This window comes from Aureimonas jatrophae, from assembly GCF_900104035.1.
Classification (GTDB): Bacteria; Pseudomonadota; Alphaproteobacteria; order Rhizobiales; family Rhizobiaceae; genus Aureimonas; species Aureimonas jatrophae.
Map to the genome: position 1 here is coordinate 224940 of NZ_FNIT01000004.1, position 172905 is coordinate 397844.

Genomic DNA, 172905 nt, shown 5'->3' on the forward strand with positions numbered 1-172905 from the left:
GCGATGCGCTTCGCGTTTCGCGACCGCAACCAGGAGCTCGGCGATCCCGCCTTCGTCCAGAACCCGGTCGAGCGCCTGACCTCGGACGCTTATGCCGGCGCGATCCGCGCGCGCATCGACGATGCGCGCGCGGGCGTCTCGGAGGGGCTGGCGCCGGTGTCCGGCGAGAAGCCCGAGACGACGCACTATTCGATCGTGGACGCGGCCGGCAACGCGGTGGCGGTGACCACAACGCTGAACGGCTCGTTCGGGGCGCGGGTCGTGGCGCCCGGCACCGGCATCCTTCTCAACAACGAGATGGACGACTTCACCATGAAGCCGGGCGTGCCGAACCTCTACGGCCTCGTGCAGGGCGAGGCCAACGCGGTGGCGCCCGGCAAGACGCCGCTTTCCTCGATGAGCCCGACGATTGTCCTGCGGGACGGCCACCCCCTCCTGGTGCTCGGAACGCCCGGCGGCTCGCGCATCATCACCGCGGTGGTGGAGGCGTTTCTCAACGTCGTGGAATACGGCATGGACATCCAGGAGGCCGTGGACGCGCCGCCCTTCCACCACCAGTGGCTGCCCGATCGCATCGCGCTGGAGCCCCGAGCGCTCTCGCCCGACACGCAGCGCATGTTGCGCGAGATGGGCCATCGCGTGGAGGAGGATGCCGATTGGCCGGTCTGGGGCGAGGCGGCCGCGATCCTCGTGGGCGCACCACGACTGGACGAAAGCCAGGCTGGCCCGTCCGACCGGCCTTTGTTCGGCGCGATTGATTCGCGCGCCCGCGCAGGCGCGGCGATCGGCTACTGACGCGGGCCACCTCAAGGTATCGTCCCGCGTTGCAGCGACACGATGCTAGATACGGTCTTCTGATCGTGGAAGACGAAGTTTTTTCCGGTTCCATTCAGATAAGCGTTGCTGTTTGGCTGAAAACACTTAAGTCGGAACTGATCAACCGGACGAAAAGAACAAATGGAAGCTTCTCCGATGGACGCCCCGCAGGATGACGTTGCCACCCGCCGCCAGCATACGGCGGAGATCGTTGCTGCCTATGTCAGCAACAATCACGTGCCGCGCGATGAACTGGCGTCGCTGATCGGCAGTGTCTTCGAGGCTTTGAACTTCCAGGCTGCATCGCAGCCCGCCGCTGCGGAAGCACCGGCTCTTGTTCCCGCGGTTCCGATCAAGAAGTCGGCGACGCCCGACTATCTGATCTGCCTGGAGGACGGAAAGAAGTTCAAGTCGCTCAAGCGTCACTTGATGACCGACTTCGGCCTGACGCCGGAAGCCTACCGCCAGAAGTGGGGCCTGCCGGCCGACTACCCGATGGTGGCGACGGCCTATGCCGCCAAGCGCTCGGAACTGGCACGCAAGATGGGTCTCGGACGCAAGCCTGCCGCCGCGGCAGAGATGGTCGAGGCGGCTGACGCGGACGAGCCGGAAGTGGCGGAGGCCGCGCCGGCAAGCCAGGAAAAGGCGGCACCCAAGCGTCGCAGCAGCCGGAAGGCCAAGGCCGAGGCGGCCTGATCCCGTCTCGCGCGGCTTGGCCGGCGGACCAGCAGGGCAAACAGAAACGGCGGCCTCGGGCCGCCGTTTCTGTTCGAGGTTCCCGATCGCGGCGGAGCGATGCGACCGTCTCCGTTCGCCGAACCGGCCGTTCGCCCATCCCCGCCGCGTCGACGCGGCGTCCGACAACCCGACCTAGTCGTTCGATGACTCGCCCTTGCCGGCCTCGGCCGCTCCATCCACGGCCGAGCGCTCGTGGCCGCCCTGCGCGACGCGGGCCTTGGCCTCCTCCGTGGGAATATCGTGCTTGGCGGCCACCTCCTCGGCCTCGAGGTCGGGTGGCGTGCGATCCGGCGTGACGGGAATGTTGGACATGGGCGTGCCTTCCATCGGCTCGTGTTCGACAGGAAGGGCAACGCATCGCGATCCGATTGGTGCCTAGCACGCCAAGACGTGATCGCGGCCGGCTCACCGGGCCGGATCGCGGCGAGGCGCAGGGACGGGGCCCGTCAGCCCTTGCCGCGCTGGGCGAGAAGGTCGCGGATCTCGATGCCGATCGGGGGAAGCGCGCGGGGCTTGCGGTCCTGCAACAGGAGAAAGCCGAAGGGCGCTTCCTTGTCCTCGCCCCGCGGCGACGTCGAAGAATGGGTGTCGAGCGATGTCATCACGGGTCCTCCCGACCTTTTCATCGCATGAACGGCTTTCGCCGGACTGGGGGCAGGCGGCGACGCGTCCGCACGTGGCCGCCGGGCCGGATGATCAGACCCGCACACGCCAGGTCAGGCTGCGGCTTTCGCCGGGCGCCAGATGCAGAAGGCCGGGTTTTTGGATGAACTCGCTGTCCCAGCCCACGGGACTGGCCATGGAATACCAGGGCTCGATGCACAGGAACGGGGCGCCGTCCGGCTTCGACCAAAGGCCGAGGTCCCGGTAGCCGTCCCAGGAAAACGCAAGCTCGCGCACCGGCGCGCCATCCGCACCGCGCGCGACGAAGCGTAGCGAGCGGCTCGCCACCTCCGGCATGACCAGGGCATCCGCGGCAAACAGCGCCTCCGACAGCGCCAGCACGCGCCCCGCTTCCAGCGGCAACGGCCTGGCCGGTCCCAGAAGACCGCCCTGGACGCTGAGGACCTCGCCCGCCTCTTCGGCGTCGAACACGATCGCGTGGTCCTCCTTGGCAATGCCGTCCACAAGCGGCCAGCGGAAGCCCGGGTGGGCGCCGACGCCGCATGGCAGGACGTCCGGCCCCGGGTTCTCGACCCGCGTGGTCACGGCCAGGGTCGACCCGTCGACCTCGTAGCTTTGTTCCAGCACGAAGGCGAAAGGGTATAGAGCCCGGGTTTCGGGATCGTCGTCGAGACGCAGCGTCACGCGCGTCGCTGTTTCCTCCACGCATCGAAAGACGCGGTCGCGCGCAAAGCCGTGCTGCGTCAGCCGGAAGCTCTGGTTCTCGTGGCGAAGCCGGTCGCCGGCGAGCCGTCCGACGATCGGAAACAGCACCGGCGCGTGACGCGGCCACGCCGCGCCCGCCTGCCAGAGCAGTTCCGCGCCCCCGGCGTCGCGCAGGCTGACGAGTTCCGCGCCCGCCGGGGCGATCTGCGCGGTGACCGCCGTTGTTCCGATCATGAACCGTTCGCTCATCAAGGCCGCCTCTTCTTGGGTGCCGCGGCTTCTACGACAGATCGCGGCCACGCGACACCGCGCACCCGTTCGACGCGTCGGGAGGGTTCGTCGGGAACACGCAGGTCCCCGTTGCCATTCCTGCCCGGATGTCCGAGCCGAACGGCCGGGCGCTTCATGACCGTAAGGGCCCCTCGATGAGTATCTTCACCAAGATCCGCGACGCGATCTTCCACCGTGCCGAGGCCGCGGCCCCGCAACAGGCTCCTGCGTCGGGCGCGGCCACCCCGTCGGCACCGCCCGTTTCGCCCGCGCCCGCCACGCCGCCGGCTGGCGCCCCGGCGCCAACCTCTGCGTCGCCGGCGCCCGCAAGCCCGGCACCCTCGCAGCCCTCGTCCGGCGGCGCGCCGGCGCCGTCGTCCGCCGCACCGTCTCCTGCCGCCCCCGCCTCGCCTTCGACCGGCGCCTCCTCGTCGTCATCGCATGTCGACGTGGCCGCGATCATGGACAAGGCGGTCCGCGACAGCGGCCAGCGCCTCGACTGGCGCCACTCGATCGTCGACACGATGAAGGCCCTCGGTCTCGACAGCAGCCTGGGCGAGCGCAAGGAACTGGCCGAGGAACTCGGCTATACCGGCGACACAGCCGACAGCGCCGCGATGAACGTCTGGCTGCAGAAGGCGCTCATGCGCAAGCTCGCCGAGAACGGCGGACAGGTGCCGGCCGAGTTGCGCGACTGAGGCGAGCTTCGCCGTCGGGGAGGTCGCCCGGTGACCCATGCGCAGCGGGAGCCATTCCCGCGACGCCGGTGCCGGGCCGCCGCCACCTCAGCCGCCGAGGGCTGCGAAGGCCTCGCGCAGGTCGGCGCCCGACGTGCCGAGCACGACTGCGGCGAGAATTCGTGCCTTGGCGCCGGTGAGGTCCCCGGCAAAGATCGCACCGGCCCGCTCCAGATCCTTGCCGCCCCCGTTCCCGTAGACCGGTTTCACCCGTCCCTCCGGGCAGCGCGAGCAGACAATCACCGGTGTTCCCGCCGCAACGATCTCGCTCACCGCCGCGCTGACGGCGGGCGGAGCATTGCCTCGTCCGAACGCTTCCAGCACGATCGCCCGGGCATAGGTCGCGGCGTGGCGAAAGAGCCGGTCGGACGCCCCCATGGCCAGCCGCACGATCTCGACCTCGGCCTCGATGCGCTCGGGCCGGTAGGTTCGCCGCAGAAGCGGTCGTCGGTGAATGCGCACGACGTGGCCATCCACCTCGCCCAGCTTGCCGTGTTCGCCCGAGCGGAACGTGTCGGTGCGCGCGGTATGGGTCTTGGTCACGTCGCGCGCCGCGTGGACGTCGTTCTCGAACAGGATCACCGAGCCCAGACCGGCCGCGTCCCCGCTGGCCGCCAGGCGCACCGCTTCGGCGATGTTGCGTGGCCCATCGGTGTCGGGTGCGTCGGCGCTGCGCTGGGCGCCTGTGAACACGACGGGCTTCGATCCCGGAACCAGGAGGTCGGCCAGAAAGGCGCTTTCCTCCATCGTATCGGTGCCATGCGTGACGACGATGCCGTCGCAGGTGGGATCGTCGGCATGTTCGGCGATGCGCCGCGCCAGGGCGAAGGCCAGGGGCAGGTCGATCGCAAAGGAGCCGACGCGGCAGAAATCGTCGACCGCCAGCTCGATGCCGTCGAGCGGATCGTGCAGTGCGGCCCGCAGGGCCTCGCCCGACACGCTGGCCACGACGTCGGCACCGGCTCGTCCGCTGCTGGCGCGCGAGGCGATCGTGCCGCCGGTCGTCACAAGATGGATGCGGGGCATGGCGGGGTCCTCGTGTCGGGTCGCCTCCGCCGACGCATCGGCGAAGCGCGGGTCGGCAAAGCTGCCGGCACCCCCCATGCGACACGAGAACGGTGCGAAGGTTACGCCCCCTTAGAGAGCCGGCGCCGGGCTCAGCCGGCGCCGGGGCGGCGCAGCGCCGGGTCGAGGATCCATTCGGCGCTGTCGTTCCAGACGTCCATCTTGACGATCCGGCCGTCCACCACCTCGAAACGGTCGACATAGCGGTTGTCGTCGAAGGGCGTGCCGTCCGGCCACTCGCCGTAGAGCTTGCCGATCGAGTAGACGACGGTGCGGTCCGCGGCGGGCGCCACGTCGAAGCGCTCCATGCGCTTCTTCACCCACTTGTAGCGGGCGGCATTCACCGCGGTCGGGCCGCTCGGATGGTCGAAGACGCGCCCGCCGGTGAAGGTGATCGTGCAGCCCGGCGCCATATAGGTCGCGGCGCGCTCGGGGTCGGGCACCATCGAGGCTTCCAGGTAGTCGCGCACGATCTCGGCGTCGCTCGCAGGCGTCATCGACGTTTCTCCTCTTCCGATGGCCTCGATCTCCTGCACCGCCGCGACCACCCCGTCCACCACCGGCAGCGCGAAGCGCGCCGTGAAGCGCGCCGCCAGGTCCGCCATGCCGGCGCAGCCGAGCACGATCGCCCCCGGCCGGTCCTCGCGCAGCGCCCGATGGATCTCGGCGGCCACGCGCTCCTCGGCGTCCGAGCCCTCGCGCTCCAGGTCGAGCACCGGCACCTCGGACGCCCGCACCCGCGCGCAGGCACCGGCAAAGCCGCCGTCCCGCACGTTCGCCTCGATCACCGGCACGGAAACCGAAAGCGTGGTGACGACCGAGAAGCGCCCGTGGCGCGCGGCCGCGCGAAAGGCGGCTTCGCCGATGCCAAGCACGGGTTTCTCCGTCAGCCGGCGCGCCGCCGCCAGTCCCGTATCGTCGAAGCAGGCGATCACAAAGGCGTCGGCCTCGCCTTCCCGTTCCCCGATCACCTGCAGGAGCCCGGGCTCGGCCGCCTCGCCGTCGGCGGCCCCCTGTATGGAGGGCGGTCCCGAAGGGTTGGTCGCTGTCAGGATCACGGTTTCGGGGCTCGCCGCGGCCCGGGCGGCCTCGCCGATCTTGCGGGTCATCGATCTGGTGGAGTTCGGGTTGACGAAGAGGATGCGCAAGGGGGCGCTCACAGCGTCCCCTTGCCGGCGTCCGAGGCGCCGCGCATGCGCCGCGCGCGCAAGGTGAGGCCCGTGCCGAGCGTCAGCGCGATGACCAGGAAGGAGACGGCGGTGGTGAGCGTGCCGAGCGCATAGATCGCCGGCGTCGTGACCGTGGTGGTGAGGCCCTGCAGCTCCAGCGGCAGCGTGTTGGGGCCGCCGATCGCCTGGGACGTGCGCGCGATCTCGTCCCAGGACAGCGTGAAGCCGAAGAGCGCGACGCCCACGAGATAGGGCGCGATGATCGGCAGCACGACATGCCGGAAGGTCTGCCAAGGGGTAGCGCCGAGGTCGCGCGCGGCCTCCTCGTAGGCCGGGTCGAAGCGGTTGAAGACCGCGAACATCACGAGCATGCCGAAGGGCAGCGTCCAGGTGAGGTGCGCGCCGAGCGCCGAGGTGAAAAGGCCCATCGCCGACTGGAAGCTTGTCCCCCCGAGGCCGTAGGCTTTGACGAAATCGTCGAAGATGCGGAACTGGAGCGCGATGCCGAGCGAGACGGCGATGGAGGGCAGGATGAGGCTTGCGATCGCGGTGTAGAAAAGAAGCGTCGCGCCGCGAAAGCGCCGGCGGAAGGCGAGGCCTGCCAGGACCGAGATCACCACCGTCAGCACCGTCACCACGAGGCCGAGCCGGAGCGAACGGCCGAACGCCGCCCAAACGTCGACGACGCCGAGGCCCTGCCACAGGACGCCGAACCAGTGCGTCGACACCCCGTTCATCGGAAAGGTCAGCCCACCGTCTGGTCCCTGGAAGGACAGGATCAGGACCGTCAGCGTCGGCCCGTAGAGAAACAGGACGAAGGCCGAGAACAGGATGGCCAGCGGCCAGAAGGCGCGGGAGCGTCGCTCGTCCATATCAAAGCTCCTTGCGGATATCGACGACGCGCAGGAGCGCGAAGACGATCAGGAGGACGGTGCCGAGCAGCACCACCGCGTTGGCCGCGGCGATCGGGAACTGGAGGTAGCTGATCTCGGTCTGGATGGTCTTGCCGACCGACGCGATCTGCTGTCCGCCCATCAGGCCCACCGTGATGAAGTCGCCCATGACGATGGTGAGGACGAAGATCGAGCCGATCGCGATGCCGGTCTTCGACAGCGGCACGACGACGTTCCAGAGGATCTGCCAGCCGCCCGCCCCGGCATCGCGCGCGGCCTCGATCAGCCGGCGGTCGATGCGCAGCATCGAGTTGTAGATCGGCACAACCATGAAGAACGTGAAGAGGTGCACGAAGGTCAGCGTCACGGAGAAGCTGGAATACAGCAGCCAGTCCAGCGGCCGGTCGATCACGCCGATCCCGAGAAGCGTCCGGTTCACCAGCCCCTCGCGCCCGAGAAGCGGGATCCACGAGATCATGCGGATGACGTTCGAGGTCCAGAACGGAATGGTGCACACGAGGAACAGGACCGACTGCACCGTCTTGGAGCGCACCTCGAAGGCCAGGAAATAGGCGATCGCAAAGCCCAGGCCGAGCGTGATCGCCCAGACCGTGGCGGCGAAGGACAGCGTCGAGACATAGGTGCGGAACGTCGTGCACAGCGTCGGCAGGCGCGCGATGCAGCGGTCGAACACGTCGAGATAGTTCTGCGCCGTGAAGTCCGGCTGGATCTGGTAGTTGTCGTAGGTCCAGAAGCTCACCATCACGATGAAGACGAGCGGCACCACAAGAAATACCAGGAACACCAGCGCCAGCGGCGCGGCCTGCAGGTAGGGCGCGAGCCCCGTGCGGTTCGATGCGGTCATGGCGCTCCGTGGCGGGCACGCGACGGTGGCGGGGCTGCCGCCCCGGTCCCCGCCCGGGAAGGACGTCCCGGACCCTTCTTTTTGTTTGGAGATCTTTCCCATGACCGGGAGGGGCCAGCGGTCCCTCCCGGTCATGGACACGCTTCAAATGAGGAGGGTCCAGGGACATCATGTCCCTGGCAGGGGTGCAGGGGACGGCGTCCCCTGCCTGCGAGCCTTACGCTGCGACGAACTCGTTCCACTTGCGGATCATGTAGCTGTCCTCGTCCATGACGGCGTTCCAGCAGGCGACCGATCCCATGCGCTGGTCGAAGGAGCCGCCGTCGCGCACCGCGCCCTTGAGGGCGATGGTCTGGCCCTGCGGGGACTTGATGTCCTCCTCAGCCGGCTTGCCCTCCATCCAGTAGGCCCACTCGTAGGGCGCCATGGCGGTCTTGGCGGTGGTGAGGACGCCGGAATAGTAGCCCTGGCGGTTGAGGAAGGCGCCGGCCCAGCCCGACAGGAACCAGTTCACGAACTCGTAGGCGGCGTCGAGCTTGGGTCCGTCGAGGGTGGCCGGCAGCGCGAAGCCGGAGGCCCAGGCGCGGTAGCCTTCCTTCAGGGGCTGGAACACGCAGTCGATGCCCTTGCCGCGCACGGCCGTGACGGCGGGCGACCACATGGACTGGATCACCGTCTCGCCCGACGACATCAGGTTGACGCTCTCGTTGAAGTCCGACCACAGCGCCCGGAACTGTCCGGCCTGCTTGGCCTCGATCAGCGTCTCGATCGTCATGTCGATCTCGTCGCGGGTCATGTTGCCCTTGTCGGGATATTTGTACTTGCCCGACGCCTCGATCACCATGGCGGCGTCCATGATGCCGATCGAGGGGATGTTGAGGATCGAGGCGCGGCCCTTGAACTCGGGGTTGAGCAGCTCCGCCCAGCTCTCGATGGGGCGCTTGATGAGGTCGGGGCGGATGCCGAGCGTGTCGGCGTTGTAGGTGGTGGGGATCAGCGAGATCCACTCGGTCGGCGAGGACGCGAACGTCTTGGACTTGTTGCCTTCGAGGTAGAGGACCTTCCAAGGCGCGGTGCCCTGGTCGCCGATCTTCCGGCCGTCGATCTCGCCCTTGGTGAAAACGGTCGTGATGTTGTCGAATTCCTTGATGCGCTTGGCGTCCATGCCCATCAGGTTGCCGGTCGGTACGAACTTCTTGAGCGCGAAGTATTCGGTGTCGACGATGTCGAAGGAGTTCGGCTGGGTGATGATGCGCTTGGTCACTTCGTCGGTGGTGACGGGCACGTACTCGATCGTGATGCCGAGATCCTCCTTCACCTTGGCAGCGATCTCGGTGCTCTGGTTCACGGCGGTGCCGAGATAGCGCAGGGTCTTGGCCTCCTGCGCGCGCGCCGACGAGACGTAGGGAAATCCGGTGACGCCGGCGCCGCCCACGAAGGCGAAGCCGGCGGCCGCGGCCGAGCCGCTCTTCAGGAAGCTGCGCCGGGACAGGCCGGGGGTCTTGGTGTCGCTCATGCGGGTCTCTCCTTGTGGAAGGCTGGCGGGATGACAGGCGGTCAGGCGGCCGAGAGGGCGAACTCGTCGCCCCTCGACCAGTGGATGTCGCGGCTCTCGCCCAGATGCGCCGGGCTCTGGAAGAACTGCTCCTCGGGGATCACGGCGGTGATCTCGCCGCCCTCCCCGGCCGCCACGACGACGGTCACGGTGGCGCCGCCGTACTCGACGCCGCGCACCTCGCCGCTCAGCGTGCGCGCGGCCTCGGTGCCCGCGCCCAGCCGCACGCGGTCGGCGCGCACGCTGACGGGCCGCCCCTCGAGGGTGAGGACGTTGTGGCCGCCCATGAAACGGGCGACGAAGCCGGTGGCGGGGCGGTGGAAGACGTCTTGGGGGCTGCCGGCCTGCTCGATCCGCCCGTCGCGCATGATCACCACGAGGTCGGCCAGCGCCATGGCCTCGTCCTGCCCGTGCGTGACGTGAAGGAACGAGATGCCGAGCTCGCGCTGGAGGCGCTTGAGCTCGGTGCGCACACGCAGCCGAAGGAACGGGTCGAGCGCCGAGAGCGGCTCGTCGAGAAGAAGGATGCCGGGGTCGGTGACGAGGGCGCGGGCGAGCGCCACGCGCTGCTGCTGGCCGCCCGACAGCTGGGCGGGCATGCGCGTCTCGAAGCGCTGAAGGTCGACGAGCTCCATGACGGCGCGCGCCTTGGCGTAACGCTCGGTCTTGGAGGCGCCCTTCATCTTCAGGGAGAAGGCGACGTTGTCGAGAACCGTGAGATGGGGAAACAGGGCGTAGCTCTGGAACATCATCGCCGTGCCGCGCCGGGCGGGCGCGAAGTCGGTCACGTTCTGCGCGCCGAGAATGATGTCGCCTTCCGTCACGCTCTCGTGGCCGGCGATCATGCGCATGGTGGTCGACTTGCCGCAGCCCGACGGACCCAGGAAGCAGCAGTAGGTCCCGGCGGGAACGCGCAGGTCGATCGCCTCCACCGCCACGGTCGATCCGTAGCGCTTGGTCAGCTTCACCAGTTCGAGGTCGCCCTTGGCCATGCTCGTCCCGCATCCCCCAGTCGTCGCCCCTCCCCTTGCAGGACGCGTGCCACTTGAATGGAGGTGGCGGAAACCCGTGCGTTGAAAGCGGGCACCGGCGGCATATCGCCCTCGGATGCGCCCATGCTGACGCAAAGATGATCAGCGCCCTGCCTAGATCGTATACAATTTCTGTACGGGATGATGGTTGGCGCGGTGCGTCGGTCCCGGCATGATGCGGACACGAGGCGCACGAGGCGACGACGCGATGCAGGGTCTGGCCGAAACAAGACGCGCACGAGCGCCGGAGCGGGAGGGCGACGCCTTGTGGCAGCCGATCTTTCACGGGATCCTGGACGCGATCATGCGTCATCGCCTCGCCCCCGGTGCGAGGCTCGCCGAAGAGGAACTGGCCCAGATCTACGGTGTCAGCCGGACCGTGGTGCGGGCGGCCCTTCAGGCGCTCGCACGCGATGGTGTCGTCGTTACGGAGCGCAACAAGGGCGCGCGCGTCGCCCGCCCGACCCCGGTCGAGGCCCGCGAGATCTTCGAAGCGCGAGCGGTGATCGAGCCCGAGATCGCGCGGCTTGCGGCCAGCCACATGACCCCGGACGCGGCGTCACGGCTTCGGGCCGCGATCGCAGCCGAGCATGACGCGCTGCAGGGCGACCGATTGACGGACGCGGTGTTCCACTCCGCCGAATTCCACCGGATCATCGCCAGCTTGTCCGGTCACCGGATCCTCCGAGAGATGCTCGGCGAGCTCCTGTCGCGGTCCTCGCTCGTGGTTGCGCTCTACTGGCGGGCGACCGACGCTCCTTGCGACAACCACGACCACCTCGCGCTCGTATCCGCCCTGGAGCGGGGCGACGGCGAGCGCGCCGCGATCCTGATGCGCGACCACGTCGCCACGCTGCGGGAAACGCTCGACCTGTCGCGCGCCGCGCCGGACGGCACGAGCCTGGCCGCCGCCCTCCGTCCGCGATGAGGCGCCTGCGGGATCCGGATCGACCGGCGTCCGGTCCGACTGTCCTGGACGGCCGACGCATCGGGCGAAGGGCTCGCCCTGCCGGCTCCTCGTCCCGTTGACCGGGCAAGCCGCGGTGCGCGGCCGGCGAGCCGATCGCGGCCCCGTCAACAAGCCATGCGTCGGCGACGACGATACTTGGTTGACCTCCCGCGGATCGCATGGCTTGTCATCGATGACGACAGGCGGCGCGAGACCGCCGGCACGACAGATCGGCGATCGATGGCGGCGGGCCCGGACGGGTCTTCGGCTTTGCGACGCCTGGGGAGGAAAACGATGACCGTACGCTCACTCGCGCTGGCCCTGACCATGGGCGCCGCCTTTGCAACCTCGGCCGAGGCCGCCACCGAGCTTCAATGGTGGCATGCCATGAACGGCGCCAACAACGAGGTGGTCGAGGAACTTGCCAAGGAGTTCAACGCGAGCCAGGGCGACTACGTCATCAAGCCCGTGTTCAAGGGCACCTATCCCGAGACGCTGAACGCCGGCATCGCCGCCTTCCGCGCCAAGCAGACCCCGGCCATCATCCAGGTCTTCGACGTCGGCACCGGCGTGATGATGGGCGCCGGCGGCGCGATCAAGCCGGTGGCCGAGGTTCTGGAGCAGGGCGGTTACACGTTCGACAAGTCGCAGTACCTGCCGGGCATCGTGAACTACTACTCGAAGCCCGACGGCACGATGCTGAGCTTCCCCTACAACTCCTCCTCGCCGATCCTCTACTACAACAAGGACACGTTCCAGAAGGCGGGCCTCGACGCCGAGAACCCGCCCAAGACCTGGGACGAGGTCTTCGCGGCCGCCCGCAAGATCAAGGAAAGCGGAGCCGCGCCCTGCGGCTACACCTCGACCTGGCTGACCTGGATCCACCTCGAGAACTTCGCGGCCTGGAACAACGTCTCCTATGCCAGCGGCGAGAACGGCCTGGCCGGGGGCAAGGTGGAGCTCGCGATCGACGCGCCGATCTATGCGGATCACTTCCAGGCGATCGCCGACCTCGCGAAGGAGGGCGTCTTCCGCTACGGCGGCCGGACGTCGGAGGCCAAGCAGCTCTTCCTGTCGGGCGAGTGCGGGATCCTGACCGAATCGTCGGGCGGCCTCGGCGACGTCGTGAAATCGGGCATGAACTACGGCATCGGCCAGCTGCCCTACGACACCAAGGGCAACAACGCGCCTCAGAACACGACGCCCGGCGGCGCGAGCCTCTGGGTCTTCGCCGGCAAGAGCGACGACGAGTACAAGGGCATCGCCCAGTTCTTCCACTTCCTGTCGCAGACCGACATCCAGTCGCGCCTTCACCAGAAGTCGGGCTACCTGCCGGTGACGCTCGAGGCCTACGAGGCCACGAAGAAGAGCGGCTTCTACGAGAAGAACCCGGGCCGCGAGACGCCGATCACCCAGATGATGGGCAAGCCGCCGACCGAGAACTCCAAGGGCGTTCGCCTCGTGAACCTGCCGCAGGTGCGCGACATCGAGAACGAGGAGTTCGAGGCGATGCTGAACGGCAGCCAGGACGCCAAGACGGCGCTGGCCAAGGCCAAGCAGCGCGGCGACGCCGCGATCGCGGCAGCCACGCGCTGAGCCTCGGCCGAGCCCGATGGCTTCTCCTCGCGTCGTCTTTCCCAACAAGGCCCTGCCGTATCTGCTGCTGGCGCCGCAGATCGCGCTGACGCTCGTGTTCTTCTACTGGCCGAGCGCGCAGGCCCTTTATCAGTCGACGTTGCGCGAGGACGCCTTCGGGCTCGCCACCGAGTTCGTCGGGCTTGCCAACTTCCAGGCCGTTCTGGCCGACCCGAACTATCTCCACTCGCTCCGGGTAACGGCGGTGTTCAGCCTGGCCACCGCCGCGCTCGCCATGGGCCTGTCGCTCTTTCTCGCCTCGGCGGCCGAGACGGTGGTGCGCGGCAAGGGGATCTACCGCACGCTCCTGATCTGGCCCTACGCGGTGGCCCCGGCGGTGGCGGGTCTCCTGTGGCTCTTCATGTTCAGCCCGACCATGGGGACGTTCGCCTACATGCTGCGGGCGACCGGCTACAACTGGGACCCGCTTCTCAACGGCGACCAGGCCATGGTGATGGTGGTGGTGGCCGCGGCCTGGAAGCAGATCAGCTACAACTTCCTGTTCTTCGTGGCCGCCCTCCAGTCGGTCCCGCGCTCGCTGATCGAGGCCGCCGCGATCGACGGCGCGCGCGGTCCCAAGCGCTTCTGGACGATCGTCTTCCCTCTGATCGCGCCGACCAGCTTCTTCCTGCTCGTGGTGAACTGCGTCTACGCCTTCTTCGACACGTTCGGCATCATCCACGCCGTGACGGGCGGCGGGCCGGCCAAGGCGACCGAGACCCTCGTCTACAAGGTCTACAACGACGGCTTCGTGAACCTCGACCTTGGCTCCTCGGCCGCCCAGTCCGTGATCCTGATGGCGATCGTGATCGCGCTGACCGCCGTCCAGTTCCGCTTCGTCGAGCGCAAGGTCCACTACAGCTGATGGTCGAGCAGCGTCCCCTCGCCCGGGCCTTCGCCCATCTCGTGCTCGCCCTTGGCGTCCTGATCGTCGCCTTTCCGATCTACTACACGTTCATCGCCTCGACGCAGACGATCCAGACCATTCTCTCGCCGCCCCTGCCGCTGACGCCGGGCGGGCAGTTCTCGGAGAACTACGGCGCGGCGCTCTTCTCGGGCGTCGGTCAGATCGGCGGCGTCAGCATTGCACGGCTCCTGTGGAACACGGCGGTGGTCGCGACCGCGATCGCGGTCGGCAAGATCGTGATCTCGATCCTGTCGGCCTTTGCGATCGTCTACTTCCGCTTTCCCGGCCGGATGGTCGCCTTCTGGCTGATCTTCATCACCCTGATGCTGCCAGTTGAGGTGCGCATCCTGCCGACCTACAAGGTGATCGTCGACCTCGGGCTGATCGACACCTATACGGGCCTGACCCTGCCACTGATGGCTTCGGCGACGGCGACCTTTCTGTTCCGCCAGTTCTTCATGACGATTCCGGCGGAGCTGGTGGAGGCGGCCCGGATCGACAACGCGGGGCCGATGCGCTTCCTGCGCGACATCCTGATCCCTTTGTCCAAGACCAACATCGCGGCGCTGTTCGTAATCCTCTTCATCTACGGCTGGACGCAGTATCTCTGGCCGCTGCTGATCACCAACGACAGCTCGATGAACACGATCGTCATCGCCCTGAAGAAGATGGTCTCCTTCACCGACGCCGAGACCCCGTGGAACCTCGTCATGGTGACCGCGATCTTCGCCATCCTTCCCCCGGTCCTCGTCGTGGTGCTGATGCAGCGCTGGTTCGTCAAGGGACTGGTCGAGTCCGAGAAGTAGACCTCATGGCCTCCATCACCCTGGAAGACGTCCGCAAGCGCTACGGCGAGACGGATGCCGTGCGCGGCGTGTCGCTCGACATTTGCGACGGGGAACTGCTCGTGCTGGTGGGGCCAAGTGGCTGCGGCAAGTCCACGCTCCTGCGCATGATCGCCGGGCTCGAGACCATCACGTCGGGCACGATCCGGATCGGCGATCGTGTGGTCAACGACGTCGAGCCCGCCGACCGGAACATCGCCATGGTGTTCCAGAACTACGCGCTCTATCCACACATGACGGTGCGCCAGAACCTGTCCTACGGTCTCAAGAACCGCGGCATGAAGGCGGCCGAGATCGAGCGGCGCGTGGGGCAAGCCGCCGCCTCGCTGGAGATCGCGGCCTTTCTAGACCGCAAGCCGGGACAACTCTCGGGCGGCCAGCGCCAGCGCGTCGCCATGGGCCGCGCCATCGTGCGCGAGCCCGCCGCCTTCCTGTTCGACGAGCCGCTGTCCAACCTCGACGCCAAGCTGCGCGTCCAGATGCGCGTCGAGATCCGCCGCCTCCAGCGCGCGCTCGGCACCACCAGCGTCTACGTCACGCACGACCAGATGGAGGCGATGACGCTGGCCGACCGGCTGGTCGTCCTCAACGGCGGCCTCGTCGAGCAGGTGGGCGCGCCGATCGAGCTCTACGAGCGCCCCGCCAGCCTGTTCGTGGCCGGCTTCGTCGGTTCGCCCGGCATGAACCTCTTGCCCGCAGGCGCACAGGGCGCGAACGCGATCCACGCCCCGCGCTTCTCGCCGGCCGGCGACGGCCCGTTTACGCTCGGCATCCGCCCGGAGGACTTCGCTCTCGGCGAGGAGACGGACGGATTTGCGGCAAGGGTGCGGATCACCGCCGTCGAGCTGGTGGGCGCGGAGAGCTACGTCCACGGCACGATCGAGGGCGGCACGACGCCCCTGACGTTCCGCGTTCCCGGCCGCACGCGACTGGACATCGGCGAAAGCGTCCCGGTCTTCGCCCCCCTTCCGGCGCTTCACGCCTTCGGGCCGGACGGCAAGCGCCTGGGGGCCTGACAAGAAGGGTATCGTCCGGGCCGGCCGACGTTGACCGGCATCGCCGGGTCTAGAATCGAGCCAGCGCGATGGTGCCCGCCGGGACTGGGTATCGAAGACACGCATTTCGGCACCGCGGCGCCGGCAATCGATGCTATGTTGCGGTGTCTCGTTCAGTGGTGCCGACGTCCCGCTCGATCGGGACGAGTCGCGGCAGCAGGAACCGAGCGACCCGATGCGTGCTCCAGAGCGACCCCGTTTGGCCGTGACGCGCGACGCGCGCGCGGCGCAACCCGAGTTCACGACGCGATCCGTCCGCCGCATGCACGGCTCGATCGCCGACTGGCTCGGACGGCGGATCGTATCGGGTGAGCTCGATGTCGGCGACACGGTCCCCAAGGAGCTGGAGTTCTGCGCCGAGGCAGGCGTGTCGCGCAGCACCTACCGCGAGGCTCTGCGACAGGTCGCGGCCAAGGGCCTGATCGTCAGCCGGACCAAGACCGGCACGCGCGTCGCCTCGCGCGAGACCTGGTCGTTGCTCGACCCCGACGTGCTTCGCTGGTTCTTTGATACGGGGACGCCGCCCGACTGGTTCATCCGCTCGCTCTACGAGCTGCGCACGATGATCGAGCCGCGCTCCGCGGCTCTCGCGGCCGAGCGCCGGACCGACGAGGACCTTCTCGCCTTCGAGACGGCGCTCAAGGCGATGCGCGAATGCGACGTCACGCAGGGAAGCTGGCACGAGGCCGATGCCGGCTTCCACCGCGCGATCCTGCGCGCGTCGCACAATCCCGTGCTCGTCACCTTCGAGGCCGGCATCTTCGCGGCGGTCGCCCAGACCACGGCGTTCCGCTACCGCGACATGCCCCAGCCCCACACGCGCAACCCGATCGACGAGCACGCGGCCGTCTTCGAGTGCATTCGGGCGCACGATGCGGCGGGCGCCTTTCGCCTGATGAGCGAACTCGTCGATACGGCGCTCCTCGATGCCGCCGGCACCACGATGGCGGACCTCAAGGGGACGGCCTTCGCGGCCGAGCCCTGACCCTTCAGCCCTTCACGCCGGCCGAGATCATCACCGCCTCGGTGACGCGGCGCTGGAACACGAGATAGGCGAGCGCGACCGGCGCCGCCGCGAGCAGCGCCACGGCCATGAGCCGCGCATAGGCGACGCCGAAGGAGTCGTTGACCTGCGTGATGCCGACGGGAATCGTCATCACGTTCTCGCTCGTGGTGACGAGGAAGGGCCAGAAGAAGGCGTTCCAGGCGGTGATGAAGGTGATGATCGCGAGCGCCGTCGTGATCCCCCAGTTGAGCGGGATGTAGACGCGCACCAGCAGCGTAATGTCGCCGCCTCCGTCCAGCACCACCGCCTCGCGCATCTCCTTGGGAACGGCGTCGAAGAACTGCTTGTAGACGATGATGACGATCGGAACGATCAGCTGGGGCAGGATGATGCCGGCCCAGGTGTTGATGAAGCCGAGGCGGTTCATCAGGATGAACTGCGACACCACCAGCGCCTGCGCCGGCACCATGAAGCTGGCGAGCACGATGGCGTAGACGAGGCGCCGGCCGGGAAAGCGCATCTGCGAGAGGGCGTAGGCGCACATGGCGCCGGTCACCAGAACCACGAGCGTGATGATCAGCGCGGTGCCGACCGAGTTCACGTACCAGGTCATCAGGCGCGTGTTGAACAGGGCATTGGCAAAGGCCGAAAGGTTGAACTCGTCGGGGATCACGCCGCCCGCCGCGCTGACCACGCGGTCCTCCGAGCGGAACGCCGTCACGAAGGCCCAGTAGATCGGGAAGAACCAGATCGCGGCCGCGATCAGCGCGAGCGCGGTCAGGGCCGCGTTGGCGAGCGTGCGGGCCCTCACGAGCGCCCCCGGATGCGCAGAAGCTGGTATTGCAGGACGGAGAGGATCACGATCACCATGAAGAGAAGGAGCGCCACCGCCGAGGCGTAGCCGCCGTGGTTGAGCTGGAAGGCCTCGCGGTAGACCATCATCAGGAGGACGTAGGAGGAGTTGAACGGGCCGCCCTCCGACAGGAGGTAGACCTGGTCGAAGAGCTTGAGCTGCAGGATCAGCTGCAGCGTCAGCACCAGGGCGGTGACCGGCCACAGGAGCGGCCAGGTCACGCGGCGGAACTGCTGGACACGCGTCGCGCCGTCGAGCGCGGAAGCCTCGTAGAGCTCGCGCGGGATGTTGCGCAGGCCCGCCAGGAAGAGCAGCACGTTGAAGCCGTTGGTCCACCAGATCGTGACCACCGCGATGCCCGGCATGACCCAGTTCGGGTTGCGGAACACCGGGACGGGCCGCCCGTTCACGGTCGCGATCAGCGGCTGGAGGATGCCGAACTGGAAGTCGAGCATCCAGGCCCAGATCTCGGTGACCACCGAGACCGGCAGCACGTAGGGCAGGAAGAACAGCATCAGGACCAGCGCCTGCAGCCGCCCGCGCAACCGGTTCACCATCAGCGCGATGGCGAGCGCGATAGCGGTGGTCGGCACCACGGTCAGAAGAAGGAAGTAGCCGTTGTTCTTGAGCGAGGTCCAGAACAGGCGGTCGCCGAGGAGCCGGCGGTAGTTGTCGAGGCCGACGAAGTTGCCGTCGCCGATCAGGGAGGCGTCGGTGAGGCTGAGCTGGGCGATGCGCAGCGCCGGATACAGGAAGATCAGCGAGAAGATCAGAAGAAACGGAAGCAGCAGCGCGAAGGCGGTGAGGACATGCCGTCGCCGGTTCTGGATGATCGCCATGGCGGGGGTCCCTCGCGGCCGAAGATGGAAGGTCCCGGACGGCGCACGGCCGTCCGGGACCTTGCGGTGATCAGTTCAAGAGACCCTGGAGGTCCGACTTCATCTGCGCGACCGCCTCGGCGGCCGGCATGTAGCCGTGGATCGCGGGCGAGATGATGTTGATCGCCGCGTCGTAGACGGGCGAGGCGACGCCCGCGATGCGCGAGTTGGGATCGAAGACCGCCGTCTCGGCCAGCGATGCGTAGGTCGCATTCGGCTGCATCTGCTTGAACTCGACGCTTTCGGCCACCGGCTTGTAGGCCGGGATATGGCCCGCCTCCGCCCAGCGGACGCTGTTCTTCTCCATCCAGCCGATCACGGTCATCACGGCCTTTCGCTTCTCGGGCGTCATGGTCCGATCGCCCTGGACGGGGAGCGCGAAGGCGTGGCTGTCGGCCCAGGTCGCCTTCTGTCCCATGAGGGCGGGCACCTGCACGGCGCCCCATTCGAAGCCGAGCTTGCCGCTGGCGGCGAGGTCCTTCATGGTCGGCACCTCCCAGACACCGTTCAGGCTGAAGGCGGACTGGCCCGAGGTGAAGAGCGCGACGGAAGCGGGATACAGCGCCTGCTCGGGCTGCCAGCCGTTCTCGTGCCACTTCGTCATGATCTCCACGGCCTTGACGGCCTTGGCCTCGCTGTCGCCGGGTAGGACCTCGTTGCTGTCGGAGATGAGCTGGCCGCCCTGCTGGGCGAGGAGCGTGTAAAAGACGCGATAGACGCCGCCGTCGTCGCCCGTGGCGTAGGTGACCGGCGCCGCCGAGCCCTTGTCCTTGGCGGCCTGCAGCGCCCGCTCGAAGCTGGCGAGATCGGTGATGCCGGTGAGGTTGCCCTGCGCGTCGAGGAACTCGGTCCCCTGCAGGTAGCTCTTGTTGTAGTAGAGGACGAGCGAGTGGATGTCGAAGGGGACGGCGTAGAGCTTGTTGTCCTGCGTGGCGGCCTTCAGCACGGTATCGAAGAAGTCGCCGCTGGCCAGGCCCGCGGCCTCCATGTCGGCCGGCGTCACCTCGGTCAGCACCTTCTCGTTCATCGCGAGCGGCAGGCGCGAGAGATGGTAGCTCATCATGTCCGGTCCCTCGCCCACGGCGGCGGCGGTGCGGACCTTGGTGTAGAAGGGCACGCCCCATTCCAGCGAGGTCGCCTGGATCTGGATGTCGGGATGCTCCTTGTTGAAGTCGTTGATCAGCGCCTTCATGCGCACGCCGTCGCCGCCGGTGAAGAAGTCCCACCATGTGATGGTTTCGGCGGCCTGGGCGGGCAGGACGGCCATCGCCGTCATGGAGGCGAGAAGCAGGGCTTTGAGCTTGGTCATGCGGTTTGTTCCTCCCTTGGAAACGGTGGTGACAGCCCCGCCCTCGTGCTCTTGGGCGGCCGGTGCGGGGCGGGTTCGATATGCGTCAGCGCAGGCGCTCGCCCTCCGGCGTGAACACCAGGATGTCACCGGGATCGGCGGCGAGCCGGACCGTCGTTCCCTCGAGCCCCTCGCGCCGCCCCCGGCGCTCGACCACGAGGTCGCGACCCGTCGACGTGCGCGCATGGAGGTAGGAGACGCCGCCGAGCTCCTCGATCATCTCGACGGTGGCGGGCAGGCCGGCCTCGGCCAGGCGCATCTTCTCGGGGCGAAGGCCGAGGACGACGCGGTCGCCGACGGCGGGTCCCGCGGTGCCGGGCACGATCGACACGGGGTGGTCGAGCCCCTCCAGGCGGACCTCGAGTCCGCCCGCCCCGCTCGCCACGGTCCCTTCCAGGAAGTTCATGGCGGGCGAGCCGATGAAGCCTCCGACGAAGCGGTTGGCGGGGTCGTCGTAGAGGTGGAGCGGGCGACCGGCCTGCTGCAGGAGCCCGCCGCGCAGCACGAAGATCTGGTCGGCCAGCGTCATGGCCTCGACCTGGTCGTGGGTGACGTAGATCATGGTCGCGCCGATCTGGCGATGCAGGCGCGTCAGCTCGAGGCGCATCTGGACGCGCAGCTCGGCATCGAGGTTGGACAGCGGTTCGTCGAACAGGAAGACCTCGGGCTCGCGCACGATGGCCCGTCCGATCGCGACGCGCTGGCGCTGCCCGCCCGAGAGCTCGGACGGCTTCTTCTTGAGGTGGTCGCCGAGCCGCAGGATTTCGGCGGTCTCGCCCACCTTGCGCTGCACCTCGGCGGATTTCGCCCGCGCCAGCCGCAGGGAGAAGGCCATGTTCTCGAACACGCTGAGGTGTGGGTAGAGCGCGTAGCTCTGGAACACCATGGCCACGCCCCGCTTGGCGGGTTCGACGTTCGTGACGTCGCGCCCGCCGATCTCGATCGTGCCCCCGGTCGTGTCCTCCAGCCCCGCGATCATGCGCAGGAGCGTCGACTTCCCGCAGCCCGACGGTCCGACGAAGACGCCGAACGAGCCCTTCGGCACGTCCAGCGAGACGCCCCGGATCACCTCCGCCGAGCCGAAGCTCTTGCGGACCTCGCGCAAGCGCACGCCCGTCATCGCGTCAGACCGCGAGCTTGATCATGCTGTAGGACAGGGCCGGCAGGCGCCCGCGCAGGCGCGAGCCGTCGAGACCCAGTCCCGAGCCGGCGACGGGCCGGATCGCGTCGGGCCGATCGGGCCCGTTGGTCGCGCGAAGGTCGTGCCCCGCCATGACCTGGTGCTCGACCACGCGCGCCTCGCCGTCGAAGCCGCCGAGGGCGAGGTCGAGCTCGGCGTCCTCGGTCAGGTGCCGGTTCACCGCGAACACCGTCACGGTGCCGGCCTGCCGGTCGTGCACGGCGGAGACGTCGAGATAGCTGACGTCGTCGGCGACCTCGCAGTCGTAGGTCGGCGCGTCCAGGGCGACCCGCAGCGCCCGGCCCCGGCCGTGCAGCGAGGCGAGCTGGTAGGGCCAGTAGATCGTCTGGCGCCAGGCCGGGCCGCCGCGCTCGGCGCGGATCGGGGCGATGACGTTCACGAGCTGTGCGATGCAGGCGATGCGAACGCGATCGGACCGTCGAATGAATTCGTTCAACAAACAGGCGACGAACAGCGCGTCCTCGAAGTTGTAGTCCTCTTCGAGCAGCGCGGGCGCCTCCGGCCAGTCCCAGGTCCGCCAGTTGCGCGAATCCTCCTCGCGCCGATGGTACCAGACGTTCCACTCGTCGAAGCAGATGAAGACGTCGTGCTTGGAGCGGCGCTTGGCCTTCACGTAGTCGATCACGCCGGCGATCGCCCCGATGTAGCGGCCGGTCTCCTCGACCTTGCCGAAGAAGTTCAGCGTGTCGCGGCTCGAGTTGCCGAAATACTTGTGCAGCGAGATGTAGTGGACGTTGTCGTAGCACTCCTCCAGGACGACCCGCTCCCATTCGGGATAGGTCGGCATCTGGTCGTTGGAGGAACCGCAGACGATGAGCTCGGCGCCCGGCGTCAGTCCCTTCAGCGCCTTGGCGGTCTCGTCGGCGAGCCGCCCGTACTCCTTGGCCTCCTTGTGGCCGATCTGCCAGGGACCGTCCATCTCGTTGCCGAGGCACCACATGGAAACGTCGTAGGGCTTCTCGACGCCGTGCGAGCGGCGCAGGTCCGACCAGTGCGTGCCGGACGGGTGGTTGACGTATTCCATGAAGTTGCGCGCTTCCTCGAGCCCGCGCGAGCCCAGATTCACCGCCAGCATCATGTCGATGCCCGCGTCCTTGGCCCAGCCCGCGAACTCGTTGATGCCGACCTGGTTGGTCTCCTTGGAGCGCCAGGCGAGGTCGAGGCGCACGGGGCGCTGGTCCTTCGGGCCGATGCCGTCCTCCCAGCGATAGGCCGAGACGAAGTTGCCGCCGGGATAGCGGATCGCGGGAATGTGGAGCTCGCGCACGAAGCGCATGACGTCCTGCCGGAAGCCGTTGGCGTCCGCCTCCGGGTGGCCCGGCTCGTAGATGCCGGAATAGATCGCCCGGCCCATGTGCTCGATAAAGGCCGAGTACAAACGATCGTCGATATCGGCGATCGCGAAATCCCGCTGAATGGCACCCGTAACGCGCATGCTGCCTCCCTATTTGTCCGACAAAAGAGCCTATGTTCGGGGGAGTGTCAACGAGGATAGACGCGGTTCCGGCGGGTGTGATCGGGTGCGTCCCGCGCCGGTCGCGCCCCCTTTTTCCGCCGGTGTCCGGTTGGCCGGGTGGGCGAGCGACCATACAAACCCATCGCCGACCTCGGGTCGCATCCGGGAATCGTCCGCCCATGTCGAAAACCAGCCGCATCTTCGAGCTTCTGACGGTCCTGCGCGCCCGGCGGATGCCGGTCTCCGCCGCCGAGCTGGCGCGGGAGCTGGAGGTCTCGCCGCGCAGCGTCTACCGGGACATCGAGACGCTGCGCGCGATCGGTGCCCCGATCGACGGACAGGCCGGGATGGGCTTCGTCCTGCGGCCGGGGTTCTTTCTTCCGGAGTTCGCCTTCTCGGCCGACGAGCTTGATGCCCTGGTTCTGGGCCTGGGATGGGTGCAGCAGCGCGCCGACCCGGCGCTTGCGCGATGCAGCGAGAGCGCGCTGGCGAAGATCCTCGCCACGCGAGGCGACGGGGCGGCGCCGAGCGGCGCTCTGCCCGTGGTCGTCACGGCGGCCTCGGTTTCCGAGCGCCTGGACCCTCCGCAGGCCGCGCTGTTGCGCGAGGCGATCCGTCGGCAACGCAAGGTGGCGATTCGTTACGAGGACGCCTCGGGCGTGGCGTCGGAGCGTGTCGTATGGCCGATCGTCATCGTCTACTTCGACGACGTCCGCGTCCTCGCCGCCTGGTGCGAGCGACGATCGGCCTTCCGTCACTTCCGCATCGACCGGCTGCAGGTGCACCAAACTCTGGAGGACCGTTATCCCGGACGCCGTCAATCGATCATGCGGCGCTGGCAGGAGCAGGATCGCGACTGGCGTTCGATCCTGACAGTTTCTGACGCGCCGGCCCCCTATCGCCCGGCCGGCCCGCCCCCTTGAGGGGTCATGTCGGAGGAACAACAGATGGTCGCATTCTCGCCCGCCGCGTTCGACGCCTTTCTGCTGAACACGGACGATGCCCCGATCGTGATGCTGAACCTCATCCGGTTCCAGCCCGACGGCGGCCGAGAACGGTATCGGGAGTATCTTCGGATGGCGACGCCGATCCTGGCGAGGTTCGGCGCGCGGATCCTGTTCGGCGGCGATGGGCTACCGACCCTGACGCTCGGGTCCGGCAAGGACTGGGACGCCGTCGTTCTGGTGCGGTATCCTGATCGATCCGCGTTCGGCCGCATGGTCGCCGACCCGGACTACCAGGTCGCGTTCCAGGTCGGCGCATCGGCGATCGCCGACATCCATCTGCAACCGTTGCACGAGAACGACGCGGGCCGTTGACGAACTGGCCTTGGCTGTCCGGCTGGCTTCGCGGCGCAGGACGCCTGCATCAGGCGGACGAGCCGCCGAATTCGCCCGCCAACGCCGCGATGATCGAGCGAAGCCAGCGGTGGGCGGGGTCGTTACGATAGCGCACATGCCAACCGAGCTCGACCGGGAACGTGCCGAGGTCGACCGGGGCGGGCAGCACCCGCAGTCGCGGGTCGGCCAGGAGCCGACGGCACACGAGAAGCGGCAGCGTCGCGCAGTGGTCGGTTACCGCGACGATCTCCGGAACGGCCAGGAAGTGCGTGACCGAGACCGCGACCTCGCGCTTGAGGCCCCGCCGCTCCAGCGCCTGGAACAGGCCTGCCCGCATCCGGCCGGGCGGCAGGACGTTGACGTGCTGGAGGCTCTCGTAGAGGTCCGGCGTGAGCGCGTCGCCGATGCGCGGATGGTCGGCCCGCACGACGCAGGCCAGTCCGTCGTCCATCAGGTGCTGGACCACAAGATTGTCGGGCGGCTCGACGATCCGTCCCAGCACCATCGCCGTGTTTCCCGACACGGCGCCGGTCTCGCCGAGGTCGTTGCCAAACGGCACGAGGCGCAGCCGGAGGCCCGGCGCCACCGTGCCCAGCCTTTCCACGAGCTTCGGCATCAGCACGAACTCGACATAGCTGTTCGGTGCGATGGTCACGACCTGATCCGCGGTCGCGGGATCGAAGGCCTGCTGGCTGCGCACGGCGTCGTCGATCGCCGAGAGCGCGGAGGCGACCACCGGCAGGAGGTCCAGCGCCGCGGGCGTCGGGCGCATGCCGTAGCGCTCGCGAACGAACAAGGGGTCGCCGATCACGCCGCGCAGGCGGTTCAGCGCGTTCGAGAGCGCGGGCTGCGTCATGCCCAGACGCGTGGCCGCGCGGGTGACGTTGCGCTCCTCCATGAGGACCACGAAGACCGGGAAGAGGTTGAGGTCGTAGCGCATGGAGTCATGCTGTTAAACGAATATCTGGCATTGCAAAGATAAATTGGCCCAATGAGAGGCCAAGCGCAATGTTGGGACATCGGCGGCGCAGACGGACCGCCAAGTCACGGAGAACCGACATGAAGATCCTGATGGTCCTCACCTCGCACGACCGGTTGGGCGACACCGGCCGCAAGACCGGGTTCTGGCTCGAGGAGCTCGCGGCGCCCTACTACCGCTTCAAGGACGCGGGCGCTTCCATCACGCTGGCCTCGCCGGCCGGCGGCCAGCCGCCGCTCGACCCCAAGAGCAACGAGCCCGCCAACCAGACCGACGCCACGCGGCGCTTCGAGGCGGACCGGGACGCGAGCGCCCAGCTCGCCGCGACGCTCGCGCTTTCGACGGTGCGCCAGGCGGACTTCGACGCCGTGTTCTATCCCGGCGGTCATGGCCCGCTCTGGGACCTTGCGGAGGACCGGCACTCGATCAGCCTGATCGAGGCCTTCGTCGGCGCGGGCAAGCCGGTCGCCCTGGTCTGCCATGCGCCGGGCGTCCTGCGCCATGTCCGCACGCCAGCCGGACGCCCGCTCGTCGAGGGCCGCCGGGTGACGGGCTTTGCCAACAGCGAGGAGGAGGCGGTCGGGCTCACCGCGATCGTCCCGTTCCTGGTCGAGGACGAACTGATCGCCAAGGGCGGACGCTACGAGAAGGGACCGGACTGGGGCGAGTTCGTTCTCGCCGACGGCCTTCTGATCACCGGCCAGAATCCCGGCTCGTCATCGAAGGCCGCTCGGGACCTTCTGGATCAGCTGTTGGCCCGCACCGACCGCCCCGCCACGGCGGCTTGACGACCCGGACCCGCCTGGAACCGATTGCCCGGCCATGGAGGCCGGGCGGTCGGTCGCACTCTGCGCCCGGCGACCGCGTGCCACCCCGGCAACCGTTGTCGGCTCCCCATCCGGAGGCTCTCAGCGGCGGACCACCCCGTTTGTTTCGGCGACGATGTCCGCCAGCATGGGCACGAAGCTGTCCCCTCGCCCCAACCCTTCCGCCAGGGCGTAGCTGTTCTTGACCGCGCTGGAGACATGGGTCGCGATGCCGTACGCGTTGGCCAGGTCCACGAGGTAGCGCGTGTCCTTGTGCGCGTTGCGCAGCGTGAACAGGTGCGCGTTCGCGTCCCCGCCCACGACGTACTGCATGAAGGTCTGGTAGAAGGGGCAGTCCATGCGACCGCCGCCGATCACCTCGTGAAAGGTCTCGGCCGACACGCCGCTTTTCGCGCCGATCGCCAGCGCCTCGGCATAAAGGGCGCCGTATCCGAGCGACAGGAAGTTGTTCAGGAGCTTCATCGTGTGGCCGGAACCCGTCGGTCCGGTATGGAGGATGCGGCCGGCGAAGGTCTCGATCAGCGGGCGCAGCGTCTCGAGATCGGCCGGCTCGGCTCCCACCATGCAGTCCACCGTGCCGGCCCAGGCTTCCTTGGGCGTGCGGCTGAGGGGAGCGTCGATGAACGTCGCGCCCCGCGCCTTGGCCAGCTCCGCCAGACGGCGTGTCGAGACCGGCTGGCTGGTGGAGCTGTCCAGGATGACCAGGCCCGGCCGGGCATGGGCGAGGAGCCCATTCTCGCCGGCGACGACCTCCTCGACCTGCGGCGAGCCCGGCAGGCACAGGCAGACGACGTCGCAGCTCTCCGACAGCTCCAGCGGCGATCCCACCTCCACCGCACCGCGCCGGACCATGTCCTCGGCCGCCTCGCGCCGCCGGTTGGCGAGAAAGCGCAAGGGGTAGCCCGCCTCGCGGATGTTCTTGGCCAGCCCGTGGCCCATGTAGCCCAGACCGATGAAGCCGATCGTCTGGTCTCGCTCGCGCGGCTCGGTTGCCATGGTGTTCTTTCCTGCGATTGGGCCGGTTCGACCGGCCTATTCCTTCACCGCGCCGGTCATCGACGAGACGTAGTAGTCCACGAAGAACGAGTAGAGGATCACCACCGGCAGAGAGCCGAGCAGCGCGCCCGCCATGAGCGATCCCCACTCGTAGACGTCGCCGCGCACGAGTTCGGTGAGCACACCGACCGGCAGGGTCTTGTTCTCGGAGCTCTGGATGAAGGTCAGCGCGTAGATGAACTCGTTCCAGGCCAGCGTGAAGGCGAAGATTCCGGCCGAGATCAGCCCCGGCACGGCAAGCGGCAGGATCACGCGCGTCAGGATCTGCCAGCGCGAGGCGCCGTCCACGAGCGCCGACTCCTCCAGCTCGAACGGGATCGAGCGGAAGTAGCCCATGAGAAGCCAGGTGCAGAACGGGATCAGGAAGGTCGGATAGGTCAGGATCAGCGCCAGGCGCGAGTCGAAGATGCCGACCTGGAACACGATGAAGGCGAGCGGGATGAAGAGGATCGAGGGCGGGATCAGGTAGGCCAGAAACACCAGGAGCCCGGTCACCCGCGCGCCCGTGAAGCGCACGCGCTCGATCGCATAGGCGGCGAACACCGAGGCGGCGAGCGCGATCACGGTCGAGCAGACCGATACGATCACCGTGTTCCAGAGCCAGTTCGGGTAGCTCGTCTCGAACAGGAGATAGCGGATGTGGTCCAGCGTCGGCCCGACCACCCAGAAGGGCGAGTGCGCGGCGTAGTTGGTGAGCTGGTCGTTCGGCTTCACCGCCGTGATCGCCATCCAGTAGAACGGGAACAGCAGCACGAAGACGAAGCAGGCGAGCGGCAGGTAGATCACAAGGATCCGCCGGGCGGTGGTGTCGTGGTGGCTCATGCCCACCACGTCGTCGGTGAGCTGGCCGCCGGTGGGCTCGGTCGCTTGAACGGTCATCGGGTCTCTCCTCAGTCGCCGCCGCCCTGCTGCCATTTGCGGCGCTGCAGACCGAAGAACGAGAACAGGATGGCGGCGAGCAGGAAGGGCACCATGGCGACGGCGATCGCCGCGCCCTCGCCGAGCGCGCCGCCCGGAATGCCGCGCTGGAACGACAGCGTCGCCATGAGATGCGTGGCGTTCACCGGCCCGCCCTTGGTCAGCACGTAGATCAGCTGGAAGTCGGTGAAGGTGAAGAGAACCGAGAAGGTCATCACCACGGCGATGATGGGGGTCAGGAGCGGCAGCGTGATGCGGCGGAAGCGCTGCCAAGAGGTCGCCCCGTCGAGAGCGGCGGCCTCGTGCAGCGAGGCGGGGATCGTCTGGAGGCCGGCCAGAAGCGAGATCGCCACGAAGGGAATGCCGCGCCACACGTTGGCGGCCATCACCGACAGGCGCGCGTTCCAGGGATCGCCGAGGAAGTTGATCGGCGCCGAGATGAGACCCGCCTGCATCAGGACCCACGAGATGATCGAGAACTGCGAGTCGTAGATCCACCAGAAGGCGAGCGCCGACAGGACGGTCGGCACCACCCAGGGCAGAAGGATGACCGCCCGGAAGAAGGTCTTGAAGGGCAGATGCTCGTTCAGGATGATCGCGAGCCAGAGGCCGAGCGCGAACTTCAGGACCGAGGCGAGCGCCGTGTAGAGAACGGTGTTGAAGACCGACAGCCAGAACACGCGGTCGTGCCAGAGATACTCGTAGTTCTCCAGCCCGATGAAGCGCCCGGCGCGTCCGATCGAGGCGTCCGTGAAGCCGAGCCACACGCCCAGTCCCAATGGATAGGTGAGGAACAGGAGCAGGAACAGCGCGGCCGGCGCCATGAACAGGAGCCCGAGCCCGTTGCGGCTCTGGCCGAGCCGCTCGAAGAAGCCGACCGAGCGCCGGCCGGGCGGGGATGCGGTGGAAACGGACATGAGCTCGCCCTTCGGCCGCTGGAAGCGTGTGCTGGAAGGCATGCCCGCCGCGATCCGATCGCGGCGGGCACGGACGGCGTCAGACGCGATAGTAGCGGTTGGCGCGGCGCTCGGCGTTGCGGATCGCGTCCTCGGGCGAGGACTGCCCGGTGACCGCCTCGGCGAACATGTCGACGAGGACGTAGTCCGCCATGGTGCCGGCGCTGGCCGCACCCAGCGGGCCGGCATAACCGTTCGGGCGAAGGCTCGCCGAGGCCTTGGCATAGGCCGCGTGGATCGGCTTCGATGTCCAGACCGGGTTGTTCTCGAAGGCGCGCAGCGGCTGGCAGCAATAGGCGCTGGCCCCTTGGATCCACGCGTTCATGTTTTCGGGGCGATACATGAACTCCAGATAGGCCTTGGCCGCTTCCGGATAGCGCGTGTGGCGGAAGATCGAGATCGTGGAGGTCTGGTGCAGCTCGACACTCTCGCCGACCGGGCCGATCGGCAGGTTGGTGGAGCGCATGTCGGCGGCCATCTCGGCCAGCGCCGGGTCCTTCAGGGCGGCGTAGTAGGCCGACACGCCGTTCGCCGTCAGCGAGACCTGCCCCGCCAGGAAGGCGCGGTTGTTGTTGACGTCCTGCCAGCTCTCGGTGCCCGGGATGAAGGTCTTGTAGAGCTCCATCGCGTAGTTGACGGCGGCCAGGGTCTCCGGGCTGTTGATCGTGACCGTGCCGTTCTCGTCCACCATCTTGCCGCCGTGGCTCCACAGCAGCCAGTGGGCGTAGTTGTTGCCGTCGCCCACCGCCTTGCCGTGCGGGAAGCCGGCCGGCGTGCCCTTGGCCTGCATGGCCTTGCACAGCTCCAGGAAACCGGCGGTGTCTTTGGGAAACTCGCTGAAGCCGGCGGCCTTCATGTGGCTGTCGCGATAGATCACCGCGTTGCCGATGGCGCAGATCGGCAGGGCGATGAAGCTGTCGCCGCGACGGGCATAGGATTCGAGACCCGGATACCAGCCGCCGTTCGCCTGCCCGATCGCGGTGCCGAGATCGGTCACGTCCACGAGCTTGTCGGGATACTGCTGGGGGTCGTCGAACCAGCTCATCACCATGTCCGGTCCCGAGCCGACATTGGCGGCGACCGCCGCCTTGGGGCGCACGTCCTCCCAGCTCTCCTTGTCGATGCGCACAGCCACGCCTGTCGCGTCCGTGAACTTCTTGGTGTTGGCGAGCCAGGCCTCTTCTTCCGCCGGCACGAAGGGCACCCAGCGCAGGAGGCGCAAGCTGGCCCCCTCTTCGGGCTTGTAGCTCGGCATGGCCGCGGCCGCCCCTTGCGCGAAGGCGCGACCGAAGCGTCCGGCGATCGCGGAAGCCGCAAGAAGACCGGCGGAGCCGGCGAGAAAGTCTCTGCGCTTGATCAAGGTGGTGTCCTCCCGAGACAGGTTGCGAGGCTTGGATCGTGATCGCGACGACCGCCTCGCCAGGCCGCCGCGTTGGCTGTCACGACGCGGTCAGAGACGCTGCCCCGAGGCGGCGTCGAAAAGATGCAGCGCGCGCGGGTTCACCGAGACGGCGATGCGCTCGCCGGGCCGCGAGGTGAGGCGTTCGCGAAACACGCAGGTGACCTCGGTCCGTCCCAGGCGTCCCAGCACCTGGCTTTCGAAGCCGGTCGGTTCGATCACCACGACCTCGATCTCGATCGGGCCGCCAAGCGTGATCGCCTCCGGACGGATGCCGCAGACGAGCTCGCGCCCCGCTTCGCCGCGATGCTCGGCACCCAGCGGAATGCGCGTGCCGTCATGGGCGACGAACGTCGTGCGGTCGGCCGGATCGAGTCGGCCGGGAATCATGCTCATGGCGGGCGAGCCGATGAAGCCGGCGACGAACAGGTTGGCCGGGCGGTCGTAGAGGTCGAGCGGCGCGCCGACCTGCTCGATCCGTCCGTCCTGCATCACCACGATCTTGTCGGCCATCGTCATCGCCTCGATCTGGTCGTGGGTGACGTAGACCGTGGTGGTGGTCAGGCGCTGGTGGAGATTCTTGATCTCCGTGCGCATCGACACGCGGAGTTTCGCATCGAGGTTCGACAGCGGCTCGTCGAACAGAAAGACCTGCGGATCGCGCACGATGGCCCGGCCCATGGCGACGCGCTGGCGCTGGCCGCCCGAGAGCTGGCGCGGAAAGCGGTCGAGAAGATGGGACAGGCCGAGGATCTCGGCGGCCGGCTTCACCTTCGCCTCGATCTCGGCCTTGCCGGCGTTCTTGAGGGTCAGCGAGAAGGCCATGTTGTCGGCCACGCTCATGTGCGGATAGAGCGCGTAGTTCTGGAACACCATGGCGATGTCCCGGTCTTTGGGCGGCAGGTCGTTGACGACCCGCTCGCCGATGCGGATCTCGCCGCCCGAGATATGCTCCAGCCCGGCCAGCATGCGCAGCAGCGTTGACTTCCCGCAGCCCGAGGGCCCGACCAGGATCACGAACTCGCCGTCACGGATATCGACGTTCACGCCCTTGATCACGGCATGCGAGCCGAAGCTCTTGCGCACGTCGATGAAATCCACCGAGGCCATGCGGCATCTCCTCCCAGTCTGTCATACGGACCGGCGGGCCTTCGCCTCGTCTCGGTCCCGGTCCGTTCGCGTCCGGCCTTATCCTCGGCCGACGAAGGGCATCTTGGTCGCCATCACCGTCATCGACAGCACGTTGGCCTCCAGCGGCAGCGAGGCCATGTGCACCACCGCCGCCCCGACATGGGCGGGGTCCATGACGGGCTCGGGCGCCGTGGTTCCGTCCGCCTGGAGCACGCCCTTCGACATGCTCGCGGTCATGTCGCTCGCCGCGTTGCCGATGTCGATCTGGCCGCAGGCGATGTCGAAGGCGCGACCGTCGAGCGCCGTGGACTTGGTGAGCCCGAGGATCGCGTGCTTGGTGGCGGTGTAGGGCGCCGAGTTCGGGCGGGGGGTCGTCGCCGAGATCGAGCCGTTGTTGATGATGCGCCCGCCCTGAGGGCGCTGACGCTTCATCAGGCGGAAGGCGCCCTGCGTGCACAGGAACGCGCCGGTGAGGTTGCTGGCGAGAACCTGCTGCCACTGCGCGAAGGTCAGGTCCTCGATCGGCACCGGGGGCGCGCCGGCCCCCGCGTTGTTCACGAGAAGATCGAGCCGGCCGTGGCGGCTCTCGATCGCGGCGAACAACGCCTCCACCGAGGCGGGATCGCCGACATCGGCGGTCATGCCTTCTGCCGATCCGCCGTTTGCGCGGATCGCCTCGGCGGCCTCCCGGAGGACGGCCTCGCGTCGACCGCAGATCACGACATGCCATCCGGCGCGGGCCAGGCCCTCGGCCATGGCCTTGCCGAGACCGGCACCGCCACCGGTCACGAGCGCGATGCGGGATTGGTTCCCGTCTCCCATCCGTTCTCCCCCACGGATCGCGGTGCCCCCTGCACCGGCGAAGCGAGCCGCTTCGTGCGGCCTTCACGTTCTTGTTGGGCGCTGGCGCGAAACCGGCCCGATACAAATTGGTAGTTGTATCAGACCAGTTCGTTTCCTCGCTGTCCAGCGTGCGCCGTCAACCCGATGCATCGCTCCCCATGGAACCGGTCTCGGCCAGATGGGCGCGGATGATGTCGTCGAAGCTGGCATCGGCTCGAAACCCGAGCGCGCGGGCGCGGGACGCTTCGACATCCGGCGCCCAGCCCGCGACGATGCCGCGAATCGTTTCGTCGGGCTCGCGCCGAATCAGCGCGCTCGCCTCGGGTCCGGCCACGCGCTCAAGCGCGGCGATCTCGTCGCCGACCGTCGCAGACAGACCGGGCAGGCTGATGTTGCGGCGCGGGCCCACGCTCGCGCCGTCGATCGCCGCGGCATGCAAGAAGAACTCCACCGCGGCCGAAGGACTGGCGAAGAAGTGACGAACGTCCTCGGAAACCGGCAGGACGGCCGGCTCGCCGCGCAGCGGCTCGCGCAGGATGTTGGAGAAGAAGCCCGACGCCGCCTTGTTGGGCCGGCCCGGCCGGATGCAGATCGTGGGCAGCCGCAGGCCGATGCCGTCCATGAAGCCGCGCCGCGTGTAGTCCGCCAGCAGGAGCTCGCCGATCGCCTTCTGCGTGCCGTAGCTCGTCAAGGGCGTCAGCGCGAAGTCGTCCGGAATGCTGGCGGGAAAGGGCGCGCCGAACACCGCGATCGACGAGGCGAAGACAACGCGCGGGACGTGGCCGGAGCGCGCGTTCTCCTCGCGGATCGCGTCGAACAGGGCGCGCGTGCCGTCGAGGTTGACGCGGTAGCCCTTGGCGAAGTCCGCTTCCGCCTCGCCCGACACGATCGCGGCTAGGTGAAACACGACGTCGGGCCGCCCCTTCGCGAAGGGCTCGGCCGCGCCCGGCTCGCCGATGTCGAGGACATGGGTCTCGCAGCGGTCATCCCAGCCGTCCGGAACGCTCGGCGGCACCGCGTCGGCGAGGATCAGGCGCTCCACGTCGCGCCCGTTCAGGCGGCCGTCCGCCGCGATGCGGCGCGCCAGGCGCGCGCCGATCATGCCGGCGGCTCCGATGATCACGATCTTCATGACTTCCCTCCTCCCATGCGCCTTTGGCGCTTATCGATCTGATGCGCCGGTCGCTTGCGCCGACTGGACGATGGCCTGGCGCGTGGTGCGATAGATGCGCTCCAGATGCGCATCCATGGCCTCGACCGCCCGGTCGCGGTCACGCCCCTCCAGCGCGGCGACGATACGCTCGTGATCGGCGATGCTGCGCTCGATCGCGCCGGGCTCGGCGACCGCCCGGCGGCGAAACTCCACCATGGTGCCGAACAGGTCGATCACGAAGTCGGCGAGCACGGCGTTGCCGCAGGCGCGGTAGATCGCGGTGTGGAACTCGCGGTCCGAGATCAGGAAGCGCACGGGATCGCCGATCGCGGCGCGCTGGGCCCGCACCGCCTCGCGCAGGAACAGAAGCGTCTCGTCCGTGATGCGCTCGGCGGCGTCGCCCACCACCGGGCGCTCCACCAGAAGCCGCGCCGCATGGACGTCGTCCAGGCCGTAGGGATCGCTGCCGCCGGCCTCGCGCGGCAGGCGGAACGGCGTTTGAAGCGCGTCCGACACGACGCGCGTGCGCGCGCCGTGCGCGATCCGCAGGAGGCCCTGCGCGCCCAGGATCGCGATGCCGGCACGCACCGACTCGCGGCTGACCTGCAGCGCGGCCGCCAGATGCCGCTCACTCGGCAGGTCGTCGCCCACCTTGAGGGTGCCGGAGGCGATCAGGAGCGCGATCTTGTCGGCCACCCCGTCGCGCACGTTGCGCCGCACCACCGCCTCGCGCAGCTCGGGCGCGTTCTCGAGGACGAACCGGGGCAGGGGATTGACCATAGGAGAACAACTGGTCCGATAACCGAACCAGCGGACCGTAGCGCCCGCGCTCCCGGCCGGTCAAGCGGATCCGCCGGTCGACCGGCCAACGGCCCGGTCTTGTTTGCCGGCGGGAAGCAGCCGACAGTCGCGGCCGCATCCAGCGGCGGGCGATCCGTCGCGAACGCTTGGAGAATGCCTTGAACACGATCGTCATCGCAGCCGACCGCTTGCGCCAGGGCCTGGAGGAGGCGCTCGGGCGCACCGGCGCCTCTGCGGAGTCGGTGGCAGCCGCCCGACGCGCGATGATGCATGCCTCGCTTCTGGGCGTCGACAGTCACGGGGCGCGGCTCGTCGCCCATTACTGCCAGGTGCTCGCCTCCGGTCGGGTCAACCCGACGCCGACGCTGTCGGTCCGACGGACCGGACCCTCCACGGCGATGGTGGACGGCGACAACGGGCTGGGACACCTCGTGGCCTATCGCGCCGTGGAGGTCGCGGTCGACCTCGCGCGGGAAAGCGGGATCGGCGCGGTCGGCGCCACGCGATCCTCGCACTTCGGGGCGGCCGGCGCCTACGCACGCGTGATCGCCGAAGCCGGTCTGGTCGGCTTCGCCACCACCAACTCGGACTCGGTGGTCGCCCTGTTCGGCGGCGCCACCCCGTTTCACGGAACCAACCCGCTCGCCTTCGCGGCCCCGGTCGGGGCGGGGCGCCCATGGCTCCTCGACATGGCGACGTCGTCGATCCCGCTGAACCGCGTCCTTCTGTATCGATCGCTCGGTTCCGACCTGCCGGAGGGCGTCGCGGCGGATGCGGCCGGCCAACCGACGCGCGAGGCCGAGGCGGCGACGATGCTGCTGCCGCTCGGCGGGCCCGGCTTCGGCTTCAAGGGCGCGGCGCTGGCGGGCGTCGCCACGCTCTTCGCGGCGCTCCTGACCGGCTCGACGCTGGACCCGGACTTCATTCCCATGGTGGGCACGGCGGACATGTCCACCCCGCGCGGCATGGGGCACTTCGTTCTGGCGCTGGATCCGGACCGCTTCGGTGGCCGGGACGCGTTCGCGGCCGGCATCGGCGCCTATCTCGCGATGCTGCGGGCCAGTCCCGCCGCCGACGGGTCCGCGCCGGTGCTGGCGCCGGGCGACCGGGAATGGGCGGTGGAAGCGGAGCGCTTGGCGAACGGCATCCCCCTGGACCCGGACACGGCGGCCTTTCTGGGCTTCGGCTGAGCGCCCCATAGCCGGCAAAGACGGACGCGGGGCGGCGATGCCCGGCCGGACAAGGCCGGTGCCCCACGATGCCCCATGCGTCGAGAACCGGATGCTCTTCAGATAGCGGCAACGCAGACCCGCACGGGATCATGGCGGGTCCGCGGTTTCGGTGGGCGTCTCCCGATCCTCGACGCGCTTGAACGGATTTCGGCGCTAGATGACGGCGCGCCGAACAACGGCTTTGCGATGGATGGGAAGGCGTTCGGATGGATCTGGGTGAAGCGGCGGCGCTGGCGGAACATCCCTCGATCGTGGTCGTGGGAGATCTCGTGGAGGGCTGGCCGCCGCACGGCTTCGACGACCGGACCCTGGCCGAGCGCGCAAACCAATGGCCGGAGCGGCTGTCGCGCGAGCCGTTCCGGCCCGACGACAGCGGCGAGGGAACGGGCGAACCGGTCCGCGTCGTGGGCGGCTATCTCGAGCGGTTGCCGCTCGCCTGCATCGCGGCCGGCCTCGTGCGGCACGGGGAGGTCTGGCACCACAGCCGCGCCGCCGACGCGCCGCCGCTGCGACGCGACGGTTCGGGTCTCGGACGCCGCGTGTTCCGGGTCGACGCGGAGGCGGCTCCCTTCGCCTCGCAGGACATGCTGCGCTTCATTCAGGCCGCGGGCGCACCGCACATTCTCGTGGTTCTGGGGCTGGGGGTCGACGAGCGGATCCTCGCCGCCTGCCGGAACAGCTTCAAGGTCTACAACTCGATCGACGCGCCGGCGCTGCGCGTCCCGCCCGAGGTCAGCCGCCACTTCGATCTCGTGCTCACCGGCGCGCCGTGGCAGTCCGACGAGGTCGAGCGGCGTCATCCGGGCCTGCGGACCGCGGTCATGCCGATCGGGCCGGAGTTCGCCGACGATGCGACCTTTCGTCCGTTGGGCGGCGAGAAGCCCTACGACGTCGTCTATGTCGCAGCCGCGCAACCCTACAAGCGCCACGACATCCTGTTCGACGCGCTCGCCAGCGCGCCGCGCCCTTTGAGAGCCTTATGCGTCATCGGCTACGGCGAGATGGGCGAGGACCTGCGCCGGCAGGCCGCCGAGCGCGAGCTGCACGTCGACTTCGTGGGGCCGCCGGGCGTCCCGTTCGCCGAGGTCAACCGGCTGATGAACCTGGCGAAAATCGGCGTCGTCTGCGGCGTGGACGACGGCGCGCCGGCGATCCTCACCGAGTACATGCTCGCCGGCCTGCCGGTTCTGGCCAACGAGCGGCTTGCCTGCGGCCTTCAGTTCATCACCGCGGAGACCGGCCGGACCGCTTCCGCCGAGCGCTTCGGATCCGCGATCATCGAGATGCTGGACGCGCTCCCCCGGTTTCGGCCCCGGGATGTCGCCATGGCGCACTGGACCTGGCCTCATACGGTTCGCCATTTTCAGTCGCTGCTACGGGAATTCAACGGCGACCGTCATCGCATCGCGCCGCGACATGTGCTCGGCTAGTCGGGTTGCGATGGTGTAAAGGGACGGGCATGACGCTGGAGTTTCCTGGAGCTGCCGGCGCCCCGGCGGCAAGGTTCGGCGATGCCCTGAAGGCGCCTCACGACGAGGCGCCGATCATCTGCTTCTCGCACCTGCGCTGGGATTTCGTGACCCAGCGGCCACAGCATCTGATGCGGCGCTTCGCGCGCGACCGGAAGGTGTTCTTCTTCGAGGAGTTCATCCCCTGCGATCACCCGCTGCCGTTTCTGGAGTTCCACCCCTTCGCGCAGGACGGCGTCATCGCCCTGCGGCCGCGCCTGCCGCACTGGTGGAGCGTCGAGGAGCGCGAGGCGGGACTGGCGCAGCTTCTGGCCATGCTCGTCGAGACCGCCACCACGGCGGCGCCGGTTCTGTGGTTCTACACGCCGATGATGTTCGCCTTTGCGGGCGAGGTGGACGCGGCGGCTGTGGTCTACGACTGCATGGACGAGCTCACCGGCTTCCGCTTTGCCGACCCGCGCCTCGTCGAGCTTGAAACCCGGCTGATCGCCCGGGCCGACGCGGTGTTCACCGGCGGGTGGAGCCTGTTCGAGGCCAAGCGCCACCGCCATGGCAACATCCACCCCTTCCCGTCCGCCGTGGACGGCGCTCATTTCGGCGCGGCCCGCGAGCCGGGGCTCGCCGTGCCCGCCGACCAGGCGGGCCTGCCGGGGCCGGTGCTCGGCTTCTACGGGGTGATCGACGAGCGCCTCGATCTCGATCTCCTGCGCGACGCCGCAGCGCTGCGGCCCGGCTGGAGCTTCGTCCTGCTCGGGCCGGTCGCCAAGATCGACCCGGCCGAGCTGCCGCGCGCCGCCAACATCCACTGGCTGGGCGCCAAGGGCTACGGCGAGCTTCCCGCCTATCTCGCGGGCTGGGACGTGGCGCTGATGCCCTTCGCGCTGAACGAGGCGACGCGTTTCATCAGCCCCACCAAGACCCCGGAATACCTCGCCGGCGGGCGACCGGTCGTGTCCACCGCGATCACCGACGTGGTGCGCCACTACGGCGCGCTGGACGGCGTGCGGATCGCGCGCGATGCGGCGGGCTTCGTGGAGGCCTGCGAGGCGGCGCTCGCGCTCGGGCGCACCGGCGCCTGGCTGCAACAGGCCGACGCCCTTCTCGCCGACATCTCCTGGGACACCACCCAGCACCGCATGGCCGCGATCCTCGGCGAGGCGGTGCTGGCGGCGCGCCTTGCGGCGACGCGGGCGGCCAACGACGAGGCCCCTTCGATGCCCGCGGTCGGCGGCGCGGCGCGGCGCGAGCGCTTCGATGCGCTCGTCGTGGGCGCGGGCTTCGCCGGTGCGGTTCTGGCCGAGCGGCTCGCGGCGGAGGCGGGGCAGCGCGTCCTCGTGATCGACCGCCGCGACCACGTCGCCGGCAACGCCTTCGACCACCACGACGCGGCGGGCGTCCTGGTTCACCGCTACGGCCCGCACATCTTCCACACCAACAGCCAGCGCGTCGTCGACTACCTCTCGCGCTTCACCGAATGGCGCCCCTACGAGCACCGCGTCGTGGCGAGCGTCGGCGCGCAGCTCCTGCCGATCCCGATCAACCGCACGACGCTGAACACCCTCTACGGCCTCGACCTCGCCAGCGACGCCGAGGCCGAGCGCTTCCTTGCGCAGCGCGCGGAGCCGGTGGCCGAGATCCGCACGGCGGAGGACGTCGTGGTTTCGGCGGTCGGGCGCGAACTCTACGAGACCTTCTTTCGCGGCTACACGCGCAAGCAGTGGGGCCTCGATCCCTCGCAGCTCGACCCGTCCGTCACGGCGCGCGTGCCCACGCGTACCAACACCGACGACCGCTATTTCCTGGACCGCTTCCAGGCCATGCCCGCGCAGGGCTACACCGCCCTGTTCGAGCGGATGCTGGCCCATCCGAACATCACCGTGCGGACCGGCATGGACTATCGCGCCGTCCGCGATCGGGTCGAGGTGCGCCACACCGTCTTCACCGGGCCGGTGGACGAGTTCTTCGACCACCGCTTCGGCCGGCTTCCCTATCGCAGCCTCGCCTTCCGGCACGAGACGCACGAGCGCTCCCAGTTCCAGCCCGTCGCGGTGGTGAACTATCCCGACGGCGCGGTGCCCCATACCCGGATCACCGAGTACAAGCACCTGACCGGGCAGCGGCACCCGAAGACCAGCATCTCCTACGAGATCCCGTCCGACGAGGGCGAGCCCTACTATCCGGTGCCGCGCGAGGAGAGCCGCGCGCTCTACCGGCGCTACGAGGCGCTGGCCAACGCGACGCCGGACGTCAGCTTCGTCGGTCGTCTGGCGACCTATCGCTACTACAACATGGACCAGGTGGTGGCCCAGGCGCTGACGACGTTCGACCGCATGGGACGTCGCCCGGCCCGGAGCGGCATCGCCACGTCCGGCGCGGCGGCCGGACCCGCGATTTGAGCCGCGCCGGCCGGACCCGACCCCGCCCTCGCCTGCTTCTTGCCACCGACAGCCTCGTGCCCTCGGGCGTGGGCGCGCACATGCTGACGCTGGCGCGGGCGCTCGCCGTGGACTGGGACGTGGCGATCGCCGCGGACCCGCGCGGTGGATTGGGGCGGCGCGCGCTGCGCGAGAACCTCGCCGCGATCGACATCGACGCCGACGACCCTTCCTCGATCGAGGCGGCGCTGCGTCGCTGGCGCCCCGACATCCTCCACGTCCATGCCGGCATCGGCTGGGAGGGGCACGAACTCGCCGCGACCGGCCGGGCGGCCGGCGTCGCCACGGTCCTGCGCACCGAGCATCTGCCCTTCGTTCTGACCGACCCTGCCCAGATCGCCGCCCATCGCCAGGCCGTGCGCGACCTCGACGCGCTGGTCTGCGTGTCGCGCACCGCCGCCGACAGCTTCGTTGCGGCAGGCATCGATCCGGCCCGGATCCACGCGATCGCGAACGGCGTCGATCCGAGCCCGCCGCTCCGCGAGCGCGCCGCCGTCCGGCACGACCTCGGCCTCCCATCGGACGCGACGGCGCTTCTCGTGGTCGCGCGGATGACCGAGCAGAAGGGTCACGGCGTTCTTCTGGATGCGCTGGCCGGCCTGCGCGAGCGGCATCCGGACCTCGTCTGCCTGCTGGCGGGCGACGGCCCTCTGCGCGCCACGCTCCAGGATCGGGCAGGCGCGATCGGCCTCGGCCGAACGGTGCGCTTCCTGGGCGAGCGCGACGACGTCGCGGACCTCATGGCGGCCGCCGACTGCCTGGTCCTGCCCTCGCTCTTCGAGGGGTTGCCGCTCGTGGTGCTGGAGGCGATGGCCGCCGGACTGCCGGTGGTCGCGACCCGCATCGGCGGCACGAGCGAGGCGGTCGAGGACAACGGCACCGGCTGGCTGGCGGAACCGGGCGATGCCGCCTCGCTGCGCGAGACGCTGGCCCTCGCCCTGGCGGACCGCGCGGAACTGGCTCGCGCCGGCCAGGCAGGACGGATCCGCTTCGAGACGACGTTTCGGGCAGCCGACATGGCGGCGGCGACCGCCGCGCTCTACGGCCGGCTCGCCCCCTTCCCCCAACGCGAAACACGGAACAGCAGCATGAAGACCATCCGGATCGGCTTTGTCGGCGCCGGCGGCATCGCCCACCGCCACCTCGGCATCTTGGAGGGTTTCGAGGACGTCGCGATCGTCGGCTTCGCGGATCCGGACCGGGGGCGCGCCGAGGACGCCGCGGCGCGCTTCGGCGCCCGAGCCTTCGACAGCGCCGCCGCCCTGATGGACAGCTGCGAGCTCGATGCCGTCTATATCTGCGTGCCGCCCTTCGCCCATGGCGGGCCCGAGCGCGAGGCGATCGCGCGGGGGCTGCCCTTCTTCGTGGAGAAGCCGGTCTCGCTCGACATCGCGACCGCCGAAGCGATCGCCGCCGAGGTGGCGCGCAAGAACCTCGTCACCGCCGTCGGCTACCATTGGCGCTATCTCGACACGGTGGACGAGGCGCGCGCGCTGCTCGCCGACAATCCGCCGCAGCTCCTGTCGGGCTACTGGCTGGACTCGACGCCGCCGCCGCAATGGTGGTGGCGCGAGGACCAGTCGGGCGGCCAGATGGTGGAGCAGGCGACGCATCTTCTCGACCTCGCCCGCTTTCTGGTGGGCGAGGTGAGCGAGGTCTACGGCCGCGCGGCGCACCGCGATCGCGAGGCCTTTCCCGGTCTCGACGTTCCGACCACCTCGACCGCCAGCCTGACGTTTGCGAACGGCGTCGTCGCCAACATCGCCTCGACCTGCCTTCTCGGCTGGAACCACCGCGTCGGCCTTCACATCTTCGCCGACCGGCTGGCGATCGAGCTGACGGACCGCGACATCATGGTGGACGTCGGACGCGGGCGGCCGATGCGCGGCGCCGACGGCGATCCGGTCTGGCGCGAGGATCGCGACTTCATCGACGCGGTCGCGGGCGGCGAGAACCGCATCCGCTGCCCCTACGCCGACGCGCTCGCGACGCACCGCCTCGCGCTGGCCGTGGTGCAGTCGGCGCGCACCGGCGAGGTCGTGCATCTCCAGCCCGACACCGCTCCGCGCGCGGCGCCCGCGCCGCTTCGCTTCCCGCCACGGCCGGAGCCGGGGCAGCTGCCGCCCGGCCATCGGCACGTGCGATCGCTCGGCATCGAGCGGCCGGGCGAGGCCTACCACTTCCAGTACGAGGAGGGACCTCCGGGCGAGGGACAGGTGCGCCTCGACACGCTGTATTCCGGCTTCTCGGCCGGCACCGAGCTGACCTTCTTCAAGAACACCAACCCTTATCTCCATTCGCGCTGGGACGGCGGGCGGGGCGTCTTCGTTCCGGGCGAGGCCGGGCAGCACTTTCCGGTGCCGTTCCTTGGATACATGGAGGTGGCGCGCGTCACGGAATCCCGCGCCCCCGGGTACAAGGCCGGCGAGATCGTCGCCTCGACCTATGCCCACAAGAGCGGCCACACGGCCGACCCGTTCCACGATCTTCTGGTGAAGCTGCCGGAGGGCGTCGATCCGATGCTCGGTATCTACGTCGCGCAGATGGGTCCGATCGCCGCCAACGGCATCCTCCATGCCGACGCGGAACTGGCGGGCGGCCATGTCGAACGGCTGGGGCAGGGGGTCGCCGGGCGTCCGGTGCTAGTCATCGGCGGCGGCGTGGTGGGTCTTCTGACGGCGCTGTTCGCCGCCCGGGCGGGGGCCGGCGAGGTGGTCGTCGCCGATCCCTCGCCCTTCCGGCGCGCGCGCATCGAGGCGCTCGGTTTTACGGCGATGGGCGAGGACCAGGCCTGGAACCACGCCAAGGCGAACTGGCACCACGGGGGCGGCGATCGGGGCGCGGACTTCGTGTTCCAGACGCGCGCGGACGCGCGCAGCCTCCACGCCGCGCTTCGCGCGCTTCGCCCGCAGGGCACCGTCATTGATCTCGCCTTCTACCAGGGCGGGGCGGAGCCGCTGCGCCTGGGCGAGGAGTTCCATCACAACGGACTGGCGATCCGCTGCGCGCAGATCAACCGGGTGCCGCGAGGTCTCGGCTTCGAATGGAACCGCCGGCGGCTTGCGGCCGAGACGATCGGGCTTCTCCAGGCACGCGGGCGCGACATCGCCGAGCACATGATCACCCACGTCGTGGACTTCGAGGACGCGCCGCGCTTCCTGCGTCATCTCGTGGACGAGCGGCCGGACTTCCTGCAGGTCGTGTTCAAGGTCCGCGACTGATGGCGAGCGAGGCCGGCCCGGAGCCCGTCCGCATCCTGTTCGTCTTCGCCTGGCTGGTGGTGGGCGGCGAGGAGACCGAGGTGCGCCATCTGGCGCACCATCTCGATCCCCGGCGCTATCGCATCGACGTCGTCGCGTGCTTTCGCAAGGAAGGCATGCCCGAGCAGACCCACCAGCAGCTGGAAGCCTTGGGCGTATCGGTCGACCGCACGCCCTACACGCTCTCCTTCGAGGACACGATTAGCTATCTCGCGGGCAAGCTCGCGGGCTACGACCTCGTGGTCTCCTGCCAGAACGTCGCCGACATCTACCCCGCGCTGGAGCGGCTGCACCTGCGCCCGCCCCTGATCGAGCACGGCGGGCTCGTGTCCGAAGCGCTCGGCGGCCCCAAGCACTTCACCAGCCGCTATGTCGGCGTCTGCCGCTCGATCCGGGATGCCGCCGCCTCGCGCATGCCGGGCCGCGAGACCTGCGCGCTGGAGATCCCGTCGACGGTCGACCTCGCGCCCTTCGATCCGGCCGCGCGCGAGCCCACGCGCCGGGCGCTGGGCCTCTCGCCCGAGACGCCGGTGATCGGCTGGCTCGGCCGGCTCGACCCCAAGAAGCGCGTCGAGGACTTCCTGGAGGCCGCCGCCCTCGTCCGACGCACGCGCCCCGACGCGCGCTTCCTGGTGATCGGCGGTCCCGACGCCTTTCTGCCCGATTACGCGCAGGCGCTCTACGAGCGCGCCCGCGCGCTCGGGCTCGGTGACGCCGTGCGCTTCCTCGGCGACCGGGCCGACGTGCCCGAGCTTTTGGCCGCGCTCGACGTCTTCGTCTGGCTGTCGCGCGGCGAGGGGATGCCGCATGTGATCGCGGAAGCGGGCGCGGCGCGCCTGGCCGTGATCGCCACCGCCGACAACGGTACGACCGAGCAGATCCAGGACGGCGTCAGCGGCGTCTTCGTGCCGCACGAGGACCCGCCCGCCGTCGCCCGGGCGATGCTGGCTCTGATCGACGACCCCGCACGCCGAAGGAACCTCGGTGCCGCGCTCCGGGCCAAGGTCGAGCGCGACTACGCCGTGCCGGTCGTGGTGGCGCAGTGGGAAGCGCTGATCGAGGAGGTTCTGCGCGAGACCCGGCCCGCGCCGCACCGGCCGCAGCTCTTCCGCTCGTTCCACCAGGGGGGCTTCGAATCCTCCTCGCACCGCCGCGTGCACGACCGGCGCCGCGTCGACATGATCGCGGCGAGCTACCACGACCGCTTCGCGCGCGAGGACTACGCCGCGCTCCAAGGCCACGGTATCCGCACCGTGCGCGACGGCCTGCGCTGGCACCTCATCGAGCCCGAGCCCGGCCGCTCTGATTGGAGCAGCCTCCAGGCGCAGCTCCGGGCGGCGAAGGAAACCGGCACGCAGGTCGTCTGGGACATCCTTCACTACGGCTGGCCGGACGATATCGACATCTGGCGCCCCGAATTCGTGGAGCGCTTCACGCGCTTTGCCGCGCAAGCCGCGCGCGTGATCGGGGCCGAGACCGAGGGCGTGCCCTTCTACGCCCCGGTCAACGAGATTTCCTTCTTTGCCTGGGGCGGGGGCGACGCCGGCTACCTCAACCCCTTCGCGCACGGACGCGCGCACGAGCTCAAGGTGCAGCTCTCGCGCGCCGCGATTTCAGCGATGGAGGCGATCTGGCGCATCGATCCGCGCGCGCGCTTCGTGCATGCCGATCCCGTCATCAACGTCATCACCGATCCCTCGCGCCCGCACGAGGCGGCCCATGCCGAGGGGCACCGGCAGGCGCAGTTCCAGGCCTGGGACATGCTGGCGGGCCGCGCTTGGCCGCAGATCGGCGGGCACGAGGCGCTGCTCGATATCGTCGGGGTCAACTACTACTTCAACAACCAGTGGATCCACGGCGGCCCGCCGATCGACATCGGCCATCCCCTCTACAAGCCGTTCCGCGACCTCCTGACGGAAACCTTCGCCCGCTACGGCCGTCCGATCTTCGTCGCCGAAACGGGCATCGAGGGCGACCGGCGCGCGGAGTGGCTCGCCTATGTCGAGGGCGAGGTGCGCGCCGCCATGCGCCGGGGCGTGCCGGTCGAGGGCCTGTGCCTCTACCCCGTTCTCGACCATCCCGGCTGGGACGACGAGCGCTATTGTCCGAACGGGCTGCTGCGCTTCTCGGCCGATGCTCGCGAACGGATCGCCGATCCCGCGCTCGCCGCCGAGCTGAAGCGTCAGCGCGCGATGGAGTTCGGGGCCTGACGGGCGCTGCCTCGCCGGTGTTTCGATCCTTTCTCCAGGCGGGTTTCGAGTGCGGCCGCCTGGAATGGCAGGGAAACTTCTGCCTTCTCACCGGTACGCACCACCTGCCCGAAGCGCGCATGGCGGCGCATTACGCCATCCTCCGGGCGCACGGAATCCGCACCGCGCGCGACGGCCTGCCGCCCTGGCTGCCGATCGAGCCGCGCCTCCGGGTCGCGCGCGAGGCGGACATGGAGGTGATCTGGGACCTCAACCACTACTGGCGCCATGCCGACCCCGAGGGTTACGCGCGGCGGGTGGCCGAGGCGGTTCTCGCGGTCGCGCCGGCCGAGACCTTCTGGTGCTGCTTCAACGAGACGAGCTTCCATCCGCGCATGGTGCCCGGCGAAAGCACCGCCTTCGTGGTCGAGCAGGCGCGCCGTATCCTCGCGATCCTTCGCGAGCGGCTGCCCCGCCTGCGTCTCGTCACCTCCGAGCCCGCGCACCGGCCGCACGAGATCGGCGCCCATGCCTTGGCCGACACGGCCGACGTCGTCGGCATCAACGTCTACCCGCACGACCTGCGGCGCAGCATCGCCCGCTCGCTGCGCGACGTTGCCGCGCGCTACGGCAAGCCGGTGATGATCGCCGAGACCGGCCTCCACAAGGGCCACCCCCGCCGCTGGCGCGGGATCGACGACAAGGGCGACTGGCTGCGCCACGTCCTCGCCGAGGTGGAGCGCTCGCGCGCGCCCGTCGCAGGCGTCTGCCTCTACCCGATCGTCGACTCGCCGGCCTGGAACGCGCCGCACCGGCACCGCTGGGACCACGGGCTCATCCACGCGGACCTGACGCTCGACCCGAGCCTGTCGGCCGCCCTTCTGGAGCGCCGGGCGGCGCCGTGACCGGGCGCGGGCGCCCATCCGCCCTGTTGCGGCGCCGCCGGGCTCGTCGGCGCCCGTTCGTCAATCGATCACGACGACCTCGTGGTCGCGCACCGCCGGCACCTCGAAGGTCAGCTGGTCGCCGGAGCGCTCGACCTCGACCCGTGCCCCAGCGACGCGCAGGTCGGCCGGGCCGGATGCGCCGGCCGGAAGCCCGCGCAGCGCGACGCGGATCGGGCCGATCGCGACGAGCTCGCTCTGACGTCCCGGCACCCTGGCGGTGACGAGCCGGTTGTTGAGATGCAGGATCCAGCGCTCGCCCTGCCGGAAGAGCGAGGGGGTGACGAAGCCCTGCGCGCCCGCAAGTTCCACGCTCGCGCGGCCGTCCAGGCACCAGCGCACCGCGTTGGCGAGCAGTCGGGCGTGGTCGGGCGCGCCGTCGCGGGCCAGGCACCGGTCGAGATCGGCGGCGAACCAGACCAGACGGGCCGCCCCGGCCTCGCGCGCGGTGATCGCCGGAAGCTCGGTGCGCGGCCGGCGCATCCACGACGTTTCCGGCGGAAAGATCGGGAAGTCCGGTACGAAGGTCGCCAGCACCTGCGTCCCCTCGCCCGCCTCGATCTCGGGCAGGACGCCGCCGAAGGGAAGCGTATCGGCCGCCTCGAACCCGTCGAGGACCGGATGGCGGGTGCCGTCCGGTGCGGGCGCGGTCGCATCGCGCGGGCCATCAACGCCGGCGCGCAGTTCGGGCGCAAGCCGCAGGTAGGTGTGCCGCTCGCTGTCCTCGATGCTCTCGCTGATGGGTCCCGTTCCGCCGTGGCTCGCTGTTCCTCGCCGGCGGATGCCGAACAAGGCGCCGAGCGCGAAGTCGGCGCGCGCATCCCCCTCGGCCGTGAGCCCGCTCGTCTCGCCGGTCGCGATCACCGATCCGCCGTCGGCTGCGAAGCGTTCGACCGCCGCCACCTGCCGGTCCGACAGGACGCCGAGATTGGGCAGGAGAAGCACGCGGAACCGCCCCGCCGCCGCCTCGACGTCCTCGGCATGGACGGGCAGCCAGGCGAGCCCGGCCCGATGGAGCGCCTCCGCCGCGCCGCGATAGGGATCGAGCGTCCGCTCCTCGGCCTCGGCTCCCCCGTGGAGATCGTGGTTCTCCTGCGACCAGACCACGCCGACATCGGCGACCGGCTGCCGGTCGACCAGATAGCGTTCGTTCTCGGCATGCCAGCGGAAGATCGGCGCGGCGGTTTGGTACTGACGACGGTCCTCGTGCAGCGCGCCGATGTGGTGCCACCAGGGCTGGATGCCGCCGGCGAACCCGGCCGACGACCAAAGGCGCACCTCGGCCTCCGGCATCGAGGACAGGCGGAAGGCCGGCTGGCCGAGCTGGTATTGCGGCGTCGACTCGGGGATCAGGACGTCCCAGCCCGCGAGCTCGTGGAGGCGCCGTCCCGCCTCGGTATTCTGCTCGAAACCGTCAACGGCGCTGCGTCGCTGGTGGTCGAGCATCACGATGCGCGAGCGCTGGAGAATGGCGCGCAGATCGATGAAGCGGGCGCCATTGTTGAGGACGTCGCCGCTGATCATGCCGTTCCAAAGACAGTGCTCGCCGCCGGCCTCGGTGGTGACCCGGTTGTTGTGCTCCCAGAGGCGCGTGCGGCAGCGGTAGTTCCACCTGATCCAGGCGCGATAGGTCTCGCTCGCCGGATCGTGCCGCTCGGGCAGCGCGTGGCCGGTCTCGGCGTCGAAGCCGTCGCGGCAGTTTTGGCAGTGGCAGATGTGCCGGCGCGGGAGGCCGGCCCAGCTGTTGTCGGCAAAGCCGTCGGGCGACGAGCGCTCGACGATCTCGCGCATCACGGCCGGCAGGTGGTCGCGGTAGTAGCCCGAGTTGATGCAGGTGACGTACTTGTCACCCTGCCGGTAGGGCTCGCTCGCCGCATCGCGGCAGATCCAGTCGGGATGGGCCTCGAAGAGGTCGGCCGCCACGCGGTTGGAGTCCATGCGCGCGACCACGGCGAGACCCTCCTCGCGGGCGGCCCGCACGATCTCGCCGTAGAGGTCGCGGGCACCCAGGCGCTCGGCGCGGTGATGGTGGGGAACGGCGGACGGGTAGTAGGCGACGATCCCGCCCGCGTTCACGATCGCGCCCTGGACACGCGTCCGGCGCCAGTGATTCCTCCACCACTCGGCGTCGTAGCGCTCCGGGTCGATCTCCACGAGGTTGGTCTGACCCCAGCGCAGGGTCCGTCGGTACCAGGGTCGGTTGTCCATGGGTGGGGTGTCCTTCCTCGCTGCGGCGATCGCAGGCCGCCCCGTCTAGGCGTGCCTCGTTGTTCGCGGCCCGCATCCGGTCCGCGGCATGGGTCGGTTCGGAGCGCCGACGGGCCGGCGCTGGGGTGTCAGGGTATCCAGTCCCCGTCCCACTCCTGGACGAGGTGGTTCTCGCCGACCTGCCGGTAGCGTCGCGCGGGCGGCTCGTAGTCGGCGGGCCGGATCGGGCTCTTGATCTCGTCGTTGCTCACCGGCCGCACCTCGCGGCGGCGGGCCGGATCGGGCACGGGAACGGCCGAGATGAGGCGGCGGGTGTAGGGGTGCTGCGGGCTGGAGAAGACGGATCCGGCCGGCCCGATCTCCACGATCTCGCCGAGATACATGACGGCGATCTGATGGCTGATGCGCTCCACCACCGCCATGTCGTGGCTGATGAAGAGGTAGCTGATGCCCAGGCTCGCCTGCAGCTCCATGAGAAGGTTGATCACCTGCGCCTTGATCGAGACGTCGAGGCCCGACACGCTTTCGTCGGCGACGATGACCTTCGGGTCGAGCGCGAGGGCGCGCGCGATGCAGATGCGCTGGCGCTGCCCGCCCGAGAACTGCTGGGGAAAGCGCGAGGCCGCCGAAGGGTCGAGCCCGACGCGGCCGAGAAGGTCGGCGACCTTGGCGCGCGCCTCGGCCCTCGTGCCCATCCGGTGGGTCAGGAACGGCTCGGCGACCGCCGCGCCCACGGGGATGCGTGGGTTGAGCGAGGCGAAGGGATCCTGGAAGATCATCTGGATGTGGCGGCGCACGTCGCGCAGCCGGCGCGCTTCCAGCCCGACGAGGTCCGCGCCCGCCACCCGGACCGTGCCGCTGTTGGGCTCCACGAGGCGCATGACGGCGCGGCCCGTTGTGGACTTGCCGCAGCCCGACTCGCCGACCAGCGACAGCGTCTCGCCGGCCCTGAGATCGAACGAAACGTTCTCCACCGCATGGACGCGACCCGTCACCTTGGCGAAGAAGCCCGAGCGCAGGTCGAAACGCTTGACGAGGTTGCGGACCTGCAGGACGGGCTCGGCCTGCCGGTCCACCGTATCGGGCTGCGGCCGGGCGGGACGGAGTTCCCCGCTCGCCCGGTCCACCAGCGGGAAGTGCTCGGGTCCGCTTCCGACGCCGCGCGAGCCGAGGCGTGGCACGGCTGCTAGGAGCGCGCGAGTGTAGGGGTGCCGGGCGCCGGCGAAGATCGCGTCGGTCTCGTCGCTTTCCACCACCTCGCCGCCCAGCATCACCACCGTGCGGTCGGCGATCTCGGCGACGACGCCCATGTCGTGGGTGATGAAGAGGACGCCCATCCCCTCCTCGCGCTGCAGCTCCTTGATCAGCTGGAGGATCTGCGACTGGATCGTGACGTCGAGCGCGGTGGTGGGCTCGTCGGCGATCAGGAGGCGGGGCCGGCAGGCGAGCGCGAGCGCGATCATGACGCGCTGGCGCATGCCGCCCGAAAGGGCGTGCGGGTGGTCCATGGCGCGGGCGCGGGCGCCGGGAATGCGCACCCGCTCGAGCAGCCGCACGGCCTCCTCGCGCGCCGCCGCGCCTTCCTGGAGGCGGTGGATCTCCAGGACCTCGGCGATCTGGTCGCCGACGGTCAGGAGCGGGTTGAGGCTCGTCATCGCCTCCTGGAACACCATGCCCATGGCACGCCCGCGCATCTCGCGCATCTCGGCCTCGGGCAGGCCGACCAGCTCGCGCCCGTCGATCCGAACCGATCCCTCGATGCGGCTCGACGCGCGGTCGAGAAGGCGCATGATCGACAGCGCCGTGACGCTCTTGCCCGAGCCCGACTCGCCCACCACCGCCAGCGTTTCGCGCTCCGCGATGTCGAACGACACGCCCCGCACGATGGGCAGCCAGCCCGAGCGCGTGCGGAACGCGGTGCGCAGGTCCCGCACCGAGAGAACCGGCCCGGTGGCGGGTTCCGCGTTTCGGGCGGCGTCGCGGCGTTCGAAGGTCATGAGCATGGCTCCCGCCCCTATCGTCCGGTGGAGGGGTCGAGCACGTCGCGCACCGCGTCCCCCAGGAGGTTGAAGGCGAGCACGACGCCGGTGATGGCGAGACCCGCGCCGACGATCGGCCAGGGCGAGCCGAACAGGTTGTTCAGCCCGTCGCGGATGATGTTGCCCCAGCTGGGGTTGGGCGGCTGCGTGCCGATGCCGAGGAAGCTGAGCGCCGCCTCGAGCCGGATCGCCGAGGCGACCCAGAGCGTCATCAGGGCGATGATCGGCGCGGTGATGTTGGGCAGGACGTGGCGCACGAGGATGACCGGCGTCGAGACGCCCATGGAGATCGCGGCCTCGACATACGGCTCCTGGCGCACGGCGAGCGTCTGGGCCCGTGCGACACGCGCAAAGCCGGGAATGAAGGCCACGGTGATCACGGCGATGATGTTCCAGAAGCCGCCGCCTAGCACCGCCGCGATCAGGATCGCGAGCAGAAGCTCGGGAAAGGCGAGCAGGAGATCGACGACGCGCGAGATCAGGCGATCGGCGAGCCCGCCGAAATAGCCCGCCGTGATGCCCAGCAGCGTTCCGAAGATCGCCGCAAGGAGCGGCGACAGGAGGCCGAAGATCAGCGAGTTGCGCGCGCCGTAGATCAAGCGGCTGAAGACGTCGCGGCCGAACTGGTCGGTGCCGAGCCAGTTGGCCGCGCTCGGCAGGCGGTTGATCTGGATGATGCTCTGGCGCAGCGGATCGTAGGGCGCGATCAGCGGCGCGAAGGCGGCCACCAGCACGAAGAGGACGACGAGCGCGAAGGCGAGCGTCGTCGACACGCGCCCGAAGAGGATGCGGCGCAGGACGCCGAGCAGTCCCGCCTGCGGGTCGGAAGGGATCAGGACGGGATGGTGATGATCGGTCGCAAGGGTCATGTCAGCTCACCCGGACGCGTGGATCGATGAAGACGTAGACGAGGTCCATCAGGAGGTTGATCAGCACCACGAACAGCGCGAAGACCACGACCCCGCCCTGGATCACGGCGTAGTCGCGCTCCGCGATCGCGCTGATCAGCAGCTTGCCGATGCCGGGCCGGTTGAACACGAGTTCGATCGCGACCGAGCCCGAGAGGGTGGCAAGCGTCGACAGACCGAGGCCGGTCGCGATCGGCAGCAGCGCGTTGCGCAGGCCATGGCGGTAGATCACGCGGTTCTCGCGCGCGCCCTTGGCCCGCGCGGTGCGCACGTAGTCCCGCGACAGGACTTCGAGCAGCGAGCCGCGCGTCAGGCGGCCGATAAAGGCGGCCTTCACCATGGCGAGCGTGACCGCGGGCAGGACGAGGTGATGCAGGCGGTCGAGGAACCCCTCGCCGCCGCCGTTGATCGGGAACCAGCCGAGGTTCAGCGAGAAGGCGATCAGGAGCAGCGCGCCGAGATAGAAGTCGGGCACGGCGTAGCCGATCAGCGAGAAGCCGCGCACGCCGCTATCGGGCCAGCGGTCGCGATGGGTGGCGGCAAGGACCCCGAGCGGGATGCCGACCACCGTCCCGAGCAGCATCGCCGCGACCGTCAGCTCGATCGTGTAGGGCAGGTTGTAGAGGATGAGGTCGAGAACCGGCCGGTTGTTCAGGAGCGAGGAGCCGAAGTCGAGGGTGAGGACGCCCCACACGAAGGTGATGAACTGCATCCACAGCGGCTCGTTCAGGCCCATGCGCTCGCGGAAGCTGGCGAGCTGTTCGGGGGTGGCCAGTTCGCCGAGCGCGGCGATCGCCGGATCGCCCGGCAGGATGCGCATGGCGAGGAAGACCAGCGCCAGGACGAGAAGAACCGTCGGAATCGCGTCGAGCAGTCGCGTCAGGATGTATCGCGTCATGGGTCGGGCGCCTCCCCGCGCCGTGCCGTGGTTCAGCGTTGCAGGGCCGTCCGGTAGGGTTCGTTGCTGAGGTCCGCCGCCAGGCCAGGACCGAGCACCGCGACGCCGCCCTGCGAGAGGCTGACGAAGTACTGGAGGTGGAAGGGCGAGCGCGTGTAGTCCCGCGGGATCTCGCCATGCCAGGCGCCGTTCTCCCGGCGCATGAGCTGGGACTGCCAGCGCTCGGCCTGGTTGACGTGCCGATAGTACAGGACCGGCGGCGCGTCGGCCTCGGCCTGAAGCGAGACGGCGAAGGGCTCGCCACTCCGAAAATCCGCCTCGCCCGCCGGTCCGTCGAGAAGCGCGCGCGCCGGCTGCCAGGCGTCCAGCGCCGCAAGGGCCCGTTCGGTCTCCGCCGTCGGCCGGCGCGTTTCGGTGAGCCCGCCGCCGCGCAGCGCTTCGAGGTCCAGAAGCTCGGCCCGGATCTCGGGCAGGCGCGTGTGCCAGGAGCCGCGCAGCCAGGATTGGGGACCGAAGGTCAGGTCGTCGGCATAGGTTTCACGCGAAACCGCCGCGATCCCCTCCCAGGCCGCGACGGCCCGGCGCATGTGAAGGATCGCCGGCTCCAGCAGCGTGGTGACGCGGGTCGCCACGAAGAGCTCGGCATGGACGGCGGCGCGGTGCTTCTCGGCGAAGTAGCGCGCGATGCCGGCGAGGATCGCGCTGTCGTGCCGGATGCGAAGAGCCGGCGCGCGCGTGCCGTCGCGGCTGGCGTCGATCGCCCGCACGGCGCCCTCCGCGGTATCGGCCAGCGCGTCCAGCCAAAGCGCGACGTCGAACGGCGTGTAGCGGTGTTCCGCTTCGCCTGCGAGCAGGCGCTCGGCCCATTCGCGGGCGGTGGCGAAGAGCTCGGAATCGAAGGTCGGCGCGTTTCCGAACCGCATCGGCCCGGTCATGTCGAAGCGGTAGGCGAGCGCGCCCGCGCTCTCGATCAGGGAGAGGTTCGTGTAGATCTCGGGCCAGTAGTAGTTGTTGGAGGCCGAGGGGCCGTGCGTGAGCGTCACGAGCGGCAGGACGCGGCTCGCCGCCGCGAGCGCCGTCTCGCAGGCGTCGGCCGCCTCGCCGCACTCGTGGCGCAGCTCGCGCATCCACGTCTCGCGCGGGGCCTCGGGATCGAACAGGAGCCGGCCCCAGACGCGATACTGGTAGCGGTACTTCTCCCAGTCGCGGCGCGTCGCCAGCCCCTGGCGCCGGTAGCCGAATCGCCCGCCCGGCATGCCGGTGCCCATGCGCCCCTTGAACGAGAGCGGCTCGCACCATTCCACTCCGTCGGAGCCCGCGAACATGGAGGAGCGCCCGTAGCCGCCCGCCAGCTTCGGGTCGCCCCAGAGCAGCAGGCGCTGCGTGCCCGGCCAGATCCGGTAGAGGACCTTGTAGTCCTTGTCCTTGCGCAGAAGGTCGCCGTAGCTGTAGCGCAGGAACTTGCGCGAGCCCTCGCTGAGCTGTTCGCGCGCCGAGCGCGGCTGTTCGGGCGGGTATTCCTTCTCGCGGATCGCCGACTGGTGGTAGGGCAGGCCCATGTGCTCGGCGAGATACTTGGGCGAGGCGGCGAAGGGCATGCCGCTCTGCCGGGCGAGGTCGAGAACCGTTTCGTCGAGACCCTTGCCGTGAAGGTCGATCTCGACCGGCCGGCCGGCCGCCGCGACGCCCGCGAAGGCCTCGCGCCAGAAGCCGTAGTCCCCTTCCGCGATGCCCCCTTCCACGTGGACCCGGAAGGTCAGGCCCGTGATCTCGGGAACGGCCCGCAGGAGCTGCGTGATCGCATCGCGGCAGTAGCCGGCATGGTTCTCGCGCGTGATGCCGCGCACCGTGTAGTTGGCGCGCGGAACGTCCGAGAAATCGTAGCTCTGCGTCCAGAGCGCGAGCTGGAAGTCGAGGCCGCGCCGCGCCGCCTCGCGCCCGATGAAGCGCAGCGCCTCGAGATTCTCCTCGCGCTCCTCGGTGCGCAGCTCCGCGACGTCCACTCCGTAGCCCGGCACGTCCAGCAGGAACGGATAGGGGAAGTAAAAACTGACGTCCGTGATCCACGGATTATGGTAGGGATAGTTGTATCCCATGCCGAGCGTCAGCGAGAACCGGTTGAAACGGTGCGTCGCGAGCATGGTGAGGTAGTCGCGCCAGCCCTGACGATCGTGGAACCACGCATGGTCCTCCTCGGGCGAGCAGTAGAGACGCGCCATGGAGCGGACGCGGGCCGTCGGCGTTTCCTGCCGCGGAAAAGGCCCGTCGAAGAGATCCTCGCCGGGCGCCATGCGCACGCGATCGGCCAGTTCCGTCAGGGCATAGACAAGCCCGCGCGTTCCGGCCGCCTCGACCGTGACCGTGCCGCCCTCACGGCGCAGCGCGAAGCCCTCGCCCGCCTCGCCGGTCTCGCTCGCGGGCTCGATCCGCAGCGTTTCCCCGCCGCCGCGAGACGCGCCGCCAAGCTCTGCGCCACCAAGCTCCGCGCCGCGCTCGCCCAGCGCGCGCGCCAGCTCCTCCAGCGCCCAGCGGGCGGGCGCGTTCGGCGGGAGATCGCGCAGGGCGGGTGCGTCGAGGGCGATCCGGCGGGACGTGTCGAGAAGAGCGCTCATCTAGGCGACGATCCTCGCCTTGGTGAGCGGCCAGTTCACGTAGCCGGACTCGACCTTGTATCCGAGGTCGACGGCGGGCGAGCGCACGATCATGAAGCCGTTGGTGGAGACCGGCAGGATCACCGCATCGCCCAGCGCCTTCGCCTCGATCCGGCGCACGAGGTCGAGGCGCTTTGCGAGATCGGGCTCGGCGAGAGCGGCCTCCAGCATGTCGTCGATGCCGGGGATCGCGGTGCCGTAGCGGCTGAAGTTCGATCCGCCCTTCCCGTCGCTCTTCACGGTGGCCGCCGTGGACAGGTAGTTGACGATGGGCTGGGTCGGCACGGGCGGCAGCGCGGCGGAGTGCTGCGAGAGCGTGTTGGTGCCGGTGTTCTGGTCGGCGTGGAAGGCCGTATGGTCCTTGATGTTCAGCTGCATGTCGATGCCGACGCGCTTCAGCTGGTCCTGGATCATCAGCATGATCGCCGAGTAGTCCTCGCGCTGCGAGGTGTCGGCGCGAAACGCGAAGCCGTTCGGCACGCCGGCCTCGGCCATGAGCTGGCGGGCGCGGTCGGGATCGTAGCGGTAGGCCACCTCGGCGGGGATCGTCTCCGCCGTGAAGCCGCCGGGAAAGCTCGGCGGGTTCAGCCCATAGGTGCGCTGGCTGATCGGCGCGATCGCGGTCGCGATCTCGTCGCGGTCGATGGCATGAAACAGCGCCTGGCGGAGCCTTGGATCGTCGAAGGGCTTCACGGTCAGGTTGGGGTGGATCGTGAAGAAGCTGCCGGGGCTCACCACGTCGAAGACGAGGTCGGGCTTCTGCGCCCGGATCGAGTCCGCCCAGCCGGGCGAGCGCACGCCCTCCATCATGTGGACGTCGCCCGACAGGAGGGCGAGCGTGCGCGCCGTGGTGTCGGCGATATAGAGGCACTGGAGGCGCTCGGTCGCCGGCGGTCCATCGAAATGGTCGGGATTGGCCAGAAGCGTCACGCCCTGTCCCGGATCCTGGTGGACGGTCTCGAGGCTGTAGGGGCCCGTGCCGATCGGGTCCGTAGCGATGCCCTTCTCGCCCTTCTCCTCCAGCGCGCGACGCGACATGACGGAGGCGTCGTAGTCGCTGAGGACGCCGAGCAGGAAGAGCGGGTCGGGCTGCTTCAGCCGGAACACGACCGCGGCCGGACCGTCCACCGAGACGTCCTCGATGTTCTGGAACTTCGGCCGCACGCCGCCCGAGCGCACGGGATCGCGCAGCCGGTCGAAGGTGAACTTGACGTCGTCCGACGTCATGATCCCGTAGCCCTTGTGGAAGGGCACGCCCTCGCGCAGGCGGATGGTCCAGGTGCGGGCGTCGGCGGAGCGCTCCCAGGAGGTCGCCAGGCGCGGCACCGGGTCGGAGCCCTCGGGCGGAAAGCGCCAGGGCGAAAGGTCCACGAGCTTGTCGTGGACGTGGATGATCGCCCAGTTGTCGACGCCCTGGATCGAGGTCTGCGGGTCCATGGTGCGAAGGCCGCGCGCGGCGAACGCGATGCGCAGCGTTCCCCCCGCCCCTTGAGCCCGCGCCGGGGCGGGTGCGAGTGCCAGACCTGCCAGGGCGGCGGTGCCGCCGACGAACGTGCGCCGGTTCATGACCATGGGCTGTTCCTCCTCGTCGTCCGGCCGCCCGTGCGGCCCGTTGGTTCTGGCGGGCGTTCGCGCGCCCGGTCGGTCTCAGGCGCCGGCGAAGCCGTGCCGGTGCAGGATCTGCTGCGCCACGGCGAGGACGTCCGACGGCAGACTCCGCCCGCCGTGAAGGCGCGCCGCCCCCCGCTCCCCGAACCGCGCGTGGAGAAGCGCCTTGTTGGCATTCGTGAAGGGGTTGCCGAACGGGAGCATGGCGACGAGCGCGAAGGCGTCGCCGACCGCGGCGGCGACCCGTCCGGACAGCGCCGTGGCCTCCTCCAGGCGGCCCGCCTCGAGGTCGGCGAGAACGGCGTGCAGCTCGGCCGGGAAGACGTTGGCGCTCGACAGAAGGAAGCCGCGGTAAGGACCACCGCCCTCCAAGCTCCACGGCACGACGTCGCCCTCCGCGCCGCGCAGAAGCACCAGACGCTCCGGCGCGCCGCCGAGCGCCAGCGCGTCCTCGCCGCTGCTGTCCTTGAGGCCCGCCACGTTGGGAAAGCGCTCGCTGAGACGCTCGAGGAGCGAGGCCGGGATGGTGCTGCCGGTGACCTGGGGCAGCTGGTAGAGAAACACCGATCGGCCGGTCTCGAGCACCGGCCGGAAGGCCGCCTCCAGCGCCGCCTCGTCCATCGGCTCGGCGGCGAGCGGCGCGGCGAGCGTGAAGCCGAGAATGTCGCTCCCCGCGCCCGCGAGATCGGCGGCGGCCCGGGCCAACGACGCGATCTCGCCCGCGCTCGGCCGCAGGAGCCCGACGAGAACGCGGATGCCGCGCGCCGGCGCCGCCTGCAGCGCGAGGCGCAGGACGTCGAGCGACTCCCGCTCGCTCATCTGCCAGCCCTCGCCCGTCGATCCGGGCACGAGGATGCCGCCGACATGGGGTGCGAGCCGATCGAGGTGGCGCGCAAAGGCTTCCTCGTCGAGCGAGCCGTCCTCGGTGTAGAAGGTCAGCGCCGGGCACCACAGACGATGGCGCCCGCCGGCGGCGAAGAAGTCGGCGACCGCGTCGCCGGTCACGGATCCGGGCGCGTTCACGGGCGCACCAGAACACGGCCGCGCGTTTCGCCGCGCAGGATGCGAGCCGCCGCCTCCGGGACCGCATCGAGGCCGATCTCGCTGACCAGGGGTTCGAGGCGCCCGGCATCGAAGGCGCTGGCGATGCGCTGCCAGGAGGCGACGCGTCGCTCGTAAGGGTGCGTCACGCTGTCGATGCCCGCGAGCGTGACGCCGCGCAGGAGAAAGGGCAGGACGCTTCCCTCAAAACCGATGCCCGACGCGTTGCCGACCGCCGCCACCGCGCCGCCGGGGCTGAGCTGGCGCAGGAGGCGGCCCAGCGTTTCACCGCCGACATTATCGATGGCGCCCGCCCAGCGGGCCGCTTCCAGGGGCTTGGGCGGCTCGCCGGTGATCTCGTCGCGTCCGGCGACGCGCGATGCGCCGAGGCGCAGAAGGTCGTCCGCGCCGTCGGTCCGCCCGGTCACCGCGACCGCCCGGAAGCCGGCCGCGGCGAGAAGCAGAAGCGCGAGCGAGCCGACGCCGCCCGAGGCGCCGGTCACCGCGATCTCGCCGCTGCCGGGCTGGACGCCCAGCGCTTCCAGCCGCTCCACCGCCATCGCCGCGGCGAGCCCGGCCGTGCCGAAGATCATGGCCTGACGGGTCGAGAGGCCCTCGGGCAGCGGCACGAGCCAGTCGGCCCGCACCCGTGCCCGCTCCGCAAAGCCGCCCCAATGCGTTTCGCCGACGCGCCATCCCGTCAGGACGACGCGGTCGCCCACGTGGTAGCGCGGGTCGGCGCTGTCCGTGACGATGCCGGCAAAATCGATGCCGCCGACATGCGGGAAGGCGCGCACCAGCCGGCCCTTGTCCAGGACGCAGAGCCCGTCCTTGTAGTTGAGGCCGGACCATTCCACGGCGACCGTGACGTCGCCGGGGGGCAGCCGGTCCTCGTCGAGCGTCTGGACCGAGGACCGGACGGCGCCGTCGGCCGGCTTCTCGGTGAGGAGCGCGCGAAACGCCATCAGGCCGACTTCGTGGCGCGGTGGAAGCGCCAGCGGGCATAGCCGCTCTTCACGGGGTAGCCGAGATCGACGCGACCGGAACGGGCCGTGGTGAAGGACAGGGTCGACAGGCCGATCAGCGGCAGGTCGCGCAGAACCTGCAGTTCGATCTGCGAGCAGGCCTTCACGTAGTCGTCGTAGGTCGTGCTGTTGAGCGCCTGCTCCAGGAGGCCGTCGATGCCGGGCATGGCGGTGCCGTAGTGGCTGTAGTTGCCCCCGCCCGAGCCGTCGCCCTTGACCTCGGACTGCGAGGACAGCTGCTGGAAGTAGATCTGCGTCGGGATCGGCGGGTAGCTGGAGGAGTGCATCGCCAGCGTGTTTTTGTCGGACCGGTTGTCGGCATGATAGGCCGTGTGGTCCATCATCCGGAGGTCCATGTTGAAGCCGGCGAGGCGCAGCTGCTCCTGCACGATCAGCATGGTGGACGCGTAGTCCTCGCGCTGGCTGCACAGCGAGGAGAAGCTGATGCCGTCGGGAAAGCCGGCTTCGGCTAGCAGCGCGCGGGCTCGCTCGGGATCGTAGGGGTAGCGCAGCTCCTCGGGCAGCTGATCCGTGGAGAAGCCGGCCGGGAAGTTCGCGGGCTGCAGGCCGGCGAGGACGCCGCCCATGGGCGCCAGCGCCTGCGAGACCGCCTCGCGGTCGATCGCGTGCATCAGGGCCTGGCGCACCTTGAGCTGGTCGAAGGGGGGACGCGTCAGGTTGACGTGGAGCGTGTTGAACGAGCCCGGCACCGTCATGTCGAAGACGAGCGTCGGGTCGCGCCCCTTCATGGAATCGACCCAGCCCGGCGCGCGAACGGCCTCCATGATGTCGATATTGCCGGCGAGCAGCGCCAGCGTGCGCGCGGTCGTGTCGGCGATGTAGACGTTCTCGATGTTGCCGATCTTGGCCTTCTCGCCCCAGTAGCCCTCATGGCGCTTCAGCTTCGTGCCGCTCTCGCTGGCGAAGCTGACGAGCTCGTAGGGTCCCGTCCCCACGGCGTCGGTCGCGAAGCGCTCGCCCATCTCCTCGGCGGCCTTCTTCGAGACGATCGAGGTGTTGTTGTTGAAGGCGCTGGTGCCCAGGAACAGGGGGTCGGGCTTGCGGAGCGTCATCGTGACCTCGAGCGGTCCGTTCGCCACGACGTCCTCGATGTTGGACAGGATCGTCCGGTTGGTGCCCTCGTTCATCGCGCGCTTGAAGGAGTAGACGACGTCGTCCGACGTCATCTCGCCGTAGCCCTTGTGGAACTGGACGCCCGGACGCAGCTGGAAGGTCCAGCCGCGCGCATCGGGCGTCGAGGTCCAGGACGTCGCGAGCGTCGGCTTGTACTGGTCCGGCGTCACGGCGAAGTCGCCGTCCTCGGGCCGCACGAGCTGCTCGTACATCTGCTCGGTGGCCCAGTTGTCGGACCCTTGCGTGGTGAGGTTCGGATCGCTGTGGCGGGGACCGCGCGCCGCGATGCCCATGCGCAGCGTGTCGGTGTCGGCCTGAGCGCGGGCGGGAAGGCCCATCGCGGCCAGGGCGCCGGCCGCGCCGGCGAGTTGAAGGGCCTGCCTGCGTGTGATCGTCATCGTGGCCACCTTCTGCGAGGTTTCGGTTGGAGGGGTCTTCAGCGGTGCGCGCGCAACACGGACTCGTCGACCGCAAGGCCGAGCCCCGGTCCGTCGGGCACCCGGAAGCGCCCGTTCTCAGGCTTGGGCAGGTCGGGAAAGGCCGCGTCCATGCGTCCCGAGGGATCGGCGTACTCGGCCGGCTTCGTCAGGTGCATGAGGGTCGCCAGAACGTGGAGGTTGGCGACGTGGGCGATGGTCGGCTGGGTCTGGTGCGGCACGAGCTCAACGCCGTGCGCGTGGCAGATCGCGGCGCAGCGCATGAGGCCGGTGATGCCGCCCATCTTCACGATGTCGGGCTGCACCATGCGCACGCCGGCCCGGATGATGTCGACGAGCGCCTGCGTCGTATAGGTCTGCTCGGCGGCCGAGACCGTGATGTCGAGCCGCTGCGCGACCTCGCCCATGCCCCGCACGTCGTAGTGCTGGACCGGCTCCTCGAACCAGACGTAGCCGAGCTCCTCGAGAGCGCGGCCGACGCGGATCGCGCCGCCCACCGAGTAGCCGTTGTTGGCGTCGAAGGCGAGCGGATAGCCCTCGCCCACGAGTTGTCGCACGGCGCGCGCCTTGGCGATGTCGCCGGGGATGTCGGCGTCCTGCCGCGTTCGGTCGCCGTCCCAGCGGATCTTGATGGCGGCCGGCGTTTCCTGGCGCCAGCGCGCCTCCACGACACGCACCGTCTCATCGAGCGTGCGCGCCGCATGGCCGCCGATCGAGGCGTAGAACGGCAGCTCCGTGCGCCACGCGCCGCCCAGCAGGCGGTGCACCGGCAGGCCGAGGGCCTTGCCCTTGATGTCCCAGAGCGCGATGTCGACCGCCGCCAGCGCCCCGGTGAGCGCGCCCTCGGGACCGAGCTTGATGTTGCGGTGAAGAAGCTCGTCGTGGAGCACCGCCTCCTCGAAGGCATCGCGCCCGACAAGGGCGGGTGCGAGATCCCGCTCCACGATGCCGAGCGAATGAAGACCACCCTGCATCGGCGAGGCCTCGCCCCAGCCGACGATCCCGTCCTCGGTCTCGATCCGCACGAAGGCGCTTCGGCGGCCCGGCGCGTCGCCGGGCGCCCAGGCGACCTGCATTGCCTCGACGGACCGGATGCGCGCGCTCAACGCCGGTCTCCGGCGAGGGATCGTGCCGATAGGACGGAGCGGTCGCGGCGGCGCCAGAACGGTCGCCGAACCGCGCTCGAGAATCTGCTCAAGGCGAAAACTCCCAGATCGCGTCGCGTGGCGGTCTTGCGTGACCGGCTTCTGCGCGACTGACAAACAACAGCTTAGATGATTTGCATCCGCATGCAACCGGCATTCACCGCGCCGGGAATTTTACCCGGCGACGGCCAACGGTCAGCCGCCGGCGGAGGCGTAGATCTGCACCCGGCGGTAGCGCGCCGCCGGTACGCCGTCGGCCAGCAGCGTCTCATCGGTCTCGATGTAGTGCCGACCGCGCCGCTCGAAGTCGGCGCTGATGCGCCCCGCGGTCGCGATGCGGGCGCCCGGACGTACGGCGGCAAAGTGTCGGGCCTCGACCTCCACCAGGACGGCCGGGGCGGGAAAGCGGAAGGACTCGTTCGCATCGAACATGGCGAGCCGCATCAGGCAGCCGGGGTGGACGAAGCCCTCGCGCCGGAACAGGGGATGGTGCTCGTCGAAGACCGCGAGCGATTCCAGGACGTCGTCCCCGGTCAGCACCGCGTCGCGCGAGCCGATCGGGGCACCGATCGGCAGCTGGCCGGCCCCGACGGACGGGCGGGGCTCGGGCAAGGGCCGCACCGCGAGACGGTCCGCCGGGGCCTCGCCCTCCTCCGGCGGTCCGACCCAGCCCGCGGCGACCTCCTCGCCCGCCGCGTCGCGCAGCGAGATCGTCGCCCGCACGCCGTCCGCCCCCCGCTCGAGCGGCCCGGCCGCAAGGTCCAGGACGTCGTCCTTGTAGACGGGTCGGCGAAAGCGAGCGCCCATGCGCCCCGCGCGCAGCCAGGGCTCGCCCCAGGCCTCCACGGCGATGCGCGCCATGTGGCCGTAGATGAAGGCGCCGGGCACCAGCGCGGCGCGAAAGCCCATGCGCCGCGCGACCTCGTCGTCGTGGACCGAGCCGCGATAGCGCGGCCGGTCGTCGAGACGGATCGGCAGTCGGCGGTGCGAGGGAAAGAGCGCGCCGGCCGGCGGCGATGGTGTCGCGTGCATAGCCTCAGGCTCCCGGCAGCGGCGCGTCGGCCATGGCGGGGCTGCGGCGCAGCGCCTCGACCTCCGCGCCGCTCAGCTGCAGGATCGCTTCCAGGACATGGCGGTTGTGGGCGCCGAAGGCCGGCGCCGCGCGGCGATGCGCGCCGGGCGTGCGGCTGAGCCGGATCGGCAGGCCGGGATGGGCGTGCGCCCCGGCGTCGGGATGCTCCAGCCGCGTGAAGAAGCCGCGATGGGCGAGATAGGCGCTTTCCGACAGGTCGCGCGGCGTCTGGACGGGCGCGGCCGGAACGCCGGCCGCCTGAAGCGCTTCCGCGATCGCGTGCTTGTCGCGCGTCTGCGTCCAGCGGCGCAGGATGGCGTCGATCTCGTCGCGGCGCTCCAGACGGTCGGGCAGGGTCGCAAAGCGCGGGTCGGCCGCGAGCGCCGGGCCGCCGACGACGCGGGCGAGCGCCTGCCATTCCCGGTCGTCGCGGGCGGCCATCACCACCCACTGGTCCTCGCCGGCCGCCGGATAGGCCTCGTGCGGAACGGCCGTGGGCACGCGGTTGCCGTCCGGCACGGGGTCCGTGCCGTTCTCGATCGCGGCCAGGATCTGGGGTCCGACGACCTGCATGGCCGCCTCGACCTGCGGCACCTCGACATGCTGCCCCTCCCCCGTGCGCGCCCGGTGGTTGAGCGCGACGAGAATGGCGACCGCCGCGTTGAAGCCGCCGATCGGGTCGAGATAGGAAGGCCCCGTGGTCTCGGGCTGCCCGTCGCGATAGCCGATCATGCCCGACATGCCGGCCGCCATCTCCATCGTGGGCCCGAGCGCGGCGTAGCGCGACATCGGTCCCTCCAACCCGTAGGCGGGAAGCTCGGCGACGATGATGTCGGGCTTGATCGCGCGCAACGCCTCGTAGCCGAGGCCGAGACGGTCCAGCGTGCCAGGCCGGAAGTTGCAGATCAGCACATCCGCCTTTTCCACGAGGCGGCGCAGCGTTGCGCGACCACCCTCGTCCTTGAGGTTCAGGATGCAGGACAGCTTGTCGACGTTCTGCGAGTTGAACAGGAAGGCACGGTCGAAGGGGCGCTCGCCCGGCTCTCCGCCGGGAAAGTTCACGGGGTTGGGCACCTCCTTGTTGAGGCGCCACGAGTTCACCCGGTTGGGCGACTCGATATGGATGCTTTCCGCCCCCAGGAAGCCGAGCACGCGTCCTGCCATCGGCCCGGCCCAGGCGGTCGTGATCTCCAGAACCCGCAAGCCGGCCAGCGGACGGGACGCGGCGAGCCCCGAGGCGGTCTCCGGCGCCGTCACGAACCGGGACGCGGGCAGCGCGTCGGCGTCGTTCGCGCCCGGCGCCGGCTCGGGGGCGACCGGACCGCGCGGGGTGCGCGACAAGCGGAAGGGTGCACCGAGGGCGATCCCGTTCCCGGTGCGCTCCCAGTAGCCGCGCGCGGCCAGGTGGCCGCTTTGCGCCAGCTCGCTCGGGCGATAGGCCTTGGCGGCGATCACCTCCTCGCGCTGCAGCGCCGCGACCACGGCCTCGGCCTCACGGTCGGCCACGGTGTCCTGGATCAAGGCGAAGAGTTCGGCCCAGTGGCGCCGGCGCTCGAGCGGCTCGCTGAAGCGCGGATCGGTCTCCAGCGCCCCGAGGCCGAGCGCGCGGCAGACGGCCGCCCAGCGATGGTTGTAGATCCAGATGCAGACCCAGCCGTCGCGGCACAGGACCTGACCGGCGGGAATGTTGGGATCGAGGCGGCTCTTGACCGTGCCGTTGTAGTTGTACTGAAGCACGTAGGGAAAGCACATCGCGGCGGCCGTTTCGGCCTCGTCGACGCGCACGCCCTGCCCGAGCCCCGTCGCCCCCCGCGCCAGAAGCGCCGCCAGGACCCCGGCCGCGCCCGCAAGGCCCGCCGCAAAGGACGCGCGGTTGCCGCAGCCGTAGAGCGGCTCGCGGCCGAAGGCGCCGTTGTTGTGCATCATGCCCGACAGCGCCTGGAGCACGATCTCGGGCCCTTTCCAGTCCCGCAGCGGACCGTCGGAGCCGAACGGGCTGAGGCGCAGCGCCACGGCCTGCGGGTTGCAGCGCTCCACCTCGTCCTCGCGACCGTCGGCAGGCAGAACCACGACGTCGGCGCGGCGATACCAGTCCCGCAGCATCGCCTGCCGCGCGTCCGGGTCGGCCGGCAGCCGGCGCGACCGCTTGCCGGTGTTGAGGTGGCGAAACACCAGCGAAACGCCGTCGCGCGTGCGAAACGGCGCCAGGCGCCGCGTCGCCGAACCGTCCGCCGGCTCCAGAAGCGTCACGTCGGCGCCGAAGTCGCCCAGAAGGCGGGCGCAGTACTGGCCGGCGATCGCCTCCGACAGGTCGGCGACGACGAGGCCTTGCAAAGCCGATCTCAACTGCTCCTCCCGGGTCGTGTCTTGGGGAACGGTCCGCGCAGGCCGGGCCAAGCCGCAAGCCGCCGAACGCCGTCGCGCTGGATCGCTCCCTCGATCAGGCTATGCAGGTTTGCATCCGGATGCAAGAAGCGGCATCCGGGATTGGCATGCGGGTCATGAAACGTGTAGCGTCCCGCGCGAAACGATCGAGCGAGATGGAACGGCGATGTCGGTGCGACGGGGCGAGGCGATGACCGCGCGGGAGTTGGCGCGCGTCCTGGGCGTCAGCCAGTCCGCCGTGTCGCGCGCCTTCACGCCGGGCGCCTCGATCTCGCCCGACATGCGCGAGCGCATCCTCGCGGCGGCCGACAAGCACGGCTACCGGCCGAACGTGATCGCCAGCATCCTGTCGACCCGGCGCAGCAACATCGTCGCCATCCTGATCTCGGATCTGCAGAACCCGTTCTACTTCGGGCTGATCGAGAAGCTGACACGCGCCCTGCAGGCGGTCGGCCAGCAGAGTCTCCTGTTCAACGTCACGCCCGGCAGCGACGTCGGGCGCCAGCTCGTGGCGCTGCGGCAGTACCATGTGGACGCCATCATCGTGGTGTCCGCGACGGTCCTGTCGGGCGCGACGCTCGCCAGGGCCACCGAAGGCCGCCGGGCCGTCCTGGTGAACCGGCTCGACGACGGCGCGGGCCTGACCAGCGTCTGCTGCGACAACGTCGCGGGGGCGCGCGCCATCGCGGACCATTTCTACGCGCTCGGTCGCCGCCGCGCCGCCTATGTCGCGGGCCTGCCCAACACCAGCACCAACCTCGAGCGCCGCCACAGCTTCGTCGGGCGACTGGCCGAACTCGGCATGGTGCTGACGCGGGTCGTGGACGGCGGCGCCTACACCTATGACGCGGGACGGCGGGCCGCGCTCGAGATCGCTCGCGAGACGCAAACCGACGCGATCTTCTTCGCCAACGACATCCTGGCGGCCGGAGGGCTCGATGCGCTGCGCGACGAGGCCGGCCTGTCGGTTCCCGGCGAGATCGCGGTGGCGGGTTTCGACGACATCGCCATGGCGGACTGGTCGCACTACTCGTTGACCACCTATCGCCAGCCGATCGACGAGATGGTGGCGATCGCGATCCGGGAGGTCATGGCGCCGGCGGCGGAGCGCGCGACGGTCGCGACCCATCGCCTCGCGGGCGAGCTCGTCGTCCGCCGATCGGCCCGGTGAGTTCCACGGCCGGACCATCGGTTGCGGATCGGGGTAGCGCGATCCCTTCGTCACCCTTATCAATGCCGGATGACACGATCTTCGATCCCAGCCACCCGGGCGTCCCGGTCGATCGCGGCCGCGATCGGTCTCGCGGCCCCGCTCCTCGGCACCCCCGCCCTTGCGCTGTCGGCGCGCGAAACGGCGGAGATGCGGCAGCTCGCGCCGGTCGACCGCATGATCCAGGTCTGCTTTCTCGGGCTGGAAGACCGCATCGCCAAGGAGACCCGCTACAACCGGGTCGACCGCGTCGTGATGGATGCCTTCTCGCGCGGGCGGATCGCGGAGCGCACGGTCCGGGCCGGCGGCGCCGCGTTTCGCAACAAGGGCGACTGGTTCCGGCTGCGCTTCCGGTGTTCGGTGACCCCGGACCGTCTCCACGTCGAAACGCTGCGCTACGAGATCGTCTCGCAGACGCCTGTGGCCCGCACGGAATGGGACGCGCACCGGCTCTTCCCGTGAGGCCCTCCGCCGCTCATCCGAACCGACGCCAGTCGCCGTGCCCCTTGGCACTGGCGACCGCCCAGTGCCAAGGGGCACCCTTTGCCTCGGATACCGGAGACAACGCGATGAAGCCCGTTCCGAGCGACGCGACCGCCTCCGCTCCCGCCGTCCGGCGCCGCGACCCGCAGATGCCGCCGCGCGGAGCCCCCTTGGAGGCCGTCCGGCCTGGCCGCCCGGCACGGAGCCGCGCCGCATGAAGGTCGACGTCGTCGTCCTGGGGGCTGGGATCGTCGGCGTCTGCGCAGCGCTGCATCTCCAGATGCGCGGCCGCAGCGTCGCGCTCGTGGATCGAGCCGAGCCGGGCGAGGGAACGAGCTACGGCAATGCAGGCCTGATCGAGCGGTCAAGCGTCGTGCCCTATGCATTCCCGCGCAGCGTCCCGACGCTCCTGCGCTATGCGCTCAACCGCTCCTCGGACGTGCGCTACGATCCGCGCGACATCCTGGGCACCATCCCGTTCCTGTTCCGGTATTGGCGCCAGTCCTCGTCGCGGAACCTGGCCATCGCGGCCCGCGCCATGCTGCCGCTGATCGAGGCGAGCGTCGCCGAGCACGACCGGCTGATCGAGGCGTCGGCCGCCGGCGATCTGGTCCGTGCGGAGGGCTGGATCGCGGCCTTTCGCAGTCCGCGCCGGTTCGAGGTCGCCTGCGCCAAGGCCGCCGCGCTCGCCTCGCACGGACTGCGCCTGTCGACGCTGGAGGGTTCGGCCCTCGCTGCGGTCGAGCCCTCGATCCGTACCGGCGACGGCGGCATCTGCGGCGCGCTGCACTGGCTCGATCCCAAGACCGTCCGCGATCCCGGCGAGTTGACGAAGCGCTATGCGCGCCTCTTCCAAGGGCGTGGAGGCGCGGTTCTGGTCGGCGACGCCGGCAGCCTCGAGCCCTCGGGTCGCGGTTGGGCCGTTCGCACGGCGGCGGACGAGGTCGACGCAGCCGAGGCGGTGGTGGCCCTCGGCCCGCAGTCCGACACCATCCTGCGCCGGCTCGGCTATGCGATCCCGCTTGGCATCAAGCGCGGCTACCACCGGCATTTCACGCTGCGCGAGGGTACGGCGCTGCATCACGCGGTGGTGGACGAGGAAGCCGGCTACGTGCTGGCGCCGATGCGCCAGGGCGTCCGGTTGACGACCGGCGTGGAATTCGCCCGGAGCGACCGTCCGGTTGATGCGCGGCAGATCGCGCTGGCCGAGCGCCGGGCCCGCGAGATCATCGATCTCGGCACGCCGGTCGAGGCCGCGCCCTGGCTCGGACGACGCCCGTGCCTTCCGGACATGCGTCCGGTGATCGGTCCGGCCCCCCGCCATCGGGGATTGTGGTTCAGTTTCGGCCATGCCCACCACGGGCTGACGGTCGGCCCCGCGAGCGGCCGGCTCCTGGCCGAGCTGATGACCGGCGCCGAGCCCTTCGCGGACCCCGCCCCCTATCGCGCCGACCGCTTCGGTTCGCGTTGAGCCGGCGGGGCCGGACGAACCCGTTGGCGCGTCAGGTCGCCGGGGGCGCGCCGGCCGCCGCCAGCAGCGCCGCGATGCGCCGGGCCGTCTCGGGCGAGGCGGGGTTGTAGACGATCAACCCGAGGTCCGGTCGGCCCTCCACCGAGAAGGCGGAGAACTCCAGCTCGAGCAGCCCGTGCTCGGGATGGCGCAGGCGCTTCACCCCGTCCGCATGCCCGGACACGTCGTTGTCGCGCCAGAGCGAGGCGAACTCGGGGCTGAGAAGCGACAACTCCTCCACCAGCCGTTCGATCTCGGCCCTCGCGCCCGCGCGCGCCGCCTCGGCCCGGAAGGCCCCCACCACGTAGCGTGCGACGGCGAGCCAGTCGGCCTGCGCCGCCTTGACGCGCGAGTTGGTGAACACGAGGCGGAGGATGTTGCGCTGGTCGCGCGGCAGCTGGCTGTAGTCGGTGAGAAGCGTGGCGGCCGCACGGTTCCAGGCCACCACGTCCCAGGTCGCGGTCTTGATGATGGCGGGGCTCGCCGGAAAGGCGTCGAGGACCCGCTGAAGCCGGGGCGTGACGGCATCGCACGCGCTGTAGGACGCCGCCGCGGGCGGGCGCCCGAGCCCGAGCACGAAGAGATGCTCGCGTTCGGGCTCCGTCAGCATCAGGCCCTTGGCGATCCGCTCGAGGACGTCCGCCGAGGGCGCGCCGCCCCGTCCCTGTTCGAGCCAGGTATACCAGGTCGGCGAGATGTTGGCCCGCAGGGCCACCTCCTCGCGGCGCAGCCCCTGCGTGCGACGCCGGCCGCCGAAGCCGAACGAGGCGGGGTCCATGCGCGTGCGCCGGTTCTTCAAAAACGTGCCGAGCGCGTTGTCGGATGTCTTGGACATGGTGAACCTGTTGGTTCTTATACCAGGATACGGTCACTACTTTAACAGGATCACGGACGGGAGGACAACGCGCCTCGAACCCATTTCGGAGGCATTCATGCGTATCTTCCTGACAGGCGCGACCGGCTTCATCGGCTCGCGCGTCGCTCCCGAGCTTCTGGCGGCGGGCCACGAGGTTCTGGGACTGACCCGGTCCGAGGCCGGCGCGCGGGCGCTGGCCGCGGCGGGCGTCGAGCCCTACCGCGGCACGCTCGAGGATCCCGACGGCCTGCGCGCGGGCGCCGAAAAGGCCGACGCCGTGATTCATACGGCGTTCGACCACGAGTTCAGCCACTTCGTCGCCAACTGCGAGAAGGACCGTCGCGTCGTCACGGCGATCGGCTCGGCGCTGAAGGGATCCGGCCGCCCGTTCCTGGTCACCTCGGGCGTCAACATCGGCAGCGCGGGTCCCGGCCAGCCGGCGCTGGAAAGCGTCTTCAGCACGACCCATCCGATTCCCCGGATCGCGACCGAGGAGGCCGCCAACTCGCTGCTCGAAGCCGGCGTCGACGTGCGCATCGTGCGTCTTCCCCAGGTGCACGACCCGGTGAAGCAGGGCCTCATCACGCCGTTCATCGACACGGCCCGCGAGAAGGGGTTCGTCGCCCATATCGGCGAGGGCCGAAACCGCTGGGCGGCCGCGCCCGTCGGCGACGTCGCCCGGCTCTACGCACTGGCGCTGGAGCGCGGCCGCAAGGGTGCGCGCTATCATGCGGTCGCCGAGGAGGGCGTGGCGATGCGCGAGATCGCCGAGACTGTCGGCGCCGGCCTGGGCTTGCCGGTGCGCTCGCTCACGAGGGAGGAAGCACCGGCCTATTTCGGCTGGATGACGGTCTTCGCGGACCTCGACATGACCGCGTCGAGCGCCTGGACGCGCCAAGAGCTCGGCTGGCATCCCGCGGGGCCCAGCCTGATCGAGGACCTGCGGGCGATGAACTTCGCCGCGCCCGCCGCCGCGGCCTGACCGGGTTCCCGGCCGCTACCGCCGCTTGCGGGCGGCGGCGGCCAGCGCCGCCGCCAGGGCGCCCTCGCCGCGCGACGGCTCGCCGCGTCCGGCTGCGGCGGTAGGGCGCGGCGTGTCCGGCGAGCTTCCCCGGTTCGCCGGCCGCGCTCCCGCTTCCGGCATCTCGCTGCGCATGGTCAGCGAGATGCGCTTGCGCTTCACGTCGACCTCCACCACCCGCACGCGCACGACCTGTCCCGCGCGCACCACCTCGGCAGGATCGCGCACGAAGCGGTCGGCGAGCTGCGAGACATGCACCAGCCCGTCCTGGTGGACGCCGATGTCCACAAAGGCACCGAAGGCCGCGACGTTGGTGACCGTACCCTCCAGGCTCATGCCGGGCTTCAGGTCGGTGATCTCGTGGACACCGTCCGCGAAGGCCGCGGTGCGGAAGGCGGGACGCGGATCGCGGCCGGGCTTTTCCAGCTCGGCGATGATGTCGCGCACGGTCGGCACGCCGAACCCTTCGCCGACGAAGCGCTCCGGCTCCAGCGTGCGCAGCGCGGCGGGATCGCGCATCACCGCCGCGACGTCCTTGCCCACGGCCGCGACGATGCGCCGGGCCACGGGATAGGCTTCCGGATGGACCGCCGAGGCGTCGAGCGGCTCCGCACCGCCCTGGATGCGCAGGAAACCGGCGCATTGCTCGAAGGCTTTGGGACCGAGGCGCGGCACCTCGAGCAGCTTGCGGCGCGAGGGAAAGGGTCCCCTGGCGTCGCGATGGGCGACGATCGCCTCGGCGAGCGAGGGGCCGAGCCCCGCGACGCGCGCGAGAAGCGCGGCGGAGGCCGTGTTCAGATCGACGCCCACCGCGTTCACCGCATCCTCGACCACCGCGTCGAGGGCCCGGGACAGGCGGCCCTGGTCGACGTCGTGCTGGTACTGGCCGACGCCGATCGCCTTGGGGTCGACCTTGATGAGCTCGGAGAGCGGGTCCTGCAGGCGGCGCGCGATCGACACGGCACCGCGGATCGTCACGTCGACGCCCGGCATCTCGCGGGCGGCGAGCTCCGAGGCGGAGTAGACCGAGGCGCCGGCCTCCGACACCACGACCTTCACGGGCTTGTGGCCCGGCAGCGCCCTGATGACGCTCTCGGCCAGCTGCTCGGTCTCGCGGCTCGCCGTGCCGTTGCCGATGGCGACGAGTTCCACCGCATGCCGGTTGATCAGTTCGGCGAGCCGGGCGGAAGCGCCGGCCACGTCGTTGCGCGGCTGGAACGGATAGATCGTCGCGCTGTCGACGAGGCGGCCCGTCGCGTCCACCACGGCGACCTTGACGCCGGTGCGGATGCCGGGATCGAGGCCCATCGTCGCCTTGGCACCGGCGGGGGCGGCGAGCAGCAGATCCTTCAGGTTGCGCGAGAAGACGCGGATCGCCTCGCCGTCGGCGCCCTCCTTCAGCGTCGCCATCATTTCGGTGTCGAGGCCGGGGCGCAGCTTCTGCCGCCAGGCCCAGCGCGCGACCGAGAGAAGCCAAGCGTCGGCCGCCCCGCCGCCCTGCGGGCGCACGTTGCTGTGGCGCGCGATCATCGCCTCGACCGGCTTCACGGGGCTCGTGTCGTCGGCGTCGACCTCGACATCCACCGTGACGACGCCCTCGCGCTCGGCGCGCAGGAGGGCGAGCACGCGGTGGCTCGGTGCGCCGGCCCACTTTTCGCTATGGTCGAAATAGTCCGAGAACTTGGCGCCCGCCTCCTCCCGGCCGGGCACGACGCGGGCGCGGAGCTGCGCCTTGGCGACGAGATGGCGACGGATCTCGCCGACCAGCGCGGGATTCTCCGCCATGCCCTCGGCCACGATATCGCGCGCCCCCTCCAGCGCGGCCTTCGCATCCGGCACCTCCGCCGACAGGAAGCTCGCGGCCAGCGCAGCCGGGTCGACGGTGCGATCGGCCAGGATGCGTTCGGCCAGCGGCCCCAGGCCCCGCTCGCGCGCGGCGGTGGCGCGGTTGCGACGCTTCGGGCGGTAGGGAAGGTAAACGTCCTCCAGCTCCACGCGCGTCGCCGCGCGCCGGATCGCGGCCTCCAGCTCGGGGGTCAGCTTGTCCTGTTCGCGCACCGAGCGCAGCACGGCCAGGCGCCGCGCCTCGAGATCGCGCAAGGCCCCCAGCCGCGCTTCCAGCGTGCGCAGCTGCGTGTCGTCGAGGCCGCCCGTCGCTTCCTTGCGGTAGCGCGCGACAAAGGGAACCGTCGCACCGCCGTCGAGGAGTTCCACGGCGGCCGCGACCTGCCGGGGCGTCGCCCCGATCTCGCGGGCGATCGTCGTCTCGATGGTGGGGCTGGCCGTGCTCATGGGGATCCTTCGCGCTGGGAAGACGGGCTGTCGCCTTCCCCCTCACCAGATGCAAGCGGCAAGTTGAGGGCGCCGGCAGCTCCCCGTCAGCCGAGGTTGCGGTTGGCGGCGAGCGTCGCGGCGACCGCTTCGCGCAGCGGCGTGCGCGGCTCGGCGCCGAGCCGCGCCACGAGGCGCGCGTTGCTGAGGCGTACCGGCTGCCGCCAGAGATAGCGCATTTCCAGAAGCTCGCGCACCGTCCGGTTGAAGGGAGCCGCCAGGCGCAGCGCCCACCAGGGAAGCGGGCGCACCGGAACACGCGGGGAGCCGAGCGCGTCGGCGATCGCCTGCGGCATCCGCGTGCCGTCGCTGTCCCAATGACCGTCCATGTGGAAGCGCTCGAAGCGGCCGAGCCCGTCCGTTTCCGCGAGCCGCACCATGGTCTCGGCCACGTCGGGCAGGTAGGCCCACTGGTGGCCGACGCCCCGCGCGGCCGGGTTGCGGATGGCGGCGGGACGCCGGCCCGCGGGCACGAGCCCCTGCGCGAACCAGTTGTTGCCGGCACCCGGACCAAAGAAGTCGCCCGCACGCACCACAAGCACCGGTGCCTCGCCGCTCTGCGCCGCCTCGTGGAGCCGCCGCTCCATCTCGACGCGGATCCGCCCCTTGCGCGTCGCAGGGTTCTGCGGCGCGTCCTCGCCGATCAGGGGAAAGGCATCGGGGCCGTAGTTGTAGACCGTACCGGGCAAAAGAATGCGCGCGCCGTTCGCCCGTGCCGCCGCGACGGTGTTGTCCAGCATCGGCAGGACAAGACGGTCCCAGTCGCGATAGCCCGGCGGATTTACTGCGTGGACCACCAGCACCGCCCCGTCCGCCGCTTGTCGCACGGCGCGGGCGTCCATCGCATCGCCCGCCATCGCCTCGACGCCGGCCGGCAACCGACCCAGGCTGTCCGCACGCGCCAGCGCACGCACCGTCCATCCCGATTCGAGAAGCCGCCGCGCAACGGCGCCGCCGATTCCGCCGCTCGCGCCCAACACCAGTGCCGCCCGTTCCATCGCTGCCTCCTTCTGTCGTGAAGGGGACCATGCGCGGGATCAGGGCTCACCGAAATTGACGATTTTCGGCGGACCTTTATAGAGAAATCGATGAACTCCGAGCCGAGTTGGGACCTCTACCGCAGCTTTGCCGCGGTGATCGACGAAGGGTCGCTTTCGGCGGCCGCGCGGCGTCTCGGCCTCACGCAGCCGAGCGTGTCGCGCCACGTCGAGCTCCTGGAACAGGCGGTCGGCGGGACGCTCTTCGTACGCTCGCAGCGCGGCCTGTCACCCACCGACCGGGCGCTCGCGCTCGCGCCCCATGCGCGCGAGATGCTGGCCATCGCGGCCGCGTTGCGGCGCACCGCGTCGGCGGATCCGGGCGCGGTCGAGGGTACGGTGCGCATCACGGCCAGCGAGGTCATGGCGCTGGAGCGGCTGCCGCCGGTGCTGGCGGATCTCCGACGGCGCCATCCCGGTCTCGCCATCGAGCTCGTTTCCAGCAACGCGCTGGACGACCTTCTCCAGCGCCGGGCCGATATCGCGCTACGCATGGTGGAGCCGGTGCAGAAGGCGCTCCTGGCCCGTCGCCTCGGCAACGTCGCGCTCGGCCTCCATGCCCGGCGCGACTACCTCGAGCATCGCGGAACGCCCCGCACCCTCGCCGACCTCGCCGGACACGACCTGATCGGTCCCGACACCGACGCGCCGGGCACGCGGGCGATGCTGGACCTCCTGCCGGGCCTGCGGCGCGAGAACTTCGCGCTGCGCACCGACAGCCACGTCGCGCATCTCGCCGCGATCCGCGCGGGCTTCGGCATCGGCGTGTGCCAGGTCGCGCTGGCCGCGCCGCATCCCGACCTCGTGCGCGTCCTGCCGGACGCCTTCGCGCCGGCGCTGCCGCTGTGGCTCGCGATGCACGAGGACCTGCGGGGCGTCAGCCGCTGCCGCGCGGTCTTCGATGCGCTGGCCGCCGCCTTCACCAGCCGTAGCTGACGGTCGCGCCGCTTCCGCCGCCGTTCTGGACCACATGGTCCTCGGCACCGCGGCCGAACTGAAAAAGCCCATAGGCGTTGCGGTCGCCGCGCTGCGCCAGCGTGGCCGCGTGTCCGTCGCCGCGCTGCTCCACGAGGCCGAGGTTGCCCTGCCCGCGCTGCGCCAGCCCGGCGCTATTGTTGCGACCGCGCTGGCGGATCGTGCCGTCGCGAAGGTCATGGGACAGGGCGTAGAGGCGAAGCCCCGCATCCAGCAGACCCGACGCCTCGCGGCTGGAGGGCGCATAGGTCCAAGAGACCTGCCCGCCGGCCAGGGCCGGCGCGGGCATCGCCGTCCCGGCGACAAGAAGCGCGAGAAGCGCGGCGCCCGGGGCGCGAAGCGATGTTGCGGATATCATGGAAGCGTACCTTTCCTGCCCCGATCGGAGCCTTGCGTCGAGCCGATGGGCCGGGCCCGTCCGGGGCCCGGCGAAGGACGTGTGGGTCAGATCCCGCCCGGAACCCGCCTCGTGCAGGACTGGGTGCGGCCGCCGAGATCCACCTCCAACCGCGCGTCGAAGCCGCCGCCGCCCGCCGTCAGGCCGACGGTCCCCAGCGTCGCCGTTCCGTCCGGTCCGATCCGGAACGGCCCGTTCTGCCGGATCGAGGTGCCGGGGCCGGTGACGCTCAAGGCATAATGGCCCGCGGCGTCCTCGCCGGCCCGGGCCAGCGCCGTCAGCGTCAGCGCGTTGCCCCGCGAGGCCAGTCGCAGCTCGCAACCCGGCCGGTCGACACCGCCCCCGGCCTGACTGCCGGCCGCAAGGACGGCGGGCGCGGCCGAGCCGAGAGCCAACGCGGCGAGCGCGAGGGGAAACAGGATCCTTGGCATGACATCGCTCCTTCGAACCGGACTGGGTCGCGGATCAGTCGCAGGCCTGGACGAAGGCCGCGACGTTGCCGCTGCCCCCTTGCGCGACGTCGGCCGCGCAGCCGCGCCCGACCTGGACCCCGGCCGCGATGTTGCCGTTGCCGTCCTGCGTGAGGATCGTCGTGTGGTTGGAGCCGAACTGGCCGATACCCGCCACGTTGCGGTTGCCGGTCTGGTAGGTCGCACCGGTGTTGTCGGCACCCTGCTGGCCGACGGCCGACAGGTTCCGGTCGCCGCGCTGGTGCCCGACCAGACGGTTGCCCCGCCCGTCCTGCTGGACGCGGATGCGGTTGCGGTAGCCGTTCTGCGCGCCGCCGGCCGAGTTGCCCCAGCCGTACTGGTCGATGCGCACGTCGTTGGCGGAGGCCGGCGCGGCGGAGGCGAGGCCGGCCAGGGCGATCAGGGCGGCGGCAAGGGGCATGCGGACCATGGGAGCGTCTCCGGCGGGAGCCATGCGGCTCGGGTTGAACGCACCCTTTGTGGGCCCCGGCGCCGGAACCTGCGCTGAAGGGGCCGTTCAGTCGTCGTTCACGCGCCCGGCCGCACCGCGAGGCACCCAAATCGCGCGCCGCGCGTTCCCCGTCCTCTCAACGGAGGCGGACATGAACGAGACCAAGATCACGGATGGACTGAACGACCGGTCGCGCGACGCCCCGATCGGCCAGACGGCGGGCGGGCTGCCCGACGACACGAGCCGGCCGGTCGAGGTGGACGAGGCGGAGGTCGCGCGCGTGCGCGACAAGCTCATGGGCGACAAGCTCGGGGGCGACGACACGAAGGCCGAGGCCGAGGTCGAGGCGCATCCGTCCTGAACGGGAACGCGGCGCGGGCGACCGGAAGCGCCCGCGCCGCCGGAGGGTCAGACCGCGGTGAAGCCGCCGTCGATCGGAAGCGACACGCCCGAGATCATCGAGGCGCCGTCCGACAGGAGAAAGACGATCGGCGCGGCGATCTCGTCCTCGGACGCCCAACGGCCGAGCGGCATGGTCTTGAGGAACGGCTCCTCGATCTCCGGGCGGCCCCAGTAGAAGGCCGACATCTCGGTCATCACGACGGTCGGGTTCACGCTGTTGACGCGGATGCCGTAGCGCCCGAGCTCCAGCGCCGAGACGCGCGTGATGTTGTCGAGCGCGGCCTTGGACGAGCCGTAGGAGATGTGGCCGGACAGCGCGACCAGCGAGGCCTGGCTCGACACGTTGACGATCGCGCCGCCCTTGCCCAGCCGGATCATCGACTGCGAGGCGTACTTGGTGACGAGCAGCGCGCCGCGCGCGTTGATCGAGATGACCTTGTCGAAGACCGCGATGTCGGTGTCCATCGGGGTGGCGATCTCGCCGCCGAAGCCGCCGCAGTTCACGACGCCCCAGAGATCGAAGCCCTCCAGCGCGCCGCGCACCTCGTCCTCCGAGGTGAGGTCGAAGGGCAGCGTCCGGCAGCCGGTCTCGGCGCTGAGCGTCTCCAGCGCCTCGTTGTTGCGCCCGCTCGCGACGACGTCGGCATTGGCGGCCACGAGCTGGCGCACCGTGGCCCCGCCGATGCCCCCGCTCGCCCCGGTCACCAGAATCGTGCGTCGGTTGAAGTCCGTCATGGGCTTGATGCCTCCTCCCCTTGATGCTGATGGTGTCGGACGGGCGCGGTCCAGCGGTCGGCGACCTCGCGCCAGAGCGCGTCCGGGTCCGCCGGGGCGCGCGTGTCCACCTCCACGACCGGCCCGAAGCGGAGCGGCTCGGCCCTTCGGGCGAGCGCGACGAGCTCGGGCACGTACTCCGCGCCGGGATGGGCCGCCGAGCGGCTGCCGACGCGCGCGAGATAGCGCTCGCCGATCACCTCCGGGGGCGCCGTGCACCAGACCTCGGCGAATTCATCCGCCCCCGACAGGGCCAGGAGCTCGGCGGTGAAGGCGTGCGGCTGGAAGCCGAACCAGGCGTCGATCACGACGCCCGTCCCGGCCGGCGCCTCGCGCACGAGCTCGAACAGGGCGCGCAGGCTGGCACGGCCGAGCCGGCGGTTGAAGGGCCGGTCGACGCCCTCGATCTCGTCCAGGAACGGCGTCTTCACGGTGTCGAGCGACAGGAGCGGCCAGCCGGCGGCCTGCGAGATCGCCTGCGCCACCGTGCTCTTGCCGCTGGCGGGCACGCCGTTCACGAGGACGACGCGCTTCTTCCCGCCGTTTCGGGTGCCCGGCGGCAGGAGCAGCGCCGCGCCGATCACGCCCGCGTCGTCGCCGAGCTGCGCGGGCACGACGGGGCTGTGGTACCACGAGGCCGGCACCTCGATCCCGTCGAGCGCAGCCGCCGCCGCCGCACCGAGCCCGCCGCCGAGAACCACCACCTCCGGGTCGTGCACCGCGACGAGGCTGTCGATCGCGAGCCGCAGGGGTCCCGCCCAGCTCATCAGAACGGCGCGCGCCTTCGCGTCGCCGTCGGCGCGCCGCCCGAGAAGCTCGGCCGCCGTCGTCTCGGGGGGCAGGCCCGCCTCGCGGATATGGACCCCGAGCGCCGTGCCGGATGAGACCGTCTCGACGCAGCCGCGGCGCCCGCACAGGCAGGGCCTTCCTGCGGGATCGACCCCGACATGGCCGAGCTGGCCGGCCGCGCCGCGTCCGCGCACGATGCGACCCTCGTCCATCACCGCGCCGCCGATGCCGGTGCCGATCGTCAGCATCACGGCCGAGTGGCGGCCACGGGCCGCGCCCACCGCGCTCTCGGCGACGAGCGCCATGGAGCAGTCGTTGTCGACCACGACCGGGCGCCCGAAGCGCGCCTCGAGCAGGCCGCGAAGGTCCGTGCCGGAGAGATCGACATAGCCGCCCGACAGGACGCGGCCGCTTGCGAAGTCGACGCGCCCCGGCACGCCGATGCCGATGCGCACGACGCCGGGCTGGTCGACCGCCTCGATCAGGTGCGCGATGCGCTCCACGACCACGGCCGGATCGCGGTCGCTCGACGCCCGCGCCCGTGCCTCGATCGCGCCATCGGGCGCGACGCGCGCGGCGCGCAGGTGCGTGCCGCCGATATCGATGCCGATCGCGCTGTCTTGGCGCATCGGGCGTCAGGCGACCTTGGCGGTGTCGGCGCGGTGGCGGCGGATCACGGCCTGGATCTCGCGCAGGCGCGGCACCGCCACCGTCTCGAGCCGGCGCCGCGTTTCGGCGCGGTCGAGCGAGATGCAGTCCTTCCAGAGCGAGCGCCCCGCGATCACGCCGGACGCGCCGTTGCGCATCGCGCTCTCGACCTGGCCGAGGAAGGTCGCGTGGTCGACGCCCGCCGAGAGCACCGCCCAGGGCACGTCGCCGCACAGCCGCGTGACGGCGGCGCAGCTCTCGTCGGAGCCGGGATAGGGGATCTTCAGCACCTTGGAGCCGAGCTCCAGGCAGATGCCCGAGCCGCCCTGGATGAGCTCCGGGATCTTCGCCTTGTAGGCGTCGGGCGCCTCGCCCTCGAGCGCGTAGGTCAGGAACTCCACGACGAGCAGCAGATCCTCGCGCCCGAAGTCGGCGATGACGTCCTCGAGGATGCGGATGTTGTGCGTGTTGGCGGCCGGCGTGTCGGAGCGCAGGTAGACCATGATCTTGCCGCCCGTGCCGCCGAGCTCGCGCACGCGCCGCGCGTCGATGCCCTCGACGAGCTTGGACAGGCGGTAGCCCTCCGGCGAGGTGTCCCAGCCCGACGCGTCGAGCCCGATCAGAAGCGCGGTGTCGCGCGGCAGGACCGCGTCGTCGACGAGCTGGGGCACGGCGCAGATCGGATCCACCAGCACGCAGCCCGCCTGCGCGGCGAGATAGCGGGTGATGTCGGCCTTGGTCTGGCCGAGCGTGTCGTTGCCGATCGCGGCCTGCGCGGCCGGGTCGCTCGCCAGAAGCGTGCGCATGCCGCCGCGCTGGTCGCAGGCGATCACCATCATCGCCCCCTCGGGTCCGCAGATCTGGTGATAGCCTCGCCGCTCGGCCGTGGTCATTTGCGTCATGGATGGTCCTCCCGCCGGCCCGAGGCGTCTCGTACGCTCCGGTTGCCTTAACAGTCGCGCTCGCGGCGATTGTCTGCTAGACGTATGTGTAACGTGTTTCAGAAAGGAATTGCAAGCTGCCTCCCGTCGAACCCAAGGCGTCCCGCACGCTGCTTCACACGGTGGCCAAGCTCCACTACGAGGGCGAACTCAGCCAGGTGGACATCGCCAAGCGGCTCGGCCTGTCGGCGGCGACGATCTCGCGCCTCCTGCAGCGGGCGCGGGCGGAGGGCATCGTGCGCATCGAGGTGCGCGACCTCGCGGCGCCCGAAGACCTGGCGCGCGACCTGTGCGAGAAGCTCGGCCTCAAGGCCGCCGCGGTGACCGAGACGCCGTCGGCCGGGGGCGCCGAGGCGCTGGCCGCGCCCGTCGCCGATCTCCTTCGCGGGGCGGGGCTCCGGGCGGGCTCGGTTCTCGCGATCGGCTGGGGGCGCGCCGTGCGGGCGGTGGTCGAGGCGGGACTGCCGGAGATGTCCGGCATCCTTACCGTGCCGGCGACCGGCGGCATGCAGCAGCACGCGTCCCATTTCCAGGTGAACGAGTTCGTGCGCCTGGCGGCGCGCTCCACGGGCGGCGACCCGCACTTCATCCACGCCCCCTACCTGCCCTCGGCCGAGTCGCGCGGGGCGTTCCTGTCCGATCCCGCGATCCGGGAGGGGGTCGCGCTGTGGAGCCGAGCCGACGCCGCGCTGGTCGGCATCGGCCTGCCGCGCCTGCCGGGTTCGCCCTATGCCGGCGCCTCGACGCCCCACGAGCGGGCGCTCGGCGAGGCGGCCGGCGACGTCATCCGCCACTACTTCGACGCCGACGGGTCGCCGGTCCCCTGGGAAGGCGAAGGACGCATGATCGCCATGTCGCGCGAGGAGCTGGGGCGCACGCCGCTCGTGATCGGCGTGGCGAGCGGCGAAGCCAAGGCGGCAGCCATTCGCGGGGCGGCCCGAGCGGGGCTGATCTCGGCGCTCGCCACCGACACGCATACTGCCGACGCGTTGCTCGACCTCGCCTGAGCGGACGTCCACTTGCGGAAATCCTCGTTGGAAGGAATTCCAGCAACATTTTTCGCTTGACGCTACGGCCACCGCCGGACGAGCATGCGGACGTTGGGCGAGAACGAATCCCGGTCGGGATCCGCTCCGGCGGGACATGCGTGGGAGCGCATGCCGGGGCCGCCCGTCTCTGGGAGGAGAAACCGATGCTGCGCCGTTCGATTCTGAAGACCGTGGCCATGCTCGCGCTGGGAAGCGCGATCGGCCTGACCGCCGTCGTGGCCCCCGGCCACGCGCAGGACAAGAAGCGCTACACGGTGGCGCTCATCCCGGGCCTGACCACGGACGCCTTCTACATCACCATGCGCAAGGGCGCGCAGGCCGCAGCCGACGCGCTCGGCGTCGACCTCGTCTTCCAGGGCGCGCCGGAGTTCAACCCGGTCGTGCAGGTGCCCGTCCTCGACGCCACGATCGCCCGCAAGCCCGACGCGATCCTGATCGCGCCCACCGACAAGACCCAGCTCGTTGAGCCGCTGCGCAAGGCCCAGGATGCCGGCATCGCGGTGATCACGGTCGACACGTTCATCGGCAGCGGCCAGTACCAGACGGGTGCGGGCGACGCCGACTTCCCGCTCGCCTACATCGCCTCCGACAACGTCCTCGGCGGCCGCATGGCGGCGCGCGCGCTCGCCAAGGCCATCGGCGAGGGCGGCGGCAAGGTCTACGTCTCCAACGTCAAGCCCGGCATCTCGACCACAGACCAGCGCGAGCAGGGCTTCAAGGACGAGATGCGCGAGAACTTCCCCGCCATCACCGTTCTCGACACCCAGTTCAACGAGAACGACGCCAACCGCGCGGCGAGCCAGCTCCAGGCGGTCTACGCCCGCAACTCCGACCTCAAGGGCGTGTTCGGCGCCAACCTCTTCTCGGCCATCGGCGCGGGCAACGGCGTCCAGCAGGCGGGCCAGACCGGCAACGTGAAGGTCATCGCCTTCGACGCGCCGGGCTCGATCGTCGACAACATCCAGTCCGGCCTCGTCGACGCCGCGATCGCCCAGCACCCCGCCGAGATCGGCTACTACGGCGTGGTCTCGGCCTATGCCCACCTCACGGGCCAGTCGATCCCGGTCGCGATCGGCACCGGCTTCACCGTGATCGACAAGAGCAACGTCACCAATCCCGACGTCGCCAAGTACGTCTACTCGGACTGAGCGTAGAGGCGACCTGCTTCCGGCGGCTCACGCCGGAAGCCGGCTCACTTGAGCTTTCCCCTACGAAGGCCGACGCCGCCTTCGGGCGGGCAATGGCACCCAGATCCAGAGCGCTCGAGGCGAACTCGCGTTCGCCGCGATCCGCGCAAGCCTTCCTTATCCTTCGATCCACGGGACGCGGCCGCCGAGCCGTGCGGGTATCCTCATGACCAACAGTGCGAGCGGGGCGCAGGCCGCTGCAGCGGCACCGGTGAACGGGCGGCCCGAAGCCGACCATGCCGACCGCAGCAAGACTTGGCTGCAGCGGGTCGCGGACCTGCGCGCCTGGCTGTTCCTGGCGGCCCTCGTGCTCGGCTTCGAGGCCTGGGCGCGCGCCGAGTTCGGCGGCACCTTCATCCTGAACTCGTTCAACATCCAGTCGATCCTGATCTTCGCGGTGGCGCCGCTCCTTCTCGCCACCGGCCAGACCTTCGTGATCATCTCGGGCGGCATCGACCTGTCGATGGGCTTCATCATGGGCCTGGCGGCGGTGGTGGCGGCGCATGCGATCAACTGGGCGACGCCCGCGCTCGGCCTGCCGCTCGGCGTCCTGTTCGGCGCGCTGGTCGCGGTGCTGGTCGCCACCGTCCCCGGCACGATCAACGGCCTCCTCGTGTCGCGGCTGCGCATTCCCCCCTTCATCGGCACGCTCGGCATGTTCGGCGTGGCGCGCGGCGTCGCCTTCCTGCTCGCCGGCGGCACGACGGTCCCGGTCAGCAACTCCTTCTTCGCCCAGATCGGTAACGGACGCATCCTGAACGTGCCGATCCTCGTGATCGTGACGGCGATCTTCGTGCTCGCGATGCACTACCTTCTCAGCCAGACGCGCTTCGGGCAGCACAACTACGCGATCGGCGCCAACGTCCAGGCGGCGCGCCGCTCGGGCATCGACATCAAGTGGCACCTGCTGCGCCTCTACATCCTGTCGGCGGCCTGCGCCGGCCTGGCGGGCGTCCTCTACTCCGCGCGCTTCAACGCGGGCGCGGCCCAAGCCGGCGAGCCGCTGCTGCTCGACTCGGTCGCGGCCGTCGTGATTGGCGGCGCGAGCCTCTTCGGCGGCTCGGGCACGATCCTCGGCACGGTGGCCGGCGCGCTCGTCATCGCGGTGATCCAGTACGGCCTCGTCTTCGTCAACGTCGAGCCCTTCTGGCAGTTCATATCGGTCGGCGTCGTGATCATCATCTCGGTCCTGATCGACCAGGCGCAGCGCCAGTTCAGCGGAGGACGCGTCGATGAGTAACGCAGCCACCATCGCGGCCCCGGGCCGTCCCCAGACCGGAACGGGCGTGCCGATCCTTGAGGTCACCAACCTGTCCAAGCACTTCGGCGCGATCCGCGCGCTGAACGACTTCTCCCTGAAGATCCATCCGGGCGAGGTCGTGGCTCTGGCGGGCGACAACGGGGCCGGCAAGACCACTTTCATCAAGTCGATCTCGGGCGTCTTCCGCCCGACGGCGGGCGAGATCCGCCTGGAGGGCAAGCCCGTCTCGTTCTCGACGCCCCAGGAGGCGCGCGCCAGCGGCATCGAGACGATCTACCAGGACCTGGCACTGGCCGATAACCTGTCGATCGGCGCCAACATCTTTCTCGGCCGCGAGCCGATGCGCAAGCGCTTCGGCTTCCTGCCGGTGCTGGACCGCCGCAAGATGGCGGAGGCCGCACGCGACACCATGGCGCTTCTCGACTTCCACGTCTCGCGCATGGACGCGCCGGTCTCGAACTTCTCGGGCGGCCAGCGCCAGGCGGTGGCGATCGGGCGCGCGGTCTACTGGAACGCGCGGCTCCTGATCATGGACGAGCCGACCGCCGCGCTCGGCGTTCCCGAGCAGCGCAAGGTCATCTCGCTGATCCACCAGCTGAAGGCCCAGGGTCGCGGCGTGATCTTCATCTCGCACAACCTCCAGGACATCTTCGCCGTGTCGGACCGCATCGTGGTCATGCGGCGCGGGGTCATGGCCGGCGAGCGCCGCATCAGCGACACGACCCATGACGAGGTGGTCAAGCTGATGGTAGGAGGCTGAAGGACGCGCGTGGGGAGGCGCTAGGGCATGGGCGAGTTCACGGGCAAGATCGCCCTCGTCACCGGCACCACCGGCATCGCCCGCGCCACGGCGCTGCACCTCGCGCGCGAGGGCGCCGAGGTCACGTGTCTCGGCATCGACGAGACGGCCAACGCCGCGCTGCGTGAGGCCGATCAGCGACTTCACGTGCGCCGGACCGATGTTGCCGCGCCGAGCGAGGTCGAGGCCGCCTTTGCGGAACTCGAGGCGCGCTCCGGCGGGCTCGACGTGATCGTCAACTCGGCGGCCGTCCATCCCTACGGTGATGCCGTCTCGACCGACCACGAGACCTTCATGCGGTGCCTGGCGGTCAATGTCGGCTCGATCCACTTGACCGCGCGCTCAGGCGTGCCGCTCATGCGGCGGCGCGGCGGCGGGGCGATCGTCAACCTGTCCAGCGTGCAAGGCTCGGCCTGCCAGCCGAACGTCGCGGCCTATGTCGCCTCCAAGGGCGCGATCCACGCGCTGACGCGCGCCATGGCGCTCGATTTCGCGCCCGATCGCATCCGCGTCGTGTCGGTCAGCCCCGGCTCGGTGCGCACGCCCATCCTGGAGCTCGCCGCCCGCACCTTCGACGGGCCGGACACCGACGTCGAGGCCGTGTTCCGCCGCTTCGGCGAGGCCCATCCGATCGGGCGCATCGGCGAGCCCGAGGAGATCGCGGCGCTGGTCGCCTTTCTCGCCTCCGAGCGCGCCGGCTTCATCACGGGCTCCGACCACCGCATCGACGGCGGGCTGCTCGCCGGCATCGGCGTGCGCTGAACGCCACCAACCCAAGGAACACGTGAGATGCTGCAGAGCTGGCGCTGGTTCGGCCCCGAGGATCCCGTGACGCTCGACCATGTCCGGCAGGCCGGGGCGTCCGGCATCGTCACGGCGCTGCACCACATCTACGACGGCCGCGCCTGGACCGCGGACGACGTCGCCGAGCGGCGGGCGCTCATCGAGCGCGCGGGGCTGACCTGGTCGGTCTGCGAGTCGATCCCGGTCCACACCTCGATCAAGCTGCGCTCGGGGCCGTGGCGGCGGTATCTCGACAACTGGATCGAGAGCCTGCGCCAGCTCGGGCGCGGCGGCGTGCCCACCGTCTGCTACAACTTCATGCCCGTCGTGGACTGGACGCGCACCGACCTTCTCCACAAGCTGCCGACCACGGGCTACGCGCTGCGCTTCGACATGGTGGAGTTCGCGGCCTACGACGCATTCGTGCTGCGGCGCCCGAACGCGGAGGAGAGCTACGACGAGGCGACGCTCCAGCGGGCGCGCGAGCGGCTCGGGGGCATGAGCGAGGGCGAGATCGCGACGCTCGAGCGCAACATCATCGCCGGTCTGCCGGGCGGCGAGGACACCTACGACCGCGCCGGCATCGCACGCCGCATCGCCGAGTTCGACGGCGTCGGGGCCGAGGGCATGCGCGAGAATCTCGTTGCGTTCCTGCGCGAGGTGGCCCCGGTCGCGGACGAAGCGGGCGTGCGGCTCGGCATCCATCCCGACGATCCGCCCTTCTCGCTGTTCGGCCTGCCGCGCGTCGTCTCCACGGCCGACGACCTTCGCGCCGTGCTCGCCGCCACACCGTCGAGCAGTAACGGCCTCACCTTCTGCACGGGATCGCTCGGCTCGCGACGCGACAACGACGTGGTCGCCATGGCCGCCGAGTTCGCCCCGCGCATCCACTTCACGCACCTGCGCAACGTCGCGGTGGAGGACGACCGGTCCTTCGACGAGAGCGAGCACCTCGGCGGCGACGTCGACATGGTGTCGGTGATCTCGACGCTGCGCGCGGAGGAGCGGCGGCGCGAGCGCGAGGGACTGGCCGGCGCCGAGATCCCGATGCGGCCCGACCACGGTCATCTCCTGGCCGACGACATCGAGAAGCGGACCAATCCCGGCTACTCGCTGATCGGGCGCCTGAAGGGCCTGGCCGAGCTGCGCGGCGTGATCGCGGCCGTGGACCGCTTCCAGTCCGCCTGACGGAAAAGGCTACGCCGGCTCCCCGCGCGGGGCGTCGGCGGCCGCGGGGACGCGGCGGAAGGCCAGAAGCCCGATCGCGGCGGCCAGCGTGCCGCACAGCGCGATCGCCGCTACCATGGGCAGCGGCGTGTTGTCGAAGAAGGGCGCCATCAGCGTCACCACGAGGCTGCCCGTCACCATCTGGATCGTGCCGGCGAGCGAGGAGGCGAGACCCGCGATCTCGCCGTGCTCCTCGATCGCCATCACGAAGGCGACCGGCATCACGAGACCGAGCGCGGCGTTGGCGCAGAACAAAAGCGCCATGATCACCGGGAGCGAGCCGAGCCCCGCTGCGACGAGGGCCAGGAGCAGCAGCGTGACAACGGCAAACGCCACCAGCGGCCATCGCACCATGGCCATGACGCCGAAGCGCTGCGTGGCGGCGGCCGAGAGCTGGCTCGCCGCGAAGAAGCCGAGCGCGTTCACCGCAAAGGCCAGCGAAAAGCCCGTCTGCGACAGGCCGAAATGGGTGGTGTAGACGAAGGCCGCCGCCGCGATGAACACGAAGAAGCTGGCGAAGCCGAAGGCGCTGACGAAGCTGAGGCTCATGAACACCGGGTCCGCCAGAAGCACGCGGCAGCCCGCCGCCATGGAGCGCAGGTTCACCGGCACCCGGTCGCGCACGCCCAGCGTCTCGGGCAGCGCGAGCACGGTGACGAGAAGGCTCATGATGCCGACCGCGACGAGCAGCGCGAAGATCAGCCGCCAGCTGCCGGACAGGAGCGCGACCGAGCCCGCGAGCGGCGCCAGCATCGGCGAGACGGCGATCACCAGCATCATCATGGCGAGGAGCTTCGTCGCCTCGACGCCGGTGAAGCGGTCGCGCGCCACCGCGCGCGGCACGACGCCGACCGATGCCGCCCCGATCCCTTGCACCACGCGGCCCGCCAGCAGCCAGTCGAGGTCGGTCGCGAAGGCGCAGCCGACGCTGCCGACGATGAACAGGAGAATGCCCGCCACCAGCGGCGGCTTGCGCCCGAAGGCGTCGGCGAGCGGCCCCCACAGGAACTGGCTGACGCCGAAGGCCAGGAGATACAACGTGATCGTCAGCTGCACGGCGGTCTCGGAAGCCCCGAGCGAGGCGCCGATCTCGGGCATGGCCGGCAGGTACATGTCGATCGAGAAGGGTCCGATCGCCGACAGGAGGCCGAGAACCAGCGCCGAGCGGAACAAGGTGGCGTGCATCGTGGGATCTCCTCGGAGCTCGGCAGGCACCGGCCGAACCGCCTGTGACCTTCTTAAGACGGGACGGCCCGCCGATGGCAAGGGCGACGCCGCCACGGCCTGCGAGGCAGACCGTCGATAGACCGCTGATAGTCAGCCGCCCCCATAATCGTCGCGGTGGACCCTTCAAACGCGCTGGTTTGCTCGATTTGTCGCGGATCCGCGCCCTGAGCCGTTAACGCTCGCCTTGTATCACGTCAGTCGGAAGGGGCGCTCCGCATGACCGTGATTCTGACCTGCCTCGGCGTTCTGAACGACCCGACCCTGCTGGCGCTGGCGGCGTTCGTGTGCACGCTCGGGGTCTACGGATCCTTCTCGGTCGCCCGCCATGCGGGACGCTGCGAGGGCCGGGCGCGGCGCCAATGGGCCGTCCTGTCGCTGGTGACGGCCGGCAGCACGGCCTGGGCGACCCACATGGTGGCGCTGCTCGCCTTCCGCCCGGGGATGCCGTCCGGCTTCGAGCCCTTCACGACGGCGCTGTCGCTCGTTCTGGCGATCTGCGGCATCGGCCTCGGCCTCCTTCTGACGCTCGGGCGGCGCGAGCGCTGGCGGCGTTTTGCGGGCGGCGTCGTGATCGGGCTCGGCGTCACGGTGCTGCACTATGTCGGGCAGGCGGCCTACGTGGTGCGCGGGCATGTGGTCTGGGATCACGGGCTCGTCGCCGCGACGATCCTTCTCAGCCTGCCGCTGTTCGGCCTCGCGACCCTGGCCTCGGTCGAGCGACGGCGCGCGGTCAACCTGACCGGCGCGCCGCTTCTGGTTCTGGCGATCGGCCTTCTGCACCTCGGCGGCATGGCGGCGCTGCAGCTGGAATTCGACCCGCGCGTCGCCCTGCCGAGCTGGACCGTGCCCCCCGAACACCTGGCGCCGGTGGTCGCGGCCGTCTCGTTCGGCCTGGTTCTGGTGGCGATGACCGGCCTGCGCCTGACGCTCAGCGCGCGGCGCAAGCTGCGCACGGAGCGCCAGCGCCTCGGCGAGCTTGCCAACCTCGCGTTGGAGGGCCTCGCGATCTGCGAGGGCGACCGCATCGTCTCGGCCAACGACAGCCTCGCGCGCCTGTCGGGCTTCCCGCGCGAGACCCTGGCCACGATGACGCTTCGCGACCTCGTGCCCAAGCTCGACCTGTCGGCCCTGCCCGAGCGCGAGGAGGCCGATGCGGACCTCACGCGCGCCGCGGCCGGACCGGTGCCGGTGCGCGTTCTGTGCAGCGGCGTGCGCCTGGCGGGACGTCCGCAGACCGTGATCGCCTTTCGGGACCAGAGCGAGCGCCTGCGCGGCGAGGCGCGCATCCGCGCCCTCGCCTTCTCGGATGCGCTGACGGGACTGGCCAATCGCGCGCGCTTTCACGACGCGCTCGCCGGTCTGGTCGCCGCCCACAAGGCCGGGGGGGCGCCCTTCTCGCTTCTCGTGTTCGATCTCGACGGCTTCAAGGGCGTCAACGACGCGGTGGGCCATACGGGCGGCGACGACGTCTTGCGCATCGTGGCCGAACGGATCCGCGCGCTGCCCGGATCGGGCCGTCTCGTAGCGCGGCTCGGCGGCGACGAGTTCGCGGTGCTGGTCGAGAACGATGCCGACCCGTTGCGGGCCTGCGCGGTCGGGCAGGAGATCATCGAGGCGATCGAGCGGCCGATCACGGTCGGGCACCATGCCGCCCACATCTCGGCCAGCGTCGGCGTCATGACCGCGCAGGCCCAGGCCGTACCCGCCGCCGATCTTCTGACCGGCGCCGATCTCGCGCTCTACGACGCCAAGGCGAACGGTCGGGGCCGGGTGCGGCTCTTCACGCCCGAGCTGCGCCGCGCCTCGGCCGAACGGCGCGGGGTCGCCGACGATCTGGAGACCGCCTGGGACGAGCGGCACTTCGAGCTCTACTACCAGCCGCAGGTCCGCCTCTGCGACGGCCGGATCGTGGGCGCGGAGGCGCTGATCCGCTGGAACTTCCCCTATATGGGCGTCCTGTCGCCGGCCGCCTTCCTGTCGGTTCTGGAAGCGGGTCATCTCGCGGTGCCGGTGGGCGACTGGATCCTGCGCACCGCCTGCGCCGACGCCGTGCGGCTGCGCGCGGAGGGTCAGGCCGACTTTCGCATCGGCGTGAACCTGTTTGCCGCGCAGCTGCGCCTGCCGGACTTCGTGGAGCGGGTCGAGGCGGCGCTGGCGGCCACCGGTCTGCCGCCCGAGGCGCTGGAGCTGGAGATCACCGAGAACATCGTCCTGCGCAACGAGCGCACGATCGCCAGCCATCTCGCGCGCCTGCGCGCCATGGGCGTCGGCATCGCCTTCGACGACTTCGGCACCGGCTTCGCCTCGCTGACCATGCTCAAGCAGCTCGACATCACGCGCCTCAAGATCGACCGCTCCTTCGTGCGCGACATCGAGACCGACCGGAAGGACCAGGGCATCGTCGACGCGGTTGTGCGCATGGCCGAGGGCTGCGGCCTCGACGTCATCGCCGAGGGCATCGAGACCGCCGGGCAGGCCCGCTACCTCGCGGGGCGCCTTACCGAGGGCCAGGGCTACCTCTTCGGCAAGCCGATGCCGTTCGAGGCGTTCCGCACGCTCTGCCTGGCGGGCGCCGCCGGGACCGCACCGCAGGGCGACCGCCGGTTCGCGATGGCATCGTGAGCCCGGCGGGGTCTCGCCGAGACGGGTCGAGGACCCATCTTGCCGGAACGACCCCGCGACAAGGAGGCTCCCCCCATGGCCAGCGACGACCTTTTCTTCCTGCGCACCGGCGAGGAAACCACGCCCTTCGTGCTCGTCACGCTTCAGGGCGATGGGTCGAACGCCAGGGGCGAGGCGACCCTGGTCGGAACCCCGGAAGGCGAGGCGACGGGCGAGCTTCCCGCCGGCGCGGGCGACCTCACCACGACGCTGCGCGACGCCAACGAATACGCCCTTCTGAACGGCCTCGACCTGCGCATCGATCTGAACGGCCGCCAATGGCCGGCGGATCTCGGCATTCTCGGCAACCGCTGACGACGCGCGGTGCGCCTCGTCAGCGGAGCGAGTCGGCGTTGAACCAGATGCCGGCGATGTTGGAGACCGTGAGCGAGTAGCGCGTTTCGCCCCGCGTCTCGGTCTGGGTGGTCTCGTTCTCGACCGCAGGGATCAGCTTGGCGAAGATGTCGCCGCGGTCGTCCTTCGACAGGCTCGGGTCGGCCGCCGCCATCACGAAGCCCCAGGTCGTGATCGCCGAGAAGATGCCGGAATTGTCGCCGGAGAAGACGAACACCACGCGCACGCTGTGGGCCGGCTCGCCGGGCGCGTCGGCGACCGCGACCAGCGTCACGCCCTTGCCCTCGTACCAGCACGAGTACTGGATGCTGGTCTCGCAGCGCTGTCGCTCGAAGCGGTTGGCCAGGCGCAACTCGGCGGCGACCCGGTTGAGCTGCGCGTCCAGTTCGTCGGCGCGAAAGGCAAACGCGGCCGAGGCCGGCTGCGTGCCGATCGCCATGCTCGCGAGCGCTGCCCATGCCCATGCTCGCATCGCCGTCTCCCGTGCCTCCCGCGCCCGAAGCGCATCATAACCGGTTCGCTCGCGGTCGGCCTCCCCCATGCGGGGACCGGCCGGGCGAGCAAGGACTCCGTTCGGCGCCCTCCGGCGCCCGTAGGTCGCCCCGGCATTTTGCCGCAGCGACCCGCTGGTGGCCCCCGCTCCGGCGGCGCTTGGCGAGCGCCGGTCACGGTGAGGTGTTGCGCCGGGTCCGGGAAACTTCGCGGTTTGGAATTGTTCTGATTCGAGACGCTTCCATTTGCTGTCCCCAAACGGCTCGACCCCGTGGAAGGCCTTGCCGCCTTTCGCGAGGCGGCCTTCAGCCCTCGGCGAGGGGCTGCCCGACCCGATACCCGCTCGAAAGGACCCCGGCGCCCATGGCCCATCCTCCCTTTCTCGACCTGAACCGGCGCGACTTCCTGGTGAGCGCCTCGGCCTCCGCGACGCTCGCCGCCGTACCCGCCACGGGTGCTCTTGCACAAGGAACGCCGGAGGGCGCGCCGGCCGACGTGGTGCGCATGCCCGTCAGCTTCACCGTCAACGGCGAGCGGCGCGAGCTGGAGCTCGACGCCCGCACGACGCTGCTCGACGCGCTGCGCGAGCACCTGAAGCTGACCGGCACCAAGAAGGGCTGCGACCACGGCCAGTGCGGCGCCTGTACGGTGATCGTGGGCGGCCGGCGCATGAACTCGTGCCTCAGCCTCGCGGTCATGCACCAGAACGACGAGATCACGACGATCGAGGGCCTCGGCAAGCCGGACGCGCTGCACCCGATGCAGGCGGCCTTCGTGCGCCACGACGGCTACCAGTGCGGCTACTGCACGCCGGGCCAGATCGTCTCGGCGGTGGCGGTGCTCGACGAGATCGGGGCCGGCATCCCGAGCCACGTCCAGGCCGACGTGGCGGCCGCGCCCGAGGCGAGCGAGCCCGAGATGCGCGAGCGCATGAGCGGCAACATCTGCCGCTGCGGCGCCTATTCCAACATCGTCGAGGCGATGCGCGACGTCGCGGGGAGGCCGGCATGAAGTCCTTCACCTACGAGCGGGCGACGTCGCCGGCCGCCGCGGCCAGTGCCGTCGCCAGCCGGCCGGGCGCCAAGTTCATCGCGGGCGGCACCAACCTTCTCGACCTCATGAAGCTCGAGATCGAGACGCCGACCCATCTCGTGGACGTCAACGGCCTGGCGCTCGACACGATCGAGGACACGGCGGACGGGGGTCTGAGGATCGGCGCGCTCGTGCGCAACACCGATCTGGCCGCCCACCCGCGCGTGCGGCGCGACTACGCGGCGCTGACGCGCGCGATCGTGGCGGGCGCGTCGGGCCAGCTGCGCAACCGCGCGACCACCGCCGGCAACCTCCTGCAGCGCACGCGCTGCCCCTACTTCTACGACACCAACATGCCCTGCAACAAACGCGCGGCGGGCTCCGGCTGCTCGGCGATCGGAGGCTACTCGCGCCAGCTCGGCATCGTAGGCGTCAGCGACAGCTGCATCGCGACCTATCCCGGCGACATGGCGGTGGCCATGCGCGCGCTGAAGGCGACCGTCGAGACCGTGCGCGCCGACGGGGCGACGCGGCAGATCGCGCTCGCCGACTTCCACCGCCTGCCGGGCGACGACCCGACGCGCGACAACGTCCTGGAGCGGGGCGAGCTGATCACGGCCGTGACGCTGCCCGCCCCGGTGGGCGGCCGGCATTTCTACCAGAAGGTCCGCGACCGCGCGTCCTACGCCTATGCGCTGGTCTCGGTCGCGGCGGTGGTGCAGCCGGACGGGTCGGGTACCATTGCGGTGGGCGGCGTCGCGCCGCGCCCCTGGGCGATGGCGGAGGCCGACGCGGCGCTGCCGAAGGGCTCGCAGGCCGCCACCGCGATCCTCTTCGCCGACGCGCGCCCGACCGAGGAGAACCGCTTCAAGATCGCGCTGGCCGAGCGGGCGCTCGCCAGCGTCCTCTCACAGGCGAGGAGCTGATCCCATGAAGTTCGACACCGCCGCCGGCACCAACCCGATCGACGCCGAGCGCGTCGTCGGCCAGCCGCTCGACCGTATCGACGGCCGCTTCAAGGTGACGGGCACGGCCCCTTACGCCTACGAGCATCACGAGGTCGCCCCCGACACGGCCTACGGCTACGTGGTGGGCGCCAGCATCGCCAAGGGACGCATCGCGCGCATCGACGACGGTGCGGTGCGCCGCGCGCCGGGCGTGCTCGCGCTCGTCACCCATCAAAACGCCGGCGAGCTCGGCCAGGGCAAGCGCAACTACGCCAAGCTTCTCGGCGGTCCGGAGATCCAGCACTACCATCAGGCCGTGGCGCTGGTGGTGGCCCGCACCTTCGAGGAGGCGCGCGCCGCCGCCAACCTCCTGCGCATCGACTATGAAAAGGCCGAGGGCAAGTTCGACCTGGAGGCGCTGGCGGCCAGCGCGCCGCCGGTCGAGGGCTCCAGCGGCGAGGGCTCGCAGGCGCCGCCGGTCGGCGAGTACGGCGACTTCGAGGCCGGCTACGCCGCGTCCGAGGTCAGGCTCGACCAGCGCTACGCGACGCCCGACGAGTCCCATTCCATGATGGAGCCGCACGCCTCGATCGCGCGCTGGGACGGGGACGAGCTGACGCTCTGGACCTCGAACCAGATGATCGACTGGGGCGTGACGGATCTCGCCGAAACGCTGAAGATCCCGAAGGAGAAGGTGCGCCTCGTCTCGCCCTATATCGGCGGCGGCTTCGGCGGAAAGCTCTTCCTGCGGGCCGACGCGCTGCTCGCCGCGCTCGGCGCGCGCGAGGCGGGGCGCCCGGTGAAGGTGGCCCTCCAGCGCCCGCTCATCCCCAACAACACCGTGCACCGGCCCGCCACGATCCAACGCATCCGCATCGGCGCCAACAAGGACGGCCGCATCCAGGCGATCGCCCACGACAGTGCGTCCGGCAACCTGCCGGGCGGCAAGCCCGAGACCGCGGTCGCCCAGACCAAGGCGCTCTATGCCGGCGCCAACCGGATGACCGCGATGCGCCTTGCCGAACTCGATCTGCCGGAGGGCAACGCCATGCGCGCGCCCGGCGAGGCGCCCGGCCTCATGGCGCTCGAGATCGCCATGGACGAGATGGCCGAGACGCTCGGGCTCGACCCGGTCGAGTTCCGCATCCTCAACGACACGCAGGAGGATCCCGAGAAGCCGGGCCGCCGCTTCTCGCAACGCCAGCTCGTCCAGTGCCTTCGCCAGGGCGCCGAGCGCTTCGGCTGGGCGGACCGCAACAAGGCGCCCGGCGCCATGAGCGACGGACGCTGGCTGGTCGGCCACGGCATGAGCGTCGGCTATCGCGACAGCCCGGTGATGACGTCCGGCGCGCGCGTGCGGCTCGGCACCGACGGCGTCGTGACGGTGGAGACCGACATGACCGACATCGGCACCGGCTCCTTCACCATCATCGCCCAGACCGCGGCCGAGATGATGGGGGTGCCGATCGACCGCGTCGCCGTCTCGCTCGGCGACTCGGCCTATCCCGTCTCGTCGGGCTCGGGCGGGCAATGGGGCGCCAACTCTTCCACCGCCGGCGTCTACGCGGCCTGCGTGAAGCTGCGGGAGGCGGTGGCGACAAAGCTCGGGCTGAACGCCTCCGACATCCGCTTCGAGGACGGGCAGGTCGTCTCGGGCGACCGGCGCGTGCCGCTGGCCGACGCCGCGCGCGAGGGCGAGATCGTAGCCGAGGACAAGATCGAGTTCGGCGATCTCGACAAGCAGTATGCCCAGTCGACCTTCGCCGGCCACTTCGTCGAGCTCGGCGTCGACCGCTTCACCGGCGAGGTGCGGGTGCGCCGGATGCTGGCGGTCTGCGACGCCGGCCGTATCCTCAACCCCAAGACCGCGCGCTCCCAAGTGATCGGCGCCATGGTGATGGGTGTCGGCGGCGCCCTGTTCGAGGAACTCGCCGTCGACAAGCGGCACGGCTTCTTCGTCAACCACGACCTCGCGACCTACGAGGTGGCGGTTCATGCCGACATTCCGCACCAGGAGGTCGTGTTTCTGGACGACCCGGATCCGCTCACCTCGCCTATGAAGGCCAAGGGCTGCGGCGAGCTCGGCCTGTGTGGCGTCGGCGCGGCCATCGCCAACGCGGTCTACAACGCGACCGGCGTGCGCGTTCGCTCCTACCCGATCACGCCGGAGAAGCTGATCGACGGGCTGCCGCAGGTCGCCTGACATGAACCCGGCCGGGCGGAGCCGATCCGCCCGGCCCGGACGCCCTAGTGCATCGAGGCGAGCGCCTGGCGGCAGTCCTCGGCGCATTCGCGGCACATGGTGGCGCAAAGCCGGCAGTGCTCGTGGTCGTGCTTCCCGCACTCCTCAGCACAGGTCTCGCAGGCCTGGATGCAGAGTTCGAGCTGAGCGCGCAGGATCGCGACGTTCTGCCCGGTGCGCCGCACCGCCAGATGCGAGGCCGACGCGCAGATGTCGGCGCAGTCGAGGCAGGTGCGCACGCATTGGCGCATGTCCATCGCCTCGGCAAGGCACGCATCGGCGCAGGACGTGCAGAACAGCGAGCAGAGCATGGCGTGGCGCGCGGCCTTGGCCAGCGCCTCGTCGAGGTCGCCCCGAACGTCGGGATGGAGGCTGATCATCTTTTCGATCGACATGGGCGGACCTTCTTTTCCGGATGCGGCGGCCGGGACGGCGGCCTGGGATGAGGCCGCAACGCGCCCCGCGCGGATCGGCTCCGCCGAGGGACGAGGGCACAGCTACGCAGTCTTGCTTATGAAATGCTTGGACCTCGGCGTGCGCTCCGCTAGCTGGTCTCCTTGAGAACGGTTCCAGCCTGGAGCCGGCGAACCCGACAGGCGGCCGATGAAACTGCGCCATCTCGCGATCGGCCTTCTTGTTCTCGTGCTCGTCGGCGCGGGCGGCTTCCTGGCGCTCGCCTGGCGCTCCGAGATCGCGCCCGTCGAGCGTGCCGAAGCGGCGAGCTTCGCACCCGAGCTCGTGCAGCGCGGCGCGGACCTGGCGGCGGTCGGGAACTGCGTCGTCTGCCACACGGCGCCCGGCGGCAAGCCGTTCGCGGGCGGGCTCGGCCTGCCGACGCCGTTCGGTACGATCTACGCCACCAACATCACGCCGGACGCCGAGACCGGCATCGGCCGCTGGAGCGAGGCGGCCTTCTCGCGTTCCATGCGCGAGGGCGTCGATCGCGAGGGCCGCCACCTCTACCCCGCCTTTCCCTACGACCATTTCACGCTCGTCACCGACGACGACAACCGCGCGCTCTACGCCTACCTGATGACGCGCGAGCCGGTCTCGGCCGAGGCGCCCGCCAACGAGCTTCCCTTCCCGCTCAACGTGCGCATGGTGCTGGCGGGCTGGAAGCTCCTGTTCTTCCGCGAGGGGCCGTTCCAGCCCGATCCGGCGAAGGATGGAACGTGGAACCGGGGCGCTTATCTCGCCGAAGGCCTCGGCCATTGCGGCGCCTGCCACACGCCCCGCAACGTGTTCGGTGCCGAGCGCAAGGGCGACGCGCACTGGGCCGGCGGCGAGGCGGAGGGCTGGACGGCCTACGCGCTGAACGAGGCCTCGCCCGCCCCGATCCCGTGGGACGTCGACAGCCTGACGCACTACCTCCACAAGGGCTGGGAGGCGCGGCACGGCGTGGCGCGCGGGCCGATGGCGCCCGTCAACACCAATCTCGGCACGCTGCCGGAAGAGGAGTCGCGCGCCATCGCGACCTATGTCGCCTCGCGCATGGGCGAGCCCTCGCCCGAACGCGCGGCGCGCGCCCAGCGGCTGCTCGCCGAGGAGGAGGCGCACGCGCCCGGCACGCTCGCGCCGTCGGCCGGCAGCCAGGCTCCGCCGGCCGTCCACGACGCGGCGGACCGGGGCGCGGTGCTCTATGCCGGGGCCTGCTCTACCTGCCACGACGCCGGCCGGCCCCTGCCCTACGGCGGTCTGCGGCTCGACCATTCCACGGCGATCAGCGGCCCGACCCCGGCCAACCCGATCCATGTCATCCTGAACGGCATCCCCGCGCCCGAGGGCGAGCGCGGCCCGATCATGCCGGGCTATGCCGGCGCGCTCGACGACGGGCAGATCGCCGACCTCCTCGCCTACATGCGCCGTACCTTCAGCGACCGGCCGGCCTGGGACGACCCGGCCGAGCTCATCGCCAAGTCTCGCGCGCGCGGCGCGGAAGGCGGCCAGCGCTCGCTGCCCACCGCCTCCGACGCCCCGGCCAACCCTTCCAAGCGGGAGCCCACATGGTAAGCCTCACCGTCAACGGCACCGCGCACGAGGTCGACGCCGATCTCGACACGCCGCTTCTCTACGTCCTGCGCGACGAGCTCGGTCTCCATGGCGCGAAATACGGCTGCGGCCTCGGCCAGTGCGGCGCCTGCACGGTGATCGTGGGCGGGGAGGCGGTCCTGTCCTGCGTGACGCCGCTGGTCGCGCTCGAGGGCAAGAGCGTCACCACCGTGGAAGGGCTCGGCACGATCGAGGCGCCCGGCCCGCTCCAGGCCGCCTTCATCGCCGAGCAGGCCGCCCAGTGCGGCTACTGCATTCCCGGCATGATGATGCGGGCGCAGGCCCTTCTCCAGCGCGACCCCGGCGCCTCGGCGGATGCGATCCGCGAGCACATGGAGCCGAACCTGTGCCGCTGCGGCACGCACATGCGCATCCTCGCCGCGATCAACCGCGCCGCCGAGGAGATGCGCGGCGCCGGCGCCCGGGCGAGCACCGACACGAGGGCCGGCTGATGGACACCCTCTCCTCTCCCCGCCTCACGCGACGCGGCGTGTTGCTCGGCACCGGCTCGCTGGTCCTCGCCTTCTCGATGCGCGATGCCTTCGGGCAGACCACGACCTCGCCCGGCAGCGAGACGCAGAACTTCCAGGCCGTCGAGGAGGCCGCGCCCGACCTGCCCGGCAGCCTCAAGACCAACCCCGACCTGGAATCCTGGATCCGCATCGACGCGGACGGGCGCGCCACGGTCTTCACCGGCAAGGCCGAACTCGGCCAAGGCATCAAGACGGCGCTCCTCCAGGTCGCGGCGGAGGAGCTGGAGATGCCCTTCGAGAGCCTGGCGCTGATCGGTCCCGACACCGGCCGCACGCCCAACGAGGGTTTCACCGCCGGCAGCCACTCGATCCAGGACAGCGGCACGGCGATCCGCCACGTCGCCGCGCAGATTCGCGACATCCTCGTCGCCGAGGCCGCGCGGCGCTGGGGCGTGCCGCCCGAGACGCTGCGCGCCGAGGCGGGCGCGGTGCTGGCCGGCGACGGCCGGCGCATTCGCTACGGCGAGCTCGTATCGGGCCAGATCATCGAGGGCCGGGCGAGCCCGAACGCCCGGCTGAAGCCGACCGCCGAGTTTCGCGAGATGGGCCGCCCGCGCGGGCGCATCGACATACCCGGCAAGGTCACCGGGGGCGCGGCCTATGTCCAGGACATGCGGCCCGACGGCATGGTGCACGGGCGCGTCGTGCGCCCGCCGAGCCCGCGCGCGCGCCTCGTCTCCGTCGACACCGCGCCGGTCGAGCGCATGCCCGGCGTCCTCAAGGTCGTGCGCGACGGCTCGTTCCTCGGCCTGCTTGCGGAGAAGGAGTGGCAGGCCATCAAGGCCATGTGGACGCTCGCCGCGCTGGCGCGCTGGGAGGAGCAGGAAAGCCTGCCGGACGCATCGCGCCTTCCCGAGGCGATCCTCTCCCTCCCCTTCGAGGACGGTCTCGTCGCGGAAGGCGGGCGGATCGATGCCACACCCGGCCTCGAGCCGTTCGAACTGCAAATCACGCGGCCCTACCAGCTTCACGGCTCGATCGGTCCCTCCTGCGCGGTGGCGGTCCTCGAGAACGGCGTGACCACGGTCTGGACCCACACGCAGGGCGTCTTTCCCGACCGCGAGGCGATCGCGGGCATGCTGCGCGTCGCGGAGGACGCGGTGCGCTGCGTCCATGTCGAGGGCTCGGGCTGCTACGGTCACAACGGGGCCGACGACGCGGCGGCCGACGCTGCGCTTCTTGCTCAGGCCCTGCCGGGCCGCCCCGTGCGCCTCCAGTGGATGCGCGAGCAGGAGCACGGCTGGGAGCCCTTCTCGCCGGGCATGGTGACGCGGGTTCGGGCCGGCACGGACGCCTCGGGCCAGATCCTCGACTGGCGCTACGAGGTCTGGAGCAACACGCACAACGCGCGGCCCGGCGGCGCCGGCGCGCTTCTGCCCGCCCAGCATCTGGCACAGCCCTTCCAGCCGACCATCCCCCAGGTGCGCATCACGCCCGAGGGCAACGGCGACCGCAACTCCAACCCGCTCTACGACTTCCCGAACCGCAACGTCGTCTGGCACTTCATCGAGGAGATGCCGCTGCGCGTCTCGGCGCTCCGGGGCCTGGGCGCCTACATGAACGTCTTCACCATCGAGAACGCGATGGACGAGCTCGCCGCGCGTGCCGGCGCCGATCCGGTGGAATACCGGCTGCGGCATCTGGCCGACGAGCGCGCCCGCGCCGTGGTGGAGCGCGCGGCCGCCATGTTCGGCTGGCAGGCCGGACAGAAGGCGCCCCAGCACGGCGGCTACGGCTTCGCCTTCGCGCGCTACAAGAACCTGGCCGCCTACTGCGCGGTGGCGATGGAGGTCACCGTCGAGCCGGACACCGGCCGCGTGCGCATGCGGCGCGCCTCGGCGGCAGTGGATGCGGGCGAGGTGGTGAACCCCGACGGCGTCGCCAACCAGGTGCAGGGCGGCATCCTCCAGTCGGCAAGCTGGACGCTCTACGAGGCGGTGAGCTTCGACCGGACGCGCGTCACCTCGGTGGACTGGTCGACCTACCCGATCCTGCGCTTCGACGCCTTGCCCGAGGCGATCGACGTCGAGATCGTGCCCCGGCCCGGCACGCCGTTCCTGGGCGCGGGCGAGTGCAGCCAGGGCCCCGGCGGCGCGGCGCTCGCCAACGCGGTGGCGCATGCGATCGGCCGGCGTGTCCCCGACCTGCCGCTCACGCGCGAACGCATTCGCGCGGCGATCCGCGCGTAGGAGCCGGCAACGCCATCAATCGGCGAACGGGCAACGGGGTCCGCTTCGCTGCCGCGAGAGCGCTTTGGAACAGCGAAGACCGGCGGCAGTGCGCGACGGAACCGGCGGAGCGAGACGGCGGGTTCCCTTTCCCGCCTCGTGGTCAGCCGGCCGAGCGGAACAAGCGCGTCAGCAGCGAGGGCTTGGGCTGAGCTGCGGCGTCGAGCTTGTCCACCACCACGAGGCGGCGGATCTCGCCGCGCTGGTAGGCGGCCAGGAAGCGCTTGTAGTCCTTGAACGAGACGCAGCCGTTGGAGTCGCCGCGCGGCCCCAGCATGTAGGTGTGCGCCAGGAGGCCGACGCGGTTGTAGACGTTGCGCTGACCGCCGACCGGGTTCAGCCGCAGCGCCTGGACGCCGTGGAACAGGCTCTCGCGCATCGTCAGGTCGTAGGTGTGCGGCGGGGTCGGACCCCGGTTCTTCTGGTGAACGAAGCGGACGTTGTCGCGCATGGCGCCGAGGCCGGAATGAGCCTCGAGCCGCTCGCCGTTCGGCAGGTAAACGGTCGCCGCCGAGATGTCGTAGATCGCGGTTCCCCGCTCCGCGCGCGGCGCGGTTCGGGCCGGCGCGGCCGGAACCGACGGGATCTCGGGTTCGGGCGTCGCGAGCGCGCCCGCATCGGGCCGGGCGTAGGCCAGAACGGGCACGTCCTTGCGCTGCGGCGGCGCGGAGGGACGCGCGACCAGCGGATTGGTGGGCGGCACCGCCTCGTCCGCATCGTCGATCTCGGGGCGCGAACTCGGCAGCGGCACGACAAGCGCGGCGATGTCGCCGTGGCCGAGCGCCTCCTCGCGCGCCGCCTCGGCCGCGCGCGGCAGGGGAACCGCCGCTAGGTCGCCGGGCGCCGCATCCTCGGTCACGGGGTCGAGGTTTCGATCCTCGCTCGCCGCGGCCAAGGCGATCTCGTCCTCCAGCGCGTTGGGAATCGGGGCAAAGCGGGCGGCGAGCGCGGCGTCGGGTGCATCCATGCGATGGCTGGCCGCCGGTGCGGCCACGCGCAGCCGGACCGGCTCGGCGCTTGGGGCCGGTGCACGACGCGCCTCCGCCGGAGCATGGTGGAAGCGCGGAAAGCGACGGCTCAGCGCCCCGCGCGCGGCGGCCGGCAACGCGGCGGCGGCGTGCCAGCCCTCCGCCAGCATGGCCAGCGCCTCGCCGGTCGGCTCAACCGCGGTTGGCGAGATGCCGGTGCCCAGCACCACGGCCAGCGCGGCCGTGCCACAGATCCACGGCAACCGGCTCCCGCGGCGGCGGCGCGGCACGGCCGGGCGCCGATCCTGGAGCGTTGCGGCGTGGAAGGCGTCGGAGGTCAGGGTCATACCGGGCGTCACGCAAGGGTTCGGGGCCATGGCGGCTCGCGCGAAGATGCGCCGCCATGGTTACCGAGCCCCTAACAACGCCTTGATGGCACCATCGTGGTCGAAGCGGGACGCGGCTGTGACGCGTCCGCCTCGAACCGGGCCGTTGCCCTCAGGCCGCCAGCGGACGACGGGCCGGCAGGGCCGCGATGGCGTCCAGCGCGTTGCGCGTCGCCTCGGCGCGCTGGTCGGGCCCGAGCGCGATACCCTCGGCCACGATCACCTCGGGATCGGTGATGCCGATGAAGCCGAGGATCGTGCGCATGTAGGTCTCGGCGTGCTCGAAGGGGGCCGCCGGCGCGTTTCCGCTGTAGACGCCGCCGCGCGCGACCGCCAGGACGACACGCTTGGTCCCCGCCAGGCCCTCGGGTCCCTTGTCGGTGTAGCGGAAGGTCCGGCCCGCGACCAGGATACGGTCGACCCAGCTCTTGAGCTGGCTGGAGATCGTGAAGTTGTAGAGCGCGACGCCGATCACCACGACGTCGGCCGCCAGGAACTCCTCCAGCACCTGGCCGCCGAGCGCCAGATCCTCCTGCAGTGCCTGGTCGTGCTGAACCTCGGGGCTCTGTCCCGCCAGGTAGCGGCCGCTCAGGTGGCCGATCGGATGCGCCGCGAGATCGCGGTAGGTGACGGCCAGCGTCGGGTCCTCGGAGGTGAGGCGCTCGACGACGGCGCGCGACAGCGCGCGGCTCACGGAATTCTCGCCGAGGATCGAGGAGTCGAGGTGGAGAAGCTTCATCGGGTGTCTCTTGGGTTCGGTATGGAATGGGTACCGAAGAACATAAGAGAACTCGTCCCGAGGCGGCACAAGACGGCACATTTCGGGAACCGTGGGCACATCGGTGTGACCGCCCCCGGACGGCGTCACACCGGCGGCCAGGTCCGCATCGTCATGGTCACCACGCGGCGCAGGTCCTCGGCGCTGGCCCCGCTCGCGGCCTGGACCGTGATGCCCTGGGCGACCGCCATCACGTAGCGCGCGAGATCCTTGGGGTCGGCGTCGGCGGGCAGGTCGCCGGCCTCCTTCCACTCCGCCATGCGCCGGCACAGCGCCGCCTCGCCCTCGGCGCGGCGCGCGCAGAGCTCCTGCCGGATCGTCTCGCTCGCCTCGCTGCAGACCAGCGCGCCCTGCACCATCAGGCAGCCCTTGGGCGTGTCGCCTTCCGCATCGACGCCCGCAAAGGCCAGCAGCATGCGCTCCACCGCCCGGCGCGAGGTCGGCTCGCTCAGCGCGTTGCAGGACATGTCGGAGCGGCGCGCCGCATAGCGGTCGAGCGCCTTGCGAAACAGCTCCTCCTTGTTGCCGAACACGGCGTAGAGGCTCGGCTTGGCGATGCCCATGGCCTCCGTCAGATCCGACAACGAGGTGCCCTCGTAGCCCTGGCGCCAGAACAGCTCCATCGCGCTGTCGAGGGCCACGTCGGGATCGAACTCCCGCGGACGACCGACACCCATGGCGCATCTCCTTTTCTGCTTCGTGCGGCTCGAAGGCCGGTCGGACAAATTTTATACCTGTCGGTAAATTAGTCCGTTGACAGCCGAGAACCAAGCCCCTAATTCATTCCCTACCGATCGGTAATGAACAAACACCGTTCATCGCCACCGGTTCCGGCTCCCATCAACAGGATCGGGGTCCGCTCGGGCAAGGCTCGGGGCATGACGTCCCGCCGTCCCGTTTCCAACCAGACCGCCGGCGTCCGCGCCAGGCGGAGGGTGGCCGTGCGGCCGATGCCGCACCCTGCCCGGATGTCATCATTCGAACGCCCGAAGGCAACCCTGCGACGCGTCCTCCCGTCGCGAGGCGGGGAACCTTTGCGCCTCGCTTCCAAGGAGAATTCCCATGAACCGCACCGTTTTCGCCGCCGCAGCCGCCCTTCTCCTGTCCACCGGCATGACGCTGGCCGCCGACATCGTGCCGGGCTCCGACACGGCGGTCCGCGACCAGCAGTCCTCCGAGGACTGGGCCGTCGCCTCGGGCGCCTACGGCAACCGCGCCGGCGCCGAGACGCGCTTCGGCTACCCGACCCGCAACGAGGGCGTCCGCGCTCCGGCCGCTGCGACGGACCGGGCCGACGACCGCGCCGCGAACCGCACGGCCCGCCTGCCGGTGCCCACCTCGCACGGCGCCCTCGTGCCGGGTTCCGACAGCTTCTGACGACCCGGCCCGGCCGCGCCGCTCCCCGCGCGGCCGGGCTTCCCTTCCGTTTCCGGGCCGAAGCCGCTTCGACCCCCGCCAGCGAGGATCGTCCCATGTCCCTTTGCGTATCCGCCCCCACCGCCGCTCCGGCCGTCGGCCTCGCCTCGCGCCTTCGCCGCCTCTTTGTTGCGCCGGGCACCGATGTCTTCGCGGTCGATCCGGACCGCACCGAGTCCGCTCCGACCCATCCCCGCTCCGAGACGGCGACCATCGCCGCTCCCCGCCGTCGCTCCGCGCTCGGCGAGACCAACGTCCTTCTTCTCTAGAACACCCCGTCCGTCCGCTGGCCTGAAGGAACCGCTCGCATGTCGAAGATCCATCTTATCCTGAACGGGCTCGCCGCCGCCCTTGCCAGCGTGGCGGCCGCCGCCTTCGCACTCGCCTTCCTGGGCCTCGGCATCCTGACGCAGGAGGTGACCCCCGCCCGCAGCGCCGAGAGCGGCGCGGCCGCGGCGCCGGCCGCCATTCCCGCCTCGGTCGCCCGGGTCGAACGGCGCCCAGTGGAGCTGTGGCAGCGCTACTCGGGTCGCCTCGAGGCCGTCGAGCGGGTCGAGATCCGCTCGCGCGTCGCGGGCGCCGTCGAGAGCGCGCACTTCCGCGAGGGCGCGCTGGTGGAGGAAGGCGCTCCGCTCCTGCGGATCGATCCCGCGCCCTACCAGGCGGCGGTGGAACGCGCCCAGTCCGACCTTGAGGCGGCGCGTGCGCGCCTCGCCTTCGCCGTCGGCGAGCGCGAGCGCGGCCGCCAGCTCCAGGGCAACCGCACGATCGCCGCCTCGGAATACGAACGCCGCGTGCAGGCCGCGGCGGAAGCCGAGGCGCAGCTCGCCTCGGCGGAGGCCGCGCTCCGGACCGCCCGCCTCGACCTGTCCTATACCGATATCCGCGCGCCGGTTTCGGGTCGTATCGGTCGCCTGGAGGTCACCGAGGGCAACCTCGTCTCGGCCGGCGCCGGCTCGCCGGTTCTGGCCCGCATGGTCTCGGTGGATCCGATCTACGCGACCTTCGATGCCGACGAGGAGAGCGTCGAGCGCCTGCTCCAGGCCTCGAACGGCACCAGCGGCCTCGACCGCGTTCCCGTGCGGCTCGACCTGTCCGATGGTCGCAGCGTCGAGGGCCGTATCCAGCTCGTGAACCCGAGCGTCGATCCGGTGAACGGCACGGTCGCGGTGCGCGCCAGCTTCCCGAACGCGGACGGCGCGCTGATGCCCGGCCAGTTCGCCCGGCTGCGCCTCGGCCAGCCCCGTTCCGAGCCCGCGCTTCTTGTTTCGGAGCGCGCGGTCGGCACGGACCAGAGCAAGCGCTATGTCCTCGTGGTCGACGACCAGGACACGGTCCAGTACCGCGAGGTCGCGCTGGGTGCGGCGTCCGGCGACATGCGGATCGTCGAGAACGGCCTGGCCGCCGACGAGCGCGTGGTCGTGAACGGCCTGCAGCGCCTGCGCCCCGGCGCCAAGATCGCCCCCCAGATGGTCTCCATGGAGACCGGCCGCTCGCTCGACCGGCAGGCCAGCGCGGACGTCCCCCCCGCGCACTGATCGGCACCCCCGGCGGGGTCTCTCCCGCTCCGCCGGGCTCCCGAGGGCCTGCCGGCGAGCCCGCCGGCAGGTTCTCGCGCCCGCTCCCCCTCCAAGGTTTACCGCCGTGAACATCTCCCGGTTCTTCATCGACCGCCCGGTCTTTGCGGGCGTCCTGTCCGTCATGATCTTTCTGGGCGGCCTTCTATCGATCTTCGCCCTGCCGATCTCGGAATACCCGGAGGTCGTGCCCCCGTCGGTCGTGGTGCGCGCGACCTATCCCGGCGCCAACCCGGCCGTGATCGCCGAAACCGTGGCGACGCCGCTGGAAGAACAGATCAACGGCGTGGAGGACATGCTCTACATGTCCAGCCAGGCCACCACCGACGGCGTGATGCAGCTCACCGTCACGTTCCGCATCGGCACCGACCCCGACCAGGCGCAGCAGCTCGTGCAGAACCGCGTGGCGCAGGCCGAGCCGCGCCTGCCCGAAGAGGTCCGTCGCCTCGGCGTCTCGGTGGTGAAGTCCTCGCCCGACCTGATGCTGGTGGTTCACCTCACCTCGCCGAACGGTCGCTACGACCTGACGTACCTGCGCAACTACGCGCTTCTCAACGTGCGCGACCGCCTCGCGCGCATCGACGGCATGGGCCAGGTCCAGCTCTTCGGCTCGGGCGACTATTCCATGCGCATCTGGCTCGATCCCGAAAGGACCGCGAGCCGCGGCTTGTCGGCGAACGACGTCGTCACCGCCATTCGAGAGCAGAACGTTCAGGCGGCGGCCGGCGTCATCGGCGCCTCGCCGAGCGTGCCGGGCGTGGAGTTCCAGCTGTCGGTCAACGCGCAGGGACGCCTCAAGGACGCCGAGGAGTTCGCCGACATCATCGTGCGCACCGACCCGCAGACGGGGGCCATCACGCGCATCCGCGACATCGGCCGCGTCGAGCTCGGCGCCTCGGAATACGCCTTGCGCTCGCTCCTCTCCAACGAGCCCGCCGTCGCCATCCCCGTGTTCCAGGCGCCGGGCTCCAACGCCATCGCGATCGCCGACCAGGTCCGCTCGATCATGGCGGAGATCAAGCAGACCATGCCCGAGGGCGTGGACTACGAGATCGTCTACGACACGACGCAGTTCGTGCGCGCCTCGATCGACGCCGTGGTGCACACGCTCCTGGAGGCGGTCGTTCTGGTGGTGCTGGTGGTCGTGGTGTTCCTCCAGACCTGGCGCGCCTCGATCATCCCGCTTCTCGCCGTTCCGGTGTCGATCGTCGGCACGTTCGCGGTGATGCATCTCCTCGGCTTCTCGATCAACGCGCTCTCGCTGTTCGGCCTGGTTCTGGCCATCGGCATCGTCGTCGACGACGCGATCGTCGTGGTCGAGAACGTCGAGCGCAACATCGAGAACGGCCTGTCGCCCCGCGAGGCGACCTACCAGGCGATGCGCGAGGTGTCGGGTCCGATCGTTGCGATCGCGCTGGTGCTGGTCGCCGTGTTCGTGCCGCTCGCCTTCATATCGGGGCTCACGGGCCAGTTCTACCGCCAGTTCGCGCTGACGCTCGCGATCTCCACCGTCATCTCGGCCTTCAACTCGCTGACGCTCTCGCCGGCGCTGGCCGCCCTTCTCCTGCGCGGCCACGATGCGCCGAAGGACCGCCTGACGCGCGTCCTCGACGCCTCGCTCGGCTGGTTCTTCCGGGGCTTCAACCGCTTCTTCGGGGCGGCCTCGCGCAGCTACGGACGCGGGGTGGGCGGGGTCATCACCCGCAAGGGCGCGACGCTCGGGCTCTATGTCTTGCTGGTCGCCTTGACCGGCGTTCTCTTCCAGAAGGTGCCCGGCGGCTTCGTGCCGGCACAGGACAAGCAGTATCTGGTGGGCTTCGCGCAGCTGCCCGACGGCGCCTCGCTCGACCGCACCGATGCGGTGGCCGGCCGCATGGGCGAGATCGCCCTGACCGTGCCCGGCGTGGAGTCGACGCTCGCCTTCCCGGGCCTGTCGATCAACGGCTTCACCAACTCCTCCAACGCGGCGGTCGTGTTCCTGACGCTCGCGCCCTTCGAGGACCGCACGACGCCCGAGCTGTCGGCGGGCGCCATCGCGCAACAGCTGAACGGGCAGTTCGCCGGCATCGAGGAAGCCTTCACCGCGATCTTCCCGCCGCCCCCGGTGCAGGGTCTCGGCACGATCGGCGGCTTCAAGCTGCAGATCGAGGATCGTGCGGGCCAGGGCTACCAGGCGCTCGACGATGCGGTGCAGGGCTTCCTCGCCAAGGCCTACCAGGCTCCGGAACTGACCGGGATGTTCACCGGCTACGGCATCGACGTGCCCCAGCTCTTCGCCGACGTCGACCGCGCGCGGGCCCGGCAGCTGAACGTGCCGATCACCGAGATCTTCAACACGCTGCAGATCTATCTCGGCTCGCTCTACGTCAACGACTTCAACGAGTTCGGCCGCACCTACTCGGTGCGCGTCCAGGCCGACGCGCCCTATCGCGCCAAGGCGGAGGATATCGGCAGCCTGAAGGTGCGCTCCAACGGGGGTGAGATGATCCCGCTCTCGGCCCTGATGCGCATCGACACGGTGGCGGGCCCCGAGCGCGCGCTGCGCTACAACGGGTTCCTCGCCGCCGACGTCAACGGCAACGCCGCGCCCGGCTTCTCGTCGGGCCAGGCGCAGGCCGCGGTGGAGCGGATCGCGGCCGAGACGCTGCCGCCGGGCTTCCAGTTCGAATGGACCGAGCTCACCTACCAGGAGATCATCGCGGGCAACTCCGGCGTCGTGATCTTCCCGCTCGCGCTTCTGCTCGTGTTCCTGGTGCTGGCCGCCCAGTACGAGAGCCTGACGCTGCCCGTCTCGATCCTCCTGATCGTGCCGGCCGGCCTGTTCTCGGCGCTCGCCGGCATCTGGCTGACGGGGGGCGACAACAACATCTTCACCCAGATCGGCCTGATCGTGCTGGTGGGCCTGTCGGCCAAGAACGCGATCCTGATCGTGGAGTTCGCGCGCGAGCTGGAGATGGAGGGGCGAACGGCGCGCGAGGCGGCGGTGGAAGCGGCGCGGCTGCGGCTTCGCCCGATCCTGATGACCTCGCTGGCCTTCGTGATGGGCGTCCTGCCGCTGGTGCTCTCGACGGGGGCGGGTGCGGAGATGCGCTCGGCCATGGGCATCGCGGTGTTCTCGGGCATGATCGGCGTCACGCTGTTCGGCCTGTTCCTGACGCCGCTCTTCTACGTCCTCGTGCGCAGCCTCGGGACCCGGCGGCGCCGGGCACCGGCGGCCGCGACGGGCCCGACGCCCGCGCTGCTCTCGCCCGAGGCGAGCGCCACCGCGATCCCGTGACCCGTTGACATCCTCCGGTTCGTGGCGGACCCATCCCGCCCGGACCGGAGGAGAACAGCCCATGCTGCGACAGGTTTCGAGCCAGGAGAACACGGCCGCCCTCGTGGAGCGGCTGCGCGCGTTTCTAGGCGAGCGCTGCACCACCAGCGTCTCGGAGCGCGAGCATCACGGGCGCGGCGAGTCCTACCATCCCGTGCGGGCCCCGGACGCGGTCTGCTATCCCCTCTCCACCGAGGAGGTCGCCGGCATCGTGCGCCTCTGCGCGGAGCACGACGTGCCGGTGATCGCCTTCGGCGCCGGCACCTCGCTGGAAGGGCACCTCGCGGCGCTCAAGGGTGGCATCTCGATCGACATGCGCCGCATGGACCAGGTCCTCGCCGTTCATGCCGAGGACCTCGACGCCACGGTCCAGGCGGGCGTCACGCGCAAGCAGCTCAACGCGCATCTGCGCGACACCGGCCTCTTCTTCGCGATCGATCCGGGCGCAGACGCCACGCTCGGCGGCATGGCGGCGACGCGCGCGTCCGGCACGGCCGCCGTGCGCTACGGCACGATGCGCGAGAACGTCGTCTCGCTCACCGTGGTCATGGCCGACGGGCGCATCGTCAAGACCGCCAGCCGGGCGCGCAAGTCGTCGGCGGGCTACGACCTCACCCGCCTCTTCGTCGGCTCGGAGGGCACGCTCGGCATCATCACGGAAGTGACCGTGCGCCTCCACGGCCAGCCGGAAGCCGTGCGCGCGGCGATCTGCACCTTTCCCGATGTCGCGAGCACCGTGCGCACCGCGATCGAGACCGTCCAGTGCGGCGTTCCGGTGGGACGCATGGAGTTCCTGGACGCGGCCGCCATTCGCGCCGTGAACCGGCACAGCGGTCTCTCGCTCGCCGAGGCACCGACCCTGTTCTTCGAGTTCGCGGGAAGCCTCGCTGCGATCGCCGGCGAGACCGAGACGGTCGCCGAGATCGCGCGCGGCAACGGCGCGCAAGGCTGGAGCTTTGCGGACGGGGCCGAGGAGCGGGCGCGGCTCTGGCACGCGCGCCACGAGTTCCACTACGCGATGCTGGCGCTGCGCCCGGGCGCGACGGCCTGGGCGACCGATGCCTGCGTGCCGGTCTCGGCGCTCGCTGCCTGCATCGAGGCCGCCTGCCGGGAGGCTGCCGACGCGCCCTTCCCGGCGGCCGCCGTCGGCCATGTCGGCGACGGCAACTTCCACATGAGCTACGTGATCGACACCGGCGACCCGGCCGAGGTCGCGCGGGCCGAGCGCCTCAACGCCGCGCTCGTGAAGCGCGCGCTGGAGGCCGGCGGCACCTGCACCGGCGAGCACGGGGTGGGCTACGGCAAGGCACGCTATCTCGTCGCCGAGCACGGCGCGGAAGCGGTCGACGTCATGCGTCTCCTGAAGTCGGCGCTCGACCCGCAGAACATCCTCAACCCCGGCAAGGTCCTGCCGGCGGCGGACGAGGGCTGATCCCTCACGCGGCTCTGAGGTCGCGCAGGAAGCCGCGCGTCACGAGATCGTCCGACGACCGGTAGCGCACCGAGTGCTCGTAGCGGAAGTCGGTCGCCGGACCGAACGCGCCGCTGTCGAGGATGTCCTTGTAGAACTGCGAACCGTTGAAGTGCGAGCCGCGCTCGGCGATCTGGCGGAAGGTCTCGACCGAGCCCGGCGCGAACTTGTGGTGCAGGAGCACGGCGTCGGGCGGCGCGAAGTTGCGGGCCAGCGGCAGCGGCCCGTGGTGGCTGCCCCCGGCGAACGCGAGCCGCCTGTCGGCGAAGACCAGCGGGAACTTCGTCATCCGCATGGATGTGCCGTAGAGCCGGTTGCGCGGCCCGCCCCGGATCGAGGTGCAGAACTTCTCGTCGCCGACCGTGTAGTGCGAGCCGTCGAGAAAGGGACAGTTCTCCGTCGGAAAGGCAGCCGGGTCGGCGGGCGGCTTCAGCGCGCCGATGGGCCCGTCGGGGTAGAGGTCGAGCATCGGCGCCATCGCCCGCTTCAGGCCGGCGCGCTCGAGATCGGCCAGGAAGGCCTCGAGGGGCCGCGTCTCGCAGCCCGGAAACACGAGGTACTCGTCGCAGTCCACCGACAGGTACCAACGGCCGCGACCGAAGCGGTCCACCAGCTGGTCGCGCCAGACGAGGCCGCCCCCGGCCCGCCGGAAATCCACGTTCGAGGTGAACAACGCGACGTCGCCTTGCGCGGCGAGGAAGTCCGCGCTCCCGTCCGCCGAGCGGTCGTCCACCGCCGCGAAGTGCCGCAGGCCGAGCCGCCGGTGATGCGCCAGAAACGAGGGCAGCGTCGCCATGCCGTCGCGCACCGTGAACAGGACGACCGGCTCCCGCGCACCGGGCGGGGGCGGCTGGGTGCCGTGGGGCACGAGGTCGATGCCGCGCCGGGACGGAGCGCGTCGCCGCCAGCGCCGGTCGCGCCAGGCCAGGGCGAGGCGGCGCAGCGGCGACAGTCGGCCATAGCCGGCCCAGGGCGGCGAATGGGTGTCGGGATAGATCACCGCCGCTCCATGGCACGGCGCACGAGCTCGTGGAAGCGGTCGATATGCGGGCCGGGCCGCGCGCGGCTCGCGGCCGTCTCGAGCGCTCCGCGGCTGAAGCGGGCGTAGCTCGCCTCGTCGTCCGTGATGCGCCGGATCGCGTCGGCCAGGGCGCCCGGATCGGGCAGCCGCGGCGCGCCGATGCTGTCGCCCGCCGGATCGTAGACCAGCGGATACACGTCGCTGGCGTCGCCGCCGAAGCCGGCCAGGCGTGCGAGCGGCAGCGTCGGCCGGACGCACAGGCCCGACACGCCGTCCCGCATCGCCTCCGGCAGGCCGTCCACCGCGGTCGCGACCGAGGGCACGCCGAAGCCGGCCGCCTCGGGGCAGACCGTGCCGAAGGGCTCCCGAAGCGCCGGGTGCAGCAGAAGGTCGATGCCGTCGAAGAAGCCCGTCATGTTTCGGACCTGTCCGAGGAACCGGACCCGGTCTTCCACGCCGCGACGGCGGGCGACCGCCTCCATGTTCGACCGGTCGGGCCCCTCGCCCGCCACCAGGAGCTCCGCCGCGCGCCCGCCGGCCGTCAGGTCGGCCAGCGCGTGCACGGCGAGAACGCCGCCCTTGAAGGCGCGCAACCGTCCCGCAAAGCCGAGCCGCAGCACCCGGTCGGGATCGATCCGACGCTCGGTCGCCGCGGCCGGCGCGTTCCACACGCAGGGCGACAGGATCTCGACGGGCGCCTCGATCCGCCAGATCTCTTCCAGCATGCGCCGGCTGGCATGGGAGTTGGCGAGAATCAGGTCGTGGCCGGTCCGGAAGGCGTCCGGCAGGGTCTTCTCGCGCCCGAACCAGACCGCACCGCGCTCCCAGTAGAGCGAGGCGGCCCGCGCGCCCCGGGCCGTGCGGATCGCGCGAAGGTCGCCGGGCAGGTTGATGTTGACGGCGGCGTCGATCTCCCAGCGCCGCGCCGCGTGCGTCAGGCGGTGCTGGCGCAGCCCCTTCGGCAGGACCACGCCGTGGAACAGCCGGGGATCGACGGGCGGCGCGGCGAGCGCGGCGGTGATCTCCGCGATCCCGTGCGCGGGATCGCGACCGTCCAGGGTCAGGAAATGGCGGAAGCGCGGATCGTCGCGCGTGGCCTGGAGAAAGGCGGCGAACTGGACCTGAATGCCGCCCCAGTTGCGCGAGGACAGCGGAAGCTGATGCAGGATGGCGAGAGGCCGCAACGTCCGGTCCTTGCGATCGCGTGGTCCGCCGGCGAGACCGGCGGCGAGGCGCCTTCGCACGGCCGAGGCCGCGCGACAACGGCTGCGGATGCCCGACGACCGGCACCCGCATCACGGCTTCGTGAAACCGGGTGCCGCCTCAGGCGCTGAGCCGCTCGAAGCTTGCACCAACAGCGCGCTCCGGTGCGAGGCGGGCGATCCCGCGCCCCGCCGGCCGGGACCGATCGGCCGAAGTGGCCACCGGCCTTCCGGCGTCCGGAGCCGCAGGGCGGGCCTTCTCCTCGTGCGCCAACTGGAAGAACGCGGCCCGCTCATCGAGCCGGCTCGCCTCGTCCGACAGGGCGGTCGCCGTCGCGGCCATCTCGGCGGCCGCACCGGCATTGGCCTGCGTCACCTGGTCGAGCTGGACGATGGCCTGGTTGATCTGCTCGATGCCCACCGACTGCTCACGGCACGCCGCCGCGATCTCGCCCACCAGTTCCGCCGTGCGATTGATATCGGGCACCATCCGGCCGAGCACCTCGCCCGCCTGTTCGGCCGCCAGAAGCGTCCGGTTCGACAGGTCGCCAATCTCCTGCGCCGTCTCGCCGGAGCGCTCGGCGAGCTTGCGCACCTCGCTCGCCACCACCGCGAACCCCTTGCCGTGCGCGCCCGCGCGCGCCGCCTCGATCGCCGCGTTCAGGGCCAGAAGATCGGTCTGGCGCGCGATCTCCTGCACGATCGCGATCTTCCCAGCGATCTGGCGCATGGCCTCGACCGACTGGCGCACGGCGTCGCCGCTGGCATGCGCGCCGTTTCTCGCCTGCAGCGCGATGCGGTCGGTCTCGCGCGCGTTGTCGGCGTTCTGGCGCAGGTTGGCGGCCATCTCCTCGATCGCCGCCGAGGCCTCCTCGGACGCGGCCGCTTGTTCCGCCGAGCCCGAGGACAGCTGCTCGGCCGTGGCCGCCGCCTGCGACGATCCGGCGGCGACGTGACCCGCCGACCCCCGGACGCCGCCGGCGATCTCGTTCAAGCGCAGGCGCATGCGCGACAGGTCGTCCAGCAGGTCGCCGATCTCATCGCGCCGCCGATGAACGACCGGCTGCGAGACGTCGCCCTGGCTGATCCGCCCGACATGCGAGGCGGTGAGGCGCAGACCCGACAGGATCGAGCGCACGAGAAGACACGCGCAGCCCAGGCCCGTCACGAACGCGCCCGCCACGAGCGCGATCAGAAGCAGGCGCGTCGAGGCATAGGTCTCGGCGGAACTCGCCAGGAAGCTGTCGGCACGCGTGCGGGCCCGGTCGGCCAGCGCATCCAGCCGCTCGCTCGCCCGCGTCGCGGCCGGGATCTGTTGTTCGTTGATGAAGCGCATCGCCTCGCTGTCGGAGCGGGCGACGTCGCCCGAACCGTTCGCGCCGGCGGCGTCCGCGGCCAGCTCGAACGCCCGGTCGGTGACGGTCCGGGTCTGCGTCAGCAACGGGGCGAGGTCCGCCACCTCGGCCCGGCCGGACTCCGACTGCACCGCCCCGAGAAAGCGTTGCAACTGCGCCGTGCTGTCGGTCCAGGTCTCGTCATAGGCCCGGCGCAGCGCCACGATCTCGTTCGCATCGGTCGACAGCAGCGCCCGCAGGACGGCGCGGCGCACCGACTGCAGGTCGGCCTGCAGCGCGCCGATCGCCTGAACCTGCTGGAAGGGGCGCGTCGCAAAGGCGGTGAACGTGTCGTTGGTGGTCTTCAGGCTGAGGATGCCGAACGTTCCGGCGGCGGCCGACAGAAGAAGAACGGCGGCGAAGCTTCCGATCAGCTTCGCCCTGAGATCGAGGCGCATGGGATGGGTCCGGTGAGGGGAGATGGCGGTTCTATGCCGCTCCCAAACGGCCACTGTCCCGAAACGGTGCGGGAAGACCCGGCTCTCTTCGGGAACGTCGATAACGCTTGGTTTCAGCACCAGCGCCGCGCGCGCACGGCCTTGCCGGCGCAACCCCAAGCCATGGTGCCGGTGGTTCGTCGCCGTCGGACGGGCGCGGTTCGACGGGCGGCACGCGCACGGAGACGAATCACCCGAGCAAAAACTTGACTCGATCAGTCCTATTTTCTACCCGACAGGTCCTGCAAGGCATGCCGAAGGACCGACCGATGCTCGAGGCCCGTTCCACCATCGTCGTTCCGGGTGCCGAGCGCCTGTTCGATCTTCTGTGCGAGCACTTCGCCGAGCATGGCGAGGTCCGCCGCCGGGACGACCGCGGCGAGGTCTCGTTCGGCTACGGCACCGCGGTGATGGCCGCCCGGCCGGACGCGCTTCACGTCGAGGTGGCCGCCGCGAACCCGATCCATCTCAGCTATCTCAAGATCGGGATCGCCGAGCATCTCCTCGAGTTCCACGAGGGCGAGGCGCCTGCGATCGCCTGGATCGGCGATGGCCTGGCGCCCGGAACGCCGCTTCCCTGGTTCCGAGAACTCACCGTGGCGGGCGTGGAGGACCTCACGCCGCACATGCGGCGGGTGCGCCTGCGGGGCGAGGATCTCGCGCACTTCGCGCAAGGCGGCTACCACGTCTATCTCCTCTTCCCGCCGAAGGACCGTGCGCCGGTCTGGCCGGTCATGGGCGAGACCGGGTTGCCGGTCTGGCCGCAGGGCGACGACGCCCTGACGCGGCGCGTCTACACGATTCGCTCGATCGACGTGGCGCGGGGCGAACTGGCGATCGACATCGTGACCCACGCGGGCGAGGCGACGCCGGGCTCGGACTTTGCCCGCTCGGCCCGGCCCGGCGACATCGTCGGCATCACGGGGCCCGGCGGCGGCGAGGCGCCCGATGCGCGCCGCCTCGTGCTGGCGGGCGACGACACGGCCCTGCCCGCCATCGCCCGCATCCTGGAGGACCTGCCACCCGACGCGGAAGCCAGCGTGATCCTCGAGGTCGACGGACCCGCCGACGCGATCGCGCTTCCCTCGCGCGCCCGGACCGACATCCGCTTTCATTATCGCTGGGGTGCGGAACCCGGCACGCTCGGACGTCTTCCGGAGGCGCTCAGGTCGCTCGACTGGGACCGGCTCGGCCCCGATGTCTTCGTCTGGGCGGCCTGCGAGTTCGCCGACTTCAAGGCCATCCGCCGCTATCTGAGGCAGGAGCGCGGCCTGCCGCGCGACCGGCACATGGCGGCGAGCTACTGGCGGCGCGGCCGGGCCGGCGGCTGACGCGGCGCTAGACCGGCGGCTGCACGAGATCGACGAGGCGCAGAACCGCCGCCTGCACCAACATGACGCCGAGCCAGTGCGCGACCTCGCGCGCGATCGCGCCGGCCGGGAAGCCACGTCGCGCAAAGCTCACCGCGAAGGCCGGCACCAGGAAGCCGATCCAGATCACCACGGGCGTCGCAAGCGTCATCACCCAGACGCCGGCCTGGGGCGGCGCGAGGATCAAGGCGCCGGCCAGGATCGAGGCCAGCCAGAACTCCGCGACAAAGGCCACCGCGCCGAAGCCGGGCGTGAGCGGCCGCGCGTCCGGCGTCCGGCCGATGGTGCGGTACCAGACGAAGCCGAAGGCGAGGCCGGCGAGCGTCGCGGCGAGAATCGCAACGATGTTGTCGAGGATGTAGGTCAAGCGGGCGAACTCCGGCGCAGGGCGGCGCTTCGAAGCAAGCTAAGGCGCCGCGCGTCGGTCGCCAGCGCGCGTCCTCACTCGTCAGCCGCGCGCGAGCGAGGCGTCCAGCGCGTCGCGCAGCGTGCGGACCTCTTCGTTGAGCCGGGCCAGATCGGTGACCGGCCGGTTCGCCGCCGACACCAGGCGCTCGCCCAGGCAGGCGCATTCGGCCAGCAGCGCGCGGCCGGCCTGCGTCAAGCGCACGATCACCTGCCGCTCGTTCTGGGGATTGCGCTCGCGATCCACGAGACCGGCCGCGGCGAGGCGCTTCACCAGCGGCGTGATCGTGCTGGACTCCAGCATCAGGCGGTCGGCGATCGCGCCGATGGACCGCTCGTCCTCCTCGCCTAGGGCGGACAGGAGGAGGTATTGCGGATAGGTGATGCCCATGCGGTCCAGCAACGGCTTGTAGGCCCGCCCGACCGCCATGGAGGCCCCGTAGAGCGAGAAGCAGAGCTGGTCGTCCAAAGGGATGGCGGACGCGGATCGGGTCATGGATGGGCTTTCGTATTGGGGCAAAACGAATATCGCGATAAAAAAACGCTGGGCAAGAGGAATGGCGCAATCCCTCTTTGGTTTCCCGCAAGACGGCGCAAACGGTGATCGCCCTTCGCGCGTAGGAAACCCACGATGCAGGCGGAGTTCGATTGCGACAGTTTCATGAAGGATGCGAACCAGTAGACCGGAGCGCTTCCGCAGTCTTTTGTTCCGCTGCGTCACCATCTCGGGCTCACTGTTCTCTTGGAATTCCGCGGTCTACTCATTGCGGCGACCACGTTCCTTCCCTCATCGAATCGCAACTTTCGCCGTCCATAACCAGCGCGACGCAACGCCCTGGATATGGCGATCCGACGCATGAGCCTTCTCCGCCATAATCCCGTCACCGGTCACCTTCTGCCGATTCTGTTCACGGCGCAGGTCGCGCTGATGGGTTGGTGCTTGTGGGCGACCGGCCGCGAGCAGACGCTGCCGCTCGGCGCGGCCTTCGCGCTCGCGCTGGCCTGCGCGCTCCTTTTGGGACGTGCCTGGCACGTGACGGCGCGGCGGTTGCGAACCGGCGAGGCCGCCCAGGCCGAGCGGCTCCGCAGCATGGACGCCGACCCGCTGACCGGCGCGCTCGCGCGCGCCGCCTTCACCGGCCGGCTTCGCGACGCCATCGCCCGCTCCGAGCCGCGCAGCCTGCTCCTGATCGACGTCGATCACTTCAAGTCCGTCAACGACAGCCTGGGGCATGCGGCGGGCGACGCGATCCTGCAGCGTCTGGCCGAGACCGCGCGCCGCGTGTTTCCCGACGCCATGCTCGGGCGGCTGGGCGGCGACGAGTTCGCGCTGCTTCTGCCCGGCGACGCCGCGCTGGCCGAAGAGCGCGCGGGCCGCTTTCTCGAGGCGCTTCGCGAGCCTCGCGCGCTGGACGGGCGGCCGGTCGCCATCGAGGCCTCGGTCGGCATCGCCGCCATGCCCGACCACGCCGCCTTCGAGGACGAGCTGATGCTCTATGCCGACCTCGCGCTCTACGAGAGCAAGCGGCGCGGGCGCGGCTGCGTGACGCTGTTCAACGAGTCCATGCGCCAGGACCGCAAGCAGCGCCGCTTCATCGAGCGCGAGTTGCGCGCGGCGATCCTGCTCGACGAGCTCGACCTTCACTACCAGCCGCTGGTGGACCTGCACGGCACCGTGATGGGGGTCGAAGCCCTCGTGCGCTGGCGCCACCCGTTGCGCGGCACGATCATGCCCGGCGAGTTCATCCCGGTCGCCGAGCAGTCGCTCCTGATCGACCGCCTCGGCGAATGGGTGCTGCGCCGGGCCTGCCGCGACGCCGCCTCGCTGCCCGGCCGCTTCGTGTCGCTCAACCTGTCGGGCGCCCAGCTGAAGCGCGACGCCGTGGTGGAGACCGTGCGCCACGTGTTGGCCGAGACCGGCTGCGCACCCGAGCGCTTCACCTTCGAGATCACCGAAACCGTCGCAGTCAGCGCGACGCCGGCCGTGCTCGCCCGGATCGTGGCGTTGCGCGCGCTCGGCCTGCGCATCGCGCTCGACGACTTCGGCACCGGCCACATGGGCCTCAGCGCCCTGCGGACGCTGCCGGTCGACGGCATCAAGATCGACCGCAGCTACATCCAGGCCATGGGAACGGACGAGGTGGCCTCGATCTTGGTTTCGGCGCTGGGCGCGATCGGACGGGCGCGTGGCGTGCCGGTGGTGGCGGAAGGGATCGAGACCGATGCCCATCTCGCCATGGCCAAGGTGGCCGGTTGCTCACTCTTCCAGGGCTACCGGATCGGGCGGCCCGCACCGCTCCGGGTTCCGCTCGCCCGGTCGGCCTAGCCGTTTCGCCGGGCGCCGGGACGGCCGCAGGTCCCGCGCGAGGCGGAAGGGTTGCGGGAAGGGCGGCGGCGGGTCCATAGCGCTCGCGTCCCGGCACCGAATCGCCTAGGCAACGCAAGCCCGTGCTTCTGCGTTAAGGGACCCATTCGTCCACGCATGAGAGTTCCCCCATGTCCGCATCCTCCCTCGAAGGCCGTACCATTCTCGTTGTCGAGGACGACCCTCGTATCGCGGGCGAGATCGCGATGGCGCTCGAGGATCGTGGCGCCTCGGTGGTCGGCCCCTGCAGCGGCATCCGCGAGGCGATCGCCGCGATCGGCGAGGCGCACGAGTTGTCGGGCGCCGTGCTCGACGTGAACCTGTCGGGCGAGCTGGTCTTTCCGGTCGCCTACGATCTGGCGCGACGGGCCGTCCCCTTCGTCTTCCTGACCGGCTACGACCGCTCGCTGGTGGCGGTGCGCTTCAGCTCCGTGCCCGCCTTCGAGAAGCCCGTGCGCCCCGAGGACGTCGTGGAGGCGCTGGCGAGCGAGATGCAGACCGTGCCGCAACGGCGCTCGGCCTGATCCGTTAACGGATCGTTTCACGTGAAACAGGCGGTGCGCCGCCTGTTTCACAAGGTGGCGAGAACGCCGCCGTCGACATACAGGATCTGACCGTTCACGAAGTCCGAGGCGCGCGAGGCCAGGAAGATCGCCGCGCCCTGGAGTTCCTCGACCTCGCCCCAGCGCCCGGCCGGCGTGCGCTTGGTGAGCCACTCGTTGAAGGCGGGGTCCTCGACCAGCGCCTGGTTGAGCGGCGTGCGGAAGTAGCCGGGCCCGATCGCGTTGACCTGCAGCCCGTGGCGCGCCCAGTCCGTGCACATGCCGCGCGTGAGGTTCAGCACCGCGCCCTTGGACGCGGTGTAGGGAGCGATGGAGTAGCGCGCGGCCTGCGCCTGGAGGCTCGCGATGTTGATGATCTTGCCGTGCCCGCGCCCGATCATGGACCGCGCCACCGCCTGGCCGACGAAGAAGACCGAGTCGACGTTGGCCCGCATGATCTCGGACCAGGTCTCGGCCGCGTAGTCCTCGAGCGTCCCGCGTCGCTGAATGCCGGCGTTGTTGACGAGGACGTCGATCGGCCCGACCTCGCGCTCGATGCGACCCACCGTCGCCTGGACGGCCGGACGGTCCGTCACGTCGAACACCGCGGTCGCCACCGCGATGCCGTCCGCGCCCAGCTGTTCGGCGGCTGCCGCGAGCTTGGCGCCGTCGCGGCCGTTGAGGATGACGCGCGCCCCTGCGCGCCCCAGCCCTTGTGCGATGGCGTAGCCGATGCCCTGGCCCGAGCCGGTGACGAGCGCCGTGCGCCCCGTGAGGTCGAAGAGCTTGAGGGACACGGCGGCTAGTCCTCGTCCGGGTCGGTCCAGGTCGCGGCGTGGGCGTTCACGTAGATCGCGTAGAGCGAGGTCTGGGCGGTGATGAACAGGCGGTTGCGCTTGGGTCCGCCGAAGCAGAGGTTGGAGACGATCTCCGGGATCGGGATCGAGCCGATATGCGTGCCGTCCGGCGCGAAGGCACAGACCGCGTCGCGGCTGGAGGCCCAGAGGTTGCCGTTCGAATCGCAGCGGAAGCCGTCCACCACGCCGCGCGGCACGCGCACGAAGTCCGCGCCCGCCCCGACGCCCCCGTCCGCGCCGATCGGATAGGCGCGCACGCCCGGCACGAGGTCCGGATCGTGCGAGGAGCCCGTGTCCGATACGTAGAGCACGCGCTCGTCCGGCGAGAAGGCCAGCCCGTTGGGTCGCACCATGTCGGTGACGACGGCCGTCGCCTCGCCGGTGGCGGGGTCCAGGCGATAAACGTGGCAGCCCTCGAGTTCGCTCGCGGAGCGATGGCCCTCGTAGTGCGAGTCGATGCCGTAGGTCGGGTCGGTGAACCAGATCGAGCCGTCGGAATGGACGACGACATCGTTGGGCGAGTTGAAGCGCCGGCCGCCGACCCGTGTCGCCAGCGGGCGCCACACGCCGTCGTGGTCGAGACGCGATACGCGCCGGCGCCCGTGCTCGCAGGCGATGACGCGGCCCTGCGCGTCGCTCGTATGGCCGTTGTGGAAGCCGCAAGGCGTCTCGAACACGGAGACCGAGCCGTCGCACTCGTCCCAGCGCATCAGGCGATCGTTGGGAATGTCGGACCACAGAAGCGAGCGGGCGGCCGGCACGTAGACCGGCCCCTCCACCCATCGGCCGCCGGTCCACAGCCGTTCCAGCTGCGCGTGGCCGACGATCAGCCGGGAGAAGCGCGGGTCATGGATCTCGTAGGGCGACGACATGGACCGCCTCAGGCCGCCGACTTGCGCAGGCTTTCCAGAAAGAGGCGCGCCACGCCCTTCACCGCTTCGTCGTCCTTGGTGTCGTCGTGCGCGCGGTCGCCGAGGCGCTCCAGGCTTCCCTCCAAGTGATCGATCAGCCCGGGATGCTGACGCTCCACGAAGACGAGCGCATGAAAGAGCAGGTGCTCGACGGCCAGTTCGCGCTGGCGCTCGGAGGCGACAGCCTCCTTCAGGTCCGTGGTCTCCGGCATGATATCTCCCCTCGCCGCGTCAAGGTGTGGGAAGCTAGGAGGGATGGGCTCCCGGCCAAGCGGCAAAGCGCGAAGGCGTGAAAAAGCTTGCCGGGGAATGGCTTGACATACGTATCTCACGACCGTCCTTCTCTCACGCGAAGCATGAGAAAGCCGTTCGCGGCGGGCGCCCGTTTCGGGACGCGACAAACGCCGCAAACGGCGCGGGGAGGACAGCGATGACGATGAAGACCATTCGGGGGCCGGGAATCTTCCTGGCGCAGTTCGCGGGCGACGGGGCGCCCTTCAACTCGCTGGACGCGATCTGCGGCTGGGCGGCCTCGCTCGGCTACAAGGGCGTGCAGATCCCGACCTGGGACGCGCGGTTGTTCGACCTCCAGCGCGCCGGCGAGTCCAAGGACTATTGCGACGAGGTGACGGGCGTCGCCGCCAGCCACGGGCTGACGGTCACGGAGTTGTCGACGCATCTCCAGGGCCAGCTCGTCGCCGTCCACCCCGCCTACGACCTCGCCTTCGACGGCTTTGCGGCGCCGGACGTGCGCGGCAATCCGGCCGCCCGCCAGGAATGGGCGGTGGGCCAGGTGCGCGCGGCGCTCACCGCCTCGCGCCACATGGGTCTCAAGGCGCACGCCACCTTCTCGGGTGCGCTCGCCTGGCCCTACGTCTACCCCTGGCCGCAGCGCCCGGCCGGTCTTGTGGAGACCGCCTTCGACGAGCTGGCCCGGCGCTGGCGGCCGATCCTCGACCACGCCGAGGAGATGGGCGTCGACATCGCCTACGAGATCCATCCCGGCGAGGACCTCCACGACGGGGCGAGCTACGAGATGTTCCTGGAGCGCGTCGGCAACCACGCGCGTGCCAACCTTCTCTACGACCCCTCGCACTTCGTGCTGCAGGGGCTCGACTATCTCGACTACATCGACATCTACGCCAGCCGCATCCGCGCCTTCCACGCCAAGGACGCCGAGTTCAACCCGACCGGGCGCCAGGGCGTCTACGGCGGCTTCCAGTCCTGGGCGAACCGCGCCGGGCGCTTCCGCTCGCTCGGCGACGGGCAGGTGGACTTCGGCGCCGTCTTCTCGAAGCTGACCAAGGAAGGCTTCGACGGCTGGGCCGTCCTGGAATGGGAATGCGCGATCAAGAGCGCGGAACAGGGTGCCCGCGAGGGCGCGCCCTTCATCGCCGCCCATATCATCGAGGCGACGCAAGTCGCCTTCGACGACTTCGCGTCCGGCGGCACGGACGAGGCGACCAACCGCCGTATGCTCGGACTGGCCTGAGGAGACCGCACGGATGACCATCGAAGCCAGTCACTCCGAGGCGCGCGCGCCTCGCATCCGCCTCGGCATGGTGGGCGGCGGCCAGGGCGCCTTCATCGGCGCCGTCCATCGCATCGCCGCCCGCATCGACGACCGCTACGAGCTCGTGGCGGGCGCCCTCTCCTCGGACGCGGAGCGCTCGCGCGCTTCGGCGGCCGATCTCGGCCTCGACCCCGCCCGCGCCTACGGCTCGTTCGCCGAGATGGCGCAGGCCGAGGCCGCGCGGCCCGACGGCATCGAGGCCGTCTCGATCGTGACGCCCAACCACATGCACGTGCCGGCGGCCAAGGCCTTCCTGGAAGCCGGCATCCACGTCATCTGCGACAAGCCGCTCTCGCTGTCCGTGGCCGAGGCCGAGGAGCTGGCCGCGCTGGTGGAGCGGTCGGGGCGCGTCTTCGCGCTCACGCACAACTACACCGGCTACCCAATGATCCGCGAGGCGCGCGCGCGCGTCATGGCCGGCGAGCTCGGCGAGCTTCGCCTCGTGCAGGCCGAGTATCCGCAGGACTGGCTCGCCAAGGCGGCGGAAACCGAGGGCTCCAAGCAGGCGGAGTGGCGCACCGACCCCGCGCGCTCGGGCGCGGGCGGCTGCATCGGCGACATCGGCACGCACGCCTACAATCTCGCCTCCTTCATCACCGGCCAGGACGCGAGCGAACTCCTCGCCCAGCTCACCACCTTCGTGCCGGGCCGCCGGCTCGACGACGACGTGCAGATCCTCCTGCGCTACGCCGGCGGCATGCGCGGCATGCTGTGGGCGAGCCAGGTGGCGGTCGGCCACGAGAACGGCCTGAAGATCCGCGTCTATGGCACGGAAGCAGGCCTCGAATGGACGCAGGCCGACCCGAACTACCTGTGGTTCACGAAACTGGGCGAGCCCAAGCAGCTGATCACGCGCAACGGCGCGGGTGCGGGTGCGGCGAGCCGGCGCGTGTCGCGCATCCCGTCGGGCCATCCGGAGGGCTATCTCGAAGGTTTCGCCAACATCTACACCGAGGCGGCGGAGGCGATCCTCGCCGCGCGCGACGGACGCGCGCTGGATTCGGCGGTCAGCTTTCCCGGCATCCGGGAGGGTCTGGCCGGCATGCGGTTCATCGAGGCCGCGGTACGCTCCAGCCGGAACGGCAACAGCTGGGAACGGATCGGGTAAGGTTGCCCGCGACGCCTGCGTGAGAGCGCGGCGTCGCCCGGCCCACCCGAGGGCGGCTCGATCGACGACAAGCCGGCGGGCCGGACGGGGGGCAGCGGCTTGGCTGCCGCCGGCCTCCCGTAGCCGCTCTCAGTGGCACAGGCGCGGAAGGCGCTCCGTCAGATCCGCCGCCAGGCCCAAGGCGTCCTGTTCGGCCCGTCCGAGGTCGAGGCGACGGCATTCGCTGGCGACATAGCGGCACAGCTCGATCAGGGCGCGGATGTCGTCGGTGTCGGTCGCCTCGGTCAGGCGATGATCGAGTTCAGCAAGCATGATCGGTCTCCGGTCGAAGCGTTGAAAACGAATGAGGCGGCCCGGCCCGCAGGAAGCGCGCCTGCGGCCCGTGGCGGCGCAGCAGCGGGTGCCGGATGCCGGCTCGGCGCCGGGCCGCGGCGAGGCTCACCTCGTCGACCCGCAGAAAGGCGGCGACCCGCGTGGCGCCTCCGATCGCGGCCGGCAGCCCGAGCACCTCGACATGCCAGCCCAGACAGTCCCAGCGGGGAAGCCAGTAGGCATCCTCGATGCCGCCGACCCAGGCCACGCCCTCCTCGAGGCAATAGTCCACGACCGCGCAGGCCATGGCGGCGAAGATCGCTTCCTGGTCCTCGAGGCTCGTGTCGGTCGGCAGCGAAAGCCGGGTCCAGTCCGCCCAAGGGGCCGGGGCGGGAAGGCCGCGGGCGGTGATGGGGGGCGGGAGCCCCTGCAGGCGGGTCGGCCCGTGCGGGGGCATCAGCCGCGAGGCGGCCACGATCTGCCCCTCGCGCAGGCCGAGAAGAACCGTTCCCCCCTCCTCCACCGGATCGGGGCAACCGGGAAGATCGTCGCCGCGCAGGAGGCGAGCCGGGATCGGGTCGGATCGGCGGAAGGGAAGGGCGAGGCGCGCGGGCGGGCCGTCCTGCGCGTACAGGAAACGGTTGCAGTCGGTGACGACATGGACTTCCAGCATCCGTCCCCCTCGCGCCCGTGTTCCCCGGTCGTGCGCGGCGCCCTCGCCGCCGTCCCACCTTCGATTCGATACCGCTCCCGCCATCGCTGCCCAATACCTGGATTCAGGTAGGTCCGGACCCCTCGACCACGCCAACACGCGTCAGATCCGCACGGCTCCGGTGCGGATCCCCTCGGCCACGGCCTGCGCGATCGTGGCGGCGTTCAGCTTCAGGCGGACGTTGCGCAGGTGGGTCTGGATCGTCAGCCGCGACAGGCCGAGGATCGTGGCGATGTCGTCGACGGTCTTGCCCGCCGCGATCCAGGTCAGGCACTCGGCCTCGCGGCCGGTCAGAAGCGACGGCGGCTCGTCGAGGCGCCCCGTCAGACGGCGCAGCCGGTTGGTGGCGTAGATCGCCATGAGATGCAGCGCGGCGAGGTCGTGCGACGAGGCGTCCAGCGGACGCGAGGTCGCGAAGGATACGTTGGCCTGCCACTCGTGCGGCGAGAACATCGGTACGACGAAGCCGTCAACCATGCCGTGTTCGGCCGCCTCGCCCATGAATTGGTTCGCAGCCGCGGTCCACGGGCCGTTGCCCGGCACGGCCGACCAGCGAAACGGCTCCGTGGTGCGCCCCGCCCATTGGGCGACGGGATCATGAGGGAAGTAGTCCCGCTCTACATAACGCTGCAGCCAGTCCGGGCTCCAGACGCTTCCCAGGATCTCGGGGCCGAAGGGTTGGCCGGGGGCGGGAACGCCGCAGACGATCAGCCTCTCGATGCCCACGCGCGACGCTTCCCCGTGGAGGTCCGAGACCACCCCCTCCACGCTGTCGTGCAGCTTGACCCTTTCTATGAAATCGAAGGCTGGCAGATGGACGCTCATGCAGATCTCGCTGGGGCCGGCCGCCACACCTCGGGACGCCGGCTATGCACGTATAGAGCGAGATTGGTTCGGGAGCCACATCATATCAAGAGCATGTGATAAGCATGTCTTGGAATGATGCGAAGGCGTGGGCTTTCGACTTGGTTCGAGAAACCGAAGCCGCGCGAGATGCGTCGCGATACCGCCGCTCAGGACAGATCGACGGGCTTGGAGCGCAGGCGCGCGGCGGTGGCGGGATCGGCCCGGCGGCACAGGACCGGCGGCAGACCGCGCAGGATCAGCTCCGCATCGGCCACCGCCATCGCGCCGATGGCGTGAAACGCATCCGACGTTCCGCCGGTGCGGTGCGCCGACAGGAGCAGGCCGGGAATCTGGCGCACCGGATCGTCGGCCGCCACCGGCTCCTCCGGGAAGACATCGGTCGCCGCGCGGATATGGCCCGAGCGGACCGCGTCCAGAAACGCCGGAAAGTCTACGACGCCGGCGCGGCTCATCAGGAGAAAGGACGAGCCCGGCTGCATCAGCGCGAACTCGCGCGCGCCGATGAAGTTCTGGTTCTCGGAGGTGACGCCGGCGAACACCGCGACCGTGCGGCTCTCGCTCAGCACCTCGTCCAGCGAGGCGGGAATCGCCTCGGCGCGCTCGATCACCTCGGCCGGCAGCCAAGGGTCGAAGATGCGCACCGTGTTGCGGAACGGACAGATCAGCTCGCGGAACTGCCGGCCGAGGTCGCCGAAGCCGATGAGGCCGACGCTGGATCCCATGAAGCGGAACGTCTCGCGGTTGGCGGCGAGCCCGTAGGACTCCCGCCCGTCGCGAAACAGGCGGTCGGCCTTGGTGATGCCGCGCGCCAGGTCGATCGCCATGCCGAGCGCCGCTTCGGCCACCGGCGCGGCGAAGGCGGAGGCCGGCGTGATGACGTGGACCCCCCGATCCTGCGCGGCCTGGTAGTCGACGTTGGGCAGGAAGTTCGTTTCGACGTTGATGATCGCCTTGAGGTGGGGCGCACACTCGAGGCGCGCACGGTCCATCGCGGTCTGGCCGAAGATCAGCACCGTTTCGGGCAGGAGGCGCTCCACGACCTCGTCGGGCATGGTGCGGTCCTCCGACACCACCACCTCGCCCATCCGCTCCAGGCGGCGCCGGACGTCCGGCGTCATGATGAGGTCGAGGGTCCGGGGCAGCGGATCCACGAGGATGATACGGCGCGTCATGTCGGCTCTCCGGGGCGGGCGCCTTCCGGCTAGCCGCCCCGAAGGCCGCTGGCAAGCGACAGGTCGCAGCCGAAGCCGGGAACCGCCGGCCGCCGCCCCGCCTTTCGCACCCGCTGCCCGGTCGTTCGGGGCGGCGGGGACGAGACATGACGACGAACCGATACTACCAGGGTCCGATCAGCGACCATTTCGACGGGACGCGCTTCTTCAACAAGGGCGGCGCGCGCGACAAGACCGTGCTCGACATCCTGCGCTGGAAGTCCCGGAGCCGCCGCGAGCGCTGGCCGGCCCACCCGCCCGCCGGAACGCTCGACCGGCCACCCGAGCGCAGCGACGCGCCGCGTGTCGCCTTTGTCGGCCACGGGACGATCCTCCTGCAGGTAGCGGGCCGCAACCTCCTGATCGATCCGGTCTGGTCGGAGCGCGTCAGTCCGTTCCGCCGCGTCGGCCCCAAGCGCGTCAACCCGCCCGGCATCCGCTTCGAGGATCTGCCGCCGGTCGACGCGGTGCTGCTCACCCATAACCACTACGACCATCTCGACCTCGACACCCTCGCCCGCCTGGAGACGGCGTTCCGGCCGCGCGTCGTCACCCCGCTCGGCAACGACGCGGTGATCCATGCGGCTCTTCCCGCCATGCGCGTCGAGACCGGCGACTGGGGCGCGCGTTTCGATCTGGGCGGCGGCGTCGAGACCGTGCTCCATCCCGCGAACCACTGGTCGTCGCGCTCGCTGTCGGATCGCCGCATGGCGCTGTGGTGCGGCTTCGCGATCGCCACGCCGCACGGGCTTGTCTACCATTCCGGCGACACGGGCTATGGCGACGGCTCGATCTTCCGCCTGTTCCGCGAGCGCTTCGGCGCGCCCGACCTCGCCTTCCTGCCGATCGGCGCCTACGAGCCGCGCTGGTTCATGCGCGACCAGCACGTGGCGCCCGACGAGTCGGTGCAGATCCTCCTCGACACCGGCGCGCGGCGGGCCCTCGGCTTTCACTGGGGTACGTTCCCGCTCGCCGACGAGGGAATGGAGACGCCCGCGCGCGAGCTCGACGCCGCCTTGGACGCGGCTGGCATCGCGCGCGAGCGCTTCCGGCCCATGCGGCCGGGCGAGGTCTTCGGCTTCTGAGCGGTCCGCCGCTTGCCAAGCGACGCGCGCTCGGCTTCCTTCTCGCCGACCGGTTCAAGGCGACGACTTCGATGACCGCTTCCCAGCCCTTGTGGACTCCCTCTCCCGACCGCGTCGAGCGCTCGGCGATGACCGTCTTCCGCCGCGCCTGCGAGCGGCGGACCGGTCAGCCGATCCCCGACACGGCGGCGCTTCACCGCTGGTCGCTGCAGGAGCCGGCACGCTTCTGGGAGGCGGTGTGGGACGAACAGGCGGTCGTCGGCGAGAAGGGCGAACGGCTCCTGGTCGACGGCGACGCGATGCCCGGCGCGCGCTTCTTTCCCGACGCCACCCTGAACTTCGCCGAGAACCTCCTGCGTCCCCGCCCCGGCGTGCGCGACGAGGACGACGCGCTGGTCTGGCGCGTCGAGGAGGCCGAACCCCGGCGCTGGAGCTGGGGCGCGCTGCGCGCCGCCGTTTCGCGCCTGGTGGAGGCTCTGCGCGCCAGCGGCATCCGGCCCGGCGACCGGGTCGCGGCCCTCCTACCCAACGGGCCCGAGGCGGTGGCCGCCATGCTGGCCGCCTCGGCGGTCGGCGCGGTCTGGTGCTCGGCCTCGCCGGACTTCGGCGCACGCGGCGTCCTCGACCGCTTCGGCCAGATCGCGCCGCGCCTCCTGTTCAGTTGCGCCGGCTATCGTTACGCCGGAAAGCCGATCGATCTCGGCACCAAGCTCGCCGAGATCGCGAGCGGCCTGCCGACGCTGGAGCGCATCGTGATCGTGGGCGACGGGGGCGAGGCGCTGGCGCGGCAGCTGCCGAACGGCGTCGCGCTGGACGCCTTCCTGGAGCCGTTCGCCCCCGGCGCGATCCGCTTCGAGCCCCTGCCCTTCGACCATCCGCTCGCGATCCTCTTCTCGTCGGGCACGACGGGCGTGCCCAAGTGCATCGTGCACCGGGCGGGCGGCGTCCTCCTGCAGCACCTCAAGGAGCATGCGCTCCACTCCGACGTGCGCGCGGGCGACCGGGTGTTCTACTTCACGACGCTCGGCTGGATGATGTGGAACTGGCTCGTCTCGGGGCTGGCGCAGGGTGCGACCCTGCTGCTCTTCGACGGCTCGCCCTTCCACCCCGGCCCGCAGGTCCTGTGGGATTATGCCGCCGAGGAGCGCGCGACCCACTTCGGCACCTCGGCCAAATACATCGACGCCCTGCGCAAGTCGGGCCTGCGCCCCGATGAAAGCCACGACCTGCGTGCCCTGCGTGCCGTTCTTTCCACCGGCTCGCCCCTGTCAGCGGACGGGTTCCGTTTCGTCTACGAGGGCGTGAAGCCGGACGCCCACCTCGCCTCGATCTCGGGCGGCACCGACATCGTGTCGTGCTTCGTGCTCGGTGATCCGACGCGACCCGTCCGGGCCGGCGAGATCCAGGGACCGGGCCTCGGCATGGCCGTGGAGGTCTGGAGCGGGGACGGGCGGCCGGCCGCGGCCGGCGAGAAGGGCGAGCTCGTCTGCCGCCAGCCCTTCCCCTCCATGCCGCTCGGCTTCTGGAACGACGCCTCGGGCGCGCGCTACCGCGCCGCCTATTTCGAGCGCTTCCCGAACGTCTGGTGCCACGGCGACTACGCGGAGGCGACGGAGCACGGCGGCTTCGTGATCCACGGGCGCTCGGACGCCACGCTCAATCCCGGCGGGGTGCGGATCGGCACCGCCGAGATCTATGCGCAGGTCGAGCGCATTCCCGAGGTGGCCGAGGCGATCGCCGTCGCGCAGGACTGGGAGGACGACGTGCGCGTCGTCCTGTTCGTGCGCCTGTCCAACGGATCGGTGCTCGACGAGGCGCTGGAGCGAAGCATCCGCCAGGCCATCCGTGAGGGCGCGAGCCCGCGCCACGTGCCGGCCCGCATCCTCGCCGTCGCCGACATTCCGCGCACCAAGTCCGGCAAGATCGTCGAGCTCGCCGTTCGCGAGGCGCTGCACGGGCGTCCCGTCGCCAACACCGAGGCGCTGGCCAACCCGGAGGCGCTCCAGCTGTTTGCGAACCGCGAGGAGCTTACGCGCTGAGGGCCGCGGGAACGGGACGCACCGTCCCGCCCCCCGCTCTCAGCGCGAGCCGGTCGTCCACTTCCTCGCGCTGGAGCCGGAGAAGCGCGTCGGCCGCGCTCTCGGGACGGCCGAACAGGTAGCCCTGGCCGAGGCCGCAGCCGGCTCGCGACACGAGCAGACGCTGCTCTTCGGTTTCGATGCCCTCGGCGACGACGTCGAGGCGCAGGCGACGGGCGAGCGTGCACATGGTGGAGATGATGGCGAGGCCGTTCTCGCCGATGCGGCCGTTCGCCAGGAAGGACCGGTCGATCTTCAGCTTGTCGAAGGGGAAGCGGCTGAGGTAGCCGAGCGAGGAGTAGCCGGTGCCGAAGTCGTCGAGCGAGACGCGGCAGCCGAGCGCGCGCAGCACCCCCATCGTCCTGAGCGCTGCCTCGTCGTTGTCGATCAGCACCGTTTCGGTGATCTCCACCACGAAGCGGTTGGGCGCCAGGCCGGTCTCGGCGAGAACGTCGCGGATGTGGTCGACGAGGCCGCCGTCGGCGAACTGGCGCGTTGACACGTTCACCGCCACGAACACGGTCTCAGGCCAGGGCCGGGCCGCGCGCGCCGCCTCGGCGATCACCCAACGCCCGATCTCGAGGATCTGGGCGTTTTCCTCGGCGAGCGGAATGAACTCGGCCGGCGAGATGGCGCCGAACTCGGGGTGACGCCAGCGCAGGAGCGCCTCGAAGCCGCGCGTGCGCGTCGTGCGCAGGTCCACCACCGGCTGGAAGGCCAGATGCATCTCGCCGCGCTCGATCGCGCCGCGCAGGTCCTCCTGCAGGCGGCGGCGATACAGAAAGGCGTGCTTCATCTCGGGCCGGAACTCGACCGCGCGCCCGCGCCCGGCCAGCTTGGCCTCGTAGAGCGCGATGTCGGCGTCCTTCAGGAGACCCGCCTCGCCCTCCTCGTCGTCGCCGGCGGCGCTGGCAAAGCCCAGCGTGACGCCGACCGCGATCTCGCGTCCATCCGTGAGCACAGGCTCGCCCATGCGCGCCAGGATGCGCTGGCAGGCCGCGCGGCTGCGCCGGCCGGCCTCCTCGCCCTCGTAGAGAAGGGCGAACTCGTCGCCGCCGATGCGGGCGATCTCGGCCGCATCCGGTGCGGCGGCGCGCAGGCGCTGCGACACCCGCGTGAGAACCAGGTCGCCGATGTCGTGGCCGTGCGTGTCGTTGAGCGTCTTGAAATGGTCGACGTCGACCAGGATCACGGTTCGCTCGCCGGTACGCGCGAGGGTGCCGAGGCGCGCGCCGAAGCTCAAGCGGTTCGCGATGCCGGTCAGCGCGTCGCGGCGCACCGTATGGTCGAGCCGTGCGTTCTGGCGCAGGACGAAGGCGATCAGCGCCGCGCCCACCAGAACCAGCATCATCGTCATGGCGCACAGGCCCGCCAGGAGATGACGTAGGCGAACCTGGTTCTCGGCGATGCGGTCCCCGGCCTGGGCATGGGCCATGGACGTCATGCGCACCAGGGGCTGGATCAGCGGCCCGACGATGGCCCCGGCGCGGCTGATCGCGGCAGCCTCCGGCAGCCGGGCGATCAGGGGCTCGAGTTCGCGCACCGCGTTGCGAAGCAGCGGAAGCAGCTCGCCGCGCATCTCGGCGACCGGGAAGATGCCGCTCTCGATCAGGCCGACGCGGTTGCGCAGGATGGCGTAGCGCAGCTTCACCGGCTCGACGCCGTCGCGCGCCGCCTCCGCGATGCTGAGCTGGAGGCGCACGATCTCGAGCGCGGTCTGGCCAGCGTCGAAGGTCCGGTTGTAGCGCCCCGCCTCGTCGATCGAGCGCTGGTAGCTCACCGCCAGCGAGGTGCCTGCGACCGCGAGAACGGCCAGAAGGCCGGTCGCGCCGATCAGCCCGTAGCGCAGCGTCCGGAAGCGGCGCGGAAGAGACAGCCTCGCGCGATGGATCATGACACGGCTTCGATTTCGCAGAGCTGCCAGACCGCGCGGCTGTAGTAGGTCTGGTGCCGCAGTTCCTCGCGCTGGTCGAACGGAAACAGAAGAAAGATCGGCCCCTTGTCGCTGACCGGCATCAGGACGCCGTCCTGCCGGGTGGCGAACAGCCCGTCGGCTGCCACGATCTCGTCGGCGTCGGCCTCCACGACGTAGTCGTTGAGCGCGACGAGCCGCAGGCGCGGTGAGCGCAGACGGACGGCCGCAAACAAATCGCGCGCCGAGATGCCGGAGAACTCGGCGGGTGCCTGGTGCCACAGGGTCGTGGTGCGGAAGCGGGTCTGCGGCAGCGCGTCGAGCGCGGCCCCGTCGAAGGCAAGATCGCCCGGCCCCGGCCCGGGCCCGACCGCACCGTGCACCCGCAGCACCGGTTGCGCCGCAACCGCGAAGGCGCCACCCGCCAGCGAGAAGGGTAATAAGCCCGCCATACCGGTAAGGAACGATCGGCGACTTGCCATGCATCAGACCCCGCTTCATGTCGCGCGATCTTTACGCCAGACAAGTTAAGCGTCTCTCGCGACTGGTCCCGCGAGCGCGAAGACTGCTCGAAAACTGATCGCCGTTGCGCGCAGAACGCAAAACGGGCCCCGGAGCGCTCGGCTCCGGGGCCCGCCCGAACAGGCGCGCCGCGCCTGCGGTCCGATCGTCAGAACGGCGAGTCGGGGTAGTAGAACTCGCTCGCGTTATCCTTGGTGACCAGCGTGGCGTCCAGGATATAGGAGCCGCGGATCGGGTTCTGGTCGTAGAAGTTGGCGGCCGTCAGCTCCATCGCGGTGGCGATCATGGCCGGCGGATACAGGACGTCCACGGGGACCATCTTGTCGCCGTCCGCCACGCGCTTGATCATGTCCTTCATGCCGGCGCCGCCCACCACGAACTGGATGTCGGAGCGGCCCGACTGCTGGATGGCCTCGAGCACGCCCACGACCATGTCGTCGTCCTGCGCCCAGACCGCGTCGATCTTGGGATGCTTGGACAGGTAGTCCTGCATGACGCGGAAGGCGTCGTCGCGCGACCAGTTGCCGAACTGGCGGTCGAGCACCTTGATCTGCGAGCCGGCGATGCCCTCGTCGAAGCCTTTCTGGCGCTCCTCGTCGATCACGATCGGCAGGCCGCGGATCACCACGACGTCGCCCCCGTTCGGCATGCGCTCCTTGATGTACTCTCCCGCCACGCGGCCGAGCTCGGGGTTGTTGCCGGCGACGTAGAGGTCCTGGATCGAGGGATCCGACAGGGCCCGGTCGACCACGGTCACGAAGGTGCCCTTCTCCTTGACCTGCCGGATCGGGTCGGTCAGCTCGTCGGAGTTGTGCGGCAGCGTGACCAGGGCATCCATGCCCTGCGCGGTCAGGTCCTCCAGCGCGTTGGCCTGGGAGGCGCCGTCGGGCGAGGTCTTCAGGACGACCTTGAGGCCGGGATAGCGCTTCTCGAGCTGCGCCTTGGCGCGCTCGGCGTGGTAGACGACGCCGCCGGTCCAGCCGTGGTCGGCGGCCGGGATCGAGACCGCCATGGTGACCTGACGCGGCTCCTGCGCAAGGGCCGCGCTTCCGAGCGCTGCGGCCAGCAGCGCGCCCGCCAGGGGTGCCAGAATTCTCTTCATGCTCGATTCCTCCCAAGGAATGGCCGGGACGTAGGACAAGAGACCGCCTGCGCCCCGGAAGCGCCGGCGGCCGCGAAGCTACCGCTTGGCCAGCGAGCGCTGGACCAGCATGGCGACGATGATGATGAGGCCCTGGACGGCGCCGATCAGGTATTCCGACACGAGGTCGGACAGCACCATGATGTTGCCGACCACCTCGAGGATCAGCGCGCCGCAGACCGTGCCCCAGACGCGGCCGACGCCGCCGCGCAGCGCGGTGCCGCCGATCACCACGGCGGTGATGGCCTGCAGCTCCCAGAGAAGGCCGGTCGTGGCGGTGGCGGCGCCCAGGCGCGGCACGTAGATGAGCACCGCGATCGCCACGCACACGCCCTGGATGACGTAGGTGATCGTGCGCACGCGGTTCACCGACACGCCGGAGTAGCGGGCCACGTCCTCGTTGGAGCCGACCGCCATGACGTGGCGGCCGAAGCGCGTGCGATAGAGCACGAAGGCGCCGACCGCGGCGACAAGGAGGATCGCCACCACGGGCAGCGGCACGCCGAGGACGTTGCCGAAGTAGACCGGCCGGTAGGCGGCACGCAGGTCCTGCGAGCGCATCGCGATCGAGCCGCCCTCGGCGAGGAACACGGTCAGGGCGCGGTAGATGCCCATCGTGCCGAGCGTGACGATGAAGGGCTCGATGCGTCCGATCGTGGTGGTCAGTCCGTTCACGAGACCGCAAAGGGCACCGGTCACGAGCGCCAGCCCCATGCCGACCGCCAGGAGGGGCACGACGCCCTCCACGGGCGCGGCGTTCAGGAACAGGATCATCGTGCCGGCGACAAAGGCCGCCATGGCGCCGACCGAGAGATCGAGCCCGCCGGCCGAGATCACGAAGGTCGCCCCCACCGCGATCACGGCGATGAAGGCCGAGCGGGTCACGACGTTGAGGATGTTGTCGATCCCGAGGAAGTTCGGGTTGACGAGCGCGCCGAACACGACGAGCAGGGCCAGCGCGGCGAAGGGCGCGGCGGCGCGAAGGTCGATCGCGGGCCGGCGCGGCGCCGGCGCGGAGGCGGGGGACACGGCGTCGGTCATGCGTCTTCCGCCACCAGGGCGGCCTCCTTCTCGTTGGTTCCCGTCGCCAGCATGACGATGGCGCGCTCGGTCATGCGCTCGCCCGCGACCTCGCCGGCCACGCGTCCCTCGCGCATCACCAGGATGCGGTCGCACAGGCCAATCAGCTCGGGCATCTCGGAGGACACGACGATCACCGACGTCCCGCCCTTCGCGAGCTCGGCCACGAAGCGGTAGATCTCGGCCTTGGTGCCGATGTCGATGCCGCGCGTCGGCTCGTCGATCACGACGATGCGGGGATCGAGCAGCATCATCTTGGCCAGCAGCAGCTTCTGCTGGTTGCCGCCCGAGAGCTGTCCGGCGAGCAGCCGGGGATCGCGCGTGCGGATGTCGAACTCGCGGATCGCGGTCTGGAGGGCCGCGTCCTCGCGGGCGCGGTTGATGCCGAGGCCCCCGGCGAATTTTCGCAAGGCGGCGAGCGTCAGATTGGTGCGAAGGTCCTGGGCGAGCAGGAGCCCTTTTCCCTTGCGATCCTCGCTGAGGTAGACGATGCCCGCGCGCATCGCGTCGGCGGGCTTGCGGAAGCGCACCTCGCGCCCGTCCAGGCGCACGCACCCCGTGGCCGGGCGCAGCGCGAGGATGCCCTCCATCAGCTCCGTGCGGCCCGCGCCGACGAGGCCCGCGAACCCCAGGATCTCGCCGCGACCGAGCCGAAACGACGCGCCGTGGACGAAGCCCGGCACCTGGACGTCCTCGGCCTCCAGCACGGTTTCGGCGCTTTCGCCGGCGTCCGCGCGCTCCGGGTACAGGCGGGCGACGTCGCGGCCCACCATGAGGCGCGCCATGCCGGCCGTGTCGAGCGTCTCCGCCGGCACGGTGTCGACGCGCCGTCCGTCGCGCAGCACCGTGACGCGCGTGGCCAGCAGCTTCACCTCCGGCAGGCGGTGCGAGATGTAGAGGATGCCGACGCCGCGCTCGCGGATACGGCGGATGACGGCGATCAGAGCCTCGGTCTCGTGCGGGGTCAGCGAGGCGGTGGGCTCGTCGAAGATCACGGCGCGATGCGGCACGAGCAGGGCGCGCGCGATCTGGACGAGCTGGCGTTGGGCGATCGAGAGGCGGTGGACGGGGGTGTCGGGCGGTATCTGCGCGCCGAGGTCGGCGAGCGCGGCGCCCGCGTCGCGGTTCATGGCGCGCCGGTCGATCACGAGCCCGCGCCGCGGCTCGCGGCCGAGAAAGATGTTCTCGGCGGCCGTCAGGTCGGGGGCGAGCAGGATCTCCTGATGGACCAGCACCACGCCGCGCCGCTCGGCCTCGCGCACGCCGCCCGCGCCCAGCGGCGCGCCGTCCAACAGGACGCGGCCGCCGGTCGGAACCAGATGGCCCGACAGGATCTTCATGAGCGTGGACTTGCCGGCGCCGTTCTCGCCGATCAGCGCGTGGACCTCGCCGGGCAGGAGCGTCAGCGATACGTCGCTGAGGACCTCCACCGGCCCGAAGCGCTGCGTGATGCCCTCGGCAGCCAGAACGGGGCGCGTTTCCGCGCTCACGCCCGGTTTCCCCGATCGGCATGGCTTCGCACCCGATGATCCCGCATCCGGCTGTCCTCCCGGCGCGAAGTCTTACGCAAGTCGCTTGAGGTACGAAAGTCATTTCGCGGCCCACGCTTCACAGTTGCGTTGGGTCGTCAGGCATCCGAATCTTTGCCGGCAAAGGGAGAGCTCAGGTCCATGCCTCGACAGAACCGCGTGACGCCCTTCGGTGCGCTGATCGCCACCCCCGACCGGGGCACCCTGATGGGAAACCGGGGCATCCTGCACGATGCAGCGGGGCATCTGGGGACACGGCGCTGGGCCCACCCCCATTGGGTCGCGTGCCGCCTCGACTTCGGGAGCCGGCGGCGACCGATCATGGCGCCGGGCCGCTACACCGAACTCTTCTTTCTCGACGAGGCGACGTCGCTCGCCGCGGGTCATCGCCCCTGCGCCGAGTGCCGGCGCGAGGACTTCGGGCGCTTCCGGGCGGCCTGGGCGCTCGCCCATCCCGCAGAGCCCGCCTCCGCGCCGCTGATCGATCGCCGGCTCCACGCCGAGCGCGTGCGGCGGGACCGCACGCAGGTCACGTTCGAGCATCCCGCCAGGACGCTTCCCGTCGGCACGATGGTTCAACTCGGTGGAGCAGCCTGGCTGGTATCGGGCGATACGCTGCGCCGCTGGCATGGGGGCGGATACGGCGAGGCGCGGGCGCGGCCGGATGGTTCGGTCACCGTCCTCACGCCGCGCCCGACCGTCGCGGCGCTGGAGGCAGGCTATGCCGTCGCGCTTCATTCCAGCGTTGCGGCCACCGGCGCCTGAAACCCCGTGCTGTATCGGCATCCATTTGCCGGCCGGGGCGTTGGTCCCCTCCCAAGGGCGGCGCAAGGCCGCCGACGCAAGAGGAGAGGTTCCATGCAGATCCCCAAGGGCGCGACGATCGCCGTCGCCGACGGCCAGAAGCTCTCGATGTTCCGCAACACGGGCGGACCCGACGCGCCGAAGCTGCAGGCGATCGACGCGCCCGCCGTGTCGACGACGAACCGGAGCGGCGGCGCGGGCCACTCGTCGAGCGCGGCCAACCCGCAGGATGCGCAGGTCGACGAGGACGGGTTCGCTGCGGGCATCGCCGAGCTTCTCAACGCGCAGGCGACGAGCGGAAAGCTCGAGGGACTGGTCGTGGTGGCCGCGCCCCGCACGCTGGGCGAGCTGCGCAAGCACTACCATCCCAAGCTCAAGGAGAAGCTGGTGGGCGAGGTCTCCAAGGACCTGACCGGCCAGACCAGCGAGGACATCGAGCGCGCGCTTCAGGCCGCCTGACGGTCCACGGGCGGCGCCCCCGAGGATCGGGGGCGCCGCGCCTTTCCGATTATTCGCCCCGACTTAGCCCGGCTGGCTGCCGGCGTTGTCCGGGCTCGCAGCGGGCGCTGCGTCGGGAGCCGGCTGAGCCGCGGTCTCGCCGGCCGGCGGTGCCGCCGCCGTCGCCCCCGTTGGCTCCTGACCTTCCTCCAGGAAGTGCACCTCGGTGCGCTCCTTCTCGACGATCCCGGCCAGCGCCTCGGCATCCCAGTTCGTCAGGCGCACGCAGCCGTGGCTGTTGGTCTTGTCGATCTTGGTGGGCTCGGGCGTGCCGTGGATGCCGTAGGTCGGCTTGGTGAGCGCGATCCAGACCGAGCCGACCGGACCGTTGGGGCCGGGCGCGATCTCCAGGAGTTCCTTGTTCTGGCCCTGCTGGAAGTTCTTCTTCGGGTTGTAGGTGTAGCCGGGGTCATGGGCGACGCGCTCGACGCGCATGTCGCCGCTCGGCGAGGGCGTATCCTCCGAGCCGATCGTGGCGGGCGCCGTCATGATGATCTTCCCGTCCTCGCCATAGGCCAGGATCTCACCGCGCGACTTGTCCACCTCGATACGCGTCACGAGGCCCTCCGGGGCGGCGCCGGGATCGGCGACCAGCGCGCCTGTGCCGGCCTTGGTCCATTGGGCGTCCGGGTTCAACGCCTCGAGCAGCCCCTCGCTCATATGGAAACGCTCGCCCAGCATCTCCTCCACGCCGCGGTAGCCGACCCACTTCAGCTTGGCGAGGTCGGCATAGTCGGAGGGAATGCGCTTCACGTAACGCCCGTCGATGTCTTTTTCCGTGATCTCGTAGGTCTTCACCGCGGGGGCGGAGTCCTGCGTCAGCGCCCGCCACATGTCGTCGTCCACCCGGCCGTCCACGGGCAGGCCGCGCCGCTCCTCGAAGAGCCGGATCGCCTTCACCGTGTTCTCGCCCGACAGGCCGTCGATCACGCCGGGCGAGGCGTGGGCGCGGTCGAGGAGCACCTGAAGGCGCACCAGGAAGGGGTCGGGATCGGTCAGCGCCTCGGCCGCGCGGCGCGCCTCGTCCTCGGTCGGCAGCGTGTCGGGGTCCTTGGCGGGCGGCGCCTCATCGGGCTTCTCGGCGCGCTTGCGCTCGGCCTCGGCGAGGCGCTCGCGAAAGGCGCCGGGCTCCGCCGCGTTGATCTCGTCGGCGCCGAGCGTCGCCGCCTGAAGATGCGTGCCCGACAGGAGCAGAAGCCCCAAACCCATGAGTGACGACAACCGACGCACGACCCGAACTCCCGACATCCCGTGACACGATGGTCCTGAACGTGGCATGGCCGGTTCCGGTTGCCGCCCATCCTGTGGATCAGCGCAGCCCGAGGCGACGACGGATCCCGCGTAGGAAGCGCGGAGGGCGCTCGGGATCGACGAGCTCCGCTTCGCCCAGCGCCTCGTCGGCCGCGTCGAGTTCCCGGACCGGCAGGGGCACGAGCTGGCGTCGGCCCTCGCGCCCGCTCTCGCGCACGAGGCGCAGGATCGAACCGTCGCGCCGCAGGGCGTGTTCGACCTCCTCGCGCCTCATGTCGAGATGCTCGGCGATCAGGTCGTCGCGGATATGACGGATCGCGCCGGCCACCGCGTCGTCGCCGTCCGCCTCCAGCGACAGGTCGCATTCCGTGTCGAAGCCCATGGAGCGGTTGTTGAGGTTGGACGAGCCGATCTTCAGGAACCGGTCGTCCACGATCATGATCTTGGCGTGGACGTAGATCGGCTCGCCCTCGCGCGTGACGGGATAGAAGATGCCGAAGCGCTGGTGCCGGTCGGCGCGGTGCACGAGGCGCAGCAGCCGGGCGCGCGCCGCGCCCATGGTCTTCTCCTCCAGCCAACCGTCCTGGGATTCGGGGTTCACGACCACGACCTCGGGCCCGTCCGGCTCGGCCAGGCGCGCGGCGATGGCCTCGGCGATGCGTCGCGAGGCGAAGTACTGGCTCTCGATATAAAGGTGACGGCGCGCGCTCGCGATCGCGGCGAGGGTCATCGCCTCGATCTCGGAGACCTGCGGGTAGAGGTCGAAGGCGCCCATCGTGCGCGAGATGCCGATCTCGACGTTGCGCAGCGCCGGCTCGAGCCCGTCCGGCCACAGGTCGCCGGCGTGCGCGGGGGGCGTGCCCACCGCCTCGTCGGTTGCCCGGCTCCAGCGGGCGCGCCCGAGGTCGCCCAGCAACCGCGCCGCCTCGCCGGTCACGCAGGTCGTCGCGTCGTGCCAGGGATCCAGAAGCTGGCCGCGCGGCGAATGGCGGTCGGGATCCCCGTCGCGGTGTTCGCGCGTGTCCCAACGCCCCTTGGTGATGTCGATGCCGCCGCAGAACGCGATCGCGTCGTCGATGATGATGATCTTCTGGTGATGGCTGGCGGCGAGCGGATGGGCCGCGTCGAGCTTCAGGGTGACGCCCTTGCCCCAGAGCCATTGCAAGACGAAGAACGGCGTCTCGCCGCGCTTCACGGTCTCCAGGATGCCGAGGTTCCACTTCAGGATGCGGATGTCGAGCGCCGGGTTCCGCTCCGCCACCATCCAGTTCAAAAACGGGCCGAGCTCGTTGGGTCCCTCCAGCGTCCGCCCCCCCGGCTCGAACTCGACGCGCGTGTCGAAGTCCCAACCGATCATCAGCACCTGGAAGCGGGCCTTCAGGATCGCCTGCTTGACGAAGCGGTAGTAGTCCGCCCCGTCCACGATCACGGCGAAGCGCTCGGCGAGCCCCGTTTGCCAGACCGTCTTGCCCGTCTCGCGCAGGCGAGAGTTCATGGATGCGTCTCCAGTTCGTGATGGCGTGCCGTGCCCTCGCCGGCGATCGGGTCGATGTCCGGCTCCTCGCCCGCCACCGGCAGGGTGGGCGGCGGCACGGGTTCGGAGTCCAGCTCGGCGTGGCGCTCGGACAGGAAGTCGCCGAGCGCGGTCATATGGGGGATGTGCTCGCAGAAGGTGCGGATCGCGACCAGAAGCGGCACGGCCACGATCATGCCGATCGCCGACCAGAGCCAGGCCCAGAACGACACCGCCAGGAACACCACCACCGTGTTGAGCTTCAGCGAGCGCCCGACGAAGTAGGGCGTGATGATCTGACCCTCGATCGAGGTGATCGCGAAGTAGGTGGCGGGCACGAGGATCGCGAGGGCGACCCCGTCGAAGGCGACCAGCGCGACAATGCCCGAGATCACGATCCCGCCGAGCGCGCCGAGATAGGGAATGAAGTTGAACAGGAACGCGATCACCGCAAAGACCAGCGGCGTCGGCATGCCGTAGAGCCACATCACCGTGCCGATCGCGACGCCGAGGCCGGCATTGATCACCGTGATGGTGAGAAGGTAGCGCGACAGCTTGCGCTCGATGTCGTGCGCGATGCGCATGGCGGTGCGCTTGTCGCGAAAGCTCGGCAGGACGTGCACGAGCTTCTCGTAGAACATGTCGCCGGAGGCGAGCAGAAACAGAAGCAGGATCAGCGTGAAGGCGAACTGCGTGACGGCGCCGGGCGCGAGAAGCAGGATCGTCGTCGCCATGCCGGAGTCGCGGATTTCGACGGCCTGGACGTTGGGCTCGGTCGCGTGGACCAGCGCGTTGAGCTGCTGGTTGGCCTCGAACAGGCCGTCGAACGTGCCGGACAACGAGGACAGCTTATCCTCCACCTCCTGGCCGATGCGCGGTGCATCCGCCACCCAGCTCGCCACCGGAAGCGCCAGCGCGGTGACGACGGCGACCAGCCCCACGAGAAGCAGAAGCACGATCGCCAGCGAGGTGACGACGGTCGGCACCCCGCGCCGATCGAAGAACCGGCGCACCGGCCCGAACACCATGGCCAAAAGAAACGCCAGGACGATCGGGACCAGGAATTCCTTGGCATAGCCGAGCGCGGCCACCGCGAGCATCAGGAAGAGCCCGACCACGGCCCAGCGCGGAGCGGGCATGGCGTCGCCCCGCGCGGACGGGCCGGGCCCCGGTACAAGCGACATCAACCGTCTCCCTGACTGCCATCCCTGCGCCGTGCCGCGCAGGCGAAGACGAACGACGGTTTCGGTCAGAACGTCGCAGTCTCCGGTGTGGGGAATGCACGGAACGCGGATCGGTTCGGTCGCGGAACCCGATCCCTCGCGCTGACCGATCGCCGGGTTCGCGTTCCCTACGATCTTTTTAGGTGGCGAAAAGGAACGGGCCGCCGAACGGGCAGTTGCAGCCGGATCACTGCGTCCTCAAGGTTTCGTGAGTTATGGAAAAAACAGCCCTTCTGACCGGCTTCGTCGTGATGTCGCTCGGCTCGCTCGCCCTTTATGCCAAGGGGCCGAAATCGAACGCGGTGCGTCATCACACGCAGATCCACTCGCTCGTCCCGTTTATCGCGGCGACGAGCTATCTTGCCATGTATCTCGGCACGATGGTGCTCACGCGCCAGGACGGCGTGACGCTCTACCTGCCGCGCTACGCCGACTGGCTGTTCACGACGCCCCTGCTTCTGGCCGGCCTCGTGGCGCTGGCCCTTCACGAGCACCCGCGCCAGGGCGGATACCTCGTCGCCATCATCGGCCTCGACGCGCTGATGATTGTGACCGGCCTCCTGTCGGCGATCAGCTTCGATGGAACCGTGCGCCTCGTGTGGTTCCTGTGGTCCTGCGCGGCCTTTGCTGGCGTCTACGCCATCCTTTGGGGACCGCTGCGCCAGCGCTCGGCCAGCTACGGCGGCGCGCTGGACGAGGCCTACCGCAAGAACACGACGCAGCTTTCCGTGGTCTGGCTCGCCTATCCCGTCGTGTTCGCGCTCGGCCCCGAGGGCTTCGGCACGATCTCGTCGGCCGCCAGCGTCTGGATCATTCTGATCCTCGATGTGGTCGCCAAGGTCGTCTACGGCTATGTGGCGGGCGAGCGCCTGAAGGCGGCCGAGCCCGAGCTCCAGCGCCGCGAGGAGCGCCGCCTCGCCTGACGGCGCGGCGCGGCGACCCGCCATGACGCTGACCCTCGCCTCCCCCTCGGTGCGACCGGACGGTCGCACCGGAGCAAGCCTTTCCCCGCTCGGCCGCCTCGCGGTCGCCCTGGGGCTGGCGCTCGCCGGCGTCGGAGCGGAGTGGGCGGGCGGGTTCGTCCCGTTCGCCTTTGCGGCCGTTCTGATCCTCGTTCTCGGCCTCCCTCACGGGGCGAGCGACCATCTGGCGGCGCTGCGGGGGCGGCCGTGGCGCGAGGCGCCAGGACGTCTCGCTCTTTTTCTTTTTCTATATCTGGCGGCGGTAGCCGCGACGCTGGCCCTATGGCGCGTCGCGCCCGGTGTGGCGCTGGCCGCGTTTCTCGCTCTCTCCACCCTCCACTTCGCGCTCGACGACGTCGCCGCCGCGCCCTGGCACCAGTACGTGCCGGAGCGGCTGGCGCGCGGCCTGATGCCGGTCACCCTGCCCGCGCTTCTGCATGGCGAGACGCTGGCGCAGCTGTTCTCGGCCCTGTCGACGCCCGAGGACGGCGCGGCGCTGGCCCGGACCGCCGCGCTGCTCGCTCCCCTCGTCCTCGTGCTGGTTTTGGCCGCCGCGCTCCTGCGCTGGCTGCGGCACGAACGCGAGCCGGCGGCCGAGATCGCGCTCGGCGCGGTCGCGCTCCTGGTCTTCCCGCCGCTTGTCGGCTTCGCCCTCGTGTTCGCCCCGATCCACAGCCGCGGGCAGACGCGCGAGCGCATGGCCGAGCTCGGCCTGCCCGATCTCGGCCGCTATCTGCGCGCCTGCGCGCCGACGCTGTTCGGTGCCGCGCTCCTGTTCGGCGCGCTCGGCCTCCTGTTTGCCGGCGGCCGCGCCCCGGCGCTCGGTCCGCTCTTCGTGGGCCTCGCCGCGCTCACGGTCCCGCACATGCTGGTGACGCCGCTGTTCGCACGCGCGCCTTGAGAGTCAGGCGGCGGTCTCGGCTGCCCCGCCGCGCTTCAGGATCTGGCCGATATGGTGGGCCTCCGGCTCGCGGTAGAGCGGGTAGAGATGGCCGACGGTGCGATCGACCTCGTCCGTGTCGAGAAGCGGCTGCCGACCGCCGAGCCGCGCCAATGCTTCCGGCGTCAGGCGCACCGGGCGCAAGCGCTCGCTCGGCTCGCCGAAGCGGATCAGCGGACTGCCGCGCTCGATCAGGCGGCGCGCGTTGCGCTCGCCGATCCGGTAGTAGCTGAGCGTCTCGACCTCGAGCCCCGGCACGATCACCTTGGCGACGCCGACCGATCCGTCCCGCGGCGAGCCGTCCACGACGAGTACGTCGAAGCCGGCCTGGGTGAGGCGCTCCACCGCGATGCGTCCGCGCTCGCGCGTGTCCGCGACGGTGGCCTGCGGCAGGTCCGCGAAGCGGTGCGTCGAGCGCACGGCGTAGACGTCGGCGAGCTCGCGCCTGAGGTCGTCGGCGTCCATCGTGGTCCAGCTGAGCATGGCGTCGCGCGCCCGGTTCTCGCCGCCGTCGAGACTGACCTGCGCGGCCCGGAGGAAGTCGTCGATATAGCCGGCGGGCGCGACACTCAGCGCCTCCTCCTCCGGCCCGAAAGCGTAGGTCTTGCGCACGCGCGCCGAGCAGAACTCCATGATCGCCTTGCGCAGCGCGGCGTTGCGGTCGGGATCGCAGGCCTCGCCGCAGGCCGACAGCATGACCGGCACGCGTGGCCCTGCGCCCTCGCGGTCATGGCCGACGACGTAGAGGTTCGCGAAGCCGAACTCGTCGGAGGCGAATTTCGGGATCGCCTCGATACCGTCCCGGTCGAGGCGATCCATCAGCGCGCGCACGTCGGGCTCGAGGTCGGCCGGGTCGATCTGAAGCGCGATGCCCCGATCCATCGCGCGAAAGCCCAGGCCGTTGCCGTCGCGCTGGAGAAGCTCGAAGATGCCGTGCCCGACCGCCCATTCGAGATCGGGCCCCGCGCCGAGGCCGTTCGTGATCAGGGGCGTGAAGGGCTGGTAGCCGGGCGGCAGCTCGAAGAAGTCGGTGGCCGCGATGTCGAGCGGCACGAGGACGCTCTCGCCGCTCGTCCAGCGCCGCGCCGCGGTCCAGGCAAGGCGCGTGTCACGATCCACCGGCGAGCCGGCCGGCAGGCAGAGCGTGAGGGGGTCGGCGACGCCGGAGGCGCCCCGCTCGGCGCTGAGGTCGCGGTAGCTCCCCCAGACCACCGGCTCGCCGATCAGGCGGAGCGTCGGCAGAAGCATCTCGGCCACCTCCGCAAAGGCGCCGATGATGGCCTGGTCGCGTGTCGCGCCATAGCCGTAGCCGGACGGCATGTTGCCGGGCATGGCGGCTGCGTCGTCCAGGAAGAGCGCCGCCTTCCAGGCATGGATGCCGGTGCGGTCGAGCCCCTCCAGCGCGAAGGTGACGACGCGGCCGGGCGGAAAGGCCTCGCGGTAGCGGCGGGCCGCCTCCGGCAGATCGGCGGGCAGGATGTCGTCGGGGCGCATGGGGGTCTTTCGCGTGTCTATCGGGTGCCCGCCTCGGGCGGGTGGAGGGCTTCCGGCGCGGGACGGCTCGTGGCCGCGCTCTGGAGGTAGTGGCGCTGCGTGAGCAGGAAGAGCACCACCACGGGCAGGATGGTGACCACGATCGCGGCCTGCTGCAGCGACAGGTTGCGCTGGTCCTCGAAGGCGCTGCGCAGGAGATAGACGCCGATCGGTGCGGTCTGGAGCTCGGGCGCCGAGCGCGTCACGGTCAGCGTCCAGATGACCTCGTTCCAGTGGTAGATGAAGACGAAGACGCCGAGGATGGTGAGCGCGGGGCGCACGATCGGCACCACGATGCGCCAGAAGATCGCCCACTCCCCCGCCCCGTCCATGCGCCCGGCCTCGATGATGTCGGTGGGCACGCCGACGATGAACTGGCGCATCATGAAGATGCCGTACCACGACAGGACGAAGGGCAGGACCAGCGCGGGATAGGTGTTGAGGAGACCCGTTCCGCCCGAGCCCGTCCAGTCGTTGCCGCCCAGGAGCGGCACGTAGCGCAGCATGAAGAAGGTCGGGATGATCAGGAGAAAGAAGGGGAAGAGCTGCGCGCCGAGCACGAAGCGCAGGATCCAGTCCCGCCCCCGGAACTCGAACTTCGCCAGCGCATAGGCCGCCATGGTGGAGGTGAGGAGTTGGCAGGCGGTGATGGCCAGCGTCACCACCACGCTATTGAAGAGCCACAGCGCCAGCGGCAGCGTCTCGAAGACGAGGCGGAAGTTGCCCCATTGCGGATCGGCGGGAAAGTAGACCGGCGGGCGCGCCAGGCGCTCGGCGGGCGAGCGCAGCGCGCCGAGCAGCATGTCGCCGAAGGGCACCACCATGACCACGGCGCCGAGCGCCAGGAGGAGGACCGGCACGAGGCGACCGCGCCGGATGCGCAGGCGCTCGCGCCACGCGAGGCGGCGTCGGCGGGCCGGCGCCCGCACCGCATCCCCCGCGGCCTGGTCGCGGAGGCGCGGCGCGACCGGCGCGACGCTCACGCCCAGCCCTCGACGCCGCCGCGTCGCATGACGCGCAGCTGGATCGCGGAGAGCAGCATCACCATGAAGAGGAGGATGTAGGCGGCGGCCGACGCCAGCCCGAGCTTCAGCTCCGAGAAGGCGAGCTCGTACATGCGCAGCGCCGCCGTGCGCGTCGAGTTCACCGGCCCCCCTTCGGTGAGCACCAGCATCAGCGCGAAGTAGCCGACGCCCCGGATGAGGTTCGACAGCGTCACGAAGAGCATGGTGGGCGCCAGAAGCGGCAGCGTGACATGGCGGAAGGTGCGCCAGCCGGACGCCCCGTCCATGCGCGCGGCCTCCTCGACGCTCGCGTCCAGGCCGTTCAGACCGGCCAGGAACAGCATCATGTCCTGCCCGACCTGGAACCAGAGGAACACGAGCACGAGCGAGAGCATCGCCCAGTCGGGATCCAGCAGCCACGAGGGGCCGGCGACGCCGAGAAAGGCGAGAAAGCGGTTCACGAGCCCGTAGGGATCGTCGAGGATCTGCTTCCAGACATAGGAAACCGCGACCACGTTGGTGATCATCGGCAGCCAGTAGATCGCCTGCCAGAGGCTGGCGACGCGCGAGCGCCGGATGGCCAGCGCCAAGGCCAGCGACAGGGGAACGCCGAGGAGGATCGTGCCGCCCACGAAGCGCGCCGTGTTCCAGAGCGCGGTATGAAACACGGGGTCGATCGCCAGCAGGTAGCGGTAGTTCTGCAAGCCGACGAGCCGGAAGGCCCCGAGCGAGTTCCAGCTCGCGAAGCTCAGCACCAGCGAGAAGAGGAGCGGCCCCACGAAGAACAGGAGCCCGAACACGAAGACGGGCGCCAGAAAGACGTAGGGCGCGGTGCGCCGCGTGAGCGTCACCGCCCGCGCGCCTCTCAGGGCTCCGCCAGGATGGCCGAGATGCGCGCGTCGGCGGCCGCCATCGCGTCGGCGCCGGTCTTGCGGCCGAGCCAGGCCTCCTCGATCTCGGTGCGCAGCACCTGATCGATCGCCGTGGTCTGGCGCAGGTTCGTGGTGGTCACGGCCCGGCCCGAGGCGAGCGCGTCGACATAGGGCTTGGTGAAGGGGTCGCTGTATTCCGCCGTGCTCGCCGCGATGTCGCTCTTGTTGGCCGAGAGCGAGCCGAGGCGCACCAGCATGTCGCCGACGCAGGAGCGCTTGCCCTCGCCCCGCGGCTCGTTCAGCCAGCGCAGGAGCTTCCAGGCCGCCTCGCCGTTCGGGCTCTCGGCCGCGACCGACTGGTAGAAGGCGTACTGATAGGTCTTCCAGTCGGCGCCACCGGGGATCGGCGCGACGCCGACCGTCTCCTCGAACGCGTCGCCCAGGCCGTCGCGCAGGTCCTTCTTCAACCAGTTCGCGCCGATGAACATGCCGACCTGGCCGGACGAGAAGTCCTGCCACTTGTTGGCGGGCGAGGTGGACTTGTCGGCGAAGAGCTTGGCCTCGCCGTCGACGATGGCGACCGCGCGCGGATCGGTGAGGTTGGTGGTGGTGGCGTCGGGATCGACGAGCTGGAGCCCCTGCGAGAACATCAGCGCGCGCAAGGGATGCGTCGCGTTGGCGACCGTCGGCCCGAAGGCGTAGCCCGCCGTCGTCACGCGGCCGAGCTCGTCCCGCTTGGCGATCTTCTTGGCGGTCTCGATGACGCCGTTCCAGTCGGTCGGCGGCGCGGCGACGCCGGCCTCGCTGAACAGCTTCTTGTTGTAGACCAGCATGTAGAGCGAGACCTCGGCCGGGATGCCCCAGATCTTGCCGTCGACGCGCGAGGCCTCGACCGTGGTCGGCTCGAAGCGCTCCTTCAGCATGTCGAGGACGTCGGCCGGCGGCTCGGCGAGAACGTTGTTGGCGACCAGCTCGCCGCCGAGGTTGGAGTAGACGTTGAGGATATCGGGCAGCGTGCCGGCGAGGCGCGAGGTCTGGAGCGCCGGCAGGAAGTCGGCGAGCGCGACCTGCTGGTACTGGATCGTGGTGCCCGGGTTCTGCTTCTCGTAGTCGCGGAAGCAGGCCGTCAGCGGCACCATCTCCTCGTCGGTGTAGTGGGCGGCATACCGCAGGGTGACGCTCTGCGCCGAGACCGGAAGAGCCGTCCCCGCACTCAGGAGCGACGCCATGGCCAGCGTTGCGATCCTCTGCTTCATGCCTGTTCCCCCTTGCGCGGCGCGATGTCCTCCCGGCGAATCCTCGTGGACCCGCCCGGCGCCCGGCTTCTCGTATGAGGGGTAGATAGCGCGCGAGGAAATGCGACAAAGGGGCCCGCCTGCCCCCTTGTCCCCAAAGTGTTGGCCGGCCGGCTACTCCGCCGCCGCGGCCATCTGCGCCGAGCGCGTGACGCGGACCGGCACGGACTTGGCGGCCGGCACGTGCGCGTCCACCGCGTGGTGCCAGAGCGGGATCAGCTTGTTGAGCTCGGGATAATAGCCCCCGACATTGCCCTTGGGCAGCTTGTAGGAATGCACGCGCAGCGCTTTCACGCGCCGCTCCACGCCGTCGTCGGCATGGGTCTCGACGTCCACGAAGTCCTGGTCCTGCAGGCCGAGGCGATCCATGTCCTCGCGGCTCATCAGGAGCACCATGCGCGAGCCGGAGATGCCGCGCAGACGGTCGTCGTAGCCGTAGACCGTGGTGTTGAACTGGTCGTTGGAGCGCAGCGTCATCAGCTTGAAGACATCGAAGCCCTCGGTCTGGATATCGGGGTCGACGTCGAACCCGTCGGGCGGCGTGATGAAGTTCGCCTTGCCGTTCTCGGTCTTCCATTCCCGCTTGCAGGCCGGCAGGTCGCGATGGAAGCCGCCGGGCTCGAGGAAGCGCTTGTTGAAGTCCTTGAAATACTGGGGATAGGCGCGCTCGATCTCGTCGCGGATCAAGGCGTAGTCGCCGACCCAGGCGTCCCAGGGAATCGTGGAGCGACCGGGCACCGTCGCCTTGGCCATCTCGGCCACGATCTTGGGCTCCGACAGGAGTTCGGGCGAGGCGGGCGGGCGGTAGCCCTTGGAGCCGTGGATGCAGGCGGTGGAGTCCTCCATCGACACGAGCTGGTCGCCGGTCGCCTGCGTGTCGCGCTCGATGCGGCCAAGGCAGGGCAGGAGGAAGGTCACCTTGCCCGGCAGGAGGTGGTTGCGGTTGAGCTTGGTGGCGATCTGGACGTGGAGGTCGAGGTTGCGCCAGGCCGCCTCGATCTTCTCGGTCTCGGGAACAGCGCGCGAGAAGTTGCCGCCCAGGCCCAGGAACGCCTTCACCGACCCGTCGAGCATGCCCTCGCAGGCCTCGACCGTGGCGAGCCCCTTCTCGCGCGGCGGCTCGAAGCCGTAGAACGCCTTGAACGTGTCGAGCGGGGCCAGCTCCGGCTTCTCGGTGATGCCGACCGTGCGCTGCCCCTGCACGTTGGAATGGCCGCGGATCGGCGAGACGCCCGCGCCGGGTTTGCCGATATTGCCGCGCATCAGAAGAAGATTCACCACCATCTGCACGTTGGCGACGCCGTGCCGGTGCTGCGTCAGCCCCATGCCGTAGTGGATCATCACGGCCTTGGAGCGGGCATAGGTCCGACCGACCTCCTCGAGGTCGGCGCGCGACAGGCCCGAGACGCGCTCGATCTCCTCCCACGTTGCCTCGCGCACGAAGCGCTCGAACGCGTCGAAGCCGTGGCAGTGCTCGGCGATGAAGGCGACGTCGAGGACGCGCTCGCCGCCCGCCGCCTTCGCCTTGTCGTCGAGCTCGAGGACGGTCTTGGCGATACCGGTCATCGCCGCGATGTCGCCGCCGCAGCGCACCTGGAAGTACTCGGTCGACATCTTGGTGCCGGGGCCGGGCGAGAGCATCTCGGTGGGAGCCTGCGGGCTCTTGAAGCGCACGAGGCCGCGCTCCTCGACGGGATTGAACGTGTAGACGGGAACGCCGCGCTTGCGGGCCTCCTGCAACGGATGAAGAAGCCGCGGCGCGTTGGTGCCCGTATTGTGCCCGAAGAACAGCATCATGTCGGTGTGCTCGAAGTCCTCGAGCTGCACCGTGCCGACCGGCGTGCCGATGGAGCGCGGCAGGCCGACCGAGGTCGACTCGTGGCACATGTTCGAGGAGTCGGGCAGGTTCTGCGAGCCGTAGACGCGCGCGAAGAGCTGCCACATGTAGCTCGTCTCCAGCGAGGCGCGTCCGCTCGCGTAGAAGATCACGGATTTGGGGTCGAGCTTGTTGAGCTCCTCGCCGATCTCGCGGAACGCCGCCTCCCACGAGACCGGGATGTACTGGTCGAGCGAGGGATCGTAGCGCATCGGCGTCGTCAGGCGCCCCTGCTTCTCCAGCTCGTAGTCGGTCCACTCCAGAAGCTCGGTGAGCTTGTGGCGGGCGAAGAAGTCGCGGTCGGTGCGGTTCTTCGTCTGCTCCCAGATCGTCGCCTTGGCGCCGTTCTCGCAGAACTCGAACGGGTGGGCGTTGGCGGGTTTGGCCCAGGAGCACGAGACGCACATGAAGCCGTCGGTCTTGTTCTGGCGGTACAGCGTCTCCCAGATCGTGGAGGCGACCATGCCCTCGGCGGCGCTCTTGTCGACCAGCGACTTCACCGATCCCCATCCGCCGGTCGGGTGGTCGTAGGGCTCGACGGTGACTTCGGACTGGATCTCGCTGCGCCGCATGGCCTGGCTCCTCGTATCGGCCCCGCAAGAGGCGGACCGCTTCCGAACATGGAAGCCTTCCAACAACGAGAAAGGGGCCGCTCCGTTTCGTCGCGCGACAAGCAACCGTCGCGCAGCGGCAGAAAAAATGCCGTCGCCGCTCAGGGCAGGACGACGAGACGCACGCCAGGCCGCAGGAAGGGTGCCAGGCGCAGGAGGTCGCGGGGGTGGAGCGCGACGCTGCCCTCGGTCGGCGCGAAGCCCTCGCGCGCGACATGCAAGAAGATCGCGCTGCCCCGGAAGCGCCGGCGGTTGCGCAGGTTCCAGTCGAGCACCACCACGAGGTCGTAGAGCCTGTCGCCGCGGCGCATGGACTCCGTGCTGGCGGGAAACGGCAGCCGGACGGGGCGGTTGTAGCTCGGGTGGCGCGGCGCGTCGCACCAGCCGTCGTGCGGGCGCGTATGGCGCGTCGGAAGGAGAACGGGCGGGCGCGGTCCGGGAAGGCACGGCGGGCGATAGGCCCACAAGAGGCGCATCGAGGCGATCGGCGTCGCCCCGTCGCCCTCGCGCTTGCGCGACGTCGGGCCGGAGCGGCCGAGCGCGCAGGGAAGGCGCAGCGGACCGGCCTGCACGATACCGCGCGAGCGGTTCCCGGGGGCGGTTCGCACGAGGATCACGCCGCTTTTCCCCTGGTTCCCGCTATGGCCCTCTGGAAAAACGCGCATCGTGCTCACAAATTGTTACAGGATCGGCGGGCGCAATCGGTGTCCGCCCCTCTCAAGGCCCGTACTAGGACCTCTTTATCGAATGAGCGCCCGAAGCATTCTGATTGTCGACGACGACGACGAGCTGCGCAACACGCTGGTGGAGCAACTCTCGCTCCACGAGGAGTTCGCCGTCTCGCAGGAGTCCAACGCCACGCGCGGCATCCAGGCCGCCCGCACCGGCATCGTCGATCTCGTGATCATGGACGTCGGCCTGCCCGACATGGACGGGCGCGAGGCGGTGAAGGTCCTGCGCAAGTCCAACTTCAAGGCGCCGATCATCATCCTGACCGCGCAGGACGCCGATGCCGATACGGTGCTCGGCCTCGAGGCCGGCGCCAACGACTACGTCACCAAGCCCTTCCGTTTCGCGGTGCTGCTCGCGCGCATCCGCGCCCAGTTGCGCCAGCACGAGCAGTCGGAGGACGCCACCTTCCAGGTCGGCCCCTACACGTTCAAGCCGAGTCAGAAGGTGCTGGTCGACGAGAAGGGCGGCAAGATCCGCCTCACCGAGAAGGAGACGGCGATCATCCGCTATCTCTACCGCGCCGACCGGCGCGTGGTGACGCGCGACATCCTTCTCGAGGAGGTCTGGGGCTACAATTCGGGCGTGACCACCCACACGCTCGAGACCCACGTCTACCGCCTGCGGCAGAAGATCGAGCCCGAGCCGTCCAACGCGCGGCTGATCGTGACGGAGTCGGGCGGCTACAAGCTGATGCCCTGAGGGCTCCTGCGCCCCGCGGAACCTTGCCCAGGTGTGGCGCGCCGGAAACGCGCGCCGCGCCTTTTTTCATGCCCGGGCAAGGCCACCGGCCGATAAGCCTTCCGATCGGTCCGTTTTCCTGCGATCACGCTTCCTGCGATCACGGGCCGCCAGGACCCGGCGGATCGGGTCGCGTGGGGTGAAGACGGTCCGGCATGAGCCTTGAGGACGACATGGACGTGTTGCGCGAGGTGCCCCTGTTCGGGCAGCTCGACCGCGACCAGCTGCGCCTCCTGGCCTTCGGGGCCGAGCACCGCTTCCTGAAGGCCGGCGAGATCCTGTTCCGCGCCGAGGCGCGCGCCGACGCCGGCTTCGTGGTGGTGAGCGGCGAGGTGGAGCTGCACGACGGCGAGGGCGGCGAGCGCGTGGTGGCACGCGCGGGACGCGGCAGCCTGCTCGGCGAGATGGCCCTGATGACCGAAACGCGCCGCCCGACCACGGCGGTGACCGCGACGGACTGCGACCTGATCCGCATCCCCCGTCCCTTGTTCCGCCGGATGCTGCTCGAATATCCCGCGATCGCCGCGGCGCTGCACGCGCGCATCCGGGCCGACCTCCTGGCCATGACCGATCGCATCACGGCGCTTTCACCCGCCTTCGAGGACGACGACGAGACAGAACGCGGGTAAGGCCGCCGTCGCGCCGCGGGCTAGGTTCTCCCGCGCCGCTGCGGACCCGCTCCCTAGTGCCTGACGCCCGCGGCCGGCCGGTCGCCGGATCCGGTCTCCGGCAGAGCAGCCTCCGCCCGTGCCTGCGATCGCCCGACCGCGGCAAAGGCCAGGATCGCCGCGCGGGCCCGGTCCACGTCCAGATCGAACCGGAAGCCGTCCACCGCAAAGCCGAAGCAGGCGTCCACCAGCATGAAGCCGCCCTCGTTGCGATGGGTACCGACGGCTTCATGGCTCGAGACCAGAAGGAAACCCTGGGACCGGGCGAGGCGGCGCACGGTGTCGATGGCATCCCGATCGGCGTCGATGAAGGGTAGCGGCATGAATGTCCTGAACTCTGGAGATGCCTTGGGCTGGCTGAACCGGCCACCGCGCCTGCGTCCGACGCGCCAGGGCGACGGGCAGGACGCAAGGGGCTCGCGGCGCTTCGACGACGATGTCACCGTCCGCTCCTCCCCCCATGATGACCGGCAAGAAAATATGGATCATCGGTATGTAACAGAGAGGCCGTATTGTCTCCATCTCGTTGCGCTTGATAAGTCAATACTCACTTATTGATCAATCAGAAGCAGAACCAAGATTTGTGGGCGCATGACGACTTCGATTCCTCTTGCCTGCGTGATCCGATCGCATACGTAGCCAGCAACGGATCGCGAGACGCATCTGGTTGTATCCGTCCCATCGCTAGGTGCCGATGGCTGGGCGCCCCCGCACGGGGCGTCCAGCCATTCCCTACATGACCAGTCGCGGTTCGGCTTTCCAGCGGGATGCGGTGCTTTGGGCCGTCTCAACCCTAAATCGCAACAATCGCATCAGGTCATCTGATGCACGCGCTTCTCAAAATCGCACGGCGCCCGAGTATTCGCCCGCCCGACCATGTGTATTGGAGCGTCGGTCAAGCAACGGACGGCAACCGCGCGTGGACGAACACACAGTCCGAAAAAGCGGACGGCCGAGGCGTCTAGGGCCGTCCGGTCGTCGGCTGCGACCGCGCCGTCCTGGCGGCGATGCTTTCCGGCCCCGATACCGCCTTTGCCGGCGTCGCCCCTGCCCTCGATCTGACCGTCCCCGCCAGGGTTTGATCGGATGACCGACTCGGGGCGACCATTTCCCCACACCGTCGCGCCCGGGAAGCCTGATGGCACGGCCAGCGCCCTCGCCTTCGCCGGTTGCGGTTGAACTCGGCGGACGGCGACGGATCGGGGCTGCGTTCCGCATCCCGTCCGTGCCGACAGCCGCCTTTCTCGTGATCGCCTCGGTGCGACTCCGATCGCTCGCTGGCAGCCGCCGTGTTCGCGTGGAAACGCGGCGCTCGGCCCTCTCGGGCTCTTTTGGGCCGCGCCGCCGCATGCGGCGCGGCGGTTCCCCGGCCTTACGCGCCCTCGTTCGGGATCAGCCGCTTCTGCAGGAAGTAGCGGCGCTGGCCGACAGGATGGTCCTCGATCGTTCCGAACACCTCGAAGCCGCGCTTGCGATAGAAGCCAAGGGCCTGGAACTCGTAGGTGTCGAGCCAAACGCCGACGCATCCGGCGGAGCGGGCGATCCCCTCGGCCTCGTCCATCAGCTTCGTTCCCAGCCCTTGCGAGCGATGCTCTCCCGGCAGGGCCAGGTATTCCACGAACATCCAGTCGTAGGAGATCCTGCCCCAAAGGCCGCCCACCGTCGCGCCCGCCTCGTCGGTGAGAAGCACGGCCACGGGCCGGTACCCGGAGGGGCCGGCCATCTTGGTGTTGTGGGCGACGAGAACCGCGAGGATCGCCTGTTCGTCGGCTTCGGTCGGCGTCTGGGGGGTCGTGATGGTCAGCGTCATGTCGCACCGCAGGAATGGGAAGGCGGCCGACGATGACCCGTCCGGCACCGCGGCGCCAGGGCTGCCGAGGTCTGTGCGGCCGTTCATCCCTCGCCCACGCGCGCCAGCACGAACCCGTCCCAGCCCTTCTCGCCGACCGTCTGGATCGCGGTCGCCGTCAGGCGAGGTTCGGCGGCGACGAGATCAACGAAGCGGCGCACGCCCTGGACGTTGGGGTCGGAACTCGCGGCATTTACGACCGCGCCGCCCCGCACCACGTTGTCGCCCACGATCACCGTGCCGGGGCGCGACAGGGCGAGCGCCCAGCCGAGGTAGTCCGGGTTGCTCGGCTTGTCGGCATCGATGAAGACGAGGTCGAAGGGAGCTTCGAGCGTCGGCAGCACATCGAGCGCGCGGCCGACCCGCAGGTCGACCCGGTCCGCCACGCCCGCCCGCGCGATGTTGCCGCGCGCCAGTTCGGCGTGCCGCGCGTCGGCCTCGATCGTCGTGACCATGCCGCCGGGCGCCAGCGCGCGGGCGAGACGGATCGTGCTGTAGCCGCCGAGCGTCCCGATCTCGAGAACGCGTCGGGCGCCGGCGATCTGGACCAGAAGCGCGAGCATCTGTCCCTGGAGCGCCGAGACGTCGTGTGCAGGCAGCCCCGCCTGCCCGCTCGCCGCCAACGCCTCGCGCAGGGCGACGTCGTCCGGCGCCAGCCGTTCCGCGAAGTAGGCGTCGACGGCGCTCCAGCGCGGCGCGTCCACGACGCTGTTCCGGCATATCTACAACCCGGACGGCCGCAGCTTCGGCTGGTCGCTGCTTCTGTTCGACGGCCGGCAGCGCGAGGCGCTGGCCGATCTGCGTCGGGCCGCCGCCGCGGTCCGGCCCTGGGACTGGGTGCGCCCGAGGCTGGTTCTCGGCGCGGCGGTTCCCGAGGCGCGGGACGCCGTCGCGCTGTCGGACCTCGACGCGGAAGCCCATGCCGCCTACGGCGTCGGCTCCTCGCCCGCGCTCGTGCTCGTGCGACCCGACGGGCACATCGCCTTCCGGGGGCCGGCAAGCCACGCGGAAGCGGTCGCTGCCTACTGCGAGCGGGTCTTCGGCCCGGCGGAGGGCTGATCCTCGCGCGCGGGTCTCAGACGTCCAGCGTCGCCAGCACCGGCACATGGTCCGAGGGCTGGGTCCAGCCGCGCGCCGCGCGCAGGATGCGCACGTCGGAAAGGTGCGGCTCGAGGTCGGGCGAGCTCCAGATATGGTCGAGACGGCGGCCCTTGTCGGCGGCGTCCCAGTCCTTCGCCCGGTAGCTCCACCACGTGTAGAGCTTGGCGGGCTCGGGGATGTGGCGACGCAGGAGGTCGCGCCACCCGCCGTCCCGGATGATGGCGAGCATCTCCTCGGTCTCGACCGGCGTGTGCGAGACGATCTTGAGAAGCTGCTTGTGGCTCCAGACGTCGTGCTCGAGCGGCGCGACGTTGAGGTCGCCGACGAGGATCGATGAGACGCCGGCCTCCTCCTGCGCGCGCATCCGGCGCATCTCGGCCAGGAAGCGCAGCTTGTGGTCGAACTTCGGGTTGACCAGCGGGTCCGGCTCGTCGCCGCCCGCCGGAACGTAGAGATTGTGGACGCGGATGCGCCGCTCGCCCACGCGCAGCGTCAGCGCCAGGTGACGCGCGTCGCCCATCTGGCAGAAGTCGCGCCGCTCCTCGCGCTCGAAGGGGTGGCGCGAGATCGTGGCGACGCCGTGGTAGCCCTTCTGGCCGTGGATCGCGACATGCGGGAAGCCCGCCGCATGAAAGGCTTCCAGCGGGAAGAGCTCGTTCGGGCACTTGGTTTCCTGAAGGCACAGGACGTCGGGCGCCTCCTCGGCCAGGAGGCGCTGGACGATCGGAAGCCGCAGGCGCACCGAGTTGATGTTCCAGGTCGCGATCGTGAAGGGCATGGGGGTCGGCGTCCAGGCAGGGTCGGTCGCGCCGCTTATGGGGGACCGCCACCCGCCCCGCAAGGCGAGGCGCGGCCCATGGATCGCGCGCCGCGCTCGCGCGTTGACTGGGCGAGACGGGGACGAGGGATCATCGCCAAGTGTTCGAGGGCTTCGAGACGCGCATCGTGCCGGGCGCGGGTGCCGACATCTTCTGCCGGATCGCGGGCTCGGGACCGCCGCTTCTCCTGCTGCACGGCTATCCCCAAACCGGGGCCATGTGGGCGGGGATCGCGCCGCGGCTGGCCGAACGGTTCACGGTCGTGGTGGCGGACCTGCGCGGCTACGGGCAGTCCTCGCAGCCCGACTCGCGCTCCGGCGAGCACTACGCCAAGCGCTCCATGAGCAACGACATGGCGGCCGCGATGCGCGAGCTCGGACACGAGCGCTTCCATCTGGCCGGCCACGACCGGGGCGGGCGCGTCGCCTATCGTCTGGCGCTCGACCATCCGGAGGCGGTGTCCAGGCTCGCCGTTCTCGACATCGTGCCGACCCTCACGATGTGGGAGCGCATGGACGCAGCGCGCGCCCTGTCGGGCTACCACTGGAGCTTCCTGGCCCAGCCCAACCCGCTGCCCGAGCGGCTGATCGGCGCCGACCCGGTCTTCTACCTCGACCACACGCTGGCGAGCTGGACCGCGAGCCATTCCACGAGCGCCTTCTCGCCCGAGGCCCTGTCCGAATACCGGCGCGCCTTCAACCGGCCGGAGGCGATCCACGCGGCCTGCGAGGACTATCGCGCGGGCGCCACGATCGACCGGACGCACGACGAGGCCGATCGCGCGGCGAACCGGCGCATCGCAGCGCCGGTGCTGGCGATCTGGGGCGCGGACGGCACGCCCGCCAAGGGCGGGGACCCGCTGGATGCCTGGCGCCCCTGGGTCGCGGGCGACCTCGACGGCGTCGAGGTGCCGGGCGGCCACTTCGTCGTGGAGGAGGCGCCCGAGGACACGCTCGCGGCGCTTCTCGCGTTCTTCGGCCGCTGAGACCTCAGTAGAAGCGTCCGTAGCCCCAGCCGACGCCGAGCCCCGCACCGCCGATCCCGACGCCCCCGCCGTAGAGCCGGGCGCGCCGGTCGGCCGAGCGCTCGATGTCGCGGCGCTGCAGGCATTCCGCGAACGCCGTGGTGCGCGGCCGGAAGCCGTAGTCGCGACAGGCCGCCTCGTCGGCGGCGCGACGCTCCTCCGGACTTGCCGAAACGCAGGCCGACAGCATCAGCGGCAGAACAACGAGGGCGAGCGTGGCGCGACGCATGAGCACTTTTCCCGACAGGCGACTGGACGGGGAACGACGTTTCACGTGAAACGCTCCCGGCCGTCCGCCGCCCGATCGGGGCGCGCCTACTTGTTGCCGGTCTGGCCCGTCGCGATGCGGCTGTAGGGAATGGCGAACTGGTCCTTGTCGACGCTCGCCCCGTCCTGGACGTTGTAGATCATCACGGTCGTGTCCTTGCCCTGCGCGTCGCGAATCGTCCACTGGCGCAGGTCATAGGTCGAGGGGTCGAACATCATGGTGATGCGCGAGGAGCCGAAGATCGACTTGTCGCCCATCACGATCGTGGTGAGGTCGGGCCCCTCCTTCACGCTCTGGATGTTGGCGCCGGACAGGTCGATGCGCTGGTCGAGTAGGAGCTTCAGCGGCGTCTTGGACAGCGGATACAGGTCCCACGTGTTGAGCTTGCGGTTGTTCACCGCGACCTGCGAGCCGTCCGAGATCACGCGCACCGGCGTGCCCTTGTAGTCGAAGCGGATGCGGCCCGGGCGCTCCAGCGCGAACGTGCCCTCGCTCTGGTTGCCGGCCGCGTCGAACTGAACGAACTCGCCGCGCATGGACTTCACGGACGAGAAGTGGTCGGCGACGCGCTGGGCGACGGCGCCCGCGCCCTGGGCCAGGGCGGCGCCCGAGCCGGCCAGCGTCGCTCCGGCCAGAAGGGCGGCCGACAGGAAGGCGCCCGTGATGCGTCGAGAGATGGTCATGGGTTGATCGGTCCTCGAATGGCGACAGGGGCCGCAATGCGCCCCCCGGGGGTCGGGTTGCATATAGGAAGGGGACCCGGCCCCATTGCGGCAGTTCACATGAAATCCGCGTCAGAATGCCGGAAACACCCTGACGCCGACCTGAACGACGCGCGACGACACGGCCACGGGAGGGCGGCGGACAAGGATCGGCCAGGCACCGCAGAGCCATCGCCCGCGCCGTCGGACGCTTGTGCTCCCGCGCGTCAGTGCCGGTCCGATGCGCAGCGGCCGTGATCGCCGAGCACCTCGATCACCCGGCATCCGGCGACCGAGTGGTTCGAGCAGTCCGCCATGCGAGCGACCTCCGCCCGCAGCGCGGTCAGCCGGGCGATCTTGTGGTCGATCTCGGCCAGATGGGCCGCCGCGATCCGGTCGGCGCTCTCGCAAGGGCGGTCCGGCTCGCCCGCCAGCGCCAAGAGTTCGCGGATCGGCTCGATATCGAAGCCGAGCTCGCGGGCGTGCCGGATGAACCGGAGCCGTCGCAGGTCGCTCGCGTCGTAGAGGCGGCGGTTGCCCTCGGTCCTCGGCGGAGCGGCCAGGAGGCCGATCTGCTCGTAGTAGCGGATCGTCGGCACCTTGATGCCGCTCGCCCGCGAGGCTTCTCCGATCGCAACGCCGCCCGTCATGATTTCCGCTTGCTCCTCTAGCCGTTAGAGGAGGTACGCCTCGCCCGGAACCGACGCAAGGAAGACGCCATGAGCACGGTGGTGAGCGAGAGCCGCTTCAAGGTCACGGGCATGGACTGCGCCGCCTGCGGCAGCAAGGTGGACACCGCGATTCGGCGGTTGCCGGGCGTGGAGGACGTCGCCGTCTCGGTAGCGGCGGGAACGGTCAGGGTCCGCCATGCCGACGGCTTCGACGCCGCCGCGCTGACGCGGCAGGTTCGGAACCTCGGCTACGGTGCCGAAGACGCGGACGGGGCCGAGACAGCCGGACGGCATGACCATGACCATGCCGGCCACACGCACCGCGACCCCACCGAGGCGGCTCCTCCGTGGTGGCGGACGAAGAAGGCGAGGCTGACGGGGACTTGCGCCGCAGCACTGCTCGCGGCCTACGGCCTCGGCCACCTCGCGCCCACGCTGGAGCGTCCGGCCTTCCTCGCCGCACTCGCTGTCGGTCTGGTTCCCGTCGCCTGGCGCGCGATCACAGCTGCCCGGTTCGGAACGCCCTTCTCGATCGAGACGCTGATGGCGATCGCGGCCATCGGCGCCGTCTTCATCGGCGCCGAGGAGGAAGCGGCGACCGTCGTGCTCCTGTTCCTCGTCGGCGAGATGCTGGAGGGGCTGGCTGCCAGCCGTGCCCGGGCGAGCATCCAGGGCCTGTCCTCGCTCGTGCCGAAGACGGCGCTCGTCGAAAGGGACGGCGAGACGACCGAGGTTTCGGCGGAGAGCCTCGCGGTCGGCGCCGTCATCCTGGTGCGTCCCGGCGACCGCATCCCGGCCGACGGCACGGTCCTGGAGGGCGCCGGCGAGGTCGACGAGGCGCCGGTCACCGGCGAGAGCGTGCCCAAGCGCAAGGCGGTCGGTGATCCCGTCTTTGCCGGCACCGTCAACGCGGGCTCGGTCCTCAGGGTGCGCGTCACGGCCGCCGCTGCCGACAACACGATCGCGCGCATCGTCCGCCTCGTGGAGGAGGCACAGGAGCGAAAGTCGCCGACGGAGCGCTTCATCGACCGCTTCTCGAGGGTCTACACGCCCGCCGTCCTCGCGGTCGGGTTGCTCGTCGCCGGAGGACCGCCCCTCCTGCTTGGAGCGGACTGGAGCGAGTGGATCTACAAGGGTCTCGCCATCCTCCTGATCGGCTGCCCCTGCGCGCTCGTCATCTCGACGCCCGCTGCCATCGCAGCGGGCCTGTCGGCGGGCGCCCGTCGCGGCCTTCTGATGAAGGGCGGGGTCGTGCTGGAGACGCTCGGCCGGATCACGGCGGTCGCCTTCGACAAGACGGGGACGCTGACCAGGGGCAAGCCGGTCGTGACCGCGGTCGTCGCCGCGGGTCGCCCGGCGCGGGACGTCCTGTCGCTCGCGGCCGCGCTGGAGACGGGATCGAGCCATCCGCTGGCGCTGGCCATCCTCGAGCGGGCGAAGGCCGACAAGGCCCCGATCCCGCCCGCCTTCGACGCGAGAGCCGTTCCCGGCGAGGGCGTCGAGGGCCGGGTCGGCGGCGAACCGGTGTTCCTGGGGTCTGCGCAGGCGGCCGCGCGCCGCACGACGCTCGGGGCGGAGCACCTTGCCGCGATCGCCGCGCTGAACGCCGAGGGCCGGACCGTATCGGTCGTGCTCTCACGCGTCGGCGTCGCGGGCTTCATCGCCCTGCGCGACGAGGCGAGGCCGGACGCCCGCGCGGCGCTGGCCGACCTGAAGGCCGAGGGTATTCGCACCGTCATGCTGACCGGCGACAACCGTACGACAGCCGAAGCCGTCGCAGCGAGCCTCGGCATCCGGGCATGCGCCGAACTCCTGCCGCAGGACAAGCAGCGCATCGTGCGCGAGCTCCGGTCCGAGGGGTTCAAGGTCGCCACGGTCGGCGACGGCATCAACGACGCCCCGGCGCTGGCGGCGGCCGACATCGGCATCGCCATGGGCGGCGGCACGGACGTCGCGCTGGAAACGGCGGATGCGGCGGTGCTGCACGGGCGCGTGCGCGACGTTCCCGACATGATCGCGCTGTCCCGCGCGACCATGCGCAACATCCACTCGAACATCGCGATCGCGCTCGGCATGAAGGCGGTGTTCCTCGTCACCACCGTTCTCGGCATCACGGGCCTGTGGCCCGCGATCCTTGCGGACACGGGCGCGACCGTGCTCGTGACCGCCAACGCGATGCGGCTGCTTGGCTGGAGGCCACGATGAACGGTCGGCGGGGGAAGCGGCGATCCGGATCGGGCAACCGTCGCGCCGTGGCGGGGTCGGCTTGCGCAGATCCCCACTGGGCGCACAGGCTGCACGCCGTTGCCGGAGCGATCGCCGCCGCACCGATCGCGAGGCGCGGCACGGACCGGTTCCAAGCGAGAGCGTAAGGTTGCACCGAGGGGCCTCGGCGCGGTTGCCGGACACGCCCGGCCAGCCGAATGGCCGGGACCCGCGATGGTCGCGAACCGGCCCTTACTTGGGCAGGCGACCCATGCGCTGGATGTCGCGGACGGTGTCGCGGGTCAGCACGGCCACAATGAACACGAAGCCGCCGCAAAAGGCCGCTCCGGCCATGGAGCCGAGGTAATGACCCGGGCTCGCCCAGTCGGCGGACAGGGCCGTCGCCAGACAACCCACGACGGCGCCAATGCTGGCCCCGAGCAACGCAAGCTTCGGCACCCTCATTTCATTCGACACGGATGATCTCCAACAGTTGTTTCGCCGTGCTGCGGGATGGTGTTCTGCCCGGAACGGCGTCGATGATGAATATCGTCGCTTCCGCATAAAGGATCGATACGAATATCGGGCCGGCGACGCCGTCCCAGCTGTGCAGCCCTTCTCAGATGCGGGTTCGAAGCCGGATCGCCGGCCGGGCGGTCCCGCCGCCTAGAGAAGCGCAAACACCAGGACGAGAAGGAAGAAACCGCCGATACCGTAGACGGCCCAGCGGTTCGGGACGGCATCGTTTCTGCGGGCGCGCGAGGAAACCCAGACGACCATCCGCTTCGCGTTCCCGGCTGGGGCGCCCCGGTCCGCACCTCGTGCGCGATGTGCGCGCTTCATCGCCTGTCTCCGGTCTCGGCCTGGCGCCGCGCGCGCGTGTTTCCGCACGGCTTCATGGGTCCGGCGGCGGAGGCGGGCCGCGCCGTCCCCGCCGATCGCCGACCCGTCACGACACCAGCCGCACGGCCGGTCCGGGAAGCGTCTCCACCGCGTTCGCCGGCGGCGTGTAGCAGACGTGTCGGGCCACCTCGTCCAGGACCCGGCGTTCGCGCCTGGCGAACTCCAGCGCCGCCTCGCGCGACACGAAGATGCCGCCGCAGCCGTTGCAGGGCCCCTCGACGATCCAGCTCCCGTGTCCGTCGGGGCGGAGCGTGAACGCCAGCGGGTCCGGTTCGACCTTCGGCAGCGCGCTCATCGGGCCGCTCCCGCGGCGACCGCAGGCCGGACCGGACCACGCGGTGGCACGGCCTCGATCGCATCCCTCACCGACGCCGCCTGCCGTTGCGCGGCCCGGCCCAGCGTGTGGAGCGGCAGGCGCACGGTGGTCTCGCATCCGACGCTCTCGTGCAGCAGGTCCTTGAGCGCGGCGACCCCTTCCGCCTCGACGAGGTCGACCAGCGGCCGCAGGCGGGACTGGAACTCGCGCGCCAGGGCGCCGTCGTTGCCGCGGATCGCGTCCCACAGGCCGACGACCAGCGTCGGCGCGACGTTCGCGACGGCGCTGAACAGGCCGTCGGCGCCGAGCAGACCCGTCGCGGCCGCCGTCGGCTCGTGGCCCGCAAGGAAGGCGACGCCGTGGCGCGCGCGCGTCATGCATTCGACGTGCAGCGGGTTGGCGGAATGGTCGACGATCGCGGCGACGTTCGCCACCCGCGTCAGCTCGGCCATCTGGCAGGACGAGAGCTGGACCTTGGTCGCGGCCTCGTCGAACTCGAGAAAGAGCGGCAGCCTCGTTGCGGCCGCGACCGCCTCGACATGCGCGCGGACCCCGCTGAACGAGGGCTTGTTGTAGAAGGGCATGACGAGCACGAGGCCGTCCGCGCCCGCTGCCTCGGCGTCGAGCGCCAGCGCGATGGACCGGGCCGTGCTCGGCGTTCCGACATGGGCGAGGACGGACATGCGGCCCTTGGCCGACGCCGTGGCTTCGATCAGGGCGATGCGCTCGGCCTGCTCCAGGGTCGATCCCTCGCCGGCCCAGCCGGCGACGGCGACCGCGGCGACGCCGCTGCGGGCCTGCCAGCGCGTCAGCGAGGCGACGCGGAACGTGTCCACCGTGGACGACCGGCCGAAGTCGGCATCGAAGCTGGACTTGAACGGTGTGACCAGTGAGGTGACCACGCCCGAGAATGCGGCACTCATCGAAGGAGCTTGCCCCCCGTTGTTTCGATGGGGGGAATCTCGGCAGAACCGCATAAAGGGTCGATACGAATTTCCCGCACCCCGATCACGGGGCGGGGAGCGCCATTACCGCGCCTCGAACGCAGGGGCCGCCAGGAGTTCGGCCCGTGTGAGGTCGCTGACGAGACGCGCCCCTCGCCCGTCACCCCGCCCCGGCGCGCCGCCCGCCATCAGGGCGTCGAGGGTCGCGGCCAGTCCGCCCTCGGGCCGGTCTTGCGTCTCCTGACCGTCGGCGACCTCCGTCGCCCGGTCCGCCTCGGGATGGATCGACCCGATCGGGACGGCCACCGTGCGCGTGGTCACGCCGAGCACCCATCCGACCCGAACCGCGAGCGCGACCACGCGAAGATCGCGGCTCAGCACCGCGTCGCTGACCGTTCCCAGGCGTTCGCCCTGCCGGTCGATCACCGCGGCGCCGATCAGCGTGGAGGCCATCGTCTCGCCCGGGCCCGGCGACTGGAGGGGGCCCCGCGACGGCATGGCGCCGTCCGCGGTCCCGGTGCAGGCGTGGGGATCGCGGCAGTCCGCCGCGGCCCAGGCGCCCGCGAAGATGGCGCCGCCGATCAGCAGCACCCCGGCACAGGCGCCGGGCATCGTTCCGGCTCGACGTCGACGTGTCGGTTCCATGTCGTCCTCCCTCAAACCAGTCGGTACCCGATGCCGGGCTCGGTCAGGATCAGGCGCGGCGCGGAGGGGTCCTCCTCGAGCTTCTGGCGGATCTGCCCGACGTAGACGCGCAGGTACTGGGTGTCGCCCTGGTTGGCCGATCCCCACACCTCGCGCAGGAGGTGAGCGTGGGTGACGACCTTGCCGGCGTTCTGGAGGAGCACGACGAGCACGTCGAACTCGCGGCGCGTCAGGCGGACCTCGCGGCCGCCCCGGCGCACGACATGGGCACCGAGGTCCACCTCGACGTACCCAGCCGCGAGGATCCCCTGGTCCGTCCTTGGCTTGGCATGCCGGAGCGCGGCCCGGAGCCGTGCCATCAGCTCGCCCACGCCGAACGGCTTCTCGACATAGTCGTCGGCGCCCAGATCCAGCGCCTGCACCTTCTCGGTCTCGCGGTCGCGCGCCGACAGGACGACGATCGGCACGGCCGAGTCCTTGCGCAGCCGCCGGATCACCTCCTTGCCGTCGAGGTCGGGCAGGCCGAGGTCGAGCACGATCGCGTCGGGCTGCGCGTCCGAGGCGAACTTCAGGGCGTCCGCGGCCGTGAGGGCCGGGACGACGCGGTACCCCTCGGCCGTCAGGACGGGCTTCAGGAAGCGATGGATCGCGGGCTCGTCGTCGACGAGGAGGATGGTCGGCTGGGTCATGGGGTCGGCGCGCGTTCGGATGGCAGTCGGATCAGGAAGGCGGCCCCGCGGGGGCGGGCGGCGTCGGGCGGCAGCAGTTCCACCGTGCCGCCATGCGCCTCGACGATGCCCTTGGTGATCGCAAGGCCGAGGCCCGCGCTGTCGCCGCCGTCGGCGGTCGAGGTCCGCATCCGGGTGAACTTCTCGAAGACGTGCTCGCGCAGGTCCGGCGGGACGCCGGGACCGTCGTCGGCGATCTCGATCGCGATGCCGCCGGGTTCGGCCCGGGCCCGGAGCGTCACGCCCGCGTTCGCCCCCGCGTGCTTGACGGCGTTGCCGACGACGTTGCCGACGGCCTGGTCGAGAAGCGTCCCGTCGCCGAAGGCCAGGATCGGCTCCGGCGGCAGGTCCACCGAGAACCGCTGGGTCGCGCCGCGCCGGCGCGCCTGGTCGACCTGGCGTTCCAGCATCTCGCGGATGTCGACCCAGTCCTTGGTGATCTCGAGCGCTCCCGCCTCGAGGCGCGTCATCGACAGGAGGTTGCGGACCATCTGGTCGAGCTGCCGCGCCTCGTCGCGCACCTGCGCGAGGAGGTCGTCGCGGGCGGCGGCGTCCAGCCGGTCGCGGTAGTCGATCAGCGCGGTCGCGGACCCGAGGATCGAGGCGAGCGGGGTGCGGAAGTCGTGGCTGATCGAGGCGAGGAGGATGTTGCGCACCCGCTCGGTCTCGGCCGCGGTGCGCGCGCTGCGCACCTCGGTCGACAGGAGCGCGCGATGGAGGGCGGCCGCGGTCTGTTCGGCAAGCGCCGACAGGAGCGTCCGGACCTCGGCGTCGAGGGACTCGGCTCCTGGCGGCCGCTCGATCCCGAGGACGCCGACCTTGCTGTCCTGGACCGCGAGCGGGAGGAAGGTCCAGCCGCTGGAGGGCAGCGTCTGCGTGCCCGCCCCTGCCTTCTCGCCATGCTCGTGCGCCCAGCGCGCGGCGGTGCGCGCGGGAACGTCGAGCCGGTCGTCGGGCGGCCAGGCCGCGGCGATGGCGAGGTCCCCCGCGTCGGGCCGCAGGATCGTGACCGCCCGCCCGATCGCGGCGTTGATCTCGGTCGCGGCGGCCTCCGCGACGGCGCCGACATCGGGAAGCGCCGAGAGCGTGCGCGTAAATTCGTAGAGGCGCCGGGCGGCCCTGGTGCGACGCGCGGAGGCGCGCATCTGCTCGCGGGCCTGGCCGGCGACCGCGGAGATCGCCACGGCGATGATCAGGAACACCACCAGCGCCAGGACCTCGTGCGGCCGGGCGACCGTGAACGTGCCTCGCGGGTCGATGAAGAAGAAGTTGTAAGCCCCGAACGAGAGGAACGAGGCGAAGACCGCCGACCAGACGCCGTAGAGAAGCGCCGGCGTCAGGACCGCCAGAAGATAGAGCATCGAGACGTTGGGCAGGGGCACGAAGCGCACGAGCTCGGTGCCGAGAAGGGTCGCCAGGGCGACGCTGCCGGCGGCCGTTCCGTAGCCGATCCAGCCGCCAGGCTCCGGCCAGGACCACGACCGGGGCGGCGGCGCCTCGCTTTCCGTCAGGACGAGCACCGACACGCCTTTGGCCCGGCCGACCAGCGCATCGGCGAGGTTGCCCTCGGACCACGGCAGCTTCAGGCGGCGCGACCGCGCCTTGCCGACCACGATCTGGGTGACGTTCTCGAAGCGCGAGAAGCGCAGGATCTCGGCGGGAAGGTCGGCGGCCACCAGGCTGTGCGTCTCGGCGCCCAGGCTCTTGGCCAGTTGCAGGGACGCGTCGAGGCGCGACGCCTCGTTGGCCTCCAGCACGGCGCCGGGGCGCTCGATGGTCACGGCGAACCACGGCGCGTCGAGAAGGTCGGCGAGGCGCTTGCCCTCGCGCACGAGGCGCTCGGCCTGCCGGTCGGGACCGATGCAGACGAGAAGGCGCTCGCCCGCCGCCCAGGGGCCCTCGATCGCCCCGCCCTGCATGCGCTCGACGAGGTCCGAGTCGACCTGCGCGGCCACCTGGCGCAGCGCCAGCTCGCGCAGCGCCGTGAGGTTGGAGGGCTTGAAGAAGTTCTGCGTGGCGCGGGTCGCGGTGTCCTCGACATAGACCTTGCCCTCGGCCAGGCGCCGGATCAGCTCGTCGGAGGGCAGGTCGACCAGGACGATCTCGTCGGCCACCTCCAGCGTCGTGTCAGGCACGGTCTCGCGCACGCGCACGCCCGTGATGCGCTGGACGACGTCGTTGAGGCTCTCGACATGCTGGACGTTCATCGTGGTCCAGACGTCGATGCCGGCCTTCAGGCATTCGGCGACGTCCTGCCAGCGCTTGGGGTGGCGCGAGCCCTCGACGTTGGAATGGGCGTACTCGTCGACCAGCAGCAGCGAGGGGCGGCGGGCGAGCGCGGCGTCGATGTCGAACTCGGGAACGAGCCGCCCCCGGTAGGGGATGGGCTTGCGCGGCAGCACCTCGAGGTCGGCGACCATCGCCTCGGTATCGGCGCGCCCATGCGTCTCGACGATGCCGACGAGGACGTCGCGCCCCCCGGCCCTGGCGGCGCGCGCGGCGCCCAGCATGGCGTAGGTCTTGCCGACGCCGGGCGCCGCGCCCAGGAACAGCCGCAGCTTGCCCCGTCCCTCGCGCTCGGCATGGGCGAGAAGGGCATCGGGTGAGGCTCTGGGCGCGTCGTCCTGCATCGCGGTCGGTCCGGATCTCGCCGGGGGCCGATCGGCCGGCCCGGAAACGGGGTTCGGCGCAGAAGGGAGCCCCGAGGGACCCTTCCGCGCCGTCATGGCCATCACATAGGGTCCGGGGAGCCCGGACCGCAGGAGGCGTCAGTTCGCGGGCGTCGCGGCCGAGGCCGTCGGCGTGCCCGCCGCCGGCGCGGCCGGCGCGGGCGCGAGCGCGTCGAGCGCGAGGTTCACCGCCAGCACGTTGACGCGCGGCTCGCCGAGAACGGCCAGGGTCCGGCCCGTCGTGTTCTCGGCAATCGCGCGGCGCACGGCATCCGCCTCGACGCCGCGCGCGGCGGCGATGCGGGCGACCTGAAGCTCGGCAAAGGCCGGCGACACGTCGGGGTCGAGGCCCGAGCCGGACGTGGTGATCGCGTCGGCGGGAAGCGTGCTCGCGCCGGTCGCCGCCTTCATCGCCTCGCCGTCCGTCTTCAGGCGATCAGCCAGCTTGGCGCTGGTGGGGGCGAGGTTGGTGCCCGACGACGACGCGCCGTCGTAACCGTTGCCCGCCGCCGACGGACGGCCCTGGAGGTAGCGGCCTTCCGCGAAGGCCTGCCCGATCAGGCTGGAGCCGACCGGCTGACCGTCCCGCATCACGAGGCTGCCGCCGGCCTGCTCGGGCAGGGCGGCCCCGGCGATCGCCGTCATGGCTGCGGGGTAAAGGATCCCGAGGAGGATCGTGAGGATGCCGAGGAGCGTCGCCGCGGCGCGAAGTTGCGAGAGCATGGGGGAGTTCCTTGGAAGGGCTCAGGCGAGGCCGAGGGCGGAGACCGCCACGTCGATGATCTTGATGCCGACGAAGGGCACGAGGATGCCGCCGAGGCCGTAGATCAGGAGGTTGCGACGGAGCACCGTGGCGGCGTCCATCGGCCGATAGGGCACGCCGCGCAGCGCGAGCGGGATCAGCGCGACGATCACGAGGGCGTTGAAGATCACCGCCGACAGGATCGCGCTTTCGGGCGTGGCGAGCCGCATGACGTTGAGGACGCCGAGTTCGGGGATCGCCGCGATGAACAGCGCCGGGATGATGGCGAAGTACTTCGCGACGTCGTTGGCGATCGAGAAGGTCGTCAGCGAACCGCGCGTCATCAGGAGCTGCTTGCCGATGCCCACGATCTCGATGAGCTTGGTGGGATCGGAGTCGAGGTCCACCATGTTGCCGGCCTCGCGGGCGGCCTGCGTGCCGGTCTGCATGGCGACGCCGACATCGGCCTGGGCGAGCGCCGGCGCGTCGTTGGTGCCGTCGCCGCACATGGCGACCAGCCGGCCCTGCCGCTGCTCGTTGCGGATGTAGTTCAGCTTGTCCTGAGGCGTGGCTTCCGCGATGAAGTCGTCGACGCCCGCCTCGCCCGCGATCGCGGCGGCCGTGACCGGGTTGTCGCCGGTCACCATGACCGTGCGGATGCCCATGCGGCGCAGCTCGGCGAAGCGCTCCTTGATGTCGGGCTTCACGACGTCCTTGAGGTGGATGACGCCGATGTAGCGGCCGTTCTCGGCGAGCCCCAGCGGCGTGCCGCCGGACTTGGCGATGCGCTCCACAGCCTGCGTGAAGGCAGCGGGCTCGGGCACGTCGCGGCCGGCGGTCTCGCGCACGAAGCGGCGGATCGCGTCGACCGAACCCTTGCGGATGGTCTTCGAGCCGGTGTCGACGCCCGACAGGCGGGTGGCGGCCGAGAACGGGATGAACGTCGATCCCGCCGGCGGAGCTTCCGGAACGGAGACCCCGTACTTCTCGCGCGCCAGAACCAGGATCGAGCGCCCTTCCGCCGTCTCGTCGGCCAGCGAGGCCTCCACCGCGATGTGGGCGGCTTCCGTGTCCGTCACGCCCTGGACGGCGACGAACTCCGAGGCCATGCGGTTGCCGAAGGTGATCGTGCCGGTCTTGTCGAGAAGCAGCGTGTCGACGTCGCCCGACGCCTCCACCGCCTTGCCCGACATGGCGAGCACGTTGTGGCGGATCAGCCGGTCCATGCCGGCGATGCCGATCGCCGACAGGAGCCCGCCGATCGTGGTCGGGATGAGGGTGACGAGAAGCGCAACGAGGATCGGCACGGAGACCGCGGCGCCCGCATAGGACGACAGGCCCGTCAGCGTGACGACGGCGATCAGGAAGATCAGCGTCATGCCGACGAGGAGGATGGTGAGCGCCAGCTCGTTCGGCGTCTTCTGCCGCTCGGCGCCTTCCACCAGCGCGATCATGCGGTCGAGGAACGAGGAGCCAGGGGCAGCCGTGATGCGCACCACCAGCCAGTCGGAGACGACCGTGGTGCCACCGGTGACCGCCGAGCGGTCGCCGCCCGCCTCGCGGATCACGGGCGCAGATTCGCCGGTCACGGCCGCCTCGTTGACGGAGGCGATGCCCTCCACGATCTCGCCGTCGCCCGGCACGAGGTCGCCGGTCTCGACCAGGACGTGGTCGCCGACTTTCAGGTCGAGCGCCGAGACGGACTGGATGGCGCGGCGGTCCTTGGGCGAGGCCATGCGCTTGGCGACCGTGTCGGTGCGCGCCTTGCGCAGGCTGTCGGCCTGGGCGCGGCCGCGCCCTTCCGCGATGGCCTCGGCGAAGTTGGCGAACAGCACCGTGAACCAGAGCCAGGCCATGATCTGGCCGGTGAAGAGGAGTGGGTTGCCGGCGAGGAGGTCGCGCACGAAGAGGACGGTGACGACCGCCGCGACGACCTCGGTGACGAAGATCACCGGGTTGCGCATGAGGGCGACGGGGTTGAGCTTCTTGAAGGCGTCGACCATGGCCCGGCCGACGAGGTCGGGCCGGAAGGTGGACGTTGCGGCCTTGGCAGCCATGGGGCGTGTCCTTGTTGCCGGATCCTTCACGAGGACCCACGCGGAATGGGTGACGGTTCGGATGGGCGGCCCGGCGCTGGAGGCCGGGCCGCGCCCAAGGTCGTCAGGGGGCGTCAGAAGGTCTTGCCGGCCAGCATCTGCACCTGCTCGGCGATGGGGCCGAGGGCGAGCGCGGGGAAGAACTGGAGGCCGCCGAGGATCAGGATGATGCCGGCGAGAAGCCCGACGAAGAGCGGCCCATGCGTCGGGAAGGTGCCCGACGAGGGGGCAAGCTTGGTCTTGCCGACCAGCGAGCCGGCGATCGCCATCATCGGCACGATGTAGGCGAAGCGGCCGAGCAGCATGGCCAGGCCCAGCGTCGTGTTCCACCAGGGCGAGTTGGCCGACAGGCCGCCGAAGGCCGAGCCGTTGTTGCCGGCCGCTGAGGTGTAGGCGTAGTAGATCTCCGACAGGCCGTGCGGACCGGCATTGCCGAGGCCCGACAGGGCCGCCGGCAGGACCGCCGAGACCGCCGAGAAGCCGAGGATCGCGGCCGGCAGGATGAGGATCGCGAGGATCGCCATCTTCATCTCCTTGGCCTCGATCTTCTTGCCGAGATATTCCGGCGTGCGGCCGACCATGAGGCCCGCCACGAAGACCGAGATGATCGCGATCACCAGAATGCCGTAGAGGCCCGAGCCGACGCCGCCCGGCAGGATCTCGCCGAGCATGATCAGCACCATCGGCACCATGCCGCCGATCGGCGTGAACGAGCCGTGCATGGCGTTGACGGCGCCGTCCGACAGGCCGGTTGTCGCGGAGGCAAAGAAGGCGGAAGCCGCGAGCCCGAAGCGGACCTCCTTACCCTCCATGTTGCCGCCGGCCGGGTCGAGCCCGGCCGCGGCCAGAACCGGCGTGCCGGCGCTTTCGGCCCAGTAGCAGATCGCCGTCGCGGAGACGAGCAGGAGCCCCATGACCGAGAGGATCGCCACCGCCTGGCGGCGGTCGCCGACGAGCCGGCCGAAGGCGAAGACCAGCGCGGTGGAGACCACCAGCATCTGCCAGATCGTCAGCGCGTTGGAGAGCGGGGTCGGGTTCTCGTAGGGGTGCGCGGCGTTGACGTTGTAGAAGCCGCCGCCGTTGGTGCCGAGCTGCTTGATCGCGATCTGCGAGGCGACGGGCCCGAGCGCCAGCGTCTGCGGCTGGCCCTCCAGCGTCTGGACGCTCGCCGAGGCCTCGAAGGTCTGCGGCGTGCCCATGGCCACCTGCGCGAGGCCCGTGACGATCGCGAGCGGCAGGAGCACGTAGAGCGTGGCGCGCGTCACGTCGGTGAAGAAGTTGCCGACCGTCTGGGCGCCCGAGCGCGCGAAGGCGCGCACCAGCGCCACCGCCAGCGCGATGCCGGTGGCCGCCGACAGGAAGTTCTGGACCGTGAGCCCCGCCATCTGGCTCAGGATGCTCATGGTGGTCTCGCCGCCGTAGCTCTGCCAGTTCGTGTTGGTCACGAACGACACGGCCGTGTTGAAGGCCAGATGCGGGGACAGGCCGGCAAAGCCCTGCGGGTTCAGCGGGAGGAAGGCCTGGAACCGCAGCAGGAGGTACAGAAGCAGGAAGCCCGCGCCGTTGAAGGCGAGCATGGCCAGCGTGTAGGCGAGCCAGCCCTGCTCACGGGTCGGGTCGATGCCCGACACCTTGTAGAAGCCGCGCTCGACGGGGCCGAGGACGGGGGTGAGGAACGTCCGCTCGCCCGCGAAGACGCGGCCCATGAAGGCGCCAAGCGGCACCGCAAACGCGACCACGGCCGCGAGGATCAGGATGATTTGCAGCCAGCCGACGACGGTCATGGCACGGGCCTTTCAGAGACGGGATTCAGAACCGCTCGGGACGCGCGAGCGCGTAGACGAGGTAGGCGGCAAGGGCGAGCGCGACGGCGCCGCCGAGAACGAGGTCGAACATCGTCAGGCTTGGCCCGCCCAGCGCGCGTAGGCGCCCATCAACGCAAAAAAGCCCAGCCCCACGGCCAGGTAGATCAGATCGAACATGCGAGCCCTCCTTTCGGGATCGCCCTCGAATTGGACCCGATCGGCATAAAGGATCCATACGAGTTTTCGCGCCGCCCACCGCTGCGCCGGGCCCCGCCGGTGGCCGGAAGGCGGGGTCGCGCCGACCCGCCCCCCCGTGCGATAGCGACCGTGCCCCGCCCCGCGGCGGCATCGGAGCCCGGACCATGCCCACGACCCTTGCCGTCTTTGCTGCCGCCGCCCTGGCCGAGATCGCCGGATGCTTCGCCTTTTGGGCGTGGCTGCGCCTCGATCGATCCCCGCTCTGGCTGGTGCCGGGCCTCGTATCGCTCGCGGCCTTCGCATGGTTGCTGACGCTCGCGGAGACCGAGAGTGCTGGACGGGCCTATGCCGCGTATGGCGGCATCTACATCCTGTCCTCGATCCTGTGGCTTTGGGCGGCCGAGGGTGTGAGGCCGGACCGCTGGGACATGGCCGGCGCCGCGATCTGCCTGCTGGGAGCCGGCGTCATCCTGCTCGCTCCGCGCGCGGCCTGACCGCAGCCGGCATCCGCGGTAAAGCTCAAAGGCGACCCGGCGCGCCCGCCAGCTCGTCGGCGCCGTCCTGGTGCTCGTCGTCCTGTTTGCTTCGCGCCGGACCAGGACGGCCCCGCCATGCCCCCACTGAACCGTCGATCGCCTGGCCGGTGCGAAACGGCTTTCATTCGCCGGCAAGAACCGCACCGGGCCCGTCGGCGTCTCCGACGGGCGTGAGGGGACGATCCGTTTCCATGCCAGGCCTAACGTTGGACGCGATGGCGATCGTCTGCGATCGTGGGTGCCAGGGAGGCTGCATGATCGTTCTGGACGACGAGCACGACGGATGGGTTCTCCTGGCGGAGGACGGGCAGGTCTATCTCGACGTCCTCTACAGCCACAGCGCGGTGGACTACCTGTTCCTGCTGCGGCTGCGCGACGACGAGGTCGCGCTCTGGCGCGAGCGGGGTCCGGCCTACCTCGACGATCTCGCCTACCGCATTCACGCTAGCGCCCCAGGGGTCGTGGGCAGCCGCTCAGTCTACAAGTCGCGCAGCCTCGTCCTGACGCCGGAGCGCGAACGGGCCAGCGAGGCGATCCGGTCGTATCGTTCGACCGCCTAGACCAAGCCGACGGCGTCCCATGAACGGGCTCGCGACCTGACGCGGAGCCGGCGGCCTCGGCCCTGACCCTGCCGCCCATCCCATCGCTCGGCCGAGCCGGTCACGCCTTGCGATGAAGAACGGCCTTGGGACAAGCATCGGCTCAGCCGCAGCCAGCCGGTGCTCCCGTGGAAGCGAACGCGGAAGGAAGGTCCATGGGCTCGACCAGCGTTCGCCAGTCCAGACTGTTCGACCTTCTTGCCGACCCCCTGCATCGCACCGGTATTCGATCGAACAAGGCGGTCGTCGTATGCCGGCGTGGCCCGGCGAGATCCACCCGACCGAGCCTTTACAGTTCCTTGCAGGTTTTCATCGAATATGTAGCCGGCACTCGAACAAGCCGTACCGCATCGCGTGCTTCGCCGACCCAGCCTCGGTGGCAACTTTGCCGTGTCGCGGTACGCGTTTGAAGGTTCGAGTTCCCCGTATGCTGTCCGGCTTGAAGATGAAGTACAAGGTCGTCGTCTTGTTCTCGTTCGCCCTTGTGGCGACCGTCGCAAGCATGTCGCTGATCTACACGAGCCTGCAGACGGTTCGACAGACGGCCGAGTGGTCCACGCATTCGAACAAGGTCCTGCGCGCCGTCAACGGAGCCATGGCCGCGATGGTGGATCGGGAGACCGGTCTGCGCGGCTTCCTGATCACCGCCAACCCGGCCAACCTCGATCCCTACAAGCAGGGCGGCAGCGCCTTCGAGGCCCATCTCGCTGACGCCGTGCGGCTGACGTCGGACAATCCGGAGCAGCAGAAGCGCTTGGCCCACCTCGGCGAGCTGGCGACGAGCTGGGCCTCGACCGTCGCCGAGCCGGCGATCCGGCTCATGGGGGAGGTTTCGACGCAGGATCAGGCTCGAAGCTTCGAGGTCCGCGCCCTCGGAAAGACGATGATGGACGAGCTGCGGGCGACCGTCTCGGCCGCGACCGCGGAGGAAGAGCAACTGATGGTCACGCGGGAGGCCGCGTCGACGGCCGCCATGCAGACCATCGAGTGGGCCATCTTCGGCGGCACGCTTGCGGTGGTGGTCGTGCTTCTGGGCGCGGGCGCCGTTCTGATCGCCAGCACCGTCGGTCCGCTCAACCGGGCCGTGGACATGGCCCGGCGCATCGGCGCGGGCGACCTGACATACCGCACGCAGGCGAAGGGCCGCGACGAGATTGGCGATCTCCTGCGGTCGATGAATGCGATGAGCGTTCAGCTGTCGCAGATCGTGTCGGACGTGATCGGCTCGGCGGCGCAGGTGGCGGCGGGCTCGCGCCAGTCGGCGGCGACCGCCGAGCAGCTGTCGTCGGGCTCCAGCGAGCAGGCGGCGGCCTCCGAACAGACCTCGGCCGCGGTCGAGGAGATGTCGGGCAACGTGCGCCAGAACGCCGACAACGCGGCCCAGGCCGAGCGCACGGCGGTGCGGGCCCGCGCGCTGGCCGAGGACGTGGCCAGCGCCACCACGCAGGCCGTGGCCTCGATGGCCGAGGTCGCCGAGAAGGTGCGCCTCGTGCAGGAGATCGCGCGCCAGACCGACCTTCTGGCGCTGAACGCGGCGATCGAGGCGGCACGCGCCGGCCCGCACGGCAAGG

Annotated in this window: 155 protein-coding genes and 1 pseudogene (1 of these 156 cut by a window edge); 62 read left to right on the forward strand and 94 right to left on the reverse strand. The window is 70.4% G+C overall.

Annotation, left to right across the window (positions count from 1 at the left end; genetic code table 11):
- Positions 1–795, forward strand: partial view of a gamma-glutamyltransferase gene (ggt, locus tag BLQ76_RS11005; protein WP_090673044.1) — the 3' end only. Its footprint begins 957 nt before the window's first position; only the last 795 of its 1752 coding nucleotides appear in the window; the start codon falls outside the window, past its left edge; it ends in the stop codon at positions 793–795.
- Positions 796–957: 162 nt separating this feature from the next.
- On the forward strand, positions 958–1512 hold the full coding sequence (locus BLQ76_RS11010) for a Ros/MucR family transcriptional regulator (protein WP_342028254.1): 555 nt from the start codon (positions 958–960) through the stop codon (positions 1510–1512).
- Positions 1513–1686: 174 nt separating this feature from the next.
- Here the strand turns inward: BLQ76_RS11010 and BLQ76_RS11015 are convergent, their stop codons facing one another.
- The 3 genes from BLQ76_RS11015 to BLQ76_RS11020 form a co-directional block, all read right to left on the reverse strand.
- Positions 1687–1866: a hypothetical protein gene (locus tag BLQ76_RS11015; protein ID WP_139183990.1), complete on the reverse strand. Its 180-nt coding sequence runs from the start codon at positions 1864–1866 to the stop codon at positions 1687–1689.
- A gap of 134 nt (positions 1867–2000) precedes the next feature.
- Positions 2001–2156: a hypothetical protein gene (locus BLQ76_RS22100; RefSeq protein ID WP_170842561.1), complete on the reverse strand. Its 156-nt coding sequence runs from the start codon at positions 2154–2156 to the stop codon at positions 2001–2003.
- Positions 2157–2250: 94 nt separating this feature from the next.
- Positions 2251–3132 (reverse strand): aldose 1-epimerase family protein, encoded by an 882-nt coding sequence (locus BLQ76_RS11020; RefSeq protein WP_090673049.1) that lies wholly within the window; start codon positions 3130–3132, stop codon positions 2251–2253.
- Positions 3133–3308: 176 nt separating this feature from the next.
- On the opposite strand from BLQ76_RS11020, the gene BLQ76_RS11025 reads away from it, so the two are divergent.
- Positions 3309–3851, forward strand: coding sequence for a DUF3597 domain-containing protein (locus tag BLQ76_RS11025; protein ID WP_090673356.1), 543 nt, complete (start codon positions 3309–3311; stop codon positions 3849–3851).
- A gap of 87 nt (positions 3852–3938) precedes the next feature.
- Here BLQ76_RS11025 and BLQ76_RS11030 read toward each other — a convergent pair whose 3' ends face one another.
- The 7 genes and pseudogenes from BLQ76_RS11030 to BLQ76_RS11060 form a co-directional block, all read right to left on the reverse strand.
- A complete protein-coding gene (locus BLQ76_RS11030; protein WP_090673051.1) occupies positions 3939–4916 on the reverse strand; it encodes an asparaginase in 978 nt (325 codons plus the stop codon).
- 131 nt (positions 4917–5047) lie between these two features.
- Entirely contained in the window at positions 5048–5452 is a 405-nt protein-coding gene (locus tag BLQ76_RS22530; protein ID WP_090673357.1) for a nuclear transport factor 2 family protein, read from the reverse strand.
- A gap of 42 nt (positions 5453–5494) precedes the next feature.
- Positions 5495–6115, reverse strand: a pseudogene (locus BLQ76_RS22535) (aspartate/glutamate racemase family protein); the annotation flags it as partial.
- Positions 6112–6996: an ABC transporter permease gene (locus BLQ76_RS11045; RefSeq protein WP_090673053.1), complete on the reverse strand. Its 885-nt coding sequence runs from the start codon at positions 6994–6996 to the stop codon at positions 6112–6114. The gene BLQ76_RS11045 and the pseudogene BLQ76_RS22535, both read right to left, overlap by 4 nt.
- Position 6997: 1 nt before the next feature.
- Positions 6998–7882, reverse strand: a complete 885-nt coding sequence (locus tag BLQ76_RS11050) for an ABC transporter permease (protein ID WP_090673055.1) — start codon at positions 7880–7882, stop codon at positions 6998–7000.
- Positions 7883–8099: 217 nt separating this feature from the next.
- A complete protein-coding gene (locus tag BLQ76_RS11055) occupies positions 8100–9398 on the reverse strand; it encodes an ABC transporter substrate-binding protein (RefSeq protein ID WP_090673058.1) in 1299 nt (432 codons plus the stop codon).
- 41 nt (positions 9399–9439) lie between these two features.
- Positions 9440–10429 (reverse strand): ABC transporter ATP-binding protein, encoded by a 990-nt coding sequence (locus BLQ76_RS11060; RefSeq protein WP_090673060.1) that lies wholly within the window; start codon positions 10427–10429, stop codon positions 9440–9442.
- Positions 10430–10733: 304 nt separating this feature from the next.
- Between BLQ76_RS11060 and BLQ76_RS11065 the strand changes: the two genes are divergently transcribed.
- The 6 genes from BLQ76_RS11065 (at position 10734) to BLQ76_RS11090 (ending at position 16844) form a co-directional block, all read left to right on the forward strand.
- Positions 10734–11396, forward strand: a complete 663-nt coding sequence (locus BLQ76_RS11065) for a GntR family transcriptional regulator (protein ID WP_244519583.1) — start codon at positions 10734–10736, stop codon at positions 11394–11396.
- A 315-nt stretch (positions 11397–11711) separates the two neighbouring features.
- Positions 11712–13013, forward strand: coding sequence for a sn-glycerol-3-phosphate ABC transporter substrate-binding protein UgpB (ugpB, locus tag BLQ76_RS11070; RefSeq protein ID WP_090673065.1), 1302 nt, complete (start codon positions 11712–11714; stop codon positions 13011–13013).
- A gap of 16 nt (positions 13014–13029) precedes the next feature.
- Positions 13030–13917: a sn-glycerol-3-phosphate ABC transporter permease UgpA gene (gene ugpA / locus BLQ76_RS11075; protein WP_090673067.1), complete on the forward strand. Its 888-nt coding sequence runs from the start codon at positions 13030–13032 to the stop codon at positions 13915–13917.
- On the forward strand, positions 13917–14765 hold the full coding sequence (gene ugpE, locus BLQ76_RS11080) for a sn-glycerol-3-phosphate ABC transporter permease UgpE (protein WP_090673069.1): 849 nt from the start codon (positions 13917–13919) through the stop codon (positions 14763–14765). The genes ugpA and ugpE overlap by 1 nt, the downstream gene beginning before the upstream one ends.
- Before the next feature lie 5 nt (positions 14766–14770).
- A complete protein-coding gene (gene ugpC, locus BLQ76_RS11085; RefSeq protein WP_090673071.1) occupies positions 14771–15820 on the forward strand; it encodes a sn-glycerol-3-phosphate ABC transporter ATP-binding protein UgpC in 1050 nt (349 codons plus the stop codon).
- 214 nt (positions 15821–16034) lie between these two features.
- On the forward strand, positions 16035–16844 hold the full coding sequence (locus BLQ76_RS11090) for a FadR/GntR family transcriptional regulator (RefSeq protein ID WP_090673073.1): 810 nt from the start codon (positions 16035–16037) through the stop codon (positions 16842–16844).
- A gap of 4 nt (positions 16845–16848) precedes the next feature.
- On the opposite strand, the gene BLQ76_RS11095 is transcribed toward BLQ76_RS11090, so the two are convergent.
- From BLQ76_RS11095 to arfA, 5 genes are all read right to left on the reverse strand, one after another.
- A complete protein-coding gene (locus BLQ76_RS11095) occupies positions 16849–17676 on the reverse strand; it encodes a carbohydrate ABC transporter permease (RefSeq protein ID WP_170842562.1) in 828 nt (275 codons plus the stop codon).
- Entirely contained in the window at positions 17673–18557 is an 885-nt protein-coding gene (locus tag BLQ76_RS11100) for a carbohydrate ABC transporter permease (protein ID WP_090673075.1), read from the reverse strand. Before BLQ76_RS11100 ends, BLQ76_RS11095 begins: the two co-directional genes overlap by 4 nt.
- Positions 18558–18627: 70 nt before the next feature.
- A complete protein-coding gene (locus tag BLQ76_RS11105; RefSeq protein ID WP_090673076.1) occupies positions 18628–19905 on the reverse strand; it encodes an extracellular solute-binding protein in 1278 nt (425 codons plus the stop codon).
- 85 nt (positions 19906–19990) lie between these two features.
- On the reverse strand, positions 19991–21064 hold the full coding sequence (locus BLQ76_RS11110) for an ABC transporter ATP-binding protein (RefSeq protein WP_090673078.1): 1074 nt from the start codon (positions 21062–21064) through the stop codon (positions 19991–19993).
- 4 nt (positions 21065–21068) lie between these two features.
- Positions 21069–22580 carry an arabinosylfuranosidase ArfA gene (gene arfA / locus BLQ76_RS11115; protein WP_090673080.1) on the reverse strand — a complete coding sequence of 504 codons (1512 nt, stop codon included), beginning with the start codon at positions 22578–22580 and terminating at the stop codon, positions 21069–21071.
- Between the two features lie 200 nt (positions 22581–22780).
- Here arfA and BLQ76_RS11120 point away from each other — a divergent pair, with 200 nt between their 5' ends.
- Both BLQ76_RS11120 and BLQ76_RS11125 read left to right on the forward strand, forming a co-directional pair.
- Positions 22781–23524 (forward strand): helix-turn-helix transcriptional regulator, encoded by a 744-nt coding sequence (locus BLQ76_RS11120; RefSeq protein ID WP_090673081.1) that lies wholly within the window; start codon positions 22781–22783, stop codon positions 23522–23524.
- A 24-nt stretch (positions 23525–23548) separates the two neighbouring features.
- Positions 23549–23920 carry a DUF1330 domain-containing protein gene (locus BLQ76_RS11125; RefSeq protein WP_090673083.1) on the forward strand — a complete coding sequence of 124 codons (372 nt, stop codon included), beginning with the start codon at positions 23549–23551 and terminating at the stop codon, positions 23918–23920.
- 49 nt (positions 23921–23969) lie between these two features.
- Here the strand turns inward: BLQ76_RS11125 and BLQ76_RS11130 are convergent, their stop codons facing one another.
- Complete coding sequence (locus BLQ76_RS11130) at positions 23970–24881, reverse strand: LysR family transcriptional regulator (protein WP_090673085.1); 912 nt, start codon at positions 24879–24881, stop codon at positions 23970–23972.
- A gap of 119 nt (positions 24882–25000) precedes the next feature.
- On the opposite strand from BLQ76_RS11130, the gene BLQ76_RS11135 reads away from it, so the two are divergent.
- The gene (locus BLQ76_RS11135) at positions 25001–25708 is read left to right on the forward strand and encodes a type 1 glutamine amidotransferase domain-containing protein (protein WP_090673087.1); all 708 of its coding nucleotides are present in this window, start codon (positions 25001–25003) and stop codon (positions 25706–25708) included.
- 120 nt (positions 25709–25828) lie between these two features.
- Here BLQ76_RS11135 and BLQ76_RS11140 read toward each other — a convergent pair whose 3' ends face one another.
- From BLQ76_RS11140 to BLQ76_RS11175, 8 genes are all read right to left on the reverse strand, one after another.
- A complete protein-coding gene (locus BLQ76_RS11140) occupies positions 25829–26743 on the reverse strand; it encodes an NAD(P)-dependent oxidoreductase (RefSeq protein ID WP_090673089.1) in 915 nt (304 codons plus the stop codon).
- Positions 26744–26779: 36 nt separating this feature from the next.
- Positions 26780–27682, reverse strand: a complete 903-nt coding sequence (locus tag BLQ76_RS11145; protein WP_090673092.1) for a carbohydrate ABC transporter permease — start codon at positions 27680–27682, stop codon at positions 26780–26782.
- An 11-nt stretch (positions 27683–27693) separates the two neighbouring features.
- On the reverse strand, positions 27694–28545 hold the full coding sequence (locus BLQ76_RS11150; protein WP_425285161.1) for a carbohydrate ABC transporter permease: 852 nt from the start codon (positions 28543–28545) through the stop codon (positions 27694–27696).
- Positions 28546–28717: 172 nt separating this feature from the next.
- The gene (locus tag BLQ76_RS11155; RefSeq protein WP_244977929.1) at positions 28718–30037 is read right to left on the reverse strand and encodes an ABC transporter substrate-binding protein; all 1320 of its coding nucleotides are present in this window, start codon (positions 30035–30037) and stop codon (positions 28718–28720) included.
- 90 nt (positions 30038–30127) lie between these two features.
- Entirely contained in the window at positions 30128–31186 is a 1059-nt protein-coding gene (locus BLQ76_RS11160) for an ABC transporter ATP-binding protein (protein ID WP_090673094.1), read from the reverse strand.
- A 78-nt stretch (positions 31187–31264) separates the two neighbouring features.
- Positions 31265–32029: an SDR family oxidoreductase gene (locus BLQ76_RS11165; RefSeq protein ID WP_090673096.1), complete on the reverse strand. Its 765-nt coding sequence runs from the start codon at positions 32027–32029 to the stop codon at positions 31265–31267.
- Positions 32030–32186: 157 nt separating this feature from the next.
- Positions 32187–33182: a D-erythronate dehydrogenase gene (denD, locus tag BLQ76_RS11170; RefSeq protein WP_090673098.1), complete on the reverse strand. Its 996-nt coding sequence runs from the start codon at positions 33180–33182 to the stop codon at positions 32187–32189.
- 30 nt (positions 33183–33212) lie between these two features.
- Positions 33213–33983 (reverse strand): FadR/GntR family transcriptional regulator, encoded by a 771-nt coding sequence (locus BLQ76_RS11175; RefSeq protein ID WP_090673100.1) that lies wholly within the window; start codon positions 33981–33983, stop codon positions 33213–33215.
- A 179-nt stretch (positions 33984–34162) separates the two neighbouring features.
- Here BLQ76_RS11175 and BLQ76_RS11180 point away from each other — a divergent pair, with 179 nt between their 5' ends.
- The 6 genes from BLQ76_RS11180 to BLQ76_RS11205 all read left to right on the forward strand — a co-directional run bounded on the left by BLQ76_RS11180 (position 34163) and on the right by BLQ76_RS11205 (position 45494).
- Entirely contained in the window at positions 34163–35194 is a 1032-nt protein-coding gene (locus BLQ76_RS11180; protein WP_090673101.1) for an Ldh family oxidoreductase, read from the forward strand.
- Between the two features lie 248 nt (positions 35195–35442).
- Positions 35443–36666 (forward strand): glycosyltransferase, encoded by a 1224-nt coding sequence (locus tag BLQ76_RS11185; protein WP_090673103.1) that lies wholly within the window; start codon positions 35443–35445, stop codon positions 36664–36666.
- A 170-nt stretch (positions 36667–36836) separates the two neighbouring features.
- Positions 36837–39101, forward strand: coding sequence for a UDP-galactopyranose mutase (glf, locus tag BLQ76_RS11190; protein WP_090673365.1), 2265 nt, complete (start codon positions 36837–36839; stop codon positions 39099–39101).
- Between the two features lie 80 nt (positions 39102–39181).
- Complete coding sequence (locus BLQ76_RS11195) at positions 39182–42361, forward strand: glycosyltransferase (RefSeq protein ID WP_090673105.1); 3180 nt, start codon at positions 39182–39184, stop codon at positions 42359–42361.
- A complete protein-coding gene (locus BLQ76_RS11200; RefSeq protein ID WP_090673108.1) occupies positions 42361–44610 on the forward strand; it encodes a glycosyltransferase in 2250 nt (749 codons plus the stop codon). The genes BLQ76_RS11195 and BLQ76_RS11200 overlap by 1 nt, the downstream gene beginning before the upstream one ends.
- Positions 44611–44627: 17 nt before the next feature.
- Positions 44628–45494, forward strand: coding sequence for a glycoside hydrolase family 26 protein (locus tag BLQ76_RS11205; protein ID WP_090673110.1), 867 nt, complete (start codon positions 44628–44630; stop codon positions 45492–45494).
- Positions 45495–45554: 60 nt separating this feature from the next.
- Here BLQ76_RS11205 and BLQ76_RS11210 read toward each other — a convergent pair whose 3' ends face one another.
- The 12 genes from BLQ76_RS11210 to BLQ76_RS11265 form a co-directional block, all read right to left on the reverse strand.
- The gene (locus BLQ76_RS11210; protein ID WP_090673112.1) at positions 45555–47741 is read right to left on the reverse strand and encodes an alpha-amylase family protein; all 2187 of its coding nucleotides are present in this window, start codon (positions 47739–47741) and stop codon (positions 45555–45557) included.
- Positions 47742–47869: 128 nt separating this feature from the next.
- Positions 47870–49738, reverse strand: coding sequence for an ABC transporter ATP-binding protein (locus BLQ76_RS11215; RefSeq protein ID WP_090673367.1), 1869 nt, complete (start codon positions 49736–49738; stop codon positions 47870–47872).
- A 17-nt stretch (positions 49739–49755) separates the two neighbouring features.
- Positions 49756–50649, reverse strand: a complete 894-nt coding sequence (locus tag BLQ76_RS11220; RefSeq protein ID WP_090673114.1) for an ABC transporter permease — start codon at positions 50647–50649, stop codon at positions 49756–49758.
- Position 50650: 1 nt separating this feature from the next.
- Entirely contained in the window at positions 50651–51586 is a 936-nt protein-coding gene (locus BLQ76_RS11225) for an ABC transporter permease (RefSeq protein WP_090673116.1), read from the reverse strand.
- Positions 51587–51618: 32 nt separating this feature from the next.
- On the reverse strand, positions 51619–54198 hold the full coding sequence (locus tag BLQ76_RS11230) for a beta-N-acetylhexosaminidase family protein (protein WP_090673118.1): 2580 nt from the start codon (positions 54196–54198) through the stop codon (positions 51619–51621).
- Positions 54199–55809, reverse strand: coding sequence for an ABC transporter substrate-binding protein (locus BLQ76_RS11235; protein WP_090673119.1), 1611 nt, complete (start codon positions 55807–55809; stop codon positions 54199–54201).
- Between the two features lie 75 nt (positions 55810–55884).
- Entirely contained in the window at positions 55885–56868 is a 984-nt protein-coding gene (locus tag BLQ76_RS11240) for a dihydrodipicolinate synthase family protein (protein WP_090673121.1), read from the reverse strand.
- The gene (locus tag BLQ76_RS11245; RefSeq protein WP_090673124.1) at positions 56865–57851 is read right to left on the reverse strand and encodes an acrylyl-CoA reductase family protein; all 987 of its coding nucleotides are present in this window, start codon (positions 57849–57851) and stop codon (positions 56865–56867) included. Before BLQ76_RS11245 ends, BLQ76_RS11240 begins: the two co-directional genes overlap by 4 nt.
- Positions 57851–59443 (reverse strand): ABC transporter substrate-binding protein, encoded by a 1593-nt coding sequence (locus BLQ76_RS11250; protein WP_139183991.1) that lies wholly within the window; start codon positions 59441–59443, stop codon positions 57851–57853. Before BLQ76_RS11250 ends, BLQ76_RS11245 begins: the two co-directional genes overlap by 1 nt.
- A gap of 38 nt (positions 59444–59481) precedes the next feature.
- A complete protein-coding gene (locus tag BLQ76_RS11255; RefSeq protein WP_090673128.1) occupies positions 59482–60588 on the reverse strand; it encodes a mandelate racemase/muconate lactonizing enzyme family protein in 1107 nt (368 codons plus the stop codon).
- 234 nt (positions 60589–60822) lie between these two features.
- Positions 60823–61659 carry a hotdog family protein gene (locus BLQ76_RS11260; RefSeq protein WP_090673130.1) on the reverse strand — a complete coding sequence of 279 codons (837 nt, stop codon included), beginning with the start codon at positions 61657–61659 and terminating at the stop codon, positions 60823–60825.
- 4 nt (positions 61660–61663) lie between these two features.
- Positions 61664–64045: a CaiB/BaiF CoA-transferase family protein gene (locus BLQ76_RS11265; RefSeq protein WP_170842563.1), complete on the reverse strand. Its 2382-nt coding sequence runs from the start codon at positions 64043–64045 to the stop codon at positions 61664–61666.
- A gap of 205 nt (positions 64046–64250) precedes the next feature.
- On the opposite strand from BLQ76_RS11265, the gene BLQ76_RS11270 reads away from it, so the two are divergent.
- The 3 genes from BLQ76_RS11270 (at position 64251) to BLQ76_RS11280 (ending at position 67248) form a co-directional block, all read left to right on the forward strand.
- The gene (locus BLQ76_RS11270) at positions 64251–65255 is read left to right on the forward strand and encodes a LacI family DNA-binding transcriptional regulator (protein ID WP_090673134.1); all 1005 of its coding nucleotides are present in this window, start codon (positions 64251–64253) and stop codon (positions 65253–65255) included.
- Between the two features lie 69 nt (positions 65256–65324).
- On the forward strand, positions 65325–65756 hold the full coding sequence (locus BLQ76_RS11275; RefSeq protein WP_090673136.1) for a DUF930 domain-containing protein: 432 nt from the start codon (positions 65325–65327) through the stop codon (positions 65754–65756).
- Positions 65757–65991: 235 nt separating this feature from the next.
- Complete coding sequence (locus BLQ76_RS11280) at positions 65992–67248, forward strand: NAD(P)/FAD-dependent oxidoreductase (protein ID WP_090673138.1); 1257 nt, start codon at positions 65992–65994, stop codon at positions 67246–67248.
- Between the two features lie 31 nt (positions 67249–67279).
- Here BLQ76_RS11280 and BLQ76_RS11285 read toward each other — a convergent pair whose 3' ends face one another.
- Positions 67280–68122 (reverse strand): helix-turn-helix transcriptional regulator, encoded by an 843-nt coding sequence (locus BLQ76_RS11285; RefSeq protein ID WP_090673140.1) that lies wholly within the window; start codon positions 68120–68122, stop codon positions 67280–67282.
- A gap of 97 nt (positions 68123–68219) precedes the next feature.
- On the opposite strand from BLQ76_RS11285, the gene BLQ76_RS11290 reads away from it, so the two are divergent.
- On the forward strand, positions 68220–69125 hold the full coding sequence (locus BLQ76_RS11290; RefSeq protein ID WP_090673142.1) for an SDR family oxidoreductase: 906 nt from the start codon (positions 68220–68222) through the stop codon (positions 69123–69125).
- Positions 69126–69140: 15 nt separating this feature from the next.
- On the opposite strand, the gene BLQ76_RS11295 is transcribed toward BLQ76_RS11290, so the two are convergent.
- Together BLQ76_RS11295 and BLQ76_RS11300 are read right to left on the reverse strand one after the other, a co-directional pair.
- Complete coding sequence (locus BLQ76_RS11295) at positions 69141–71456, reverse strand: Tex family protein (protein WP_090673144.1); 2316 nt, start codon at positions 71454–71456, stop codon at positions 69141–69143.
- 86 nt (positions 71457–71542) lie between these two features.
- Positions 71543–72493: an NAD-dependent epimerase/dehydratase family protein gene (locus tag BLQ76_RS11300; protein WP_090673146.1), complete on the reverse strand. Its 951-nt coding sequence runs from the start codon at positions 72491–72493 to the stop codon at positions 71543–71545.
- A 90-nt stretch (positions 72494–72583) separates the two neighbouring features.
- Here BLQ76_RS11300 and BLQ76_RS11305 point away from each other — a divergent pair, with 90 nt between their 5' ends.
- Entirely contained in the window at positions 72584–73468 is an 885-nt protein-coding gene (locus BLQ76_RS11305) for a LysR family transcriptional regulator (protein ID WP_090673148.1), read from the forward strand.
- Here BLQ76_RS11305 and BLQ76_RS11310 read toward each other — a convergent pair.
- From BLQ76_RS11310 to BLQ76_RS11320, 3 genes are all read right to left on the reverse strand, one after another.
- A complete protein-coding gene (locus BLQ76_RS11310) occupies positions 73452–73865 on the reverse strand; it encodes a curlin (RefSeq protein ID WP_090673149.1) in 414 nt (137 codons plus the stop codon). The genes BLQ76_RS11305 and BLQ76_RS11310 overlap by 17 nt on opposite strands.
- 86 nt (positions 73866–73951) lie before the next feature.
- Entirely contained in the window at positions 73952–74335 is a 384-nt protein-coding gene (gene csgH, locus BLQ76_RS11315) for a curli-like amyloid fiber formation chaperone CsgH (protein ID WP_090673151.1), read from the reverse strand.
- Between the two features lie 34 nt (positions 74336–74369).
- The gene (locus BLQ76_RS11320) at positions 74370–74804 is read right to left on the reverse strand and encodes a curlin (protein WP_090673153.1); all 435 of its coding nucleotides are present in this window, start codon (positions 74802–74804) and stop codon (positions 74370–74372) included.
- A gap of 172 nt (positions 74805–74976) precedes the next feature.
- On the opposite strand from BLQ76_RS11320, the gene BLQ76_RS11325 reads away from it, so the two are divergent.
- A complete protein-coding gene (locus BLQ76_RS11325) occupies positions 74977–75186 on the forward strand; it encodes a hypothetical protein (protein ID WP_090673155.1) in 210 nt (69 codons plus the stop codon).
- A gap of 47 nt (positions 75187–75233) precedes the next feature.
- Here the strand turns inward: BLQ76_RS11325 and BLQ76_RS11330 are convergent, their stop codons facing one another.
- The 3 genes from BLQ76_RS11330 to BLQ76_RS11340 are packed head-to-tail and all read right to left on the reverse strand — an operon-like array spanning position 75234 to position 78340.
- Positions 75234–75962 (reverse strand): SDR family oxidoreductase, encoded by a 729-nt coding sequence (locus BLQ76_RS11330; protein WP_090673157.1) that lies wholly within the window; start codon positions 75960–75962, stop codon positions 75234–75236.
- Entirely contained in the window at positions 75959–77419 is a 1461-nt protein-coding gene (locus tag BLQ76_RS11335; protein ID WP_090673159.1) for an ROK family protein, read from the reverse strand. Before BLQ76_RS11335 ends, BLQ76_RS11330 begins: the two co-directional genes overlap by 4 nt.
- Positions 77420–77425: 6 nt before the next feature.
- Positions 77426–78340 (reverse strand): tagatose-bisphosphate aldolase, encoded by a 915-nt coding sequence (locus BLQ76_RS11340; protein ID WP_090673161.1) that lies wholly within the window; start codon positions 78338–78340, stop codon positions 77426–77428.
- A gap of 149 nt (positions 78341–78489) precedes the next feature.
- On the opposite strand from BLQ76_RS11340, the gene BLQ76_RS11345 reads away from it, so the two are divergent.
- The 6 genes from BLQ76_RS11345 (at position 78490) to uxuA (ending at position 84646) form a co-directional block, all read left to right on the forward strand.
- On the forward strand, positions 78490–79386 hold the full coding sequence (locus BLQ76_RS11345) for a sugar-binding transcriptional regulator (protein WP_090673163.1): 897 nt from the start codon (positions 78490–78492) through the stop codon (positions 79384–79386).
- 185 nt (positions 79387–79571) lie between these two features.
- Entirely contained in the window at positions 79572–80576 is a 1005-nt protein-coding gene (locus tag BLQ76_RS11350; RefSeq protein WP_090673165.1) for an ABC transporter substrate-binding protein, read from the forward strand.
- Between the two features lie 205 nt (positions 80577–80781).
- On the forward strand, positions 80782–81855 hold the full coding sequence (locus BLQ76_RS11355) for an ABC transporter permease subunit (RefSeq protein WP_090673167.1): 1074 nt from the start codon (positions 80782–80784) through the stop codon (positions 81853–81855).
- Entirely contained in the window at positions 81848–82636 is a 789-nt protein-coding gene (locus tag BLQ76_RS11360) for an ATP-binding cassette domain-containing protein (RefSeq protein WP_090673168.1), read from the forward strand. The genes BLQ76_RS11355 and BLQ76_RS11360 overlap by 8 nt, the downstream gene beginning before the upstream one ends.
- 27 nt (positions 82637–82663) lie before the next feature.
- Positions 82664–83437: an SDR family NAD(P)-dependent oxidoreductase gene (locus BLQ76_RS11365; RefSeq protein WP_090673170.1), complete on the forward strand. Its 774-nt coding sequence runs from the start codon at positions 82664–82666 to the stop codon at positions 83435–83437.
- A gap of 27 nt (positions 83438–83464) precedes the next feature.
- On the forward strand, positions 83465–84646 hold the full coding sequence (uxuA, locus tag BLQ76_RS11370) for a mannonate dehydratase (RefSeq protein WP_090673172.1): 1182 nt from the start codon (positions 83465–83467) through the stop codon (positions 84644–84646).
- A gap of 9 nt (positions 84647–84655) precedes the next feature.
- Here the strand turns inward: uxuA and BLQ76_RS11375 are convergent, their stop codons facing one another.
- Complete coding sequence (locus BLQ76_RS11375) at positions 84656–85870, reverse strand: multidrug effflux MFS transporter (RefSeq protein WP_090673174.1); 1215 nt, start codon at positions 85868–85870, stop codon at positions 84656–84658.
- 258 nt (positions 85871–86128) lie between these two features.
- Here BLQ76_RS11375 and BLQ76_RS11380 point away from each other — a divergent pair, with 258 nt between their 5' ends.
- Both BLQ76_RS11380 and BLQ76_RS11385 read left to right on the forward strand, forming a co-directional pair.
- Complete coding sequence (locus tag BLQ76_RS11380) at positions 86129–88534, forward strand: bifunctional diguanylate cyclase/phosphodiesterase (protein ID WP_090673176.1); 2406 nt, start codon at positions 86129–86131, stop codon at positions 88532–88534.
- A gap of 75 nt (positions 88535–88609) precedes the next feature.
- Positions 88610–88888, forward strand: a complete 279-nt coding sequence (locus BLQ76_RS11385; RefSeq protein ID WP_090673178.1) for a hypothetical protein — start codon at positions 88610–88612, stop codon at positions 88886–88888.
- 19 nt (positions 88889–88907) lie between these two features.
- Here BLQ76_RS11385 and BLQ76_RS11390 read toward each other — a convergent pair whose 3' ends face one another.
- Positions 88908–89399: a hypothetical protein gene (locus tag BLQ76_RS11390; protein ID WP_139183992.1), complete on the reverse strand. Its 492-nt coding sequence runs from the start codon at positions 89397–89399 to the stop codon at positions 88908–88910.
- Positions 89400–89782: 383 nt separating this feature from the next.
- Between BLQ76_RS11390 and paoA the strand changes: the two genes are divergently transcribed.
- Genes paoA through paoC form a run of 3 tightly spaced genes read left to right on the forward strand, consistent with a single transcriptional unit; the run spans position 89783 to position 93601 of the window.
- The gene (gene paoA / locus BLQ76_RS11395; RefSeq protein ID WP_090673182.1) at positions 89783–90430 is read left to right on the forward strand and encodes an aldehyde dehydrogenase iron-sulfur subunit PaoA; all 648 of its coding nucleotides are present in this window, start codon (positions 89783–89785) and stop codon (positions 90428–90430) included.
- Positions 90427–91377 (forward strand): FAD binding domain-containing protein, encoded by a 951-nt coding sequence (locus BLQ76_RS11400; RefSeq protein ID WP_090673184.1) that lies wholly within the window; start codon positions 90427–90429, stop codon positions 91375–91377. The genes paoA and BLQ76_RS11400 overlap by 4 nt, the downstream gene beginning before the upstream one ends.
- Before the next feature lie 4 nt (positions 91378–91381).
- The gene (gene paoC / locus BLQ76_RS11405) at positions 91382–93601 is read left to right on the forward strand and encodes an aldehyde oxidoreductase molybdenum-binding subunit PaoC (protein ID WP_090673186.1); all 2220 of its coding nucleotides are present in this window, start codon (positions 91382–91384) and stop codon (positions 93599–93601) included.
- 44 nt (positions 93602–93645) lie between these two features.
- Here the strand turns inward: paoC and BLQ76_RS11410 are convergent, their stop codons facing one another.
- Positions 93646–94035 carry a four-helix bundle copper-binding protein gene (locus tag BLQ76_RS11410; protein ID WP_090673188.1) on the reverse strand — a complete coding sequence of 130 codons (390 nt, stop codon included), beginning with the start codon at positions 94033–94035 and terminating at the stop codon, positions 93646–93648.
- A gap of 208 nt (positions 94036–94243) precedes the next feature.
- Here BLQ76_RS11410 and BLQ76_RS11415 point away from each other — a divergent pair, with 208 nt between their 5' ends.
- From BLQ76_RS11415 to BLQ76_RS11425, 3 genes are read left to right on the forward strand one after another with little or no spacing between them, the layout of a single operon-like run.
- On the forward strand, positions 94244–95650 hold the full coding sequence (locus BLQ76_RS11415; RefSeq protein ID WP_090673190.1) for a cytochrome c: 1407 nt from the start codon (positions 94244–94246) through the stop codon (positions 95648–95650).
- Positions 95644–96141, forward strand: a complete 498-nt coding sequence (locus BLQ76_RS11420) for a (2Fe-2S)-binding protein (RefSeq protein WP_090673192.1) — start codon at positions 95644–95646, stop codon at positions 96139–96141. The genes BLQ76_RS11415 and BLQ76_RS11420 overlap by 7 nt, the downstream gene beginning before the upstream one ends.
- Positions 96141–98411, forward strand: a complete 2271-nt coding sequence (locus BLQ76_RS11425) for a xanthine dehydrogenase family protein molybdopterin-binding subunit (RefSeq protein ID WP_090673194.1) — start codon at positions 96141–96143, stop codon at positions 98409–98411. The genes BLQ76_RS11420 and BLQ76_RS11425 overlap by 1 nt, the downstream gene beginning before the upstream one ends.
- A gap of 142 nt (positions 98412–98553) precedes the next feature.
- Here the strand turns inward: BLQ76_RS11425 and BLQ76_RS11430 are convergent, their stop codons facing one another.
- The 3 genes from BLQ76_RS11430 to BLQ76_RS11440 all read right to left on the reverse strand — a co-directional run bounded on the left by BLQ76_RS11430 (position 98554) and on the right by BLQ76_RS11440 (position 101259).
- Positions 98554–99765, reverse strand: a complete 1212-nt coding sequence (locus BLQ76_RS11430; protein ID WP_244519584.1) for a DUF2778 domain-containing protein — start codon at positions 99763–99765, stop codon at positions 98554–98556.
- A 151-nt stretch (positions 99766–99916) separates the two neighbouring features.
- Positions 99917–100543, reverse strand: coding sequence for an FMN-dependent NADH-azoreductase (locus BLQ76_RS11435; protein WP_090673196.1), 627 nt, complete (start codon positions 100541–100543; stop codon positions 99917–99919).
- A gap of 125 nt (positions 100544–100668) precedes the next feature.
- Positions 100669–101259 carry a TetR/AcrR family transcriptional regulator gene (locus tag BLQ76_RS11440; protein ID WP_090673198.1) on the reverse strand — a complete coding sequence of 197 codons (591 nt, stop codon included), beginning with the start codon at positions 101257–101259 and terminating at the stop codon, positions 100669–100671.
- Between the two features lie 385 nt (positions 101260–101644).
- Here BLQ76_RS11440 and BLQ76_RS11445 point away from each other — a divergent pair, with 385 nt between their 5' ends.
- The 5 genes from BLQ76_RS11445 to BLQ76_RS11465 all read left to right on the forward strand — a co-directional run bounded on the left by BLQ76_RS11445 (position 101645) and on the right by BLQ76_RS11465 (position 108323).
- Positions 101645–101959 (forward strand): hypothetical protein, encoded by a 315-nt coding sequence (locus BLQ76_RS11445; protein WP_090673200.1) that lies wholly within the window; start codon positions 101645–101647, stop codon positions 101957–101959.
- Between the two features lie 95 nt (positions 101960–102054).
- Positions 102055–102267 carry a hypothetical protein gene (locus BLQ76_RS11450; protein WP_090673202.1) on the forward strand — a complete coding sequence of 71 codons (213 nt, stop codon included), beginning with the start codon at positions 102055–102057 and terminating at the stop codon, positions 102265–102267.
- A 39-nt stretch (positions 102268–102306) separates the two neighbouring features.
- On the forward strand, positions 102307–103536 hold the full coding sequence (locus BLQ76_RS11455; protein ID WP_090673204.1) for an efflux RND transporter periplasmic adaptor subunit: 1230 nt from the start codon (positions 102307–102309) through the stop codon (positions 103534–103536).
- A 106-nt stretch (positions 103537–103642) separates the two neighbouring features.
- Entirely contained in the window at positions 103643–106852 is a 3210-nt protein-coding gene (locus BLQ76_RS11460; protein WP_090673206.1) for an efflux RND transporter permease subunit, read from the forward strand.
- Between the two features lie 61 nt (positions 106853–106913).
- Positions 106914–108323 (forward strand): FAD-binding oxidoreductase, encoded by a 1410-nt coding sequence (locus BLQ76_RS11465; RefSeq protein WP_090673208.1) that lies wholly within the window; start codon positions 106914–106916, stop codon positions 108321–108323.
- A gap of 4 nt (positions 108324–108327) precedes the next feature.
- Here BLQ76_RS11465 and BLQ76_RS11470 read toward each other — a convergent pair whose 3' ends face one another.
- The 3 genes from BLQ76_RS11470 to BLQ76_RS11480 all read right to left on the reverse strand — a co-directional run bounded on the left by BLQ76_RS11470 (position 108328) and on the right by BLQ76_RS11480 (position 112377).
- Positions 108328–109362, reverse strand: a complete 1035-nt coding sequence (locus BLQ76_RS11470) for a glycosyltransferase family 2 protein (RefSeq protein WP_090673210.1) — start codon at positions 109360–109362, stop codon at positions 108328–108330.
- The gene (locus tag BLQ76_RS11475; protein ID WP_090673213.1) at positions 109359–110567 is read right to left on the reverse strand and encodes a glycosyltransferase; all 1209 of its coding nucleotides are present in this window, start codon (positions 110565–110567) and stop codon (positions 109359–109361) included. The genes BLQ76_RS11470 and BLQ76_RS11475 overlap by 4 nt, the downstream gene beginning before the upstream one ends.
- Before the next feature lie 139 nt (positions 110568–110706).
- On the reverse strand, positions 110707–112377 hold the full coding sequence (locus BLQ76_RS11480) for a methyl-accepting chemotaxis protein (RefSeq protein ID WP_090673214.1): 1671 nt from the start codon (positions 112375–112377) through the stop codon (positions 110707–110709).
- Between the two features lie 308 nt (positions 112378–112685).
- On the opposite strand from BLQ76_RS11480, the gene BLQ76_RS11485 reads away from it, so the two are divergent.
- Entirely contained in the window at positions 112686–113747 is a 1062-nt protein-coding gene (locus BLQ76_RS11485) for a siderophore-interacting protein (protein ID WP_170842564.1), read from the forward strand.
- 7 nt (positions 113748–113754) lie between these two features.
- Here the strand turns inward: BLQ76_RS11485 and BLQ76_RS11490 are convergent, their stop codons facing one another.
- Positions 113755–114153 carry a DUF1761 domain-containing protein gene (locus BLQ76_RS11490; RefSeq protein ID WP_090673218.1) on the reverse strand — a complete coding sequence of 133 codons (399 nt, stop codon included), beginning with the start codon at positions 114151–114153 and terminating at the stop codon, positions 113755–113757.
- Positions 114154–114234: 81 nt separating this feature from the next.
- Entirely contained in the window at positions 114235–114687 is a 453-nt protein-coding gene (locus BLQ76_RS11495; RefSeq protein ID WP_090673220.1) for a MarR family winged helix-turn-helix transcriptional regulator, read from the reverse strand.
- Positions 114688–115047: 360 nt separating this feature from the next.
- On the opposite strand from BLQ76_RS11495, the gene BLQ76_RS11500 reads away from it, so the two are divergent.
- Both BLQ76_RS11500 and BLQ76_RS11505 read left to right on the forward strand, forming a co-directional pair.
- Positions 115048–116517 (forward strand): putative bifunctional diguanylate cyclase/phosphodiesterase, encoded by a 1470-nt coding sequence (locus tag BLQ76_RS11500; RefSeq protein ID WP_170842565.1) that lies wholly within the window; start codon positions 115048–115050, stop codon positions 116515–116517.
- A gap of 170 nt (positions 116518–116687) precedes the next feature.
- Positions 116688–117080, forward strand: coding sequence for a response regulator (locus BLQ76_RS11505; protein WP_090673224.1), 393 nt, complete (start codon positions 116688–116690; stop codon positions 117078–117080).
- 47 nt (positions 117081–117127) lie between these two features.
- On the opposite strand, the gene BLQ76_RS11510 is transcribed toward BLQ76_RS11505, so the two are convergent.
- From BLQ76_RS11510 to BLQ76_RS11520, 3 genes are read right to left on the reverse strand one after another with little or no spacing between them, the layout of a single operon-like run.
- Positions 117128–117895: an SDR family oxidoreductase gene (locus tag BLQ76_RS11510; RefSeq protein ID WP_090673226.1), complete on the reverse strand. Its 768-nt coding sequence runs from the start codon at positions 117893–117895 to the stop codon at positions 117128–117130.
- A gap of 5 nt (positions 117896–117900) precedes the next feature.
- Complete coding sequence (locus BLQ76_RS11515; protein WP_090673228.1) at positions 117901–118827, reverse strand: SMP-30/gluconolactonase/LRE family protein; 927 nt, start codon at positions 118825–118827, stop codon at positions 117901–117903.
- Positions 118828–118835: 8 nt separating this feature from the next.
- Positions 118836–119078, reverse strand: a complete 243-nt coding sequence (locus BLQ76_RS11520) for a hypothetical protein (RefSeq protein ID WP_170842566.1) — start codon at positions 119076–119078, stop codon at positions 118836–118838.
- A gap of 224 nt (positions 119079–119302) precedes the next feature.
- Here BLQ76_RS11520 and BLQ76_RS11525 point away from each other — a divergent pair, with 224 nt between their 5' ends.
- Positions 119303–120358, forward strand: a complete 1056-nt coding sequence (locus tag BLQ76_RS11525) for a sugar phosphate isomerase/epimerase family protein (protein WP_090673372.1) — start codon at positions 119303–119305, stop codon at positions 120356–120358.
- Between the two features lie 13 nt (positions 120359–120371).
- Positions 120372–121547, forward strand: coding sequence for a Gfo/Idh/MocA family protein (locus BLQ76_RS11530; protein WP_090673230.1), 1176 nt, complete (start codon positions 120372–120374; stop codon positions 121545–121547).
- A 129-nt stretch (positions 121548–121676) separates the two neighbouring features.
- On the opposite strand, the gene BLQ76_RS11535 is transcribed toward BLQ76_RS11530, so the two are convergent.
- The 4 genes from BLQ76_RS11535 to BLQ76_RS11550 all read right to left on the reverse strand — a co-directional run bounded on the left by BLQ76_RS11535 (position 121677) and on the right by BLQ76_RS11550 (position 124610).
- Complete coding sequence (locus BLQ76_RS11535) at positions 121677–121859, reverse strand: hypothetical protein (RefSeq protein ID WP_090673232.1); 183 nt, start codon at positions 121857–121859, stop codon at positions 121677–121679.
- Positions 121849–122532 (reverse strand): GNAT family protein, encoded by a 684-nt coding sequence (locus BLQ76_RS11540; RefSeq protein ID WP_090673234.1) that lies wholly within the window; start codon positions 122530–122532, stop codon positions 121849–121851. Before BLQ76_RS11540 ends, BLQ76_RS11535 begins: the two co-directional genes overlap by 11 nt.
- A gap of 141 nt (positions 122533–122673) precedes the next feature.
- Complete coding sequence (locus BLQ76_RS11545; protein ID WP_090673236.1) at positions 122674–123396, reverse strand: helix-turn-helix transcriptional regulator; 723 nt, start codon at positions 123394–123396, stop codon at positions 122674–122676.
- Positions 123397–123584: 188 nt separating this feature from the next.
- Positions 123585–124610, reverse strand: a complete 1026-nt coding sequence (locus tag BLQ76_RS11550; RefSeq protein WP_090673238.1) for an NAD(P)-dependent oxidoreductase — start codon at positions 124608–124610, stop codon at positions 123585–123587.
- A gap of 146 nt (positions 124611–124756) precedes the next feature.
- Between BLQ76_RS11550 and BLQ76_RS11555 the strand changes: the two genes are divergently transcribed.
- Entirely contained in the window at positions 124757–125734 is a 978-nt protein-coding gene (locus BLQ76_RS11555) for an MBL fold metallo-hydrolase (RefSeq protein ID WP_090673240.1), read from the forward strand.
- A gap of 71 nt (positions 125735–125805) precedes the next feature.
- The gene (locus tag BLQ76_RS11560; RefSeq protein WP_090673242.1) at positions 125806–127773 is read left to right on the forward strand and encodes an acetoacetate--CoA ligase; all 1968 of its coding nucleotides are present in this window, start codon (positions 125806–125808) and stop codon (positions 127771–127773) included.
- Here the strand turns inward: BLQ76_RS11560 and BLQ76_RS11565 are convergent.
- From BLQ76_RS11565 to BLQ76_RS11580, 5 genes are all read right to left on the reverse strand, one after another.
- Positions 127763–129706, reverse strand: a complete 1944-nt coding sequence (locus BLQ76_RS11565) for a putative bifunctional diguanylate cyclase/phosphodiesterase (protein WP_170842567.1) — start codon at positions 129704–129706, stop codon at positions 127763–127765. The two genes, BLQ76_RS11560 and BLQ76_RS11565, sit on opposite strands and share 11 nt — an antisense overlap.
- Complete coding sequence (locus BLQ76_RS22105; protein ID WP_170842568.1) at positions 129703–130206, reverse strand: putative pterin-binding protein; 504 nt, start codon at positions 130204–130206, stop codon at positions 129703–129705. Before BLQ76_RS22105 ends, BLQ76_RS11565 begins: the two co-directional genes overlap by 4 nt.
- Positions 130207–130394: 188 nt before the next feature.
- The gene (locus BLQ76_RS11570) at positions 130395–131348 is read right to left on the reverse strand and encodes a substrate-binding domain-containing protein (protein WP_090673245.1); all 954 of its coding nucleotides are present in this window, start codon (positions 131346–131348) and stop codon (positions 130395–130397) included.
- Positions 131349–131426: 78 nt separating this feature from the next.
- Positions 131427–132428 (reverse strand): ABC transporter permease, encoded by a 1002-nt coding sequence (locus tag BLQ76_RS11575; protein ID WP_090673247.1) that lies wholly within the window; start codon positions 132426–132428, stop codon positions 131427–131429.
- Positions 132425–133957: a sugar ABC transporter ATP-binding protein gene (locus BLQ76_RS11580; protein WP_090673249.1), complete on the reverse strand. Its 1533-nt coding sequence runs from the start codon at positions 133955–133957 to the stop codon at positions 132425–132427. The genes BLQ76_RS11575 and BLQ76_RS11580 overlap by 4 nt, the downstream gene beginning before the upstream one ends.
- A 180-nt stretch (positions 133958–134137) precedes the next feature.
- Here BLQ76_RS11580 and BLQ76_RS11585 point away from each other — a divergent pair, with 180 nt between their 5' ends.
- Together BLQ76_RS11585 and BLQ76_RS11590 are read left to right on the forward strand one after the other, a co-directional pair.
- On the forward strand, positions 134138–134761 hold the full coding sequence (locus BLQ76_RS11585) for a hypothetical protein (RefSeq protein ID WP_090673251.1): 624 nt from the start codon (positions 134138–134140) through the stop codon (positions 134759–134761).
- 93 nt (positions 134762–134854) lie between these two features.
- A complete protein-coding gene (locus tag BLQ76_RS11590; protein ID WP_090673253.1) occupies positions 134855–135259 on the forward strand; it encodes a host attachment family protein in 405 nt (134 codons plus the stop codon).
- A gap of 63 nt (positions 135260–135322) precedes the next feature.
- Here the strand turns inward: BLQ76_RS11590 and BLQ76_RS11595 are convergent, their stop codons facing one another.
- The 3 genes from BLQ76_RS11595 to BLQ76_RS11605 all read right to left on the reverse strand — a co-directional run bounded on the left by BLQ76_RS11595 (position 135323) and on the right by BLQ76_RS11605 (position 139246).
- Positions 135323–136507 (reverse strand): L,D-transpeptidase family protein, encoded by a 1185-nt coding sequence (locus BLQ76_RS11595; RefSeq protein ID WP_090673255.1) that lies wholly within the window; start codon positions 136505–136507, stop codon positions 135323–135325.
- Between the two features lie 100 nt (positions 136508–136607).
- Complete coding sequence (locus BLQ76_RS11600) at positions 136608–138044, reverse strand: phospholipase D-like domain-containing protein (RefSeq protein ID WP_090673257.1); 1437 nt, start codon at positions 138042–138044, stop codon at positions 136608–136610.
- Positions 138041–139246: an AI-2E family transporter gene (locus BLQ76_RS11605; protein WP_090673259.1), complete on the reverse strand. Its 1206-nt coding sequence runs from the start codon at positions 139244–139246 to the stop codon at positions 138041–138043. The genes BLQ76_RS11600 and BLQ76_RS11605 overlap by 4 nt, the downstream gene beginning before the upstream one ends.
- Positions 139247–139500: 254 nt before the next feature.
- Here BLQ76_RS11605 and BLQ76_RS11610 point away from each other — a divergent pair, with 254 nt between their 5' ends.
- Positions 139501–140208, forward strand: a complete 708-nt coding sequence (locus BLQ76_RS11610) for a bacteriorhodopsin (RefSeq protein WP_090673261.1) — start codon at positions 139501–139503, stop codon at positions 140206–140208.
- A 22-nt stretch (positions 140209–140230) separates the two neighbouring features.
- Positions 140231–141148: a Brp/Blh family beta-carotene 15,15'-dioxygenase gene (locus tag BLQ76_RS11615; protein ID WP_090673263.1), complete on the forward strand. Its 918-nt coding sequence runs from the start codon at positions 140231–140233 to the stop codon at positions 141146–141148.
- A 3-nt stretch (positions 141149–141151) separates the two neighbouring features.
- On the opposite strand, the gene BLQ76_RS11620 is transcribed toward BLQ76_RS11615, so the two are convergent.
- From BLQ76_RS11620 to BLQ76_RS11645, 6 genes are all read right to left on the reverse strand, one after another.
- Positions 141152–142681 carry a YcaO-like family protein gene (locus BLQ76_RS11620; RefSeq protein WP_090673265.1) on the reverse strand — a complete coding sequence of 510 codons (1530 nt, stop codon included), beginning with the start codon at positions 142679–142681 and terminating at the stop codon, positions 141152–141154.
- A 17-nt stretch (positions 142682–142698) separates the two neighbouring features.
- Positions 142699–143703, reverse strand: coding sequence for a carbohydrate ABC transporter permease (locus BLQ76_RS11625; RefSeq protein ID WP_210184168.1), 1005 nt, complete (start codon positions 143701–143703; stop codon positions 142699–142701).
- Positions 143700–144575, reverse strand: coding sequence for a carbohydrate ABC transporter permease (locus BLQ76_RS22110; RefSeq protein ID WP_170842569.1), 876 nt, complete (start codon positions 144573–144575; stop codon positions 143700–143702). The genes BLQ76_RS11625 and BLQ76_RS22110 overlap by 4 nt, the downstream gene beginning before the upstream one ends.
- Positions 144576–144589: 14 nt before the next feature.
- A complete protein-coding gene (locus tag BLQ76_RS11635) occupies positions 144590–145852 on the reverse strand; it encodes an extracellular solute-binding protein (protein WP_090673269.1) in 1263 nt (420 codons plus the stop codon).
- 153 nt (positions 145853–146005) lie between these two features.
- Positions 146006–148339 (reverse strand): FdhF/YdeP family oxidoreductase, encoded by a 2334-nt coding sequence (locus BLQ76_RS11640; RefSeq protein WP_090673271.1) that lies wholly within the window; start codon positions 148337–148339, stop codon positions 146006–146008.
- A 140-nt stretch (positions 148340–148479) separates the two neighbouring features.
- Positions 148480–148995, reverse strand: a complete 516-nt coding sequence (locus BLQ76_RS11645) for a L,D-transpeptidase family protein (protein ID WP_342028255.1) — start codon at positions 148993–148995, stop codon at positions 148480–148482.
- Between the two features lie 130 nt (positions 148996–149125).
- On the opposite strand from BLQ76_RS11645, the gene BLQ76_RS11650 reads away from it, so the two are divergent.
- Both BLQ76_RS11650 and BLQ76_RS11655 read left to right on the forward strand, forming a co-directional pair.
- A complete protein-coding gene (locus BLQ76_RS11650; protein ID WP_090673275.1) occupies positions 149126–149809 on the forward strand; it encodes a response regulator transcription factor in 684 nt (227 codons plus the stop codon).
- Between the two features lie 194 nt (positions 149810–150003).
- The gene (locus BLQ76_RS11655) at positions 150004–150477 is read left to right on the forward strand and encodes a cyclic nucleotide-binding domain-containing protein (RefSeq protein ID WP_090673277.1); all 474 of its coding nucleotides are present in this window, start codon (positions 150004–150006) and stop codon (positions 150475–150477) included.
- 53 nt (positions 150478–150530) lie between these two features.
- Here the strand turns inward: BLQ76_RS11655 and BLQ76_RS11660 are convergent, their stop codons facing one another.
- The 3 genes from BLQ76_RS11660 to BLQ76_RS11670 form a co-directional block, all read right to left on the reverse strand.
- The gene (locus BLQ76_RS11660) at positions 150531–150839 is read right to left on the reverse strand and encodes a hypothetical protein (protein ID WP_090673279.1); all 309 of its coding nucleotides are present in this window, start codon (positions 150837–150839) and stop codon (positions 150531–150533) included.
- A 1049-nt stretch (positions 150840–151888) separates the two neighbouring features.
- Entirely contained in the window at positions 151889–152413 is a 525-nt protein-coding gene (locus BLQ76_RS11665) for a GNAT family N-acetyltransferase (RefSeq protein ID WP_244519585.1), read from the reverse strand.
- On the reverse strand, positions 152410–153069 hold the full coding sequence (locus tag BLQ76_RS11670; protein ID WP_139183993.1) for an O-methyltransferase: 660 nt from the start codon (positions 153067–153069) through the stop codon (positions 152410–152412). Before BLQ76_RS11670 ends, BLQ76_RS11665 begins: the two co-directional genes overlap by 4 nt.
- A gap of 133 nt (positions 153070–153202) precedes the next feature.
- Here BLQ76_RS11670 and BLQ76_RS11675 point away from each other — a divergent pair, with 133 nt between their 5' ends.
- Positions 153203–153424, forward strand: a complete 222-nt coding sequence (locus BLQ76_RS11675) for an aromatic-ring hydroxylase C-terminal domain-containing protein (RefSeq protein WP_090673283.1) — start codon at positions 153203–153205, stop codon at positions 153422–153424.
- 16 nt (positions 153425–153440) lie between these two features.
- On the opposite strand, the gene BLQ76_RS11680 is transcribed toward BLQ76_RS11675, so the two are convergent.
- Positions 153441–154244 carry an exodeoxyribonuclease III gene (locus tag BLQ76_RS11680; protein WP_090673285.1) on the reverse strand — a complete coding sequence of 268 codons (804 nt, stop codon included), beginning with the start codon at positions 154242–154244 and terminating at the stop codon, positions 153441–153443.
- 140 nt (positions 154245–154384) lie between these two features.
- Here BLQ76_RS11680 and BLQ76_RS11685 point away from each other — a divergent pair, with 140 nt between their 5' ends.
- Entirely contained in the window at positions 154385–155269 is an 885-nt protein-coding gene (locus BLQ76_RS11685) for an alpha/beta fold hydrolase (RefSeq protein WP_090673287.1), read from the forward strand.
- A 4-nt stretch (positions 155270–155273) separates the two neighbouring features.
- On the opposite strand, the gene BLQ76_RS11690 is transcribed toward BLQ76_RS11685, so the two are convergent.
- The 3 genes from BLQ76_RS11690 to BLQ76_RS11700 form a co-directional block, all read right to left on the reverse strand.
- The gene (locus BLQ76_RS11690) at positions 155274–155537 is read right to left on the reverse strand and encodes a hypothetical protein (RefSeq protein WP_244519586.1); all 264 of its coding nucleotides are present in this window, start codon (positions 155535–155537) and stop codon (positions 155274–155276) included.
- Between the two features lie 86 nt (positions 155538–155623).
- Positions 155624–156259: an outer-membrane lipoprotein carrier protein LolA gene (locus BLQ76_RS11695; protein ID WP_090673289.1), complete on the reverse strand. Its 636-nt coding sequence runs from the start codon at positions 156257–156259 to the stop codon at positions 155624–155626.
- Between the two features lie 245 nt (positions 156260–156504).
- Positions 156505–156927: a MerR family transcriptional regulator gene (locus BLQ76_RS11700; RefSeq protein WP_090673291.1), complete on the reverse strand. Its 423-nt coding sequence runs from the start codon at positions 156925–156927 to the stop codon at positions 156505–156507.
- Between the two features lie 69 nt (positions 156928–156996).
- Between BLQ76_RS11700 and BLQ76_RS11705 the strand changes: the two genes are divergently transcribed.
- Complete coding sequence (locus BLQ76_RS11705) at positions 156997–159153, forward strand: heavy metal translocating P-type ATPase (protein ID WP_090673292.1); 2157 nt, start codon at positions 156997–156999, stop codon at positions 159151–159153.
- Positions 159154–159405: 252 nt separating this feature from the next.
- Here the strand turns inward: BLQ76_RS11705 and BLQ76_RS11710 are convergent, their stop codons facing one another.
- The 10 genes from BLQ76_RS11710 to kdpF form a co-directional block, all read right to left on the reverse strand.
- Positions 159406–159630, reverse strand: coding sequence for a hypothetical protein (locus tag BLQ76_RS11710; protein ID WP_170842570.1), 225 nt, complete (start codon positions 159628–159630; stop codon positions 159406–159408).
- Between the two features lie 472 nt (positions 159631–160102).
- Positions 160103–160351 carry a hypothetical protein gene (locus BLQ76_RS11715; protein WP_090673296.1) on the reverse strand — a complete coding sequence of 83 codons (249 nt, stop codon included), beginning with the start codon at positions 160349–160351 and terminating at the stop codon, positions 160103–160105.
- Complete coding sequence (locus tag BLQ76_RS11720) at positions 160348–161295, reverse strand: dihydrodipicolinate synthase family protein (RefSeq protein ID WP_170842571.1); 948 nt, start codon at positions 161293–161295, stop codon at positions 160348–160350. The genes BLQ76_RS11715 and BLQ76_RS11720 overlap by 4 nt, the downstream gene beginning before the upstream one ends.
- Positions 161296–161400: 105 nt before the next feature.
- Positions 161401–161961 carry a PRC-barrel domain-containing protein gene (locus BLQ76_RS11725; RefSeq protein WP_090673300.1) on the reverse strand — a complete coding sequence of 187 codons (561 nt, stop codon included), beginning with the start codon at positions 161959–161961 and terminating at the stop codon, positions 161401–161403.
- Between the two features lie 11 nt (positions 161962–161972).
- Positions 161973–162650, reverse strand: a complete 678-nt coding sequence (locus BLQ76_RS11730) for a response regulator (protein WP_090673302.1) — start codon at positions 162648–162650, stop codon at positions 161973–161975.
- Positions 162647–165319, reverse strand: coding sequence for a sensor histidine kinase (locus BLQ76_RS11735; RefSeq protein ID WP_090673304.1), 2673 nt, complete (start codon positions 165317–165319; stop codon positions 162647–162649). Before BLQ76_RS11735 ends, BLQ76_RS11730 begins: the two co-directional genes overlap by 4 nt.
- A gap of 138 nt (positions 165320–165457) precedes the next feature.
- Positions 165458–166081 carry a potassium-transporting ATPase subunit KdpC gene (gene kdpC, locus BLQ76_RS11740; RefSeq protein WP_090673306.1) on the reverse strand — a complete coding sequence of 208 codons (624 nt, stop codon included), beginning with the start codon at positions 166079–166081 and terminating at the stop codon, positions 165458–165460.
- Positions 166082–166102: 21 nt separating this feature from the next.
- Complete coding sequence (gene kdpB, locus BLQ76_RS11745; RefSeq protein WP_090673308.1) at positions 166103–168157, reverse strand: potassium-transporting ATPase subunit KdpB; 2055 nt, start codon at positions 168155–168157, stop codon at positions 166103–166105.
- Positions 168158–168270: 113 nt separating this feature from the next.
- Complete coding sequence (gene kdpA / locus BLQ76_RS11750; protein WP_090673310.1) at positions 168271–169980, reverse strand: potassium-transporting ATPase subunit KdpA; 1710 nt, start codon at positions 169978–169980, stop codon at positions 168271–168273.
- Positions 169981–170005: 25 nt separating this feature from the next.
- On the reverse strand, positions 170006–170365 hold the full coding sequence (gene kdpF, locus BLQ76_RS22795; protein WP_425285159.1) for a K(+)-transporting ATPase subunit F: 360 nt from the start codon (positions 170363–170365) through the stop codon (positions 170006–170008).
- On the opposite strand from kdpF, the gene BLQ76_RS11760 reads away from it, so the two are divergent.
- From BLQ76_RS11760 to BLQ76_RS22540, 3 genes are all read left to right on the forward strand, one after another.
- Positions 170364–170693, forward strand: coding sequence for a YnfA family protein (locus BLQ76_RS11760; RefSeq protein ID WP_090673314.1), 330 nt, complete (start codon positions 170364–170366; stop codon positions 170691–170693). The genes kdpF and BLQ76_RS11760 overlap by 2 nt on opposite strands.
- A 296-nt stretch (positions 170694–170989) precedes the next feature.
- Positions 170990–171295 carry a hypothetical protein gene (locus tag BLQ76_RS11765; RefSeq protein WP_139183995.1) on the forward strand — a complete coding sequence of 102 codons (306 nt, stop codon included), beginning with the start codon at positions 170990–170992 and terminating at the stop codon, positions 171293–171295.
- A 466-nt stretch (positions 171296–171761) separates the two neighbouring features.
- The coding region (locus tag BLQ76_RS22540; protein ID WP_090673318.1) for a methyl-accepting chemotaxis protein at positions 171762–172905 on the forward strand (1144 nt) is incomplete at its 3' end.

Coding starts and splice junctions, on each gene's coding strand:
- BLQ76_RS11665 (WP_244519585.1), bottom strand. CDS start 152,413: ATGAACGGCCGCACAGACCTCGGCAGCCCTGGCGCCGCGGTGCCGGAC.
- BLQ76_RS11165 (WP_090673096.1), bottom strand. CDS start 32,029: ATGGGAGACGGGAACCAATCCCGCATCGCGCTCGTGACCGGTGGCGGT.
- BLQ76_RS11350 (WP_090673165.1), top strand. CDS start 79,572: ATGCTGCGCCGTTCGATTCTGAAGACCGTGGCCATGCTCGCGCTGGGA.
- BLQ76_RS11445 (WP_090673200.1), top strand. CDS start 101,645: ATGAACCGCACCGTTTTCGCCGCCGCAGCCGCCCTTCTCCTGTCCACC.
- BLQ76_RS11430 (WP_244519584.1), bottom strand. CDS start 99,765: ATGACCCTGACCTCCGACGCCTTCCACGCCGCAACGCTCCAGGATCGG.
- BLQ76_RS11055 (WP_090673058.1), bottom strand. CDS start 9,398: ATGAGCGACACCAAGACCCCCGGCCTGTCCCGGCGCAGCTTCCTGAAG.
- BLQ76_RS11230 (WP_090673118.1), bottom strand. CDS start 54,198: ATGAGCGCTCTTCTCGACACGTCCCGCCGGATCGCCCTCGACGCACCC.
- BLQ76_RS11380 (WP_090673176.1), top strand. CDS start 86,129: ATGACCGTGATTCTGACCTGCCTCGGCGTTCTGAACGACCCGACCCTG.
- BLQ76_RS11385 (WP_090673178.1), top strand. CDS start 88,610: ATGGCCAGCGACGACCTTTTCTTCCTGCGCACCGGCGAGGAAACCACG.
- BLQ76_RS11220 (WP_090673114.1), bottom strand. CDS start 50,649: ATGACCCTTGCGACCGATCATCACCATCCCGTCCTGATCCCTTCCGAC.
- BLQ76_RS11760 (WP_090673314.1), top strand. CDS start 170,364: ATGCCCACGACCCTTGCCGTCTTTGCTGCCGCCGCCCTGGCCGAGATC.
- BLQ76_RS11260 (WP_090673130.1), bottom strand. CDS start 61,659: ATGCACGCGACACCATCGCCGCCGGCCGGCGCGCTCTTTCCCTCGCAC.
- BLQ76_RS11365 (WP_090673170.1), top strand. CDS start 82,664: ATGGGCGAGTTCACGGGCAAGATCGCCCTCGTCACCGGCACCACCGGC.
- BLQ76_RS11250 (WP_139183991.1), bottom strand. CDS start 59,443: ATGACGATCACACGCAGGCAGGCCCTTCAACTCGCCGGCGCGGCCGGC.
- BLQ76_RS11765 (WP_139183995.1), top strand. CDS start 170,990: ATGATCGTTCTGGACGACGAGCACGACGGATGGGTTCTCCTGGCGGAG.
- BLQ76_RS11425 (WP_090673194.1), top strand. CDS start 96,141: ATGGACACCCTCTCCTCTCCCCGCCTCACGCGACGCGGCGTGTTGCTC.
- kdpF (WP_425285159.1), bottom strand. CDS start 170,365: ATGGTCCGGGCTCCGATGCCGCCGCGGGGCGGGGCACGGTCGCTATCG.
- BLQ76_RS11705 (WP_090673292.1), top strand. CDS start 156,997: ATGAGCACGGTGGTGAGCGAGAGCCGCTTCAAGGTCACGGGCATGGAC.
- BLQ76_RS11295 (WP_090673144.1), bottom strand. CDS start 71,456: ATGAGCACGGCCAGCCCCACCATCGAGACGACGATCGCCCGCGAGATC.
- BLQ76_RS11290 (WP_090673142.1), top strand. CDS start 68,220: ATGCGTATCTTCCTGACAGGCGCGACCGGCTTCATCGGCTCGCGCGTC.
- BLQ76_RS11020 (WP_090673049.1), bottom strand. CDS start 3,132: ATGAGCGAACGGTTCATGATCGGAACAACGGCGGTCACCGCGCAGATC.
- BLQ76_RS11610 (WP_090673261.1), top strand. CDS start 139,501: ATGGAAAAAACAGCCCTTCTGACCGGCTTCGTCGTGATGTCGCTCGGC.
- BLQ76_RS11355 (WP_090673167.1), top strand. CDS start 80,782: ATGACCAACAGTGCGAGCGGGGCGCAGGCCGCTGCAGCGGCACCGGTG.
- BLQ76_RS11195 (WP_090673105.1), top strand. CDS start 39,182: ATGCTGACGCTGGCGCGGGCGCTCGCCGTGGACTGGGACGTGGCGATC.
- BLQ76_RS11495 (WP_090673220.1), bottom strand. CDS start 114,687: ATGACCCGATCCGCGTCCGCCATCCCTTTGGACGACCAGCTCTGCTTC.
- BLQ76_RS11015 (WP_139183990.1), bottom strand. CDS start 1,866: ATGTCCAACATTCCCGTCACGCCGGATCGCACGCCACCCGACCTCGAG.
- BLQ76_RS11110 (WP_090673078.1), bottom strand. CDS start 21,064: ATGACGGGCGTGCGCTTGCGCGAGGTCCGCAAGAGCTTCGGCTCGGCG.
- BLQ76_RS11450 (WP_090673202.1), top strand. CDS start 102,055: ATGTCCCTTTGCGTATCCGCCCCCACCGCCGCTCCGGCCGTCGGCCTC.
- BLQ76_RS11545 (WP_090673236.1), bottom strand. CDS start 123,396: ATGAGCGTCCATCTGCCAGCCTTCGATTTCATAGAAAGGGTCAAGCTG.
- BLQ76_RS11440 (WP_090673198.1), bottom strand. CDS start 101,259: ATGGGTGTCGGTCGTCCGCGGGAGTTCGATCCCGACGTGGCCCTCGAC.
- BLQ76_RS11455 (WP_090673204.1), top strand. CDS start 102,307: ATGTCGAAGATCCATCTTATCCTGAACGGGCTCGCCGCCGCCCTTGCC.
- BLQ76_RS11635 (WP_090673269.1), bottom strand. CDS start 145,852: ATGAAGCAGAGGATCGCAACGCTGGCCATGGCGTCGCTCCTGAGTGCG.
- BLQ76_RS11725 (WP_090673300.1), bottom strand. CDS start 161,961: ATGGAACCGACACGTCGACGTCGAGCCGGAACGATGCCCGGCGCCTGT.
- BLQ76_RS11300 (WP_090673146.1), bottom strand. CDS start 72,493: ATGGAACGGGCGGCACTGGTGTTGGGCGCGAGCGGCGGAATCGGCGGC.
- kdpB (WP_090673308.1), bottom strand. CDS start 168,157: ATGGCTGCCAAGGCCGCAACGTCCACCTTCCGGCCCGACCTCGTCGGC.
- BLQ76_RS11540 (WP_090673234.1), bottom strand. CDS start 122,532: ATGCTGGAAGTCCATGTCGTCACCGACTGCAACCGTTTCCTGTACGCG.
- BLQ76_RS11140 (WP_090673089.1), bottom strand. CDS start 26,743: ATGGCAACCGAGCCGCGCGAGCGAGACCAGACGATCGGCTTCATCGGT.
- BLQ76_RS11590 (WP_090673253.1), top strand. CDS start 134,855: ATGCAGATCCCCAAGGGCGCGACGATCGCCGTCGCCGACGGCCAGAAG.
- BLQ76_RS11500 (WP_170842565.1), top strand. CDS start 115,048: ATGAGCCTTCTCCGCCATAATCCCGTCACCGGTCACCTTCTGCCGATT.
- BLQ76_RS11480 (WP_090673214.1), bottom strand. CDS start 112,377: ATGCGCCTCGATCTCAGGGCGAAGCTGATCGGAAGCTTCGCCGCCGTT.
- paoA (WP_090673182.1), top strand. CDS start 89,783: ATGGCCCATCCTCCCTTTCTCGACCTGAACCGGCGCGACTTCCTGGTG.
- csgH (WP_090673151.1), bottom strand. CDS start 74,335: ATGCCAAGGATCCTGTTTCCCCTCGCGCTCGCCGCGTTGGCTCTCGGC.
- BLQ76_RS11120 (WP_090673081.1), top strand. CDS start 22,781: ATGTCGAAAACCAGCCGCATCTTCGAGCTTCTGACGGTCCTGCGCGCC.
- ugpB (WP_090673065.1), top strand. CDS start 11,712: ATGACCGTACGCTCACTCGCGCTGGCCCTGACCATGGGCGCCGCCTTT.
- BLQ76_RS11415 (WP_090673190.1), top strand. CDS start 94,244: ATGAAACTGCGCCATCTCGCGATCGGCCTTCTTGTTCTCGTGCTCGTC.
- BLQ76_RS11145 (WP_090673092.1), bottom strand. CDS start 27,682: ATGACCGTTCAAGCGACCGAGCCCACCGGCGGCCAGCTCACCGACGAC.
- BLQ76_RS11435 (WP_090673196.1), bottom strand. CDS start 100,543: ATGAAGCTTCTCCACCTCGACTCCTCGATCCTCGGCGAGAATTCCGTG.
- BLQ76_RS22105 (WP_170842568.1), bottom strand. CDS start 130,206: ATGGCAAGTCGCCGATCGTTCCTTACCGGTATGGCGGGCTTATTACCC.
- BLQ76_RS11605 (WP_090673259.1), bottom strand. CDS start 139,246: ATGTCGCTTGTACCGGGGCCCGGCCCGTCCGCGCGGGGCGACGCCATG.
- BLQ76_RS11555 (WP_090673240.1), top strand. CDS start 124,757: ATGACGACGAACCGATACTACCAGGGTCCGATCAGCGACCATTTCGAC.
- BLQ76_RS11200 (WP_090673108.1), top strand. CDS start 42,361: ATGGCGAGCGAGGCCGGCCCGGAGCCCGTCCGCATCCTGTTCGTCTTC.
- BLQ76_RS11620 (WP_090673265.1), bottom strand. CDS start 142,681: ATGCGCCCCGACGACATCCTGCCCGCCGATCTGCCGGAGGCGGCCCGC.
- BLQ76_RS11660 (WP_090673279.1), bottom strand. CDS start 150,839: ATGCCGCTACCCTTCATCGACGCCGATCGGGATGCCATCGACACCGTG.
- BLQ76_RS11325 (WP_090673155.1), top strand. CDS start 74,977: ATGAACGAGACCAAGATCACGGATGGACTGAACGACCGGTCGCGCGAC.
- BLQ76_RS11410 (WP_090673188.1), bottom strand. CDS start 94,035: ATGTCGATCGAAAAGATGATCAGCCTCCATCCCGACGTTCGGGGCGAC.
- BLQ76_RS11575 (WP_090673247.1), bottom strand. CDS start 132,428: ATGACCGACGCCGTGTCCCCCGCCTCCGCGCCGGCGCCGCGCCGGCCC.
- BLQ76_RS11245 (WP_090673124.1), bottom strand. CDS start 57,851: ATGGCGTTTCGCGCGCTCCTCACCGAGAAGCCGGCCGACGGCGCCGTC.
- BLQ76_RS11695 (WP_090673289.1), bottom strand. CDS start 156,259: ATGACCATCTCTCGACGCATCACGGGCGCCTTCCTGTCGGCCGCCCTT.
- BLQ76_RS11210 (WP_090673112.1), bottom strand. CDS start 47,741: ATGGACAACCGACCCTGGTACCGACGGACCCTGCGCTGGGGTCAGACC.
- BLQ76_RS11160 (WP_090673094.1), bottom strand. CDS start 31,186: ATGGCCTCGGTGGATTTCATCGACGTGCGCAAGAGCTTCGGCTCGCAT.
- BLQ76_RS11515 (WP_090673228.1), bottom strand. CDS start 118,827: ATGTCGTCGCCCTACGAGATCCATGACCCGCGCTTCTCCCGGCTGATC.
- BLQ76_RS11535 (WP_090673232.1), bottom strand. CDS start 121,859: ATGCTTGCTGAACTCGATCATCGCCTGACCGAGGCGACCGACACCGAC.
- BLQ76_RS11105 (WP_090673076.1), bottom strand. CDS start 19,905: ATGACCAAGCTCAAAGCCCTGCTTCTCGCCTCCATGACGGCGATGGCC.
- BLQ76_RS11560 (WP_090673242.1), top strand. CDS start 125,806: ATGACCGCTTCCCAGCCCTTGTGGACTCCCTCTCCCGACCGCGTCGAG.
- BLQ76_RS11340 (WP_090673161.1), bottom strand. CDS start 78,340: ATGACGCAAATGACCACGGCCGAGCGGCGAGGCTATCACCAGATCTGC.
- BLQ76_RS11090 (WP_090673073.1), top strand. CDS start 16,035: ATGCGTGCTCCAGAGCGACCCCGTTTGGCCGTGACGCGCGACGCGCGC.
- BLQ76_RS11030 (WP_090673051.1), bottom strand. CDS start 4,916: ATGCCCCGCATCCATCTTGTGACGACCGGCGGCACGATCGCCTCGCGC.
- BLQ76_RS11600 (WP_090673257.1), bottom strand. CDS start 138,044: ATGAACTCTCGCCTGCGCGAGACGGGCAAGACGGTCTGGCAAACGGGG.
- BLQ76_RS11420 (WP_090673192.1), top strand. CDS start 95,644: ATGGTAAGCCTCACCGTCAACGGCACCGCGCACGAGGTCGACGCCGAT.
- BLQ76_RS11275 (WP_090673136.1), top strand. CDS start 65,325: ATGACACGATCTTCGATCCCAGCCACCCGGGCGTCCCGGTCGATCGCG.
- BLQ76_RS11150 (WP_425285161.1), bottom strand. CDS start 28,545: ATGGCGCCGGCCGCGCTGTTCCTGCTCCTGTTCCTCACCTATCCATTG.
- ugpA (WP_090673067.1), top strand. CDS start 13,030: ATGGCTTCTCCTCGCGTCGTCTTTCCCAACAAGGCCCTGCCGTATCTG.
- denD (WP_090673098.1), bottom strand. CDS start 33,182: ATGAAGATCGTGATCATCGGAGCCGCCGGCATGATCGGCGCGCGCCTG.
- BLQ76_RS11585 (WP_090673251.1), top strand. CDS start 134,138: ATGCCTCGACAGAACCGCGTGACGCCCTTCGGTGCGCTGATCGCCACC.
- BLQ76_RS11525 (WP_090673372.1), top strand. CDS start 119,303: ATGAAGACCATTCGGGGGCCGGGAATCTTCCTGGCGCAGTTCGCGGGC.
- BLQ76_RS11185 (WP_090673103.1), top strand. CDS start 35,443: ATGGATCTGGGTGAAGCGGCGGCGCTGGCGGAACATCCCTCGATCGTG.
- ugpC (WP_090673071.1), top strand. CDS start 14,771: ATGGCCTCCATCACCCTGGAAGACGTCCGCAAGCGCTACGGCGAGACG.
- BLQ76_RS11305 (WP_090673148.1), top strand. CDS start 72,584: ATGAACTCCGAGCCGAGTTGGGACCTCTACCGCAGCTTTGCCGCGGTG.
- BLQ76_RS11530 (WP_090673230.1), top strand. CDS start 120,372: ATGACCATCGAAGCCAGTCACTCCGAGGCGCGCGCGCCTCGCATCCGC.
- BLQ76_RS22100 (WP_170842561.1), bottom strand. CDS start 2,156: ATGACATCGCTCGACACCCATTCTTCGACGTCGCCGCGGGGCGAGGAC.
- BLQ76_RS11680 (WP_090673285.1), bottom strand. CDS start 154,244: ATGCCCTTCACGATCGCGACCTGGAACATCAACTCGGTGCGCCTGCGG.
- BLQ76_RS11360 (WP_090673168.1), top strand. CDS start 81,848: ATGAGTAACGCAGCCACCATCGCGGCCCCGGGCCGTCCCCAGACCGGA.
- glf (WP_090673365.1), top strand. CDS start 36,837: ATGCGGCGCTTCGCGCGCGACCGGAAGGTGTTCTTCTTCGAGGAGTTC.
- BLQ76_RS11485 (WP_170842564.1), top strand. CDS start 112,686: ATGCTCGAGGCCCGTTCCACCATCGTCGTTCCGGGTGCCGAGCGCCTG.
- BLQ76_RS11130 (WP_090673085.1), bottom strand. CDS start 24,881: ATGCGCTACGACCTCAACCTCTTCCCGGTCTTCGTGGTCCTCATGGAG.
- BLQ76_RS11570 (WP_090673245.1), bottom strand. CDS start 131,348: ATGAAGAGAATTCTGGCACCCCTGGCGGGCGCGCTGCTGGCCGCAGCG.
- kdpC (WP_090673306.1), bottom strand. CDS start 166,081: ATGCTCTCGCAACTTCGCGCCGCGGCGACGCTCCTCGGCATCCTCACG.
- BLQ76_RS11045 (WP_090673053.1), bottom strand. CDS start 6,996: ATGGACGAGCGACGCTCCCGCGCCTTCTGGCCGCTGGCCATCCTGTTC.
- BLQ76_RS11270 (WP_090673134.1), top strand. CDS start 64,251: ATGTCGGTGCGACGGGGCGAGGCGATGACCGCGCGGGAGTTGGCGCGC.
- BLQ76_RS11650 (WP_090673275.1), top strand. CDS start 149,126: ATGAGCGCCCGAAGCATTCTGATTGTCGACGACGACGACGAGCTGCGC.
- BLQ76_RS11010 (WP_342028254.1), top strand. CDS start 958: ATGGAAGCTTCTCCGATGGACGCCCCGCAGGATGACGTTGCCACCCGC.
- uxuA (WP_090673172.1), top strand. CDS start 83,465: ATGCTGCAGAGCTGGCGCTGGTTCGGCCCCGAGGATCCCGTGACGCTC.
- BLQ76_RS11320 (WP_090673153.1), bottom strand. CDS start 74,804: ATGGTCCGCATGCCCCTTGCCGCCGCCCTGATCGCCCTGGCCGGCCTC.
- BLQ76_RS11390 (WP_139183992.1), bottom strand. CDS start 89,399: ATGCGAGCATGGGCATGGGCAGCGCTCGCGAGCATGGCGATCGGCACG.
- BLQ76_RS11135 (WP_090673087.1), top strand. CDS start 25,001: ATGAAGATCCTGATGGTCCTCACCTCGCACGACCGGTTGGGCGACACC.
- BLQ76_RS11595 (WP_090673255.1), bottom strand. CDS start 136,507: ATGGGTTTGGGGCTTCTGCTCCTGTCGGGCACGCATCTTCAGGCGGCG.
- BLQ76_RS11125 (WP_090673083.1), top strand. CDS start 23,549: ATGGTCGCATTCTCGCCCGCCGCGTTCGACGCCTTTCTGCTGAACACG.
- BLQ76_RS11050 (WP_090673055.1), bottom strand. CDS start 7,882: ATGACCGCATCGAACCGCACGGGGCTCGCGCCCTACCTGCAGGCCGCG.
- BLQ76_RS11700 (WP_090673291.1), bottom strand. CDS start 156,927: ATGACGGGCGGCGTTGCGATCGGAGAAGCCTCGCGGGCGAGCGGCATC.
- BLQ76_RS11225 (WP_090673116.1), bottom strand. CDS start 51,586: ATGACGCGATACATCCTGACGCGACTGCTCGACGCGATTCCGACGGTT.
- BLQ76_RS11655 (WP_090673277.1), top strand. CDS start 150,004: ATGAGCCTTGAGGACGACATGGACGTGTTGCGCGAGGTGCCCCTGTTC.
- BLQ76_RS22530 (WP_090673357.1), bottom strand. CDS start 5,452: ATGACGCCTGCGAGCGACGCCGAGATCGTGCGCGACTACCTGGAAGCC.
- BLQ76_RS11550 (WP_090673238.1), bottom strand. CDS start 124,610: ATGACGCGCCGTATCATCCTCGTGGATCCGCTGCCCCGGACCCTCGAC.
- kdpA (WP_090673310.1), bottom strand. CDS start 169,980: ATGACCGTCGTCGGCTGGCTGCAAATCATCCTGATCCTCGCGGCCGTG.
- BLQ76_RS11400 (WP_090673184.1), top strand. CDS start 90,427: ATGAAGTCCTTCACCTACGAGCGGGCGACGTCGCCGGCCGCCGCGGCC.
- ugpE (WP_090673069.1), top strand. CDS start 13,917: ATGGTCGAGCAGCGTCCCCTCGCCCGGGCCTTCGCCCATCTCGTGCTC.
- BLQ76_RS11335 (WP_090673159.1), bottom strand. CDS start 77,419: ATGCGCCAAGACAGCGCGATCGGCATCGATATCGGCGGCACGCACCTG.
- BLQ76_RS11215 (WP_090673367.1), bottom strand. CDS start 49,738: ATGACCTTCGAACGCCGCGACGCCGCCCGAAACGCGGAACCCGCCACC.
- BLQ76_RS11520 (WP_170842566.1), bottom strand. CDS start 119,078: ATGCCGGAGACCACGGACCTGAAGGAGGCTGTCGCCTCCGAGCGCCAG.
- BLQ76_RS11715 (WP_090673296.1), bottom strand. CDS start 160,351: ATGAGCGCGCTGCCGAAGGTCGAACCGGACCCGCTGGCGTTCACGCTC.
- BLQ76_RS11730 (WP_090673302.1), bottom strand. CDS start 162,650: ATGACCCAGCCGACCATCCTCCTCGTCGACGACGAGCCCGCGATCCAT.
- BLQ76_RS11505 (WP_090673224.1), top strand. CDS start 116,688: ATGTCCGCATCCTCCCTCGAAGGCCGTACCATTCTCGTTGTCGAGGAC.
- BLQ76_RS11285 (WP_090673140.1), bottom strand. CDS start 68,122: ATGTCCAAGACATCCGACAACGCGCTCGGCACGTTTTTGAAGAACCGG.
- BLQ76_RS11565 (WP_170842567.1), bottom strand. CDS start 129,706: ATGATCCATCGCGCGAGGCTGTCTCTTCCGCGCCGCTTCCGGACGCTG.
- BLQ76_RS11720 (WP_170842571.1), bottom strand. CDS start 161,295: ATGAGTGCCGCATTCTCGGGCGTGGTCACCTCACTGGTCACACCGTTC.
- BLQ76_RS11175 (WP_090673100.1), bottom strand. CDS start 33,983: ATGGTCAATCCCCTGCCCCGGTTCGTCCTCGAGAACGCGCCCGAGCTG.
- BLQ76_RS11100 (WP_090673075.1), bottom strand. CDS start 18,557: ATGGCGATCATCCAGAACCGGCGACGGCATGTCCTCACCGCCTTCGCG.
- paoC (WP_090673186.1), top strand. CDS start 91,382: ATGAAGTTCGACACCGCCGCCGGCACCAACCCGATCGACGCCGAGCGC.
- BLQ76_RS11280 (WP_090673138.1), top strand. CDS start 65,992: ATGAAGGTCGACGTCGTCGTCCTGGGGGCTGGGATCGTCGGCGTCTGC.
- BLQ76_RS11330 (WP_090673157.1), bottom strand. CDS start 75,962: ATGACGGACTTCAACCGACGCACGATTCTGGTGACCGGGGCGAGCGGG.
- BLQ76_RS11060 (WP_090673060.1), bottom strand. CDS start 10,429: ATGGCCAAGGGCGACCTCGAACTGGTGAAGCTGACCAAGCGCTACGGA.
- BLQ76_RS11235 (WP_090673119.1), bottom strand. CDS start 55,809: ATGGTCATGAACCGGCGCACGTTCGTCGGCGGCACCGCCGCCCTGGCA.
- BLQ76_RS11375 (WP_090673174.1), bottom strand. CDS start 85,870: ATGCACGCCACCTTGTTCCGCTCGGCGCTGGTTCTCGGCCTCCTGTCG.
- BLQ76_RS11690 (WP_244519586.1), bottom strand. CDS start 155,537: ATGCGTCGCGCCACGCTCGCCCTCGTTGTTCTGCCGCTGATGCTGTCG.
- BLQ76_RS11025 (WP_090673356.1), top strand. CDS start 3,309: ATGAGTATCTTCACCAAGATCCGCGACGCGATCTTCCACCGTGCCGAG.
- BLQ76_RS11735 (WP_090673304.1), bottom strand. CDS start 165,319: ATGCAGGACGACGCGCCCAGAGCCTCACCCGATGCCCTTCTCGCCCAT.
- BLQ76_RS11465 (WP_090673208.1), top strand. CDS start 106,914: ATGCTGCGACAGGTTTCGAGCCAGGAGAACACGGCCGCCCTCGTGGAG.
- BLQ76_RS11310 (WP_090673149.1), bottom strand. CDS start 73,865: ATGATATCCGCAACATCGCTTCGCGCCCCGGGCGCCGCGCTTCTCGCG.
- BLQ76_RS11615 (WP_090673263.1), top strand. CDS start 140,231: ATGACGCTGACCCTCGCCTCCCCCTCGGTGCGACCGGACGGTCGCACC.
- arfA (WP_090673080.1), bottom strand. CDS start 22,580: ATGCGCGTTACGGGTGCCATTCAGCGGGATTTCGCGATCGCCGATATC.
- BLQ76_RS11640 (WP_090673271.1), bottom strand. CDS start 148,339: ATGCGGCGCAGCGAGATCCAGTCCGAAGTCACCGTCGAGCCCTACGAC.